Origin of the sequence: Nocardia sp. NPDC059195 (assembly GCF_042754695.1) — a bacterium.
In the GTDB taxonomy this organism is placed as follows: Bacteria; Actinomycetota; Actinomycetes; order Mycobacteriales; family Mycobacteriaceae; genus Nocardia.
On record NZ_JBHZBG010000004.1, the window covers coordinates 1 to 230,686 of the forward strand.

Sequence of the window (230,686 nt, forward strand, 5' to 3'; positions counted from 1 at the left end):
GGCTCTAGTCTCGAGCGCTAACCGGCGGCCCCTTGGGGCCGCGGACACGCGCGCGCCAGCGCGCCAATAAACACTGTCGGACCTTCATGACATCATGCGAGCACCATGGAACTACGCAAGGGTGCGCACGCGCCGGTCCCGACATCGCTTCTCGCCGTGGTCGTTTCATGGCGGTCGGCGCATGCCGTAGACGCGCATGCCCTGCTGGTCACCGAGTCGGGTCTAGTCCGTGCTGACCGGGACTTCGTCTTCTTCAACGCACCCCGCCACGCCTCCCAGGCGGTGACCCTGGACCAGGAGCCCGCCCCGGGGACCGCGCGACTGAGCATTTCGCTACCCCGCACCGAACCCGATGTGGCGCGCATCGTCGTCAGCGCGTCTCTCGACGACGCCACCTTCGACCAGCTTCCCGACCTCACCTTGACCGTGCACGCCGCCGACGGCCCGATCGCCCAGTTCACCATCGACGGCATCGAAGACGTGCAGGCGATGATGTTCGGCGAGTTCTACCGCCGCGACGGCCAGTGGCGGTTCCGTGCGATCGGCCAGGGCTGGTCCGGTGGGCTGGCCGGCCTGGCCGGTGAATTCGGGGTCACGGTGGACGAACCCGCCAGCGGACGCCCCGGCATCACACCCGACGACAGCTCGCGGGTGCCCGCGCGACCGAATCGGGCATCATCCGCCGACGCCGCGCGCACCGCCGATCGCGCACGATTCGCGAGTGTGCCGTCACGACACGACACGTCGACGTCTGCCGCCGATCTGCCCGACGCCGGCCACCGGGCGAACCGGTCGTCTCCCGGGTCTCCGAATCCAGCCGCGTCGCGGCACGACGGACCGACGTCGGCGCGCCCACCGGCCCTGTCCCGCCGCGTCATCGACGTGCCGCCCCCGCCGCCGGTCGACCCGGAGATCGCCGACTGGCACCCCGACCCGGAAACCCCCGATCAGCTCCGCTGGTGGGACGGCGACGAGTGGACCACCAGCGTCCATCCGCACATCCACGATCACCGAACCCGCTGCACCCGCTGCGGCAATCCGTTGCGGCGCAAGCTGTTCGGTGGTCACGGACCGTGCAAGAACTGTGCCGACGAGATCGAGGAATTCCTCACCCACTGGCGCAACCGAGCCAGGCGCGTCCTGGCGAGCACCGGCACGATGTCGGAGGAATGGACCGAGGTGTGGGCCGCCCTGCGCTTCCAGCGCATCGACGAGGAGCGCGGCCGAACACTACTGCGCGAGGCGGGCCTGACCCAGGTCGAGCGAATGGTCGCCTTCGCCTTCGCTGACGGTGAGGTGTTCGCCGACGAACTGGATGCCTTCGAACACGTCGTCAGCGAGCTGGCACTGTCCGGCGGCATCGTCGACGATCTGCGCCGCCGAATGCATCGCGGCCGCACCCTCTCCCGCTTGCGGGCCGGCGAACTGCCCACCGTCAACACCCCCGGCCTGCACCTGGACCCCGACGAGCGCGTCCACCTCGACCTGCCCGCCGTCCACATCCGCATGCTCGCCCGGGGCCCACGCAACACCGAGGGCCGGCTCATCGGCAGCTCCAAGAAGCTGCGCTTCGTCGGCGACGGCACCGGCATCGAGCTGCCGTGGAACCGGGTGGTGTCGGTGCATCCCGAGCACGGCACGGTCGTGCTCGCGGCGACCTCAGCACGCGGCGGCGCGACCTTCGGCGTCACCGACCCCGACTATGTGGCGGCGGCGCTGGAAGGTGCGCTGCGCGTGTCGAAACGCCTGGTCCTGACACCGGGGCAGCGCGACAGCCGCAGCATCCCCCAGGATGTGAAAGCCCAGGTGTGGCAGCGCGACGGCGGCGCGTGCGTCGAATGCGGCGACGGCCACTACCTGGAATTCGACCACATCATCCCGCTCAGCCGCGGTGGTGCGACGAGCGCGACGAACCTGCAGATCCTGTGCCGGGCCTGCAATCGCGCCAAGGGCGCGCGGATCTAGCCGAGGATCGCGTTCATGATGGTGCCGCCACTGGTGGCGACCACACCGCCGATCATGGCGCCCGCGATCATCTTCGGCGACTCCATCGCGCTACCGTTCCACTTCTCCCAGGCGAACTTTCCGCCGGCGACGGTGATGGCGAGCACGCCCGACAGGATCATGAACCAGGTCAAGTACTGGACCATTTGCATGATCTTGTCCGACAGCGGAGGCGCTTGCGGCGACGGGTTGCCGATCTGCGCGTACGTGGTGATGGTGTCGGCCATCGACGTCAGAATGATGCTCATAGCCTGCTCCCCTATCGCGTGACGCGAACTGCGTTCCAGCCCTGCCGTATTCGATCGTGGTCCAGGATACGGGCGCGAACCCCCTGCACACCAACAAAACCGATCGGTTCGGTCCAGATGGGCACCGACGCCGTCGCACATGACCGGATACCATCAGTGCAGAGTTCATCGTCGTTCCGTTCCTCCGAGCTACCGAGTGAGACCCCATGTTTCTGGCCGCCGTCACCGATACCTTGGCGCAGATCGGCAATCCGACCCCCGAAGCACCACCGCTCGCGGACAAGATCATGCAGATGGTCAGCTACTTGACCTGGTTCATCCTGCTGTCCGGCATCGTCGCCATCACTGTCGCCGGCGGAAAGTTCGCCTGGGAGAAATGGACCGGCGGCGCGATGCAGTCGCCGAAGATGGTCGCGGGCGCGATGATCGGCGGCGTCGTCGCCACCAGCGCGGGCACCATCATGAACGCGATGCTCTAGGTTTCCTGCTCCGCTCGGGACGGTCCGGGATCAGCCCGGGCCGCCTCGACCGGTCAGGAACGAATCGACCCGAGTCCTGTTGGGGATCAACAGAACTCGGGCCCCATGGTCTATCGAGTGTCGGCGCACAGCATCTACCTCCTGTCATCGCGCGGGTCGGGTCGGCTAGGTGTAGAGCCGGTCCACGAAGGCGTTCAGGTTTTCCACCACCCGCTCCGCCTTCTCTTCCGGCGTCAGATCCTCGCGATACCGGCTACCCATCGACGGCCGCTTCTTGTTGCGCGCGTACAGCGAGCAGGCCAGATCGGTGCACATGTAGCTGCCGACCGTATTCCCCTTGCGCCCCGACTCGCCCGTCTTGCTCGCGGTCATCAGCGAAACACCACCGCCGGAATGCGTGGTGAGGCAGATCGTGCACATCTGTGTCTTGCCCGACCCACCGGTCTCATGCCGCAATGCGACACTGACCAGCCCGTCCGCCCGCGGCACCGAGATATAACAGCGCCCCGCGTACGACGGGTCGGTCCACCCGAGGAAGTCGAGATCCTCCCAGGGGCGCTCACCCAGGTCACGCGGCACATTCAACCGCTTCGCGTCACCTTTCGAGCAGTTGACGAACGACGACCTGATGTCGCGTTCGGTAATCGGTTCCATGAGCTCGTCCTTTCAGTTTGCCGAACAGCAAACGGTAGACACGCTAACGATCCTCGCGACCAGCGACAACTCGATTTCTGACGAGGGTTGCCTACGCCGTCACGATCCCCGCGGCACGGGCGGCGCGCAGCCAGTCCGGGAATTCGCTGAGCAGGAGGCGGTAGAGCTCGGCGTCGTCGACCTTGTCGATGTCGGCGAGAGCGAAGAAGCCGGCGTTGTCGACGATGCGGCCGTCGAGTTCGTCGAGAGTTCGCAGGACGCCGAAATTGGCCGTGCCGAGGCCGATGAACTGCCAGAACGCGGGCAGGTGGGCGGCCTCGCGCATGAGAGCGGCGATCTCACGTCTTTTCGCGAAGCCGCCGTCGGTGAAGAACAGCACCAGCGTCGGCTCAGCGGTGAGGCTGTCGATGACCGCGCGCATGATGGGCAGTTCGTCGTTGCGGCCGCCGATCCCGTCGTAGTCGATGCCCTGGTGGGTGCCCTTGAGGTGCAGGTAGGTCCGCGCCCACTGCTCGCCGCCCGCCACGGTGATATCGGGCAGCTTCGCGTAGGTCAGCGCGTAGAGGTAGGCCTCCAGGGTGCCGTCGTCATCGAGCTGGGTGGCAACCGGGATCATCCGCTCGACGACCCGATGCACGGTCGCGCCGCTGTACATCTTCTGCATGCTGCCGGTCTTGTCGATGACCAGCACCACCCGCGCTCTGGCTCCGAAAGCGCCTTTGTCGATCAGCACCTTCGCGACGTCGCGTTTGCGCATGTCCAGCTTCTGCCGCTTCTCGAAAGACAGCGCCGCCTCCCCCGGCACGGTGCGAACTTCCGGCACCGCGACAACGCCCGGCTCGTCGTCGACGCTCACCCCATGATCGGTGACCAGGTCGGCGAACCCGCCCGCGTAGCCCTGCCCGACCGCGCGGACCTTCCACTGTTCGCCCCGGCGATACAGCTCGAGCGCGATCACCACCGACTCACGACCGAGCCCCTCGATCACATACTCGTGCAACACAGTCCCGGCACGATCAGCCACCGAAGCGACCGGAGACGCGGCACTTCCGAACGTATCGCCTTCTGCCGCAACGGTAATCACCGCGCGGATCTGCGCGATATCACCCGGCACGGCGCCCAGCGAAACCTCGAGTCCGGCACCGTTCAACCGGACACCCGGCGCCTGTGGCTGATTGAAGAAGACGAAGTCCGCGTCCGAGCGAACTTTCCCCGCATCGGTCACCAACAGTGCCGAGAGATCGGCCGCGACCCCGCCCCGAACAGACAGCACCACCTCCCCCGAATCCAAGCTCGCGTTCTGCCCTTTGACCAGCGCAGCAGCCATCGCCATCCCTCTCATCGCAGCCGTAATGCCCCACACCCTAGGCGAATACGGGCTAGATCCAGCCCTTCTCCCGAGCTTTGAGTGCGGCTTCGTAGCGATTGGACACGCCGAGCTTGGTCATGGCCGAGGACAGGTAGTTGCGGGTGGTGCCGGGCGAGAGGTGTGCGCGTTTGGCGATGTCCTCCACGGAGGCACCGTCGGCGGCGAATTCGAGGACGTCGGCCTCGCGGGCGGTGAGGACGGTATCCCCCGCGCTGATGGCTTCGGCCGCGAGTTCGGGATCGACGTATCGGCCACCGTTGTGCACCGACCGGATAACCTCAGCCAGCGTCGCCGCCGAGGTCGTCTTGGGCAAGAAACCTCGCACACCCGCGGCGAGCGCGCGCTTGAGATAGCCGGGCCTGCCATGGCTGGTGACGATCAAAGTCCCTGCGCCAGGGGTGATTCGGAGCAGTTCGACCGCGGTGTCGATGCCGTCGATGCCCGGCATCTGCAGATCGATGACGGCGACCGCGACCGGCTCACCACCCTCGGCCCGACGGCGCCACGCGGCGAGGAGCTCGGCGCCGGAGCCCACGTGGGCGACGACATCGAGATCGGGCTCCAGCCCGAGCATCGTCGCCATGGCGGCGCGGATGAGAGTTTCGTCGTCGGCGAGGAGTACGGGAATCACTGATTCTCCCAATGGATTTCGAGGATGAACTCGTCGCCGGAGGTGGCGATGTCGAGGGTCGCGCCGACCGCGGCGAGGCGTTCGCCGAGCCCACGCAGCCCGGATCGTTCACCGATCGAACGCTGCGGACGATCGTTGCGCAGCGACATGCCTGACGCGCCGAGTGTGAGAGTCGCGGTCGTCGCTGCCGAGTGCTCGACGATATTCGTGGTGCCTTCACGGACCACCCAGGCCGCGACCTCATGGAATGCCGCGGGCACCTTGGCCGCGTCACCCTCGACGACGAGTTCGCACCCCGCCGCCGACAGCAGTGATCGTGCCCCAGCCACCTCCCCGCGCAGGTCGATATTGCGGTAGCCGCGCACCAGGGTGCGCATCTGTCCCATCGATTCGACCGCAAGCGTTCTGACCTCTTCCATCTCCACGGTCGCCCGATCGCGGTCGCCTGCTCGTGACAGCGCCACCGCCAGTTCACTTTTCACCGCGATGGCGGAGAACCCGCGGCCGACGACATCGTGCAGGTCGCGAGAGAAACGCAGCCGTTCCTCGGCGACCTGCAGCTGCGCCTCGACCCCTTTGGTCCGCTCCAACTCGTCGATGATTCCCAGCGCCCACACGGTGAGCAGTGTCAACACGATCGCGAACGCCCCCGCGAGCAGCAGCGACGCGGTCCCCTGCAGTCCGGCCACCAGCGGCGCTCCCAGCACCGGCGGGGTAATCACACTGAGGCCGATCAGAATCCACCACTTGTGCCTGGCGAACGCGACGACGGAGAAGATCGTCAGCAAGGCCGCGGACACACCGACAACGCGTGCGCTGACGACAGTCGACTCGCCGCCGGCGAGGTGGGCAACGACTCCGCTGACCACCCAGAGCGCGGCCAGGACCGCGGTGGCGAGCGGCAGCATCCGCGGCCGTGCCACCACACCGGGGACGGTCGCGAAAGCGGGTTGCGCCTCCACCGCGACCATCGCCGCGATGCCGGCGACGACGATCATGAGCACCGCCACCACCGAGCCCGCGGAGACCGCCAACGCGGCTGCCAGACCGGCGATGGCCGCCTGGAACGTGAGCCGCGAGTAGAGCCGGTACTTGGCCGACCCCGACAGCTCATGCCACCAGGCGGTCGCGCGCATCACCCGCGGTCGTCCCAGCGGAAGCTCTTGCGGGTCAGCACGAGCGCGAGAACGGTCCATAGCGCCAGTGTCGCAAACGGCCGGCCGGATTCGATGACGGTGTCCGCGAAGCTGAGGGCGGCGTCGGATTCGGCGACCGCCGACAGCTTGCCCGCCGTGCCGAGGGAGATGAGATCGGAGACGGCGGCGAAGGGAGTCCAGTCGGCCACCTGCGCCAGCCGGTCGGGCAGCACGGTGCGGATGGAGGCCATGCCGAGCATCGCGATGATCATCACCGGCAGCGAGGTGATCTGCGCGGCCTCGGCGTTCTTGGTGTACGCGCTGGTCGCCAGGGCAAGCAGCGAGAACAGCACCGTCCCGCCGATCAGAGCCACGGCGATCGCGAGGGGGTTGACGGGGGCGGGTGTGCCGGTGCCGTAGACCACCACGGTGACGACAGCGGTGCACGCGAGGGTCATGATGGCGCCGGGTATGGCCGGGGCGAGCTGGATCTGCCAGTCGGCGGCCTCACCTGTGCGCAGCCGTTTCAGCACACCTTCGCTGCGGCGAGTGGTCACCATCGAGAGCACCGAGTAGTACTGGACGAACAGCAGGGCGAGCAGCGCGAGCATTTCGAAGGCCACCGCCGCCATCGCCGTTGTCGGCTCGGCGTCCTTGCGGGCAATGAGGAAGGTGACCAACGGAATTCCGATCGGGAACACCGTGGCCATGTAGACAAGGGTCTTGTTGCGCCGGAACTGCAGCCACTCGGCCTTGGCGAGAGCGGTGAGTGGTCGGCGGCGAAATCCGCCGGCGGGCAGGGTGGTAGTCATCGTGCTCCGATCAGGGTGGGAGTGGTTGCCTCGGCGATATCGAGAAAGACCGATTCCAGCGATGCGGCACGCGCCTCGAGTCCGGTCAACCGCACGCCTGCTTCGCGTGCCCAGCCGAGCAGTTCGAACAGGTGGCCCTGTAAATCATTGGTGCTGATGGTGACTCGCGCGTGTGCGTCGACGCGGGCGCCGCGAAACTGCGGCACGGGCAGTCCGGGGTGGTCGAAGGCGATGCGCGCCGGGTGGTCCTCGACGATGTCGCGCAGCGTGCCCCTACGGGCGATCGCCCCCTTGTGCATGATCGCGATCTGATCGGCGAGTGCTTCGGCCTCGTCCAGATAGTGCGTGGTGAGAACCATCGTCACCCCCGATGCTTTGAGGTCGGCGAGCAATTGCCAGGTCCCACGCCGGCTTTCCGGATCGAGGCCGGTGGTCGGTTCGTCCAGGAACAGCAAGCGCGGTTGTCCGAGCAGGGCGCACGCCAGATCGACGCGGCGCTGCTCACCACCCGACAGCGAGCCCACTCGCACGCCCGCGCGATCGGTCAGGCCGACCTGTGCCAGCACGGCGTCGGCGGTGGTCGGATCGGTGCATGTCCCGCGCCACATTTCGAGGGTCTCGGCGACGGTCAGCTCGGCGGGCAGCCCACCGGACTGCAACATGATGCCGACCCTCGGGCGGACCTGGTCCCGGTGCCGGAGCGGGTCGAGCCCGAAAACTTCGACCTCGCCCGCCGACGGGGCGATGAGCCCTTCCAGCATGTCGAGCGTCGAAGTCTTGCCCGCGCCGTTCGTCCCGAGCAGCGCGAACACCTCCCCCTCGTGCACCTCGAGGTCGACACCTTTGACGGCTTCGAATGCGTCGTCGCCGCGGCCGTATGTGCGGCGCAGCCCGCGTGCGGTGATGACGTCTGTGTTTCTCATGCCCTCTACGGTGGTCGACGCGAGGCGTTACCAGTAGTAAGCGCAGTCACCGATCCGCGATGGGAATCGCACGGGTCGGGCATGACAAAAGTCATCGCTGCTTGTTCGTGCGCAGGAGCGCAATGCCGTAGGCGACGAACCAGACCGCCCACAGCAGCCAACCGGACAAGCCGATGAGACCGAGTGGGCCGTCGTGGTCGATAATCAGGGGCGCGATGCTGGCTGCGGTGAATTGCAATGCGGCAGCAAGGAATCCGATGACGGCGTGCCATGTCTTCACCAGACCGCCGTGCCGACCGGCGATGGTCAGGCCGACCAGCGCTGTCGCGAGGAAGGTGCCGTTCAGCGCGAGCAGGGCGTCTTGCAGCGCCCACAGCGCCGCACCTTCCCCACTCGAAGCGCCCAGGGCATAGCGTATTCCGACGATCACGGTGAAAGTCGCATTCTGCAAGAGCAATCCGGCGAAGCCGACCAGCGACCATCCTGTGCCCGCCGTCCGCTCGGCCGGGCGCAGCGCCGCCAGCACGCCTGCGCCGAACAGCACGGCACAGAACCATCCCAGCGGTACCGGGGCCATCGCCAGCGCGACGAGGTCACGGTGGTCGACGAAGAACGCGACTGCTGTGCGAGAGTCGGTACCCGGCTTCGGCAGTCCCGCTGGTGCCAAGATCAGGTTGGCCCCCAGGATGACCAGCGCGAACCCGATGCCGGCGAACCCCGCGGCCCGCTGAAACCGCACACCGCTCGACAGATTAGATTTACCACTCACATTTTTAATATAGGTACCGTAAAACGAAAGGGGAAACCCCCGATGGCGACCGACCCACCCCGCCGCCGCTACGACTCGCTTCGCCGCAGTCTGCAAGCCCAGGCGACCAGCACCGAGATCGCCCAGGCCGCCCGCCGCCTCTTCGTGGAGCAAGGCTGGGCGGCGACTACAGTCCGCGACGTGGCTCGCGAAGCAGGCGTCTCCGCCCCCACCGTCTACTCTGCCTACGGCAATAAAACCGGCCTCATCCAGGCAATAGTCGACGCCGCCGACCTCTCCGCCGACGCCCCCCGAATGCTCGACACGCTGGAATCCGCCGCAGGCGACCCGCGCGCGCAACTGGCCGCCATGGCCGCCTACGACCGCCGCCTCTACGAACGGGCCGCCGACGTGATCGCCCTGATCCGCGAAGCAGGCCGCACCGAACCCGCCCTGGCCACCACCTACAGCGACGCCCGCCACCGGGCCGACCGAACCCGCATCGAGGTCTTCACCTCATGGCCCCCCGGCACTCTCCGCGAAGACCTCCCCACCTCGGTCGACATCTACGCGGCCCTCTGCACCATCGATGTCTACACGACCCTCACCACCGAACGGGGCTGGTCCCCCGACCGAGTCGAATCCTGGTGGACCACAACCCTTGCCCGCGAATTGCTCGCTTGACTATTCACCCTCCGCCGACCGAGAATTCATCTACTATAGGCCGTAGTAGACCGAACACTGGAGGGGCAGTGAGTGATCCGAACCATGCCGATCCGGGCAAGAGGTCGTTGGTGGCACGACTGGTGGAATCGTGCTCCCAATTCGTGAACAAGCGCGGCATCTACCTGGGCCGTCGGTCGACGAAACTCCATGTGGCCCTGTACCGCCGGACCGGCGGCCGACTGGGTGGGCGCATGCCCGGCTGGCCCGGTGCCCGAATCCTGCTCCTCGACCACGTCGGCGCCAGGACCGGCACCCACCGAACATCACCCTTGATGTAGTCATCGCCATAGCCGCATCCAAAGCCGGCCAACCAACCCACCCAGCCTGGTTTCACAACCTGAAAGCCAACCCGGGCACCATGATCCGAATCGGCCATCGGTCGCACCCCGTCCGAGCCCGCGTAGCAACCGATGAGGAACGAAACCTACTGTGGCCGGAGTTCATCGAGTTCTTCCCGAGCTACGACTTCTACCAACGCAACGCAGGCAACCGCAGAATCCCGATCGTGATCCTCACGCCGCGCGGGTGACTGCACCACCATCACTCCGACAGCGTTGACGGGCGCTTCGAGGTCGGCGCTGAGTAGGTTGTCTGATTCCTCGCGCATCACGTAGTCACCGTAGCGCTCCGGCTGACGAATATGATCTGGCGTAGGTGTTCTCGTCATTGACGGTGATCACGTCGCAGGTTCGGACGAGGACACCCGGCAGTTCGGTGCCGAGGTGCGCGAGGTGGGGCGTGAAGACAGCATCGGCAGCGGTCCGGTGAGCAGTAGCGATCAGTCGGGTGATCGGGTCTGGGGTTCTTGGGGTGAACACGATGGTTTTCGCGAGGTCGTAGCCGTATCGCATGGCCAGGGAGCGGATTCGGATCTCGTCCCAGTTCTGTGCTGTTCCGGAGATGTCGGATCGCAGGTATCCGATGGCGATGGGTTTCATCCGGCGAGTGCCGACCGGGGAACGTCGAGCATGGCTTGGCCGGTTGGGGTGTTGGTGTAGGCGTGGCCGCAGGTCGACAGTTCCCAGGCTTGACGGTGGGTGACTTGGCGGAGTAAGCCGTTGAGATGGAGGGTGCGTAGTGCTCGTCTCGTTCGGCGGATGGAAAGTGCTGTGTTATCGGCTATCTGGCGATCGGTGAGTTGCCCGCCAGGCTGCAGGATTCGGAGGACGAGTGCTTGGTCGAGCAACGTGGTCATCGACGTCTCCCGTCGGTCAGGTCTGTTCTCGGATACATGAGAGATGTTCGTCCGTAGATCACGTCGCCCCCTTGGCTGTTGGTCGTGCACGGTGATCTGACGGTATTGCTCCGAGTCGGGCACCTGAACTACGTCCGGGACATTTCAGCAGACATTTCAAAGGTGCTGGTATGTCCAGGAAATGCGCCGTATGGTTCGAGCATGGCCACCCGTTTGGAATCGGCGATGCTTCGTGCGCGACTGGATTCGGTTGCGCTAGCGGATGCTGTCGGTGTCGACGTGAAGACCGTCAACCGGTGGCTGTCCGGTCGTGTCCCGCATCGGCGCACGCGGGCGTTGGTCGCGCGGGTTCTTGATGAGACCGAAGATCTGTTGTGGCCGCAGACTCGCCCTGATCTCGCAGTGGGTGGGGCGGCGACTGCTGAGGTCCAGGGTACCTACGCTCATCGGGCAGATATTCCGAACGACCTGTGGACCTCGCTGATTCTCGGGGCCGACGAGCAGATCGACATCGTCGGCTATGCCTACCCGTTCGTGCTGGAACTGCTGCCGGATGCGGCGGACATTCTCGCCGCCAAGTGCCGCAACGGAACTCGCATCCGACTAGCGTTCGCGGATCCGGACTGCCCGCACGTGGTCGAGCGTGATGCGCTGGAACAGATGAACGGAACTCTTGCCGGCAGAATCCGCAACGCGCTGAACATGTTAGGTCCGCTGACCGATACGCCAGGTTGCGACATCGGTCTGCACACCAGCCATCTCTACAACTCGGTGTTCCGGTTCGACGACAAGATGATCGTGACGCCGTATCTCTTCCGTGCCCGCGGATATCAGCACCCGGCGCTCCATCTGCGGAAGCTGTCCCAGCACGGGATCTTCTCCTCGTTCGCCGAGCAATTCGAACAGATCTGGGGTTCGGCGACCCCCTATGCGCAAGGACTTTCGCATGAGCTCACGGCGTGACTACTACAAGGACCCGAGCGCCCCAAAGGCCACCAGCCTCGTGCCCGGCGGTTCTGTTCTGGTCACGGACGGTTCCGGGCGAATCTTGATGCAGCGCAGGGGCGATTCCGGGAATTGGTCGCTGCCAGGGGGTGCCATGGAGATCGGTGAAACCCTCGAAGAGTGTGCGGTTCGGGAGACGAAGGAGGAGACCGGACTCGATATCGAGATTACGGGTCTCTTGGGTATCTACACCGATCCGGAGCACGTCATCGAGTATGGGGACGGAGAGGTGCGGCAGGAGTTCGCCGTCACCTATCTCGGCCGGTTTTTGGGTGGCGAAATCACGATAAGTAGCGAATCGACTGAGGTTCGGTTTGTCGGTGCGGATGAGCTGGCCGAACTGCCGGTGCACCCCACCGTTCGGCTGCGGATCGGACACTTCGAGGAACACAGAGTGGTGCCGTACCTCGGTTGACAGTGGGCTGCGAGACGGTCAAAACAACGCGCGGAGCATCCTTCTCTTCCCCTGTGACCCTCGCTATTTCGGCACGATCGGCACCGAGATTCCCCAGCGCTCGATCGACGACCGGATCGTTGCCGCGGAACGTGGACAGGATTGCTGCGCTAGACCGTCTTGATCACGCCGCCATCAGCCAAATAGTCGGCGCCCGTGAGATTTCCGGAAACTGGAGAAGCGAGGAAGGTGACCAGCGCCGCAGTCTCACACGGTTCGGTCAGTCGGCCGGTGGTGATGCCCATTTGAGCGGGGGCCTGAGCGAGGAATTCATCAAGGGTGACCCCGTTTTGGGCGGCGACGTCTGCGGCATATCCGTCAGGGTCGGACCAGTTGCGGGTACGAGTAGGGCCCGGGGAGACGGTGAGGGCGCGGAGACCCTGCGCTCCGAACTCCTCGGCGAGAGCTTTGGTGAGGTTGTTCAGCGCGGCTTTCGCGGTGCCGTAGTCGACCGGGCGAAAGGCTGCACGGGCGCCGATCGACGAGATGTTGATGATCACGCCGCGCTGCCGGAGCAGGCTGGGTAGAGCTTGGCGGGTGACCCGGACCGTACTGAAGAGGTTGAGCTCGTACGTGCGCTCCCAAGCGTCGTCGGCGATGTCGAGGAAGCCGCCGACGTCGATACTCCCGGGGACCACGCCGCCGACGTTGTTGATCAGGAGATCGATCTCGCCGAGGATCGCGGTGGCACGTTCGATCAAGATTGCGGCCCCGCTCGGGGCGGCCAGATCGACGGCCACCGCGCTGACAGCGTGTTCGAGCTCGCGGAGTTCGGCGGTGACGGTGCGCGCGGCGGCAACCACGCGCACTCCTTCGGCGCTGAGTGCCCGGACGATTTCCAGGCCGATACCTTTGCTCGCTCCGGTGACGACGGCGGTCTTGCCGACGAGTTGCAGATCCACGATATCCCTTTCTTGAACTAAAGTTACAGAATTGAGGCAGCACACAACTCCAGCTGACGGTCGACAATTGAGCCGGTCAGTGGGCTACAGTGCGCGCATTGCCGTCTCGACCAATCCGGCGAGCCGGGCAGGACGCGGGTCGGCCTTCGCCAGCACCCGCATACCGTTGATAGTGGTCAACAAGAAGGTGGCGGCGGTTCGCGAGTCCAGGTCCGCGCTGAATTCCCCAGCGCGTTGCCCCTCCTCGACGGCACCCCGAAAAGCCTCGTGCTGGCGGTCGAAAATGCGCCGCACGAGCAGGCCGACATCGTCGTCGTCACCTAGTTCGATGGCAGTATTCGTGACCAGGCAACCGCCACGTTCGGAGTCGGCGCAGGCGGCGTCGAGGACCATGGTGAGCGCGGTATGCACTCGATCCCGCGGCGAGCCAGGGCCGTCGAGGAGATCGATCATCCGCGCAGCTTCTTTCGCCTGATAGAGGCGCAGCGACCGATCGAACAGATCACGCTTGCCCTCGAACGCGTTGTACAGACTGCCCCGGCCGATGCCGATCGCATCGAGGAGATCCTGCGGCGTGGTGCGGGCGAATCCCTTACGCCAGAACACCTCCATCGCTTTCGCGACCGCATCGTCGGGGTCAAAGCCTTTTGTCCGTGCCACGGGTCCGACCGTAGTTATTCTGTAACTGTAAGTCAAATACCTCGGCCGGTCCCCGCGGACATCCGCAAGACATGCGCCGATCAGCCCGTCCTGCCACCCATCGCCACTTGTTCCACCGGGTCTCGAAGGGTCGGAATTCAGCGGCGACGCAGGGAGGCGTCGAGCAGAGATGGTGGGGTGTCATGCTTTTCGTGCGGCGCGAGGTCGACGCCGGGGGCGACGATTGCATCGATGGCATCGAGCACCTCAGCCGACAATACGGTGTCGGCCGCGGCCAGTTGAGAGTGCAAGTGGTCCATGGTGCGTGGGCCGATGATCGCGCTGGTCACAGCCGGGTGGGCGGTGACGAAACCTAGTGCGAGTTGAATCAGAGTCAGGCCTGCCTGGTCGGCCACTTTGGCGAGTTGTTCGACGGCGGTCATCTTGGCATGATTGGCCGCGATGGCGGTGTCGTAGCGGTCAGGCATGAATGTTGAACGGCTGGTAGATATTTCACGGTCGGCACGGATCGCACCAGAGAGCCAACCCGAGGCCAGTGGGCTCCAGGCGAGCACGCCGAGGCCGCAGTCCTCGGTGACCGGCAGGACGTGGGTTTCGATGCCGCGCTGCAGGATCGAGTAGGCGGGCTGTTCGGTGACGTAGCGGCTCAGGTGGTGTTCTTTGGCGGCCCACTGCGCCTGCACGATGCGGTAGGCGGGAAACGTCGAGGATCCGAAGTAGCCGATCTTGCCTGCGCGCTGCAGATCGGTCAGTGCCGAGAGGGTTTCCTCATCGCTGGTTTCGGGGTCCCAGCGGTGGATCTGATAGAGATCGACATGGTCGACGCCGAGTCGGCGCAGGCTGTTGTCGAGCGCGGTGGTCAGCCAGCGGCGCGAACCGCCGCGATGGTTGCGCTCCTCGCCCATCGGCATGCTCGCCTTCGTGGCCAGCACGATGTCGTCGCGGCGGCCCGCGATGGCCTTACCGACCAGTTCCTCGGATTCGCCCTGGCCGTACATGTCGGCGGTATCGATGAGGTTGATGCCGCCGTCGATGGCGACGTCGATCATGGCGGTGACCTCGTCCTGCGTGGACTTTCCCAGCTTGCCGAAGTTCATCGCGCCGAGCACGAGCGTGCTGACCTGAACGCCGGTACGACCCAGAGTGCGGTACTGCATGGCGGTTCCTCCCAGATGAGCTTGGTTCGGCTCGCCGATTCTGGCATCCTCAACCAAGCGGAACGATGTTCCGCTAATCAACATACGGAACACTGTTCCGTTTGCCAAGAGGGAGATTTCGCGACCGTGGTCGACAACCCGGCCGAGGCACCGCGCAAACGCGCCGACGCCCGGCGCAACCAGCAAGCGCTACTCGACGCTGCCGCGGCAGCGTTCATCGCCTCCGGCGTCGATGTCCCCGTCCGCGAGATCGCCACCAGGGCAGGCGTCGGCGTCGGCACCATCTACCGCCACTTCCCCACCCGAGCCGACCTCATCGTCGCCGTCTATCGCCACCAGGTCGAAGCATGCGCCGAAGCGGGCCCGGCCCTCCTGTCCACCCACAGCTCCCCCCACGCCGCACTCGGCGAGTGGATAACCCTCTTCACCGACTTCCTCACCACCAAACACGGCCTGGCCGAAGCACTTCAGTCCGACGCCACCACCTTCGAAACCCTGCACACCTACTTCCTCGACCGCCTGGTCCCCACCTGCGCCAACCTGCTCACCGCCGCCACCACCGCAGGCGAAATCCACCCCGGCACCGATCCCTACGAACTCCTCCGCGCCGCCGGCAACCTCTGCATCGGCGGCAGCACACCCCGCTACAACCCGCGCCGAATGGTCGCCCTACTCATCGCGGGGCTGAGCGCGAAGTCGACGCAACGAAACGAGCCCTAGACCATCCGATCTTCGTGACGTGCGGTCCACTGTCACAGCTGGGGGTCGGCCGGGCGGGTGAGGTCGTCCAGCTCTGCCAAGTCCTCATATGCGAGAGAGAGGCCGGCGCCTGCGACGTTCGCACGCAGGTGCGGCACCTTCGACGTACCGGGGATGAGCAGAATGTTCGGTGAACGCTGCAGCAGCCAGGCAAGCGCGACCGACATCGAAGTCGCCCCCAGGCGGCGGGCGACCGCCGAGAGCGCCGAGGACTGCAGCGGACTGAACCCGCCGAGCGGGAAGAACGGCACATACGCAATGCCCTCGGAGGCGAGCCGGTCGATGAGCTCATCGTCGTGGCGGTGGGCGAGGTTGTACATGTTCTGCACACACACGATCGGGGCGATGCCCTGCGCTTCGGCGACCTGCTCGGTGGTGACGTTGCTGACCCCGAGGTGGCGGATCAGACCGTCCCGCTGGAGCTCGACGAGAGTCCCGAACGCCTCGGCGAGCGAACCCGGCTGCGGCCCTTCGGCGTCGCCCATCCGCATGTTGACCAGGTCGAGCACCTCGACCCCGAGCGCCTGAAGGTTCTCGTTGACCTGCTTGCGCAGGTCTTCGGGTCGCCGGGCTACCGGCCAGCCACCCTGTGCGTCACGGTTCGCGCCAACCTTGGTCACTATGCGCAGTGAATCGGGATAAGGGTGAAGCGCCTCTCGGATCAGCTCGTTGGTTATCCGCGGCCCATAGGCGTCACTGGTGTCGATGTGGGTGATCCCCAGTTCGACGGCCGCACGCAGGACGGCCAGCGCACCGTCGTGATCGGCAGGCGGGCCCATGACCCACGGGCCGGCGAGCTGCATGGCACCGTAGCCGAACCGGGTGACCGTCAGGTCGCCGAGGGCCCAGGTGCCGCCGGGAAGAGAAGTCGCAGATGTACTCACGTGGTGCCCTTCGTCGTTCGCTCGAGGGTGGCGCTTTCCGCCTCCGTGGACCAGTATCGGAGAGTAACTTCCCGTGAGGAAGTAGGCACTTTGGAGTGCGTAACCCACCCGAAGGAAGGCACGATCCGTGACTCAGACGGCGGCTCAGAAGAAGGCGCAGGCAAAGGTGGAATACAACGCGTTCCTGGCGGCATGCCCCAGCCGCCAACTACTCGACCGAATCTCCGACAAGTGGGTCGTCCTGATCCTCTGCGCGCTCGGCGGCGACGGCTCGCCCGTTCCCGCTCCAACAGACGCCCCCAAGGCGATGCGCTACTCCGAGATCTCTCGACTCCTGGTGGGTGTCAGCCAGAAGATGCTGACCCAAACACTGCGATCGCTCGAACGTGACGGCTTACTCACTCGCACCGTGACGCCGACCGTCCCGGTCACCGTCACCTACGAGTTGACCGATCTCGGCCTCTCGCTCCACCACCTGACGCGCGGCCTCAGAGCCTGGGCCCAGACGCACATGACCGAGGTGCTCGCCAACCGCGAAAGCCACGACACTCTGGTCAGGTCGCGATTGCCTGGGGCCGAGTGAACAGCCGCAGTGATTGCTCGACGACGGCGTCGCGGGTTCGGCCCTCGGGGTCGGCGTCCGGACGTAGCCAGATCGAGGCGTGGTTCAAGATGCCGTGTAGGCAGTGCAGTGCGACCGACGGATCCGGGCAGTCGAACTCGCCCGACGCGATGCCGCCGTCGATGACCTCCCGGAAGATCCGATCGTGGCGCCGACGCATGGTCTTGATGGATTCGCTGTGCTGCTCGGGCCAGGGTGCGGGGAACGAGAACAGTTTGCCCACTTCGGGATACAGCACTGTCAGGACACGCAACTGCTCGGCGATGAGGTCGCGTAGCTGCTCGGTCGCGGACAGTGTCGAGGCAGCGTCCAGGGCCTTGCTCAGGTGCGTGAGCACGTCAGATGTCAGTTTCTCCAATGCGGCGGAGACCAGCGCGTCTTTGCTCGGAAAATAGTGGTAGAGAGTGGCTTTCGCGATATCGGAGCGCTCGGCGACGTCCTCGAACCGCATCCCCTGGTAACCGACGCCGGACAGGATCTGCAACGCGGCGACGATCATCTCCGCCTTGCGTCGATCGCGCCGCCGCTCCGCGCGCCCGGCAGGCGCGACGCTCTCGTCCGTGCTCGAAGTCATCGCCCGATCCTATCGAGGTGATCGTCGAAGCGCCTACCGCGTTTCGCGCGGATAGACCGAGAGGTCGATTGGTCGACCCACCTGAAGCCCTCGGCTCGCCTGCCACCAACCACTTGGACGGTAATTCGACTTGCTCGATCAAAATTCGACCGATAGGTTGAGAAATGTGAAGGATATGACTGTTCCCGCGTCCGCCTACTTTCACCGAGTCGGCGCCCACCGTTTCGCGCCGACAGTGCACGCCGGCGGCGCGTGGGACACCGCCGAGCAGCACTTCAGCCCGCTCGGCGGCCTGATCGTCCACGAGATCCAGCGCACGCGAACACACGAACAACGTCCTGCGCTGGTGATGAGCCGGATCAGCTTCGACATCCTGGGCCGGATAGCGTGCGACGAATTCGAGATCACGGTCCGCACGATCCGCCCCGGGCGCACCATCGAACTGGTCGAGGCGACAGTTACCATCGCCGGACGCGACGTCGTCTCCGCGCGCGCCTGGATGCTGAGCAGCCAGGACAGTGACAGTGTCGCGGGCGGGGAGCCCGACCGACTCCCGGCACCCGAGTCGTTGGCGTCCTGGCCGCTGACCTCGGTATGGCCCGGCGGGTACATCGCCTCGGTGGATACCCGCCCCGTCGGCGTGCCCCAGCCCGGACGGACCACCGCGTGGGTGCACTCACCGGTGGACTTGGTCGCCGCGGAATCGGCCGATCCGCTGGCGACATTTATCGCGCTGGTCGATACCGCGAACGGGATCGCGGTACGGCAGGAACCCACCAAGTGGATGTTCCCCAACCTGGACCTGACCATCCACCTCTACCGGCAACCCGAAGGCACCTGGACCGGCCTCGACACCGCCGTGACGTTCGGCCAGGCGGGGCAAGGATTGACCAGCACCGTCCTGCACGACACCCATGGCCCAGTGGGAGTAGCCCAACAAATTCTGACCGTTCGCCCACAGCAATAACCGCGCCGGAATCCCCACCCAACGGACCGCACGGCAGCCTGTGCTGAACGCGACCAGCATGCATGCCGCTGCCCGCGCTGCGGCGGCATCACTGGGCCGAGCGGGAAGTGGATGGCCGCCTTTCCGCCCCCACCGAGGCCCTGCTGCGCGATCGAACGGTCAACGCGAGTAGTCGATTTCGATGATGTCGTCCTCCAGATCGGAGATTTCCACCTCAGGATCGAGGCCCGCGACGACATCGGGCGTCAGCGGACGCGGCGTCTAACATGCCGAGGGGCCGTTGTCGCGCTCCGGCGAAAAGAACATATCCGCAGTTCAGAGGGGGTAAGTGGGGCGGGTGGGGCTCGAACCCACGACCAGCGGATTATGAGTCCGCGGCTCTAACCGACTGAGCTACCGCCCCTCGCCGCGGGGGTCTCCGCGGGCGAGTCGCATGGTACCCGGCGGAGTGCGGGGTTGACCACTTGGCGCGGCGGTCGTGTCGCGGCGGCTGGGTGATGCGGGTTGACTGGGTGCAGAAACGGCGATCGGGGTCGCGGGTTCCGAGGAAGACGCGGCGGCCGATCGCCGTCGTGGTGCTGCACCCGAGGGTAGGGGTTTACGAGCTTTTCGCTCGCTGGCCTCCCCGTAATCGAACCTCGCGATCGCGACGGTCGATGTTGTCCCCTGGGTTGCTGGCCAACTTGATCACTCCTATTACCAACAACAGAACCGCAGCGATCACTGCGACGATAATCAGTCCCTGCACAGAACATAACTTAACGTGTATTCCGTTGCGGCGCATAACAAGTTACAATGACGCGCCGACCGTCAATAAGGTACGACCGAGGGCGGAGCGGCTTTCGATCGCGGCATGAGCCTCCCGCACCTGGTCGATCGGGAACGTCTGCCCGATCACCACTTCCAGCGCACCCTCCGCTACCGCCGCCTGAGCCCGGGACGTGATGTCGACCCAGTCGACGTCCTTGCCGACGATGTCGAACAGTCCCAGCACCGTGACAGCCCGTGCTACTGCGCCATCGGTGTCTCCGTCTGCGAACTCTCCTGCGGCAGCGCCATATCCGAGGAACAGTCCGTTGTCGGCAGCGGCGGCCAACGCCGCACCGCCGAGCTCGCCACCCGCTCCGTCGAAGACGATGGCCGCTCCCCCACCCGTGATCTCGCGAACGTGCTCCGCCCAGCCCTCGACGGAGTAGTCGACCACCTCAGTCGCTCCCAATCGTGTTGCGAGCGCGAGCTTTTCCGGACCACGGGCCGCGGCGACAACGTGCGCGCCTGCCGCGATCGACAGCTGGATGAGCAGCGTGCCGAGCCCACCCGCCGCGGCGGTGATCAGCACCCACGAATTCGGTTGCACCGCAGCCCTGTCGAACACCGACAGGGCGGTGCGGCCATCGTGCGCGAGGCCGACGGCCTGCTCGGTGGTCAGTTCGTCGGGGATCTCGGTCAAAGTGGCGGCCTTGGCAAGGGATTTCTCGGCATAGCCACCGATGGGCAGGCCCCCGCCGATGCCGCTGGCTGCGGTCGCGGTGACTACGCGCTTGCCGAGCCAGCGGGGATCGACCTCGGCGCCGACCGCACTCACCACACCACCGATCGCCCCACCGGGAACGTAGGGCAGGCTCAGCGGGAAGTAGTCCTGACCCCACCCGCTGCGCAGCCGGGTGTCGAGGAACATCACGTCGGCGACCTCGACGTCGACGACTACTTCGACCGAATCCGGTTGTGGTGCGGGCAAGTCCAGCACCTCCAGGACCTCTGGCCCACCGAATTCTTTGACCTGCACTGCACGCATGGCGACTCCTTCGTGGCGTTGACCGAACAAGTCAAGGATGAAACCTCGAGCGGAGTTCAGGTCAAGTGCACTAGGACGTAGGTCACACGATCATGAGCCACCACTGCGGCTGATACCTCACCGCTGGTGGCCTTACAGTGAATTGTGGCGTTCTCTTTTCCCCGGCCCGGCAGACGGCAAGTCGACCTCCCCACCGTCGACCGCACCGTCGCCGCGCTGCGTTTCCCCGAGGCGATCTTCAAGACCTCGCCTTGGCAACCTCGCGATCTCGTGGAAACCGGTCTGCGCCAATGGTTGCGGTGCTGCGGTGCCGCCATTCGCGACGATCAGGTGATCGGGATGCCCTCGCACGCGGTCGACGAGGCGTGGCACGGCTTCATCCTGTGTACCCAGCTCTACGCCAGCTTCTGCGAGCAGGCGTACGGACGTTTCCTGCACCATTTCCCCGAGGGCGTCGGGGAGAGCACGCAGCGTCACGGCACCATGGTCGAACAACTGGGCCGCACCGTGGTCGCCTGGTCGATGGTGGCCCAACCCGACGAAGAGTGTGTGCTGTGGGACCTGGACCGGAAGGTCGGCGTCGAGGACCCATGGGGCGTGGACGCCCGGCACATTGCCGCCGTGGCGGAGCAACTGCGCCGGGCGTAAGCCGACTCAGACGAGCTTCATCCGGCGTGCGGCCAACCGCACCGCGCCGGGTGCGATCCGGTTGATCCGGTACTGCACCCACGATTCCGGTGTCACCGGCACGATGTCGCGCCCGGTCCGCACCGCCTTCACGATCTGCGCCGCCACCCGGTCGGGGGTGTAGCCGCGGCGCTCGTACAGCTTGTCGAACTTCTGCTGCGCGGCCGCCTCTTCTCGGGCGGAGACACCCGAGATACGGGTGGTGGCAACGATATTCGTGTGCACGATGCCCGGGCACACGGTCGACACCGAGATGCCGCGGTCGGCCAGTTCGGCACGCAGGCAGTCGGAGAACATGAACACCGCCGACTTGCTGGTGGCATAGGCCGCCATATCGCGCTGCGGACTGTAGGCGGCCATGCTGGACAGGTTCACGATGTGCCCGCCGAGCCCACGATCGGCCATCGCCGCGCCGAAAGCCCGGCAGCCGTTGACGACACCGCCGAGGTTGATCCGCAGGACACGGTCGAACTCCTCCGACGGAGTGTCGAGGAACCCGCCTGCCTGACCGACACCGGCATTGTTGACCAGCACATCGGGCACGCCGTGCGCGGCGATCACCAGGTCGGCATGCGCGCGCACCGCGTCTTCGTTCGACACGTCCAGCGAATAGTAGTGCGCCACACCACCTTCCGAGGCGACGAGCTCCGCGGTGGCCTTGGCGGCGAGCTCGTTGACATCGGAGACCACCACTTCGGCACCGAGCCGCGCGAATGCCAGCGCGGTCTCCCGGCCGATGCCGCTACCCGCACCGGTGACGACCACCAGCTTGTTCTCGAATTCCCTTTGCGCGGTACCTACCTCAGCCCTGGCGAGCCCCCGCGATACGCCGGCCCCGTCGAGCGCGTCGATCAGCTCGGTGGTCGCGGTGGCGAGGAGTTCCGGATGGGAGAACGGCATCCAGTGCCCGGCGGGGACGTCGCGACGCCACAGCCGGTCGGTCCACTTGGCCGAATCGTCGTAACCCGCGGGCCGCACGGCGACGTCGCGGCCCGCGACGATCAACTGCACCGGGACCTCGGTGCGACGCTCACGCGGGGAGAGCATGCGCGCCACGATGTTTGCGCGATAGATGAGCAGCCCGTCGACCATGTCGCGGCGGAACGTCGGGCCGAGCTTCACGTTGGCGGCGGGGGTGTCATTCATGATGGAAACCGCGCGCTGCCACACCTTTTCGGTGCCGATGGCGTTGAACGTGGCGCGCGGCAGCCCGGGCGTCATGAAGAAGAAGGTGTAGGCCGAGGAGGCGAGTTGGGTCATCGGCTGCCACACATTGCGCAGGGTGGGGCGGGCGAGCCGGTCGCGCACCCAGCTGGCCAGGTGGTCGAGGTTGGGGCCCGAAACCGAGGTGAACGAGGCGACGCGCGCACTGGCCTGCGGCTCGCACACCGCTTCCCACACCTGCACCGAACCCCAGTCGTGGGCGAGCACGTGCACGGGGCGGTCGGGGCTCACCGCGTCGATCACGGCGTAGAAATCGCGGGCGAGTTCGTCGAGACGGAAGTCGTCGGTGCGCTGGGTGCGGGTGGATTCACCGTGACCACGGGTGTCGTAGGCGACCACGTGGAAACGCTCGGTGAGCAGTGGAATAACCCGGTCCCACAGGTGATGGGTGTCGGGCCAGCCGTGCACGAGCACGATGGTGTCGGCGGTCGGGTCGCCGTACTCGAACACGGCGATGTCGAAATCGCCGCTGCGGACGGTGCGCTGATTCACGGGCTGCGGGCTGTCGTTCGTCATGATCTGTCGGATTCCCTGTCCACTGAGTTGTTCCCGAAGGAATTCATAGGTCGAGCACCAATCGCTCACCGCGAGAACGAGATACACACGCGAGCATGGCACCCTCGGCGTGGTCGTCAGCGGAGAGCACGGTCTCGCGATGGTCTGGTTCGCCCGACCTGACCCGCACCACACAGGTGCCACAGAAGCCCTGCCTGCACGAATAGGGCTGGTCGGGGCGCGTATCGAGAATGGTGTCGAGCACGGTGCGGTCGGCGTCGACGGTGACTACCGCACCGCTGGAGGCGAATTCGAGCTCGAACGGTGTGCCGTCGACGACCGGCGGTGGCGAGAACCGCTCGAAATGCAGTTCCACTTCGCCCATCTCGCGCACCGCGGCGACGATCGCCGAGGTCATCGGGGTGGGGCCGCACGCGTAGACCGCGGTGCCAGGACCGACGCCTGCCAGCAGATCCGCCGCGGCGGGCAGACCGTGTTCGTCATCGGTGCGCACGACGACATTCGCACCGAAGCTCTCGGTCTCGGCCAGGAACGGGATGGTGTCGCGGCTGCGCCCGCTGTACACCAGGGTCCACGGCACACCGAGGCGGTGCGCGAGCCGGGCCATCGGCAGAATCGGCGTGATGCCGATGCCGCCGGCGATGAAATGCAGTCGCTGCGAAGGTGATCCGTACCCCGGCACCGCGAACGGGAAGGCATTGCGTGGCCCGCGTACCACCAATCGACTGCCGACCGGCAGTGCGTCGTGCACCTCGACCGAGCCGCCGCCACCGCCGGGAATACGGCGCACCGCTACCCGGTAGGCGCGCTCGTCGGCGGGGTCGCCGCACAGCGAGTACTGCCGCAACCGGCCCGACGGCAATTCGAGGTCGAGGTGCGCGCCGGGCCGCCAGCGCGGCAGGACCCGGCCGTCGGGCGACTCGAGGCGCAGGCTCACCACGTCCTGGTCGTGCGCTTCGATCCGGCGTTCGGTCACCACCACGGGCAGGCGGCGATCTTCGACCCGCGGTCGCAGATCACGGCGGTTGACCAAGGCGGCCCAGCGCAGCCGGGCGGAGGCGACGGCATCGAGGATCCTGACCGCCTGGTCGTGGCGGTCCTTGCCATACAGATCGGCGGGGAGTTCGCGAGTGGTCACGACGCTGCCGCGCGGGCACCGGGCGAGGCCGCCAGGTAGGCGAGGGCCTGCGCCGTCGAGCCGACGCTCTCCGGGTTGTACCCGGGCTGGAAGGTCGAGAGCGCGCTGCGCAGCAGCGAAGGCACGCCGGGCAGCGCCCCACGCCACATCGCGCCGAACACACCGGCGATCACCCGCGGATAGCCGTAATCGGGCAACTGCTGATCCTGCTGGACAAGGAATCGAGCCCCCCGCACCAGCAAGACGATGAAGATCGGGAACACCAGGGTCATCGCCGCACAGCGCCGGACATACCCGACCCCGAAGTACTCCGCGACGTCATGAGCGACATTGCGATGCTCGACCTCCTCGGCACCGTGCCAGCGGAACAGATCGAGCATCCGTGGGTCACCCCCGAACTTCTCCAGGTCGGCGTTGAGAATCCAATCGCCGAGCCAGGCGAAGAAATGCTCGAGACAAGCGATGAAGGCGACCCGTTCGACCAGCATCTGCCGACCCGCGCGATCGTCGCCACCGCGCGATCCCAGCGAGATACGGAACAGGTATTCCATCTGCTTCACGTACGGGGCGATGTCGACACCGTGCCCGACGAACACATCCTCGAGCACCTTCGCGTGAGTCTGCGCGTGCATCGATTCCTGCCCGATGAAACCGAGCATGTCCTCGCGCAGTTTCGCGTCCTTGACGTAGGGCAATGCCTCGCGATAGGTCTCGATGAACATGCGCTCGCCCTCGGGCAGCAGCATGTTCAACGCACTGATCAGGTGACTGGCGATCGGCTCTGCCGACATCCACTGCAGGTCAACACCCGACCAGTCGAAAGCGACATTACGGGCATGCAACGCCACAACGCCCGGATCGGTGTCCGGGACTTCTCTCCCCCAAGGAAATAACTTCATCGGTACTCCTCGATCAACCGCGCACGAACCTCCGTGCACCAGGTCGCGACGTTGCGCCCCACTCGGTAGTCCCGATGATACAACTATCCATAACTTTACGTAACACCTAAATCTGTCACTTCGCTTCACCGAAGATCGCCAGCGCGACCGGCGCCGCCACCAGCAACGCGCACATCACGGCATTGACCGCCTTGTGCTCGGCCAGAATCCCGACGTATTCGCGCAGGATGGCGCTGGGCAGGTAGTAGCGCGCGGTCGGCGCGCCGACCGCCTGGGCGTCGAACCCGACCGAGCGGGCGAGCAGCGCGGTGCGCAGCACATGAAAGTTGCTGGTGACCAGCAGGATGCGGCTCTCGATCCCGCGCCGGGCGAGCAATTCCCGGCTGAACAGCAAGTTCTCGCGGGTGGTCGTCGAGCGGTCCTCCCGCAGGATCTCCTCGTCGGGCACGCCGTGTTCGACCAGGTAGGCGGCCATCGCGGTGCTTTCGGCGACCTTCTCGTCGGAACCCTTGCCGCCGCTGGTGATCAGCAGCGGCGACGGACCGTGCGCACGGTCGGTACGCCAGATACCCAGCGCTCGGTCGAGCCTGCTCGCCAGCAGCGGCGGAACCCGGTCACCGAGCAGGCCGGAGCCGTGCACCACGATCGCGACGGCGTCGTCGGTGCGGGTCACCCAGCTGTAGACGACCGAATAGAACAGGAACGCGACCAGCACGAAGCCGAGGTAGGCGGCGACGAGCACGACCGCGAGCAACAACACCCCGAACACCGTCCATTCCGCGATCACCGCCACCACCAGCAGTGCGTACGGAATCAGCAGCGCGACGCCGAGTCCGAACGAGAGCAGGTTCGCCAGGCGAACACCCTCGCGGCGCAACATCACCACGCCGTTGAGCATCAGCAGTCCGGCCAGCACCAGCACCAGCAGCGGCGACAACGCGAGCGCGAAGAAGACGAGCAGTTCGGGCCCGGCCCCTTCGGCGCCCGAGCCGATCAGCGCGGCGCCGGCACACAGAATTCCGAGCAGCAGCAACACGCCGTTGCTGAATCGGCGCCGCTCCTGACGGAAGCGCAGCGCGAACACACCGAGCAGAACCACACCTATCGCCAGCAAGATCACCAGCTTCACCCTAGTGAGCAATCAACGCTCGACGGTGGACCGCCGCCTCAGCAGTACACCGGGATCCCACCGTTGCCCGCGGCCTCGGGTCAGCGGGTAGCAGGCGAAACCGATGGCGGCCGCGCTCGCATGCCCGATATCGGTGAAGGTGCGGTCGATGAAGATCGGCGGAACCACCACCGCGAGCACCGCGAACACGTACACCCAGCGCCACGGCGTCACGAACCGATAGGCGAGCACCGCGGCGACACCGGCCAGCCCGTAGCTGACGCCCACATCGAGGATGTACATCGCCCGTTCGGGCGCGTCCTCGCTGCGGATCGCCCACAGCACCACGCCCTGGCTGAGATAGGTGGCGCCCACGTGCGCGAGCACGACGACCACCAGCCAGCGCAGCGTGCCGAGCCAGCGTTCGGCATTGGCGTGAAAGAGCGTGAACAGCACCGCATAGGCGAGCCATCCGCCGCCGTCGGTCCAGAACGCGCTGGTGATCAGCACCCGCAGGGGATCTTGACCGAGGTGGTGCAGGTTGGTCGACCGGTGATCGAGCCACTGTCTGGCTTCATCGGGTGGGAGGAGATCGATGATCACCGTCGTGACGGCGAGGGCGGTCAGCCACAGATAGGTGCCGGGCGCGCTGCGGATCCACCGCCATACGCGGTTCGCCGCCCTGCCCGGTACGCCCACCAGAACAGTGTGCCAGGCAAGAATTGCCAGGGCATTGCTGTCGTCCTGTTTCCTCGGCCGATCCCCGGGTAGGCGTCCACCACAGGCGACATCCCGAGACGACAGGAGCAGCCGATGCCCCAGCAAGCGTGGAGCGACAAGCGCGAACGTCAATACAAAGACATCAAGAAATCTGAGCGCGACCGTGGCCGCAGCGAGAAAAGGGCTGAGGAAATCGCCGCACGGACGGTCAACAAGACCCGCGCCGAGCACGGCGAGACCAAGGGATCGGGCAAGTCATCGCGATCCGGCAGTGCCGCGCAGCGACGTGGCGGCCAGCGGGCCCAGGGCAGCGGCAAGACCCGCGATCAGCTCTATGAGGAAGCCCGGCGCCGCAATATCGACGGCCGCTCCAAGATGAACAAGCAGGAACTGGCCAGCGCCCTCGGCCGCGGCTGAACCCCCGGCTTATCGATCGTCTCGTGATCTGCCGGGGGCGCCCTATCGCGGCTGGTCGAGTCGGGTCACCAGCCGGGATCGGTGTCGAGGGGGACGTTGATCCAGCTCGGGCGGGACGGGTCCAGCTCGAGGTGCTGGGTGCGCAGGCCGCTTTCGTTCAGCAACGGGCGCAACGGGATTCCGCTGGGGAAGTTGCCCGCGAAGATGTCGACGCGCAGGCGGTGGCCCGGCAGCAGGACACCGTCGGTGGCGCGGATTCCGATGTCGATCGTCGTCGGCTCGCCGGGCACGATCGGCTGACGGGTATCCAGGGTGAGGTACGGATACGGGTCGGTGTAGTCGCCGTTCGGCGAGCGGGTCGCCTTGCCTTCGTCGATCGCGCGCAGTGAGGCTGTCAGCTGGCCCTGCGACCAGACCGTCGAAGTGCCATCCGGCGCTACATCATTGACGGTCACCGTCCAGTAGCCGTCGGTGGCGTCGAGCACGGTGTTCAGGTGTGCGGCGATCGCCCCGGAGATCCTCGTCGGCTGGGTCACCGGCGCCGTGGTGAAGGTGAGCGCGGCACCCTCGCTGATCCGGGCGTCCTTCGCGCAGATATCGGGTAGCGGCACCAGTCCGGCTGTGCCCTGCGCGGCATCACGCGAGCAGATGGTGGTCAGGCTCGGGTCCACCGAAACACGCTGTGCGGCACCGGGAGCGGTGCGCAGGCTGCCGTCGTGGCGAGCGCCCGGCGCGGTGCCGGAGGAGGCCGCGTCGAGATACATCCGCCGGTACTGCATGCCGGGCCGCGGGAAGGCGACGTCGGTGGTCCACTGGTCACTTCCCTGCTGCCACAACGTGACCGGGTCGTAGCGGTCGATGCCGTTGTCGATGCCCTTGAGCCACTTGTCGAACCACGCGCGCTGCAACGATTCCAGTGGCGCGGGCGCACCCGGCTGGCCCATGCCCGAGCTCACCGTCACGTGGTAGACGTCGTCCATGACGAGCTTCTTCTGCTCGGCGGGCACGTTCACCGCGTTGTAGATGCGCGGGGTGGAGTAGGTGAAGATGTCGTGCCAGCCGCCGTAGAGGAAGGTCGGCACCTGCACCTGTTCGGGCGAGCCGACCCAGGCCTTCCGCAGTGGGCTCTCGTCGTCGAGGATCGCGGCCATCTCCGGCGGGATCTGCTCGATGCTCGGGGTGGTGAGCGCGGCGATGAGCACATTGAAGAAGGTGAACGGGTCGCGCACCCGGTCGCGCAGCCAGACCCAGTCGAATTTGCCGGTGAGCACAGACACCATGTCGGGCAGCAGTTTCGCGCCGTCGACAGCGAGCAGCCAGGTCGGGATGAACCCGATCCCGAGCGCGCCACCGGGGGCGGCGACATCGCGGATCAGGTCGCTACCTGGCACGACCGGGAAGATCGCCTTGAGCGCTTCCGGATGACGCTGCGCGGTCTGCAGTTGGTTGATCCCCGAGTAGGAGATGCCGCTCATCCCGATCTTGCCGTCGGACCAGCCCTGCTTCGCCGCCCAGTCGACGACTTCCACGCCGTCGAGTTGCTCGCGTTCACCGAACACCTGCCAGGTGCCCTGTGAGAAACCGGTGCCGCGCACGTCGACGACCACCTGGGTGTAGCCGCCGCGGATCAGGTTCCGGTCGACGCCGAAGGTGCGGGCCGCGCCGCCGGGCAGCGCGTTCATCATGTCGCTGAGGCTGCTGAAACCGAACGGCGTGAAGTCCAGGTTCTGCAGCACCGGCATCAGCAGATCCGACAGGCCGGGCACCGCCAGTGCCGAGTCCGCGATGTTGGTGACCAGCTTGGTGTAGGGGGTCATGTTGACGATGGTGGGTGTCGGCTCGGCGACCGGCTGACCGTCCGCACCGGCTGGGTGATAGACGTTGGCTTTCAATACGGTGCCGTCACTCATCGTGATCGGCACGTCCCACTCGATGAAGACGTTGGGGTATTGCTGCGGACCGTTATGGGTGGCGATGAACTGAGCGTCGAGACCCTCGGCGTTCGGCGATGCCTGGCCGACCGGTGCGGATGCGACGGCGCCTGCCAAGACAACGACGGATGCGACCAGCGCAGCCAGCCGCCCGCGATGTGTGATCATGCTTCGGTTCACCCCTCGACCATCGGGAACCACAACGTTCCCGTACCGGGAAGTAACGTAGCGTGGGTCACGTTCGATCGCAAGAACATGTTCTGGGCAATCCTCGATCGGCGCCCGCGCGCACCCCGCGGCCGCCGCCTGACAGAATTGGCACTGTGACAGCGCCCGAACTCGACGACGGCCGCCGATACCGTGGCGCCGCACCGGGACAACGTCAGCAGGAACGCCGCGCCCGGCTGATCGAAGCGGCTACCGACGCCTTCGGCACCGACGGCTACCGCAACAGCACAGTCACCACGATCTGCGCGGCGGCAGGCGTCGGCAAACGCTACTTCTACGAATCCTTCACCGACAGTGAGGATCTGCTGCTCGAGGTGTACCGCGAGACCGCCGCCAGGATGATCGAGGCGATCCATACCGGCCTTCGCGAGACCGACGCCGACATCGACACCCAGGTGCACGTCGCCCTGACCGCATACTTCCAGCTCATCCTCGACGACCCACGGGTGCCCCGGATCGCGTTCTTCGAGATCCTCGGCGTGAGCCCCGCCGTCGACCGGGCCCACCACAGCGTTCTCGACGCCATCGTCGACATCTGCTTTGCCCTGTTCACCCCGCACGTCGACCTGGAAACCCATCCCGCCGTCAGCGTGCGCACCGTGCTGCTCGGCCTGGTCGGCGCCATCGTGATCATCGCCCAGAAGTGGGTGCTCGACGAATACCGCCAACCGCTGACCGATGTCGTCGACAGCGCGTGCCTGGTGGCCAACGCGGTGCTGACACGGATCGGCCCGGACGGCAGGTAAGGACGTCAACTCGATTAGGCGCCGACCCGTTGATCGACGTCGTCTCCGGGTAACCGTGGAATATGACGACTCACGAGAACCGCCAACTCGACGAGGTCATCGAGCGGTTGATCATCCGATACCCGACCATCGCACCCGCCGAGCTGGCCGACATCGTGCACAAGGTCTACGACGCGTTCGGGAAAGTGCACATCCGCGACTATGTTCCGTTGCTCGTGGAGCACCACGTGAAGGAAGAACTCGGCAGTCCGACAGGAGAGATCCCACCCATCCCGGACTGATCGGGCGGGCGGGCCCGCTAGCGTTGACGTAGACCACGCCAACCATGAGGAGGTCCGCATGCCAGACACCGTTCGCGGAGTCATCGCCCGCGCGAAGAACGCGCCGGTCGAAACCGTCGACATCGTAATTCCCGATCCGGGACCTCACGATGTGGTCGTCCGCGTCCAGGCTTGCGGGGTGTGCCACACCGACCTGCACTATCGCGAGGGCGGGATCAACGACGAGTTCCCGTTCCTGCTCGGTCACGAGGCCGCCGGAGTGGTCGAGTCCGTTGGCGCCGCCGTAACCCATGTGTCCGAGGGTGACTTCGTCGTCCTCAACTGGCGCGCGGTCTGCGGCGAATGCCGTGCGTGTCGACGCGGGCGCCCCTGGTACTGCTTCGACACCCACAACGCCAGCGTTCCGATGACGCTCACCGACGGCACACCGCTCACCCCGGCGCTCGGGGTAGGCGCGTTCGCCGACAAGACCCTCGTGCACGAAAAGCAGTGCACCAAGGTCGATTCCGAGACCGACCCGGCCGTCGCCGGTCTGCTCGGCTGTGGCGTGATGGCCGGGATCGGTGCCGCCATGAACACCGGGAACGTCTCGCGCGGCGACAGCGTCGCGGTGATCGGCTGTGGCGGCGTGGGCGACGCGGCCATCGCCGGTGCGCGTCTCGCCGGTGCGGGCACGATCATCGCCATCGACCGTGATCAGCAAAAGCTGGACTGGGCCAAGGACTTCGGTGCCACCCACACCATCGACGCGACCAGCGAAGACGTGGTCGAGCGGATCAAGGAACTCACCGGCGATTTCGGTGCCGATGTGGTGATCGACGCGGTCGGCCGCCCGGAAACCTGGCAGCAGGCGTTCTACGGGCGCGACCTGGCGGGCACGGTCGTCCTCGTCGGTGTCCCGACACCGGACATGAAGTTGGAGATGCCGCTCATCGACTTGTTCTCGCACGGCGGCGCGCTGAAATCGTCCTGGTACGGCGACTGTCTGCCCGAACGCGACTTCCCGATGCTCATCGATCTCTTCCGTCAGGGCCGACTGCCGCTAGACCGGTTCGTCACCGAGCGGATCGGCATCGACGGGGTCGAGCAGGCGTTCGCCGCGATGGCCGAGGGCAAGGTGCTGCGTTCGGTGGTGGTCTGGTGACCCGCATCGAAAGAGTGGTCACCTCGGGCACTTTCGCGCTCGACGGTGGCAGCTGGGATGTCGACAACAATGTGTGGCTCATCGGTGACGACGACGAGGTGCTCGTCATCGATGCCGCCCATAACGCCGACGCCATCGCCGACGCGGTCGGGAACCGTCAGGTCACCGCCATCCTGTGCACCCACGGCCACAACGACCACGTGACCGTCGCCCCGGAACTGGCCGAGCGCCTCGACGCTCCCGTCCTCCTCCACCCCGGTGACGAGCCACTCTGGCGCATGACCCACCCGAGTGCCGACTACCGTTCCCTGGCGGACACTGCGCGAATCACCGTGGCGGGCATCGATATCGACATCCTGCACACCCCCGGCCACTCCCCCGGCTCGGTCTCGCTGCATGTCCCCGATCTCGCGGCCCTGTTCACCGGCGACACCCTTTTCGCCGGTGGCCCCGGCGCCACCGGCCGCTCGTTCTCCGACTTCGACACGATCATCGATTCGATCCGGGATCGCCTGCTCACCCTCCCCGAGGAGACAACGGTCCACACCGGCCACGGCGACACCACCACCATCGGCACGGAGCGGCCCGCGCTCGCGGACTGGATCGCCCGCGGACACTGATCACTGAACCGGACCGCCGGTCACCAGGCTCTCCTGTGCGTTTTCTCGCCCGGAAATCCGACAGGAGAGCCTGGTGATCTCGATCGTGTGCGGATTGTCGATTACCGCACTGACTTCCGCGAAACCCCCACCCGTGAACCTCAGTCACGAAGATCGGCCACGGACTCCTGGTAGGCCACGGCCGCGCGCGCGAAATAGTCGAAGAGCACTTCGCGCTGCGCCGGGGTATAGCTCGCGATGATCTCGCCGATCCGGCGCCGGGCGGGGGCAAGTACCTTGTCCAACTCGGCAGGCTGGTCGATCGGTTCGACGATGACCTTGCGCCGGTCGCTCAGGTCGGCACCGCGGCGCACGTATCCGGCCTGCTCGAGGCGGTCGACGAGACGGGTGGTCGGGCCGGTGGTGAGTCCGGTACGAGTGCCGAGTTCCCCCGGTGTCATCGCACCGTTCAGCTCGAGGATATTCAGTGCGTAGAGGTCGGTCGCGTGCAGATCGACCGCCTTCGCGCCCGCCTGAGCATGCAGCACCACCGAACTCAGGTACCGGCGAAAGATCGCGCTCGGGTCGTCGTCGGGTGTAGACATCCTGGCCTCTCACTTCGTCCACGCAGACACTTCGTCGTCAATGATAGATCTTGTCCGCAGGTTCATGAGGGGCAACAACGCTGTCAGTGCGTCGGTCGCCTGAGTCGCGGGTTCGACTTCCACCAAGGGTGCACAGATGCCACCCCCCGGGTTAGCTGGGTGATACCCGCGGGCACTATCTCCACCGGCACAGAGAGCGGATAGTCATAGTCATCCCCTATGACTTTCTCCCCTGTGAAGGAACGGCCGCATGCAGCCCAGTTACGTGCACCACGTCAGGCACCAGGTTCACACGTACGGAGAGACACGCTCCTACACCTACCTGCGTGAGGCCGGGCGCGAGCTGGTCGAGGAGATCGTCACCTACCCCGAACTCGATCGCGACGCCAGGGCGCTCGCCGCGTGGCTGGCCGACCGCCCGGAATCGGCGGAACCCGTCGTCCTGCTCTACCTGGACGGTATGGCTTTCCTGCGGGCCTTCCTCGGCTGCCTCTACGCGGGCGTCATCGCGGTGCCCGCGCCGCTGCCCCACGATGAGCGCAGTACCCAACGGGTGGCGGGCATCATCGCCGACTCCGGTGCCCGCTTGGTTCTCACCACCGCCAACTTCCAGCCGATGGTCGCCGCGGCCACGACCGCGGCGGTGGTGGCCACGGACGAACAGCTCGGTGACCCCGATGCGTGGCGCCTGCCCGATATCGACACCGGGACCATCGCGTTCCTGCAGTACACGTCCGGCTCGACCGGCACGCCGAAGGGCGTCGTCGTCACCCACGGCAACCTCCTGCACAACGAGGCCGCGATCTCCACCTCGATCGGGATCAGCGACGCCTCGACGGGCGTCACCTGGATCCCGCAATTTCACGACATGGGCCTGATCGGATCGCTGCTCGCCTCGATCTACGCCGGCGCGAACCTGGTGTTCATGTCGCCGACCACCTTCCTCAAACGCCCCGTTCGCTGGCTGCAGACGATCGACAAGTACCGCGCAACCTGCACCGCCGCCCCGAACTTCGCCTATGAACTGATCACCAAGCGCGTCACCGACGAGCAGTTGGCCGCCCTCGACCTGTCCACCCTCGAGGTGGCGTTGTGTGGCGCCGAACCGGTCCGCGCACGGACCATCGCCGCGGTGCGCGAACGGTTCGCCCCCGCTGGGTGGCGCCCGACCGCACTGCTGCCCGCCTACGGCCTGGCCGAGGCGACGCTGCTGGCCACCGCCGCGGCGATCGACGCGCAGCCGGAGATCGTCGACGGTACCGACAGCTTGCTGGTCGGTTGCGGCAAGGCGGCGCCCGGCCTCACCGTCCGCGTCGTCGACATGCACACCGGGCAGCAGGCCGGCGACGACGCCGTCGGCGAGATCTGGATTCGCGGCGACAGCGTCGCCGCGGGCTACTGGAACCGGCCCGAGGAGACCCGCCACACCTTCGACGCGTATCTCGGCGCCGAAGGACCGTTCCTGCGCACCGGCGACCTCGGAATGCTGCGCGGTGGCGAACTGTTCGTCACCGGACGGCTCAAGGACCTGCTGATCATCAACGGCCGAAACCTGTACCCGCAGGATGTCGAGGAAGTGGTGGAGCAGCTGCACCCCGCGCTCACCACCGGTGTCGCCGTCTCCGTCGAGGCCGGTGGCCGGGAGCGACTCGTCGTCGTGCAGGGGGTCAAGACAGCGATGCTGCGCGGTACCACCCTCGCCGAGCTGACCTCGACGATCAAGATCGCGGTCGCTCGCGGTTTCGATGTGCCCGCCCCGAGCGTCGTCCTCATCGAAAGCCGATCCGTGCACCGCACCACCAGCGGCAAAGTCCAACGGGCCTCGATGCGCGAGGCCTTCCTCGACAACACCATCGCGACCGTCCTGCACGAAGATCTCGAACCGGCCATGAGCCGATCATCGACCGCGACCCGCTGAGGAGCCGAAACATGTTCAGCACCACTATCACCCACTCCACGACGATCCAGGACTGGCTCATCGAGCGCGTCGCCGACTACACCGAACGCGCACAGCACCAGGTGGACCCGACGATCCCGCTCGCCGAACTCGGCATGGACTCGGTGTCGGCGGTGGCCCTGTGCGGCGAGATCGAAGACCGTTGGATGCTCGACATCGACCCGACCCTGGTCTTCGAATACCCCACCATCACGGCCATCTCCGCCTACCTCGCCGCGGAAACCGCCGTCGCGGCATGACCGACATCGCTGTCGTCGGCCTCGACTGCCGCTTCCCCCACGCCGCCGACCCGGCGCGGTTGTGGCAGCTGCTGATCAACGGTCGCGACGCGATCTCGGAAGTACCGTCGAGCCGCTGGAACGCCGACGACTTCCACGACCCGACCGGCGCGCCCGGCACCATCAACACCCGCAGCGGCGGATTCATCGACGACGCCGACGCGTTCGACCACGAATTCTTCGGCATCACCTCCCACGAGGCCGAGTCGATGGACCCGCAACAACGCCTGCTGCTGCAGGCCACCTGGCGAGCCTTCGAGGACGCCACGCTCGATCCCCGCGCGCAATCCGGCTCGCGGACAGGGGTTTACGTCGGCGTGATGGCCAACGAATGGGCCAACCTGCAGATGAGCGACTACGCCGCGATCACCCCGCAGCACGGATCCGGCAACGGCTACTTCATGACCGCCAACCGGCTGTCCTACCAGTTCGACCTCGCGGGGCCGAGTATCGCCGTCGACACAGCATGCTCGTCGTCGCTGGTCGCGGTGCATCTCGCGTGCGCCGCACTGGCGGCGGGCGATTGCGACCAGGCTGTCGCCGGCGGCGTGAATCTCGTGCTGACTCCGGCCGTCGGCGTGTTCTACACCCAGGCTGGGCTGTCGGCACCGGACGCGCGGTGTAAACCGTTCAGCGGCAACGCCGATGGGATCGTGCGCGGGGAAGGCGTCGCGGTGCTCGTCCTGCGCCGCCTGGCCGACGCCGAGGCCGCGGGGCTGCCGATCTACGCGGTGATCAAGGGCAGCGCGGTCAATTCCGACGGGCGCAGCAACGGCATCACCGCGCCGAACCGGTGGGCCCAGCAGACGGTGATCGGTGCGGCCTATCAGCGGGCTGGGGTACGTGCCGACGACATCGACTTCATCGAGGCGCACGGCACCGGAACTGTTCTCGGCGACATGATCGAAGTCAAGGCGTTGGGCAAGCTGCACGCGAACAACCGGGCGCGGCCGTGCGGCATCGGATCCATCAAGGGCAACCTCGGCCACACCGAGGGTGCCGCGGGTGTCGCCGGGCTCATCAAAGCCGTCCTCAGCCTGCACCATGGTGTCGTCCCGCCGTCGAGGTTCGCCGATCAGGAGAATCCGCGCCTGCAGATGGCGCAGCAAGGCCTGCGTCTGCTGGCCGATCCCCTGCCCCTCGACGGACCCGCGCTCTGTGGTGTGAGCAGCTTCGGCCTGGGCGGCACGAATGTGCACATGGTGCTGGCGAGCGCAAGGACCGCCGCAACGCCCGCGGCATCGGGGGTGGGAGTGCTCACCCTTTCGTCGAACACCGAAGACGGGCTACGGCGCAACGCGATTCGGATGTCCGAGGCATTGCGGTCGTTGCCGCAGAACCACTTTGCCCAGTTCTGTTGGACCAGCAATCAGGTGAAGTCGTCGGGCCGCTACCGGCTCGCCGTCGTCGCCGACGACCGCGACGAGGCGATCGCGCAGTTGCGCGCCGATGCGACATCCGGTGACGGTGCGCGCGAACACGTGGGCAGGCCGCGTCGCGAACTTCAGGGCCTCGCGCGGCCGGTGCGTGTCGGCTGGATGTTCACCGGCCAGGGGTCCCAATTCCCCGGGATGGGGCGCACTCTGCACGAGGCGAGCCACGGTTTCCGGCGCGCGCTCGAGCTGGTCGATGCCGCCATGGCCGACCACCTCGGCCGCTCGGTCCGGGAGTTACTGCTCGACGAGCACGCCGACCTCGACCCCACCGCGCTCGCCCAACCCGCGATCTTCGCCATGGAATACGCCATCGCCAAGACGCTCGCCGACCTGGGCGTGCGGCCCGCGTGGCTGATCGGGCACAGCATCGGCGAATTCGCGGCCGCCGCGGTGGCGGGCGTCTTCGATCTCGATGACGCCTGCAAACTGGTCACCGCGCGCGGGCGGCTGATGCAACGTCTGCCCGCTGGCGGCGCGATGCTGGCCGTGCGCTCAACGCCAGAGCGGATCGCCGACCTGCTCACCGCCGAACCCGCTGTGGTGCTCGCCGCCGTCAACGGCCCGGAAGATCTCGTTCTCTCCGGCGACGCCGAGGCGCTCACCCGCATCCGGTCGGCGCTGCGCACGCGTTCGGTGATCGCGAAACCGCTCACCGTGTCACACGCGTTCCACAGTCCGCTGATGGCGCCGATGCTGGCCGAGTTCGAGGCCGTCGCCAGTACCTGCGCCTACCGCGCCGCCGCCCTGCCGATCTACTCGACCGTGCACGGCCGACCGCTCGACCCCGACGAGGTGATGGATGCCGAATACTGGACCGAACACGTCCGCGCCACAGTCCGTTTCGGCGACGCCGTGCAGGCCGCGCTCGGTACGGACCCGACGCACCTCGTCGAGATCGGACCCCGCCGCGTCCTCTCCGCGTCGGCGCGCAAGATCAACCCCGAACTAGATGCCCGTTACCTGTCTCCGAGCCCCGGCCCGAGCGCGACCGGCGAGGAACTCGCCGCTACTGTCGCCGCGCTCTACTGCGACGGTCTCGACCCCGTGTGGAACGAACTCTACGAACCCGCACAGCGCGTGCGTCGGCGTCTGCCGGTGTACGAGTTCTCCGTCGCGCACCGATTCTGGGTGGAGCCACCCGCTGTCAGCGAAGTCGGCGCCTCGGCGCGCACACCGAAATCCGCACCGGCGCAAGCAGATACCGAGGGAACAATGATCGACCCACTGATCGCACTCTTCCGTGAACAGAACGCGGTGCTGGCCGGCCTGCTGGCGGCACCGGCCGAGGCACGTGGCCCACACCTCGACACCGGCACCGCGCGCCGCGATCCCACCCCGGACGCCGTCGCGGGCATCGTCCGCGCGGAACTGGCCAGGGTCAGCGGATTTCCCGCCGACCGGCTGCACGACACCCGGACACTCGGGGACGGCCTCGGACTCGATTCGCTCATGCTGACCGACCTGTTCGCCGGTCTGGCACGCAAACTCCCCGGCACGACCATCGACCCGACCCGCATCACGGGGACAACGACACTGGGCGACATCATCGCCCACCTGACCGGTCAGCTCACCGATTCGCCCGCCGAGGGAAACGCGCCGGCGCCCCGCACGCCCGAAAACACCGCTCCCACAACCGAAACCAGACCGACCACTGTCGCCCCCGAATACCGGATCGCCGACTTCGCCGAGGTGCGGGCCATCGCCGACCGGCTCGCAGGCGGCGAAGCGCTCGGCCTGGCCAACCCGTATTTCCTGATCAACGACGGCGTCACCAGGGATACCTCGTTCATCGGCGGCAACCAGGTGGTCAACTTCGCCAGCTACAACTACCTGGGGATGTCGGGCCACCCCGCGGTCGTCGCCGCCGTTCAAGACGCCGTGGCCCGCTACGGCAGCTCGGTCTCGGCCAGCCGCCTGCTCTCCGGCGAGAAGCCGATCCATCGTGAACTCGAGGCCGAACTGTCCGCCCTGCTCGGCACCGAGGACGCGATCGCGCTGGTCGGCGGCCATTCGACGAACGTGACGATCATCGGACATCTCGTCGGAGGACAAGACCTGGTGATCCACGACAGCCTGGCGCACGACAGCATCCTGCAGGGCTGCCAACTGTCCGGCGCGACCCGCAGACCGTTCCCCCACAACGACCACGCCGCCCTCGACGCGTTGCTGACCGAAATCCGTCACCAGTACCGCCGAGTCCTGATCCTCATCGAAGGCGTCTACAGCCAGGACGGTGACATCCCCGATCTGCCCGCGATCATCGAGATCAAGAACAAGCACCAGGCACTGCTGATGATCGACGAGGCGCACAGCGTCGGGGTGCTCGGCGAGACCGGCGGTGGCATCGGCGAATACTTCGATGTCGACCGCGGCGACGTCGAACTGTGGTCCGGCACGATGTCGAAAGCGCTCGCGGGCTGCGGTGGCTATGTGGCCGGCAGCGCTGACCTGATCCGGTTCCTGAAATACACCACCCCCGGCTTCGTCTACAGCGTCGGAATGACACCGATGAACGCCGCCGCCTCCCTGGCCGCGATGCGGCTGTTGCGGGCCGACCGCGAGCCACTCGACCGCCTGCGACGCAACTCGGAACTCTTTCTGCGCCTTGCCCGCGAGGCAGGCATCAATACCGGCGACAGCCGCAACACCCCGATCATCCCGTGCATTGTGGGCGACTCGATGAAGACGCTGAAACTGTCCACCGCGCTGTTGCGCCGCGGGATCAACGTCAATCCGATTCTGTACCCGGCCGTCCCGGAAGACCTGGCCCGACTCCGCTTCTTCGTCACGGCCTGCCACACCGAAGCTCAGATCCGCGACACCGTCACCACCCTTGCCGAGGAACTCGCCCTGATTTCCGCGCAGGACCTCGTCGACCACTAGGCCCGATCCAGTCCGGGTGGCCGACCCGATGACAGGGTCATGGGCTGGGCCATTGCTCCGACGAACCGTGAACCTGCTGGCGGGGTGGCGCTACGGGCAGGACAGCAGCCGATCGTCCCCCACCTGCGAGCGCCCCGCCCGTCAGGACCAAACCACCCACGAAGAGCGCGGCACCGATCAGCACGACATCACTGATGAGTTCGGCTGTTCGTTCTCGGACGGGCCCGGTGTCTTCGCCGGCAGTGTGGTTGGACATGGAGTCCCAATAGCCCCACGTGCATTCCTGCTTTTCTGGGTAGTCGCGATGCGCTTCGCAGCTCCAACCCAGATCTCGCGTCGATTGGGCCGAGTCGTCGCGCAGATCATGCTGCGCCATATAGGCGAAACACATCATCACGGCCCCGGCCATCGCAAGGAGAAGGCCGAAAATTCCCGCTGTCGCCCTCATGCCCAACCCCTTCAGAAAAATTCACAGCACCCGCCACCCGATTGCGTTGGTGGAGGACGGTGTATGTCCCCATTTGAAATATGTCCCGATTCGAACACGAGCCAGAATACGGCGGCCCGAATGTGTTGCATATCAACATGTTCCAACTTTCCGCCGTAGCCTATCCCATGCCTTCACCATCTGATGGTGAGCGGCCGGGTCGGCTTGTCCACCGGACGGATCGTCCTTTTCGGATAAGCCGGGCTGCCACCGGGCCCGCCGCTCAGCCTGCCCGGTCGATACGGGAGATGCAGAAACCGTTCGCGGCATGGTCGAGGGTGAGGTCGACCGACGACGTCGCACCCTCGGAGCTGGTCACCGGCGCGCTGACGGTCACGACCGAGCCTGCGGAGCCGCGGACCGTGAGCGCCTTGTCCTCGAAGTGCCGCACGCCGGACAGCGTGGTGCCCGGTTGGGCGCCGTTGCACAGCAGTGGGTAGTCCGGTTCCACGTCGGCCGGGTTCACCGGATCACCGACCACCCGGCTCAGATAGCGCTCGACGGTGTAGCGGGCCTGCTCGTCGGTGAGCCGGGTCGCCGACCGGTCGCTGACGATCGGGCAGCCGTAGTCGGACCGTAATTCGCTGGGGCGCAAGCTGACCTGGAGCGCGTCGTTCTGCCAGTACGGTCCGAATGGCCCGAGGACGCCAGGGCGGCGCACCGCATCGGTGATCTGCTCGACGTCGCCGTACATCCGGGGAATCTCCGCGGGCGACTGGGTCCAGCACTTGCGGATCAGCGCGCTCGTATCACCGGCGAGGACATCGTCGAGCCAGGGACGCAGGGCCGGCGCCGCCCTCGAGCTGTTCGGGACGGCACCGATCTGCGCGACGGGCGTTGTCGCCTCCGCCCCGCCCCGGTCCTTGGCAGTCAGCACGGCGATCGCGGTCACCCCGGCCACCACCGCCACGCCGCCCACCGCGAGCAGGGCTTTCCTCGTCCGCGACGTGCCGGGAGCACGCGGTGGTGTGGGTCGCGTATCTCCCTGCAGCACAGCGGTATCCCCCACTACCCGCCTGCCGGTGAAGGCCGCGATCGCCGCGTCGGCGAGCTCACCACAGCTGGCGTACCGGTCGTCCGGGTTCTTCGCCATCGCCCGCGCGATCACCGCGTCCAGCGCGAACGGCAATGCCGGATTACCCGCCGTCGGGCGTGGCGGCGGTTCGATCAGATGCGCGCTGATCAACGCGGCCGGACTCTCCCGCTGGTACGGAACGAACCCGGTGAGCAGCTCGTAGAGGGTCCCGCCGAGGGCGTACACATCGGTGCGCACGTCGAGCGGCTGCCCCTCGAGCTGTTCGGGCGCCGCGTACGCGAGGGTGCCGAGCACCGATCCCGCGGACGTGAGACTGGTCGTCTCCCCCATACTGCGAGCGATCCCGAAGTCGGTGACCAGTACTTCGTCGGTGCCGTCGTCGGCACGCGCGATCAGCAGGTTCGCCGGTTTGATATCGCGATGCAGCAGCCCCTGCCGATGCGCGTAGTCCAGCCCCTTGGCCGCCTCGGCGACAATGTGAACCGCGCGCTCCGGCGTGAGCACCGACAACCCCTGACGCAGCAACTGCGCCGCGTCGAGCCCATCCACGAACTGCATCGCGATCCACAGCCGATCGCCATCGACCCCACGATCGAAGATCTGCACCACATTCGGATGCCGCAGCCGCGCAGCCAGATCGGCCTCACGCTCGAACCGCGCCCGAAACGTCGGCTCCACCGCCAGCCGCGCATCGAGCACCTTCACCGCGTCCCGGCGCGGCAGTCGCGGATGCTGAGCCAGATAGACCGCTCCCATCCCCCCGCCACCGACCCTGCGCTCGATGCGGTACCCCGCAAGGATCGCCCCCGGCCCGAACTCCATCACAGCTCCTTCGCACCACCCATGTGACTGCGATCAGGCTATCCGCCCCGGTCCACCCCTGCCGCAAGAGCACGTCAGCGTCTGTTGCGACATCAACCGGGTCAGCCGAGGCATTTCCGCAAGGTCGAGCGATGATGCGGCGCTGACCAGTTCGCTCACCTGCTCGAGGCGGTCGATCAGCCACAGCAGACGATCGGCGAGGCCGCTCGGCGTGGTGCCGAAGTCGTCCGCGCGCGCGTCTCGGGGCCGAGACGGTCGAGGTCGTCAGATCTCTGTGCGCTCGCCCCATTTCGCCATCCAGCTCGCGTTCTCGAGCGAGATGGTGTTCTCGCAGTCCGCGACGAACGCCGCCCACCGGACCCGGTCGGTGGGTGACCCGTCGGTGCGCCACCGATCGAGCCGCCGTCGCAGGCGATCCGCGGTAGCGAGGTAGGTCATCACCAGGAAGTCGTACCGCTTGCCTGCGAGATAGGCCAGCAACGATCCACTCAGCGTGGTCATCACCGCGACCCAGGGCGCGATGCGGCCCGCCGCTTCCACACCGACACCGGTATTGATCGCGGCGACGATCGTAGCCGCGAGGCCGAGGCCGACAGCGGCGCGGCGCAGCCGGGTCGCACGGGTGCTGTAGCAGCGGGCCGCGGGCAGGTAGTAGTCGTCGATCTGGGCCCGTACCCGGTCGTGGACATACTCTTCGGGGTGCATCGATCGTGGCGCCTCGACGGCTTCGGCGCTGGGCGCGAGCATCGGCAACAGGTCCGCTGCCGTCCGCTCGATGCCATCGATATCGGCCAGCAATTGCCCGGATTGTTCCGCGTCACCGGTGGCGCGGAAGGTGAGAATTCGGTGCTTGACACCCTCGGAGACCGCCCGGGCTCGAATCCAGCGGCGGGTCGATTCCGCGGTCAGGTACTGGGCGGTGAGAAACGTCGCCACCGCCAACGCCACCGCGCCCGACAGCGCCACGATGCGGGTCGGGGTGCCTGCCGAGCGGAGGATGGTCGTGGTCGAGGCCGTGGCAATCGCGCCCCAGCTGCCGAGGAGGAGAACCGCCAGGCGCGTTCGATCCAACTGTCGCTTCATCTGGGTAGCGGTGGTCGACCAGCGAGTTCGCCGCTGCCAGAGGGTATTCAGGAAATCGTCGTCGGTAATCATCGGCTATTCCTCCTCGCCGGCGATCGGTAATCCCGCACACAGCTCGATGTAGTCGATCTCCGAAGAGACCCAGTTCCGCCATGTCTCCCGGCTCATATTGTGGGTCATCTTGGCGCAGAGTTGCTCGGGCGAGGCAGTCGGCACCGGCCACACGCGGATGGTCTCGTCAACACTCGCGGACATGATCGCAGAACCGTCGGGCGTGAAGTCGACAGCGGTAACTGGGGCGCCGTGCCCGACCAAGGCCGGGCCGATCTGACGGTGCGTCTCCACATCCCACAGTCGCAACACATTGTCGATGCCGACGGTGACGAGTATGCGGCCGTCCGGTGAGAATTGGACCATGCTGGCCGGTCCGTCCTGCCACATGGGTTCGTCGATTTGCCTGCCGGTATCGGTATTCCAGATGCGCACCGATTTGTCTTCGTAGCCGACGGCGAGCAGCTGGCCGTCCGGGCTGAAGGTGGTGCTCTTGACCCATGCTTGCCCGGTCATCGGCTGGCCAACTGGTTGACCGGTGTCTGGGTCCCACAACCGCACCGAGTAGTCGGTGGCGCCGGTAGCGACACGCCGTCCGCCGTTGTCGATAGATGCCGTCCGCACAGAACCATCGTCATGGCGCAGTTCCGGTCCGATCGGACGCATACTCGCCATGTCTCGAATCTGGGCATAACCGTCAGCTCTGATCACCAGCCTGCGCCGGCCGGGATCGTATGTGTGGCCGGTCGTTCCTGGTGGCAGAGCGATCGGCGGCGCGATCGCCGCCCCCGATGCAGCATCCCAAAGCTGAATGTCAGTCAACGCGAGGGACTTGGGGCTGAACCCGGTGGCCGCCACCTGTGTGCCTTCGGCTGTGTATTCCGCGATCTGGAAAATGCCGTGCTCGCCGCGGATCAAGGGCCCGAGCTGCGCACCGGTGGCGGTGTCCCACTGTCGGATGATGCCATCCGTGCCGCCAGAGACGATATGCCTGCCATTCGGGCTCACGTCCGCGCCCAACACCTTGGCGCCGTGGTGCATGGTTCGCCCGCCGCCCACCTCCCATTCGCGGACGGTGGAATCCAGGCTGCCGGAGAGAACTCGACCTGAATCGGGGTGAAGCGCGACGCTGGACACGATGAGTTCGTGTCCGTCCAGTGGCTCCCCAAGAGGCCGACCCGTCATGGCATCCCACAGCCGGATCGTCTTGTCATCGCTGGCCGAGGCGATGACAGTGCCGTCGCGACTGTAGGTTACGTATCCTACCGCTGCGGTGTGCTCACGTAGCGGCTCGCCGATCTGCCGGTGGGTTCTTGTATCCCATTGCTGGACATCGAATCCCGCGACCACGAGTCGGTCACCTTTGTGGTCGAAGGAGAGACTGTTCACCGCGCTGTCGGTGTACACGGTCAGCGGCTCGCCCGAGGGTAGTCCGGACTGCGCGTCCCACAAACGGACGGTGCCGCCGAAGTCGCCCGAAGCGATCAGCCCGCCCTCACCGAACGCCACCGAGGTCACCGGCATGGTGTGCTCGGTCATTTCGCCGATCTGCTGGCGCGTGTCGGCATCCCAGAGCCGGACGGTCTTATCTGTACTCGCCGACACGATGTGGCGGCCGTCCGGGCTGAACGCTACGCCCATAACCGGTCCGGTGTGGCCACGCATTTCGGCACCTACCTGCTGCTGCGACCCGGTGTCCCACAGCCGCACAGTTCGATCCCGACCCGAGGACACGAGGCGGGTGCCGTCGGGACTGAACGCGATGCGTATCACCTCAGACTTGTGACCCGCCAACAGAGTACCGATCGGCTTCCAGGTAACGGCGTCGAGGAGTTGGATCTCGCTACCACCAGCGGCCGCGATCCGTTTCCCGTCCGGGCTATAGGCGACACTGGCGACCTCGACCCTGTTCATGTGGACGATTTTGCGGAGTTTGCCTTGCTGGTGAATAGCGTTGAGCAGGGCGAACTCCCGCTTGGTTTCCGTAGGGATGCGATACGCGGCCATAGCCATCTGCATTCCCAGGATGTCGTCGCTTTTGCCCGGCCACCTTCCCGAGAGCATGAGCTGCGAATTCGCCGACAACGCCAGCGCTGTCGCGTGGAGGCTCTCCGCGACGGCGCGCTCCTGCGCCCGATCGGCACGCACCCACAGCAACCCCGCGACCAGCGCAGCGACCATGGTCAACACCAACGCCGCCCGCAGAATCCGCGACCGCCGACGCAATGCCCGCGCGCTGCGCTGCGCGTCCTCCTTCGCCCGGCTCTCCGTGGCCGCCAACGTTTCCGCCGCCTGCTGGCGTTCCCTCGCGGCCCGCAGCTCGTCCTCCCGATGCCTGCGTTCCTCGTCGATTCGCTGGTCCTCGGCGCGTCGCGAGGCCAACAGCAGACCCCGGACGGGGTTGAGTCGCTCGCGGAATCCTGGTGCGGCGGCGAGTGATTCGGCGTCGGCGAGTCGTGACCCCGACAGCAGCCAGTCCTCGCGCCGCCCGTTCTGCTCCCACGCCTGCGCGGCCCGCTCGAGGTTGTCGGTGGCCTCCAGATCGGCGGCCTGCACCCGCAGCCAGTCGGCGAGCGTATCCCATTGGCGCAGCAAGCTTTCCAACGCGACCTCGACGACAACGGCCCCGTCACGCTCGTCCTTGACCAGTAGCCTGCGCGCGACGAACTCCTCGAGCAGCGGATGACTCTCCGGCGGCAGATCGAACCAGCGGGCCGGTCGGCGCATCGGCTGGTCGTTGCCGGAGTTGATCGTCGCCAGCCACGGCACGAACGCCCGTCGCAGGATCGCCAACTGTCCGGCACGGACCTCGGGGTCGGCCTCGAGGAGTTCGTCGACCTCGCGCTGCACCACCCGCCGCAACCCGCCGAGGGATTCGTAGTGCGCGAGGGTGATCTCCCCATCCCCGTAGTCCCGAAACAGCCGGGCGAGGGTGAGCGAGAGCAGCGGCAGAGTGTCGGCGCCGCGGGACCAGTCGTCGAGCAGACGTTCCACCAGGTCCGGGGCGAACGACAACTCCGCGCCCGCTTCCCTCGCCCGCCGCACCGGCCCGACGATGACTTCCTTGAACTGGGCCTGCGGCATCGGTTTCAGATCGTCGAACGGCCGCACCGCGACCGACGCCAGCATGGGTGCGGTCTGCAGCGGTTCGTAGCGGTCGGAGCGGATGGTCGCGATCGCGATCATCGAGATCCCGCGGTCGCGGTCGAGCAGGCCACCGAGCAGTGTGAGCAGCACGCCTGCCTGTTCACCCGCCTCGGGGCCGAACAGTTCCTCGGCTTGGTCGATCGGCAGGATCAGCGTCGGGGCCGGGTCGTCGTCGGAGTCCAGGACGCGTTCCCGCGCGGCCTGCTGTGCTTCGATCAGCCAGGCCCGCACCTGTTCGACGTCGCGGACGCCGTCCTCGATCTCGGTGAGACCGGGCCGCCGCAGCCCCACGCCGACGCGCAGCGCGTGGATCGACCGCGCGAATCCGGCGTCACCGGTGAGCGCTTTGCGGTGCGGCCGCACGATGTCCATGGTGAGGAAGTGGCGGTCGTCGCGGGCCAGGCGCGGCAGCAACCCGGCGCGCACGAATGACGACTTGCCCACACCCGACGGACCGAGCACGACGAACAGGTGGCCGCCACCGAGGTTGCGCAGCCCACGCACCGTGTCGATCGCTCGCCCGATCTGCGCGTCGCGGCCGAAATAGACTGCGGCGTCTACAGATTCGAGCGGTTCCCACCCTCGATAAGGTGCGCGGCCCGGGTCGCCCGGCGGTGGCCAGCCGAAGGTGTCGGCGCCGATGCCCGCGGCCCGCAGGCCGTGACGGAGCCGCTGCAACCCCTCGGTCAGGAACTCGACCGTCTCCCCATTCACCGATATCGCCGTCTTCGGTCCGTCCCCGAACAGGTCGCAACGCTGCCATTCACTGGTCATGTCGCGCCCCGCCAACGGCTCGAGGCGGACCGTGAAGATCGGCTTGTTCAGTGACTCGGCATGACGGTATTCGACCTTGCACTCATGAGAACTGTCCCAATTGTTCGACAACAGGCAGATGACCGCCTCGCAGCGATCGCCCGCCCCGCGCAGTGCGTCCTTCCATCGGACGCCGGCCGGAATCCCGGTATCCGGGTCGAGATCGAGGAAGATCTCGCCTGCCAGACCGGGCTCCGCCTCGATCAGCCACGCCCGCAGCGCGACCGCCTCGCGGCTGTCCCGGCTCGAATGGCTGAGGAACAGCCTGGCCGACCGGCCGGCGTCCATGGCAGCTACACCCGCGACCGGTCGATGCCCGCTTCGATCAGCGCCGACCTCGCGACATCCTTCGCGCAGGCGGTGAGCGCGCCGAACGCGCTGATCCGGCTGAACGTCTGCCCGGTGTGGACGACATTGTCGTGCTCGTCGTCGCCATCAACGATCGGCACAGCGCCCGCCTGCAACCATGTGCGAACCTCGGCGACCGACGGCATCGTCCCGGCCACCCGCAGATGGAATTGCTGAATCAGCAGCACGACGCCGGCGACCACGGGCGTGGCCTGACTGGTGCCGTGCTGGATCGACTCGCCGCTGTCGTTGCGGATTCCCGACGAGGTCGTCGGGGCGCCGGGCGCGAAGATATCGGTCGCGCAGTCGCCACCCACGGTCGAGTGCAGGCGCTGCGAGAACGGTGTGATCCGGTCCGGAGCCGTCGACAGGGCGGTCGCACCGGAGCCGTAGCTGAACGATCCCTCGTCGGCGTCGTAGACCGCGCCGACACTGATCGTCTCGCGGAAGATCGCCGGGTAACTCATGCCTTGACCGCTGTTGTGGGCGAAGTAGTCGTTACCCGCCGCGACACAGCAGGCCACTCCCGCGTCGGTGAGTTTTCGCATCGCGTCACCGATGCCGTCACCCGCGAAATCCGCGTCGGAGGTGTTGTTGTCCGATGCGCCGAGGGACATGCACACGGCGGAGATGCCGAGCAATGTTCGATTGGCCAGCACCCAGAGCAGTGCGTCGCGGATCGCGAGGAAACTGCCGCCGCCGGAGTTGCCGAGGACTTTGACGGGCACGATATGCGCGCGCGGTGCCATCCCGGTGTGCACGCCGCCGGCGCAGATGATGCCCGCAACGTTGGTTCCATGACCCTGGCCGTCGGTCGGATCGGCGGGCGAACCGTTGTTGTCGGAAGTGAAGTTCCGGCCCGCCCGAACCCGTCCGGCGAAATCGACGTGGGTGGTGCGGAGCCCGGTGTCGAGAACGGCGACCGTCATACCGGACCCGTCGACGTTGAACTTGGTGCGAGCCTCCGCCGCGCGTACCAACAGATCGACCTCGAGCAGTTCCGGCATGAACGCCAGGTCGGTCTGCAGCGGCTTCTCGACGGGGACGACCGATTCGAACGCGACGCCGGCTTCCGGCTCGGCAGAAATGGTGTCGGACATGATGATTCCTTTCCTACAGAGCCGAGTACGCGACGATGAAGTCGAAGACGTCGCGAGTCATCCGCCGCCCGAAGTTGGGCTTGGTGTTGTCGCCGATCGCGCCCGCGGCACCGCGCAGCACGCCCACGACGTAGGGCCATCCGTCGGTGTCGTACACATAGAGACCCGAACCGCTGTCGCCGTACCACGCGTCCATGAAGAAGTTGATGTACTGACCGTTGAGGATGCCGTTGCCTTCGTTGCCCCAGATCTGGGGCTGAGACTTGTCACTCGGATGGCCGTAGAGATACATCCGGTTGCCGGTCACGACGTTGTCGGGCGCCACCCACAGACCCTTCCAACCCGACGCGCGGCCCGGGAAGTCTCCGTATCCGGAGAATTCGATGACGGCGTAGTCGAATCGCGCGTCGCCTCCCGCGTTGTTCACCCAGCCACCGGGGACCGTCACGTTGTAACCGCCGTGGCTGCCGAAGGGCATCGGTGTCGGGTCTTGGCGATCGGTGCCGGGTGCGACGGATGCGAAAGGAAGCCAGTTCGTTCCGTTGTGCACGACGTGTGCCGCGGTGACCGCGGTAGACGGCCCGACCATCGTCGCGGACCCGGAGTATCCCCCGCTCGCGAGCGCGAGATAGGCGATCGTGCTCATCGGATACACCGTGTTGTCGCGACGCACAACGCGGTTGTCCGTGCCGATGATTCCCGAAAGTGCGTGCAGCGACGTGGAATCGATCTGTTCGGACTGCGAGCGCGGCAGCGCGGTGTAGGACGATGTGCGCCGCTCGCGATCCGCCCGAAGCAGCTCGACGAACGAGTTGCTCGGTGCGTCGACGGTGTATTCCTTGCCCTCGTTGAAGATCACCGGCCGCAAAGCTTCGGCGAGCTCATAGTCCGACATCTCGAAGACAGGGCCGAGTTCGTCGCCGCGCGGCGGTTCGACGCGGGGGTACACCGAGTTCGGTGAGACCTTCGCCTCCCCCACCAGAGTCAGCGGCTGACCTTTGGGCGAAGTCAGGGTGGTGATTGCGGTAGACATCCGTGCTCCTCGATTCCCGAGCGGCTCCGATGTCCCGAACGCCAACGTCAGCCGCAGATTTTCTGTCCGCTCTGAACGTACGAGGATGTGCGCGAGCCGACGCGAGTACACGGCTACCCCAATTTCTCGGGCAGTACTACGTGCTCCGCTACGTGCAACTGTCGAGGAGCTGATTCACCATCAACGAACCTCTCGCACAGTCGAGTCGGGCGATGAACGCGACAGGTTCGGAAGAATTCAGTAGTGGTACCTGGCCTGCACGACCGTGACAGTCTCCCCCGAGACCGAATAGACCAACCTGTGTTCACTGTCGATGCGACGTGACCAGTAACCCGACTTGTCGCCTCGCAGCGGCTCAGGCTTGCCGAGACCGTTGAACGGATCGCGTACGATGTCGTCGATCAGACGGTTGATGCGGATAGCGACCTTTCGGTCGGTACTGACCCAATGTGTGTAATCTTCCCAAGCGACCTTGACGAAGACGACTCTCACTGGTCCCCTTCTGGCTGGAATTCCACAACATCGCCCGACTCCGCCTGCGCGATCCCCTGCGCCAACCGGGCCGCATTGGCAGGCGAGCGCAGCAGATACAGGGTTTCCCGCATGGAGTTGTACTCCTCTTCACTCAGCAAGACGGCGTTGCCCTTCTTGCTGGTGATGTGGATTGCGGTGCGGTCGTTATTGACCTCTTCGATGAGCGGGAACAGCTTGTTCCGCGCTTCGCTGGCAGACACGGTATCTGTCATGGGATTCCCATCCTCGTACGAGATACCTGTACTGTACCGCTTTCCCGTACAACCCTGTAGGCGTCAGCGCCGCAGCTGGTTGTGCGGGATCAGTACCGTGGTGCGCTCGTCGATCGGCTCCATCGGTTCCAGCTTCGGCTGCGTGCTCAACTTGTCCGACAGCTTCTGCCGGCCCACCGACACCAGCTTGCGCGTCACCGGACTACCCGCGACCGCTCGCGAGGCCGCGGTGATCTGTTCGTAGCGCACCCGACCAGCCTTCGTGCCGAGCACGTAACCGGCCGCTACGCCGATGATCAACCGCAGCATCTCCTGGAGCTCCTCCCACGTCTGTGTGCGGGCTCCATCCTGCCCCAGCCGCCCCACCCCTGTCGATCCGGCCACCGTTCGACAGCACATCGTTATACGCCGCATGTCCGCAGGTAGCGCCCCGATTTGGGTTCCCGCGACACGATGCGCTAAAGTTTCATCTCGGTCAGCCCGCCAAGGCAGACCGCCTGAGTCTAACCACTCAGGGCAATCCCCTATAGCTCAATTGGCAGAGCAGCCGACTGTTAATCGGCAGGTTTCTGGTTCGAGTCCAGATGGGGGAGCATAAGAAATCCCCTGACCAGGTGAAATGGTCAGGGGATTTCTTCGTTTATCCCGTATTTTCGGGCCATCACCAAGAAAACACCAAGAATTCGCCACCAAGAACGTCGTTGTCAGCCCGACGCACCGAACCCCAGTTCCAGCGCGGCCGATGAGTCCGGCGCCTGTTCCGGTGAAGCGATGTAGTGCCGTTCGGTGATCGCCTCACGAGAGTGCCCCAACTGCTTGGCGGCGGTCTTCGAATCCGACGTCTCGGCGATCAGCGTCGCTACCGCCTTCCGGAACGTGTACTGCGTGACGTCCTTGTACAACGTGCCCCGGGCATTCCGCCATGTTCGATTGAAGTTGTTCGGATCGCGCAGCACTGCGCCCCGACCGGGAAACACGAGCGGGACCTTGTCTTCGACCTGCACCACGCTGGCGCCCACCTCGCGCAGTGCCTTCACCGCGCACATCCGCCCGCAGGTAGGGCTGTCGCGCAGCCGCTTCAGCATCTGGATCGTGAACCCGGGTAGTGCCACCGTCCGATGCCCGGCATCGGACTTCGCCCATTCCTGCCGGAACAACCCCTTCCCGTCGAGCCTGATAACGGTGGCCGAGACGGTGAACGTCGCGGGTACCGCCTCGAGATCGAACTGATCCCACGACGCTGCCAGCGCTTCGCCGGGCCGCACTCCTGAGCCCAGGATCAAATCGGCAACATCGAGTATCGTCCGGTCCCTTTTCGGGCCGTGCGTGTAAGCGGGTGCTCCCGGAATCTCGTTCCCCGCCAGCCACTCCCGAAGTTGAGCACGCAGGCCTGCCAGGCGGTCCCGCTCGATCGTCTGAGGTTTGATCTTGCGGCTGCGCAGACGCGAAGTGTCTCGCACGGGGTTCTCCGGCAGGGCTCCGTATCGCACGGCGACCCCCATGATGCCGGTGAGAATTACCTTGTGCAGCCGCGCCTTCGACCTCATTCCGGCAGCGACAATCGACTGGATGTGTTCGTCGAGTCGACCTGTATCTGCCTCCCAGACACGAAGATTGCCGATCGCGGGACGCAGCTTGACCGTCGCCTTGTCGGCGCGCTTGTCATCGCTCGCGTCGATCTCGCCCTTGTACAGGTCATACGACTGCTGGCCTACGCCTTCATCTCGTGACACCTCGTCGAGCCAGATGTCCATCAGGACGGTGAGGCGCGTATCGCGGGTGACTTTGCCGCGCGTGCGGCCCTTGTACTGCTTCTGCCGAGCTGTGAGCTTCTTCCGCAACGCCGCCGTGGCCTTGCTCTTGGTTGTTCCGAGTGCATCCACGACGCGGCCCGTGCCGTCGTAGTCACGAAACGTGACCCAGGCTCTCCACTTCCCGTCCTTCTGCTCCTTGGTGCCGATATCGCCGTAGCTGCCGAGCTCGGTGGCTGGTCGTGGCATTGATCTTCTCGATTCTTTCGATTCTTTCGATGGCTGTCAGGCGGCTTCGGGTTGGTCATCGGTGTGCACCATGCACGCTTTGAGGTAGGCGTCCAGGTCACCGAGGCGATACATGCACGAGTTGCCGGAGGGCTTCGAGTAGCGGGGGCCGCGTCCCATCGCGGCCCAGTTCGCCAGCGTTCGAGGGTGCACGCCCAAGTAGTCGGCAGCCTCACTGCGGTTAAGCCAGCGCCTGTGTCCCGTCCGGTGTGGACCGCCGGGCCTGTGCAGCGGCGTGACCACCTCGCCGCCAGGAGTTCTCGGATTCATCAATTCCTCGCTTTCTTCGTGCACCACGCCGCGTGTCCGGTGCCAAGTAAGGGTCGGCGGCGACGGGTGATGGGTTGCGTGAAGGGACCGGATCATTCCGACACCGGGTCCATGAACGCTCCGTAGTTGGTGAGCAGTCAAATAGCTTCTCGTCCAACGTTTCTGCTGTCGCGTCGCCCGTTTTGGGGTTTCCCGTTCGCCGACCGCCCCGTTCGGGCACAGCGGCGGATTCCGGGCGGATTGGGTAGCGCGTGGATGCGCGGACGGGCCGCGCTAGATCGCTCTCGCCGGGCATGCGGGGTCCGTGATGGTGAAGAAGATTTGTGCGTCCTACGACCGGAGCAGGACGAGCTCATGCCCCATAACTTCCGACCACCACCTCGGCTCGGTCGCTGGCAGACGCGACCATGTTCGGGTGGCCGGTCTCCTGCTTGTTAGGAGTGCCGGTCAACGAGTCCGCCAACGTATCGCCGATCTCGACGTCGGTGTTGGGTTCGTCATCCCTAGCGGCTAGTTCGACCGGAGAGGTCGTGATGATGGAGTTCTCGGTGGCCGACGCCAGCGATCCGAACACAGCCCGATCTCCGCCGACCGTGAGGAGACCGCTCCCCCGTGCGGCCGAGAGCAGGAATTGTTGCTCTCCGTCGGAGAGGTGGAACGCGGTGGCGACTTCGTCGATGGCTTGGGGTGCTTGGCGTAGCAGGATCTGGGTCGCGGCGTTGGACACGATCGCGCGTCCGAGCTCGGTGGAGCACACGTCGGCGCAGTCCTGGGTGGCCACGGTCAGCCCGGCCCAGTGTTTGCGGAAACTCTTGGCCGCCTTGAACAAGAACCGTGCTCCGGCGGGTTGGCTCAGCAGCAGCCACCCTTCGTCCACGGTGATCATGCGAGGTCGTCGCAAGCCCGGTTGCGACACCCGCCGCCAGGTCAAATCCAGCACCAGCAAGGTACCGATCGTTTTCAGCTCCTCGGGCAGTTCCCGCAGCGAGAACACGATCAGCCCACCGTCCGGGTCGGTGGTGGTCGGGCCATCCAGCAGAGCGCCGTAGGCTCCGCCGCCGACGAACGGATGCAGCCCAGCCTCCAACTCTGCGGCGGCGGGGGCTGCCATCCGGGCAAGTTGCTCGCGCAATCCGCCCAGGGTGGGTGCCGGTTGGGTCCAGGTGGCCGGGTCGTCGGTGATCCCGACAGCGGCGTAGGTCGCCGTCAACGCCGAGTCCAATGCTGTTCTCTGCGCGGCGGTCTGGTCACCGAGCAGAACCTGTATCAACGTGTGCAGAAACAGCTTGCGCCGCGTGAGCGCATCGGGCGGGGCACTGCGGCGGCCGTCGTCTCGGGTGTGGATTTCCAGGTCGAAGGGGTTGAGTCGCACGCCGGGGGCTCCGAGGCGGATGTTGGTTCCGCCGACGGTTTCGGCGAGGCGCCGATATTCGTCTTCGGGGTCGATCACGATCTGTTCGATCCCGCGATAGAGCGAGCGCAGGATCTCGGTTTTGACCAGGTAGGACTTACCCGCACCACTACGCCCGAGGACGACCAGGTTGTGGTTGTGTGCTTCGGGGGCGAACCGGTCCACGAACAGCAGCCCGGAGGCAGCATCGCGGCCGTAGAGCACGCCGTGCGGGCGGGCGGCCTGGGCGGGGTCGGTGGCGGGGAGTTGTGGGGAGTCGAAAGGGAACGCCGCGGCGAGGGCGGTGGTGTCGAAGGTGCGCTGGACTCCGATCAAGTCCTGGCCCAGCGGCAGAGTGGTGGCCCAGGCTTGAGCGGCTCGGTAGGACAGGGTGCAGGTATCCACGAGCAGACTGGCCGCCAATGCCCGCACGGCGGCGACCTCGTCAGCCAGTTCGGCCTCGGATTCGGCGTGCACGCTCAGATATATCCCGACGCGGAACAACCTCGCCTCCGCGCGCGCGACCCGGGCGGACAGGTCGGCGGCGTCCTCCACCGCGACATCGACCTGCGGGTCGGTCAGGCGGCCTCGGCCCGTGTCGTGCATCCGGGAGGACTCGAGCCGAGCTTGCTGACGGCGCAGCCGGGTGGCGGCAGTGACCGGGTCGACCGGGTCGATGTGGATAGCGACCTCGACACGTCCGGGGTGTGAGAGCAGCGGCGCGAGCCAGCCGGCCGTCACCTCTCTCGGGTATCCGGTGACCGCGAGGGTCTGAGTCCAGTCCGAGCCGATCTCGAGATGCCGGGTGCCGATGGTGAGTGATTCCGGCGCGAACCCGGTCTCGGTGGCGAATGGGTCGGCCACTGCGGAGGCTGGGTCAGACGTGATGATCGCGGAGGGTTCGGCGATGTCGGCTGCGGCCGAGACGAGGCCCTCGGGGTTGGTGCAGCTGGTCAGCACCGCCCGCGCTTGCGTCTCATCGAGAGCGGTGACCGAGATTCCCAGCGGTGCAAGGACATCGGCTGCCTCGGTCATCCGGCGTAGGAGCCGCGATTGCGCAGCCCGGCGCGCGCCGGTGGACAGCGCGCGCCGGGCCCGGTTTCGTCCGGGCCACCGGGCACGCAGCCCGGTGGCGGCGAGGGTCTGCGTGGGTTCGCGCCACACCAGCAGCACTTGGCGGTGGGCCGGGTTCTCTCGCGCGGCCAGCTCGGCGAGATGATCGGCATGATCGAGCGCGGCCACAGCGAGCTCCGGTGACATCTGCTCGGCGGCGGAGTGCAAGCCGGTGATCTGCTCGGTCAGGTCCAGCCGCGCCGAGCGCACCAGGATCTGCACGGGTTGGCGCAGCGTGTGTAGCCATCCCGCGAGTTGGCCGACGAGACTGTCCTGCTCGGCCGGGGTACGCAGGCTCAGGTTCAGGGTTCCGGCGACCGCGATGACGGCGAGCCCGTCGGCACCGAGGTCGATCACCCCGATACCGCTACCGGTTTGCGTCACCGACTCCGGCAGCGGTGACATCTGCGCGGTGAACGCGACCGGTGTGGGTGGGCGGGGCCGGGTTCGGGTGGTGCGGTTGGTGATCCATTGCGGCGGGGGCGGTGCCTGCCCGCGTGTTCTCACCAGGTGACGTGGGCGCAGGCGGTGGCGGATCGCAGCGACGGCGAGCAGGTCGGTCGACAGACCGTCGCGTCGGGTCACGACGGCGACGGTGACAATGACTCCGATTGGAGTCATTGTGGCGAGAAAGATCGGCGGCTCGATCACCGTTTTGACGGTGATCCAGGCCACGTACATCAGCGCGGCGGTGGTGGCGAGGACGGCGAGCTGGCGGGCGGTGAACGGACCCAGCAGTCGGTCGGAGCGGTCGACGTCGGCGGGGATGCGCACGATGGTGCTCATTGCGGGGTGCCTCCTCTCGGAGCGCGTGGTGCGCGGCGGCGCACGGGCAGGTCGGGCATGGGTAGATGCAGCTGCCGCCCCGCAGGACGCGCAGGCGCGGATGCGGGTGGATGTGGCGGGTTCGGTGGCGGCGGAACAGGTTTGACCCGGGTCACAGGGAACGGCAGCGGGTACTGGCCGCTGCGGTTCGGCCGGAGACGGGCGTAGGGTTCGGCCGGAGCGGGCTCAGTGAAATCGAAGGCGAGCTGTTGAGGTGTTGCCCGGCGGCCGGGTCGCTCGGGTGTTGGCGGGGCCAGTGGTGTCGTGCGGACCCGGCGGACCGGGATCGGGAGCGGGTACTGACCGCCAGCCCCGGCGCGGATGCCCCGGTACGGGTCCGGTGGGGCGAAGTCGAACGCGAGCTGGCGTCCACGTTGAGCCCGCGTCGGTCTCGGCGGTGGGGTGGGGCTGGTCGAGTGGGCGGGTGTCGGGCTCGGCTGGCGGGCGACGCGGCGCACCCCTTCCAGAGGCAGCATCAGCTGCCCGTCTCGCGTCGAGCGGACCCGCGCAAACGGATCCACAGGTCCGGAGCTGGTAGCGGTACGAGGTGCTCGCGGGGGCCGGGCCGCACGCTGGCCGGATGTCGCCGAGGCGGCGCTGCGTGCGCTACTCGCGGTAGAACCTTTGAGCAGGCCGAGCGTCTTGTAGGCGATGAAGCCACGCACGATCGAGCCGACGAAGCTGCGGCCTTGCCCGATCTTGAGTACCGACAGCAGCCAGAACGGGGTCTTGATCAACACGAACATCAGCGCCAAAGCGACGATCATGTTCACGATCTCGTTCGCGTCCGGGCCGAACAGATACCACCCGCCCGGGGCCAGCAGCACCCGCAGAACCGTCACCAAGACCAGCGACTGCACGACCTGGATCCCCAGGCACGCGGCGAACGAGCGCCACCACCACCGCGCCACACCGTCGATACCCGGCAGGGTATGACACATCAACGCTAGCGGTGCACCCACGATCAGCAGGATCGTGATGGTGACTCGCACGACGTAGCTGATGAGCAGCACGAGCAGCATCACCACCAGCGCGAGATAGAGCAGCAGCGCGAAGCCTTGGCTCTGTGGACCGGTCGTTGCGAGCTCGGTCAGCGCGGCGGCGGCTGAGCCGGAGTCGACGCCATCTCCGGCCACGGCGGCGGCGAGGGCGTTGGCGAAGCTGATCGCCGCCGTGGCGATCGCCATGCTCAGTCCCCCGGCGGCGAACCCGACCACCAGGCGCGGGGCGAGTTCTCGGAGCGACCATTGGGTCTGCAGGGTCTCGCGCATCATCAGCAGCACCCCGGCCGCCATCACGACGAGTATGTAGAGGGCGGTGACGATCTGCCAGGACTGGTTCCACAGCACACCGATCTGCGGGATCTCACTGGGTTCGGGTGTGGTGAGCAGGGTTTCCGACAGCAGCTCGAGGAGCGGGTTGAGCGCGGACTCGACGATGCGCCGGAAGAATCCGTCGATCGCGTTCTCCACGCACCCGTTGATGTTGGTGACCCCGCACTCGGCCGAGGTCGACGAACCCGGCGAAGCCGGAGAGGGTATGGGCGTGGCCGGGCTCGGGGTGGTGGTCGAGGGCGGCGTCACCCACCGCGACGGCGGGGTCGTAGTCGGAGGAGCGGTCGTCGGCGAGGCAGGTGTCGGGGTCACCGGCACAGGCGGCGTCGGCGTGGCGGGCTGGGCGGCGGCACCACCCGCGCCGGTGAGCCCGAGTAGGACCGCCACCAACACCGCCACCGCTGCCGCCGTTATGGCGGTGCGTACGAGGCGCAGTCCTCGTGCGCAGACCCGGGTGGGACCGGGCTGGTGTGAGGCGTTCACCGTCAGCCTCCGACGATGGACTTGAGAACGGCCACGATGACCGGTGCCAGCACCGCCAACCCGTAGCCGATGCACGCGGCCCGGAAGGCGGTCTTGGCTTTCTCGGTCTCGGCGGGATCGCCCGCGCCGAGCAGATAGCGCGCACCGGCCACGGTCAGGCACAGCGTCGCCAACCCTGCCAGGATCCCCATTACCCAATTGCGCGCGTTGTCGATCACCTCATCCAGCGACGACGCGACCGCCAGCACCGCTGTCTGCGGTGCGGCCGACGCCGACCCGGCCATCAGCACCAGCAACGCCACGATCGTGGCTAGGGCCGCGAAGATCGTCGCCCACCGCCGCCGCAGCACCGCCTGCCGAGTCGAGGACAGTGCCACCACGCTGAGGTGTTCTCGGTTCCCGTTCATGCCGCCACCTGCCCGCGCTCGGTGCCCGACTGCGCCGGTGCCGAGGAGTCGCGCTTGGGCCGGCGACCTCGCCGCGGTAATCGTGAGGGCGACGCGAGTGCGGTGACCGTCGCGGCCTCGACAGTGCTGGTGCGATCCGAGTCCAGGTCTCGGGCGCGTTCGGTCAGCCACGCCAGCAGGGCGCGTTCGGCGCGGCGGCGTTGCTTGCGCAGCTTGCCCAACGACACGCCACGCTCAGCCGCCAGCGAAGTCAGCGAGCGGGCCTCCCACCGCGAAGCGGCGATGAGTTCGGCCGCGTCGGCGGAGATCACTCCGGCCGTCACGGCTCGGGCCAGAACAGTCTCGGGATGGCCGGGTTCGGCGATCGCCGACCGCGCCCGCGTTGCGAGCGGACCGAGGTCGCAGTCGATGTCGCCCGCTGACATCGCTGGTGATTGCTGCTGATTCGCCCCTGTGATCATCGCGCGGTAGGCCGCCCACCGCAGGCGATGCCACACCCCGGGCCGGTCCAACGGGACGCGAGCGAGGTGGGTGAGGAATCCGGTCAGTACCTCGGACTCGACGTCGTGGCGGCTGCTACTGCCCGGGGTGGCGTATTCCCCGGCAACTCTGCTTAGCATCGGCACGGCCAGGCCCGCGCACACCAGCATCGCGTCCTGGTCGTGGTTGTGTGTGCGTTCGATCAGCCATACCCAGATCGCGTCGATCTCGGCGATCGGCACCGCAGGGTCCCACAGCCGCTCCCGCAACTGCTCCCACGTCCGTACCGAGCTGGCCGTGGCGGCGTCCGGCGTCGGCACCGCACGCGGGTAGGCGGGCAACAACTCGGTGGCGATGCGGTCGAAACCCGCCCGCACTACTGCCAGCGGAGAACCCGGTTTACCGCCCGATCCCGCATATGTCCCGACGTGTGAATTCGTCACCACAAAGACTCCTTGTTTGATCGAGAACTTCCGACCTCACAAGGACACCTGCGGCCTCTATCTGAAACATATCCAAACCATATCCAAAACCTATCTGAAACATATCCAAGTCATATCTTTGGCGACCTGGCGAATATTTCGCTATCGCTTAGCTCGGGCCTCGATATCCCACTCATACCCGGACTGATATGCCCATCTACCTGCAACTGTGAAGGCGCGAATAGGTTCAGGATATGAACCGGATGTGTTTCAAATAGATTGCGGATATCTCATCCGAGCCAGTTCGCAACCACCCGAAAAATTCTCAAAAAAGTTCGACCCGCCACCCACAGAACGGCGTCCAGTCGCCATTTCTGTCTCAGAAAATTCTCAGAAAAAAGTTCCAATAATTATGTCCCGAAAACGGCTTTTCGGCGGAAGTAAGCGAGTACACACCGCTCTCTCTCGTCAGGAGTCGCTATGTCCGCCAATTCCCGCCACCGCTCAACGTCTGCCCCGGTGCGCGTCCCCTCGACCCTGTGGGCGCTGGGCCCCGAACCACTCGATCCCGAGGACCGCTGGCCCGCCCCGGTCCTGGCGCAGGCGATCGCTGAGTTCTCCGAACCAGCCTCGCGGGTGATGCTGCTGGGCTGGCCCGCCCCCGCCGCCCGGGGCGCGCTGCGAATCATCGAGTCCGACACCGCCGCCGCTCTGGCCGCAATTGGTGATCTCGACCGCCACGGCCTCGACGCCCCCACCGACCGAAGCTGGTCCGGGGAACAGGTGGATCTGGTTATCGCGAGCCTGCTGGCCGAGCACGTCGACCCGAACGCCGCCGCCGACCACGTCACCTCGCTCGCGACCGAGGTGCTGGCGATGGGCGGTTTGCTGGTCGTTCTCTCCCGCTGCCGCCACAGCTACTCCGGGGTCCTGCTGGATCCGGCCGGGTCGGTCGTGGCCGCCGCGCAAGCCGCCGATCTGCTCTACCTCCAGCACATCATCGCCGCCCCGATCAGCGGCACCACCATCACCGCCGCGCCCGCCGAACCGGGCTCGCCTGCCCTCGCACGCCACCGCGTTGCGCACACCGATGTCTTCGTGTTCCTCCAGCCCTCCCATGGCTGATCGACACCCTCGCCCTGCCCGAACTCTCACGCGAAGGACACCCGCATGACTCTCGACGCCCACGCCACCCACACCCCCGACATCGACTCCGCGACCACCGCACAGCCCCGCCCGACCACCGCGCCGGTGTCGGTGTGGGCGACCGCCCAGAACGCCCCCGCCGCGCAACGGCGGGGCCGGTATCACCCCGACAGCACCGCGCACCCGGCCAAGATGTTCCCCGCGATCGTGCAACACGCTGTCGAGACCTACACCCGACCCGGGGACCTCGTGCTCGATCCGATGTGCGGGATCGGCACCACCCTCGTCGAGTCCCTGCACCTTGGCCGCCGCGCGGTCGGCGTCGAATACGAGTCCCGCTGGGCCGAGCTGGCCCGCACCAACCTCGCGCTCGCTCGCGAGGCCGGGATCGATCTCGACGGAGCCGTCTACACCGGCGACGCCCGCAAACTGCCCGACCTCATCCCGGCCGAGTTGCGCGGGCAGGCGAGTCTGGTGATCACCTCCCCGCCCTACGGCGACTCGCTGCACGGCCACGTGCGCGCCAACGGCGCTGACCCGGTACGCAAGACGAACCACCGCTACGGGGCAGTGCTCGACCGAGGCAACCTCGCCAACGTCGGTCTCGGGCGTCTGCTCTCGGGGTTCACCAAGATCCTCGCCGGGGCCGCCGAATACCTCGCCCCCGGCGGACATGTCGTGATCACCGCGCGGCCGTGGCGGCAGCACGCCGAGCTGGTGCCGCTGCCCGGCCACCTCTACACCTGTGGCAGGTTGGCCGGGCTCGTGCCGGTCGAGCGGTGCGTCGCCTTGTTGGGCCGCCTTACCGAGGGCGAACTGGTCGCCCGGTCGAGCTTCTTCCAGCGCGACTTCGTCGTCAAACAGCGCGCCGCCGGGTTGCCGATGCACCTCATCGCCCACGAGGACGTCGTCATTTTGAGAAAGCCCGAGGCCGCCACCGTAGTGTCCGAGCGCCGCCGCGCGAGCGGAGGTTTCCCTTTCGGTACCTCCGCCACGTTGCCGACTCTCGATGCGACCGGCCCGGGATCGGTGGCCGCGTGAATCCCGAACAGGGGTGGCTGGGCCGGGCGCTTCTCGCGCCCGGCACGGCGCTGCGCGATCTCACCGAGGCGATCGAACAGGTCCTCGGATCAGTGTCCGGGCTGGGTGTGGTCGCGGCCGTGCTCGCGGTGCTCGCCGCGGGGCGGTTTCTGATCGAGTGGCGTCGGCGCCGGCTGAGTGCGCGTGCTCGCCAGATCACCGTGCTCACACCACCCGAGGTCGACGCCAAAGGCGCACTCGCCTTCTGGGCGCACCTGATCGGGCAGCTGCGACCAGCCTGGGCACGAACACTGTTAGGGCAGCCGCATCTCGGGTTCGAGTACATCGTCACGCCTGAGGAGGGGGCAGCGATCCGGCTCTGGGTGCCCGGCGCGATCCCACCCGGACTCATCGAACGCGCCATCGCCTCGGCCTGGCCAGGCGCGCACACCGACACCCTCACCCCCGCCCGGCCGCCGCTGCCTGCCCCGGCCGAAGGCGTGCGGCGGATCGTGGCCGGAGGCGAGCTGCGGCTCGGGCGGCGTGAGGGGTTGCCGTTGAGTACCGATCACTCCGGTGATCTCGTGCGTGATCTGATAACCGCCGCCGATGATCTCGGTCCCGGCCAGGCGGCCTGTGTGCAGATCCTCGCCCGTCCGGTCACCGGCCGCCGAGTCGCGCGAGTTACCCGTGCCGCGGCGAGCACCGGCACCCGGGCTGGCGTCGTGGCGGGACTTCTGCGCGAGGCCCTGGACTTGCTCACTCCCGGCCCGAGTGCCGCCCGCGTCTCCAACACCGGAGCTGGGGCGAGGGCCGCCGACCGCCAGACCGCCCTGGAATACAGTGCTGCTGCTCGTGCGGCAGCGGCGAAAGCCCGAGGGGCGCACTGGGAGACGGTTGTTCGCTACGCGGCCTCGATCCCGGTCTCCACCGACCCCGACGACATCGGGCCGAGAGCGCAGGCGCGGGCGGTGGCACGTGGCCGGGCCGACGCCCTGGCCACGGTGTTCGGGGCCTGCACCGACCACAACTACTACCAGCGTCGGCGTCGCCCCTTCCGCCTCGCCACCCTAATCCGGCAACGGCGTCTCGGGCGCGGGGATGTGCTGTCGGTACCCGAACTCGCCACGATCGCGCACCTACCCACCGACACCGGGCTACCCGGCCTGCAACGGGCCGGAGCCCGCGCCCTATCCCCCGCCCCCGAGATACCGGTCGGCGGGGAGTACACGAAACCCCTCGGCATGGCCGACACCGGTACGCGGCGCCCGGTCGCCGTCAAGATCTCCGACGCCCGCCACCACCTCCACATCCTCGGCCCCACCGGTGTCGGCAAATCCACCCTGCTGGCGCGCACGATCCTCGATGACGCCGAGGCCGGGCGTGGGGTGATCGTCATCGACCCCAAAGGCGATCTCGTCACCGACGTGTTGTCCCGGCTGCCTTCCCGCATGGCCGATCGGGTCGTGCTGTTCGACGCCGACTCCTCCGCCCCTCCGCCGTGCGTGAACCCCCTCGACATCGACCGGATCGGGCGCGCGGGAATGGATCTCGCCGTCGACAACCTCGTCACCGTCTTCCATCGAATCTTCCACCAATGGTGGGGACCGCGCACCGACGACATCATGCGCGCGAGCCTGCTCACCCTCTGCGCACAACCCGGCACCGCCACCCTGGCCGACCTACCACGGCTGCTCACCGAGCCCGCGTTCCGCGCCCGGGTCACCCGCACGACCAAAGACCCGGTCCTGCGGGGGTTCTGGGACGGCTACGAGACCCTCTCCGACACCGGACGCGCTCAGCTCACCGGCCCCTTGTTGAACAAGCTCAGAGCGTTCCTGCTGCGTCCGTTCGTACGCGCCGCTATCGCGGGCGGACCTTCGACGGTCGAGTTCGCCGACATCCTCGACAACGGCGGCATCTGTCTGGCCCGTCTGCCGAAAGGCTCACTCGGAGAGGAAACCTCACGGCTGGTCGGGTCGCTGCTCGTGGCACGCACGTGGCAGGCGGTCACCGCGCGTGCACGGGTTCCCGCCGCCGAGCGTCCCGACGCGGCTCTGGTGCTGGATGAGGCGCAGAACTTCCTCAACCTCTCGACCCCGATCGAGGACATGCTCGCCGAAGCCCGAGGACTGCGCCTGTCACTGCTGCTGGCCCATCAGAACTTGGGCCAGCTCTCCCGGGAGTTGCGTGACGGGATCTCGGCGAATGCCCGCAACAAGATCGTCTTCGCCGTCAGTCCCGATGACGCACGCGACCTGGCCCGCCACACCGAGCCCTGGCTGTCCGAGCACGACCTGTCTCACCTGGACGCCTTCCACGCCGCCGCCCGCCTGCTCGTCGATGGCCGCAACGCTCGCCCGTTCACCCTCACCACCCGGCCGCTGGACCCGCCGATCCCGGGCCGTGCCCGTGAGATCGCCGCTGCCGCCCGCGCCCGCCTCACCACACCCGCACCCCCGCCCAGCAGCACACCCCACCACGACGAGCGGCCCGATCGCCCACAGCGCGACCCTCGCCACTCCTGATCGCATCGCACCCCCCTGAGAAAGGTTGCTTCACCGATGATCTCGCGTCCCGACCAACAAGCCGACACCCGTCGACCCCGCCCCGATGTCCGGCCCGCCCGGGCCCGGCCGCTCGACATCACCGCGCTCGTGGCGCGGCTGACCGAGCGTGACCGCTGGGTCCTGCGGATGTTGCACGAACACCGCGTCCTGACCACCAACCAGCTCGCCGCACTCGCCTTCCCTACCCCTGCCATCGCGTTGCGTCGTCTCACCTTGCTGCACCGCTACGGCGTCCTGGAACGGTTCCGGCCCTTACGCACCCGGGGCAGCGCGCCCGTGCACTGGGTCCTGGCACCCGGTGGAGCCGCCGTCCTCGCCGCCGAGGCCGGGATCAGCGTGCGCGAGCTCGGCTACAACCACGCCCGCGCCCTCGCCATCGCCCACAGCCTGCACCTGACCCACACCCTCGGCGTCGCCGAATGGTTCACCACCCTCATCGCCCACGCCCCCCGCGACCAGCGCGGCAACCAAGCTCAGGTGCAGGCGTGGTGGTCGCAGACCCGGTGCCAGCGGCTGTGGGGAGACCTCGCCCGCCCCGACGCCTTCGGCCGCTACACCTACGCCGAAACCACGCTGGACTTCTTCCTCGAATACGACCTCGCCACCACCACGGCCCCTGCCCGGGTCGCGGCCAAGTTGCACGGATTCGCCGAGCTGGCCCGCGCCACCGGCGTCATCACCCCCGTGCTGCTGTGGGTGCCGACCACAGTGCGCGAGGCGAACACTCGCGCGGCACTGCGCCGGACCTGGGAAAGGCTCCCCGACCCCGATGCTGTGCCCGTCGCTACCGCCGCCGCCGAACTCCTCGCCCCGAGGCCCGAAGCCAGCCCCGCCGAACACGTGTGGCTGCCACTGGACACCGATACCAACACCAACCGCAAGCGCCTGCACGAACTCCCCTCTCTCTGGCCCCGGCGAACCTCGCCCACCACCAGCATCGACTCCGAGGAACCCGCGCCCTCGCTGAACGGGCTCGTCGTCCTCGCACCACCGCCCCCGCAGCCACCCGCCTCCGAGCACTGGTGAGGTAACGATGCTGGTCAAGGCGCTCGGGGCGGGATTCGCGGGGTTCGTGTTCCTCACGGTCGTCATCGCGGCAGTGGCTACCACCGTCGTCGTGTTCGATCACGCGCTCACCGCGCCCGCCCCGGGGACCTCGACCGGGACCGGCTCGGCCCCGAGTACCGAAGCGCAACAAGATATCCCGGCCGAGATGCTCGTGCTGTATCAGGCCGGTGCCGGGGACTGCCCCGGTCTGGACTGGTCGGTGCTCGCCGCGATCGGCAAGATCGAAACCGACCACGGCCGGTCTTCGCTGCCGGGTGTGTCTTCCGGCGAGAACAGCTCCGGAGCGGGCGGGCCGATGCAGTTCCTGGCCCCGACCTTCGACTCGGTGATCGCACGGCATCCCCTGCCCGCCGGGGGCGCTAACCCGCCCTCACGCTACAACCCCTCCGACGCCATCCACGCCGCCGCGTTCTACCTCTGCGACTCCGGCGCACCCAAAGACATGTACAGCGCGATCTTCGCCTACAACCACGCCGACTGGTACGTCAACCAGGTCCTCGACCAGGCCGCCCGCTACCGCACCACCGACACCTCGGGCGGCGACTGCCACACCGCCTCACCACCGAACCCGACAGCCGCGCAGGTGATCTCCTTCGCCTGCGCCCAGCTTGGTTTGCCGTACGTGTGGGGCGGCAACGGGCCCGACGTCAACGGCGGCTGGGACTGTTCCGGACTCACCCAGGCCGCCTACCGAGCCGCCGGGATCTCGATCCCGCGCACCACCTACGACCAGGTCCACACCGGCCTGCCGATTGCCGAGAACCAGCTCGCACCAGGAGACCTGCTCTTCTACAGCACTTCTGGGGACGTCCATCACGTCGGGATCTATCTCGGCGGCGGCCAGATGGTGCACGCCCCCACCTTCAACGAGCCGGTCCAGGTCTCGCCCTACCGGTGGTCCGGCGACGACTACTACACCGCCACCCGACCCACACCCGTCCACGATGTAGGTTCCCATGACTGATTGCGGTTTCTCAGTCATTCTGCGTCGGTCTTGCGTTTCCGCAAGGTCGGTGAGAATCCTGCGGTATGTCTGGTGCAGGGCCGGGCGGATCGTGGTCCTTTCAGGCTTGCCCAGTTTCGAAGCGAGACACCCTTCCATCCGTGGTGTCGAAACGCCATGCCGTGCGCATCGCGCCCCAGATGTCGTTTCGGAAGTCGACGATCAACGACAGGCCGCCGTCGGACTCGCTCTGCACATCCATGTGACCGCTGGAGGAGAAGACCTCCTTGTCCGCCCACTCGGTGACGTCTCGATCGTTGCCGTCGTCGGACATGGTCGCACCCGCAGTAAGCGCGGCATCGAACGCGCTTCGGTCATCACTGTTGACTGCGGCCACGAGTGCGCGCACGGCGGGATCGGACAGCTGGTCTGTGGGAATTGTCATGGCCCGAGTCTCTCACCTGCGCCTATCCGAGTTGCGCAGAAACTCCCACCCGAGGTCGCTGCTGCGGGGTCTGCGCCGTTTCGGGCTCGGTGAGAATCCGGCGGCGTGACTGCGGCCTGCGACGCGGCCTGCACTCCTGCCAACTCACCCTCGATGACCACCGGGCCGCCACCCACGACCTGACCGTCCCGAAGAAGCCGCAATGCCGATGAGACACCCGCGACGCAAAACCGATGGGAATCCACATGATCCGGCCAGCTCACCGGGCATCGGACCGCAAACGAGAACCGGAACCTACACACGACGACTCCCGCGCCACCTCCTGATCACCCTGCACGAATGGAGAGACCCATGTACCACAACCACACTCGAACCACCCGCCGCGCCGCACACGTGGCACTGTGCGCGGCCGTCGCCGCGACCACCGTGACCGCCGGTGTCGCCGCCGCAGAACCCACGCCCGGCCGCACCGCGGCGCAGTGCCCGCGCTGGACCACACTGCTGGTGCCGGGCACCTACGAGACAACCCCCACCGCCACCGGGCAGGCTATGCCCGGGATCTTCACCCAGCTCGGGCAATCACTGACTGCCCTCTACCGCAGCGATATCGAGGTCCGCACGCTCGCCACGACGACGACCGGTGCCGGCTCGGTGAGCGGAGCAGAACTCACTGCGGCGGTCTCGGGGCTGTGCTCGGACACGCGAGTCGTTTTGGCCGGCTACGGCCAAGGCGCCGAGGTCACCGGCGACCTCGCCACCAGCATCGGCAACAGTAACGGCCCGATCCCGGCCTCCCGAGTCGTGGCAGTCGCGCTCGTCTCCGACCCGCGCCGCGACCCCACCACCACCCAGCTCGGCAACTCGGTCTCCGGGCAAGGTGTCACCGGCTCGCGATCGCAGAGCTTCGGCGAGCTGACCGAGCGGATCCGCACGCTCTGCCTCGACGGCGACAGCTACTGCTCGACCACCGCCGAGTCCTCTCCGGTCCTCGCCGCGGTGAACCGTGCACTCGCCGCTACCTCGGCCACCTCCACTCCGGCCCCGACCACCACCGCCTCCCCCACGACCACGACCACGACCTCAGCGAAGGTCCCCACCATCACGACGAGTGCGCCGACTACGACGACCTCGACCGGGCAGCTCAGCGCGTCACAAGTTCTCGCCCAAGTGGTCACCGTCCTCAACGGGCTCGCGAGCTTCACCACGAACGTGCCCGCCATCGTCAACGACCTCGCCCAACTGCCGGGCCTGCTCACCGCAGCGGATGTGCCTGGCCTGCACCGAGTCTCCGGCGACCTCAACAACCAGTTCAACCCGCTCGTGCAGATGGCCGCCGGACTCGACCTGCGCCTGGTCGCCCGCGCACTGAAGCTGGCCGCCCCCTTGGACACCACCGGCGCGGCAACGATCGCCGCCGAGATCGTCGGTGTCCTAGCCGGACTCGACATCTCCCGCATCGCCACCGACATCGGCCAAGCCCAAGAGATCGCCTGGACCGCCGCCGAAACCCTCGCCAAAGGCGACCCCGTAGCCGCCTTCCTGGCACTGACCGGGCTGACACCGATCACCGCCGATCTCCTCTCGGCCACCGCCAGCGCGTTCACCGGCACCACGTTCCCCACGCTCACCCAGACCTACAACACCGCCACAACCACCGGGGCGGACATCACTACCGGTACCGGCACCGCCCCCCAGGACGGCGACACGGCCGTGTTCGACGCCACCGGCTACGACACCGCCGCGCCCGTGCTGATCGACTGGATCGCCGGGGCCATCGACCGCACGAAATAGCCACCGCCACACAGTCACCCACAACGCACAGCGAAACGGCCGATGGTGCCGAGCCAATTGCTCGGCACCATCGGCCGTCTCAGTCGGTAACCGGGATCAGGAGATCAGGGGCGGCACGGCGCGCGGTGTGAACGCGCCCGGGGAACCGGTAGTGCGGAACCGCCACAACGGCAGCACATTCCGCATCACGTCGGACACTGGGGCCGGGGTCACCTCGACAACCGCTCGCGCGGCGCTGTCGGCATTGGCGTAGGTGTTGCCGACCAGCGGCCCCGACAGGATCCGCACCGAACCGGTGAACGGGAAGAAGTCTCCCTCGGTCCGGTAGAGCCGGTAACGCAGAACCACCGGCACCCACGGCACCAGAGCGGGTTGCACCGGCATGCTGAGCTCACGCATAGCCTCGGCCGCGATGTCGCGCCACAGTGCGAGGCTGTCGGGGGCCTGTCTGGAGTTGGCGAACACCCGGTACAGGGATGAGGCCAGGATGGCGGGGGTGGGAGAGACGTACATAGTCGAGCACCTTTCTCAGCAGATACATTGAGAGGCGCGGTGTCGGACTCCCCGGAGATAGACGCTCCGGGGATTCCGGCATCGCCCCATTTGTCAGGACGCGAGGGTGAATTTCTTAGGGGCCGTGCTGGTCTGGCGAGCGGTCTCGTCCTTGGTCAGCTTGACCAGGGCGTTGTGGACCGCGCCGCTGGACCGTTCGAGGGCCTTGCCGATCTGGTGTGGGGTGAACTCCTCTCCTGGGTTGTCGCGCAGGTAGTCCTCGACCTGGCCGCGCAGCGCACCGGCGGGCAACCGATCCACCGTCGACTCCGCGTTGGCCGTTGCCGGTTCGGCGGACGGTGTCGGTGCCACCGGGGCCGGTTCGGCGGGATCGTCGCCCGTGGGAGCAGCTGCCGCCGGTTCCGGTGCACTGTCCGGCACGGGGTCGGCCGGTGCCACCTCCTCGTCGGGGTCGGCCGGGTCGAGCGAAACAGGTTCCGGCGCGGCGGGTTCCGGCACAGCGGGTTCCGGCGGGGCAGGCTCCGCCGAGTCAGGTTCCGGGGCCACCGGTTCCGGCGCGGCGGGTACTGCCGGGCCGGGTTGCGGGTCGACCGGTTCGGCGGCGGCGGGTTCGGGCGCGGCCGGTTCCGGGGTGGCCGGTTCCGGTTCGGCGGCTACGGGTCCGGCCGGTTCGGCGACGGGTTCGGGCGCGGCCGATCCGGCAATGAACCAGGCTTTTGCGGCCCGGGGCGTTTCCGGGTCGGTGTAGGACCTCACCGCACGGGCCGATTCCCACCCCGTCAGCAGACGGCGGGCCGTCGACACCGCGATCCCCGCCGTTTCTGCCAGCGCAGCGGTGGTGCTGCCGGGGTTGGTGCCCAACGCCGCCCACAATGCCCGGGTGGCCGGTTTGCGCAGCACGGGCACCACCGTCGAACCGTATTCCGGTGCCGTGGGCGCGTTCGCGGTGTTCTTCTTTTTGGACATGGGGGGATTCCTTCCAACAGTGGGTTTCGGTGAATTCGTGGTGTCCCGGTCGGGACGGAATGCCATTCCGGTCGGGGCGAATTCCCCGGGGGTCGGTGGCGTTCCGGGATCCATGGACGCTCGATACGGTGTGCGATGTCAAGCGGAACGTGAAAACAAATTCCGGCCCCGAATTCCTCTCTTCCATTTCCGGAATGCCAACGGCACGAGATGAATTCGACTCGCGCGCAATTGTTGCGGCAGCGCGAGAGCCACTCGCGCTGACCTCGCCGCGGGCGAGTAGGCGGACCGAGCACGAGGCCGGTCGAGGGTCGTGCCCACTACGAGTCGGCCTCGGCGGACCGGGTGGCCTCGGCGGGCTGTACGTCGAGCGCCGCGCGCAACCGTCGCCCGCCGCCGGTCAGCGCGTAGTGCACGACGTGGTCGAGTTCCCAGCTCTCGGTGCACTCGACGCACACGGTGTAGCCGTGTTTGCAGCGGGAGGAATTCCACACCAGCAGGATTCGGCCGTAGGGGTCGTTGCTGTCGCGCAACGTCACCAATACGTAGGCGTTGCCGCTGAGTTTGGCCCCCGGTTTGATCACGCCGTCCTCGTCGTGGCTCTGGGTGTTCTTCATCTCGCGCATGAATGTCTCCTGTTCGCGGTTCGGTATCGGGCTCTGTTGTGTCGCTGGCGGTTTCATCGAGTCAGGTGCTCGCGCAGGGGGCCGGTGGTGCGGTCGAGCCACACGCTCACCGTGTGCCCGGCGTGGCTGTCCCGCATCCGGTTCACCGCACCGGTGGCGTAGGCGGCGATGTCGTCGGGGTGCACGAGGTGAACGCGCGGGATGGCGAGCCGGTCCGTGGGGCCGGTCACGTGCGCGACGGTGTACATGCCGCGTTCGTCGTGCGGGCCGGGGGCGTAGATGACGAACTGGTCGCCGGTGACGGGGTTGGCGGCGGCGTAGAGGGTGTCGAGTGCGGCCGTGGTGGGGATCGGGTGGGCATTGCTCGTCATGTCGTGTCCTGTCGTCGGTGCCCGTGCGGGCGGTGGCGTTCGGGCGGGCGGTGTGTTCGGGCGAACAGTGGGGCGGCTGGTGGTCGCAGCCCCCGGTCCTGTTGCCCCGGGCGCGATTTCGCGCCCGGGGCAACACGGGGGGATTAGGTGCCGCGTACGGCGGCAGTAGCGGCGCGGCCGATAGCGGCGGCCGTGGTGGCCGGGTCGGTGATCAGGTGCACGTTCACCCCGTTGAGCGGGTTGGGGCCGCTGTCGGCCGGTGCCAGCCACAGCACCGCGCACCCGGCGACGCGCAGCTTGTCGAGGTGTTGCTGGGCGCGGCGTCGTTCGCTGCCGGTGTAGTGGCCATCGGAGATGATCACCAACAGCCGGGTCGCGCCCGGGTAGGCCAGATCGAGGCCACCGTTGAGGGCCTCTACCGCGATGTCGAGGGCGTGGTAGCCATCCGGGCAACTGAATTCGGTAACTCGCGCGGGTGCGGTGCCCGGGTAGGTGATCGGTTTGACCGAGGCCCCGAACGTCACGGTCGCGGTCGTCGCGGGCATGGTCGCCAACTCCGCCGCGCGGGCGATGATCCACGCGGCCGAGGCCACCGGGGCCGCGTAGTCGCCCATCGAAGAGGACACGTCGCAGGCGATACCGACTCGCAACGGCGGCAGGGGAACGGTTTTGCGTGTGGTGCGGGTGAACGGTTCGGCGGTCGGCATCGCCCCGGCCGCGCGTTGGGCCTCACGCGCCAACGCACCGCGCATCCGCAACCGGCCCGGCGGCAGCGCGGAGGTCGTTTTCACCGTGGCCCGTTCGCGGGTGGCGGCGGTGTTGAGGGCGCGGGCCAGTACCCGGGCGGCGGTGTGCTCTTCCGCGCGGGCCTCGCGGGTCCGTTGCCTGCTCGCGGTCCGGGCCCGGCCCGCCCCGGCACCGAACACCTTTCGTGATTGCGCGGCAGCGTCTTTCGCCTCTTGCTCGGCAACCTGCCGGGCGGCCTCGGCGAACTCGGCAGGGTCGGGCGCTACCGGGGCGGCAGCGACCGCCTTGCCGATGTTGGTCACGGTGTCACCGATCGCGGCCCCCAGTGGCGAGGACGGTTCGGGGTCGGTGTGGGGGTCGGGGCCGACCAGGTCGAGCCAGCGCGCCCCGAGTTCGAGCATGGCGGCGGCGTCGGTGTCGGCCACGGTGTGGGCCTCGCGCCAGATCGCCCGCAATTTCTCAAGGGTGTCGGTGCCCAGGATTGCCTCGATCGCGGTGGCGGCGGGCGCGCACTCGCCAGCGTCGAGGATCCCGGCGTCCAACCGGGCCAGGATGAGGGCGGCATTGCGAGCCGCGTGGTAGGGCACCGGGGGAATCTGGGCGGCGGCGATCGTGCCGCCGTTGTCGCCGATCACGATCTCGGTGGTGCAGGCACGCAACCAATGCCGGTCGTCGGGGCGGCGGCGTATCTGGGCGGCCTCGATGCGCGATTCCTCGAGCAACGTCGCGGCCTCGAGGACCCCGGGGTGCGCTACCGGCGGCGCGGTCCACACCGAGTGTTGGGCGTGGGCGCACTCGTGGACCAACGCGCCCCACACCGCCGGGTAGCGGTTGCGGTCGCTGGTGCGTTCCGGGCGGGCAGTAGCCGGGTCGATGGTGAGGCGGGTGCCGTCGATCTCGATGGCACCCCAGCTCGGCACGAACGCCGCCGGGTGCCCGAAAGCGGCACCCGGGGCAATGGTGACGGTCAGGTCGTCCCGGTCGGCGATCGGCGGGGCCTCGGCGGTCATCGCCGCCGAGAGCGTGGCCCATCCACCGGTGACAGGCACCGAGGCCGAGGTGGGCGTGGCGGCGGTAGCCGGGGCGGCGGCGGTAGCCGGGGGGCTGGTCGGCGTGGCCGAGGGCGGGGGTGTTGTCGTGGCGGTGGGGGCTGGTGCGGTGATTACGTGGCCGGTCATGGCGGGCAGTGCCTTTCGTGGGCGGGCGGGTAGTCAGCGTCGAGGGCGCGGGGGCATTGGTTCGAACGTGTCCGGGTTCGCGTGTAGGGCAAGGAATCGCGCCTCGTCACCGATCGCGCGCCGGGCGATCGGCGCGAGGGCGGTGACCTTGCTGATCGCCATCGAGACCCGTTCGCCGCGAGGTGGGTCCTGCAGCTGTAGTCCGGCGGCGAGGTTGAGTCGCGCGTGTTCTGTCTGTCGGGCCAGCACGGCCAGCTCGTCGCGCAGGTCGCGCACGGCGACGATGTAGTCGTGAATCGCGAGGGCCTCGGTGAGGGTGCGTTCGGTCATGTCGGGGGTCCTTTCCCGGGATCAGTGGCGGTGGTGGTGGATTGGGGCGGGTTGGCAGGTCAGAAACGGGGGCCCAGAGACAGGGGCTCGTGGCTACGGCCGCACACGGTTTTCACCACGGCGGCTACGACATCGCGGTCCTCTTCCGGCGCGGCCCCGACGAGGTTGGCCAGGGCGGTGGCCTGATCGGTGGCGGCGGCGATCTTGGCGAACGCCAACAACTCGCGCAGCTGCGGTGCCCACCCGACCTCGCCCTTGTCCTGCCGGGCGGCCAGCTCGCGGGCTACTTTCACCGCGCGCCGTTCCACCCCGAGCTGGGCGGCGAGGTCGTAGTCGCTGCCCACCTGCACCTGGAACGCGAACCGCGAGGCGAGCGCGTCCGACAGGATGGCCCCGTGCACGCCGGGGTTATGGCCTGCCACCACGAAGAAGCCGGGCTCGGCGGTGATGACCTCGCCACCGTTGGCTTTGATCACGATCTCTTTGCGCCCGTCCATCGCCGGATACACCGCCGAAAGCACGGTCGGCGGGATGAGGGTCGCGTCGTCGATGAACAGCACCCGACCCTCACGCATAGCCCGGACGATGGGCCCGTGCACGAAAACGAAAGTGCCGTCGGGGTTCTGGGTGTACTCGCCCACGAGATCGGCGACCGTGGTGTCCCCGTCGCCCTGCACGGTCAGCAGGTCCCCGTAGGCGGCCTCGATGAGCGAGGTCTTGCCCGTTCCGGGCGGCCCGTACAGCAGGACCGGCACCTCGGCCGCGCGCATCGTCACCAACACATCCACATCAGCGCGCCCCGCCAGCTGGCGCACGTGGTAGTCCTGCCCGTTCGGACGAGCCACCGTGTTACCCGTGCGCGCCGGGGCAGCCGGGGCGGCGGCAGTGACCGGGGCCGGTTTGGCGGTTTTCGGTGCCCGGGGGCGGCGGGTGGCCGGTTTCGCCGCCGTACCCGCCGCCGGGGTTGCCGGGGCTGGGGCGGTGGCAGCGGCGGCAGTGTCGGCATTGGCGCGGTAGCGGCGGGGGGTGGCCGATGTGCGGTCGGCGTGCCCGGCGGCGGTCAGCGCCTCGAGAGCGTTGCCGACTGCCCCGGAGGACCGGTTGAGCCCGGCGGCGATTTCACGGGGCGACATGTCGCGGCCCGGGTCGGCGGCCAGTGCAGCGGCGACCATGCGCCGCAATTCCCCGTTGGGCAGACGACCGGCGGCCGGTGCAGTGGTGGCGGTGGCGGGTGTGGTGGGCATTGCAACTCCTGGAAAATCAGTTCCGAATTCGTGCGCCGTTTCGGCATAGGTGCGGCGTGGCCGCCATTCGGATTTCTGCGAATTTCCCGGCGAATTCCGGGAACGGTTCGACGCTAGCTCGACCTCGAACAGGCTCGCAACCCCAAAAGTGCGCGAATTTCCCGGAATTATTCCGGACAACGGCGAGCCCTGCAGTGCAATACGGACATGAAATGTGCACGGCAATGCTTAGGCACGACAACCAGCTGCCGACCAAATTAATGGAAGGAATCAAAAGATAAAAGAAAAATGAGAAAACGGGGAAGGAATCGGAATGGATCAGCAGGAGCAGGACACGAACCGGATGCCGAAGACAGGCATGGACGGACCGGCGACGCATGTCTATACAGCTTTGTGTATAGACAATCCCGGCTGCTATCCGCCCGGATAAACTGCCTCTCACCTGCCGCTTTGCCGGGCACGGGTAGGTCGTTTTGATCCCCCCACCAAGTAGGGCACGGAACCTCACCATCGAACGACGCACGGATTGATTTTCATCGAGCCACCCAGGCGACAGAATATTCGGCCCCAAAAATTCACAGAATCCTCCGCAGCGGAAATCTGGTTTTTTCAACGATTCTGACAGAGTTTCAGAATTGTCATAACCCCCTGCCATTTCCGCCATTTTCGCAATAACGGGAAAGGCGATCACCACGTTAATCGATCGACGGCGAAACAGGAACACCAAGCCGACGTTTATCTACTTCGGGGTGTGGCGCAGACGTTCGAGGAGCTGGCGGGTTTCGAGACTCGGAGTCTGGCCGATCTCGGCGAGTGTATGGGTCAGGAGTGTGTAGGTGCGGGTGAGCGCGGCCTTTTCGCCGAGGCGGGCATGGAGCCGGAGAATGTCTTGCCAGACCGATTCGTTGAACGGGTCGTTCTCGACAGTTGTCTCGAGAATTCCCAAGGTGGCACGGGGGTCGTTTTCGGTGTTCCGGATGGCCAACCAGCTCAACGCGTTCAAGGAGGTGCGCCGCGCTGATTCGCGCAGCGCTTCGACCCAGGTATCGGTGAGGTCACTGGCTAGCTCGCTCGTGGCCAGGGCCGCGATGTGGCGGGCGGCGTCGGCCTGCTCGGCGTCGTTGCTCGCGCGGCGGCGCGCAGCGACCGCACTGGTGAAGTCCCAGTAGTCGACTCCCAGCAGCAGGTCCGACAGCTGGAGCCGGTCCTCGGCGAGCACACTGGTGATCTGCCCCCCGGTGGCGGCAGTGATCGCGGCGCGCAGGCGGCTCAACGTGTTGGCAAGCGCACTACCGCCCCGCTGGCTAGGGCGCTGGCTCCACAACCGTTCGATCAACTGTTCGCGCGGGAGTCCCTCGGGATGCAGGGCGAGCACGGTCAGCAGCTCGCGGATACGCGGCTGTAACTGCGAAGTGATCTCCACGCTCTCACCAGTTTCGGGCTTGCGCCAGAAGATCCGGGTGGGCCCGAACACCCGCAACCGCAGCGCAGGCTCGGCCGGTGTCGGCATCGACAACGGTGCGGAATCCGCGATCTCGGTCTCGAGGCCAAGGCTGGCCTCCGGTGCCGCGGCGAGGTCGTCCTCGCTGGGTTGGCCGGCATCCTCGGCCACTTCGATGAGCACAGGCTCAGAAGCCGTTGGCGGCGTGCTCGGCTCGGCCGGTTCCACCAGCACAGGCTCCGGCGGCCGAGGTCGCGATGCGGACACAGGTCCACCGTCGATGCTGTAAATCCTCGGCCCACCGTCGTCACGACGGCTCGGGCGGTTCTGGCGGGCAGCGCGGGGCGTATACGGCTGGGCGAGGCGATCGCGGCCATTGGCGCGAAGCTGGATTTCCACGTCGCTGATGATGAGGCGAGCGGGTGAGATCAGGTGCCGCCGTGCGCGGCGGCCCTTCAGGAGCGCCTGGGAAGCGGCGCGCGAGGCGGGCAAGGTACCCAGGACCGGAAACCCGATCGCGGCGGCGTAGGCACGGCTGGCACCGATGAGCACGATCCCTCGGGGCCGTCTGCGGCGGGTGAGATCGAGGATGCGTTGCGCGGCAGGCTCGGGGTCGATGTGCTCGGCGCGCACCACGAACAGGCAGGCATCGGCAGCAGCGATGACCGGATGCGCGGGCGAATCCAGCTCGGGCACACCACAATCGGCGAACAAGGTAGCCCCGAATGCCCGCCAGCTGCCATGCGGATCAGTGAGCAATTCGGCGGCTGGAAGGGCTCGCGTGTGGTCGCGGTGTGGTGGCGCGGCAAGCAGCGCTTCGCCGCCGGGCAGTCGCTGCACATGCCGCGCCAGGATATCCGGGGTGATGGGTTCGCCGGGGTGGGTCATGCGGGCCAGGCTCGCCAGCCCGAGATACGGGTCAGCGCCGACTATTTCGGCGAGCTGCCCACCCAACGGGTCGGCTTCCACGATCAGGGCGGTTTCCGGGCCGGGCCAGGCGTGGGCGAGGGCGACGGTGGTCGTGGTGGTTCCGGCGCGGGGGCTCAGCCCGGCAACAGCGATCAGTAGTGGCGCCTGCGAGCCTGTCGTCATGCCCTATCCCCGTTTCTGGAAGTTGGAGATCAGCAGCGCGGTGCCGGTATCGGCGGGGCGGGTGTTGATCAGCTGGAGGTAGTCGATGCGTTTGCGGTCCGGGTGCAGCTCGGCGATGTGAACGTTCGCGGTACTCGGGGTGATCGGGGTGATCGCCACGCAGTGCCGCGTGCCCGCTGGGATGCTGGCGATACCCGCGGCGAGGGCCTCGGAGGTGATGCCGGTCTCGGGCCCGAGCAGTCCCGTCGCCTTCCCAGCATCGCGATCGATGTAGTAGGCCGCCTCGAACGAGGCAATCAGCCCTTCCACAGTGCTCGAGTCTCCGGCGCGGTCGGTGACCACTGTGCCCGAGAGCCCGGCGCAGGGACCCTGTGCCGTCGTGGTCAGGCTCGGCGGTGCGGCGGTGGCCTGCACCTGCTGGCCGGTATCGCCGGTGTCGCCGTTCCCGACCGTCAGGACACCGGCCAGCAGGGCGACGGTGGCCGCTAGGGCTGCCCAGGCTACGACCGGCATCCGGTATCGAAGGCCGGTCCACCATCCAGACATCGTGTCGATGGCGGCCGTGCCGGGAGGGTCACCGAGTGCGACGAGCCAGTCGTCCTCGGGCGAGGGCGACTGGTCGGGTTCGTCGACGTCGGGGCCGGTGTCCTGGCCAGCAATGTTGCGGAGGTCGGGTTGGGAGTGGGGTAGCTCGACCCATGCTTCGGCGTCGCCGTCATCGGGTGGATTGTGGGGGTACCTCGCCATTCATCTCGCCTCGGATCGGTGAGGCTCCGGAGGCCTGCCCGCATCCCGGAGGGGGGTGGGGGCGCGGGCAGGTTCCCCGGAGGGGTCATGGGCGGCTCGTGTGCTCGCTGTGCTCGCTCGCGGGCTGTGTCGGGGTGGGCGAGGTCGCCGGCCGATTCGTGAGGTCCTCGCCGAGCCGTGCGAGGACATCGCTGACCGCGAGGTGGGCGGTGGAGCGGTGATCGGCCTCGTACTCACGCCAGGACACGAGCGTGCCGCGTTGCCGGTAGGCGATGAGCGTGCGTCGACCAGCGCGCACGGGCACGACGAGGTCGAGCTCACCGTGATAGAGGTGCAGCGGCATCGGCGGTTTGGTGTGGGCGAGCGTTTCGAGCGCCAGCACTCGCCGCCACCAGTGATCGTTCCAAGGGTCCACGCCTTTGGTCCAATGCGCCAATGGTTGCGGGAACCTCTCTCGCAGTTCGACACCGGTGAGCTGTTTTGCCTCGGCGACAGCTTTCAGCCCGGCCTCGCTGAGCACGTGACGCAGCGGGAGCTGGTCATAGGCACGGGCGAGTCCGATCAGCGCGGGCAGTCCCAGTCCCGCGCCCGCACCCTCACTGATCGCCGACGCCACGGCCACCAGATCGGAGACGACAGCTCCGGCGGCGATGCCGCGCAGGTCCACTTCGGGTGCGTACCACGGCTGCAGTTCCCCCGCGGCCGCGACGACCCGCCCTCCGTCGGCGTATCCCCAGGCCACGACCGGAGCGACAGGCAGATCGAGGTTCGCACCCCGGTACACAGCACGAGCGAGATCGAGCACACCCCTGGCACCGTCTCGGGCGGCGAGGAAGGTGTGGGGTCCGGTGCCGACGCCGAGTCCTTGCCCATCGGGGATCGCCACGACCCATCCTCGATCCAGGGCTGCTTCGATCGCGTAGGTGTCGGGTTCGGTGCCGGTCGCCAACAGTTGCGAGGGCGCGCACACGCCTCCCAGGCCGCGAAAAGGTGGGCAGTACATCAGGATCGCGGTCTTGCCCGGCTCGGCGGTCGCTTCGGGGATCAACACGATCGCCGAGGCGGGCAGCAGTTGCCCTCGTGAGCCGGTGGTGACGTAGATGAGCTGCCAGGCTCCGGCTGCCCCGGCGAGTTGGGAGGCGAAGACGGGCCTGGTGCGGACCAGGTCGCCGGGCCGGGCACCGTCGCGCAGGATCGGTGTTTGGTAGAAGTCGCTGAATTTCACTGGTATCTCCCGGCGAGGTCGTAGGCGAGGGCGGTCATCCACGCGACCGAGCTGGCGAGCTGCCCGGTCGCGTAATAGCTGGTGTGGCGGGAAGAGGTATCGGCATAGCGCAGCAACACCGTCGGATCGAGCAGATCGGCGTTGTCGGCGACCAGCTGGCCCCACGCGGCCGACAAACGTGCGGCGAGGTTGGGCAACTGGGTGAGCGGGTTTGCGGCTACCACGGCGGTGATCTGCGCCCACTTCGCTGACGCGGCGGTGTGGTCCGCAGGGCCCGGGGCAGGTGTGCGCGAGTCCGCGGCGTCGGTGAGCCGCTGGGCCAGACTCGCCGCGGGCACATAGTCGACGAACCCGGGGCCGATCTGGAAGTCGTTGTTCACCACTGTCGTCCAGGCGTCACCGAGTGTGGAGGACAACAGGGCCTGGATCGAGCCGAGCGCTGCGATCGGGTCACGCAAGTCCGCCTGGGCGGCTAGCTGGGCCGACATCCGTAACAGCGCGGCGCGATCGGGTGCCGAACAGCTGAGGTCACCCTCGACACAGATGTCGGCAACCCGGCCGGTCAACGAGCCGTAGTCGACGCCCGAGTTCGTGGCGATCCCGCCACCAGAGGCGGACGCGGTGGTGATCGCTACTTGCGATACCGCTGCCCCGCTTGTGCCGGGGGCCGGGTCCGGTGTCAGCTGGCCGGGGCGGCCAGGGATCACCGGCGAGCCCGGCGCGCGTTGCGGATCGGAGAACAGCGCGATCCCCGCGACCCGTCCAGGATCGACGGGGCCTTCCCCGGCACCGACAGCCTGAGCGAAAGACGAAACCACCTGCGCGCCTTGGGAGTACCCGACAGCCGCCAGGGCGGTGCCCGGGCAGTCGGCGGCGATCCGCCCAGCAGTATCGGTGAGCCCTGTCAGGCCCGCGCCCGCCGACACTGCGTAGGGGTCGGTCCCGCCACCGGTACCTATCGCACCCCCGAACGAGGCTGGGTAGGGAATGTAGTTGCGTGCCACCAGATTCGGTGCGGCAGCCACCACCGGGCCGAGCAGCTGCCCCAGCATCCCGCTGTCAACGATCTCGGAGGCGCCCGGCGAGGACTCGCTGGTGCCCTGCACCCCGAGCACCCACAACGCCGGGCAGCTCGGCCCCGCCGGAGACGGTTGCGCGACACCGGTGCCCGGCGCGCAGAGGCTACCGGCGACGGTGGCCAGGACGGCCGCGGTGAGGACCCGGCTGGCAGTCACGGCTGTCCCACCCCCGCGCCTGCACCGAACCCAGCACCGACCGTGCCGCCAACCAGCGCGCCCACAGCGGCGGCAGGAACCCCGGCCACCAGCGCGCCCGCGACCGCACCAGCCGCCGCACCCAACGCGGTACCGGCAACGCCGGAGGTGATCGTGCCGATGACCGGGATCGCGACCACGGTTCCGATTGCGGCCCCGGCGATTCCGCCGATGGTCCCGCCCGCCAGCGCACCCACGGCCGCACCCGCTGCCGCTGCCGGGGCACCGGTCACCGTGCCGCCGATCGCGCCACCGGCTCCGGCACCGGCGACCGTGGCACCGGCCACCCGATCTGAACGTCCGGCCGGGAGCCCGACAGAGTCCAGGAACGTCGCAGCCTGGGCTTCCAGGTCAGCGGCGACGGTGTTGATCGTGTCGCCGACCTCCGGCGGCAGCCACTCCGGGTCGGCGAATTCAGCCGTCCCGATCCGGATCGTGTCCGGCGGCGGCTCGATCGGCGCGACCGGCTCCACCGCCACCGGGGTGTGCAGCTCGAGCACGTACACCGGCGGCGCGGGCTCGGGTGAGGGAGCCGGACGCGGGGACGGGCCGTTGCGGACCTCGGGTGGCTGCTCGACATACACCGGCGGCTCAGGCTCCGGGGCGGGAGGCGGTGCGGGAGCCTGAGTTCCGGGTTGTGCGGGAGCGGTGACGCCGGGCTGGTCCGCGATGGGGGCCAGCGGTGCCATCGCGCTCGCGGGCTGGGCGGCCAGCATCATCAGCACCGGCACAGCACCAGCGGCCACTATTCGGCCACTCCACAGCATCCGCCCTCCGTAGGGCAGACGAGGGCTGCGGGCTCGGTGGCAGACCTGCCCCGACAGAGCGACAGCGACCCGCGATGTATTCCCATTTTTGGGCATGACAAATAACCCTTCGATCGAAGGTGGAAAAAGACCAGGGAAAAGACAAGGGAGAAGACTAGGAATTGCGCGAGTTTGCGACAAATTCCCGTGCCTCCCGGCTGCGGATCGCAGCCGGGAGAGTCGGGCTCTCGATTCTTCTAGCCTGCGAGAACCTGTTGACCGATCAGAAGAACGGCAGCACCTGTACCGCGATTGCCAGCGCATTCGAGACCAGCGACGCACCAGCGCTGAGTACCGACAAAACTGTGTAGAGGTCCATGATTTCCCTTTCGGAGGAGGTTGGGGTACCTCACCATCTCAGCCCCGAAAATCAGTGCAGCGCTACCCCTTCGACTGGTAAAAATTGTGGTACCACTCCGGTTACCACCCCACCGACAGCGGGTGGCCTGCGCCGATCGGCGAAACTGGTAAGAAAAGTGTCAGATAAGAAATTTTCCGGGGCCTGCCCCCCACCAAAAGGACACTCCGAATACCCCGCACGCCCGACGCGGCGGCGGTAGCTAATTGTCAGCCAGGTCACAGCGAATTATTAGTGGCCGGACCGCTCCCTTTCTGGTACGAATTAATCAACTCGGGGGAGTCAACCCTTCAACCTAACTCCTGGTGAAGGGCAACGGAATACCGTAGTAGGAGGGGCTTGACATGAACCGGAGGACCAACCCGACCAGCGACCCGCGGCGAGACCAGGGGCGCGCCGCATCCGAGCTACCTGACCTGGGCCGATGGGTACGCAGGGTCCGCGAGCACCGCGAACTCTCCCGGCCCGAGGCCGCCGGCCTGCTCAAAATCAGCTACGAACTGCTCAAGAAGATCGAGTACGGCACCGCGCCGTGCACCCTGCCGGGGCTCGAGCAGATGATCACCATCTACAACCTGAATCCGGCGCAAGCCCGCCACAGCCGCGACCTCGCCCGGACCCCTGTGCCGCTGGACCCGGTCGAGGAACTGCGAACCCGTCCCAGCGCCCGCGACCACCTCTCGACACTGAGCAACCTCGACGAGCGCGGCCTCATCGGTGCCTACATCGACCCCTTGTGGTCGTTGGTCCACGCCAACAAACGCTTCCGCTCCGAGCTACCCGGCATCGACTACTACGACGACAACGTCAGCTTGTGGTTCTTTCATCCGGGCACGACCGCACACACCGCCGAATCCCTTGTCGTGGACTGGGATATCACCGCCGCCTACCTGGTCGCGTCCCTGCGCGCCGCGTTCGGCGTCTACCGACAGACCCCACATGCACAGGCCCTGTTCGAGAAGCTCTGCGGTTCAGTCATTTTCACCGAGCTGTGGAACACCAGGCTCGGGGTCGCCTACGGCTACCAGACCGAGGAACCCCTCCGACTCCGTGAGCCCGACACCGGGGAGCCGTACTGCGTCCGGATACACCTCGGTGCCAAGGGTCATACACACCTCGGCACCAAAGACACCCCCGATCTCCGATTCTGCATGGGCTACCGCGCCCCCTGCGACCCACCGACCCAACTCTGACCCACCCCCGCTCAACAACGACCCATCTCACCGAATACACGGCGAGACAACCGAACACCGACACAGGAGCAGACAATGACCGCTGTCCCCACCCGCACCAGCCATAACGACGCCAAACCCGGACCTCGCGCCCTGCGCGAGGTAGACATCGTGCTCATCCCACCGCACACACGAGGCCAATGACATGTTCAACCCGCCTCTGCTGCCCAGGATGCCCGACTTCCACGACTCGGTGGAATACCTGCGCCACAACCGCAACCTTTCCCGCGAATCCACCGCCCAAAAGGCTGGAATCAGCAGCACTCACCTCAACGAGCTCATCTGGCAACGCAAGATGCCCGGCTCCACCGTGTTCGACAAACTCGTCTGGTTCTTCGGCCTGACACCCGCACAACGGCGGCATATGGAAGAGCTGATGCAGCCATCCGGCCGTCTCCTGTCCACCGATGAACTGCGCCGCCGCCTCACCGACCAGGGAGTCCAAGCCCACCTCGACTACCTCGACCAGCACGAGATCCTCGGCGGCTACCTCGACCCGCTCCAGACTGTCCTGCAGGGCAACGAGGTCCTGCACCGGATGATGCCCGGCCTGGACAAGGCCGACCACAACGTCATTCGCTGGATGCTCACCCCCGCCGCCCGCGACCGCGTCTACGGCTGGCACGGCGAACTGCTCTACCTCGTCCGTAACCTGCGCACTGTGCTCGCCCACTACCGCGATGATCCCCGGGCACAAGAACTGTTCCAAGCGCTACGGAAAGACATCGCCTTCCGCAGCGCTTGGGACGGCACCCCGATGCAAGTCCGCTACAACTGGCCCCGCACGACACCGATGCGTCTGCGCGTACCCGGCATCAGACAACCGCTCGCAGTCAACCTCGAAATCAACGAGTACGGAGCATGTTCCACGGTCCTGATCGTCCACGGCCTCTACAGCACAGCCGCGATCGCCTGCTGAGGCTGCCACGCAACACGAAGCGCGCGAGGACAGGCGGGAAGCCTCGTGCAGCCGGTGGCGGGTACTCAACGATGGAGCGGAACGATCTCGGTCCACGGATGGTTTGCCCTTCAGTCGGTGGTCAGCGACCGCGCTGATGGAACGATTTCAACGCTGGATCATGCGTTCGATGACGAGCTCGGGGGCGATGTCCCATTGATCCTTGTATTCGGCGAGAAGTTCGTAGAGCTTCGTGGCGGTATCGGTGAAGCCGGTAGGTAGTCCAGCACTGTCCTGACTGATCGCGACTTCGTGCAGTTCCGGAAGCCAACGCCACGCTCTGGCAGCGACACCAGATAGGGCACTGCGGTCGGACAGGATCGCAATGTCGGTGCGCTCGGCCTCGGCAATGAGCGCTTCGGTCACTCCATAGTGGTCGGCAAGACCGTAGGAGAGGGCGGCGAGCAGCCGAGCGGGCCGCTGGTAGGAGATCAGAGCCATTTTGAGAGCGCTTGCGGTGCCGGGGGTTTCGCCGAGTTCTTCGGCCATGAGGGCCGCATCGTCGACGAGTAGATCGCGGAAGCGGCCCCGGGCCTCATCGGGGCCTGACAGGAAGAACTTCGCCGACCGCCCATCACGTGGCGGTGGCCCGGCAATTGCCGCGTCGACCACAGCCGCCCCAGCGCCGCTGAGCAGCGCGGCGATGTGCTCCATCTGTTGTGGACTGATCGCGTTGGCATCGACATATACACCGTGATAATTGTGCTCGGAGACCGCTTCTGCGACCTCGATCGCTGCGGAGGAAGGGCAAATGGAAAGTACCGTTTCCGCGCGATGGAGTAGAGCGGCCAGATCTTCGCATGGCATGAGACCAGCGGCAGCGGCACGTCGGTGAGTGTCGCTCCCGCGATGGACCGGATGCCACAGGACAGTGTGGCCAGCGGCGACCAGGCGCGCACCGACAGCAGACCCCATGTTGCCGGGATGAAGCAGGCCGATGATCATGACTGTGATCGTCCCGGACCGAGCGCACGGGCGCTATTGAACGGGGAATCTCTGATGCGGTCACGCACACTCCCGGCGAGAGCCGAGGTCTGAAAGTACGGTCTCTCCAATGCGGTGCTGATCTGAAGCAGACGTCGACCGACGCTCTCGATACGTCGCTGCCCACCCGTCTCGAGGACCTGCTCAATCTGCTCAGCAGCGCCATCTAGATCCCGCCGATGCAATCGCGCAACTGCGAGATCGAGTCTAGCCAAAGACATCTCGCCGAGGCGGCGAAGTTCGGGCGGATCGGCAAGGTAAAGCTGCAAAGACTGCTCTGCGAGTCGTTCAGCCGCCGCGCAATTAGCATCGCCCCCGAGCCACAGACGTGCTTCGGCAGCGTTGTACGCCTGTTTCGCCTCCGGAAAGGCCATCATTCCGCCGGGAGCGTCCGGGCCGAGCACCGCATCGCGGGCGCGTTCAGCGCGCGCGAGGGCGTCCTCGGTCCCGCGTGTGTCACGCATGCGGGCGCGGGCGCGGGCTTCTGTGGCAGCCAAACGGACGCGGGCGGTCCCTGATTCGGGTGCGAAGCCCCAGCCCTGACCAGCAAGATCTGCTGCCTCGACACATCGGTCATCCCAATAGGCGATGAGCGCTTGCAGGCCGCGAACCCATGCCCTCAGCCCGTTATGCTGAGCGAGTTCACCACACAGATAGGCTGTGCGCGCCTGGGTTTCGGCCGCACGAATGTTGCCGAGGTCGAAGCTGGCATTCGCGAGTACCGAGCATACGGTTCCAGCGACGAGATACAGATCGCGAGTCATGCCAGGTGGCTGGCGCCCTTCAAGCAGTCGGAACGCGCGATCCCGAAGGGTACGCAACTCGATGAACAACGGATATACCGGCCTGTTGGGGTAGACGGCGACGATGCGTTTGAGGTCCTCCTGAAACTGCTCAAGAGTATGCGGGCCCACGTTCGACTGCTCTGAGAACGCACTGAACGCCGCAGACTCAGCAGCCGCCATGTTCGTCATCTCCTCGATTCCAACACTCGATGAGGAAGCCTCCTGCGGCGAGTTGTCGCTCGCCAATACCGTTTGTGGGGCAGTCGGTTTCGTGACATCTGGTCGTGGCTCCTCTGCGACCGGCGGCCCGAACAACTCCTCGACGCTGGTGGCGTCGTCGGCGAACATTCTCTCGAGCACTCGGCAAGCAATCGGGTACGGCAAGCCCGCCAGTTCACCCCGAATCCATCGGCGGGCCTGGGGCCAGGAAATCTCAGTCGTGTCGCCCTGCGTTTCCTCCGCCAGCGCGGTAGCAGTTCGATTGAAGGCGCGCATGAACTCGGTAGTGGTGAGCCTCTTCCGGATCACCAATTGCTCGAGGCGTGTACGCGGCGAAGTTTCATCCACGATTTCAGGCTACGGCCCGAATGGGGGTGCTGGCTGCCCGGCGGCTGGTATGCGCGTACCAGATGATCACCAGGCGATTACCAGGCGATCAACCCAAGACCATCCCAACTGAATCAGGATTTCAACCATCACCGGCACCGAAGAGGTGGCGGTTTCACACCGCCACGAGGGCAGGGGGCGCAAGCGATGGGTTTGAGTTTGCAGGAGGACAGGTCGCGGACCGAGGAGTGCGAGCTCTCATCGGATTTGAAGGCTGAGCCTTCGCTACCAGACGAGCGAGGCCGAGAGATCGAGGATTCCTCGGTGAAGGTTGTCGCGCATATCGAGGCCACCCACACTTTCACCCGATCCCTCACCGATCTTGCCAACACGCTCGAAGCGATGACGGTAGCCGGGTGGCTCACGACCGCATCCACGACACCGCCGGCTGAAAGCAACGGCCCCGCTGCCGAGATCGAATCTTCCGGGGAGCCGCGATGACACAGATCAGTCCGCCTGTCTCCGCATTCGCCGAGACACCCCGATCGCGATGTGAGTTCTACCGGCGCGAGTGCTCACTGCCGACCGTAGTCGACGCGCCAACGGGGCGAATCACGATGCGCGCCGGGCGGATCGGTGCGGTGATGATGCCGACTCAGCTCGCCCAGCAGGTCAAAACCACTCTCGAGGGGAGCGGGGTCACACCGTTGTCGATCATCGGGCACCCGCGCGCCCAGATGTGGACCTTCCTCGTGAGGTCGGATATCCGGCCGATCGGCGATCCCGGCGACGTGGCCCGATTATGGAAAGCGAGGGTGGTAGTGATCCGCGAAGGCGATATCGCGTTGCCCTCTCCGGCACCGGACCCTTTGATGGTGCGCACGTGGGCATCTCCGGCGATCAGCACGTTCCGTCCCTCTGGGGCCGTGGTGATCGCACGCGCCCTATCTATCTTGAGGCAGACCCGACGATGAACAACGGCGGCCGGTCACCTTGTCCTGACGAACCCGACATTCGACTCTCCGTCGAATTGTCCGGTGTGCGGATCTATTTCGTCGCGTGTCTAACCGCCGCCCTGGTGTTCGTCTGCGACGTGGCCGCCCGCCGCCCCGGAACCGTCGCCGTCTACCCCGGCCACTGCGCCGGACTGCCGCGCCTGCCAAACGAGCGGCTTTACCTCCTGCCGTGACCCGTGTACCGCGCGGCTTCCAATTACCCGAATGGCCTGGCGTGACGATCCGAGCGAGACCCACAGCATCTCGGTCTGCCTTCGTCCCACGCCGAGGTGGCCCCGGAGTCGTTCCCAGCGACGACCGGGGCCACCCCTACCCCGCGATCCACACCGAAGGGCCCGAAAACCACCATGTATGCGAAATTCGACACCACCACTCCCACTCCACGCACACGTCGCCACCGCCGGATAGCGGCGGCCATGCTGGGCACGCTCGCCGCGCTGGCCGTGATCGCGGTCGTGACCGCCCCGGACGGGAGCACGCAGCCGACCGGTTCCGGCTGCGAGGAACCCACCGAGCCAGACCTGTTCACGGGGTCCGGTCCCGGCGACACCGCGAGCGGTCCGGCCGTGATCTTTGGGTTCAATCATGCCTATTACGTGGATCGTTCTGCCGAGCAGGCACGCCGGTTCCCTCACTCCCGACTCGGTCAACGCGGCCGGTGACCGTTTGCCGACCGGCATCGATGCCGTTCCCGCCGACACACGCCACTGCGTCAGCATCTCGTCTCTGAACTCGTTCGACGATTCGGCGCGGTGGAAGGTCACCGTGGGCGAGTTCCGGCCCGGTATCAAACCCTGGATCGCCGAACAGACGATCACTACCCGCACCCTCGACGGGGTGACCCTGATCAGCGAGATCACCGCCACCCCTGCATAGACCAACCGAATACCTCGGACGAAATCCGGCGAACCCCCGAGCCGGTCGGGTCCGAGGGTGGGGAACGTCCTCGGAGGCCGACCGTCCTCCCGGCCTCCGGGGACGCCGACCCGACTCACACGAACCACACCCTGTGGAACTCTCCACCGAATCTCAGCCAACGAAATGACTCGGAGAGGTTAGAACCATGGTCAACACGAGTCGGTACGACGACACCGATGGCGGGCCGGAAGCGTTGCAGCGCAGCCTGATCGCCAGCGAGTCCGACACCATCAATCAGCGCTCCTACAGCACCAAACTCCTCCCGGGACTGTTGCAGACCCACGACTACGCCCGTGCGTTCTTCGACAGATGCTCGGCCGTGATGGGTATGGCCGACGACAACGAGGCCCTTGCGCTCGCGCGTCTGCAACGCCAGACCGTTCTCGACATGCCCGGGTACGACTTTCAGATGCTCATCGACGAGGCCGCGCTGCGAGTCACCGTCGGCAGCTCCGAGGTGATGGCCACGCAGATCCGGCACCTGATGAATATCTTGACCGCCCGCGAACACGTCCGCATCGGCATCATCGTGCTCAACGCCGAATTCCTCGCCCCAGCAGACAGTTTCGACTTTAGCAACGCCACCGACTCCGACAACAAGCGAATCACCGATCCGCTCGAAAACACCGACACCGTCGAGCTGGTCGAACGAACCTTCGACCTGCTCGCCACCACGGCCGTCTACGGCGAGGAAGCCCACGCCATCCTCGTCCGCGCGCTGGCCAGCCACACCGAGTCCGGCATCTGATCCAACCGACTGCCCGCGAGCCCCCGCAACAACCCGACGCCGTACCCCTCGTCACAGCAGCCGTGAGGTTGTTTCGTGGGCTCGCGGCACTCTCCGGCGAGGACAGGACATGACAGCCCCCAACCCAACAGTGCTGGACACCAGACAACCCAACACCGCCCGTGTGTGCAATGCGTTGCTGGGCGGCAAAGACCACTACGAGCTCGATCGTGTTATCGCCGAGCTTCTTCGGGACAGCCAGCTCGCGATCGCCATGGCCGAAGCGCGCCGCTTCGCGCGGCGCGCGGTCGAATACCTCAGCCACACGCATCAGGTGACCCAGGTGGTCGAACTCGGATGCGGACTCCCGCTGTACCCCGACATCGGTGAGATCGCCAACCACGCAAGCGACACCGCCCGCATCCTCTACATCGACAACGACCTCCTCGCCACCAACCACGCCCAGGCCCTGCTGACCGAACCGAACAACGCCGTCGCCAAGATCGACCTCACCGACACCGCCGCCGTCCTCGCCGAGATCACCGCGGTCATGGAATCCACCGCACCGATGGCGGTCTGCCTATCCGGGACCGCCGAACACCTCGCCGACGCCCCCGCCGTCCTCGACTCACTGACCCGCCAGCTCCCGCCCAGAACCTGGATCGTGTTCAGCCACATCACCGACGACATCGCCGGGAACGACATCAGCAGCGCCGCCGCAGCTCTGGACGACGCGGGCATCGCCTTTCACCCACGCGACCGCGACACGATCACCACGATGCTGGCCCCCTACCGGCTCGCCGCTCCCGGCTTGATCGCACCGCACCGATGGCGGCCCACCGATACCGAGCACGACACCCTGCGGCCTCTACACCCCGGCACCTGGGACCTGGCCGCCTACGCCGCCATCGGCCAACTGCAGCACTAGCGAGAGGACACGAAAATTGGGGTGGGACCGTGATAGCGACGACCAGGACGGCACCGAGATGACTACCTCGGCCGAAACCCGACGCTGTAATCGATCGATCGAATCGGCTCCACGTGTTCTCTGTCCAGGCGGTTTAGCCATGTATGGGTGTAGTAGGAGGTGAAGCCGTCTACACCGTATTCCTCGGAGCCGACAACGGGAATCGGGCCGATATCGATAAGCACCCACCGGGCGCGCGTAGCGTCCCAAACGAAGTTACCGGGATGAAGGTCAAGAACCAGTCGGCGTTCGGGCAGCTCGCATCGGAGAGTCCCGTGGAGGGATCTCAGATCTTCCTGCTGTTGCAGATTCGGCCGGAATCCAGATCTCAGCATGGATTCACCGTCATCTCCTGGAACGTAATCGTGGTACAGGATCCGCGTGCTCGGATCGAACGCAGCGTTCGTGGCGATGCGATCGTGAAGACACGTCTGAGCCAGAACCTGATAGTTGGCGAACTCTAGCGGGAGCAATACCTCACGAGCTGCATAGTTCCTGGGATATTTATGCACCCGCCCACCAGTTCGGATCACGTCAGCGGCGGAGCCAGATCCGAGCAATGTTGTATCGGGAGGTGGCTTCTGGGCTTCGGCAAGGCGGTAGAGACCCATGACCGTCAGTTCAGTGAGGCGTCGACCAACGGTCTTCGGGTCGGCGGCTGTAGCGCCCCACAGGTTGAAGGCGTACGTCAGTACCGGTGCGAGACCCTGCTCGTGCATGTCCAACGCAAGGCCCAATTGCTCCTCAGCGGTCATGGCGGTCTGCTGTACCGCTGCCCCGATCTCAACCAACAGCGATCGCGCCCCGAATTTGGGTGGCGGCCTGGTACGCAGCGCCAGTCGTCGGGCGTGGGATCGGACAAGGTCATCATTGAGCGGGTTGGCGAGGTCATCTACAGCCGCTTGCCACTGTGCGTAGCGGCCAGGATCGGAGGGATCGACACTGCGGGCGTAATTCTTGATAACGGCGGCGAGAATGCGTGTTCGGTCGGCTTCGGCAAAGTTGGCGTAGTGACGAACGTGTCCCTCGAGGAGCGTGTCAGGGAGCGTGGTCATCGTCGGTCCAACGCGCCGGGATTTTCCCGCAAGTAAGCCTCAGTCCGGCTTCGGACATCTTTCGCGTCGTCTGCGATCCCGATATCTGTGGTGCCGAAAAGTGCTGGGTTGTCGTAGAAATAGGTGAGTTCGCGCCGGTCGAGGTCATGTGGGTTGAGCTCACGGACAACCGCGCCAGTATCCGCACCAGCGGGTGCCTCGAAGAACCGGCGCTGTCGCGGTCGAGGCCCGACATAGTGATTCGTGTTGTCGTGCAGGGTAATCAGAGTTGTCGCGTTGACGACGAGTGATCGAATCCCCTTGCCTGCGGCGAAGTGGACGGCCTCGGAGAGACGGTTGATGATCGGCTCGTCGGCGTCATTGAGCGAGGTATTGCCCAGAATCGACACCCCGGTGTGCCGTTTGAACTCATGAAGGACTCGTGCGAGGTCGGGGTTGGTGCTGGCACTGACGGACTGTGTGCGAGCGCTGTGATCGAGGTGAAGGACTCCGGGGACCGTTGCTTGCGCATGAGCGGTGGTGTGGAAGTTGAGCAGCATGTACGGCGAGTGCCGATAATCGCAGAAATAGTCGGGCCCGTCCTCGTCGAGAACGAGTGGTGCCACAGGGCGCCACCACTGTCGCTGTTTGATCTGGTTGAGCCGGTTCTTGACCTCGAGCGATCGAGGATCGGCGAGCAGGGATCGGTTGCCCAGCGCCCTGGGACCGATTTCGGCCGGGCCGTTGACCCACGCGACGATCCCTTCTCGCGCGAGGAGTTCCGCGACACCATCTGCCGATATCGGCTCAAGGTTCTCCACGAGGTCCGACACCAGGTCGAGTTCCTCGGCGAGGTCACCAGGGCCTTGTCCGTAGTAGGCGGTGTCGAATTCGGTGCTGACCGCGCCGCTGCGCAGCTGTGTATAGAACGCGGCGAGCCCCGTGCCCAGGGCGATGCCGCTGTCGCTGGTGCAAGGCGGGATCTGATAGTCAGTGAACGGGACATCTTGCAGCAGTTGCGAGTTCGTCGGGCAGTTGAGAGCGAAGCCTCCGGCCAAAGCCAACCGCGACGCAGCGAGGTCCGCTCCGTACTCGGTTTCGGCAAGGTCGAAGTTGCGCCGGACGACCCGTAGTGAAAGTCTCGCGATGATTTTCATGACGGCACTGACGTGGAGTTCAGCTGGAGTCAGAGCTCCCGCTCCAGACGTCGCGGAGCTGCGACCGGTCCGCCGGTCGGCGCGTACGTGGGAATCGATGGTGTCGACGATGTCGGCGGCGGCACGTCGCGCCGAAAGATCGAGCAGGGGTAGCCGATCGAAGACGGTCAGATCCAGCTCGGCGTCGTCGTCACTGGCAGAGGCGAGCGCCATCAGCGTTCCTTCGCGGAGGCCGAACTTCTTGCTGGCGTAGGACCAAAGCCTGCCCGGCGACTCGCAGGGAAACATTCGCAGGCCGCGGTCGTCGATGACGCAGCCCGGGTAGTAGTGGCGGTCGTAGGCGTCGGGTTCGAACAGGCAGTCGGGACCAGCGTCCAGCGACATTGCCACCATCGGTTCGGTGAACGGTGCCGGGTTCTGGCAAAACAGCGCCGTCATGAGGTGCGCCATGCCGTGGAATGCGTAGGCGCTACCGAAGGTGGCCTGGTAGTCGGTGCTGGTTTCGATACCGGGTGTCCCCCAGATTTCGACGACGTCGCGAAGGTCGGCGCCTTCCTCTGCCAGGAGGTGCCGCAGGAGGTGTCGGGCCTGGTTCAGGTCGTAGAGAGCGCGACTGTGCTGCTTGAGGCCGCTGATTCGCTCGAACTCCCAGTAGCGCCGGAGTCTGAGCGTGCCTTTGTCGAGTTCCCACAGAGCGGCTCCGTGGTCATGGCGCAGGCGGATGTCGAGGAGGTTCTTCAGGGGACCGATGTCGAAGAACGTCGAGAGATAGAGTCCGTCGATCATGTCAGCGACCCGGGTCGAAAGATCAACGGCCGGGCTTCGTGTGGGCCCTCGGCGGGAATCCGGTCTGCGGGTTGGCGGTCGTATTCGGCGAGCATCTCGCCCAAAACGAGGGCGAAGGCGACCGCGGTGTCCTCGTCGTAGAACGGCGACATAGGGTAGGACTTGTGGACGCCGATCTTCGCGCCACCGACCAGCTTGTGATAACCCGACGAGTAGTCGCAGGCGATCGGGCAGCGGCCCAGCGCCTGTTGTTCGAACAGATATCGGTAGAAGCCGTAGTTGTAGCGCGCGATCGATTCCAGGTCGGCTCGTGTCCACGCCCGGTCGAACAGCGATGGTGTGTCTACGGCAGGTTTGGCGATGAACAGCACGGCGAAGCCGTGGCTGTCGGCGTCGCTGAGTACTTCGAATCGGCCTTGGCCCGTGAGCTCGTCGGCGAACCGCTGCGAGGACACGAGCAGGCCCCCGATGAGGCGTTGGTAGCCGGCGACGCCGAGCATCTTCAGGTTGACGTAAGCCTGCAAGGGTCCGGCCATCGAACGGCTGAGTTCGAGTGTGTACTGGAATGGTGAGTGGTTTCCGAACTGAAGGTCTTGGTGCGGCAAGCCTTTACGGCCGCCGCCGCCGATGGGGTGGTCTGCGTCGGTGATTCCACCCTGCTGGTAGATCTCGTTCCGGTCGGCCACCATGTAGATGCTCGAGACATAGGAGGCGAACCCGGTCTTGTGGAAGTCGACGCCGAAGGAATCGGCGAGGTGGATCTCGGCGATCCGGGCGGCTTGGGTGCGGATGCGGCTCAGCGTCGCCGCCGGGAATCCGCAGGGGTTGGTCTGGAAGTCGTAGTCGCGGAAGAACAGCCACACCCAGCCCACGACAGAGTCGACGTGAACACGGGGCACGTAGTCCAAGCCCAGTTCCTCGACGAGCCGGTCCCGCAGGGCCACGATGTCACCGATCGGGTCGACCAGCATCTGGATTGTGGTGCCGCCGTTGGCGAAGATCGTCACGACTTGTTCTCCCGCACCGATGCTGGTGCGGATGGTGTTCTCCAGGGCCGCGAGGTCCATCAAGCCGTCTGGTCGGGTCGGTACGCGCAGGCAGCTGCTTTCCCCGATTCCCAGCCACCCGCATGCTTCCTCGTGGCAGGGGTGGCCTTGAGTCGAGGACACCACCCGAACCGGAGTACGAATGCCCTCGCGGCGAGCTTGTGGCTGTGCTCGCTGGATGCCGTGCTTGATTGCGTGCATGTTGGTGCTCTTGCCGCCGAACGTGAACACCCCGCCCGATCTGTCGACGTCGATCCCTGCCAACTGGGACAACATCTTCACCACCGCGAGCTCGGTTCCGAGTAGCAGGCCGCTGGACATGTCCTGCGCACCGTTGGGGTTGAGCGCGGAGGCATACGCCGCGACGGCGACGGCCGGTGTCGTCGGGGGCGGCGTCACGTTGATCATGGTTCCGGGGTGGTTCCAGCGCATCATGCCCTGGAAATACGGCGCCAGCTCTGCGAGCACGGCTTCCGGCGAACTGGATTCACGTGGCAGGGACTCGTGTTCGAGGATCTGGCCGAACGATCGAACGTCCTCTCGCCGCGTACGTGGAGCCGCAGCATCAATGTAGGGCCCGACGAGGTTCTCCAGCACACCCAACCAGCGATGAACGTCGGCGAGGTCAGCACTATCGGGATGTTGGAAGAGGTCGAGAAGCGGTTCGCCTCGACCCTGCCCATCGTCGCCGGAAATGTTGTGCGGCAACGGGGTTGAGGGAGCGCTCGGGATCGTCGTGGTCATACCTCTTAGGGTCGAGCCACATCGGCTTCACCGGAACGTAGCAGGACGTAGCATCCAGGCAAGGCGCTGCGAAAACGAATCCTGTTGCTGCGCAATGCCTATGGCAGGGTGACCAGAGCCTGCGCCAGATCACGGAAGGCCGGATAGGCCCCTGATCGACCTTGCGGATCGATGTGTGCGCACCTGCACCCCAATGCTGCGGCCGGATCCAGATCGAGGGTCGCGTTGTCCCCAACAGCAGTTGTCCTGGATGCGCCGTATTCCTCGACCAGCGCCCGGTAGATGTCGTGTTTGTCGGTGTGATCGGTCTCGTAGACCGAGATCGTGTGATCGATCGCCGCGGTGAGTCCGAGTGCTCCGAGCACAGCGATCGCGTGTCGCTGAGGGGCCATCGTGACGACGATGCGATGCGCGGCGATGCGTGACAAGGCGCGGGTCAGCGCGGGATCAGGGCTCAGAAGCTGCTGATAGGGCACCGCCTCGTAGACAGCTGTAGCCCACTGCACACGGGGAATGTCGAGTAGGGCTAGCGCTTTCAGAATCGACGGCGTCCGCTCCTCCATCGCGGCGAGCTCCGCCGAGGTCAGTCCTGCGCGATTCAGAAGGAAATCAGTTGTGCGTTCGTCGATGATACGGGTCAATGCAGAGCTCGAGGGATAGCAGGTTCCATCAAGGTCGAGAATCATCAGCCGCTCGGTCATTCAGCGGTCCTCTGGTCGGTCGGATTCGGCACACAGTTCCCGAACGCACCTGGGTGGGGTCCGACGAAGACTTGGACTGTGACTCGTGTCGGCGAGTCACAGTCCAAGCCTGAACTTTCTGTCAGCCGACTTCGACGACAGCAAGCGATTTGCGGCCTCGCCGAAGCAGGATCCATCGGTTGTGCAGCAAATCCGTTGTGTCCACCACCGCCTCGGTGGTGTCGACTTTGAGGTTGTTGACGTAAGCGCCGCCCTCGGTCACCGCACGACGGGCTGCGGATTTGCTGTCGACCAGACCAGTTGCAGCGAAAAGGTCTACGACGCTGTGGGTCCCGCTTGAGATCGATGCGGAGGGCAGTTCACGCACCGCATCGCCGAGGGTGGATGCGTCCAGCGTTGTCAGGTCGCCACTGCCGAACAGTGCCTGGCTGGCAGCGCGCACCCGATGCATCGTTTCCTCACCGTGGACCAGGGTGGTGATGTCCTCGGCGAGAGCGCGCTGGGCCTCTCGTTGCGCGGGTCGCTCCTTGGCGGCTTCCTCGAGCGCCGTGATTTCGTCCTGGCTGCGGAAGGTGAAGATCTTGAGGTAGTCGCCGACCTTGGAGTCCTCGGCGTTGAGCCAGAATTGGTAGAAGGCATAGGGCGAGGTCATCTCCGGGTCGAGCCAGATCGCGCCACCTTCGGTTTTGCCGAACTTGGTGCCGTCGGCTTTGGTGATCAGCGGAGTCGCCAAGGCGTGCAGGCTGATTCCCTCGATGCGGTGAGTCAGATCCGCGCCTGCGGTGAGGTTTCCCCACTGGTCGGATCCGCCGGTCTGCAACGTGCAGCCGTACCTGCGGTAGAGCTGGTAGAAGTCCATGCCCTGCAGTAGCTGGTAGGAGAACTCGGTGAAACTGATCCCGGCCTCGCTGTTGAGCCGCGCGGACACCGATTCCTTGGCGAGCATCCGGTTCACCCGGAAGTTCTTGCCCACCTCGCGAAGGAAGTCGAGCGCCGACATCGGTGAGGTCCAGTCCAAGTTGTTCACGACCACGGCCGCGTTGTCGCCGTCGAAAGACAGAAATCGCTGAACCTGGTCGCGAATTCGGTCGACCCAGGCCGCCACGGTTTCGTGGTCGTTGAGCACTCGCTCACCCGACATGCGTGGATCGCCGATGAGACCGGTCGCGCCGCCGACCAGCGCGATCGGTTTGTGCCCGAAGTCCTGCAAGCGACGCATCGTCAGCAGCTGCACGAGATTACCCATGTGCAAGCTCGGCGCAGTCGGATCGAAGCCGCAATAGTAGGTCACCGGGCCGGCCGCCAGGGAAGCACGCAGCGCGTCCTCGTCGGTAGACAGCGCGACAAGCCCGCGCCAGGAGAGCTCGTCAAGGGCATTGGCCCGGATCTGGGTCACGACTGCGAAAGTCCTCTCGGTAACTGGACCGCGATAAGCGGGCCTCTGCGACTGGCTGGCCCCGACCTCGAGGTCGGCCAAGGCAAGTCTGAGTTCGGCGACCACGGGAGCCGTCAATCGGATCGATTGCCATGCCGATACGAGTGTAGTGATCACTGAACGCCCCCAATATTGTCGGGGATGGGCCTCTGACGGAAGGTAGCAACCCGTAGCGCCGGTATCCCGCTACGGTGAATCCATGATCGAACCGCCGCGCACAATCGTTCACCGGACGTGGACCGTCTACGACGGAACTCCGTGGCTCGAGGTGACCCGCAACGAGATCACGACCCCGGACGGACTCGACCGCACCCACCACGCCATCCAGCTGAACACGGTCGCGACAGTCATCGCCGTCGACGAGCATCACCGCGCGCTCCTGATGCGCCGCCACCGATGGATCGTGGACACGATCGGCTTGGAGTCTCCCGGCGGAATCGTCGATCCGGACGAGGAGCCGCTGAACTGTGCTCGGCGAGAGTTGCTGGAAGAAACCGGCTTTGAGATCGACGAACTGACGCTCGTGGCCGATCTCGAACCTATGCCCGGCCTTGTCCGAACCCGTCACCTGGTGTACCTCGGAAGCAATCCACGCCAGGTCGCGACGCCCAGCGATGCGGAGGAAGCAGCCCAACTGCTCTGGATTCCGCTGGAGGAAACCACCGACCTGCTGGCGAAAGGGATGCTGTTGGGTTCGGGGACCGCAGTCGGAATGCTAGCCGCAGCAGCGCTATTCAAGGGCGAACCGACAACGCAGTCGCCTGGACAACAGTTCGTGGCGCTTCCTGAGTCTCACTGAGCCGAGGTGAGCGATCGTCGAGTCGGCGGCATCCAGATGCTCGCGCGCCTCGTCCCACGCATGGCTCAGATTCGCCTCTGCGAGATCGAGAAGTTGCCCGCAACGCGCTCGAACAAACTCCTCGGGCAGGCCGTTCAACGCTGCTCGCGCTACATCAGCACCGGCTGTATCACCGGCTCTGACGAGGACATGGCCCTGCCACCGTTGCAGGTGCACAGCGTTGAGTGACAGATAGGGCATAGACGCCTCGTCGCCGTCGGTTGATCGGACCAAGTCAATCTCCGCGCGGGACAACGCCGCCCGCACGGATTGCTCGTGGCCCGGCAGCGTTGCGGCGACCTGAGCGTGTGTAGCGGCTAGCCACGATCGCAGCAGCATCGGCAGCATCGGCATCGCTTCGGCTTTGGCAACGTTGGCGGCGGCATCAGCCGCTTTGCCAGTCTCGGCGAGCATCACCGCATGCTCGCCTATCGCATGAGCCAGCAACACCGAGTCCCCGGCACGGGAGGCAGCCTGTTTGGCCAACATGTAGTGCCGTGAGGCACCGTCGTGGTCGCCGACGTCGAGGTCCTGCCACGCGGCCAACGCGGCCGTGTCAGCCTGCGCACGCGCGATACTCACCCGATCCGAACCTGACGCCCCCCGCCACAATGTCTCTAAAGCAACCACATGGCTTGCTGTTTGAACCCGCACTGCTGGCGCGCCCAGCCGACGATCTAGCAGACGCAGACTATTCGTATGCCCACTCAAGAGCGCGAACAACGAGCCATCGCCTGCGCCATCATCCGAAGTCGCAACTGGCACGGCACTCGCTTCATCGAGCTCGAGAACCCGGCAGAGCAGGCGGCTGTGCACTTCGTCTGGGACAACATGGCCGTTCTCCCAACGCGACAACGCCACCCGAAGACTCGCGGTCGTCATCAACCCCACACGGTCGCGGTCGGCTTGTTCCTGCAGAGCGGAGATCATCCGCGTTTGTGACCAGCCCCGAGCCCGCCGAGACGACCTCAACACACTTGCGTCGATACCCACCCCGCTCCCTTTGCCACCCATTCAGCGCCAAGTACCCCGGGACACAGACAACACCGACTGCGTCACACTGGGATCACATTCAGCTAAACAGAACACGACCCACCTAGCCATTTGAATCTTGCGACCTCAAGTGTGGCCGAGATCGGTGTTAACGCGGGCGATCTCGGCCTAGCATTGACGGCTCGAAGTCCAGGAGCCGCCCCTGAACCAGTTCTTCGATCCATCCGACGGTGTCAGGCACCGAAGCCGCGTCCAGGCTCGCTGTCTCGGTGTAGCCGTTCTCAGCGGCGATGGCGCATGTCGGCGCCATCGGCACGCCCGCGCTTCGCCATCGTGCGACGATGGCTCGCTCGATGACGAGAGCGTCGGCCCGCGGGAGGAGCCACCTGCATTGCGTGTCGCCCAATTCGACAACGCGCCATCCACGTTGGCCATGATGTTTCAACCGGGCCGACGTTCTCCCCGCCACGCCGATTTTGAGCGCGCGACGACGTTCCGATCGGATCAGGTACAGCGTGGTCGGCTCGCTGGACCGACGCTGACGGGAGCAGTCAGGGCACCGCGTCCCCGTGTCGTCGTTCAGGTCATAATCAGTTGGCAAGAACCAGCCCCTGGCGCGCGCCATGGCGCGCAGGGCCGCGCGAGCGGCGTTGTCGGCTGCGGCCTGGCCCAAGACACTATCTGCGCGGACCCTGACTTCGCCCTCGGGGAACTCACGACCGCAGATGGCGCAGCCCACCAGCCACGCCACCAAGTACCTAGCCATGAATCTGAATAGCGCTCCCGGCACGCGGGCATGCGCTGCGGGTACGCGGGTGGCCCGCGACACGACGAGATGTCAAGTACTCCGTGTGCTCCTCGCTGGCGCTGCGACGTCCCGTCGCGGGCGCCCGATCAGCGGCCGTGTTCGTCCGACGCACGCGGCGTGTGCGGGATGATCGGCCACTACCGACTCGAGGCATGGGTACCAGCATCGTGCACTCTTCGACTGGTCCGGAGCCCAGGTCCTGTTCAGCGGAACAGTTCAGCGCCCTGGTACCGCGCCGGATGAAGTCTGCTCGGTCGCGATACGGTCACCCCTTGGTCGAATCGACAGCGGCGGATGCGATCGTGCCGCCCAGATCGGCACCGAACTGGTCCGGCTCTACAAACTTCTCCCCTGACAGGTTCGCGGTCCCCGATGCGCGACCGACCACTCCTCCGACGGGCTACTCGGCGCCTCGATGCGAAAGCTGGTATGAGGGGACATAATTCAGCGTGTGACTGATCTGGATGAGCACGAGAGCGTCGAGCTGACTCGCGCAGCAGTCGAAGCGATGGTCGATCCGCTCTGTCCCCCACCACCTTTCACTGCATTTGAGGTGACCCGGCTCCTCGGCACCCTCGACCCTGACCTGCTCCTCGCCATCGTATCCGCAGCACTGGCGCGAAATCCTGGCAGCAACGGATGGCATTACTGGCGGTCGAAGGCACACCTCCGACTGCGCGAATTCGACGCCGCCTGCGCCGACGCGCGTATGGCACTCGGTGCGCCGCCGACCGACCGGCAACTGCTCCTGTACCTCGAGGCGACAACCGCAGGTAAGGCGTACCGGTCCAATGCGATCCGGCCCAAGGACGACGAGATGCAGGCGTCACCCGCAGCAGCAACGACTTCCACCTCGGAGGTGCTGATCGCGCAGCCATGGCTGTTCGTTCCAGTCGTGTTGATAGTGGCGACGATGATCGTGGCGGTCACCGGAATACAGATCGCCGTCATCGCGCCAACGCTGTCGGACCAGTTGGCGATCGCGACTGTCGTCGTCGGCGGCTTGATCGTCGCGGCCGGTTGTGTACTCGCCAGCGTTTGGTGGGTCATCCACCGGGCAGAGAGATTCCACATCAAGCAGTAGGGATATTTCGTTTTGACCACGCACCGCACGGGGCCGAGGCTGCCGAAGACTATTGCGTAGCCAGCACCCCGGATCCATCTACGGCCACTTGGATTCCGAACGGATCACCGGGGTCCGAACGCGCAGCAGGAGGTCGCTTTGAAACTCGATGGAACCGTTCGGTGTTCAGCAACGTCTAACCAGGCATGACACAGACTCAGCACGTAGTAGTTCGGCCGGTGCCGCAGTACGAACCGGCGCTGGAATCGAAACCGACCGGCGACACCACGGCCAAGTGGGAACAGCACCTTGCCGCCCTTGACAGGTACGAAAACGCCGAGGAACTGTAGCTGGCGGATTGGTGCGCTACTGCCCAGCGCGGCCAGGTAACGCCGCGCTGGGCAGTATTTTCCAACGAGTCGTAAGTCGTTCTTCGCCCGATACGAACCAGGTGAGCGAGAGCATCAAGCGGCTCAGTCTCGCCGCGGGCGCAGAGCGTAGCCGGGCACGAGCTGGTCGGTCAGCTGTAGCGGAGCCCGCCCGTCCGCGTAGGTGATCGAATACGTGACCCTGCCCAGCCACTCACCGGAGTAGGTGGGGACCCAGTGGGTCAGCAGGCCGGGGCGCTCCCCGGTCATGTCCACTCCGGCGCCGTTGACGTGACGCGGTGTGCCCGGATCGCGGATCGCGATGGCATCCAAACGCACCCACACCGGCTTCGGGCCCTTCATCACGGTCTTCGCGTAGTGCCCCTGCGCGTGCGGATGTTTGGGCTGCGGTGACGTGCCCTCGGTCCGAGCAACATCCCCCGCTCCCTCGCCGGCGGCGGACATCGCGGTCACTCTGTCCACGAGGTCAGATAGATCAGCCGCATCGGGAATTCGTACGCGCTCGGCGCATCGAGCGTGGACAGGATACGGGCGTGGGTGTCGTCGACCTCGACCACACGAAACTGCGAGACGCCACCCGCACCGATCCTGACGAAGTCGCCCACCATCATGTTCGTCAGTACATCGAACAGGTGTGCGAACGGACGGCAGGCTTGTCGGTGCCTCGTGCGATCGTGGGATCGACGACTGCTCACCCGGCCGGAGGAGAACGACGTGGCCGATTCCAATGAGTGACCCGAAGTCAGGCTGGTCGCTCACTGCCGCCGTTGCCACGGCTGGCTGCTGTCGGCGAAGTCGATCGCCGAGGGCATCGACCCGACCTGCGCGATGCGTGAACGATCCGAGCAGCGCGCCGCGGCCGCCAACAAGCTGACGCTGTTCGACATCGCTGCCTGAACGCTGGTCGTCACAACCACCCGCGCCCGTCGACAAACGTGGCCAACCCGGCCAGGAACATCAGGGCCGAGCCGAACCAGAACCACGGGCTGATGCCCAACGCCAGAAGCGTGAACACCGCAAACGCGAAAATGAACACCACGGTCACGCAGCCTGGCGGCAGCACTTCCCCTTCGACAGCGGCGGACGACGCCCGGGAAGAGACCGACAGGGGATCACATACCCATTGCGCCTACACGCTGCCGGTCGACGGAGGGTGCCCCGTCTGTGCAGAACCGAGCGATGACTGTCGCCCCGAAATCGTGCCCGCCGCGCGGCGCGCCACGGCACTGGGTGCGCGGCCGCGCCTAGTTCTGGTCGTAGACGGCGGCACCGTTGAGTCGGGCGAAGTACGCGTCGTCGGCCGCCTCGACCTCAGCATCAGTCAGCGGAGTTGTCGACCGCGGGGGCGGGCCGAACGTCTCACGCACTGACTTCAACCCCTCCATGACCCTGCTGTCTTCGGTCAGCGGCAACGCCGCCGCGGCTGATTTGGCCGCCGCGTCCCGCTCCGCATTCGCGGCCGCTTCGAGAATCAGACTCGCCAATCGATCACCTAGCCGGTGGGCATCGCGTGGGAGTTTCAGATCCCGCAGATGTCCGGCGGCGTCGACGGTCGCGCTGATGGCCCCCGTTACCCGCCGTGCCGACACCGCGTACCTTGGCCATGGCCGCCGCGACCTTGTTCGTCTTGGCCCGGATCTCGTCGATGGCCGCGTCGTACTCGGGATCGGCACTCATTTCAGATCCGCGAACTCGGCCTGTATGACGTCCTGGTTCGACCACTGGTTGATGAAATGCAGCGGACTCTTCAGCCCGAAATAGGTTTCGATCGTCTCGCGTCGAGGATCTGCACCGTGGGCGCGCAGGACACGAATCGAGGCCACTGGGTCACCACCTGAGGCGGTCGCCGCCCAGTAGATGGCCGGCATTCCCTTCTCGGTCAACGCGTCGATGTCGGCACCGGCATCGAGGAGGCGCTCGATGGCCGCAGGGTGGGCATCCTGTGCGGCGAAGTGCAGAGGCGTCCAACCGTGGATATCGGCAAGGTTGACGTCCTCGGTCGCCAGCAGGCGGTTGATGGCTTCGACATCGCCGTCGCGTGCCGCGTAGTGCAGGGCGCTGCGGCCCCATTCGTCGAGGTTGGTCATCTACTTCGTTTCCCTTCGGTGCGATCGGTTTCCGGTCGAGTCTTCGACATGGAATCGTTCGGGGTGGGCGTTGACGTGGGCGTTGAGCTGTTCTTGGGTCCATCCATTCGCCTGGCCTTCGGCGAGATACTTGCGGTTCTCAAAACCGCTGTTGTGGCCGAAGTCCCACGATGGTTTGACCGGGTAGCGGACGCCGTTCGCCTCGTCGAGGTAGTACTGGCCCTTCGGGTCTTTCGGTAGCTGGGTGATCTCGGGATGATTGTCGTAGGTCTTGTCCTTCGACACCCTGATGTCGGGTTCGGACTTGACCACGTAGAAATCTTCTGTCGTGTCCCCTGGTTTGGTCCACCCTTTCGTATTCCGAAGGATCGTCTCTTTCGTTTCATTCCACAGCCCGGGACGGGTCAGCCGCGCCCACGCGATGAACGGGCCAGGCGATGCGGCCGCCGCGCCACCGACATCGGCGAGGGCAGGACGGGCGCGAAGCAGCGGGCCCAGGACCTCGCTACTGCGCGCGAGCGCCTGGGCGACGGTCGCTGGCACCTTGACTATCTCGACCAAGCCGATCAGCGCGCGGATCGTGTTGGCGATCCTGGCGCCGTAGGCGGCCAACAAGATCGCCATCCCGCCCTGCGCGGCGACCGCGGACGTACCACCGGTGAAGAACGCGAAAATCCCACCAGCGACCTGATCAGCGGCGATCAGCACCATCATCTCGATGAGCGCACGTTTAATCGCGCTCTTGGTCTGCTCGACCGAATCGGCGTAGGAGTAGCAGGAAATGGCGAGGCTTTCACAGACCACGGCCAGGTTCTCGAACTCGGTTTTGACGTTGTCGGCCTGTTCGAGGGCTTGGGCTGTTTCGGTGGTCTGCTGCGCCTCGATGTTCTCCCGCGCACCGGGAAGGATCTGGGCGGCAACGCGTAGACCGTTGGCCATGTCACGCCAGACGGCCCCGGTCATGCGGAGGTCGTTGGGGTCACCGTTGGGCCATATATGGCCTTCGACGTAGCCCTGGACCCAGTCCCACCCGGTCGGCTCGGGGTCATCGCCACCGAAAGCGTATGGCGGCTCGGTCGGCTGATACACCGTCAGCGTCCCCGGCGGGAACACCAAATCTTCCGGTTTCGGCTGTGGCGCCGACTGGGAATTGGCGTTCGCGTGATTGGCGGCGGTGAACTGGAGCAGATCGTGCATCTGCCCTACCGCCATGGCCAGGTCACCGAGCGCGTCGACGGTGTTCCACGCCGCGGGGTCGTAGTCGGTGGACCACTTCAACCCGGCATTGTCCGAGCCTGCGCAACCGGCGCTGTGAGTGGTCAGGCCTTTGCAGAGTTGCCCGATCTGAAATGTCAGCGCGTAGTGGACGCGCTCGTACTCCGTGGCTGCCTTGCTGAACCCTGCGGGATCGACCTTGATCGCAGGTGGCGCCATCAGGGCCACATCGCAGTGTTGGTGTTGATCGCGGTGGTGTAGTTGGTGTGAGCGGTCCGCGCGACATCACGAAGCTCGCCGAGGTTCTCCCGCATCTCCTCGACCCCGGTAACCCACTTGTCGTGGGCTGCGCGTTGGGCGACAGCGGCGTCGCTGGACCAGCTCAGATGCAGATCAGCAATGTGCTGGTCTACTTCGCTCAACCAGGTCTCGACGGAGGTACCGAACTTCGCCATCGTGTCGATCGCCGCGTCGAGTTCATCGAGGTTGACCTTGTATTGATCGTCACTGGTCACGGGAGATCCAAACCCGAGAGTTTGGTGATCGCGTCACGGTTGGCGTTGTCACGAAGCTCGTACTGCGTCGCGGCGTCGGCCAAGCTCGTCGCGGACTGCTCCAACGCTTCGATCACCGTCTGCGTGCCCGCTTTCCACTCCACCCAGGACTCGTCGTAGGCGCTGGCGGCTTTGCCCTGCCAGCCATCGACCAGAAGTTCCTTGCCGATGGTGTTGTCCAGGCGTGTGAGTTCGTCTCGGATGGCCTGAGCCTTGTCCTTGGCGAACCTCGCCGCGCTCCGAAGTCGGTCGACGTCGACAGTGAGCTCGTTCGACATGGCGCATCCCCCTCCCCGTTGATCAAATCGGTTACGACTATAGGACGCAGCGGAGCTTCTCCCGGTTCCATGGCATCTCGAGACCGGCCCCGAGATGCCTATCGCGTGTGCCGCGAGGCAGCCAGCCGCCTTTGTATTCGTCCACGTGGTCGGGAAAGGGCGTACGCGTCGCACCCAAGGTTGCGGCTGGCGGTCTAGTTCTCAAGCACCTTCGCGCTCAGCGGATCTCGATTAGTCGCTGCACCAAGGTGCGTGGACTGCCACATTCCAAGACATACGAGCAGGTCACTTATCCGGTACTGGTGGGCCCAGACCTGCGGATCAGTCGGGTCAAGCCCGGCGTCGATGAGTGACTGCGCGTCGATAGATTCTCGTCCCATGCCCAGGTGGACGCGACCCGGCGGAGCGAGGTTCCAGGCGGCAATGTGACTGTCCGCCGTTTGACCTCGGTTGCGCCTTACCACTGCACCGGCACAACCACGACGGGCCCTATCTGCATGGTGAGGTGACGCAGATCTCCCATCAGATTGCGGGCTGGTTGCTACCCAATTACCTGATCCCTCGCTGCACCCTTGCTCCGCCGGGCGCTCAGCGCTAACAGACTGATAGCCCAGGAGTTCAACACGCCGACTTGACAGGGAAGTCGTGGATGCACTCCAGACAGATGGCCTTGTCACCGGTCTCACCGAAGCCGCGCGCCTGGATCTCCTCCATGTACTTCTTTGCGAATCCCACGTGTCCATGAAAACACTCGGCCGCCGATGACGCGGTCCGCAACGCGTGCCACTTGTCAGGATCGCGTGCGTCGCCACGTGCCCGCTGAATACCGCGACAGCCCCCTCCGCGAGCCACCGATAGCCGATCACTCACCGCACCCACTGTGGCTGACCACCGCATCTGTCACCACTCGTGACGCCCGAGCTGGTGGTACGCGGCACGTTGATCAAGCTATCTGTCACCAGATTGCCATCACTCTTGTCACCGATCGCACGTGCGGTGGCTCCTAGGCGAATTGCCCGCAATAGAACGTCCGCTCATGCCGATTGTGTGTCGTTCGCTGTTTCAGGAATTTTGCGTGCGGGTGCCCAGCGGCTGCGAGTCCGGAGGAGGGGCCGTGAGTCCGGCGAGGATCGGCAGCTGCAAGCCGAGGGCTGGCCGCCGCTGCCCGAACCCACCCCTAAACCGACCCCTTGGCCGCCGTCCACTCGCGGCGGCCACGGGTACCCCAGGAAAGGCCGCGCCCATGGCCCCGAACCTGATTCCGATGGACTGTCCTAGTGCGGCAGCAAGCAGAACGTCTTACCGTCGACCTCAAAGTAGTAGGAGAATTTGCCACCTGTTGCGATGCCGCCCATGGCAGGGCACTCGTTACCTCTGCTTCCAGGCAGAATCAACGTAACCCTCGAATTAGCAGCAGAGTCCGCGCAATCCACCCGCGTAGGGTACATGGGTACCTGGTTGCGGCCAGGCGCTTCCCTGAAGCAGTCTCCGATCTGGGTCGCACCGAGGGCAGGCTCCTTGTCGTCGGAGTCGATTCCACAACCGGACACGACCATGAGCGCAAGCGCCAACGCTCCCTGTGAACGCTGAAACCGCGTCTGGCGATACATCGCGACATCCTCGGACTCTGGTAACTGTTCTGCCACCACAGTGAACCGCCAAAAGTACAGACCCGCACCCGGTTTGACGAAAGTTGGCGGTCGGCTCGGCGATCTGCCGACGCAGTATCTCAATCATCCGTGCTGGCTTCAGTCAGCGCGAGTGAGCGTTAATAGCCGCATACCGCGCGACCTCGGTGACAGATGTGCTGATCAGGTGACAGATATGGTGGTCAGCCACACCCACTGTGGCTGACCACCACATCTGTCACCACTCATGACGCCCAAGCTGGTAAGACGCGGCGCATTGATCACGCTATCTGTCACCAGATTTCCATCAGTGTTGTCACCGGCCACACGTTCGGTGCGCCTGAGCGAGTTGCCTGCTTGGAACGACCCGCTCATACCGATGCGCGGATACCGCGGGCACCAGGTCTTCGCACGTTGTCCGGCAACGCGCGCCGCGTCAACGCCTGCGTGGTCCTAGACTCCGCGCGCCTCCACTAACCTCGGTAACCGTGGCGACATCCTTTCCCTCGATCGACCCGCACGCCGACGGTCTGCTCGAGGTCGGCGACGGAAACCATGTGTACTGGTGTGTCAGCGGCAACCCTGCGGGGCGGCCAGCACTGGTGGTGCACGGCGGGCCGGGCAGCGGGAGCAGCCCGCGATCGCGGAAGTCGTTCGATCCGAACGCCTTTCGGATCGTGCAATTCGATCAGCGCGGTTGCGGACGGAGCATTCCGAGCGCCGCCGACCCGGGCACCGACATGGCGGTGAACACCACCGAACACCTGATCGCCGATATGGAACGGCTGCGCATCCACCTCAGCATCGACCGCTGGCTGCTGTATGGCGGGTCCTGGGGTTCGACACTCATCCTCGCCTACGCCCAGCGGCACCCGCAGCGGGTCGCCGGTATCGTACTGGTCGGCGTCACCAGCACTCGCCGCCGCGAGATCGATTGGCTGTACCGGGGTGTCGCACGGCTGCTGCCCGCCGAGTGGCAGCGATTCCGGGCCGCTCTGCCCGGCGACGGTGACCTGGTCGAGGGCTACCGCCAGCTGCTGGAACATCCGGACCAGGTAGTGCGCCGTAGCGCCGCGATCGAGTGGTGTCGTTGGGAGGATGCCGTGATAGCGCACGAATCCACTGGAAGCCCTGGGCAGTACAGCGCCAAACCGGACACCGCCATGCTCGCCTTCGTCCGGATATGCACGCACTACTTCGCGCATGCGGCGTGGCTCGATGAAGGCGTGCTGCTGCGCGAGGCCGGGCGGCTGGCCGGGATCCCCGGCGAACTAATCCACGGCCGCCTCGATCTCAGCGCCCCACTCGAAACTGCGTGGGAACTCGCGAAAGCCTGGCCGGACGCCCGCCTGCACGTCATCGACGACTCCGGCCACACCGGCAGTCCCGGCATGGGCGAGGCGGTTGTCCGCGCCATCGCCCGCTTCGCGCAGTCCGATTCCGATCGGATCAGTTAGACGGCGGCAATCGGACGCGACTCGGGGTATCCGCCGCGGTAGGCGTGCCTCGACCAGTGAGGTTTGCGGAACATCCACTCATACCGCGGCGCGCCCTCAGTGACAGATGTCCTGATCAAGTGACAGATATGGTGGTCAGCCACACCCACGGACGCGAATGGTGGATACGCACCGGAACGTGAATAATCGAACGTATGCGCGAATCCATCCGGCCGTATGTGCGCATCGGACACTGGACCGAACCGGCTCCCCGCTTCTGCCCGGAGGGACACCGACTCGGACCAGGCCGATTACTGGTCAGCACGATGCCGTGCATCCGGATCACGGGCGGGCGCTGCTTACAAGAGGAGCCGATTGATCGCGAGCGACATTTCCCAACGATCCGGCCGCCCAACTTCGCGAACCAGGACGAGGAGCTGATCACGATGACCGACCGAGATGACCACATCGCCACCTATGAGGCTCGCCTCGCGCGAATCTACGCGCCCGAGTTGACATCGCTGGAGAACCGCTTCGACACCGTCGGCGCGATCGTCGACACCGGTGGCGGCTGTACCGCGATCGAGGCGGTCATCGGAACGGTCCCCGGCAGCGGACATCCGCTGCAGCTCGTCGTCACGACCACCGAACCCGGCCTGGCGGCGGACCGCGCCGACATCCTGTACTGGTCCGTCGGCCTCTATGACGGCGATGAAGGTGGCGACACCCTCGCGGATGGCCACCACACCGAGTCCTTCGACGCGGCGGTCGACGCGGCGGTGAGGAACCTGGAGGAGGGGATAGCCCCTACCTTCGAAAACCTCCACGACGGCGAACCCGAGTAGAGGTGCGCCGCGACGAGCGCGAAGGTCGACGCGGACCGCGCTCAGTTCGCCGTGAGATTTTCGTGATACACCTCGACGGCTGGGTGCTGCCACGGTAGGAGCGGGTACTGCTCGATCTGCCATTCGATGTGTTCCATGGCCGCCGTGATCAATTCGGTCGGTTCGTGGGCGACTTCGCCGTAGGTGCGGCTGCGCCCGTCGTGAACGGTATCCCACTTGGATTTGCCGCTTTTGCGGGTCTTGGCACCTTGTTCGTGACTGCCGAACCCTGTGAGCTTGCTGTTCCACACCGGCTGGTAACCGACCCGCAGACCGTTCTCACCCAAGTCCGCGTGCACGTCCGGCATGAGCAGGGCGCGGAAGCGGAACTCCTTGATCGGGAGATCGCCCTCGATGATCGACCTTCGGTGCGAGCGGAGCCGCGAGGAGACAGGACGTGCCGCGCCGACGGTCTTTCCGGTCGCGCTGTTGCTCGACCGCGCCTGTCCCGCGTACACGGGGATCTGGAACTTCGAGAGGGGACGATACAAGTCGATGCTGTCGCCACGGTAGTACAGCGCGTAGAGGCCGGAGCCGTCGAAGCGCGGGATCTCGTCCTCCATCGAGACCAACGGTTGCCGCTCGAGCATCTCGCAGATCGTGTTGGCGAGCCGGGTCGTCGACAGTGGGTCGAACGACTCGGGCGAGTACTCCGCGTCCATGTTCACCTGCTCGCCCGGGTATCGACATCGCGCGGAGATGGGGACGGGACGAACATCGGGTGCTTCACTCGTCGATATCCGGCGTGTCCACGGCGGCGTCCTCGGGAAGGGACTCCGGTGTCACGTCGATGACTTCTCCCGCTCGGTAGTAGCGCCATGCGCTCCTGTACCCCTCGGCCTCCTTGTACATGATCACGTACCCCATCAGGGCGGTGATCTGCCAGCCCTGTGGCAGCGCGGCGGCCACCAGGCGGAACGCCTCGTCTGCGGTGAGATCCGCGCGGGCGACATCGAGGAACCCCCGACTCGACTGGGATGGGAGCTTCTCGTAGCGGAACACGAAGGGCAGTCCGGACTTCAACGCCGCGAGGAAGGCTCCGACCGTCGTCGCGCCCGCTTCGAGGCCGGGCACGTGCACGTCGAGGTTGATCGGGAACTCGACGTCGAAGTGCTTCTCCTTCAGGAGCGTCCTGTCCCGCTGGCGTCCGGGATCCTTGTTGCCGAAGCCGTTGTTGTTCCAGGGAACGCCGCCCTTGCCCTTGTAGTGGCTGATCAGCAGCTGTTCCGGCGCCAGGGCGGAGAAGTCCTCGGCGACGTACAGACACGAGAAGGTCACTCTGGTGAGAGCGATGTCGCGGCGGCCGGAGATCTTGCGCAGGTGCTGACCCAACCGGTCGCGGAGCGACTTGTCGGCCTTACCCACGTAGACGAACTCGCCGTCGAGATAGAGCTGGTAGACGCCGGGGCGTTCGTCGACACCGTAGTTCAGGTTCTCCTCGGTAAGAGGGATGGCGACCAGCGTCGCGAGCGCCGCAGCGAGCTGGTCCCCCAGCGCCTTGGTGATGCTGAGCCGGAAGTCGCTGTGATGAGTTCCCCCGCCGATCGTTGACATGTGCTGACTCATCTCGGTCCCCCTTCGATCACGATCACGAGAGAACTCTATGGACTCGACTTCTGTCAATCGACTCACCACGTCCGGAACGAATCCTGTCCGACCCCCGCGGTATGGTTCGCCCATGGATGACCAGCCGGGAAACGTGACCAGGACACGGACCAGCGTCGAATTGTTCGCCGGTGGTGGCGGACTCGCGATGGCCGTTCATCAGGCTGGCTTCCGGCCTCTGCTGTTCAACGAGTTCAACAAGCGCGCCTGCCAGACCCTCGTCGCCAGCGCACGCAAGACCCTGGGTACCGACGGCTTGGTCGAGATCGAGGACGTGAGACCGAAGCCACCCGCAGTGGGGCAACCCGCGCCTCTCTACCCAGCCGACGTCCAGGACCTCGATCTCACCGCTTTTCGTGGGGAGGTCGACGTCCTCGCCGGTGGGCCGCCCTGCCAGCCGTTCAGCGCCGGTGGTGTCGCCAAGGGCGACGAGGACAAGCGCAACATGTTCCCGGCGATGTTCGAGGCTATACGCCAGGTACGCCCGAAGGCTGTCATCTGTGAGAACGTCCGCGGTCTCCTCCGACCCTCATTCGCGGACTACTTCCAATACATCGTCAACGAACTACGGCTCCCCCACCAGCAACGCGTTGACTCGACGCGCTGGCAGGACCACGACGCGGAACTGCGGCGGATCCTCGCCACCCTCCCTGACAACGATACTGACGCCGAGCACTACAAGGTCGTCGTGGTACCCGTCAACGCCGCCGACTACGGCGTCCCGCAGATACGCAACCGCGTCGTCATCGTCGCGTTCCGGGCGGACCTCGGCGTCGATGTCGAGGCGTTCGAGAAACTCGTCAAGACACCCCGATACTCCGAGGCCGCGCTGTTCCGCTCGATCAGGAACGGCGACTACTGGCGACGACACCCCGACGTTCCGGCGCATGTGCGGGCCCGAGTCGAGGAACGCATACCTCGGGTCGTGAAAGAGGACGATTGCCTCCCTTGGCGTACGCTGCGCGACGCCATCGCCGGATGCGGCACCGACGCCACCCTGCCGAAGCTGCCTGCGGTCGACCTCAAGCGACTCGACGAGAAGTTCGACTTCGGCGACAAGATCGGCGTCCAGCATCACATCGGGTGGCCTGGCGCGCGAATCTACAAGGGCCACACCCCGAACGAACTCGACCGCCCCGCGAAGACGGTCAAGGCTGGAGTCCACGGCGTACCCGGTGGCGAATCGGTCATGCTCCTCGACGAACGCGACCGCGACCTCGAATCCCCCGACGGCTGGACCTACCGACACCGCTACATGACCGTGCGCGAGACCGCCCGCGTGATGACCTTCCCCGACGAATGGCTCGGCTCCGGGCCCCGCGGCGAGCAGATGCGGCAGCTCGGCAACGCCGTCCCAGTCGTGCTCGGTCAGTTCTTCGCCTCGGCTGTCGCCGACGCCCTCACCGCTGCGGAGGCGACGGAGGCCGACGCCAGCGACGCGCTCGTCTCGACCCACTGAACTATGCGCGAGCGGACTGACGAACACGGCTGGAACCAGCACCTACCGTCAGCGCGGGCCTACAAACGGCGCCCGGGGGCGGTAGCCCCGGCCATCGAGCAGGACCGCGCCGCAGGCGGCCGTCACCGTCGAAGCGTCCCCCTCGGCGACGGGCGCGTGGCGCGAGCGTCGGTCTCGCTCCGGGTCTATCGACGTACTCGCCGGATCCGCGCGTACCTGCGGTGGTCCTGTGATGGCAAATCCGTGGAACGCTACATCTGCGAGGTCACTCGCGACTCCCGCAAAGAGAACCTGGCACAGGCATGGCGAGAAGCCCACGCCCAGAAACTGGCTGGTGACGCGCCACTACCTTCCGAATCGAGCGCGTCATCTCCCGCCGTACGCGCGGTGATGCGCGCGAACCGCAGACGCGACACTGGACCGGAAATGGCACTGCGGAAGGAACTTTATCGCCGCGGCCTCCGCTACCGGGTAGATGCCAGACCACTAGCGGAACTTCGCCGTACGGCCGACATCGTCTTCACCACCGACCGCGTAGCCGTCTTCGTCGACGGCTGCTTTTGGCACGGCTGTCCATCACACCATCGCCCAGCGATGAAGAACTCGGAGTTCTGGAACAACAAGATCGACGCCAATCGGGACCGGGATCGGGACACGTCTACCAAGCTCCGCGAAGCGGGTTGGACGGTGATCCGCGTGTGGGAGCACGATCGTCCAGGCGAGGCTGCTGAACACATCCAGGCGGCTATCCGTAGTCGTCGGCGATCGGCCCGTTCGTAGTCGAGCGACCGGAGCGACATTTCGACTGCTGCTTCGAAGCGGCGGACCTTCCGCCGACGCGGTGGCGCCTGATCCGACTTGAGTCGATTACGCCCACCCGCGCTACGTCCAAATCACAGCAGCGGCGGTGAGGACTTCAGCCGAACACCACCTACGACGAGAGCTGTCTTGTCATCGTCGGCCACTAACTCGGTTACGCGGAACGTTGATGCGTTTCCGGTCGCGGTTCGGATCGCCCAACCGGCGGTGTGATCGTCTAGCGCGACATTCCGCAGCGCGACTGATTCACGTGCCACCCCGCGTAGGCGGCCTGCCAGCAGTGCCGCCACCAAGCGAGTCGTCTCGTCAGAGCCGGTTTCCTCGGCTGGCCATTCCAGGAGCTGTCCCAAGTCAGGTCGGAGGAGGACCAGCACGAGGGCCTTGGCCGCCACGTACGGGCTATCAGGGTTTCGGAAGCGCTCGAAATCCCTCTCCACGTTCACGATCTCACGCACACGCCCGAGGTAGCGCTCGACAATGGCGTTGACCTCGTCACTCGGATTTGCCGCGGCGACCTCACGAACGACAGCTCCCAATACCTCGGACGGACTCCACGAGTCAGTTCTGTCGCGTTCGCCTAGCACGCGGTATGCCGCCTGGAAGATCAGCCGATCGGCCCTCTCGGCGTCGGACTCGCTCGCGGGTTCGGCGGCCTCGCTGGCGAGGCCAGGCCAATGCAGCCAGGGTGGCACAATTGCGCCTTCTGGCAGGTGGCTGGCCCCGAGCATGCCAGCCGCCACCGCCAGCGCCTCGCCGCTTTCGGTGGCCGCTATCGCCGCGCTGATCGCTCCGCGCGAGCGGTCGATTTGAACCCAATCGATCTCCGGAGCTCGAGCTGGTGCTGCGATCACGATCTCGGCGTCGGGCTCTGCCGAGAACAGTTCGGGGCTGACACGTAGCAAGTCCTCATGTGGGAAGACATTTTCGTAGCGACGGGCACGATGCTCGCGGAGCGACTTCTCGTCACGGAAATGGATCGCTACTACGTCGGCCATCGCCGCCGCGCGCGCGTAGGCAACGGGACCGTCTAGCTGCTGGCCGTTCAGAACGGACTCCGACACCTCGATCAGTACAGGCGCGCCCGCGCCAGGCTCGACCACAACCCGCTCGACTAAGAGGGCTGGCGGTGGGCCGACGAGGATCGGTACCCACCCGGGACACAGCGCCAACAGGTCGGCGTAGTACTTGTAGAACGACTCGCGCGGTGCCATCAACCGCGAGCTGAGAAGAGCGACCAGGTTCATGCGATTGGTCAGGACGAACAGACGCGGCGGGGCGACGACGAGCCCGTCCGATTCATTCGAAGCGACCAGGCCCGGTTCAGATGTCGCCTCTCCCGCTCCAGATGGCCCGACTTCGAGATGTTCATCACCGACACCTTCGCGCTCCTCTTGACCTCCATTGGTCACTGTTCCAGAACCAAGCCGGTAAGGTCCGCGACGATGTCCGGCACGTCCGAATCACCGCTCCAGGACAGATGGAGTTCGTGGCATGCTCTGGACATCACCACGTAGAACGTCATGCGTGTGGCCGCCGACGACGTATCGGCGGTGAGCTGCTGGAGCTCGGGCACGAACAACGTGTCGAACTCCAATCCCTTGAGCGACTTGTAGTGCGCCAACGTCACGGCTGGCGCATCGAAATCGAGAACGCGGTGCTGAGGGCTGGTCGAGATGTACTGCTGAACTGGCACCGGCAGCTCGCGGTTCGACAGGGCTCGGTAGAGCTTGCGCTGCATCGTCTGGTTGACGCATGCCACTCCGACCGTCAGGTGGTTACGCGTCTTGACGTAGCGGACGACGAAATCCACGAACTCATCCACATTCGCGTGACGCTTGAGCGTCGGCTTGTCGCCATTGCGCTCCGGAGGGTGTGGGAGTCCGGTGGGTGCGCCGGCGTAGTACTTCGCCGCTACAGCGGCGATCTCCGCGGTGTTGCGGTGGTTACGCAGTAGGGAAAGATGCTCGCGGGCGCCGATCGCTGTCTCGATCTCGCGCAGCGTGGTGTTGTTGTCGAACAACTGCTGATTCTCGTCGGCGAAGACCGTGATGTTCTTCGCGACGAAGCGCGCGATCCTGAAGAAGCCGAGCGGCAAGTCCTGCCCCTCGTCGACGATCAGGTCCACGAGGCCACCCAGCTGTGGCGGGTTGGCCATGAACAGCTGGGCGATCTGAGCCCAGTCGACCTCGTACGAGCTACCAGTAATAGTCGGAGGATTGGTGCGGTAGTGCTGCCGCCAGAAGTCCCAGAACCACTTGTGGAAGGTCGTCACATACCCGGCGACGTCCATCTCGTTGGCCGCCTGCTCGGTGTACTGCTGGAGTACCTTCGAGTACATGAGCACGGCTGGCTCGCGATCATCGAAAGTCAATGCCTGGGCGCGGTATAGCGCCATCACGGACTTGCCGGTACCTGGGGGGCCGCTCACCAGGTAGTTGCCGTCGAGGTCGAGGCTGTAGATGCGGTCTTGTTCCTTGGACAGGTCTTCGAAGGCGGGCAGCCTCACTCGGTCGTCCTGACACCATCGACTGCGGCCTCGATGGCCGCGTCGAGCACTGGCTTGAAGAAGCCCCGTACCTTGTCGTTGCCGATCACCATCCCTCGGTCCAGTAGATAATTCCCGCTCTCGCAACTCGTTTCGGCCACGAGCGAGCAGGCGTGACAGGCCGCGATGTTGAGGCTGGCGAAGGTGGATGCCAGATTCTCGCTGCAGAGCGGGTCGGACGAGCACCACATCGCGTCCTGCAACGCTTCCAAGATCGTGGTTCGCAGGGTAGGCGCCTCGCCTTGGCGCACCAGTCCGCCCAGGGTGCCTTCGGAATCACCTGCGGCGGTGTAGATCAGGATGCCTGCTTGCTTGGCGGTACCGTCCGCTTCCAAGCTGCTTCGGGCGTATATGCGTTCTCGCAAACTCGTGGCCGCGTACCCGGATTCGAAGGCCAAGCGGCGAATCATCAGGTGCGCGAATGTGTGCAGTAGGACGTAACGGGGACTGAGGATCGGCCCCGTCCGTTCCCGCAGCCGCGGCGCCATGAAGGAGTTGTCCAGGCGGCCTTCGAGTTCCGCGACACGGGCGCGTACGTCATCCTGCTGTTCCCAGACGTTCAGGCGGTTCTCGTCCAGGGACAAGAAGATGCCCTCACCGCCGACGTCGATAGCTGGCAACCAGCTGACTCGGTGGTTGAGCGCGGCCTTCACCAAGGTGTCTTTATCACCCGGTTTGACCCGATGGAAACCCTCCAACGCGCGCACCTCGCGTAGCCGATCGGCCAATACGACCTTGTCGATGCGGTCAGTGAGCAACGCCGTGATGGCGTTGCTGTCAGCGGCACCCGATGTCAGGCCGACGTGCCGAGTCCGGAAATGCGGATCATCGGAATTGTCCGAAGGGGTTAGGAACGCGGCCCATTCTTCGCTGAGTAGATCGCCAGGTGTCGCCTCGACGGCTGTCGCTCGTCCGGCCTCGCGTTGCTTCTCATCTCGGGCGAGAGCCTTAACATAGTCTTCGGGCACGTCGTGCAGCTGTGCCAGCGTCTGCACGGTGACACTGAACATCGGAGACTCTTCGTTGGTGGTCATCAGAGGCCGGAACCAGTCGTCAGCTTTGATGGCCATCGCCTTCTCGCTGTTCGCGTCCGACCGCGACGGATTCGGAATCTCGATGGACGAGTGGACGACTGGGAAGTACACGTTGCTGGCTCCGCGCTGAACCGCCAGAGGAATCTCCTCGCAGTCAGCGCGTTCCTCGAAGCGTTGCCAGGGCTGTCGGCCACCGCACGACACGCCGATGGACTTGAGCGATCCCTTCGAAGTGATACCCATCAGGTTTCGGCGGCTCTGGCAGCTTTGGCACCGGACTTGGAGGGTGTCGAGGCCGCCACCGCCCTTACCCGGCAATGTCTCGAAGCACAGGTTGTCCTTCTGGCACTGGCGAGCGTCAGGGGTTGAGCTGCGGGAGTGCGCCCACCGCCGCCAGTCGATGTCGTCCATGTGCCCCTTGGGACAGATCTGAATCCAACGCATCGGCACCAGTGGCTTGCGGCCGGCACAACCGCCGCAGGTCGGGGACTTTCCATCTTGCTCCAGGGAGCGCTTCCACCGGGTCATGCGGCGGCACTTCTGGCAGAACAGCCAGGTCGGGAAGCGCGAGTACGGTACGCCAGCTTTTGACGGTGCCCAGGAATTGCTGTCGATCGACGGCGCCGCCCGAAACTGTGTCACTCCGAGAGCGGCGGCCAACCGATCGCTTTGGATCGTCTCGCCTCGAGCACCCCATCTGAAGATGTCACAACCCACTAGCGACTCGCCCTGGAAGTCGAAGATCGCTCCGACGCCGAAGGGAACGATTGTCTGCGACTGCCTGATTTTGCGTTGCATTTGGCTACTTGCTCCCCTTCGACGATCCCGCACCGTGGGCAACCTCGATCAGCGACTCCATGTCGACATTGCGCATCGAACCGAGTGTTGGCCACGCGTCGCCTTTGGCGTGGAACTGTTTGATGAGGTTGATCTGGCCTTTGCCATTCGGCTTGTAGTACAAGAGCTTGCTGTCCGCGTCGGCTCGCCGAGCGCGGTCCAGCCAGTCGTCGATGAACCTGTCCAGGTAGCTCCGCGCGCCGATTCGTTCGCGAGGCTCGACACGTTCCACCACCTCGATCAGGGCGTCCGCCAATTCACGAACCTCGGCCTCTCGATTGAGGATCTCGCCAGCTTGTCCATCCATGTTCAGACAGAGCTTGTGCCGGACGAGGATCACCAGCGCGGCGTGCAGCGCGCGGTCACGCGACGGTGGCGAGTACGGGGTGACGCTTGTGGGCTCAACGTGGCGGTAGAGCGCTGAGTGGTACCCGCGGAAGTTCTCGTAGTGGGATCTGTCGCGCGGTTTGGTAGCGCGGAACAGATCGAACACTAGGCCGGGTGCCGTCGACCGTCCCACGCGACTGGTGGCCTGGATGTACTCGGCGGTGGCCTTCGGCTGACCATTGACGAGCATCAAGCCAAGGCGAGGAACGTCCACACCCACAGACAGCATGCTGGATGTGGCCAAGAAGTCCACCGAGTTCTTGTCGGAGCAAGGCTTATTCAAGCGTTCGAGGAGGCGTGGCTGCTGTGGTCGTGGAACAGACGATGACAGCTCATCGACGTCGTACTCGCGTTTGGGGCGATTAACGATCAAGCTGCCCAAGCGGGAGTGGATATCGTCGCGGGCGATGGTGACCGTTTTGCCGAGCTCGCGCAGGGAACTGTGGTAGGCGACTACAGTCCAGTAGGCGTCCTGGGCATCGTCGGTCAGGCAGAGGTCTACCGGTGCCTGGAGAAGCGCTGCGCCGGAGTGCACCACCGCGGTGTCGAAGGTGTGTCCTTGGGCCATCATGCCGACGTACAAGCGTCCGGGTGACGCCTTGTCCTCCCTGGCGAAGTAGGAGTTGCCAGCATCGATCCCCGATGGCGGGAACAAATCGACCGGCCGGCCGAAAAGGCCGTTGATCTGCGCCGTAGCGCGCCGAATCGTCGCGGTGGAGGCGATGACCTTCGGTGGGCGCCCGTCTGACTCGCAGAGCAAGTTGATCGCGGCTTCGTACAGGCCGACAGTTGTACCCAACGGGCCAGTCAGGAGATGCAACTCGTCCTGGATGATGAGAGACGGGGGAAGCGTGCCATTGGCGCGCCCGAAAAGTTTGCCTGACTCTGGCACCCAGGCTAGCTGGGCGAATTTGTCCACTGTGCCGAGCAGGAAGGTCGGCGGGCTGGCGTATAGCGCGTCGTCGATCACCCGAACCGGCAACCCGGTATGGAACTCGCATTTGCTTGATGGGCAATAGAACTTGAACGACTGATCGGTGCAGACGATGCCATAGTCGGCGTCCTCGTCGCTGTGTTCGCGGGGAACGATCTCGGTTCCACACCACGGACAGCGCTCCAGGAGGAACCGATCATCTGTTTCACCGGCGTCGCGCAGTTCGTCGAACTGCTCGCGTGCCTTGACATAGCGGTTCGGCGTAGTCGCCTCTCCGACCCACAGACCTACGGAGACTGGCTCATCACCCAGGCTGGCTGGGTTCTCGCGCCGAAGGTGTTCGCAGGCCGCGATGGTTGAGGCAGTACGCTGGAACTGCTGGGCTGTCAGCAGCGACAGCGTGTAACGACTAACAACCGCTGTGCCTCCGCCTGTGGCACCTTCCAGCAATCGACGTCGGAAGATCTCGAAGGCCGCCACGAGCAGGTAGGCCTCAGTCTTACCTCCGCCTGTCGGAAACCAGATCAGGTCTACGACATTCCGATCATCGTCTTTGGGGTCTACCAGACCGCGCAGGGTCGTCAGGAAGAAGCCCATCTGGAACGGCCGCCACTCGGCACCACCCGGATAGTTCGTCGGCAAGTCGGGGGCCGCACTACGCGAATGACGTGTGCCGACCAAGTCCTTCTTGCTGTGCCGCATCTGAATCAACATGGCCCGGTTAGCCAGGCGGAAGGCTTCGATCAACTTGGCGCGATCGGGGTGTTCCGCGAACACCCGAACGCCCGCGCGCATCCGGTCGCGAGCGCACACCAGGCGTTTGATCACGGACACAGTCGCGTCCTTGTAACGCTCATCTAAGACCGCTGCCTCGGCACCTACCTGCTCGATCCAGGCCGCGTACGGGTCAACGAAAGCATCGAGTTCGCGCACGAGGTCTGCGGCATCGGTCGAGGCGTCGGCCAGCCAGGCGATGTCCAGGGCCCGCACCGAGTCGCCCTCAGCGCTAACCCGCGGAACGATATAGGAGGGCATAACTTCCGAGCGGACACCGTTGACCTTGCCATCGAGTTCTCGCCACTCCGGCGAGCAGCCGTGACCGATGGCGAAGACGCGCGCCTTGCGGTGCATCAGTCGAAGCTCTTCCTCCTCGGGATCATGGGAAGCCATCGTTACCGACGGGTACTCCAAGAGCTCGCCCGCGCTGTCCACGCTCACGTCGAACTCGACCTGGAGCAGGATATCTTCCCAGCCTGGCTTGGGGTGCTCACCATCGATGCTCCGGGCGTTTACCAATGTAACCGTCACGAGATTCCCGTGTGGGTACTCGCGCCAGCGAATGTGAATCTCGGCTTTCTTGTCCCAGATCGGCTGGGGCTCGGTGTCGTCAGCGGTAACGACTACTTTCGCCTCAGCCAGCTGGTTACGCCGCCACACACGTCTTGAACCCGGCGACTTCTGACGCGGGTCCTCGTCCTGTTCCTCGGTAGGTCCACCGTCCCGAACCTCCTGAGCGGCAAGAGCTTCCACGGCGGCCACACCGCTTAGTAGTTCGTATTCAGCGGCGCGGGCGTTTATCGTCAGTTCGGTCGCCGTGGTGAAGAACGACAGCCCCTGCGACGCGGGTAGGAAATCGTTAGCCGCTGAGACCGGATCGTCGCTGAACTGGCTCTCGTCGCCGCCGCCAGCCGTCGCCGACTCGTCTTCCGCCTCACCCTCCTCCTCCACGTACCCAGCGAACTCGGCCTTACGGGGGAACAGTGTGCCCATGAGATACCGACGATTTGGCGGATCGAAGATGATCTCAGCGGACCCGTCGAACGGACCCACGAGCTGGCGCCGAACGTAGTCGACGAAGTCGGCCCGGACATCCGAGAGTGTGGTCATACGCCCGCCTTTTTCAATGCGTCGAGAGCCGTTGCGGCGTGGGTCTTGTACAGCTCACCCACGCGGGCCGCTACGGCTGGATTGGTCGTTAGCCATAGACCGGCGCGGGGCCGACTCAATGCGACGTACAGCAGGTTGATCTCCGTCTCAGAGTCCAGTGAGGCGATGTCTATAACGCACACGAACCGATTCTCCAGCCCCTTGATGTCCACCGCTGATGCCCACGTGAGGTCGTCGCCCGGCCAACCAGCTGCTGAATCCTTCTCGAGCACACGCAACTTCCCCTTTCGCGCGACTCGCAGCCCCCTGGCTGCACTCGTCTCCCAATCGCCACGCAGCGAAACAATGGTGACAGCACCCACCGGCACTTCATGGTCTCGGAGCACACGCAGGTGCGCTTCCAGCGCCGCAGTCTCCGCTGCCTGGTCGTCTACTGTCAGCATCTCGACTTCCGGCCCCGAGCCAGCCGCGGCCACCCCGGTGTCCGCTCCAGTCAGCGCCCGGGTCAGGAACGCGATCTCACGAGTGTTGCGGCAGTTGGTCTGAAGGGTGGCCGGCACCGGCGAGAACGACTGGATGTACTGCAGGGCTTCTCGATCGAAGTCGCCATAGAGGTCAGCCTGGCGATTCTGGTCCATGAACATCACCCAACGGCCGTCGCTCCAGCCGCCTACGATGGTCGCCTCCATGCTGTCGAGGCTGTCGAAGTTCATCAGATCTTGTGCCTCGTCGATGACTACGGCATCGAAATGCTGGCCGGTGGGCAATTCGGATGCCGCGTGAACGGCGACACCAGTCCCGGTCAGCAGTTCGCGTACGAACGCCGCCAGGATTTCGCTTCGGCAGATGAACAGCACCGCGCGTCCGAGCAGGACTTGACGGCGGGCGACCTCGGTCGCCAGGAAGGTCTTGCCGGTCCCCGCTCCCCCGTTACAGAGCACTCTGGGTGCCTCGCTGATGAGGTCGAGCCTGGTGAACTGCTCGTCGGTCAGACGAACGAAAGCGACGTCGAGCGTGCTGGCGCGCGCGTCGAGCAAGGGCGAGCGGTCAAAACTTGGGCGCAGTTGCTGAATCAAGTTGCCGTGCAGGTGCTTGTCGATCGGCAGCTTCTCCGGCTGCCGCCCGCCCCAGTAGGTGACCGCCCGGTTGACCGCCCCGACGAAGTCTCGGCTGAATCGACCTCGGCCACAGTAGGTCTCGTCATCCCACTCGAAGCTGCTCAGCGCCAGGTCGACGTCGGGAGTAACCACCAGGGTCCCAAAAGCGATGTCATCAACTGCTACGCCGATCTGCCGCCTTAGCCGATCCCGCAATGCGTACATACCGCTGTTGACCTGCTTGAACGGACCCTCCCGATCTTGTCGGTGGTGTCCGCTACGGTCGCTGTACGTCCACAAACCGTTGTTACAAGAGATTTGGGCACCCTTGACCTCTACGACCAGCACCAACTCGTCGAGCACGAGCACGAAATCAAGCTCAGAGGTGAGCTTGTACTTGTGCGTCGGCAGGTTCAGCGAGTGCAGTGCTGTGCCTCGGAAGCCGCTGGCCGCCAGCACCTCGAACACGCGCCGTTCGGACGTAGTTGTCGGGACCGAGCCAAGCTCGGCCGGGATCATTCTCAATGTCGCTCCCCACAGGTTTGGCTGCAGCGTAATCCTGCCGCACGGACACGCCGCCCGCAGCAGTTCGGTGTCGTCCATGGGGGTTCCGAGTGGACATTGAATACGTAGGTCGCGTACTCGTCCGACTGCAACCGTTCGTCAAGGATCGAGTGATTCGACGCTCCCGCATCGAGCGTGTGCTGGGGACGCTGCGGACCCCACCGGAAGATCTTCCGGCTGAGATCGATCGCCTGCTCATCAAGGCGGGCTTCAACATCGATGAAGACTGCGCGCCTGTGCAGACAGACCCCGAGATGCCCGAAGTCGTAGTAGCCGGCACGGAATCCGATACCGAGCCGGATAACCGGGTGGCGGACGGTCCGCGACGCGACGCGGATGCTGTGGAGGCCGCTCGTCGGCGCATCAGGTCCGATCGACGCGTACCCGCGGCCAGACGTGCCAGCGTGTTGCTTCGGTCCGAGGAAGAAGTCGGCCTCGCGATCCTGGTACGGGGAGAAACTGGAAAACCTCTTAACCAGGGCGACTTCGCCAAACTGACAGGCGAACCTCACGACGCGGCGGTCTGCTTGCTGCTTCACAACCAGGGGCTGGTGCGCTCAGTCGCCAAGCGCTACGCGCCTTCTGGCATGACTTTCGACGACCTTTTCCAGCACGGAATGATTGGGCTCATTCGCGCCGTGGAGCTGTTCGACCCGAACATGGGCAACAAATTCTCGACCTATTCCATGAACTGGGTACGCCAAGCCATCACCCGCGCGATCGCCAACGAATCGCGCATGATCCGGGTGCCGGTGCATATGTACGAGCGTGTGCTGAAGGTCTGGCAGGTCCATGCTCGTCTGACTGTCGACGGCGAACCACCGTCGGTTCACGAGCTGGCCTTGGCTTGCGAGTTGATCGATAGCCAAGTGGCGGAGTGCTTGATGCTTGGGCGGCACGACATCCTCTCGCTGGACACCCCGGTTGCCCACGAGGGAGAGGCGACGCTGGGCGACCTCTACGACAGCGCCGACCCGTACGCCAATCCAGAGCGTGAAATTGGGTTCGCCCTCCTGCAAGGGCAGATCGCCGCCGTGCTGGAAACAATCAGCGAGCGGGAAGCGAGCGTAGTGTCTATGCGGTTCGGGCTCTCGGACGATTCACCGAAGACGCTCGATGAGATCGGAAAGATCTACGGCGTTTCGCGCGAGCGGATCCGCCAGATCGAAAAGAAGGCGATGACCCAGCTACAAGACCCGTCGCGAAGCCAGTCGCTCCGAGCGTTCTTGTACGGCACCGACGACCTGCCGACGCGCCAGCCGCAGCCCGACGACGATGCTCAGGAAGCCGGGCGGTGCGCTCCCGAGCTCGCGCATCAGAACCAGCTCTGAAACCCGATGGAACCGATCGGTGTTCGGCAACGTCTAACCAGGCATGACACAGACTCAGCACGTAGTAGTTCGGCCGGTGCCGCAGTACGAACCGGCGCCGGAATCGGAACCGACCGGTGATCCCACAGCGATGTGGGAACAGCACCTATCCGCGCTGGACGGGTGCGAAGGCGCCGAGGAGCTGTAGCTGGCCGATTGGTGCGCTACTGTCCCGCGCGGGAAGGGCATTGCCACGCGGGACAGTAGGTTCCGACGAATCGCGAGTTGTTCGTCGACCGTGAACCGAACGGGTGGGCGAGAGCGACACACGTGGCTCAGTCTCGGCACCCGGACAGGGAACCCACTCGCTGTCGGCACCTCGACAGATCGAGCAATGAGGGAGCCCTGTCGGAGGCTATCCGTCAACGCCAGCCATTCGGGTCATGCTCGTCTCGACCCCGCGCCCACGCGACAATCTCAGGGGGAAGCGCGAAACGACGATCGAAGGCTAGGCCGTCCGGCATGTTCCCGGGATCGGTCCACCGTGGTAGTGCCCATGTCCACTCCGACCGCTCTTCAGGCGTGGCGGTCAGGTACGCGATGTCCTGTGCGGCTTGCAACATGCCCTCGGCGAGGTTCAGATTGACAGTCGGCTCACGAAACTCCACGGAACCGTCATCGAGATGAACTGCAGGACGATAGAATCGGGAACCGAACGCCTTCGCGGCCTCCGCATCGAGCGCGTCAGGTGTACCGGTGTGCGCCAGTTGGTTGCGCCACGCATATCCCTCTCGAAGGTATTCATCGAGGTCGTTGCCCTCCAGAAGCTCCCAGTCGTGGACCTTCCCACGGGCGAAGGGAGCAGTACGTGCCCGGGCAACCAATTCCTGACCGGTCTTCTCTCGCCAACTGCTGACGAAGTTCTTGCTACCGAGGTGCATGTATCCACTGCTCTTCGGAATGCGCAATCCTTCCCGCCGACACGCAGACTTTGTTCGCTCTTCACCGGCGGCGAACGCAAGGACGAAGATCGCCGAAGGAAGGCTACGGTAAGGCGCGGGGACACCACCACGAGGCCGGAACCGCTCGCTCGTCCCTCCACGGTACCCATGCATCCAGATAAGATCATTTGCGAGCAAAAACCCGCTTCGGTGCATCATCTCCCAATGTTCGCATCTGTTCTCCGACAACCAAATTCGGATCCAGGCAGACCTTCGCGGACCTCGCCGGCCGCAACCGCACCGTGTGCCCGAACGAGACTCATACGTTCTGATCATGCGCGTAGAGGACAGAGCCGGGCGCCACAAGCATGGTGCGGCAACGCCTCTCGAACCCGACTAACCGGAATCGCCGCCCCCAGAGGACGTCAGGCAGGTCACCACGACGCGCCAGGTGAGACCAAATCCCGCACCAGTCTCACCACGGGAAACTAGATTTTCCCAGTGGCCACCAACTCTGGGTACTCTGAACTGCTCCCGAATTTGCAAGGGTCGAGACCGCTTCTCGCGCAGGCTCTGATCTTGGCAGAGCGGCGGCGCTCCGAGCGACTCGCGAAACTCTTCGAGGGGGCACGCCTTCGTGGTTTAGAGCAACTATTCACATACCTTCGGGCTGCCGAGAAGGCCTACGCGGAAACGCCTACGATATCGGGTGTTGCGTTCCTAATCGAGCGCATCAGGGCTGACTACCAGACTGCGCTAGAAGCAACGCTTTCCGGTTACCAGGGGGTCGCGGCGGACGCGATGCGCGACGTGATGGAGATCGAGTACCTGTTGTTGGACTTCGCGGCCGATCCCGGCAGTGTGGACGAATGGCTCAACGCTGATGATCGACTGATGCGGAGCAGGTACCGGCCGGTGAAGGTTCGCGAGCGACTCCGAGATCATGGGGTGGGGCCCTTCGCGAACGACGACTTTGAGCCGATCGACTACAAGGCTCACAGCGAGTCACTCCATGTGAACCCGCGACGGTCGCCGGTAGCAGCACGCGGACCAGAGCCGTTGAGCGATCCGGTGCCGTTCTACGGTGACTTCGGGTTCATCGAGATGTTCGAACACGGCCGTCGAATATTGATGGCTATCGAAATTCTTCGTGTTGTAGCGATGGGATTGCCCGACGACTACGATCCGTTGACGCCCCGCGATGAATTCGATGATGCACATGCACGGACCCACCAGATGCAACTGATGATGGTCGGATTCATTCAAGGGCCCGCCGTACTACGAGAGCGACTGGGGCGTGAACCGACCTCTGCAGACCTACTCAGGTACGTGGCAGGCGAGGTCGCGACCGAGAGCGAACCATTCGGCACGCCGGGTGAGGGGTCGAACTGGGAAGCGACACCACCGTGACCGAGGAGGATGGCGGCCTGCTAGCCGAAATCATCTACAAGGTCGATTACTACGACTTCTACAACGCAGTTATCCACGACACCGGCGACAAGACCTGACGGGTGTTCGTCCGCGCGAACTGCTGAGGATGATGCTTGAGCGAGCGAACGTTTCGAAAGAGCTTGCCGAGACGATCCCCGGGCACGAGTCGTTCTGGAAGCTCGCGCTCGATAGCCGCCCGCACGGGATGAATCAGAACTGAGACTCTCCGATGACAATAATCTTGGTCACGGCCCATCAGGGGCGATCCGACGCTTCGCCGGATGGGTCGCCCCGCGGGAGGTCATCAGCTACTTCCACAAGTACCTGGTGAGCAAGAATCTGCCGCCGGCTCTCGAATCCCTGGCTCGTTCGGTGATCGGCGGGGTACATCAAGCACATCCTGAACCGCCTGAACCAGCGGACCCAGAAGTCGGTGACGCCGGAGTTCGCTCACCGCCAGTTCCGAAGCTTGCAGCAGTTCTGCAAGTACCTCGTCCGCGAGGAGATCCTTGAGGACGACACGTTCGCGAAGATGTCGCCGCTTACCGTGCCTGAGAAGAAGATCCCGGTACCGCAGCTCGGCCCCTCCGCAAGCTGCTCGAACAATCAAGCGCTCAACGGGACATCGATCGGTGGCGGAGTTGGACGAGTTGTCGGAATCGTTCATCGGTCGGACGGCGAGGCCCTATAGGCAGGGCCGGAGTGCGTGTGATGGATCCATGCGAACGGGTTGACTAGCTCATCCTCGGCAGCCTCCGCACGAAGTTCGTCGCGCAATCCGTGTAGAGCGCGGTGCAGTGCTACGGCGGGATCAGATCGGATTCCCAATTCTCGGTAAAAGGCATTGCTTACCCGCACGGCGATATCATCTTCGATGCTGTCGCGTGCCGCGATGACATGCTTGAAACCAACGGCCTGGGCAGCGCCAGCGAGGTGCAGGGCCTCGTCGGAATGCACCGGGCCGGGGTCGGATCCATGACATACAGAGAGGAATGCCAAATCATGTCCGCCTAGGTGAAGTTCGACCAGATCTGCCACAGTGATCGCACCGTCCACTGCTTGCAACGCAGTATTCGATGGGCTCTCGAAACGAGGCGACCCATGTCCTGCAAAATGGAAATGGCTGTGGACCGGCAACTGAGATAGAACCTGTTCCCGGGTCGCCGCTAAACCGTCGAGCACGGTGACTTCCGATCTCTTGCTACCGGCGATAACTCCGCTGATCTCGGCCGCCACCTGCTCGAGGTAGTCCTCTCGTCCGAATGGATTAGACACACCGACTGTGAGCGTGCGTGAAGGTCGAACCTTTTCGGGTGAAACCTGGTAACTGTGCACTAGCATCCGCAGGGTCGGAGTTTCAGAAGAAATCACGCGGTCGAGCACGGAATCGCCGGCTATCCCGTGGATACCCGTGGCGTGCAGCGGAAATTGGGTCAGTGGTCCAGTCGGACACCACCATATTCTGCCGAGCGCAAGCCCATCTCGGCCAGATCGTGTTTGATCAGCGAGTGCCCGCGCGATGATGGGTTCCGTGATCATTTCCCATCCCCACTCTAACCCCGATCGAACAGTATCGATTGCGGCGTGAAAGGCGATCCGCGTGGCCTTGCGCAAGGGTTGACCTCGTCGCCGGGCATTGAGTAGCTCTGCACGCGCGTACAGTGCTCGACTCAGCGCAATCTGAAACTCATTTATTCGAGCACGCGCGGTTTCGGGCTTACACCCGTCAAGCATTAGTAACTCAACATCCATACCTGGGCGGACAATTATCGCGGTGCATGCTGAGTCGGTCAGGTTCACATAGACCGCAGGCCCATTGCGTACAACGTTGGCGACCTCCTTGACCGATGGCGCTGAGAGGAAGCCTTCCATCCCCCGCACTTCACGGATTTCGGCGAGCAAACGCTTACGACGGGTGTTGATATCTGAAAGTTGCCCGCCGGTGAGGACACTGCCAGCGTCTATCGCAGGCGTACTTTCAATAAGTGCCGTCCACTGCTGTGCAAGATCGGAGCGCACGCCGATGAGCGGATCGATGTCCGCATCTCTCGAGACGACCTGGCTCCAGACCGTGCCGCGCCCATGCTCAAGCAGCTCCACCGCCCTCCAAGGCAGGTCTATACTGAGCGCCCACTCCGCCGCCTGCACAGCGAACCCCGTCCAATCACGAACCAGCGCCGCTTGATCCGACAACGGTAGTCCATGCCAGTCGAACGCGCCGAGCATATCAAAGGCCGTCGATGCATGATCGACAGCACCCTCAAGGTCTGTCGCCGCCACCAATGTAGCAACGTTGCGAGCGGCTATCGCACGATCGCTGACCAGCGACGTATCTAGGGCGGCAGCGCGTTCAAAAATCTGAATTGCCGATTTCCTGTCCTCATCTCTGCCATGAGCACGGAGCCTCTGGGCCAAAGCATCCCCGTGGCTTATCAATATTTCCGCTTCACGCACACTTCCAGGCTGAACGGAGCGAGTTGATGCGGCGCCGTATTCGATCGCGGCGTTGAGGTCAGCCAGGTTGTTCTGGTTTCGGTATCGAGTCGCCAATAGTCCAGCGAGATTGGCCAGCCGACGTGCCCGCTCTGGCGAATCCTTCTGAGTGGAGTCCAATGCTCGTCGACTCACGGTGACTGCCTCATCAAGAAAATCTTCGTCGCCGATATCAACGAATGCCGTTTTCAGGCACATAGCAAGGTTGCTCAATCGGACAGGCATCTGAACATGTTCAAAATAAGTATTCTCGACTGCTTGACGATGGTGTCCTATCGATGCGTACAGGTCCTCCCGGTCATGTGTTATCGCGTAGCGAAGCCCGAAGGCGCTACCGAGGTTGTTCAGCAGGTGCCCTTGAGAGATCGGCGAGCCCTTCCCCTCAAGCAGCGCCTCATTCAAGGTCTTAATGCTGAGCTCCAGGTCGTGGCTGAACCCGCTTCGTTCGTAACGTCGAATTAGTGAATGTCCGAGTCCGTTAAGGAGAGCCATTCGCTCCTGGCCGGTTGCCAAAGCTGAACCCAACTGCTGGATCCGGACCGACTCATGTAGGCACTCGATGCCGTGGCCGCATTCATATCGTAGCTTCAGCACTATTCCAAGCTCGAACATCACTCCGATATGTGGGGTATCAACATCCAAATCTATTGTCCGCAGCGCGGATTCTCCTGACACGAGATCAGCCGGATCGCCAGCAAACTGATAGCGCATCCGCAACGCAGCCGCATATTGCATTTGAGCTTTCGGCGAGTCCGGGTACCTCGAGGCAGCACGCGCTGCCAGCTCCACCTCTCTACCTAAGAAGGCTGGATATGGGCGATCCTGGTAGAGAGCATGCAGCCGGTGGACCCACTCCAGCTCACGCTCCATCGACGATTTACCATCCAATGCCGTCTTTTGCTCAGGCTCTTCCGTGCGGACTCGAACGCTGTCGAGGTCCCGTTTAAACAGAAGTCGCTGCGCATTACCAAGCGCTAGACCGTCAAGGCCCTGCTCCCAGAGGCGCACTGCTTCACGACCATCTTCTATTTCCCCAAAGAAGTCATATCGAGTAGCGAAGGCAGTGGCGACATTCACGCTCAACCTCGCTCGATCATCATCTGATGTAGCCGATTCAAGCGCACCCTGCATTTGATTGACCCAGCCATCGAGATCATCACGATTGCCATCGTCAGCCTTCAGGAAAAATCGAACCCGGAACATTTCACCCAGTCCCGCAGCACGTTGCGAATACTCGCCACTCAAGCCGGACTCAAGAGTAAGCAATTCCCCACCTATCATCACCGCCCTATCCAGGATAGGCCCCAAGCCTGCTTCTTCCACTGCAGAGGTAATGACACGCCAAAGTTTACGCACGATCTCGCGATCTAAACCGCCATTCCGCAATGCTGCCGAATAGCTTGTTATCGCGTCGTTAAGATATCGACCGTCATGCAGTGACACACCTAGGGACCACTGGGTCGCGCCAATGTTGTCGAGAATTCCAACACGGCCCGTCCCGCCTATTTCCAGTGCTTGCTGGTGAAATTTTAGAGCATTAACAAGGTTTTCAGTATTGTTCGTCAATTCAAAGTGCATATACCAAAGCGTGCCTAAGAAGTCGACTTCGTGAGCGATGGGACCTTCGCCGCCTGGACCTAGGGGCTGTGATGATATCGCCGACTCCATGGCCGCCGTGGCAAGCCCCAGCAGATCAGGATTATCCGTGATCCGATATTCAGCGTAAAGAAATTGACTCCGACCACTGTCAGCCGCCCGGGACAGGTCGGGCGAATCAGATGACGCCAAAATCAGACCCATCGTCATTTGACCTATCTGGCAGCGGATCACATCTGACGCTCCGGCGACTATGTGCGGCCACAACAATCGCAGTTTCGGATTCAAAAATCTGCCCGAGGACTCCCGCACGCCGGGTAAGGTTTGCGCCATGGCTTCCCATTGCGTCGGCAGCCAGGATTTCACCGCAGGATCAGTGTCCACCGCTAGCGCACTCAGCAAGAACGCGATCCCAAAATCGAAGTGGAAATCGCGACCCTCCTGATGCCGAGTATTAGCCCTCTCCCCGTGTACACGTGAGACCTGGACCACAGCGCGGACCGGAAGTTCGCTGCCGCTATCGACCGCCGCGAGTATCTGTTGGAGTGCCCCAGCTGAGTCACGCAGCTCCTCCCCCGCCAACATCTTCTCATCGGTCACCTGCGCCTCCGGAGTTCTACCCTCGACTCTTAACCTCAACTGTTGCAATCGTTCTCGAAATTTTGACAGGATCAGACCACGCACGCTTGCCCCCGTATGATGACTGCTTCCAGGCTAGCGGCGTACGACGAGCGGGGTGTGGCTATGAGCGAAGCTGAATCAGTTCGATTCACCTACAGACACGTGATCAGCGCACCCGGGCAACCGACGAAATCGGCTGCCGCCGTTGCCATTGTCGAGCGTCCGTCGCTATCCTCGGTTGACCGCGCCGAGGATGCAGGCGAGCAGGTACAGGCCGTGTTCGATCATGTCCGTGAGCTGAATACGATTGCCGTCTACGTAGACGGCGTAGCGGTTGGCATGGTCCACCGGGATGACTATCCGGACACCTCCACGGCCGATACCTCAGCCGATACAGCTCACAGTCGTAACGACAACGACGGCCAGTCGCTGCTCGGCCGTTCTCGCCGTTACGTCGCGTTCGCGTATCGATGTGCCCACTGCGACCGCGCCGTGTACTGCACCGCAGCGGAACCACCGGCTTGCCCTACATGCAAGCGCACAACCGAGGTGACCTAGTGAGCATCGGATCGCTGGTAGCACCAGCTGGCTCATCATTGGGTGGGCGACTTGCCGCGGTCACCTACCTACCGACGGTCGCAAGCCTGCTTTTCGTGCTGCTTCTCTTGTGGGCGGGAGCTCCAGGTCCGCGATTGGACTTCACCGCCGCGTGGAAGACTGCCAACGCACTCAGCGTGACCCAGGCGCTCCTACTCGGGTTGGCGGTCACCCTACTTACGGTCATCGCGCACCCATTCCAGATTCCGTTGGTTCGATTCCTCGAGGGGGCCTGGCCTTCGTGGCTGCGATGGCTTGGCGCTTGGCGATCGGCACGGCATGCCAAGAAGCGGTCGGTGCTGGCGGCCGCAACGATAGCTGTGGGAGATCCACCAAACGCTGCGGCGACCAATCGTGCCGGGTGGGCGCAAGCCGAACTTGATTCGCGTTATCCGCCAAACTCTCTGCCGGTAGAACGAACTGTGCTCGGTAATGTCCTGGCCGCCAGCGAGTTTCGTGCAGGCTCAGGGTATGGACTCGACGCCGTTTCCGCGTGGCCGAGACTGTACCCGGTCCTACCAGATGCGACCCGAACCGTGTTGGAAAGTTCCCGAAACGCCCTCGATGCTGCTGCCCGCTTATCTGTGACGGCCTTTGTCACCGCCCTGGTCTGCGCGGGGTTGCTGGCGAAATCGGGCTGGTGGGCGTTGCTCATCATCGCGCCCGCCACCATTGCATGGCTTGCCTACTGGGCAGCTGTACACGCAGCGAGAAATTACGGTGTTGCCGTATGTGCCGCCTTCGACCTCCATCGCTTCGATATGTACCGGGCACTAAACCTGTCCCTGCCAGTTGATCTCGTTGCCGAAAAGACGTTCAACGAGGAGCTGTGCACGCATTGGCGGCAAGGCACACCCCATCCCTACGTCAGATACGAGCCACCTCCCGGCAGCACGACGGAGCCAACAGCAGGCCAGCCTTCGCCACCGGCCTGAACAACCTCTCGAACCGGCTCGCAGACCTCGGCCGACCCGAAGACGGACGGGACTGGTGCACAATCTGGTGACAGCGTGACCTGCCGTGCAACAATCTCAACCCGGATCGCGGCCGGTCAACGGACCACTCCGACATCGTCCGCTACCGCTTCCACGGTGAAACCCCAGCCGACCGTCAACGTGACCAAGCCGACCTCGCGCAACGAGCGACTGAACTACGCGCCGTGGATGTAGACCGGCAGGTGGCGGTGACCGTTGGAGATGAAGCTGGGCACCGTGCCGAGTTCGGTCACGGGAGCGGCCAGCTTCAGATCGGCGAACCGTTCGAACAGAGCAGGCAGCGACACCAGCGCCTCGAGGCGGGCCAGCGGCGCGCCGAGGCAGTGGTGTGCCCCGTAGCCGAAAGCCATATGCGACTGCTTCTCCCGCGTGGGATCGAACTCATCGGCGGTATCGCCGTGCAGCTTCGGATCGCGCGCGGCACCGGCGTAGCTCGCCAGAATCGGCTCGCCCTTGGCAATCTGCACACCGTCGATATCGATGTCGTCCACCGCGAAACGCAACGGCAGATGCGCGACCGGCGATTCGAATCGCAGCGTCTCCTCGACCAGAGAGGGCCACGTGATCGTGCCCGCGCGCACGCCCGCGAGCACATCGGGCCGGGTGAGCAGCGCGGTGATCGCCTGGTCGAGCAGATTCACGGTGGTCTCGTGACCCGCCGAAATCACCAGCAGCAGCGTGCCGACCAACTCTTCCTCGCTGAGTCGGCCATCCTCCTCGTCGCGCTGGACGATCAGCAGGCTCGTGATGTCGTCACCTGGCTGTTCGCGCCGCAGCGCCACCAATTCACCGAGGATCCGATACATCTCCATGTAATTGGCCTGTGACTGCTCCGGGGTGAGCGTGGTGTCGAAGAGGCCGTCGACGCACGTGCGCAGACCTGGGTTCAGAGACTCGGGCACGCCCATCAGTTCCGAGATCACCTGGATCGGCAGCGGGTAGGCGAACTGCGCGCGCAGGTCCACTGTCTGACCGGCCGGGGTCCGTGCCAGCTCGTCGAGCAGTTCGTTGGTGATGCGTTCGACCTGTTCGCGCATGGCCTCGGTGCGCCGCGCGGTGAAGGCGGGTGCCACTAGCTTGCGCAGCCTGCGGTGATCGGTGCCGTAGGCGGTGAACATGTTCGGCGCCGAAACCCACAGGTACAGCGGCCAATCCGGGGGGATCTCACCGGCGACGAACGCGGGCCAGTGCCGGCTGGCGTCCTTGGAGACGCGGGGATCGATGAGCAGCTTCTCCAGCAGCGCGGCATCGGTGATCGACCATGCCTGCACGCCGCCCGGCAGTTCGACCCTGGTGGCGGGACCGTGTGCCCTGATCTCGACGATCTCACCCTGAATGTCTTGCCCAGTCGGATCCATTACGACCCGATTCGAAACCGTGGTCACGGTCTTGCGGTGAGAGGTTGTGGTGTCGGAACCTGCGGCCATTGCGCTTCTCTTGGCGTCAAGGATGCTTCTGTTGGCTGCCACAGCATTTCGGTTGGCAACAATGCCAGCACGGTTGGCCGCCGGGGCCTGGTGGTTGACGACCATGGCCAGAGGGCGGCTGCCGATTTGTCCAGCAAGGTGAGGGAGGGGGAATCTCTCGGTACGGGCACGGTTTCGTAGCTCAATATAGATGGCGGGAATGTCGAGAAGTGCAGGCCCATTGGGGATTCCGCGGAAGAGCACGTCGATCAAGGCACGGGTGAACATCGGGCCATCGGGGTGTCGGAGTGCGGCTTGGTAGGGGCCTGCCGCAGTAAGCACGAGACTTGTGGGTATCCGGCTGAGACCATCGAGTGCACCAAGGGTGTTGGCGGCTTGGCCGGAGTAGCAGGCGTCGATGATCACCAAGGCGCGGTGTGCTTTGCTGGCCGCAACCAGTTCACGAATTTCGTCGTATGCGATCGCGGTGTAGTCGGCGTCGGGGTCGGTATCGGGGCCTGCCAGCAGAAGTTCGCCGTGGCGCGAGACCAGGCCATGTCCGGCAAAGTAGAACAGCACGGTGTCCTCGGCATTCTTGGTGGCGCTGGCGATCGCTGCCAGTACTTCTTCGCGGGTCGGCGCGGACAGAAAGGTGACACGTTCAGGGTCGAAGGTGGGATTGTCGGGGTCAGTGAGCCGGTAACGAAGTTCGGCGACCTGTTCGGAGGTTCCGGGCAGATTGTCTAGCTTCGGGTTGGTGTAAGCCGAAATTCCGACCATGACCGCACGGGAGGTCGCGCGATCAGGCAGTGAGGCGCCCATCGTCGTCCCAGCGGGCAATGCCGTGAGATCAGCACCAGTCGATGTTCCGAGGCAATCGCTCCGGACGGCTGCCTGAAACAAGTCATCGATGCGGTCGCACCATTTGTCGACAGTCTCTCCTTGGCGAGGACGACGCTCACAGGCCTTTGTGGCCAGGTTTTCCGTGACCCTGAGCAAGTGGTCGGGGTGAGGCAGGGTGACTGTGGCGAATAGCTTCTGTACCGAGTCCTTGCCGACGCCAGTGGCCTCGGCCATCGCGCGCAGGCTCGGCCAGGCGGCGTTGGCGTGCAGGACATGCAGTTCGGCGATGAGGTCGCGCAGCGGCCCTTGCGGGATGTTGGGCATCGGCAGCTGCGCCAAATGACTCTCCTGCCGTGCGGAATCTGTCTGTGTTTGTCTGCGGGTGTCGGTAACTGTACGTGCTCTGACTGACCCCCGTCCTGGGAGTGGAGGGCAATGGAGGACGGCGTCTGCGATCGTGCTGCACGCCCAGAATCGTGCGAGAACATCCGTTGTGTGACAACAAACTTCGAGCTCACACGATGGAATGGAGTTCCGGTGACAACGAACAATTCGGACAGACTGCAGCGGCGACCCGTTGACGGGAGCACCGCCCAAGTCGTCTCTGACTCGACGATCGCGCGGAGGCGCAGCGTGATGCTGCGTAAAGCTGCCCGCTTGGTCGGACACGGTCTGAACGCGGCGGCCCTGCTCGTCGCGTTGGCCGGATATCACGACATCGCGGCCGCGCTACGGGTTGTGTCGCTTCTCGTGCGCATCGCGGCCACCGTCACGACGTTGACGGTGGCGCGGATGATCTGGTCAGGCGCAGCAACGTCGGCCGGACGAATCACTTGTGTTGCGGTACTTCGGATTCGCGCCATCGTGCGCAGAGCGAGATCGATTAGGCTGCCCCGCCGTCGCAGGTCGCCTCAGGTGCCGATGAAGCCGAGCTCCGGCTCCTCCGAGTCCGAAGGAGAAGCTCCTCTCCCACATCCAGAGTAGGAATCCGAGTCCTCCACGAATGACATAATCTTCGTCACCGGGATGTCGGGAGGCTGGATGAGGCTTGTGGCAACGCCGCAGGATGCGGAGCAATTGGCTGCGAGGATCATGGAGGGCATGGGGTACCACCAGGTGAGGGTTACACTGCCTGGTCCTGACGGCGGGATCGACGTCTGGTCCACTAAAGCCGTCGCGCAGGTCAAATTCCACCAAAAGCCGACCGGTCGCCCTGACATCCAGAAGCTGTACGGGGCCAGAGGCCTCAACCATGACCAGGAGATGCTCTTCTTCAGCTACGCGGGGTTCACCAAGGCCGCCGTCGAATGTGCGAACGACCTTGGAACAGCACTGTTCGTATACGACTCGGCCGGCCGACATCATGCAGCAAATTCATGCGCCGAAGCCCTGATCGGAAGGACCAGACGAGCCGTTCCCCACACAACGTGGCACGCCCAACAATCGCCGACGCGAGCAGTTGGCCACACGCCGACCGTAACCGCAGGCATCGGTCGGAATGTGTCTGTCCACCAATCGCCAGCGCGACCAGCCGACCAACCGGCCGTAACCGCAGACGCCGGTCAGGATCCGATTTCACCCTTTGTGCCGGGAGTGGGCGTTTCTGCCTCTTTGCTGCTTTTGCTCGGCAGCTTGGCTGTCGACGGGTGGTCGTCCACCACAATCGTGCTGACTACCTTGAGTACGCTTGGATGCGCCTGCTCGATTTGGCTATGGAACGTATCCCAGCCAGACGACCTCCGCGAGGTTGTACGCCGGCGGAGCGTTGCACTGCAGATCCGCGCTAAGGATCTAGGTCGGCCTGCGCGAACCCCTCAACCATCGGAAACTACATCGGGGACCGCTGTCGATCAACCAGCTGAACAACGGCAGGAGCGGGTGTGACCATACGACAGGCAGGTTGCCGGGTGAGTGTCCCGAGACGGCGGCGGCGACTTGGTTCGTCGTCCGCGTGAGAAGAGCGAGACGCCCCGCCAATCGGGGTGAAACCATGACCGCTCGGATGCATCCGGGCGTCTGGCGCCCAACGAGGAACACGATGCTCAGCAGGACACGCAAGTGTAGCGGTGCGTGGCACATTTGACCCCTCCCAAAAATACCCCAAGATTTCGGGATGACTGCGCGTGATCGACAGTGAACGCCGATGTATTACGTTGCGCTATAACTGCAGGTAGGTCGCGCGTGGTGACTGCCAGTGATCAGCTGTGACCACGGGAATGTCCTGAACCAACAACGGCAGGTTTCTGGTTCGAGTCCAGATGGGGGAGCACCTCAAAAAGAAGGTTCCGACCTGCGAATGTTCGCATGTGTTGGGACCTCTCTTTTGTGTTCCACTCAGGGCGCAACGCTCTCACCTGGCCTTTTGCGCGAGTCGACCCGCCTACACCCGGTTTTGGGGTCAAGTCTGATGACGCTTGAGGAAACTGCCTCTGTCCTGCGGAATCGCTACAATGTAAAAGGTCTTCTGAGAAGGGCAACACGGAATCAACACGTTTTGGATTGCGCGTTGCCACTCCCTGTAGTTGGTGTGAGATCCGGAAGTCGGCGTCCTTGGAGACCACTCCTCAGTGTCGGCGACCTTGGCTACCTGGTCGTCGGCGGTGCGGTTTCCTGTGGGCAACTGCGTTGTGTGCCACGCATCGTGCCCAGCGTCGTGCAGGAACCGAACCGTGCCGGGAGTTGCGCGTCGACCAGGAACGTCACGCTGCACTGACAGAGACGACGGTGTATCCGCCTGCTGCGAGAGCACCGAACTCCAGCGCGGCAAGCAGGTCGTCGGATTCCAGGTCTGGGTAGTCGTCGAGGATTTCCTCGGTGCTCATGCCCGAAGCCATCATCTCCAGGATGTTCCGCACCGGGATCCGAAGGCCGCGCACTACCGGCTGACCATGGCAGATCTGCGGATCAGAGGTGATGCGATCGGGGCGGGACATAGGGATCACCGTAGCCTTGGCGATGAGATCTCTGCCAGCAATCATCGCGGATAGGGGCCGCGGCCCGGTCTGGGCTCCGGCTGGTCCGCGGTCTGTGGTTTCGTGCTGAAAGTTGGGATCGGTAGGCGGCGAGTCTGGCATCCACTTACCCCATGACATCTTCTCAGCTTCCCTCGAACCAACCACAGCCCGCTGGCTTGAACAAAAAGACCAGCGCGATCCTGTCGTACGCGCTGGGCTGGCTCACCGGAATCACCTTCCTCTTTGTGGGAAAGAACGATCCCGATGTGAAATTCCATGCCGCGCAGTCAGTCGTCTTCTTCGGGGCGGTCTCGGTGCTCAATATTGTTCTGAGCGTCGTCGGCTCGCTCCTCGGAGCCCTGGGGATCATCCTCAGCCTCGCCGGACTCGCACTCGCGGTCTTCGCCGTCGTTGTCTGGATCATGGCCATGGTCCAGGCGAACAACAGCGGCGGTGTCCGCGCGGAGCTTCCCATTGTCGGAAAATTCACTGCCCCGTATGCCGATAAATTGGCCAGTTCGGTCAAGTAGCGGCGTATTCGAGGTCCCCGCACGGCAGCCGGACGCAAGACTCCGAAGATCAACGGCCCGAGGCTATCTCGGGCCGTTGACGTCCGCACGAAACGCCGTACCGGCGGCCTTCCTGACCGCGCTAGGCGGGTCCGCAGAGTTTGGTGTCAGCGGAGTTTCAGCGAGCAGGCGCAGGTCGCGATGTAGAGCACCGTCATGGGCATGTCATGGGTTCGGGAATTCCTTTTCGTTGGGCGATGTCGGCGGTGAAGACGACCATGATGTCGTCGGTGAGGTTGTAGAAGCTCGGCGTGCCAGCGGGTTCTGACCGGCCCGAAGCGATCCAAATGGTGTGGGCGCCAACGGTCATTCGGACTGCGGCTGGGACGTGAAGTCCGGGGTCGAAGTCGCGAAACCAGCAGAGGTCGGCGTGGGAGATCGGTTCGCCGATCAGTGGGGCCCAGCGTGGATGGGTGGCCATGGGTGCTGGAGCCGGGCCGTCTTCGGCGATTCGGATGAATTCGGAGATAGGGCGAGTAAAGATTTCGAGGTGGTATTGGGTGAAGCTGCTGTTCCAGATCGCGGAGTAGAGCTGCCCGGTGTCGGTGGCCAGTTCAACGCCCATGCAGGGTTCGTGCCAGTCGCCGTAGTCCCATTCTTCGGGTTGGTAGGTGTCGTCGTCGATTAGCACGGGCAGGGTGTAGTAGGTGACGCCGGTGAGGCGTTGTCCGCGCAGGCCAGCCACTGTTTGTTCGAGCTCGGCGGTGGTTGTCGTGGCCACAGCAGGTCCTGTCGGTTGGGCGATATCGAGCGCAGCGCGGGTGCGGGTCGCGGTATTTCAGGGTGGCAGGTCACGCAGGGGCGGGCGAGTCAATTTTCAAAGGCTGCTCGGGTTCGGACGACGAGTCACGCTGTCGAGCACGGCCGATCTTCGCCAGAGGCGTTGTCTCGCAGTAGCTCCAAAGCACATCTATCGCGAAGATGCTGCGGGACTATCCGGGTCGACCACAGGGCCGACGGATTGCCCCTTCGCGTCCAGTATCCATGCGCCAGAAGCGAATCCGGCGTGTTTCAGCGTTGTCGTCGATCGCGAACCTACACCCGCCTCACCCAGGAGTTACAAGATCTCGTGAACCAGGGCAAGATCAAACACACCACGAAGGACTTCCGAAGTTGACCCCCACTGACGACGACGCTGCGACCCGCTTACTCGGCGAGTATCGCCGGGCAGGCGGGTATGCCGACACGATCCCGGAAATCGGCAGCCGCCTGCAGAACTCGCCAGCCGCGGCACCGGCTCCCGTTCGCTGAGCCCCGGGTATCGGGATGCGATGACCGTCGGCACGGCAAGGACCAGTCGCCCGCGCGGGTGCGCCCCAATCCTGGTGTTCGCTCGGTAGAGCTCACCGACCGATGAACCTAGCGTGGCTGTGGTGGGCTCAGGCGGCGTCGGTGTGGTGACTGGTGAAGCTCACCTGGGTTTCGTCGGCATCGAGGGCGATGTTGAGGGTGGCGTCGAGGGCATCGGCGAGTTTTGCAAGCAGTGGCAGGGTAGGGACGGTGTCGGAGCCTTCGATGCGCGAGATCTTCGCTTGGGTCAGGCCCGCACGTTCGCCGAGCTCGGCTTGCGTGAGACCGAGTTCAGTCCGGCGGTCGAAGACGGCTCGAGCAAGTGCCATGGAGAGTTGGATCTCACGGCGGGCCTCGGCAACGTCGGCGGGTTCGGTGTAGCCCTCGGTGAGTTGACGTTCCCGGAGGGACTTCCGGCGGGTATGGCTCATCGGTCCAGTTCTCCCCTCTCGATCGTGCGGACGAATTCTTGATGGGCGGGTTCGTGTTCGGCCTGGCAGGTTTGTTGTGCCAGTTTCGCTCGTTTGACTTCGATGTCTTCGCGCATCTTGGTCTTGCGGAACACGGTCAACAGGACGACGCGACGTCCTGGTGCGAGCCAGTAGGTGATGCGGATCGCGGCGCCGTCCAACGTTGGACGTAACTCGCGGACTCCGTCGCCGAGGTATCGAGCGAAGGGTTCGCCGAGGGTCTCTGCGCGTTCGGCGAGGAGGCCGACGTATTCGTCGACCTCGAGGAAGTGCTTGGCTGGTAGTGCTTGTAGCCAGTCGCGCACTTCGGGCTCGATCTCGATGGTGAACAGTTCACCCATGACCTCATGCTATATGTCGTCAACAGCATATCGCAAGCGGGTGGCGAAGGTTACGCCAACTCGACATGGCCGTCCAGCACACGCCGCTCGACCTACAACACGGAAACAACACGGATTCAGCGGGAAGTAGCGGGATCGGTTGGGATACAACGGGAACACCTTCAATGGCGAATCCGCAAGTGATAGGTTCTTTTGGGAATCGATGAGAAACATTGGGGTGCAACAGAATTCAATGGCAGGTTGCTGGTTCGAGTCCAGATGGGGGAGCATTTACCAGGGCGAACCCTCGCTACAGGAAACAACATCTGTCACCGTTTCAGTCAAAGTTGAAACCGCCTCGGCTCGGTAAGATTGCATCCCTAAACCCCGGCGGTCTCAGGACCACCCTTCAGATCGCACGCGCCCATAGGGTTCGGCGGGATGTGCCAACGGTGCGCAGCCAGCCTCGTGGGCTGAAATCAGGAGGGGTCGAACCATGAACAGCGCGTGGCGAGCCGCCGGTTTTTCCGTCGGCTTTGCAGCAAGCGATCGCGGTCTCGTCGGGGCTCGCGTCAGCCAACCCGGTGTTGATAAGCGGCGACCCGGCCCCCGGAGTCCAGGGCTCCCTGTACCTCGACGATGCCAGGGACCCCGCTTGGACGAGCGCGGTGTTCGCGACAGCGGGGATAGGGACCGCCGTCGTACCGCCGGGATTGGGCGTTGTCACCCACCCCGGCGGTTATGTCGGATTCGGTCCCGCACTCCCGGGGTTCTATTCGGGACCCGCCGGCGTCAGTGGGCTCTGCTTCAATGCCGCCCTCGAGCTCACTGCAATCACCGGGAACGTGGGGTAAGCCAGGTAGCCAGCATCTTTGGTGGGATCTCGAGTCTCGCGGCGACTTCGTATGTCAATGCCCTGTTTGATTTCGTCGCGGATGATCGCCGGGCAGCCGATGCGCCCCTGACAGACGTGCCCCGGCGGTATGCAGGATTATCTGCCGCCGAACGGGTTCGAACCGATCGATGCCATTTCGCTGATCGAGTTCTGCCTACTGGTACCGGCGGCGTTAACGGAAGCCGCCGCGGTCCGGCGCCAGCGGAAGCGCAAGCACCCCAAGAGCCACCGGAAGCGCAGGCGAGATGGCGGAGTCCCTGTTCGTCGGTCGCGATGGTGGGGTGGCAGTAGGTGTTCAGCGTGACGATGGGCTGAATACCGGACCGAGAAACGTTTGCAGGTAGGCCGTCAGGGCCTCTCGATCGTTCACGTCGACTGCCGATCCCGGCGTCCCTACCAGGGAGACGAGTATCCGGACCAGCCATTCCGCTGCCCCGGGCAGGTCGAGGTCCGCGCGGGCCAGTCCGCGTCGCTGGGCGTCACGCAGCCGGTCCACCCAGAAGCCGGACAGCTGCGCGACCACGTCCTGGGAGTACGTGCCCATGATCTCGGCGTACTCGTGTGGTTCCCGGGCGGCCAGTTCAACGGCCAACGGCCCCAAGGGATTCTGCTTCGACAGCACGACCGCCTCGGTCAGCATGCCGGACACGCTGTCCTGTCGCGCGATCCGATCGGCCGCATCCTCCCAGAAGTCCGCGCCCCGGCGGATCAGCGCTGCCGAGAGCAGTGTCGCCTTGTCGGTGAAGAACCGGTACAGGTAGGCGCGGCTGACATCGGCTTCCTGGGCCACGGCGCGCACGGTGGTGCGGCGGATCCCGTCGCGTGCCAGACAGAGTTCGGCGGCGTTCAGAATGCGGTCGCGCACGACGCTGGAGTCGGGTTTCATGGCCGCTCGATCATAGGCGTCGAAAAGTTCGGAGAACTTTTTTTGTAGACACTTATACCAAAGTGTCTACAAGGCGCTACCTTGTCCACCATGACCGGCCGCACGGCGTCCCGGTCGGCCGACCGAGGCAACGTTGCGTCGGGACGGTGAGCGCTACGGAGGACATATGGGATTCCTGCTACCGGTGGAACCGGACATCGATGCGGACGAGTTGCGCCGCAGCCCCCGACCCACCCAGATGCGCATCCTCTCGGAGAACTACCTCTCGCAAGGTTTCGGGACACCCGATGTGGTGTACGTCGGCTATCTCGTGAAGATCGCGCTATTCATCCTCGGCGCAGCACTTTTCGCGTTGACCACACCCGGCGTGGACGGCCTGCTCGACATCGGCCAGTGGTGGACCCTGCCGGTCGTGTGGCAGAAGGTTGTGCTCTGGTGCATCCTCTTCGAGGTCACCGGCCTTGGCTGCGGATTCGGGCCACTGAACCTTCGCTTCCTGCCTCCGCTGGGTTCGTTTCTCTACTGGTTCCGCCGCGGAACCGTCCGGATGCCGCCGTGGCCCGGACGGGTCCCGCTCACCTCCGGGCACCGGCGCGGCGTCGTCGACATCATCATGTACGCCGCATTGCTCGTCGCGCTGCTAGGAGCGTTGGTCTCCGCACCCGCCGCCGGGACGGTTCAGCTGCCGTGGCAGCCGGTGGCCGTGGTCCTGGGACTGCTCGCGGTCATCGGACTGCGTGACCGGACCATCTTCCTGGCAGCCCGAGCGGAGGTCTACGGCGCGATCGCCGTGACCTTCCTCGTGCCGTTCCCCGACTCCCTCGTGGCCGCCGAGTTCGTCCTGCTGTGCATCTGGTGGGGTGCGGCGGTCTCGAAGCTCAACGTGCACTTCCCGTCGGTGGTGCAGGCGATGGAGGCGAACAGCCCGCTGTGGCGAACCAAGCGCGTCAAGCATCTCGTCACCAAGTCGCACTCCAATGACCTGCGCCCGTCCGGGCTCTCGAAGTTGCTCGCCCACAGCGGAACCGCGATCGAATTCGTCGTCCCGCTCGTGCTGATCCTCTCCGGCGGCGGCACCCTCACGACGTTCGCCGCGACCGCGATGATCCTGTTCCACCTGCACATCATCGTGACGATCCCGATGGGGACACCCCTCGAGTGGAACGTCTTCATGATCTTCGCCGTGCTGACGGTGTTCGTGGACAAGGCGTCCCTGGGGCTCGACGACCTCGCTCATCCCGCGGTCCTGTTGATTCCGGCGGTCAGCTTCCTGCTCATGATCCTGGGCAACCTGTTCCCGGAACGGATCTCCTTCCTGGTCGGGATGCGTTACTACGCCGGGAACTGGGACACCACCGTCTGGTGCCTCTCACCCAGCGGCGAGCAGAAGCTGGCCGACGGCACGATCCGCTTCGCGATGCTGCCGCACCGCCAGTTGGCGAAGGTCTACGGCAGTGAGGACGAGGCCCGGGCCACGCGGCTCACCGGTTTCGCGTTCCGCGCGATCCACACCCACGGTCGCGCGCACGCGGCCTTGCTGCCCCGACTCCTAGCGGACCGGCCCGCGCCGGAGTACGTCGAACTCGACGGCGAGACGGTGGCCGGCGTCGTGCTCGGTTGGAACTTCGGCGACGGTCACCTGCACTCGGAGCAACTCGTCGAGACGCTCCAGGACCTGTGTGCCTTCGAACCGGGTGAACTGCGGGTGCTGGTCTTGGACGCCCAGCCGATCCACCGGCAGACCCAGGCCTACCGGTTGCTCGACGCCGCGACCGGTGAGTTCGAGCGGGGCACGGTGCGGGTAGCGGACATGGTCAACCGGCAACCGTGGGCCGACGACATGCCGGTGACGGTCACCAGCGACGCTCGGGCGCGCTGACATGGCGAACGCGCGAACCGCGGTCGTGGTCGGTTCCGGCCCCAATGGGCTGGCCGCCGCCGTCCGGCTGGCCGGGCACGGAGTGCGGGTGACGGTGCTCGAAGCTGCCGAGAACCCGGGGGGAGGCGCGCGCACGAGTGAACTGACGCTGCCCGGATTGCTGCACGATGTCTGTTCCGCGGTGCACCCGTTCGGGGTCGCCTCCCCGTACCTGGCGACCCTGCCGCTCGCCGAACACGGCCTGCGGTGGCGGTGGCCCGAGATCGACCTCGTCCATCCCCTGGCGGACGGATCGGCCGGCGTGCTGGTCGGCGACGTCGACCGCACGGCCGCCGGAATGGGTGCCGACGCGGACGCCTGGCGTCGGGTCTTCGGGCCCCTCGCGCGCACCTTCGATACCCTCGCCCCCGAGGTGCTCGGACCGCTCCTTCGCGTGCCCAGGCATCCGGTCGCCCTGGCCAGGTTCGGACTCCGGGCCGGACTCCCGGCTACCGTCCTGGCCAAGGCATTCCGCACACCTCAGGCCAGAGCCCTGCTCATGGGGTGCGCGGCGCATCTGTTTCAGCCGCTGAACCGTCCGCTGTCGGCGTCGGTCGGCGTTATGTTGATAGCGGCCGGGCATCGTCACGGCTGGCCGGTAGCGGAGGGCGGTTCGCAGGCAATCACCTCGGCGCTGGTCTCCCTCCTGCGGGAGCGCGGCGGAACGATCGAGTTCAACACTCCGGTCAGGTCGTTCGCGGATCTGCCACCCGCCGACGTGACGCTGTTCGACACGACTCCGCAGGCGGCCGCCGAGATCCTCGGTGAGCGGCTAGGCAGCCGACGCCGACGCCGATACCGGTCCTACAAGTTCGGCCCGGCCGCCTTCAAGGTGGACCTGGCTGTGCGCGAGGGAATCCCGTGGACCAATGAATCCGCGCGTCGGGCCGGCACGGTCCACCTGGGTGGCACCGCTGGCGAGGTGGCGGCCGCGGAGGCCGCCGTCGTCGCGGGCAGGATGCCGGAGCGACCGTTGGTGCTCGTCGGGCAGCAGTACCTGGCCGATTCGACCCGATCGGTCGAGGGAGTCCATCCGGTCTGGGCGTATGCGCATGTCCCGTCCGGCTACGACGGGGACGCGACGGAGGTTGTGCTGGACCAGATCGAGGCGTACGCGCCCGGTTTCCGCCGCCGGATCGCCGCGGTGCATGCCACCTCGCCGGCGGAGTACGAGAATTACAACTTGAACTACGTCGGAGGCGATATCGGGGGCGGGGCGAACACGCCGCTCCAGATGGTCGGCCGACCGGGGTTCGGGCTCGACCCGTACGCGACCGGGGTCGACGGCATGTTCCTGTGCTCGGCCTCCACCCCTCCTGGTGCCGGCGTGCACGGCATGTGCGGGGCAGGCGCCGCCGCCAGCGCGTTGCGAAGTCTGGGCATCGACGTGCAGCAGATCGGACGCCGACTGATTTACCCGCAACGAACTCATCACCTACGAGGCCCTTGGCCTGTGCGGTGAGGTGAGTCCGGTGCATTCGCCGAATCCGCAACCACCTACGGCGGCTCGGTCGTCGTCAACCCGTCCGGCGGCCTCATCTCCAAGGGTCACCCGCTCGGCGCGACCGGCCTCGCCCAGGCCACCGAATTGTCTTGGTAGCTGCGCGGTCTCGCGGGCGAACGCCAGGTCCAGGGTGCCCGCACGGCCCTCGCGCACAATCTAGGTCTCGGTGGAGCGGTGGTCGTCACCCTCTACCGCGGCTACAACGCATAACCCATTACCCTCGGAGTGGAGTAACCAAAATGACCAGCATCGATCCCGATACCCGGCTCCGCATGCCCGTGCACAACGGGCACGCACTGGTGGCCGGGTTGCGCCGGAACAAGCACAAGCCGGTGCTGACCCTCGGTGACGCCGTGCTCACCGGCGGTGACGTCCTGGACGCCATCAGCTGCTATATCGACGCCTTCGCCGAGCACGGCGTGGTGTGCGGTACTCCGATCGGCGTCCTCGCACTGAATCGACCCGAAGTACTGTTCACCATCGGTGCTGGTCAGATCGCCGGTCACCGCCGGACCGCGCTGCACCCCATCGGCGGCCTGGACGACCACGCGTATGTGCTCGCCGACGCGGGCATCACCACGCTGATCCTCGATCCGGTTCCGGCGTTCGTCGAGCGCGCCCGCGCGCTGGTCGACATGGTGCCGGGACTGAACCGGGTCCTGGTGCTCGGCCCGGTGCCCGAGGCGCTGTCCGATGTGGGCATCGACCTCCTGGCTACCGCTGATAAGTTCTCCCCGCGCCCGGTGCAGGCCGTCGAATTGCGGCCCGAGGATGTCATTTCCATCGCCTATACCGGCGGTACCACCGGAAAGCCCAAGGGCGTCATCGGTACGTCGCAGGCCATGGCGACCATGACGCAGATCCAGCTCTCGGAGTGGGAGTGGCCGAAGAACCCCAAGTTCCTCATCTGCACCCCACTCTCGCACGCGGGCGCGGCGTTCTTCCTGCCGGTCGTGCTGCTCGGCGGTCAGGCGATCGTACTGCCGCGTTTCGAGCCGGGTGAGGTGCTCGCGGCGATCGAAGAGCACAAGATCAACTCGACGATGCTGGTGCCGTCCATGCTGTACGCGCTACTGGACCACCCGGATTCGCACACCCGCGACCTGTCCTCGCTCGAAACCGTGTACTACGGTGCGGCCGCGATCGATCCGAATCGCCTGCAGGAAGCCATCGATCGCTTCGGGCCGATCTTCGCCCAGTACTTCGGCCAGTCCGAAGCACCCATGGCCATCAGCTACTTGGGCAAGGACGAGCACGACGAGGCACGACTCACCTCGTGCGGTCGCCCGTCCAATGCGATCCGGGTGGCCCTGCTCGATGACAAGGACAATGTCGTCGCTCCGGGCGAGGTCGGCGAAATCTGTGTCTCCGGACCGTTATTGGCGGGCGGATACCTGAATCTGCCCGAGGTCACCGCGGAAACCTTCCACGACGGCTGGCTCCGCACCGGCGACCTGGCCCGCGAAGACGAGGACGGGTTCCTGTTCATCGTCGGGCGCAGCAAGGACATGGTTGTCACCGGCGGCTTCAATGTCTTCCCCCGCGAGGTGGAAGACATTGTCTCCGAACACCCCCGGGTGCGCAACGTGGCCGTGGTGGGCGTCCCCGACCCGCACTGGGGCGAGGCAGTCACCGCGGTGCTCGTGCTCGACAAGGACACCGCCGCCGATCCCGCGGCCGTGGAGACCGTGACCGCCGAGATTCAGGCAGCGGTCAAGCGACGCAAGGGTTCCGTGCAGGTCCCCAAGCATGTGCTGCTGGTTGACGAGCTGCCGCTCACCGGCCTCGGCAAACCCGATAAGAAGGTCATTCGAGTACTCGCGGCCGAACGCCTCGGCCTCGCCTAGTCACGCTTGATCGGCGGTCGGCGGCGACATCCGCAAGGATCGCAGCTGCCGAGTGCCCCAGCGAACACTCACCACGATTTAGCGTCCACCATTTTGCCCCACGCCGACAATCCGACCCGAAGGGTCGTCGTGATCTCGCCACCCAGTTGCGACGTCAGATCTGCTCAACGCGCGGAAAGCGGTGGGAGCGCATAGAACCGGAAACCCGATTGGGAGACATGACCTAGTCCTCGTCATGCGGCCTCGGTCAAAGCAATGGTGCGGCATTGCCAATTCACGATGCTCATCAGGTCGAGTCGACGGTCGGGATCGTCGATGGGTCGGCCCATCAGCTCGGTGATACGGCGCAGCCGATAGCGGACGGTTTGGCTGTGGATGCCCAGTCGCTCGCCGGCGACGAGGGCGTTGCCGCCGCATTCGAGGTAGGCCAACAGTGTTTCCAGCAGCGGTTGGGCTCGCTGAGGCGGCAACGCTGCCAGCTGACCCAGCAGTTCCCGTGCTGAGGCGTCCATCAGATCCTCGGCCATCGAGGCGGAGATCGTGGCCGCGTGCTCGACGCAGCGCAGGCCGTGACCGGCGGGGAGAATCCCGCGCTCGATCAGAGTGATGGCATAGCTCGCCCACTGCAGCGACTGTGCGCCCTGGGTGACCGTCGCGGTCGGCCCGATTGCCACGTGTCGCGGCCGGGTGAGGTTGACGAGCTGCCGGATCAGATGCGGCCGACCCGGATCGGGCACGATCAAATAGGGCGTCGATGCCTCCCAATCGACCAACACGTCGGGGGGCAGGATGGCGTGGCACCGCCCGCCGTTTCGGGCGAGAGCCATCACCGCGATCCGTTTCGGAACCGGCCACGACGCTGCTCGCGCCGCCTCGTGGATCTCCTCGAGTTCGGGCTCCCGATCGCGAATCAGTAGATTTCGCAAGCTTGTTCGATGTCGGTCGCGGTCGGTCACCACCTGTCCCTGTTGCCGGAGATACCCCTGGTTGGCAGCCTCCATGGCCGTGGCGATCAGCGCGAAAAGCCGGTCGGTGAGCGTGGCGAGAACCTCCTCTGTCCAGCCATGGCGATAGGCGGCACTGATGAATCTGCGGCAGGCGACGTGCCCGCCGACCTGCAATGCGGTCTGCAGCGCTTCCAGATCACGTTCCTGATTGCTCAGTTCCGCGCCGAGTCGCCGGTAGAGCGAGGTCGCCGCCGACCAGATCGGCGGTTCGCAGGTGAGCTCGTCGAGGAAGCCGGTGATCGTCTCGTCGATGATCGCGTGTAGCGACCAGCTGGTCGCGGCTTCCCAGGTGTCGGCGATGCCCGGAGCTCGGAGCCGGAAATCCCGCTCGATCTCGTCGATCACGTCAGCGGTGCGCGACCGGAGCAGATCCGGCAGCTGTCGGTCGAGTTGTGCGGTCATCGCGCCCTCCCACCATCACGACGGCGCGTCCGGTTTCCCACACGGCGTCGTCGCCCGGACAGGTAATCTCGGTACTAGTTGACAAGTTGAGTATTCAATCTATCTCGTCCGTAACCTCTTCGTGACATTTTCGGCCGAGCCGAGACCGACACAGCTCACCGGTGCGGATGTCCCGGAGGTCCCAGTGCGGTACAACCTGATCGATCACGAACTCACCGAATCCGAGTCCGCCGAGGTCATCGCGTTGTTGCGGGCGCACAACGCCGAGGTGTCGCTAGCCGCCATCGAAGCGATCGAAACCCAGCTGGCCGATCAGCTACGCCCCCTCGGCCGCCGCGACCACGAGATCGGCGCGTTGATCGTCCAGTGGTGCAACACAAAGTTTCTCGATCTGCTCGAAGACGACGAGACTCCACTGACCGACTTGCGAGCGTTCCTGCGCGAAGTGGGCCGCACGGATGCGGCGGAGGGCTTCGCCCCCGAGCTGCGACAGACGGCTTTCCGGATCGGCACCGGGGTAGCCATCGCGCGCTTCGCCGAACTCTCGATGACTTTGCCGGCAGTGACGGCGGCGACGATCGGGCAGGTGGCCCAGCAGGTGCTGATCTTCCAGAACACGGTCATGGCGGCGCTCCGTGAGGGCTACGCCGATGTCGGCGCAGGCGGCGAACGGACCCGGTTGCGCAGTCGGTTGCTCGAACTGCTCATCGACCCGGCCCCGGACCTACCCGCCATCCGTGCCGCGGCGGCCGCGGCCGATTGGCCACTGCCGGAAGCTATCGCGGCCGTCGCGGTCGACGAGTGGACCCGCGATCCCTATCGACGATCCGATATCGATCTCCCGAGCAGCTGGGTGTCCGGCCTACACCTCGAACAGCAGTGCTTCCTCGTGACCGACCCCGGCGGCCCGGAAACTGCCGAGGCACTGCGCACCCTGCTGCACGGCCGGATCGGTGCCATCGGTCCGACCGTCGACCCGAGCGGGGTCGCCGACTCGCTGAACTGGGCGCTCCACACACTGAATCTGGTGCGGGACAGACGAATTCGATCCGAGGGACCCGTTCGCGCACTCGACCACGTCCCCGACCTGCTGATCTCGCGCAACGGCAACCTCGTGGCCGAGTTGGCCGCCGAACACCTGGCTCCGTTGGCGGGTGACGGCCCCGAACCGTACCGTCTCGCCGAGACCCTGCTCGCCTGCCTCGAATGTCGATTCAACGCCCCGGCCGCAGCACGGCGGCTAGGCGTCCATGCCCAGACGGTGCGGCATCGCATCCGCCGACTCAACGAGCTCTTCGGCGAGGACTTGCATCTGCCCGATCGCCAGCTGACTCTGCAGATCGCGGTCCGGCATTGGCTCATGACTCATGGGCCCGACAATCCCGACGTTCTTCGCGCATCTCGGTGACAATCCTGAGCTCCGAGGTATCTCGACGATGACAGCCTTGCTCCGCGGTGAGTAATCGGGGCTCGAAACTCCGCCGTCCATGGTGAAGAACCCGAACCCCTAGCCGCGCAAAGATTTCTCTCGCACCACCGGCACCGGTTCGTGGTGCGAGAGGAAGTCATGATGACGATCCCGCTGGACAGCGCGCCGACGTGGCGACCGTTGCGCGACGTGCGAAACCTCACCGCTCGGCTCGTCGCCCACTTCGTCGACAACGTCGCGGCCTGCGCGACTATGCCGGGCGACGCGATCTCCGGCGACATCACCACCGTCACTCGAATGTGTGTGGAGATCGTGGGCGGGGTCATCGACGGCAACGACGTGAGCGTGAAGATGAACCGGCTCGCGGTCGCCGCGGCGGGGTGGGCGCACGAAGGCGTGCCGATCGACGCCATCCTGCACGCCTTCTACGAAGGCCTGCGCCTGAGTCTGGACTTGGCGCACGACCAGGGCGCCGACCTCGACCGAGAAACGCTGATCGACGGATTCAATACGGCCATGGCGATTTCGGATCTGCTGTGCACGACAGTGGCGCGCGCCTACGTCAAGGAGCACCGCGTAGTAGCGGCCCAGCATCACACCGCGGTGCACACTTTGACCTCCGCGCTGCTGGCCGGACAGCCGACCGCGACAATGTCGCGCGAATGCGGATTCAGCGTCGCCAGCGCCTATCGCGTTGTGGCCCTGTCGATCCGGGCACACCCCGACGAACACGACAAGCGGCTCGACGCCGGCGTCGTGGCTCGACGCAAACTACGGCGGGTGCAATCCGTGCTCGCGCAACGCTACGGCGAGCCGATCCTGTCGTTGTTGTCGGTCAACGGCGGCACATTGCTGATCCCCTCCGAGTTGGCCGACGAGGACGCCCTCGACACGCTGATCGCCGAGCTCGCGCAGGCGGCTCGCGCCGAGATCATGGCGGCGCTGATCAGTGCGGAGGCAGCAGACATCCCGGACGCGGCGAAGCGGGCCCACGAACTGCTCGACATCGTGGAACGCCTGGATTGCCTGCCGGGGCTCTACCGATTCGATGATCTGGCGCTGGAGTACCAGCTGACTCGGCCGGGGCCGGGCCGGGCAAGGCTCGGCGAGATTCTGGAGCCGCTGGACCAGTACCCCGAATTGTTCGAAACCCTGCGGGTGCACGTAGCCAACAACATGAACCGTCAACTTACGGCGCGCGTGATGCACATCCACACCAACACCGTCGACTACCGCATGCGCCGTATCGCTCACCTCACCGGCGTCGACCCGGTCAAATCCTCCGGTCTGTGGCAACTGCGCTCGGCAATGGTCGCGCGCAGCTACCACCGCGGACTGTGACGGTTCGGCGAATGCGCTGCCGGCCGTCTCCGTGATCAGCCGACTTCACATACTGAACTATTTGCCTAATCCTGTTTCGTGGACACCAGTGTTACCCATGCCATACTATCGCATTCGCACCTACTAAAATAAGTGAGTATTGGAGTCAGGATGTACAGAAGTCGTCACCGACGTAGCTCTTCGCCGACGGTCTCAGCACCGCGGCACGCCGACCGAGGACAGGACGCCTGACATGCTCAATCTCGCAGTTCTCCTGGAAGACGCCGCACGCAACCACCCAGCGCGAGACGCCCTGGTGCTCGGCGATGTTCGCCGCACCTACGCCGAGATCGATGCCGCCGCCAACCAAGTGGCTGGGCTTCTGGTCGAGCGTGGCGTCCGGCCAGGCGACAAAGTCGCGCTGTCGTGCCCGAACACCCCATGGTTCCCGATCGTCTACTACGGCATCCTCAAAGCCGGTGGCGTCGTGGTTCCGTTGAACGTGCTGCTCAAAGCCAGGGAGATCGGCTACCACCTGCGCGATAGCGACGCGGTGGCCTACTTCTGTTTCCAGGGCACGATCGATCTGCCGATGGGTACCGAGGGTCGGGCCGGGTTCGACGAGGCCGACGGCTGCGAACACCTGTTCGTCATCACCACCGATTCGTCCGCTCCGTCACCACTGCCGGGGATCGAAACCTTGGCACAGGCTCTCGCGGGTCGTTCGACGAGTTTCGAATCCGCCGCAACGGAATCGACGGATTCCGCCGTCGTGCTCTACACCTCCGGCACCACCGGCCAACCCAAAGGCGCCGAGCTGACCCACGCGAATCTCGTGCTCAACGCGATGACCTCCCAGCGGCTGGTCAGCGCACCCGACGGTGCCGAGGTTCACCTGATCGCACTTCCCCTGTTCCACGCCTTCGGCCAAACGCTGCAATTGCACACCGCGTTCGCCTCGGCCGCGACCGTGGTGCTGATGCCCCGATTCGCGCCGCAAGAGGCGTTGCAGCTCATGCGCGACGAGTCGGTGACCCACTTCGCTGGTGTCCCGACGATGTATCACGCCCTGCTGGGTGCGCTGGTCGACGTCGATGCACCCGAAACATTCACCAAGACCCTGCAATTCGCGATCTCGGGCGGCGCCGCGATTCCGGTCGAATTGCTCCGGCAGATCACCGAACGGCTCGGCGTTCGAGTGCTCGAGGGCTACGGATTGTCGGAGACGTCGCCTGCGGCTTGCTTTTCACCACTGGACGGACCGAACCGGCCCGGATCCATCGGCAAGCCGATCTGGGGAGTGCAGATGAAACTGATCGATGCCGATTGGGCGGAAATTCCGGACGAACCCGCAGCGATCGGCGAGATCGCGATCAAGGGTCACCCGATCATGAAGGGCTACTACAACCGGACCGAAGCCACGGAAGAGGTCCTGCGCGATGGCTGGTTCCGGACCGGTGACCTCGCCCGTCGCGATGCCGACGGTTATTACTTCATCGTCGATCGCGCCAAGGACGTCATCATCCGCGGCGGTTACAACGTCTATCCCCGCGAGATCGAAGAGGTGCTGATGACCCACCCCGCGGTGTCGCTGGTAGCGGTTATCGGTGTCACGCACGCGACTCTCGGTGAGGAGATCAAAGCGGTTGTACTCAAGATCCTGGGTGACACGACCTCCGAACAGGAGCTGATCGACTGGGGCAAGGAGCAATTCGCTGCCTACAAGTACCCGCGAATCGTCGAGTTTCGCACCGAGCTCCCGATGACCTCGACCGGGAAGATCAAGAAGCTGGAATTGAGTAGTTAGCAGGATCGCCGATGCCCGGGCAAATCATTGCCCGGGCATCGGCGTCTCGCGCCCAACGGCGCACAGCATTCGTCGTCACGCCGCGCCTTCAGAACACGGCTTCGTCGACCCGCATGATGTCGTTGTCCAGGTCGGACAGAATCGAACGCAGTGCGTGCAGGTCGGGTAGCACATTTCGGGCGAAGTACTGCGCGACCGTGACTTTGCCGAGATAGAACCCCGTGTCGGTGCCGGGCGCGGGATCACGCAGGACCCCGAGCGCGATCTCGGCGTGCTGCAGCAGCCGCCAGCCGACCAGTAGATCCCCGACGGCCAGCAGATACCGTACCGACGCGAGCCCGACCGTATACAGACCGCGCGGTTCCGCACCGGCAGCCAGGACATGCGCGGTCAGGGTCGCTGTCATCGACTGCACGTCGTCGAGCGCCGCGGCGAGCAGCACCCGCTCGTGCTTCAACTCCGCGGCACCGGCCGGGTCCTCGGCGAACTTCACGATCTGCTGCGAAAGGTGTGTCAACGCCACACCGCGGTCACGAACGATCTTGCGGAAGAAGAAGTCCTGCGCCTGAATCGCGGTCGTGCCCTCGTAGATCGAGTCGATCTTCGAGTCGCGCAGATACTGCTCGATCGGGTAGTCCTGCAGATAGCCCGAACCGCCCAACGTCTGCAGCGACTCGGCGAGGTAGCGGTAGGCCCGCTCCGAACCGACTCCCTTCACCACCGGGAGCAGCAGGTCGTTGACACGCGCGGCCAGCTCCGGATCAGCACCCGAAACATGGTGTGCCAGTTCTGGATCCTGGTGTGCGGCGGTGTAGAGGTATATCGCCCGCAGGCCCTCGGCATACGCCTTCTGCAGCATCAGCGAACGCCGCACATCTGGGTGAGCGATGATCGGCACGCGAGGGGCGTTCTTGTCGGCGGCTCGGGTCAGATCCGCGCCTTGTACCCGGGACCGCGCATAGGTGAGCGCGTGCAGATATCCGCTGGAAAGAGTCGCGATCGCTTTGGTGCCGACCATCATTCGCGCGTGCTCGATGATGTGGAACATCTGCGCGATGCCGTTGTCGAGTTCACCGACCAGCCACCCGGCAGCGGGGACGCCGTGCACGCCGAAGCTCAACTCGCAGGTCGCCGAGACCTTCAGACCCATCTTGTGCTCGACGTTGGTGACGAACGCGCCGTTGCGCTCGCCCAGCTCGCCGGTGTCGGGGTCGAAACGGAACTTCGGAACGAAGAACAGTGACAGCCCCTTCGTCCCGGGCCCGGATCCCTCGGCGCGCGCCAGGACCAGGTGCACGATGTTGTCGAACAGATCGTCGGAATCGGCCGAACTGATGAACCGCTTCACACCCTCGACGTGCCAAGTGCCGTCGGGTTGGCGAATCGCCTTGGTACGCAATGCTCCGACGTCGGAGCCCGCCTCGGCCTCGGTCAGCACCATGGTGCCACCCCAGCCCTGCTCGACGGCGGTCCGCACGATCGCACGCTGCAGGTCGCTGCCGTGCGCGAACACCGACGATGTCCCGGGTCCCAGCGCGTAGATATAGGCGGCGGGATTGGCCCCGAGAACCAATTCGCTCAGCGCCCAGTACACCGCGCGCGGCAGGGGCATCCCGCCGAGATCGGACGGTAAGCCCAACCGTTCCCAGCCCATCTCGCGCAATGCCCGGAAGCTGTCCTTGAAAGACTCGGGCAAGGTGACGGAGTGTGTCTCGGCGTCGAACACCGGCGGGTTGCGATCGGCATCGGCGAACGAGGCACCGAGCCGACCTTCGGCGAGGCGTCGCAGTTCCTCCAGCATGTCCAGCACCGAATCGGTGTCGAGGTCGCCGAACACGCCGGCGTCGAGCAACTCGCCGAGGCCGAGGACCTCGAACAGATTGAACGTCAGGTCCCGGATATTGCTCTTGTAGTGCGTCACTGCTGCTCGGCCCCGGCATCGACGGCCTCGCGTTGCACTTGCTCGGCCGCTTCGGCCTGGATGCGCGGGTACTGCGCGGCCATCGCCTCGCTCAGCGCCTTGGCCGCCGAGAGCGGACGCACCATCACGGTGAACTCATCGATCTTGCCGTCTTCATCGAGATGCAGGAAGTCGCAGCCGGACACCTGTTTGCCATCGACGGTGGCCTCGAACAGGAAAGCGTGATCGCGGCCGCCGGCATCCTCGATCTCACGGACGTAGTGGAATCCCTCGAACACTCGCGTCACACCACGCAGGATCGCCGCGGTGATCGGCTTGCCGGGATACGGATTGAACGCCACCGGGCTACGGAAGACCACATCGTCGGCGAGTAGCGCCTCGAGCGCGACCATGTCTTCGGCCTCGACGGCCGCACGGAATGGATGCATCGCACACCTCGTATTCAAATTGTTGAGTAAACCATTCGAACAGTACCCAGCCCTCGAAGGTTTGGTCAACAAGCTGGGACAACCGACCGCATCTCGGATACACCCCGCCTTGCCGCACGTTGTGGACACCGATTCACTACAAACGCTATCCTGCCAACCTAGTAACCAATTTGAGTATCTGAACGCTTGTCAGCGAAGCCAACTTCCTGGAAATGATCGGTAGGTCACTCGATGAACACGACGCACTATCCGCACCTGCTCGAACCGCTCGACCTGGGCTTCACCACGCTGCGCAACCGCGTGCTGATGGGGTCGATGCATGTCGGGCTCGAAGAAGCACCCCAGGGCTTCGACCGGATGGCCGCCTTCTACGCCGAACGCGCACGCGGCGGCGTCGGCCTGATCGTCACCGGCGGTATCGCGCCCAACGAGCAAGCCCGCCCCTATCCGGGCGGGGCGATGCTGACCGAGGAGTCCGAGGCGGACCGCCATCGCATCGTCACCGACGCCGTGCATACCGCCGGCGGCAAGATCGCCATGCAGATCCTGCATTTCGGGCGCTACGCCCACCACCCCGACCTGGTCGCACCGAGCTCGTTGCAGGCCCCGATCAGCGCGTTCCCGCCGCGCGGACTCACCGACGCCGAGGTCGAACAGACCATCGAGGACTTCGCGCGCTGTGCCACGCTCGCCAAGCTCGCCGGATACGACGGGGTGGAGATCATGGGATCGGAGGGCTACCTGATCAACGAGTTCATCGCCGCCAACACCAACAAGCGCACCGACCGCTGGGGCGGCGGCTATGAGAACCGAGTCCGATTCCCGGTCGAGATCGTCCGCAAGGTCAGGGCCGCGGTCGGCGACGACTTCATCGTCATCTACCGGCTGTCGATGCTCGACCTCGTTCCCGACGGTTCCACCTTCGACGAGGTCGTCGATCTCGCCCAGCGGATCGAAGCCGCGGGCGCCACGATCATCAACACCGGAATCGGCTGGCACGAGGCGCGGATCCCCACCATCGCCACCTCGGTGCCGCGCGGTGCGTACGCGTGGGTGACCAAGAAGCTGATGGGTGCGGTCTCGATACCGCTGGTAACGAGCAATCGCATCAACACCCCGGACAAGGCCGAAGAACTCCTCGCCGACGGCTACGCCGACATGGTGTCGCTGGCCCGGCCCTTCCTCGCCGACCCCGAATTCGTGAACAAGGCCGCGGCGGGCACGCCCGAACGCATCAACACCTGCATCGGCTGCAACCAAGCCTGCCTGGACCACACCTTCAGCATGAAAATCACCTCGTGCCTGGTGAATCCGCGTGCCTGCCACGAAACCGAGCTCGTTCTCGCTCCCACCCGCAGACGTAAGCGTCTCGCCGTGGTCGGCGCGGGCCCCGCAGGCCTGGCTTTCGCCACCACCGCGGCTGAACGTGGCCATACGGTCACGCTCTTCGACCGTGCCGCAGAGATCGGCGGACAGCTCAATATCGCCCGCCAGGTTCCGGGCAAGAGCGAGTTCGACGAAACGCTGCGCTACTACCGGCATCGTCTCGCCGAGACCGGAGTTCGGCTGCTCCTCGACATTCCGGCCACCGCGCGATGGCTCACCGATGGGTCCTTCGACGAGATCGTCCTCGCCACCGGGGTCATCCCGCGGATTCCGGATGAGCTCCCCGGCGTCGACCATCCGATGGTGTTGAGCTACTTGGACGTGCTGCGTGACAAGGCGGTCGTCGGGAATCGGGTGGCGGTGCTCGGTGCAGGCGGTATCGGCTTCGATGTCGCCGAATTCCTCACCGCGCCCGACCCCGCCTCGGAACCTGATATCGCCACTTTCCTCGCCGAATGGGGCGTGGACGCCGAACACCGTGAACGCGGTGGCCTCACCGGCGTCGTGCGGACGGCGTCGGCGCGGGAAGTCACTCTGCTGCAGCGTAAGTCGAGCAAAGTCGGTGCCGGACTCGGCAAGACGACCGGGTGGATCCATCGCACCGAACTCAAACACCGTGGCGTCACCATGGTCGCCGGGGCACAGTATGAACGCATCGACGACCTCGGGCTGCACTACCGGCTCGACGACACCGCGCACGTACTCGAGGTCGACAACATCGTGCTGTGCACCGGCCAAGAGCCCAACCGAGAGCTGCACTCGGAGCTGATCAGCCAGGGCATGAGTGTTCATGTCATCGGCGGCGCCGACGTTGCCGCCGAGCTCGACGCCAAACGGGCTATCGATCAGGGAACCCGTCTGGCCGCGGCGATCTGATCCGCTCCCCCGGCTACCACCGAAGCAGCCGGTCGGCATCGCGCCGACCGGCTGGTTCGGTTCCCGGTTAGGACAGGCGCAGCGCGAGGTACTTGGCCTCGAGGTACTCGTCGAGACCGGTGCTGCCACCCTCGCGACCGAGCCCGGAGGCTTTGACACCACCGAACGGCGCCGCCGGGTCGGAGATGATCCCGGTGTTGATGCCGACCATGCCCGATTGCAGACCTTCGGCGAAGGTCATCGTCTCACCGAGATTCTCGCCGAATACATAGGCGGCCAAACCGGATTCGGTGTCGTGGGCGAGAGCGAGCGCTTCGTCGACATCGGTGAAGCTGCGGACCGGAGCAATGGGGCCGAAGATCTCCTCGCGCCACACCTGCGCCGCGGGATCCACCTCGGTGAGGACTACCGGACGCGCGAAATAGCCTGGACTGTCGGGCAGTTCGGCGGTCATGTGGACTCGGGCACCGCTTGCCACCGCGTCTTCGATCAGCCAGTGCATCTGATCGACCGCGGCCCGATCGATCAGTGGCCCGAGCGCGGTCGCCGGATCCATGCCGTCGCCGATCCGCAGCGCCGACATCCCCGTGGCCAGCCGCTCGGTGAACTCCGCGGCCAGGGATTCGTGCACGAGAAAGCGATTGGCCGCCACACACGCTTGGCCGCCGTTGCGCATCTTGGCCGTCAACGCACCGGCGACGGCCTTGTCCAGGTCGGCGGAGGCCAACACGACGAACGGCGCGTTCCCACCCAGTTCCATCGAGGTGCGCAGAATGCGCTCGGATGCCTGGGCCAGCAGCTTGCGGCCCACCCCGGTGGAACCGGTGAAAGTGAGCTTGCGCAGGCGCTCATCGGTGAGGATGGTGGTCGCGACCGCGGCGGATCGACTCGTGGTGACGCAGTTGACCACGCCGGCGGGTACACCGGCGTCCTGGAACACGCGCATCAATTCCAATGCGGTGAGCGGTGTTTGGGAGGCGGGCTTGAGCACGATGGTGCACCCGGCGGCCAGCGCGGGCGCTACTTTGCGAGTCACCATGGCCAACGGGAAGTTCCACGGCGTGATGGCGAGCACCGGACCGACCGGCTGCTTCGTCACCAGAATTCGTTGTCCGCCGGTGGGTGCCCGGAAGTACTCGCCGCCCGCCTGCACACCCTGCTCGGCGAACCACCGCAGGAACTCGGCACCGTAGACGACCTCGCCGCGCGCTTCGGCATACGGCTTGCCCATCTCCAGCGTCAGTATCTGCGCGATCCGTTGCGCCCGCTCGTGCAGCAGGTGGAAGGCCTTCATGAGGATGTCGGATCGGGTGCGAGGATCTGTCGCGGCCCAGCTGTTCGCGGCAGCGGCGGCGGCATCCAGCGCGGCCGCGGCGATGTCGGGGCCGCCATCGGCGACCGTGGCGATCACTGCACCGGTGGCGGGGTCTTCCACCGGCAGGTGCGCGTCGCCGGTGTGCCATTCGCCGCCGATGAACTGACCGTTCGGCAGCCCGTCACACAGCTTGTCGAGAGTGCGGGTCATGGGAGCTCCTGATCTTGCTGGTCGATGACGATGATCTGGCGGATGGCCGTGCCGTCGGCGAGAGCGTCCATCGCGTCGTTGATGGCGGTGAGCTCGATGCGGGCCGAGATCAGCCGTTCCACCGGCAACTTCCCCGCCCGCCACAGCTGTTCGTAGCGCGGAATATCGCGTGCCGGAATCGCCGAGCCCAGATAGCTGCCGACCAGGGTGCGAGCCTCGGCGGTGAGGCTCAGTGGTGGCAGCGTGATCGTGGCGTCCGGCGACGGAAGCCCCACCGTGACGGTCGTACCGCCGGGTCGGGTTGCGGCGTAGGCGGTTTCCAGCGCCGCGGGATGTCCCGCGCACTCGATGACGTACTCGCAGCGGATACCCGAGGCGAGGACCTCGTCCGGTGTCATGGCTTCGGTGGCGCCGAGCGACATCGCCGTGTCGAGTTTGTCGGTGACGCGGTCCACCGCGACGACCCGTTCGACGCCGATCGCCTTGGCCACCAACAGTGCCGCCATCCCGACACCGCCGAGCCCGACCACCATCAGACTGTCCGACGGTTGCGGCCGCGCGACGTTGATCACCGCTCCCCCGCCCGTCAGCACCGCGCATCCGAACAACGCCGCGACTTCGGCGGGCACGTCGTCGCCGACCACCACCAGCGATGCGCGATCCACCACCGCGTGGGTGGCGAACCCCGACACCCCGAGGTGGTGGCGCACCCGCCCGCCGTCGCGGGCCAGATGCCCTGGATGGTGCAGCAGTTCCCCGGCCGCATTGGCGCGGGTGCCTTCGGTACACGGCAGTCGGCCGTCACGACTCCAGTCGAGATCGCTGTGACCGCAGGCGTCGCAGGTCCCGCAGCGGGGCAGAAACGTCATGACCACCTGACGACCGACGGCGACATCGGTCACCGCCTCGCCGACTGCCAGTACGGTGCCTGCCGCCTCGTGCCCGAGCAGCATGGGCAGTGGCCGGGGGCGGTTGCCGTCCACCACGCTCAAATCGGAGTGGCACACCCCGGCCGCCTTGATCGCGACCAGCACCTCAGTGGGGCCGGGACCGTCGAGATCGAGGTCGCACACAGTGATCGGGCGAGTCTCCCCGTAGGGGCGAGATCTGCCGGTTTCCTCGAGCACCGCTCCTCGAATGCGCATCATGCCGAATATGATACACAGAGCACTGTGTGTCTCAAATAGCCTTTTCGGGTGGCTGCGCCCGAGCGTTGACCGGCGTCATCGGCGCGGGCTCCTATGCTTTCCGGGTGATACGCGCAGAGGGGTCAAGGGCGCCGGGGCGACCGGCATCAGCGAGCCCGGAGGACGTACTGAAGGCCGCCGCCCGCACGTTCCTGGCAGGCAAGCGGCTCGACGTGAATGCCATCGCCACCGAGCTCGGCGTCGCTCGTGCCAGCATCTATCGATGGTTCGGGTCTCGCGACGGGTTGCTCGGGGCGGCCATCGTCCGCCAGCTCGAACGCACCGTGGCCTACGCCGACCGGCTCACTCGGGCCACCGGCAGCGAGCGGCTGAGCGAGGTGCTCGACCGCACCATCCACCTGCTCGTCGAAGACGATTCGCTCCGTGCCTATTTCGACAACGAGTCGACCGCGGCCTTGCGACTGATCACCCGCGGTGACGGGCAGGTACACCAGGCGGCCGTGGCTACCGTCGAGAAACTGATCGAACAGGCCCAAGCGCACGGCTATCGCCCACCGATCGACTCGGCGACGCTGGCCTACGCACTGGCGCGCTTGTGGGAAGCGTTCCTCTACAACGACGCGGTGGCCGGCTTCCGTGGCGACGTGGAGCGGCTACAGACAGTCCAAACAGCGCTGTTGCGTGCGCATCCGAACTGTTGATCTCGCAGATGCCGCTCAAACCTGAGCGACGATGCGACGGTCGATGACCGCCAGTGCGAACTCGGCCCAGCGAATGTTCTCCTGCTCGAAGGAGATTCCCCGCATCAAGGTCAGGTAGGGGCCGACACGTTCAGCTTCCTCGAGATAGGCCTGTTCGGTGCGACCGGCGAGCAGTCGGGTACGGAGCCGTTCGTAGCGGGCGAGTTTACCGACCGACCACTCCCGCTTTTCGGCGACCGCGGCGCGCACGGCAGGCGCGTCCTGGGTCTGCATGCTCTGCACTCTGACCATCAGCTCGTCGCGGATCGCGGGCGGTTTGTAGTCGCTGGCGGCGAACTCGTGGAGTGCGGCGTATCCGGCTTCGGTGATGGAGTGCAATCGCTTGTTCGGCCTGCGTTCCTGCAGGACGACCCGCGTATCGATGAGGCCGTCGGTAGTCATCCGCTCCAGCTCCCGGTAGAGCTGCTGGGGCGTGGCCATCCAGAAATTGGCGACCGATGCGTCGAACCCCTTCGCGAGGTCGTAGCCGGAAGCCTCACCGTCCAGTAGGGCGGCGAGGATCGCGTTGCGTAGTGCCATCATTGCATCGTAGCACCCGATACTAATCAATTCGATGCCCACATTGCGTCGCCTTACTGGCCATATAGCTGGATCATTTCGCAGCCATCTGGACAACTAGTTTGCTGAATCCGAGGGATCTCGCGGCGGTGGTTGCCATCGGGAAGGGCCGGCATCAGCCGACCCTTCCCGATGTCGCTCAGCCCAGCGGGCAGGTATTGCGATATTCCTGAAATTCTGCCGACTTCGACGGTCCGGGGCAGAGGAACTGGTCGTAGCGAGTGTCGTTGTCGACGAACCGCTTCAGCCAGGACAGGGTGGACTTCGTGTTGGTGGCGTTGGCCTCCACCGGCTTGAAGTGGTTGCCGCTGTTGTACTCCAGGTACGCCTTGTCCCTGGCGTTGGTCAGGTGGTCGTAGAAGGGCTCGGCATGTGCGCCGGTCGGCGCGATGACGTCGTCGGCGGCGCCGATCAGCAGCGTCGGTGTGGTCACCTTCTGCAATGCGGAGTAGGGCTCCCAGGGCGCGAGACCGACGGCGGCTTTCAGCGCCGGCCTGTCCTCGGCGGCACGCAGCGCGCCACCACCACCCATGGAGAACCCGACCACGGCGGTCCGGGTGGGATCGATGCGGTCCTTGTACTGACTCTGCGTGGTCAGCCAGTCGATGGCGCCGAGCAGCTGCTCACCGCGGGATTCAGGAAGATCCAGCGTGGTGTTCGTCTCGAGGGTGATCACGACGAACCCCTGCGAGGCCAGGCGTGGACCGAGCCAGCTGATGATGGACTCGGGATTGGTGAAGCCAGGGGCCACCGCGACGGCGCCGAAAGTGCCCTGGTCGGTGGCCGTCGGGTAGTAGACGGTTCCCTTGTTGAATTTGTTGCTGGCTCCCGAAGGCGCCGGGGCCTGCGCGATGGCGAATGACCCCTTCTCGGCGGTCACGCTCGCCTCGGTGGGATTCGGGCCCTTTTCATAGGGGTTGTCGGCGGCATGGGATGGCGTGACAACTCCGAGCGACACGGCGATGGCCGCGACGAAGGGTGCGATCCGGAGCCACTGAATAGTCTTGCTGGACAAGGAATTTCCTCTCGCCTTTGAGTGGTGCGAGGGAAATACTGCGCGGTGCCGAACCGAGAATCTGCGCAGCGGGCGACGATCTTTTCCAGCCTGGACGCGCATCGCCGAACAACAGTGTCACCGCGGTGCGCCCACGGGTACACGGCCAGTCATCGCGGTGAGCGCCGAGCAGGGTGCAGTCGTCGGCGGGCGGTGAATTTCGTAGTGCACGAGTTCGACTGCGGCGGCCAGGAAATCGGCAGCTGGTTTCCGGAGTCGGGTGCCTGAATATCGCCCTCGATCTGCGAAAACTGCTGGAACTCAAGCGATTTCGCAGCTGTCGCTGGTACCGTAGATGGGTCGGTGTTTCGTTCGAGGAGGTTGTCATGACCGCTTATGTGAAGGTTCTGATCGAGAAGATCATTGGGGGTGCGGATGCCGAAGCGCAGGGTGTGCATCCGTACTACCACCACATCTGATCACCTCAGCCGTTCGGGAGGCCGCGTCTCCGGTCTCCCGGGCGGTCACCGTCGGTGATGGCATCGGTGCACACGGCGCGGGTCCCAGGTCCGCGCGGGCGTCTATTCGTGGGCAATACCTGGGATTACGAACGCGACCGGGATGGGTTCCTGACCCGGTGCCAGCGCCGTTACGGTGAGGTGTTCCGGATCGGCCGCCGCAGTGTGGTGGCCTGCCACCCTGACCTCGTTCATGCGGTGCTGGCCGCGACAAATGTCGAATATCTGCTGATGATGAAACCCGGGTTGGATGTCGCCAGCGCCCAAGATCATACCCGTCCTTGGATGCACGGGCGCCGGTGCGCAGGAACAGGATTCGGGCCGACGATGCTTGCCGCGCACACTCCCCGCATCGATCAGGCTGTGGCGCTGCAGTTATCGGAATCGACCGGCAGGCAGTTCCCGTTGCTGGACACCGCCCAGGACATCTGCGGGCGGGTCGCCGCCGCCTACTGTGTGGCCACCTCCGACGCCGGGCAAGCAGCGCGGCTGACGGCGACGTTCAGCCAGCTGACCTTGGCCGATATGGCTGGGGTTGGCAGCCTTTCGGCAAAGACAGCCCGGCATCACACCCGCCTCCACGAGGCCGAACAGGCATGCCTGGACCTGCTCGCTGAGCTGCTGCGCGAGCGGCGCGTCCAGAGCTACACCGGATCACCCCGCGACCTGATCGATGTGCTCACGACAACCCGGCCGGACCAGCCGGTATCGGTGGAATACGGCGCGCGGGTATTGAAGACGATACTCACCGCTGCCCGGGGCATCCCGGGCGCGGCGCTGGCCTGGATCATCGCCGAGATCGCCGACAACCACCTGCTACGCGATCGCATCCGTAGCGAGTCGGCCCAACTGGCACAGGTTGTGGCCTCCGGCGATCCGCATCACATGCCCTACACCCACGCCGCGGTCAAAGAAATCCTGCGCGTGCACCCCCCGATCTGGTTGCTCGGTCGCATCACGGCACACACCACCCACCTAGACCGCTGGACGATCACCGCCGGGGAACGGGTCCTGGCCAGCCCCTACCTGATCCACCACGACCCCCGCTGGTGGACCGAACCACACCACTTCGCACCAGAACGCTGGCTGCACACCGCCGCTGCGCACACCCACCGCCACGCCTATCTGCCTTTCGGCGGCGGTCCCCGCGCATGCCTTGGCTCCCGCCTCGGGCTGCTGCAACTGACCATCACCGCCGCACATCTGGCCCGCGACTACGACATCGAACTCATCGACCACGACCACACCGACACCCAGCACTCCGTCCTGCGCGCACCCCGGATCAGAGCCGCCCGCCTGCACCTACGCGAACATGCCGCACCACACCAGCGCGACGGCACTACTCACCCCACTCGCTGATCATCGGACAATCACCGCCCTTGCGCGAGAACATGATCCGCAACACTGATCGACCGGCACAGTCAATGGCAGGAAATACGTCGATCACTCTCGGAAGGTACCGATGAAACAGTCTCCGGCTACTGGCGGTGCGTTCGAATTAGAGCCAGCGGGAACGCGATTGACTCGGTGGGCAACTGAGTCGGTCGCCTACGTGACAGAGTTCATCGACGGGTTGCAGGACGCACCCATTATCTATGATGCGGATCCGGTGGGAGTCCTCGATAGCCTCCAAGCCCCACCAGGTGAGGATCCAGCGGAGTTCACTTATTTGCTGGACATCTACGCACGGGCGGTCAGGTCGGGCGTCGAGTCGTCCGGACCGCGCATGATGGCCCACGTCCCTGGTGGTGGGATTGTCTCGGCAGCGTTGGCAGAGTTCCTCGCTGCGGCGACCAACCGCTACACCGCACGAAGCGCTCATGCACCGGCAGCGGTCGCGCTGGAACACGGACTGATGCGTTGGCTGTGCGGCCTGCTTCAGCTGCCCGATACGGCTGTCGGCGTCACCACGTCCGGGACCTCGATGGCCGCACTGTCGGCCATCGTCGCGGCCCGCAGTCACCATCTGGGACAAGACTTTCGACACGGTACGGTGTATCTCACCGACGCAACCCACCGATCCATCCGCAAAGCCGCCATGATCGCCGGCTTGGATCCCGCACACGTTCGCGTCGTGCCAAGCACCCCGGCGCTCCGCATGGACATCCAGGCTGCTCGCACCCTGATCGAAGCGGACCGAGCGGCGGGCCTTTCACCTTTCCTGATCGTCGGCACAGCAGGCTCGACCGACACCGGAACCGTCGACCCACTGCGCGACATATCCGATCTGGCGCACGAACAAGGCCTGTGGTTCCACGTCGATGCCGCCTATGGTGGCTTCTTTCATTTGACCGCCCACGGTCGAAAGATCATGGCCGGTATCCACGAAGCCGACTCCATCTCCTTGGATCCTCACAAAAGTCTCTTCCTTCCCTCGGGTATCGGGATCCTTTTGGTCCGCGATTACGACATTCTCCGTAACGCCTACGCAATCGGCGACAATCCTTGCCTCGCAGGGGAGGGCATCGACGAGATCCCCGCACTGCCCGACTACGCCGAACTAGGTCCCGAACTGACCCGCAGCTTCCGCGGGTTGCCATTGTGGCTTCCCCTCCACCTGCATGGTGTCGCGGCATTCCGCGGGACCCTCGAGGAGAAACTCGATCTTGCGCGGATGATGTACCAGGAACTGCGCTCCGACCCGCGCTTGGACCTGCCATGGCCTCCGGACCTGTCGATCGTGGCATTTCGATTGACCGACGGTGACGACGCAGACCACCAAGACTTCCTTCAACGCGTCCAAGCGACCGGACGCGTGTCGCTGTCCAGCGCGCGGATAGACGGAAGAATCGCTCTTCGCCTCTGCGTCCTCTCACACCGAGTCCACCGTGAACATATCCACGATGCCCTAGCTGCCATCAGGGAGAACTTATGACCAGTCACGAGATGCCGACCTCGACCGAGACGTCACTGTCCGTGCAGGATCTGCCGCTCCTGGATATCACGACCCCCGGCTTCACCTGGGAGGGGCCGGAGGTGGCAGCGGCGCGCCAGAAGCACTGGGCCGCCCGGTCTCCTGTCGGGCTGCTGGTGCTGCGATTTGCCGAGGCGGCCGAACTGCTGCACGATCCACGGCTCGTGCAGGACCTGGGTTCCCTCGTGGAGCGCGCTGGGGCCGTGAGCGGACCGCTGCACGATCAGGCCACGCTGTCGCTGCAGAGCCGCGCAGGCACCGACCACCGCCGGAGGCGAGGCGGGCTGGTCGCGCGGCATTTCTCGGCGGCCCACGTCGCGAAGATGCGGCCGTTCATCCGTGCCACCGCGCACACTCTGGCCGAGCAACTGGCCACCGTCGGGCCATGTGACTTCGTGAACGCGTTCGCTGAACCACTGCCGCTCACCGTGATATGCCACCTTTTGGGGATCCCGCCCGGGGACCGCGACCTCATTCACCACCCCGCCAAGGGTGCCGGGCTGCTGCTTGCCCTCGACTACAACCCCGACCTGCTGCCACTGGTCGAGGCCGGCATCGTCGCCCTGACCGATTACGTCGAGACCTTGATCCGCGGGCGGGTGGCGGAGCCCGGCAGCGACGGTCTGCTCTCCCACCTCCTGCGCGCCACCCAGGACGACAACGTGGACGAGCGCGAGCTGGGAGGGCTCGTCGTCGACCTACTCACGGCCGGGTTCAACACCGTAAGCCACCAGCTCTCCCTGGCCATGGTCGCTTTCGCTCAGCACCCCGAACAATGGTTCATGCTGCGAGAGCGACCCGAACTCGCCGAACAGGCAGTCGACGAGATTCTGCGCTACTGCCCCACCACCGCGACAATCTGGCGGCGTGCGGCCACGGACCTCGATTACCAGGGCCTGCACATCCCCGCTCATACTCTCGTTCACCTGGTCGTGTACTCCGCCCACCGCGACCCGATGGCCTTCCCCGACGGGGACACTTTCGATATCGCAACCGCACGTAATGCACCACTACTGACGTTCGGCGGCGGCGCTCACTTCTGCCCCGGCACCGCCCTATCCCGTTCCGAACTGACTGAATCCCTCACCGCTCTCACCACCCACCACGGCCCGCCCCGAATCACCGGACCCATCACCTGGCGGCCGCCCATAGGGGTTTGCGGCCCCGAAACGCTTCCCCTGACATTCGGCCCGCCGTAGGTGACAGGGCCCCCGTCGGCGTTGCGGACCGGCGTCAGGCAACGTCCCGGCAAGCTGCTCCTGCGGCATAGCACGTTACGCCGCCTGTCCTCGGGGGTAGTCGGGACACGTCCTCCTCCGACATGACGGAAAGGCGCTGATAGACAGCGATTTCAGGCCCCGGCCGCGTAGCCCTCGTTGCCCATCGCCTGGGCCGCGAGGCTCTTGCGATACTGCTCCAGCGCCACCAGGTCGCCGAACAGTGCCATGTAGGTGTCGGGCTCCTCGCTGGCGGAAAGGCGCTGCAGCTTGGATTTGAGCTCGGCGATCTGGCGGCCTACCCAGGCTTCCTGGGTGCGGGCCAGGATGCCGGTGATGAAGCGTGGGGTGTCGTTCTGGGTGCGGACCGGGAGTTGCTCGTTGGCCAGTTCGGAGACCAGGGCGCGGATCATCAGGTCGTCGGTGTGGTCGGCGACGGCGGCGACCCATTCGGCGCCGCTGAGCCCGGCCGCCGTGCCGCCCGCTTGGGCGATCATGATGCGCAACGCCACGTAGGCGGGGTGGGTGAAGGCGGCGACGTCGATCGCGTCGAAGGCCACACCGGCGATTCCGGGGTATTGCAGTGCGGCACTGAGGCTTTGACGTTGGGCGAACAGCACCGGATCGTTCGGGGCAGGCCGCACCGAGGAGCTCTCCTCGACGCGGGGCGCGGGAATCGCCTCGGCGCCCGTTTTCAGCGCAGGCGCGGCATTGCCGCCCATCCGGTTCTTCTTCGCCTCTTCACCGACCCGGCGCACGACCAGCTGGATGTCGTCCCAGCCGACCCAGCCGGCCAGTTTGGTCGCGTAGCCCTTACGGGTGGCGTTGTCCTTGATCTGAGCCACCACGGGCACCGTACGGCGCAACGCCTCGACCCGGCCCTCGACATCGTCGAGATTGTGTTCGGCCAGCAGACCGCGAATCACGAACTCGTACAGCGGAGTTCGCCGCGCTACCAGATCACGCACGGCGCTGTCACCAGAGTGCTGACGCAGCTCACACGGATCCTGCCCGTCGGGCGCGACCGCGATGTAGGTCTGTCCGGCCAGCCGCTGATCGCCGCTGAACGCCTTCAACGCCGCGGCCTGGCCTGCCGCGTCACCGTCGAAGGTGTAGATGATCTCGCCGCGCCAGAAGTTGTCGTCCATCAGCAGCCTGCGCAACACCTGCAGGTGCTCTTCGCCGAAAGCGGTGCCACAGGAGGCGACCGCGGTTTTCACCCCGGCCAGGTGCATGGCCATGACATCGGTGTAGCCCTCGACGACCACGGCCTGATGACCCTTGGAGATGTCGCGTTTGGCGTGGTCGAGACCGAACAGCACCTGAGACTTCTTGTACAGCAACGTTTCCGGCGTGTTCACGTACTTACCGGGCATGGTGTCGTCGTCGAACAGCTTGCGCGCGCCGAACCCGATCACCTCACCGCCGAGATTTCGGATCGGCCACAGCAGGCGGCGGTGGAACCGGTCGATCGGACCGCGCTTGCCCTGCTTGGACAGTCCGGCCGCTTCCAGCTCCTTGAACTCGAAACCCAAGCGCTGCAGGTGTTTGGTGAGTCCGTCCCAGCCCGCCGGCGCGTAACCGCAGCCGAACTGCTGCCAGGACGCCTTGTCGAAGTTGCGGTCGGTCAAGTACTTGCGTGCGGCTTCGGCCTCGGGTTCGTGCAGCAAAGCGGCGTAGAACTCATGTGCGGCGGCATTAGCGGCGACCAGACGCGAGCGGGTGCCGCGGTCTCGCTGCACCGAAGTGCCGCCACCTTCGTAGTTGATCTGGTAGCCGATGCGGTCCGCCACCTGCTCGACGGCCTCGACGAAACCGATGTGTTCCATCTGCTGCAGGAACTTGTAGACGTCGCCGCCCTCACCACAGCCGAAGCAGTGGAACAGTCCGTGGTTGGGTCGCACATGGAACGACGGCGATTTCTCGTCGTGGAACGGGCACAGACCTTTGATCGAGTCGGCGCCCGCGCGCTTGAGCGCCACGTACTCACCGACTACATCTTCGATCCGGACACGTTCACGGATCGCCGCGATATCGCGATCTGGGATTCGTCCGGCCACGGTGAGCGAGTCTAGTCGGGTCTGGTCAACGGCAGTCCAGCGAGGCGGCGACGCGTTCGAAGCGGCTCTCGGTGTAGGAGGCGATCTGGTCGATCACCACCCGCACCCGGGCGGCCTCGGTGGTCGCGGCGTTGAACCAGGGCAGCATCTGGTCGTCGAGGTGGGCAGGCGCGGTGGTGAGCAGGCGGTCGGCGACGGCCTGCACCCGGTCGCGCTGGGTCTGCTGGCGGGCGAGGTGGCCGGGGTCGGAGCGCACGTAGCGCAGCGCCATGGTCTTGAGGACGGCGACCTCGGCGGCCACGATCGGCGGCACGATCAGGTCGGCCTCGTAGCGGCTGAGTGGGCCTTCGCCGTAGCGCTCGTGAGTGGCCGAGATCGCGGCGGTGGCGAAGCGACCGACCAGTTCGCTGGTGAGTCGTTTCAGGGCCACCGAGGCGCCGAAGCTGCCGTCGTAGGTCGCGGCGTCGGCCACGATATCGAGTTCGGAGAGCCGTTGCGCGGCGGCGGCGAGCGCTTCGATCGACTGATCGGGGTGCTGGCCGTGGCCCTGTTCGGCGAGCGCGGCCTGCTCGGCCGGATCGGCGAGGGCGCGCAGGTCGATACGGCCGACGATCACGCCGTCCTCCACATCGTGCACCGAGTAGGCGACGTCGTCGGACCAGTCCATGATCTGGCATTCCAGGCTCTGTTTGCGGTCGGGCGCGTCTTTGCGCACCCAGGCCAGGCGCTCGAGATCGTCGTCGTAGGCGCCGAACTTGGTGCCGGAACCGCTTCTGCCCCACGGGTATTTGAGGGTCGCGTCCAAGGCCGCCCGAGTCAGGTTGAGCCCGAAGCTTTCTCCGTCGGCGTCGAGGATCTTGGGTTCGAGGCGGGTCAGGATGCGCAGGTTCTGCGCGTTGCCTTCGAAACCGCCGTATTCGTCGGCGAATTCGTCGAGCGCGCGTTCGCCGTTGTGACCGTAGGGCGGGTGGCCGATGTCGTGGGCCAGGCCCGCCAGGTCGACGAGGTCGGGGTCGGCACCGACACCGTCGGCGATGCTGCGCCCGATCTGGGCCACTTCGAGAGAGTGGGTCAGGCGGGTGCGCGGGGTATCGCCCTCGCGCGGGCCCATGACCTGGGTCTTGTCGGCGAGGCGACGCAGCGCGGCGGAGTGCAGCACGCGGGCACGATCGCGGGAGAACTCACTGCGATGCCCCTTGCCCGCGGCACCGGGCCATGCGGTCTTGCCCGGCTCGTGGACCATGCGTTCCTGGTCGTGCGGGGTATAGGTCCCTGTCATCTCACTGTCCCGCCTCGTAAGGGAAGTCTGCCGAGAAATGAGTGAGCTGATACCAGAGCAGCGCGCCGGTTTCGCGGGCGATGCCGTGGAATTGCGACTCCCTCGTGTAGACGGCCGGTCCGGTGCGGGTGGGTGCGGTCCACGCTGCCAAGCCTGCGTCACGAGCCATCGTCCTGGTTCGCAGTGAATGCCACGGATCGCTCACGAGTACGGCCGATGACATGTCGCGCTCCCCCATCGCTGTCGCGACGGCCTCGATGCTGCGCAGGGTGTCGGATCCTGTTTCCACGGCGAGGATGTGCTCGCTCGGCACGCCCTTGTCTTCCAGATACGTTTTGCCCGAAGCGGCTTCGGTATACAGATCGCCCTCCTGCTTGCCGCCGACGGTGATCACCGTGGGCGCCACACCGGCTTCGTAGAGTCGCCACGCCTGATACAACCGCGCCTCGAAAACCGACGACGGCGTCCCCGAATACTGCGCCGCGCCGAGCACCACGATCGCGTTCGCGGGGGTGTAGTCGTCGATCCGCGCGACCTGCCAGACCCGGAACGCCGTCCCGGCGACCAGCACCAACCCCATCAGCACCGCCCCGGCGATCAACCGGACGAACCACACCGAGACCGTCGACAACAGCCCACGCGGATGCCTGACATCCGGGGCGGGCGCTGACGTTCGCGAGTATCCCGATTTCACCTTCGTCAGTCTGCCAGGTCGGTCCGACGCCTCGTGTGGTCAGCGGTCACCACCGGATTCCGTTCCGGTGAACGAGCGGTCAGCGTCACCAGCCTCGGTCACGCCATTGCGTGAGGTGTGGGCGGTCGGCGCCGAGGGTGGTGTCGTCGCCGTGGCCCGGGTAGACGACGGTGTCGTCGGGGTAGCGGTCGAAGAGTTTGGTGGTGACGTCGGTGAGAAGGGTGTCGAAGTCCGCGGGCGAGTGGGTTTTGCCCACTCCACCTGGGAAAAGGGAGTCGCCGGTGAAGAGGTGGGTGTGGCCTGCGTTGTCGGTGAGGGCGAGGGCGATCGAGCCGGGGGTGTGGCCGCGCAGGTGGATGACTTGTAGGGCGAGGTCGCCGATTTCGATGGTGTCGCCGTCCTCCAGCAGGCGGTCGGGGTGGACCGGGAGGTGGTCGGCGTCGAGGGTGTGGGCGGCGGTGGGGACGGCGAGGGACTTGGTGACCTCGGTCAGTGCCTGCCAGTGATCGGGGTGGCGGTGGGTGGTGACGAGCTGTTCGACCTGGCCGGGTGTCTCGAGCGCGGTCAGTTCGATGATGCGCTCGGCGTCGTTGGCGGCGTCGATCAGCACGGCAGCGCCCGTGCCGGTGCTCTGGATCAGGTAGGTGTTGTTGTCCATCGGACCGACGGACATCTTCACGATGCGGGCGCCGGGTACGTCGCGCTGCTGGGCGTGATCGCCCGCGGTGACGTGACCGGTGTACTGGCGAGCGACTGTGACCATGGGTCCGATCGTAGAAGCCACGCGCTGCGATGTCGTGCTCGTGTCGGTCGCGGCGGTTAGATTCGACACATGCCGCTGTCGAGTTCGGCCCCACGATCGGTTTCCGTGCTCTGCGCGGTGTTCGCCGTGCTGAGTCTGTTGTGCGCGCCCAGCGTTGTCGCCGAACCGCCCGAGCGGATGGGTCCGCAGGTGGTCGATACCGCGAACGTGCTCAGCGCGGGCGACGAAGGGCGTGTGCTCGACGCGGTCGACGCCCTCTACCGCGATCACCAGGTCAAGCTGTGGGTGATCTATGTGCGCACGTTCGGGTCGTTGGCGGCGCGGGACTGGGCCGCCCGCACCGTCGACCTCTCCGGTTTCAGCGATCGCGATCTACTGCTGGCGGTGGCCGTCGACGATCGCGGCTACTGGCTCGACGGCACCCTTCCCGATGGTGTGACCGACGCCGAACTGGATTCGCTGCTCGCGAGTTCGGTGGAACCCGATCTGCGGGACCAGAAGTGGGCGCAGGCCGCGGTCGACACGGCTGAGGGGATCGGTTCGGCGCTGCAGGGCACGAGCGTGCCATGGGGCGTCCTGGCCCTCATCGGCCTGGGCGTGGTCGTGGTGGCAGGCGGTCTGATGTTGTTCTCGCGCAAGCGCCGTGGCAACAGGGACCGGGCCGAACTGACGAACGCGCGAGAACTCGACCCGACCGATTCGGCGGCCCTGGCGAAATTGTCGCTGCCGACCCTGCACGCGCTCTCCCGCGAGCGGTTGGTCGAGATCGACGATGCCGTGCGAACCAGCGGCGAGGAACTGACCTTGGCGACCAGCGAATTCGGTGAGACCGCGGTGACCCCGTTCCGCTCCGCACTCGATGCCGCCCGCGCCGCCACCGCGAAGGCGTTCACGATTCGTCAGCAACTCGACGACGCTGTCCCGGAGACACCGGATCAGCAGCGCGCCATGCTCATCGAGCTGATCGCGACCGCGGGCAAGGCCGATCGCGAACTCGATGCGCAGGTCACCGATTTCGACGCCATGCGCGATCTGCTCATCGACGCGCCGGGCCGGCTGGACGCGCTCACCCGCGACATCATCGAACTGACCGCGCGCATGCCGGGCTCCGAAGCCGAACTCGCCCGGCTTGATTCGACCTACCCACCTTCGGTCATCGCGCCGATCCATGACAACGTGCGGATGGCGCAGGAACGAATCACCTTCGCCGAGAACAACATCGACAACGCCCGCACCGCGCTCGCGCAGCCGGTCGGGCAGCAGGGTGGCGCAGTCGCGGCGATCCGCGCGGCCGAGGGCGCGATCGGGCAGGCCGCGACCTTGCTCGATGCCGTCGACCAGGCCGCGACCAATATCCAGCAGGCGCGGGATGGTCTGCCTGCCGCCCTCGACGAACTGCGCGCCGACCTGAGCTCGGCCAAGAGTCTCACCGAATTCGGTGGCGCCGACCTCGCCGCCGCGGTCTCTTCCGCCACCGAGGCCATGAATACCCCGAACGCCGACAGCGATCCCCTCGGCACCTTCCACGACGCGGTCACCGCGGATGCCGAGTTGGACCGGGCGATCGCGGCGGCGTCGGATCGCAAACTGGCCGTGGAGGATCTGCGGCGCAGACTCGACCGCACCCTCACCGACGCGTCCGCACGCATCGACGCGGCGTCCTCCTTCATCACCACCCGCCGCGGCGGTGTCGATGCCGAAGCGCGCACCCGGCTCTCGGAGGCGCAACGCCATCTCGACGAAGCGCGCGCACTCGCAGGTAGCGACCTCGACCGCGCGCTCGTCAGCGCGCAGACGGCCGCGGACCTCGGCGGCCGGGCGATGCAGCAGGCACAGGCCAGCGTGCAGGCCTGGGAAACCCGCCAGCCGATGTCGGGCGGCGGCTCCCAGACCGGTGCGGTGCTGGGCGGAATCCTGCTGAACGAGCTCCTGCGCGGCACGATGAGCGGCGGTTCGCGGCGCGGCGGTTTCGGCGGCGGCGGTTTCGGCGGCGGTGGTTTCGGCGGCGGTGGCGGCGGCTATCGGCCGGGCTCATTCGGCGGATCGTCGGGATCGCGGCGAGTCAGCCGGGGCGGCAGATTCTGATCCAGGCGGCAGAAAGCAACGCCGATCACCGCACACCTCTATCGAACTCAGGCGGTGGCCCGCGGGCGACCAAGGACGATTCCGCGGCAGCTGCGGCCATTCGGTCGGTGGCGACGGCCCCGGTCGGTGGCGACGGCCCCGGTCGAACTCAGGCGGTCGCGGCTTCCCGGTCGGCGGGTGACCAGGACAACTCTGCGGCCACAGCATCGAGCAAGTCGGTGGCGAGCGCTCCCCCGCCCAACCGGCCGATGGTCAACCTGCCGAGATAGGTGTACACGAGGAAAGTGACCGCCGCGGACGCCCCCGTGGACGAGCGGGGGTGTGCGGAGAGGTAAACGATCTCGTAGTCGTCGAGGATCAGCCCGGCGGGGGCGCGGAACGTTGGCACCGTTCCGGTGTTGGTGAGGGCGATATGGCCTGCGGTGGAGTGGATTCGGTTGGGCCCGAAGAAGTCCGGGAAGTGCAGGACGGACTGTTCGATCACGCCGTCGGCCAGGTCGTTGTGCAGGCTGGTGCCGATCCGGCGAGCGAGGACGATGAGGTCCTCGGTGTCGGCGGCATCCGCGCGGAACGCGGCGAGGCCGGATAGGTTGGTGCCCGCTTCCGCGCCGACCGGCGGGTCGAGGCGCCTGCGCAGGTCGACCGGATACACGCACGAGACGCTGTCGGCACCGGAGAGATCGGCATAGGCCCGCAACACCGCGGCGGTGACCAACCCGTTGACGCTCACCGCATGCGCGCGAGCCATATCGAGCACCCGCGCGGTCGCGATCGTGTCCAGCTGAATCCGCTCCGGCCGAGCCAGGCAGGCCGGAGCCTCCGACCGCTCGACCCCGCTCACCGGTTCAGCGGCGACGAGCGGACGCGTCACCGGCTCGAGCCCCGACCGCCGTCCACGCCGGATCCCCCGGTGTGCCAGTAACGCCTCGAGCGACGCCGGATACTCCCGCGCCACACCGGCCCCGGTCTCCGACTCCGCGACGACGGCTGCGGTGTCGGCGTGAGCGGCATCGGCCGCGAGCTCCACATAGTCGGTGTAGTAGTCCCACAACCGCGCGAACAGTTCGACGCAATGGCCCGCATCGGCCACGCTGTGGTGCACGAACAACGTGACCCGTGCCCGATCCTCCTCGGCGAGAACCACATCCAGGTACGCCAACTGAGCCCCGGGGTCCATGGACTCGGCCGGAATCCGGACCTCGTCGGGCTCACCGAAACTCACCCACGCACCGACGGCCTCGATATGCCCGGGGCGCAACAGGATTCCGTTCTCGTCGGCGTCCTCGACGATCCGGCACACCAGAATCGGGAACCTCCGCTGCAGCGCCGCGAAGGCCGCGCCGAGCCCAGCAGCGTCCAGTTCCCCGCGCACCGTGACCGACCGCCCGGTGAAGGTCGCGTGCCGCACGAATCGTTGTTCGGACGGGTCGAGCACCCGCATCACGTCTTCCGGTTCCCACAGCACAACGAAGATCGTGAGGCAAGCGCCCACTCAACGCAAACCGTCAGCTACGAGGTGTGATCAACCGCCCAGACCGCGGACGCGAAAGAGCCCGCACCGACTTGCCGGTGCGGGCTCTGCGACCTGAGGAATCAGGCGCCGATCAGCCGCGCTGCCAGGTAGGACTCGACCTTGTCCAGGGCAATGCGCTCCTGGGCCATCGAGTCGCGTTCGCGGATCGTCACGGCCTGGTCGTCGATGGTGTCGAAGTCGACCGTGATGCAGAACGGGGTACCGATCTCGTCTTGACGACGGTAGCGGCGGCCGATGGCACCCGCGTCGTCGAAGTCGACGTTCCAGTTGCGGCGCAGCTGGGCGGCGAGGTCCTTGGCCTTGGGGGTCAGGTCGGCGTTGCGCGAGAGCGGCAGCACCGCGGCCTTGACCGGCGCGAGGCGCGGGTCGAGACGCAGGCTGATCCGCTCTTCGGTCGTGCCCTTCGCGGTCGGCACCTGATCGACGGTGTAGGCGTCGACCAGGAACGCCATCAGCGAACGAGTCAGACCGGCCGCGGGCTCGATGACATACGGCGTGTAGCGCTCACCGCTGGCCTGATCGCGATAGCTCAGGTCGACGTTGGAGTGCTCCGAGTGCGTCTTGAGGTCGTAGTCGGTCCGGTTGGCGATGCCCTCGAGCTCGCCCCACTCACTGCCCTGGAAGCGGAAGCGGTACTCGATGTCGGTGGTGCCCGCCGAGTAGTGCGACAGCTTTTCCTTCGGGTGCTCGAACAGCCGCAGGTTCTCCGGGTCGATGCCGAGGTCGGTGTACCAGGACAGGCGGGCGTCGATCCAGTACTTGTGCCACTCGACGTCTTCGCCGGGCTTGACGAAGAATTCCATCTCCATCTGCTCGAACTCGCGGGTGCGGAAGATGAAGTTGCCCGGGGTGATCTCGTTGCGGAAGCTCTTGCCGATCTGGGCGATGCCGAACGGCGGCTTCTTGCGCGCGGTCTCCTGGACGTTCTTGAAGTTGACGAAGATGCCCTGCGCGGTCTCGGGACGCAGGTAGTGCATGCCCTCTTCGTCATCCACGGGGCCGAGGAAGGTCTTGAGCAGGCCGGAGAAGTTGCGCGGCTCGGTCCACTTGCCGGGCTGGCCGGTGTCGGGATCGTTGATATCGGCCAGGCCGTTGGCCGGCGGGCGGCCGTGCTTGGCCTCGTAGGCCTCGATGAGATGGTCTGCGCGGTAACGCTTGTGCGTGTGCAGCGACTCGACCAGCGGATCGGAGAAGGTGGCCACGTGGCCCGATGCCTCCCAGACCTGGCGCGGCAGGATCACCGAGGAGTCGAGGCCGACGACATCGTCGCGGCTGGTGACCATGGTCCGCCACCACTGCCGCTTGATGTTGTCCTTCAGTTCGACGCCGAGCGGACCGTAGTCCCACGCCGACTTGGTGCCTCCGTAGATCTCACCGCACGGGTAGACCAGACCCCGGCGCTTGGCGAGGTTGGCAACGGTGTCCACCTTCGACTTGGGTGCCACGCGAGATTTCTCCATCCACTGCGAGTCGGAATGTTCACTACGTCGGCTCTCTTGCACTACGACGTAGCGTTCGTATTGCAATAGAGCGTATCGGCACCCGTCCAGTGAGTTAGCAGCACCCGAGGTGTCCAGCGCGGCGCGTCATTTGACATGCGCAACCATGCATATCAAAATGGAATCTGTTTCCATTAAGGAGTTGGTTCATGACCACCGAGGCCGCGCCCGCGCACCAGCACAACCCGTACCACTCTCCCGCCCCCGCCGCCGTGCCGTCGCGCACGGTACTCGAGGACGCGGGCGAGCTGCTGCGGGCACTCGCCGCGCCGGTACGCATCGCCATCGTGCTGCAGTTGCGTGAGTCGCCGCGCTGCGTACACGAGCTGGTCGACGCGCTCGGCGTCACCCAGCCGCTGGTCAGCCAGCATCTGCGGATTCTCAAATCGGCGGGCGTCGTACACGGCGAACGTTCGGGCCGCGAGGTGCTCTACGAACTCGTCGACGATCATCTGGCGCACATCGTCGTCGATGCCGTCGCCCATGCCGAGGAAGGGTAATCCGTTGGCAGACAACACCTCCGCGAAGCAGGTCGGGGTTCGCAGCACCCGTCAGCGCAGTGCCATCTCGGCCCTGCTCAGCAATATCGACGAGTTCCGTTCGGCGCAGGAATTGCACGACGAGCTCCGCAAACGCGGCGAGGGCATCGGCCTGACCACCGTCTACCGCACCCTCCAGTCCCTCGCCGACGCGGGCATGGTCGACGTGCTGCGCACCGACACGGGCGAATCCGTCTACCGCCAGTGCTCGAGCGGCCACCACCACCACCTGGTCTGCCGCCATTGCGGCCGCACCGTCGAGGTCGAGGGCCCGACGGTCGAGGCGTGGGCCGAGACGATCGCGAGCGACCACGGATTCACCGAGGTGAGCCACACGCTCGAGATCTTCGGCACCTGCCGCGAGTGCGTGCGCAGCCGGGCCGAGGCGGACGAGGACGAACCCGCATCAGTGTGACTCACGTCACATGATGGAACCTTCGCTTCGCGTGCCCCGTCCAACCTTCACGAGGGGACCGGTCCACACGGACGCGTAGTCCTTCGGCAGCGAAGGAGGGGACATCGTGAGTGGGACCCTGGGCGTCGAGCCCGATCAGTTGAAGACCATGGCGGCGGCCTGGCGGCGGGAGGCAGGCGAGGTCGACGCACTGAGCTGGGCGACCGCAGGCGAGGCGACCGGCGACGGCAGTGACGTACTCGCCGCCGTGCGCGGACTGGCCGACCCGGCTTCGCAGGCGATGGACTCGATCGCGACCCGATACACGACGCTGGCAGACCTGGTCGACAAATTCTCGGCCGATATCCAGGCCAAAGATGCCGAGACCGCGGGCGAAATCGGGAAGCTCGGTACCCGCTGATGCGGCCGACGATCCCCCAACTCGACACCTGGAATCTCGAGGGGCTGCACCGCGCCGCCGAAGCCGCCCGTGCCAATGCCGACATCCTCTCGACCTCGGTCGATGACTGCTCGCGCGCGGTCTCGACGGCGGGTAGCTGGCACGGACAAACCAAGGACGCGGCGTCGCGACGCATCGACGAGGAAGTCGATCACGGGTATGAGGTGCGCACCGTGCTGCTGCGGGTCGCCGACGATGCCGAAGATGCCTATCAGGGCCTGAACCACTCCAAAACCTATGTGCTGGACCAGAAGAACCTCGCGGTCGCACAAGGTTTCGCGGTTGCCGCCGACGGACGGGTGACTCATCCCGATCCGGAAAAGGAAGGCGACGCAGGGGTTTTCCAGCTCAACCTGATGAGCGGGCTGGACGAAATCGAACGCCTCGACAACGTGTTCGGTACGCGACTGCGCGAGTCTGTCGGCGACCTCGGCGCGATGCGCGACGGTCAACCCGACATCACGCTGGCCGACGGGTCGGTCCAGGATCCGGATGCTGTGGCGATCCGATTGGCATCGATGTCGCCGGATGAGCGGGCGACTTTCCTGGCCGGGTTGAGTGCGCAAGCGCAACGCCAACTGGTGATCGCGGCGCCGGAGAAGCTGGGCAACCTGAACGGGGTGCCGTTCGTGATGCGGATCGAGGCCAATGAGATCAACGTCCGCAATGCGCTCACCTCGGAGAGGGCTGAGCCGAATCGGGACGAGTCCAGGATCACGCAGTTGGAGGCGATGCTGGCGCCGGTGCCGAATCCCGAAGGCACGGGCACTCTCGCTGCAGCGGCCGCGGCGACCGGCAAGGACGCGACCCCGCGGCTGGATATGGTCGACCGTAAGTTCGTCATGTTCAGCACCGAAGGCAACGGTCGGATGATCGAGATGATCGGCGAGATGAAGTCCGGTGCGCCGGGCGTCGGCGTCTATGTACCCGGCACCAGTACCAATCTCAATGGCTCCGGGTCCAACCACGTTGCGGCGTGGAACCTGGCGGACAAATCCGGGAGTCCGGTCTTCCTCTACATGGAGGGCGACTTCCCCCAGAGTCTTACGAGTCCTTCCGACGGTGCGCCGAGCCCCGGGTTCGCGGCGGACATGGCGCCTCGGCTTGTCGACTTCGGCCGCGAAATCGACCGGGAAGTCGCGGCGACCACACCCGGTACGCCCGTCTCCTACGTCGGGCACTCCTACGGTGGTTCGATCGTCGGCTCGGCGGAGCAGCTCGGTTTGCGTGCCGACCGGATTCTGCACGCATCGTCGGCAGGCACAGGCGTTTTCGACACGGGCTGGAACAACCCGAACCCGGACGTCCAGCGATATTCGATGACCGCACCTGGTGACTTGATCGGTGTTGTGCAGTCGTATCCCCATGAGGGACTGCGGATTCCAGGAGCGGTGGGACTTCCCGGCAACCCCCATGCCTCCGAGCTGCTCGGGGGCGATCCCGACGAATTGCCCGGCGTGACCCGCCTGGACACTGGCTTCTACAGTGACGGATCCACCGACCATCCGAACGAGGTCGTCTTCGGATCCGACGGGCACGGCAAGTACTGGGACGATCCGAACTCGACAGCGTTCGAGAACATCGTCGGTGTTATCAGCGGATCGGACGCGACCGCGTACGTCGAGCGCGGAATCGAAACACGTTATGTCGATATCGGTTTGGGTGACAACGGCGATGGCGGCAAGGAAGCGTTCGACGCGGCGAAGGCCGCCGGTGCCGGCGCCCTCGCGGATGCCTTCGGCGATCCGAACCTCGACCCTTACGCGAACCCTCACATCACCGACAACCCCCAACTCGGCGAAAAGATCGACGTCACATGAGAATGATGACCGCACTTGTGGTGCTTGCCACCGCGACTCTGACCGGGTGCGGCGCCTTGATCAACGAAGGTCCGACCAACCAGGAGATCAAGGACGTAACGGGGCTGACCGTCGCCGAAGCGGGTCCGATTGTCGAGCACAATCTCGAACTCGTCTGGCCGCAACAGGTGAGGATCGAACGCGCCCCGCTGCCCTATTCTGGCGTCGGCTGTCGAACCAACGACTCGATGATGTCGGAAGGGCCGCCATGGCGGCTCCGCGTCACGATGGAGGAGGTGAACCCGTCCCAGGAGTTCATCGACCGTGCGATGGCCAACCTCGCAGCGATGACCACGCGGGGATTCACACTCGAACCGAGCCAGCGGCCGGACGACGACCCGGCGAATCGGTTCTACCGCGATGCACACGGCTACACCGTCTCGTCGTCCCGCGACACCTCTGTCGGGCCGACAAGTGAAGTGCGGTTCTCGATGACCGCCTCCTCACCCTGCGCGGCGGAGTAGAGATATCGCCGATGGCTCACACCTTGACGACAGCGATTGTGCTCGGAAGCAAACTCTCCATATCGTCGACATCGGAGGTGAAGACGGTGACCTGCCCCCGCTGTGCTGCCGCGATGACGGCCAGTACCGCGTCGATGGCGTATTCGTGCCCGTGCAAGCCTGCGGTAGTCAAGGCCCGTCTGGCCTTGCGCGCCTCGTCCTTGCCGATCTCAGCCACGACCATGCGCGACAGAACCCAATCCCATCGCTGCTCGGTCGTTGTGCCGTCGTATGCCTCGACCAACGTCATCGGTGTCGTCACGACATCGGCCGCGCCTCGGGCGGCGAGCTCGAGACGAGCGATCATTTTGCGGTCACCCCCAACCGCGAGCGAGAGCGCCTCGCTGTCGAGGACAAAGGTCCGTAGCGGTGCGGTTCGTGCCGCACGCGCTTTACCCTTCACGCGACGTCGCCCTGTGCACGGCGGCGACCGTGCTCAGCGTCCAGCATCTCCAACTCGCGCAACGCTTCCGCTTGCTCAGCGGCTGTCACCGGACCATGTTCAGCCTGCAACCAATCGACCAGCTCCGTCAGCCGATCACGATCCCGTTTGGCGCGCAGCGCTTCCGCCACGTAGGAAGACAGTCCGCGCTCGCCGGTTTCGGACCGGATCTCGTCGATCAGGTCCGCGGGGATCGTCACCGTCACCTTCTTGGTGTTCGCCATACTTAAGACCATACACTTGGTATTTGGCTGCATACTGCCGATTCACTGGTATCGAACTGTCACGATGGGCGCAAGAGTGGCTACGATCTCGGGGGACGTCATGGGTGGGCACCGGCGCTCTGGGAGGGATGCGGAAATGACAGTTCGAATCAGTACGGCGAGAGTGGTCGGCGTTGTCGTGGCGGTGGGGTCGGCTGTTGTGGGGTGTGGGGGCGGGGAGCAGGGGACGGCTGGTCCGCAGACGAGTGCTGTGAGCGTGGCGGCGAGTCCTACCTCGGTGGATGCCGAGGCGAAGGTGTGGGATCCGTGTTCGTTGCCGGATTCGGCGATCAGTGGAGCTGGGCTGAATGCCGGGAGCAAATCGAAAGACGTCGCCGGGGTGGACTTCACCGGGTGGAAGGTTTGCGCCTGGAAAGACCCAGGAAACCAGTACAGCTTGGCGCTCATGTCGTCCGAGCACACCTTGGCCGAGTCTCGTCAGCGGACAACCGAATACACCGATTTTGCCGACGTGACGATCGGCGCATTCAAGGCACTACAGTTCCGGCCAGTCGGGTCCGCGAACGACCTTGCGTGCTACGTCAGCGTTGAGGTCACCAACGGATCAGTCGATTTCCACCTGCAGAACCGCGTCTCAGCGAAGAACCCGCCTGAGCCGTGCGCCGAGGCGACTCGACTCAGTACAGCTCTGGCCCAGTACCTCCCAGCGAACTGACGAGGTGGCAGCATGGTGCTGGGAATCGATCCGAATCAGTGGAACCAACTGCTGACCCAAGCCAACGCGGGCGAGTTGGCACTCGATCCGGAAGTCGGCCGTGACCTCGACCGCGTGTGCGATGACCACATCAGTCGGTTGGAAGAGGTGTTCTTGTCGGTCGAGCGAGTGGGTCGCATCTCAGGCTTCGGTTCGTTCGACTCCAGTGCGATCCTCGAGAAGAAGTTCTCCCAGACCGCATCCGGCGGCGATCGCGCGTTGGATACTGTGCTCCGGCAGCACATCGAGGCAGTCCAGACAGCGAAAGAGGTTGTCGCCAAAGCGATTGCGAACTTCGTCGCCCAAGACGAAGCTACCGGCGCCGCGATCTCCGCGACAGGAGAACACCTGTGACCTACGAGGACTACAAGAGCAGGGTGATCGCCGCACAGGAGCAGTGGAATACCGAGCGGGCCAAGATCTATGACCGACAGCTCGCGGGCAACTACTCCACGATCTTCGGCGGCGACATCCAACCACCGCACATCACCACCCCTGACAGCTACGACAGCATGACGCTCGAGCAGATGCAGGCAGCGGTCGCGGCGATGAAACCGCAGCTCGTCGATGACGCGGTCACCGCGTGGGCGAATATCGGCGGTGCGCTGATGGGCACGTTCATCGGGTTCAACCAGCAGTTCGCCCGCACCATCACCGGCGCCGACGGCCACAGCGGGTGGACGGGCGCGGCGGCTTCCGCTGCGGTAGCCGCCGTGAACAACTATGCCCAGCAATCGATTCCGCTTTCTCAGGCCGCGACCGCGATCAGTCTCAAACTGACCGAGATGCGCACCGGAATCGAGCAGACCCAGGCGTTGATGCCCGGCCTCACCGAGCGCACCAACGTCACCGGCAAGTCGCTGCCCACCGACGGCGTGATGAAGGTCGACGACCACAACCGCGACGAGGCCACCCAGGAGGGCAGACGGATCCTGCGCTCCGTGTACAGCCAGGTCGCCGGTCAAACCGACAACGGCGTCCCCTTCCTGCCTGCAGCACCGACCATTGCCGGCGACGACGGCGGTCCCGGAAGCAACGGCGATACGAACACCGTTGGTAACCAAAATGGTTCGACCACCGATGGCACCACAACCGAAGACCCGACAGCGGATTCGTCTGGCGACGGCGCGATGCCCGAGGATTCCGGCACCGAACCGTCCTCCACCACACCGTCTTCGACCGAGCCGGGCTCGACCACACCTCAAAGCACAACCACCACATCGCAATCCACCACAACACCGACCGCTACAACACCGACCAGCCCCGGCGTGGCGACTCCGGGGACCGGCAGCCCCGGCGTCGGCGGCTCAGTCGTCGGCAGCCCCGGCGTCGGCGGCTCAGTCGTCGGCAGCCCTGGTGGCAGCGGCTCAGTCGTCGGCAGCCGCGGTGGCAGCGGTCAGGGCGGGAGCGGCTCTCCCCGCGCCGGCGGCGGCACCCCGACGAGCGCATCCCCCGGCAACGCCGTCCCGGGCAGCCAGTCCCCCGCGGCAGCGGCAGCAGCCGGAACCCGCTCGGGCACAACTTCTTCCGGGACCGGTCGCGGCGCGGCAGGTATCGGTGGCATGGGCGCCCCCGGCGCGGGTCGCGGCAACTCCGACGAGGAACGAACCAAAGCCATCCCCGACTACCTGATCACCCAGGAAAACGCCGACCTCCTGCTCGGCACGAACGAGATCAGGACCGTACCCCCCGTGATCGGCGGAGACAACGACAGTGCACCGAACTGAATTCACCGGAATCGAGTTCGAGATCCTGTGGTCCGGCTACGGCCGCGACCGCCTCCCCTACCCCCTCCAATACCGCACCGACATCACCGAATTCGACGAGCTGAAGCAGCAGCGCGAGGCGGCCGTGGAAACCCTCCTCCGCAAATACGACCCCGCGGTGGAGCGCGCCCTGTCCGTCTTGCTCGACCCCGAGGCCAGAGTCGAATCCAAAGGCTATGTAGGCAAGGACAACTCGAACATCATCCGCTTCCACGGCGCGGTCCGCGGCGCGATCGGCGCCACCCTGCAACAAGCACCCGGCACCACGGAGGACACCGGCGCAGGCGTCACCCTCACCTATTGCACCCCCATCCAGGTAGCGGCCCTGACCGTAGCCGCCCTCCCCCGCACCAAACCGGGCAAGAAACCCCCGGTCGAGGTGCGCCGAGACCAACTGGCCGCCGAAGAAGACCACTTCGAATACCGAGCGGGCCGACTCACCTCCGCCGACCAGCTCAACACCATCTTCCGCCGCCCCCGCCAAGCCTTCGGCGAAGTCTCCGCCCTCTCCGGCCCCGCCCTCGACGCCCGCCCCACCCCCGCCCGCACCTTCTGGTGGATGGACTACCCCGACGGCCGCTACTACGTAAAAACCGGCGACCCCATCATCGCCGAACCCCTCCCCACCGACCGCATGATCGCCGGAATCCACCGCATGCTCACCCGAGCCCAGCGCTACCACCAAGAATTCGGCCACTAACGACCACCGCGCAGGGCAATCGGGCGGCGACAGTGCAGCGATTGTATCGCTTATTCGCTTCAGATTCTGCAGCGAATAAGCGATACAATCGCTGCATGACGACCCGTAGGTACATCTGGGAGGCAGCCGACTGGCCTCGCTTGACCTATGACGCCGCACTGCTCGCCAAACCGACCGCAGCCGTCACACTCGCGCAAGGACGCCTACATGGCCGACTCACGCACGCCGACGACGCCACACAGGAACGCGCCGGTTTGGAAGCACTCACCACCGACGTCGTGCAGTCGAGCGCCATCGAAGGCGAGTTACTCGACGCGGCGTCGGTCCGATCGTCGATCGCCCGCAGACTCGGCGTGGATATCGGCGCGACAACCCCGACTGACCGCAGGGTCGACGGTGTCGTCGACATGATCCTTGATGCCACCCGCCATCATGACCGACCCGTGACAGCGGAGCGCCTGTTCGGCTGGCACGCCGGACTTTTTCCCACCGGCTACTCCGGCATCTCGCGAATCCGCGTGGGCGGCTGGCGAACCGACGAGACCGGCCCGATGGAGGTGATCTCCGGACCGTACGGTCGCCAGCTTGTCCACTTCGAAGCACCTCCCGCATCCCGCCTCGACGAGGACATGCACCGATTCCTGACTTGGCTCGACGCGGAAACCCCCGAACCCCTGGTAGTGAAAGCTGGTCTGGCGCACCTTTGGTTCGTAACCATCCATCCCTTCGATGATGGAAACGGCCGAATCGCCCGCGCAATAGGCGATCTCGCACTCGCCCGCTCCGAAAACAGCCCCCGCCGCTTCTACAGCCTGTCCGCCCAGATCCAGCGCGACCGCAAGAACTACTACGCCATCCTCGAAAGCACCCAACGAGGCGACCTCGATGTCACCCCCTGGCTGCTCTGGTTCCTCGATGCCCTACACCGGTCCATCGACAACGCCGACAACACCATCGACGCAGCCCTAGCAAAAGCTCGCTTCTGGCGCAATTGGCACACGACGGCAATGAACACCCGCCAGATCGAAATGCTCAATCGAATTCTGGATGGTTTCAACGGAAAACTGACGACCAGAAAATGGGCGATCATCACCAAGACCTCGCAAGCCTCGGCCCTCCGCGACATCAACGAACTGATCGACCTCGGAGTACTGCGTCGCTCCGACTCGAGCGGCCGAAATACGTCATACGAGCTGACGGAAATCACGGACCCGACCCAGGAATAGCTGCTGCTCACACCGGAATGTTTCGCCACGGACGCAGCGGCACCTCGCTCCGGAAAGCTTCGATGGCGGCTGCGACTTCGAATGGCGTTGCCGCGTGCTCGATGTGGCTGCGATAGAGAACGCGCCGGGCGACGGCATCGAGATCGAACCCCCACACCATCGACATCAGGGGGTTGATGAACAGTTCAGCGTCATCTGCCCCGGTGCGGGCGAGCGAATGATGGTTGCCGAACTCACCGCACGACGCATCGGTGATCGACGCGCACACAATGCTCTCGCGGCCAGGGCTACGGCGCTGCACCCAGGAGACGACGTCGAGCCAAGAGTCCACCGCCGGAATCCCGGGCGTGAGTGCGAAAACCCCGTGATAGGCGCCAGCTTTGGCGAGGGCGGCCACATTCTCCAGAAAGTGGGCGTGACAGACACCATGAAAAGTGTCGACGCCGAACCCGACGCAGACAGCGAGCTTGACCGGCAAGTCCAGCGCCGAGGCAGCCAGCAAACTCGTGACATCTTCCACAGGCGTTCCGAGCCCCGCCTCGTCACCGGTCATCAGCAGATCGGTACCGCCATCGACGAGCACGACGCCGTCGAGGTCCAGCTCACGCGCCAGCCATTCGTATGCGGCACGGACCGAGGCGGTTCCGCCCTTGCGAACCATGAATACCTGGTCGGCGAATCCATGGTCGGCAACCTGTACGGGGGAATACCGTATCGAACCCGCTCTCACGGAGATGCTTTCACAGCACCGCCAAAATGCTCCGCACGAAAGTTCTTCGTGCGGAGCATCTTCGCGTGGGGGATCAGGCAGGTACAGCGACCGGCTCAGGAGCTGCGGTGGGCGTGCTCATCTGACGGGTGCGCGCTGCGGCGAAGGCGAGGAGGGCGAGGCCGCCTGTTGCCCAGGCGAGTAGAACGGCGAGTGGGGTGAGGGCGCCTGCCCCGTTGAAGTAGGCGACGGAGCGGAGAAGGGAGGCTGCTGCGCCGGGTGGGAGCAACTGACCGAGGGTGCCCCAGGGCTGGGGCAGGAGTTCGGGGGCCGAGGTAGCGGCGGAGAAGGGGTTGCCGATCAGCAGCATGGTGAGGGCGCCGAGGCCGATGCCGGGGCGGCCGATGGCGGCGGCCAGGCCGACGATTGTCGCGGAGACGGCGAAGGAGGCGAGGCCGGCGATGGCGGCCAGTTCGAGGTAGGAGCCGGGCAGGATCGAGAGCCAGGTGTGGAAGACCAGGGTGCTGAGGAGGCCGCCTGCGATACCGAAGGTGGCCAGGCCGGCGAGGCGGGCGCTGAGAGACGGGATCAGCAGGGCGAGTAGGACGCCTGCGGCGATGCCGGACATGACGAGCGGGAGGACCATCGAGCCGAAGCCCGCGCCGCGTGGGTCGTCGGGGTCGGTCGCGATCACGTCCTGGACTTGCGCGGCGGGTAGCCCGCTGAGTTGTTGGGCGACGGCGGTGAGTTGCTGGGCGACGGCGGGTGAGGCGGCGGAGGCGACCAGGACCTGCGGTGCGCCGTTGCCGGTGACGATGGCGCCGTAGATCTCGTTGTCGGACAGTGCGATTCGCGCCTCGGCGGCATCGGCGACGGTGGTGATCTCGAAGGCTTCGGGATCGCGCTGCCGCAGTTGCTCGGCGACTTGGACGGAGCCGGGACCCGCGACGGCGATCGCCAGGTCGCGCGGGGCCAGGTTGACGGTGGGCCAGGCGAAGGCGATCAGCATCATGGCCTGGATCGCGGTGACCGCGAGGCCGAGAGCTACTGCTCGGCGGGTGATCGTCATGGCGGTTATCCCCTTAAAGCGAATGTTCGTTCTTTTTGGTGTCTCCACCGTGACACCACCCACCTCACTTGTCAAGAACGGACATTCGTTTTACTTTTGACCCATGCCCCGAGTCAGCGAAGAACACCTGGAACGCCGCAGGCAGCAGATCCTGGACGCCGCGCAGCTGTGCTTCGCCCGCAAGGGGTTCCACGAGACCTCGATGCAGGATGTCTTCACCGAGTCCGGGATGTCGGCAGGCGCGGTCTATCGGTACTTCACCAGCAAGAACGAGATCATCGGCGCGCTGGTGAGCCGCACGATGGGGCCGCTGCGCGAGCGGCTCGCCGAGATCATCCGCAGCGAGAACCTGCCTCCCCCAGCCGAAGTAATCCGGCTGCTGACAACCGAGATCGTCAAGCGGAGTGGACCGGACGGGCCGCTGCGGCTCGCCCCGCAGGCATGGGCGCTGGCCCTGGTCTCGACCGAGGCAGCCGTCCCGGTGCGCGCGGCCATCGCGTCGATGCGCGCGCTGTGGTTCGAGTACGCGGACCGGTTGCGCGAAACCGGCTGGCTGCCCCCCGGCACCGACTCCGACGTGATCGCCAAGACGATCATCGGGTTGCTGCCCGGGTTCATCCTGCAGCACCTGCTGCTCGGGGATGTCGAACCCGACGATTTCGCCCGCGGCCTCGAGGTAATGCTGCCGGGACCACCCCATCACCCCCGGTGAGCAAGACCACTGTTGCCACCGGCGCCCAACGGGTAGGTTCGGGTGCGGCACCGGAGGGGGTCCCGAGCGCCGGACATCGTTGAATACCGATCCGACCAGGGAGTTTCCTGTGACATTGCACCGTCGAACCCTTCGATCACGCGGCCTGGCCGCGCTGGCGACCCTCACCGTCGCGGCCGCGCTGCCCGCGGCGATGGCAGGCACCGCGCAGGCCCGGATGATCGGCGGATTCGAGGTGGGCGGCGCGATCGAGACCGAATACGACCAGGCCGGCGGCCCGGCGCTGGGCGAGCCCACCTCCCCGGAAGCCGACGCGGCGGCCGGTGGCAAGTACCAGACCTTCGCCAACAACGCGGCCATCTACTGGCATCCCGACACCAATGCCCACACCGTCGCGGGCCAGATCCGCGACAAGTTCGCCCAGACGGGCAACGAGTCGGGCAAGCTCGGCTACCCGACCACCCGCGAGCAGTCCACCCCGTCGGGCGGCGGTCGCTACAACCACTTCCAGAAGGGCTCGATCTACTGGTCCGTCGGCACCGGCGCGCACCAGATCAGCGGCCCGATCCTGGACAAGTGGGGCGCGCTGGGCTGGGAGTCGAGCCCGCTCGGCTTCCCGCTCACCGACGTCTCCGCGGCAGGCAAGGGCGACGGCCAGTTCACCATGTTCCCGACCGGCGCCATCTACTGGACATCGAAGACCGGTGCGCACGCGGTCTGGGGCAACATCCAGGCCGACTGGATCCGCGCGGGCGCCGAGGGCGGCCGCTACGGCTACCCGACCAGCGACGAATACGACTACCAGGGCGGCAAGGCCCAGGATTTCCAGGGCGGCAAGATCACCTGGAAGCCCAGCAACTGACGCGTTACGGCGCGAGCAACCCCTGACGGGCTCGGCTCGCGCCGGACAGGGCCAGCAGCAGCATGGTGGTGAGGGCGCCGTCGTCCAGCCCTTCGGCGGGGAAGGTGTAGCGCAGGATGACGTCGCCCAGCTGGCCACGGGCGATCAGCGTGACCGAACCGAACTGGATCTCGTTGTTACGCTCGGCGACGCGCTTGTGCAGGGCCGCCTTGAGCGGACGATCCCAAGCCAGCACGCTGGTCAGCGACAGCACGGTGAGGCCGGGGGCGAGGGTGACCGCGCGGATCGAACACAGGGCACCGTCGTACTCGAATCCCAGCGACCGGTCGTTGTCGACGCGGACTTCGATGTCCTGCATCTGCAGGCAGGCACCGGCGCGTGCTTGCAGGTCGAGTTCCGGGGTGAGCAGCGCATCCATGTCGGCTCCGTCGTGACTGTCGCTCATTTGGCGCCACCGAAGCGACGGTCGCGCTTGGCGTATTCCAGGCACGCGTCCCACAGGTTACGCCGGTCGAAGTCGGGGAAAAGCGTGTCCTGGTAGACGAATTCGGCGTAGGCGGCCTGCCAGATCAAGAAGTTCGAGCTTCGGAACTCACCAGAGGGGCGAAGGAACAGGTCGACGTCCGGCATGTCTGGTTCGTCGAGGTACTTCGCGACGGTGGCCTCGTCGACTTTCTCCGGGTCGATCTCCCCCGCGGCCACCCGGCGCGCGATTTCCCTTGCGGCGTCCGCGATTTCGGCACGGCCACCGTAGTTGACGCACATGGTCAACGTCATCACGTCGTTGTCCTTGGTGAGCTCTTCGGCCACCTCGAGTTCCTTGATCACGCTGCGCCACAGGCGCGGTCGGCGCCCGGCCCAGCGCACCCGCACACCCATCTCGTGCATCTCGTCGCGGCGGCGGCGGATCACGTCGCGGTTGAAGCCCATCAGGAAGCGCACCTCGTCGGGGCTGCGCCGCCAGTTCTCGGTGGAGAAGGCATAGGCCGAGAGCCACTTGACGCCGATCTCGATGCAGCCTTCGACGGAGTCCATGAGCACGGCCTCGCCGCGTTCGTGTCCGGCGGTGCGCGGCAGGCCACGCTCCTGGGCCCAGCGGCCGTTGCCGTCCATCACCAGCGCGACGTGGTTGGGCACGAGCTCCGGCGGGATCGCGGGCGGGCGCGCGCCGGAGGGATGCTGGGACGGCGGGCGCACGGTGCGGGTGCCGTCCGGCTTGCTCGCGGGAGAAGAGTCACGACGCAGGATCACGGCATCCATCCTGCCTGATCGCCGGGTGCGGGCTGCACGGGCTCCGGGTTGACGGGCGTACCGGTCCTCACTCGAGCGTCGCGCGCTGCGACCGGCCTGCGAACGCAGGCTCGGGGTGTCGGGCTGTTCAGCCGACCCGGCCGACGACAGCGGCGTCGGACCGATCCACGGTCGGGGCTTCGATGCGGGACCGCTCGATCAACGGCAGCGTGCGCAGCTGACGTTCCAGATGCCACTGCAGATGAGCGGCGACGAGACCGCTGGCCTGGCGGCGGACATTGTCGGGGACGCTGTCGATGTAGGCCCACTCCCCCTTCAACAGGGCCACGAGCAGATCGAGCACCCCGGTGACAGGCGTGCTCGCGCCCGGTGGGCGACAGTGCACACAGACCGCGCCGCCCGCTGCCACGTGGAAGGCGCGATGCGGGCCGGGGGTGGCGCAGCGGGCGCATTCGTCGAGCGCGGGCGCCCAACCGGCAAAACCCATGGCGCGCAACAGATAAGCGTCGAGGATCAGTTCGTGCGGGCGCTGCTTGGCGGCGATGGCGCGCAGAGCGCCCGCGGTGAGTACGTGCAGCTTCGGGGCGGGTGCGCGTTCTTCACCCGCGAGGCGTTCGGCGGTTTCGAGGATCGCGCACGCGGTGGTGTAGCGGCCGTAGTCGTCGATGATGTCGGCGGCGAACGCCTCCACGGTGATGACCTGGGTGACGATGTCGAGTGTGCGGCCCGGGTGCAACTGCACGTCGATGTAGGAGAACGGCTCGAGCCGCGCCCCGAACTTCGACTTGGTGCGCCGTACCCCCTTCGCCACCGCCCTGACAAGCCCGTGCTGCCTGGTCAGGAGCGTGACAATGCGATCGGCCTCGCCCAGCTTGTGCTGGCGAACCACTATCGCCTCATCCCGATACAACCGCACGTGGCCAGTCTTGCATGCGGGCCCGACACCGGACTCACGGACACGGATCAGGACTGGAGCAGGCCGGCGATGAGCACCAGCAGCGATTGCTGGGTTTCGATGCGGGCGCGCTCGGGGTCATCGGCGTGGGCGACGATGAGCGAGGCTTCGGTGATGGCGCTGAGCAGTAATTGCGCGAGTACCGGGACCGGGGCGACCGGGATCAGGCCCGCGTCGGTGGCGCGTTGCAGTTCGGCGGTGATGAGGCCGAGGCCGTGGCGCGCTTCGAATTCGCGGAAAGCGGGCCAGCCGAGGACGGTCGGGGCGTCCATCAACACGATGCGCAGCATTTCCGGGCGGGCGCAGATGTCGAGGAAACGTGCCAGACCCGCGGTCATCCCGCCGATGACATCGGCGCGGTCGACAGCGGTGATGGCGCTCGCGATCTCCGCGGTGGCCTCGGTCTCGACCTGTTCGAGGACGGCGAGGAACAGTCCGCGCTTGTCGCCGTAGTGGTGGTGCAGGGCGCCACGCGTGACACCGGCGGCGGCCACCAACTGCTCGGCCGACGTACCGGCGAAGCCGCGCTCGGCGAACAGGCTGCGGCCTGCCTGCTCGAGCGCGGCTCGGGTAGTGCGGGAACGATCCTCCTGACTACGGCGCTGCATGCAGCCGAGTGAACTCCACGATCAGTTCGGTGAGCAACTCCGGCCGGTCCTCGGGGACGAATGTGTAGGAATCGTCGATGGTGCGCAGGCTCGCCCGCGGTAGATCGGCGACCAGCCGTTGCGCCAGCGCCATCGGGAACAGTTTGTCCTCGGTCGCCCACACCACGAGCACCGGCACATCGACCGTGGGGAAGCGTTCGGCCGCGGCGATGGTGAATCGGTTGTCCACACTGGCGGCGAAACGGCGCAGGTCGTCGCGGATGGCGGCGCTGCGTCGGGCGGGCCCCAGGTAGGACTGCGCGATGTCTTGCGGCAGTTCGTGTTTGGTCACCCAGCCGAAGCCGAGTGGCAGGCGCTGCGCGAACTTCCAGCGCATCGGTGCCAGCAGCGGGCCGATCGCGCCGGGAATCTTCGCCACCTTCAGCAGACTCGAGAAGGGCTGGGGCGGGAACACTTCGTAGCAGTCGACGGCGGCCAGGACGACGCGCCCGATCCGTTCCGGTCGGCGGGTCATCAGGATCTGGGTGAGCGCGCCGCCGGTGTCGTTGGCGACGAGGGTGACATCGGTGAGGTCGAGTGCGTCGAGGAACTCGGCGATCAGGTCCGCGATGCCGGTGGGGCTGAGGTCGGCGTCGGGCATCGGGATGGTGTGGGATCCGAGTGGCCAGTCGGGTGTGAGGCAGCGGTGTCCGGCGGCGACGAGGCCGGGCACTACCCCGCGCCAGATGTCGGCGTTGACGAGCAGTCCGTGAACGAACACGACCGGCGATCCGGTGCCGGTGTCGTGATAGCGGATGCGGCCGGACGACAGGGCGATCTCGTGCGCCGGGCCGAGTGCTGAGCTGATTCCCATGGGGTCCTCCCCTGGTCGGATGCTGGGCATATCTACTGTTACATACATCCCGTATGTATGTCTATACCCACCCTAGGGGATGTGGACGGGTGACCAGCTTCGCGTTACCGTCGAGCCAACTACCTGCAGAGACGGAGCTCACATGTCCGCGCCCGACCACATCGCGCCGAACCCCTCGGCCGATCTCGGCCTCACCGACCTGTCCGCGGCCATTGCCGACGGCAGCATCTCCTCGGTTGCCGCCGTCGCCGACGCGCTCGACCGGATCGAGGCGTCACAGCCGACGCTCAACGCGTTCCGGGTCGTGCGTCGCGAGGCCGCGCTGCGGGAGGCCGCCGAGGCGGATGCGCGGTGGGCCGCAGGGGTGCGGCTGCCGCTGCTCGGCGTGCCGATCGCGGTCAAGGACGACACCGATATCAGCGGTGAGGTCACCGCGTTCGGGTGCGGTGGGGAGTTCGCGCCGAAGACCGCGGACGCGGAATCGGTGCGCCGGTTGCGCGCGGCGGGCGCGGTGATCGTCGGCAAGGCCAATACGTGCGAGCTGGGGCAGTTGCCGTTCACCAGCGGTGACGCGTTCGGGCACACCCGCAATCCGTGGGACCGCACACGCACGCCGGGCGGGTCATCGGGTGGGTCGGCGGCGGCGGTCGCGGCCGGATTGGTCCCTGCCGCACTGGGTTCCGATGGTGCGGGGTCGGTGCGCATCCCGGCCTCGTGGACGAACCTGATCGGGATCAAGCCGCAGCGTGGGCGCATCTCCACCTGGCCGCTGGCGGAGGCGTTCAACGGACTCACCGTCAACGGCCCGCTCGCGCGCACCGTGCGTGACGCGGCACTACTGCTCGACATCGCCGCCGGACCGGACGACGGTGACCGGCACAAGCCCGCCCCGATCGATGCGAGCGCGGCGGTCGGTCGCGATCCCGGCACGCTCAGAATCGCTGTCTCCCTGAATATTCCGTACACCGCGACCAAGACCGCGCTCGATCCGCAGATCGCGGCGGCGGTGCACGCGCTCGCCGGCACGCTGCGCGCACTCGGCCACACCGTCACCGTGACGAACCTGCACTACGGGCTGATGATCGGCGCGTCCTTCCTGCCGCGCTCGCTGGCGGGGATCAGCCGGGTGCACCGGGATATGCCAGGGGCCGTTGTCGACCCGCGGACCACTGCCAACTCACGCATCGGCCGAGTACTCGGCGGGCCCGCACTCACGGCGGCGCGGCTCGCGGAACCCTTGCTGCACAAGCGCATCGGTTCCTTCTTCGACGACTACGACCTCGTACTGGCGCCGACCACCGCGACCCCTCCCCCGCAGGTGGAAGAGATCGACGGCATCGGCATCGGCGCGACCAACAATCTGATCACCGCAGCGTGCCCGTACACGTGGCCGTGGAACGTGCTCGGCTGGCCGAGCGTGAACGTGCCGGCCGGTTTCACCGAATCCGGGCTGCCGATCGGCGCGCAACTGATGGGCACCGCCGACAGTGAACCACTGCTGATTTCCGTTGCGGCCCAGCTGGAATCGGAACTGCACTGGGACCGTCACCGCCCCGAACGGTGGTGGTGATTCACCGGGTGCCTACCTGGTCGGCTCGACCCACCCTTCGAGATCGCTCTTCGTGCCCGACGGACAGCCGTTCTGACCGGTCTGCCGAGGAAACATCATCAGGCAGCGCTGCGGGCCCGTGCCGCCGACCGCGGTGGTGACAAGCACCGCGATCGATGAGCCGTCGGCGACGCGACTGGTCGAGAAGCCGAGCGTGCCGGTGACGCCGCGATAGTCGGACTCACGCAACTGGACCGCGATGGCGGTGCGGTTCGGCGGGTTGTCCGCCAGGACGCCACGGCTGCTGCGCACAGCTTGCAGGAACAGCCCGCTCACATCGAAGGCCAGACCGGTGCGATCACCCGCCCAGGTGGGCTGGTAGTCGGCGAGGCCGGGGTAACCACGCAGGTCCTCGATCAAGCCCGCCAGTTCACTGCACAGCCGCTCATGCTCGAACGGCACCGGCTGATCGCCGAGTTTGCCGATGCCACGCACACAATCGGCGCCACCGAGCATGACCGGCGATGCCTTGGCCACGTAGCGCACGGTGAGGTTGGCAGGGAGTGCGGCGGTGGCTTTCGGATCGGTGATCACCCTGGTCACCGCGTCGTTGCCGAGGATCGCCGGGCCCTCGCCGCTGATGCAGCCGCGACTCACCGACTTGGCGAAGGTCGGGAAGTCGTCGTTGCGGCCCGCGAAGAACAGCAGGGTGTGGCGGTCGAATCCGGCGGTCTCGCACGGTGCGGGGAACCGATAGAGCTGCTGTTGTTCGCGCCAGCTCATACTCTCGTGCGCCACCCCACGTTCGGTGAGCTCTGCTCGTACATCCTCGACCAAGGTGTTCACGTACAGGTCACCGACGACCTCGGGGTGATAGATCGCCACCTTGTCGTAGCGGGGAGCACCGTTACGATCACGGGCACCTTGCACGTAGTCGGCGACAAGGCGGGCCTGCACCCTATTGCTCGGTGCCGCTTGGAAGTACAGCGGAGACGCCTGTTCGAGACCATCGGCCGATAGGGTCGTCGCGACTGCGGGAACGCCGAGTTCGCCGAGACGGTTGATGGCCCTGCGGGTTTCGTCGTTGCTGCGATCGACCCCGACGACACCGAGCACGCTGGGGTCTTCGGCCACGAGCTTGCGCAGCACGTTGTCGACCACCCAACCGGCGTGGCGCATATCGGAGCCACCATTTGCGATGATGATGCGCAGCAACGGTTCCGATTCATCGGAGGCCAGCAACGCGCGACGCTGCTGCACGGCCAGACCGGCCAGTTCCTCGACCTGAGCATGCGGGTAGCGCACATTGGCGTCGACATAGCTCAGGCCGGCGAAATACACCAGCGACACCAACGGCCGGTTCGGATTGTTTTTGCGCGCGTTCGCTGCGGCGACGTTGAGCCGGAACACTTCTCGCTGCATCGCCGACAACTCTGGGTCGTCGGCGAAGGTCTGCCGGGGGTTGTCGCTGCGGCCGACACATTCACCGTCACGCAGACTCACCGAGACACCGCCGGTCCACGGCCAATGCGAACACTCGACACCACGCAGCGGCGGGAAGTAGACCAGCGTCGCGCCCACGGCGAGCACGATCGGGATCAGCACGCACAGACCGACGAACCAGCTGCGCGCGGCGAGTGGCGGTGCGGGCGGCAGTGCGAGACCACGGAATCGGGCATCGCTGACGCGCGGGGTGGTGTCGGGCGGCAGGATCGCGCGTAACGGCAGGAACCAGGCGTCGGCCTGGCGATGAGTGCGCCGGTTGTCGATCTCGCGCAACCACTCCTGCAGCGGATCGAGCGGCTGCGGGGTCGGAGCGTCGGCGAGACTTTCCAGGGTGCGCAGCGGGCGCAGATCGCTGATGTGCGAGAGCTCGCCGACCTCGCGGCTCGGCCCTTCGTCACGCAGCGCCACGACCACCAGCGGATCGAAAAGTCCGGTCTCGTTACGGATTTCGTTGATCCAGGTGAGGATGCGCGCACCGTCGCTGCTCTCGGCCAGACCACCGAGCAACGCCACCGGATACGCGGTACGCCGCCAGCTCGACGGGCGCCAGATCCGTCGCTTGTAGGCATCGCGCAGGTCCTCGAGAAACGCGTGCACGAGAAGCTTGGCAACCTGCTCCTCGTTCTCGTCCACCCGGTGTGACGCCGTGAGCCTGGACGCGAAACCCAGGAAACTGCCCGACAATTCGGGCGCAAGATAGCGCTGGCGCAGGAACCACCGCGTCACCTTGGACATACCGGGAATGCGCCCGGACACCCACAGCCACAACCGCAGCACCGGCCACAGCGCGAGCACACCGAAGACCACGCGCGAAATCGTGTCGCCCGCAACGCCTTCGGCGGTATCGGAACGACTGGTCGGCGAGCCGCTGCGCAGCAGTTTGGGCAGCCTGCGGCGCAGTTCGTCGGGCGCCTCGGATTCGTCGGAGGTCACCCGCTGACGGGTCAGCCAGTCGGCGGTGCGGTAGCGCGGGAACTTGATCGCGCCCATCGCGGTGTCGTCGGCGGCGAAACCGGCCACCAATTGCCCGACGATCGGTAGGCAGTGGCCGGGGATCTCCTGGTCTCCCGCGTGCGGGCCCGCGTCGATCGCGTTGAGGTCGGGGGTGAGCAGGGTGCGCGGCAGGTCGGGCGCGTGCAGGTCGATCTTGACGCGCGGCGTCGCCCGCCTGCCACCGGATTCACTGAGCCAGCTGTAGATTTCGGCGACCAGTGCCGTATGCCCGGCGACGCCGACCACTTCGACGATCGGGCGTGGCAGGGCGCGCCGCCGGTGTACCAGTGTGCGCAGCACGCGCGGGCGGGCGTCGGGAATCTCAAGCGCCCGCAGCAGCTCCAGCAGCTTGCCGACATCATTGGCATCGGGCACTTCCACGGCCTCCCCCGGACGATCAGCGACCACGCCGAACGAACCGGCGTGTTCGCCGAACGATACCCCGAACCGCCGACACTCAAACGGTCAAAAGCCCAGCTTCCCCAGCTGTTTCGGGTCGCGCTGCCAATCCTTGGCTACCTTCACGTGCAGGTTCAGGTAGATGCGGGTGCCGAGAATGTGCTCGATCTGTTTGCGGGCATTGGTGCCGACCTCTTTGAGGCGGGCGCCGTTCTTGCCGATGATGATCGCCTTCTGGCTGGGCCGCTCGACGTAGAGCAGGGCATGCACTTCGAGCATGTCCTCGTTCGCCTCATAGGGCTCGATGTCCTCGATGACCACGGCCAGCGAGTGCGGCAGTTCATCGCGCACGCCCTCGAGCGCGGCCTCGCGGATCAGCTCGGCCATGAGGGTTTCCTCCGGCTCGTCGGTGATCTCACCGTCGGGGTAGAACGCCGGGCCCTCGGGCATCTGCGAGGCGATCACGTCGACGAGCACCTCGACCTGTTCGCCCTTCACGGCAGATACCGGGACGACCTCGGACTCAGGACCGAGCAGCTTCACCAGCGCCATCAGCTGATGCGCGATCTCGTCGCGGCCCACCTTGTCGATCTTGGTGACCACGCCGAGGATCTTGGTCTTGGGCGCCATCATCTTGATCTGCTCGACGATCCAGCGGTCGCCGGGACCGATCTTCTCGTCGGCCGGGATGCACAGCGCGATCAGGTCGACCTCGGAATAGGTGTCGCGGACCAGGTCATTGAGACGCTGGCCGAGCAGGGTGCGCGGGCGGTGCAGGCCGGGGGTGTCGACCAGGATCAGCTGGGCGTCCTCGCGGTGCACGATGCCGCGGATGGTGTGGCGAGTGGTCTGCGGGCGCGAGGAGGTGATCGCGATCTTGGTGCCGACCAGCGCGTTGGTCAGCGTCGACTTACCGGTGTTCGGCCGACCGACGAAACAGACGAAGCCGGAATGGAATTCCTTGCCGGAATCAGCCACCGTGCACCTCGCTCAGCACGGCGCCGGTGCGGTCGGTGCGGACGACCGAGGCCGACGGGGAGACTTCGCGCACCGCGCCGATGCCCGCGTCGTCGGCGTCACCGCCGACGACGACCGCCGCCTCGAAACCCTCCGCGCCGCTCGAGATCGCGGCGGCCACGGCGGCCTGCAATGCGGTCAGGCGCAATGCGGTCAGCACTACCTCGCCGGCGGCGTAGGTGCGGCCGTCGGTGTCGCGCACCGCGGCACCACTCGCGCCGCCGGTGCGGCCCAGCGCGCCACGCGCCAGCACCAGCAGCTTGTTGTCCTCGGCGTCCAGTTCACTCATGGTTTTCTCCGTTGTCGTCGGGCACGCGCACCTGGTCGGTGTCGGCGGTTGCCTCGTCGGTCATGCCCTTGCGGGGCTTGTCGGTCTTCTTCTCTTTATCGGCGGCCCGGCGCACCAGCACGGTGTTGACCCGCATGCGCCCGCGCGCGTCGGCGCCGCCCTCGCCGCGCAGCACCAGCCCGTAGACGGTCACCTTGGAGCCGGGCAACGGGACGCGGCCCAGCTCGTGGGCGAGCAGCCCGCCCACCGTGTCGACGTCGTCGTCCTCGATGTCGAGGCCGTACAGCTCCCCCAGGTCTTCCACCGAAAGCCGCGACGAGACGCGGTAGCGGCCGTCGCCGAGGTCTTCCACGGGCGGAGTTTCGTCGGTGTCGTATTCGTCGGCGATCTCACCGACGATCTCCTCGAGCACGTCCTCGATGGTCACCAGTCCCGCGATACCGCCGTACTCGTCGACCAGCAGTGCCATGTGATTGCGGCGGCGCTGCATCTCGTCGAGCAGTTCATCGAGCGGCTTGGAATCGGGCACGAAGATCGCGGGCCGCATCATCTCGCGCACCGACACCTTGCGGGCGCGATCGGCATAGGGCACAAGGTCTTTCAGGTAGACCACGCCGCGTACGTCGTCGACGTTCTCGCCGATCACCGGGATCCGGGAATGGCCGGAGCGCACGGCCAATGACATCGCCTGGGCGGCGGTCTTGTCGTCCTCGATCCACACCATCTCGGTGCGCGGCACCATCACCGCGCGGGCCGCAGTGTCGCCGAGTTCGAAGACCGACTGGATCATCCGGCGTTCGTCGTCGGCCACCACGCCGCGCTCGCGGGCCATGTCGACCACCTCGCGCAGCTCGATCTCGGAAGCGAAGGGGCCGTTGCGAAATCCCTTACCGGGAGTGATCGCGTTGCCGAGCAGAATCAGCAACCGGCTCACCGGGCTGAGTACCGCGCCGATGATCTGCAGCGGCACGGCGGCGGCCAGCGCGATCGAGTAGGCGTGCTGACGGCCGAGGGTACGCGGGCCGACGCCGATCACGACGTAGGAGACAACGACCATCAGCATCGCGGTGACCAGCAGCGCCGTGCTCTCGTTCCACAGGTCCAAGGTCGCCGCGGCCAGCAGTACGGTGGCGGTGATCTCGCACAGAATACGCAGCAGGACAGCGAGATTCACATACCGCGGGCGGTCGTCGACGATCTTGCGCAGTCGCACGGCGCCGGAGCGCTCCTCGCGGACCATGTCGTCGAGCCTGGCCCGTGACACCGTGTTCAGTGCCGAGTCGACGCCCGCGAACACCCCGCCGATTCCGATCAATCCGATCGCCAGCGGGATCAGGGTCAGTGCTGTCACGCGGGGCCTTCACCGGGTGCGGTGAAACCTGCCTTGCCGAGTAGTCGGTCGTCACGCTCGGCCAGCTCGGCGCGGCGCTGTTCCTCACGCAGGCTCACGTACCACTCCTCGAGCAGCTGGGCCTGCAGCGCGAACATCTCCTTCTCCTCGTCCGGCTCGGCATGGTCGTAGCCGAGCAGGTGGAGCACGCCGTGCACGGTGAGCAGGGCCAGCTCGTGGTCGAGCGAATGGTCGGCCTTCTGCGCCTGACCCATGGCGAACTCCGGGCACAGCACGATGTCACCGAGCATCGACGGGCCGGGCTCCGGGCTGTCGGGGCGACCGCCGGGCTCCAGCTCGTCCATCGGGAACGACATCACGTCGGTGGGGCCGGGCAGGTCCATCCAGCGCACGTGCAGGTCGGCCATGGTGTCGAGATCGACGAGCACCATCGACAGTTCGGCGGCCGGATGTACGTCCATCCGGGCGATCACGAAACGTGCGACGCTGACCAGGTCTTCTTCGGGAACGTCCATGCCCGATTCGTTGGCGATCTCGATGCTCACCTGTTCAGGGTACGGTGCTGGCCCGACGCCGCCGGGAGCGGCATCGGGCCAGCGTGGCGCCGGTTAGCGGCGGTCGGTGCGACCGGCTGCTCTGCGCTGGGCGCGATTGCCCGGGTAGTGCGGTCCCGGCACGGCGCGGGTGTCGGATTCGAAGCGGTCGTAGGCGTCGACGATGTCGGAGACCAGCCGGTGCCGGACCACGTCGGCGCTGGTGAGCTCCGAGAAGTGGATGTCGTCGATATCGATGAGGATCTCCGCGGCCGCCCGCAGACCCGAGCGCTGCCCGTTGGGCAGGTCGACCTGCGAGATGTCACCGGTGACCACCATCCGCGAGCCGAAGCCGAGGCGGGTGAGGAACATCTTCATCTGCTCGGCCGTGGTGTTCTGCGCCTCGTCGAGGATGATGAACGAATCGTTGAGGCTGCGACCACGCATGTATGCCAGCGGCGCGACCTCGATGACACCGGACGCCATCAGCTTGGGAATGGCTTCGGGGTCCATCATGTCGTGCAGGGCGTCGTAGAGCGGACGCAGGTACGGGTCGATCTTGTCGTTGAGGGTGCCGGGCAGGAAGCCGAGCCGCTCGCCCGCCTCGACCGCGGGCCTGGTCAGGATGATGCGGGTGACCTGCTTGGACTGCAGGGCCTGCACCGCCTTGGCCATGGCCAGGTAGGTCTTGCCGGTGCCGGCGGGACCGATGCCGAACACGATGGTGTTGTCATCGATCGCGTCGACATAGCGCTTCTGGTTCAGCGTCTTGGGGCGGATGATCTTGCCGCGCCGCGACAGGATGTCCAGGCTCAGCACCTCGGCGGGCGATTCGTGGACGCCCTCGTCGGTGAGCATCGAGATGGTGTGGCGAACCGCTTCGGGGGTGATCACCCGGTTACGGCCGGTCAACGCGACGAGCTGCTCGATGACCCGCTCGGCCAGCGCCACATCGCCCGCTTTACCGGTGATGGTGACGGTGTTGCCGCGGACATGGATGTCGGCCGGGAGCAGTTTCTCCAGCTGTCGCAGGTTCTGGTCGGCCGAGCCGAGGAAACCGAAAACCGACTCCGGGGCGAGCTCGATGCTGGAACGCACGGTTCGCGCCGCGGGACCAGCATTGTTTCCGCCTGTGCCGATGTCTGATACGGGGTTGGTGGGGTTGCCGATCTCGCCTGAGTTCTTCAAAAGTGGCTACAGCCTGCTTCCGGTTTCGACCTGGTGTTCGATGAGATCAGTTTACCGCCGAGCACCGACACCGCACAGTGGTTAAAAATGCGCCCGTGGTATGCCGATCTCGACCCCATCGGAATACCCGATCCCTGGCGGTCCACTCCTGCTCACCAGCGTGAGGTCAACGCCCCCAGCGCACCGAGCGCGACCGCGGCCGCGGTGGAGGTGCGCAAGACGGTCGGGCCGAGGAGCACGATATCGGCTCCGGCCTCTGCCAATGCGGCCAGCTCGGCGGCGTCGAGGCCGCCCTCGGGGCCGACGATCAGCACCACTTCGCTCGCCTCGGCCAGCGGCAGTTCGGTGAATTTGCCCGCGCCGGATTCGTGCAGGGCCGCGACGATCGCACCGTCCGCCTTGGCTTTTCGGACCAGCTCCACCAGGTCGCGGGTGCGGTGCAGTCCGGCGATCTCAGGGATGTAGGCCCGACGGGATTGGCGCGCCGCGGACTTGGCCGCGGCACGCCACTTCTCGATCCCCTTGGCGGCCTTGGCTTCCCAGTTCGCGACGCAGCGCGCGGCCTGCCACGGCACGATCAGGTCCGCGCCCGCCTCGGTCATCAACTCCACGGCCAGCTCGGAGCGGTCCGACTTGGGCAGCGCCTGCACCACGGTCACCGCCGGGGTGGGCGGCGCGGCGACACGACGGTCGCGGACCGCCAGTTCGAGCCGATCCTTCTGGGCCGCAACGACTTCCGAGTCGGCCAGTACCCCGTGTCCATCGGACAGGGTGATCGGCTCGCCGACCTTGATCCGGCGCACGGTCGCGGCATGACGACCCTCCGGACCGTCCAGCACCGCGACGGTGCCCGGCTCGGGCACCTCATCGAGATAGAAGACCGTCGCGGCCACGGACTCAGCGCCCGCTGAACGACGCGCGCAGCCGGGCGAACAAGCCGCTGTTGTGCTCGGACTGGGTCGACATCACCTCGGCGCGATCCTTGTCGCGCATGCCCTTGAACTTGCGCAGCAGATCGGTCTGCTTGCCGTCGAGCTTGCTCGGCACGACGATGTCGAGGTGGGCGAGCAGGTCGCCACGCGCGCCCGAACGCAGGCGCGGCATGCCGTGCGCACGCAGCTGGATGACCTCGCCGGGCTGGGTGCCCGCCGCGATGGAGAGCTCGGTGGGTCCGTCGAGGATGGTGTCGACGACCACGGTGGTGCCGAGGATCGCGTCCACCATCGGCACCCGGACGGTGCAGTGCAGGTCGTCGCCGTCGCGAACGAAGGTGTCGTGGGGCTGCTCGACGACCTCGACGTAGAGGTCACCGGCGTGGCCGCCACCGGGGCCGACCTCGCCCTGCGCGGCCAGGCGAACCCGCATACCGCTGGCGACACCGGCCGGGATGGGCGCGGCGATCTCGCGACGGGCGCGCACCCGTCCGTCGCCACCGCACTTGTTGCAGGGGTCGGGGATGGTCTCACCCGCGCCACGGCAGGTGGGGCAGGGACGCGAGGTGAGCACCTGGCCGAGGAACGAGCGCTGCACCGACTGCACCTCGCCCGCGCCGTCGCAGGTCTCGCAGCGGACCGGCTTGGAGTTGCCGTTGGTGCCCGAGCCCACGCAGACATCGCACAGGATCGCGGTGTCGACAGTCAGATGCTTGGTGACACCGACCGCGCATTCGGCCAGGCTCAGCCGGGTGCGGATCAGCGAGTCGGCGCCGGGCTGCACGCGGCCACGCGGCTTGCGCTGGCCACCGCCCTGGCCGCTCATCCCGCCGAAGAAGGCCTCGAAGACGTCGCCGAGACCGCCGAAGCCGGCACCGTTGAATCCTGCTCCGCCGCCGCCGTTTTCGAGCGGGTCACCACCGAGGTCGACGATCCGGCGCTTCTCGGGGTCGGTCAGCACCTCGTAGGCGGTGGAGACTTCCTTGAAGCGGGCCTGTGCGCCCTCGTCCGGGTTCACATCGGGGTGCAGTTCGCGGGCCAGTTTGCGGTAAGCGCGCTTGAGCTCCTGGTCGGTGGCGTTCTTGCCGACGCCGAGCAGTCCGTAGTAATCCCGTGCCACGTGAGTTCTCTAGTCCTTGGTCGGTGTGGGCCGGCCGAGCGCCGGGCGCATCCTTTAGTCGAATCCACTCAACTTTACCGGCCGAAGTATCGACCTTAACAGTCCGGTAGTTGTCGTTCCCGAGCTGGCTTCACCTTTCGGCGAGCACCTCGCCGATATAGCGGGCGACGGTCGCCACCGACGCCATGGTGCCCGGGTAGTCCATGCGCGTGGGGCCGAGCACGCCCATTCCGCCCAGTACGGCACCGGCCGCGCCGTAGCCGGTGGAGACGACCGAGGTGCCGCGCATCTGCTCGACCTGGGTCTCCTCGCCGATCTGCACCATCACCTGGCCCGGCTGCTGCGCGGCGGCGAGCAGTTTGAGCACGATGACCTGTTCTTCCAGGGCTTCCAGCACGTTGCGCATCGAACCGGGGAAGCCGAAATCGGCGACATTGCGGGTGAGGTTGGCGGTGCCGCCGAGGACCAGGCGTTCTTCGGGATGTTCGACCAGCGTCTCCACCAGGACCGTGGAGACGCGAACGAGCACGTCGCGGATCTTGGCAGGCGCCCGTTCCGGCACACCGGCTACCGACGCGCTGGCCACCGAGAGCAGTTTGCCGTCCATCGCGCCGGCGAGCAGCCCACGCACGGCGGCGAGGTCCTCATCGGAGATCACCGCGCCCAGGTCGACGATGCGCTGGTCGACGCGACCGGTATCGGTGATCACGACGAGCAGCAGGCGGGCCGGGTTGAGTGCGACGACCTCGATGTGGCGCACGATCGAGGCCGAGACGGTGGGGTACTGCACGACGGCGACCTGGCGGGTGAGCTGGGCCAGCAGGCGCACGCCACGGCGCAGCACGTCGTCGAGATCGACACCGGATTCGAGGAATTCCATGATCGCCCGGCGTTCGGCGCCCGAGAGCGGTTTCACCTCGGCGATCCGGTCGACGAACTCGCGGTAGCCCTTGTCGGTGGGGATGCGGCCCGAGCTCGTGTGCGGCTGGGTGATGTAGCCCTCGGCCTCGAGCACCGCCATGTCGTTGCGGATAGTGGCGCTGGAAACGCCGAGGTGGTGCCGTTCCACGAGGGACTTGGAGCCGATCGGTTCCTTGGTGGCGACGTAATCCGCGACGATCGCTCGCAGGACCTCGAAACGTCGATCTTCGGTGCTCGACGCCATCGACCCCACCTTCCTCGCTCGTGCTTGGTACGTCATGCCTACCGTGCTGCGTTCGCACAGGGTCGCACGCCGACGCTCGCAGCGTCTTGTTGTCCAGTCTAATTGTCCTGTTCCCGATCGCCGGATCGCACGGGTGTCCGGCATCGAACTGTCATCCGGGGATATTCGGCTTCGGTGGCGGTGTTCGGCCTGCCGACTCGGTCGAGCACGGCTGCGAGTTATCCACAGGCCCGAGTTATCCACAGATGGGATTTCGGGGGTTGTCGGGCTCTGGGGGCGGGCGTAGGTTCGGGACTGGATCAGGGGTTCTACCAGCAATTTTCAGCTATCGACAGTGTGCGGGGAGGGAACTGTGGTGCGTCCGGGTGGGGTCGGCGAGGCGTGGCATATCGGATCGAGCGCGGTCGCGGTGCGGCCGGCGGAGTTCGCCCGGATCGACGATGCGTGTGGAGAGTTTCTGCGGGCGATCGCGCGGATTCGGGCACTTGCCGTGGAAGTCGGCGATCAGGCGCATTGGGGATTGGGTGAGGCGGAAGCGGGGTTGGTATCCGCTGCCACATTGGTGGCGCGATTGCGTTGCGTGGCCGCGGCGAAGGAGGACAGCATCGCCGCCACATTGGATGGACATACGCGGATCGTGCGCGATATTCGCCAGTCGTTCCGGGACGTGCGCGATCTGATGATGGTTGCCGACGAAGAGTGGGCTGACCGACTTACGTCGGTGGAACTCTCTGCGGGGCAACATATTTCCGTGGAGTCACGATGACTCGCCGCGAGCGGAGCGGCATTCTCGGCGGCGATACGAATCCGAGCATTTCCAGCGGCGCCCCGGATTCGGGTTTTCCCGGCGTCGGCCAGAGCACGCATCCCGGTAGCGCTAGCGGTCACACACAGGTCGGTGTTCCGGGCGGTGGGGAGAACACGCATTCTTGGCGACACGGGGAGATCGTCGCGGCATTCGAGGCGCTCGAGGTCACCGATGCGTTGGCGCAAGCGGATAGGTTCGAGCAGATAGCGCGGTGGTGGGACGACGGTCTACGCGCTTTCCGGCACGCGGTGGATGGATCGCTCGCGCTGGCTTGGTCGGGCGTGGGGGCCGACGCGGCCGGTTCCGCGGTCGAAGGCTATGTCGCGCAAGCGCACGAACTGACAGTCGCGCTGGAGGAGTTGCCGGGTGTGGTTCGGGCGGCTGCCGAGGCGATCGTGGCAACCAAGTACGCGGTCGGGTCGCCGGCTGTCGAGGGAACCGGAGCCTCGGCGTGGTCGGTGGGTGGAGCGGTCCACACCACGGGCTCAGCATCAGCGCACGGTGCGGCTTCGGCCGCGCAGGAGAATGCCCGAGCCGCGATGCGACAGCGGTATGTGTTGCCGTTCGCCCAGTTGATCGCTCGTATTCCATTGCTATCCACGCCGTTTCGGTCATTCGACTCCGGCGGGCCGGGCGATCGACAGCTGTTGATCGGTACCGCGGGGCAATCGCGGGGCGGGCGACGCGCGCAGTCGCCGGTCGAGGTTTCGGCCGGAGACGGGGCCGCCTCGACCGGGGAGAGCACGGCCCCGGACAGGGCGATCGGGGATTCGGAAACGGTGGGACGCGATGGTCGCGGAACGGGAGCTCGCACCGACGGTCCGGACGTAACCGAAGGCCGGTCGCCGGAATCCGATGACGAGGCGGCGCGTTCGGGCAGCGCTACGCGGGTGGCCACGGCGTCGACGGTGGCCACCGTTACGACGCCGCCCAGCGCTACGGCGACGTTGACGACACCGGGCGGCTCAGGGCTGCTCACAGCACCTACGGGGACTTCGGCGGCGACCATCGACCCCGCGCTCGTTTCGAGAGGGCGCGGTCCATCGGTCGACTCGATGGCCGGGCGTGCGAGGCCGATCGTCACCACGACGGGGGCCCATGACCGAACGTCGGATGGCGCTGCGCGGTACCGACCACCCGATCAGCGTGAGGTGTCGAGGCCGGGTACCGGGCACAGCATTCCAGGATCGACAGGCCCGGTCATCGGTGCAAACCCGCCATCGGGGCATACCCCAGCCAGGTCGGGCGATCGTTTCTTCCATTGCGGCGGAGCACCGACACCGCAGGCACCGGGCGTGGATGCTGTGCGCGGGCTGCCGGAGTACTTGATCACGTCGGCGAATACCGCGGAGCTGCTCGGAGAGCCACGACCGGCGGTAGCAGGTGGGGTGATCGGGGGTGGCGATGACTTCGTGCCCGGTGAGCAGCGCTCACCGGCGACTCGGGGCTGACGGCGATGTCAGCGAGTCGACGGGACTCTTCAGCAATGGCCGCCCAGGCGGGCGGCCGATGCCGAATCAGACTCGCGCAGCTGCGCCGCAGCGAGCGGCCGAGTCGGGAGCGCCGACCTCTTTGCCCGCGAGGGCATCCAGGCCGAGCATCGCCAGCAACGCGCCGCAGTCGTCGGCGTCGTTGGAGTGCGACGCTACCGTCCTCGCGGCGACCGCGCACTGACGCGCGTTCTCCGCCTTCTCAGCGGAGCGCGCTTCAGCGAATTCGCTCTGCTCGTGGACGAGGGTGATGTGCCGTTCGGTGGACATATAACTCCCTAGGATCGAGTTGAAGCGTACGCCCCTAATCGTTATCTTCCACCCCGAACCCACCGAACATACCCTTAGAGCACCCCAATGTTCCGGGCCCCTCACCAGGTGTGCATTGGCTTGATACCCCACGATGACCGGGCAATCTTCGGGTTCGATCACAAACCGCAAAAATCTCGAAATTCAGATCACGATGACATCACCGCCCGCGCGATTCCCCTGACGTGCTCAACAGCCTGTCGACCGGCAACCGCCGAGTCGACAAACCGTCGGACAAGACCACCGCGGATCGGTCGAGAAACCTCCAGCGCGACCTTCGACGGTCAGCTGAGCAGGTCTCGGACGATGCCGTCGGCGAGGAGACGGCCTCGGTCGGTGAGGACCAGATTGTCGCCGGTGATGTGGGCGAGGCCGTCGGCGATGATCCGGTCGAGGGCGGGGGCGGCGGACGGGGCCAGGTCCGCGAGGGGCAGGCCGGTGCGGAGGCGGACCGTGAGCATGAGGTGCTCGGTGTAGCGCTCGTCGGCGGTGAGGGCTTCCCAGCCCGCGGCGGGGAGTCCACCGAGGGCGACCCGGTCGGCGTAGCGGGCGGGATGTTTGACGTTCCACCAGCGAACGCCGCCGACGTGGCTGTGCGCGCCGGGGCCCGCGCCGAGCCAGTCACCACCGTCCCAATAGCCGAGGTTGTGCCGGCAGCGGGCGGAATCACTTGCGGCCCAATTGGATACCTCGTACCACGTCAGACCGGCGGCGGCGAGGCGGGCATCGATGCGTTCGTAGCGGACGGCGAGGACATCGTCGTCGGGTGCGGGCAGTTCACCACGGCGGACCTTGCGTGCCAACGCGGTTCCGTCCTCGACGATCAGAGAGTAGGCGGAAACATGATCGACACCAGCGGCCAGCACCGCGTCCAGACTCAGGTCGAGATCGGCATCGGTCTCGCCGGGGGTGCCGTAGATCAGATCGAGGTTCACATGATCGAACCCGGCCGCACGCGCTTCCTTCGCCGCGGCGACCGCGCGACCCGGGGTGTGCGTACGGTCGAGCACTTTCAGCACGTGCTGTGCGGCGGACTGCATGCCGAGCGAGATCCGGGTATAGCCGGCCGCGCGAAGCCGCTCGAAGAACTCGGGCGAGGTGGATTCCGGGTTGGATTCAGTGGTCACCTCGGCATCGGCGGCCAGCGTGAAGTTCGCTCGCACGGCATCCAGCACCGAGGCCAGCCCGTCACCACCGAGCAGCGACGGTGTCCCGCCGCCGACGAAGATCGTCGACACTTCGGGCGTCGCGCTCGGCAGGGCACCGAACTCGACCGCGGCGGTCGCGAGCTCGCCGCGCAAGGCCTCCAGCCACGACTGGGGCGACGCCGAAGTACCCAGCTCCCCCGCCGTATAGGTGTTGAAGTCGCAGTACCCGCAGCGGGTGGCACAGAACGGCACGTGCACGTACACGCCGAACGCGCCGTCCCCGAAATCGCGCAGCACCGGGCGCTCGGCATCGGCCGGTGTCACGCCGGGAGCCCCGGAAGCAGCGCTGGTAGTCACCCCTCCAGTCTGCCGGGCCCCGGAAAACGCCGAGCACACCCCCTCACCCGGAACAGCGCGCGATCCCCGGGGCGGCCCTCGGCGGAATCCACCCAGGCCGGCGCGTCACTCGACCACGACGGGCGTGTTCTGGTTGGCGGTGAGCACCCACGCGCCGTCTTCCTTGGTCATCACGTACATCGGCGTGCCCTGTCCGGACAGCTCGCCGTCGAGGGTGAAGTAACTCTGGCGGATCTTGACGGCGGCGACATCGGGCCGAAGGAACAGCACGTGCTCGACCTCGTAGGTCGCGGTGCCGTGCGTCGTCGCGCCGGGCAGCACCTGAGCAGTGAACTCGGCGATGGCCGGGCGGCCGAACAGGCGCCTGCCGTGGCCGGTGGTCCAGATCGCGTCTTCGCGGAAGACTGCGACGAACTCCTCGGCCAGTTCGTTGGCCTGGGCGTGCGCGATACCGTCGACGACGGCGCGGATGGCCGCGAGTTCGGTGTCGAGATCGGCGGGGGTCTGACCGGCGGTGGTGGCGTCGTTGCTCATGCCACTACTGTGCAACCTCGAGCGCACTCCAGGTCAACCGCGCTGTGCCGCACCGCACACGCGGGGGCTCGGGCGTATCACAGGCCGGTTCCGGGCGGCGAGCTATGACCCCCGTCACAGAACAGGACGGCCGTCCAGGGGATTTCCCCCAAAAGTGCGGGAAATATCTCTTTGCTGTCGGAACGACCCGGCTGACGTGGCACAATAGGCACATGCACGCAACTGGAGTACGACTCGTGGCCCGTCGCCACGTCGACTTCCAGCGTGTCTGTAGCGCCTGCTGTCGGCCCGGTTTCCACCGGTAGCGCAGCGGCGTCCATGCCCGGGTATCCCCCGGTGCCTTCGACTTTCATCGGCCCGCTGACTGCCTGACGCGAGCCAGCCCCTCGCGCCTTCAGCACGGATGTCCAACCACCCCGCAGGAGCGACCCCATCATGACGTCGAGCACCGACGCCGGTTCGACCGAACAGTCGACGGCGCAGGCCCGCACTGAGCGTTCAGCTGCCCAGCGCCCGGCCCGCCCGAGCACCGATGCCCCGGTCGCGCCGCGCGCCCGCACCGGCAAGCCGGTCCGCCGCCGCTCCGAAGGCCAGTGGGCCCTCGGCTACCGCGAGCCGCTGAACCCGAACGAACAGTCCAAGAAGGACGACAACCCGCTCAACGTTCGCGCGCGGATCGAGAACATCTACGCCAAGGGCGGCTTCGACTCGATCGACAAGGCCGACCTGCGTGGCCGTTTCCGCTGGTGGGGTCTCTACACCCAGCGCGAAGAGGGCTACGACGGCACCTTTACCGACGACGACAACATCGACCTGCTCGAAGCCAAGTACTTCATGATGCGGGTGCGTTGCGATGGCGGCGCGCTCAGCGCCGCCCAGCTGCGCACCGTCGGGCAGATCTCCACCGAGTTCGGCCGCGACACCGCCGACCTGTCCGACCGCGAGAACGTCCAGTACCACTGGATCGAGGTCGAGAACGTCCCGGAGATCTGGCGCAGGCTCGAGTCGGTCGGTCTGCACACCACCGAGGCGTGCGGCGACTGCCCGCGCGTGGTCCTCGGTTCGCCACTCGCGGGTGAGTCACTCGACGAGATCATCGATCCCACCTGGGCGATCGACGAGATCGTCAAGCGCTACATCGGGAAGAAGGAGTACTCCAACCTTCCCCGCAAGTTCAAGACCGCGATCTCGGGCCAGCAGGACGTGGTGCACGAGATCAACGACATCGCCTTCGTCGGCGTGAACCACCCCGAGCACGGTCCCGGCCTCGATCTGTGGGTCGGTGGCGGTCTGTCCACCAACCCGATGCTCGCTCAGCGCGTCGGTGCCTTCGTGCCCCTCGACGAGGTGCCGGATGTGTGGGAAGCGGTCGTCTCGCTCTACCGCGACTACGGCTACCGCCGCCTGCGCACCAAGGCTCGCCTGAAATTCCTGATCAAGGACTGGGGCATCGAGAAGTTCCGTCAGGTGCTCGAGGACGAGTACTTGAAGCGCAAGCTCATCGACGGCCCCGCCCCCGAGCAGCCCGCCAAGCCGATCGACCACGTCGGTGTGCAGAAGCTGCGCAACGGCCTGAACTCCGTCGGCTTCTCCCCCATCGCCGGGCGCGTCTCGGGCACCATCCTGAACAAGGTCGCCGATGCCGCCGAGAAGTACGGCTCCGACCGCATCCGCTTCACTCCGTACCAGAAGCTGATCGTCCTCGACATCGCCGACGACCAGGTCGACGCGCTGATCGACGAACTCGAACCGCTCGGGCTACAGGCCCGCCCGTCGGTCTGGCGTCGAAACCTGCTGGCGTGCAGCGGTATCGAGTTCTGCAAGCTCTCCTTCGTCGAGACCCGCAAGCGTTCACAGGTGCTCGCGCCGGAACTCGAGCAGCGCCTCGCCGACATCAATGCCGAACTCGATGTGCCGATCACCATCAACATCAACGGCTGCCCGAACTCGTGCGGCCGGTCCCAGATCGCCGATATCGGCTTCAAGGGCCAGCTCGTTGACGACGGCACCGGGAATCAGGTGGAGGGTTTCCAGGTTCATCTCGGTGGCAGCCTCGGCCTGGACAGCGCGTTCGGCCGGAAGTTGCGTCAGCACAAGGTGACCAGCGTCGAACTCGGTGACTACATCGATCGCGTCGTCCGCAACTTCGTCAAGAACCGGGAATCCGGTGAACGCTTCGCGGTGTGGGCTGTACGCGCCGACGAGGCCGACCTCCGATAGTCGATGAGGAGATCCCCACTGTGACAACGAATCTCGCGGCCAAGCTGTCCGAAGACGAACTGCGCGCGCTCGCCGAGCAGGGCGCGGCCGAACTCGGCCCCGATGCCTCACCGGCCGACCTGATCGCCTGGACCGATCGCAATTTCGGGAACGGCTACATCGTCGCCTCGAACATGCAGGACGGCGTGCTGGTCCACCTCGCGGCCCAGACCCGCCCCGGCGTGGACGTGCTGTTCCTCGACACCGGCTACCACTTCGCCGAGACCATCGGCACCCGTGACGCGGTCGAGGCCGTGTACGGCGTGAACGTGATCAACGTGGGACCCGAGGCCAGTGTCGCCGAGCAGGACGCACTGCTCGGCAAGGATCTGTTCGCCCGTGACGCCGCCGAATGCTGCCGCCTGCGCAAGGTCGTCCCGCTGAAGCGCTCGCTGAGCGGCTACAACGCGTGGATCACCGGCATCCGCCGCGTCGAGGCGCCCACCCGCGCCAACGCACCGCTGATCTCGTTCGACGAAGCCTTCGGCCTGGTGAAGATCAACCCGATCGCACCGTGGTCCGACGACGAGATGCAGGCCTACATCGAGGCCAACGGCATCCTCGTCAATCCCCTGGTGGAGGAGGGTTACCCGTCCATCGGCTGCGCACCGTGCACGCGCAAGCCCGAGCCGGGGTCCGATCCGCGCAGCGGCCGCTGGGCCGGTATCGCCAAGACCGAATGCGGATTGCACCAATCATGACCATCACCACCACTGGGAGTGAGCCTGTGAGTACCAACACCACCGAACGCGAACTCGGCCTGACCGAGTTCGACACCCTCGCGGCGCTGGAATCCGAGGCGATCCACATCTTCCGTGAGGTCGCCGGCGAATTCGAGCGCCCCGTGATCCTGTTCTCCGGCGGCAAGGACTCCACCGTCCTGCTGCACCTGGCGCTCAAGGCCTTCTGGCCCGCGCCGCTGCCGTTCACGCTGCTGCACGTGGACACCGGGCACAACCTCGACGAGGTACTCGAGTTCCGGGACAAGGTGGTCGAGCGCTACGGCCTTCGCCTGCACGTCGCCTCGGTCGAGGAGTACCTGGCCGACGGTCGCCTGACCGAGCGCCCCGACGGCATCCGCAACCCGTTGCAGACCGTCCCGCTGCTCGACGCCATCACCGAGCACCGCTTCGACGCGGTCTTCGGTGGCGGCCGTCGCGACGAGGAGCGCTCGCGTGCCAAGGAGCGGATCTTCTCGCTGCGCAACGCCTTCGGCCAGTGGGATCCGAAGCGGCAGCGTCCCGAGCTGTGGAACCTCTACAACGGCAAGCACGCTGCGGGTGAGCACGTGCGTGTGTTCCCGCTGAGCAACTGGACCGAGCTCGATATCTGGCGCTACATCGCCCGCGAGGACATCGACCTGGCGTCGATCTACTACGCGCACGAGCGTCCGGTGTACTCCCGCGACGGCATGTGGATGACGCCCGGCGTGTGGGGCGGCCCGAACGAGAACGAGGTCCTGGAAACCCGTTCGGTGCGTTACCGCACCGTCGGCGACGGTTCCACCACCGGCGCCATCATCTCCGACGCCGCCGACAACCAAGCCATCCTGGCCGAGGTCGCGGCGTCACGACTGACCGAACGTGGTGCCACTCGCGGCGACGACCGTGTGTCCGAAGCCGCCATGGAAGACCGCAAGCGCGAAGGCTATTTCTGATGCGTTCCGAGCTACTCACCAGACCGAACGCGGCGCACAGTGCCCGACTCGGGGCGAGCGACGACCGTGTGTCCGAAGCCGCCATGGAAGACCGCAAGCGAGAGGGTTATTTCTGATGTCCGACCTATTGAGGCTGGCCACCGCCGGTTCTGTCGACGACGGTAAGTCCACCCTGGTCGGACGGCTGCTGTACGACACGAAGTCCGTGCTGGCCGATCAGATCGACGCCGTGACCCGCGCCTCGGTCGACCGTGGGCTGTCCACGCCGGACTTGTCGCTGCTCGTCGACGGCCTGCGCGCCGAGCGTGAGCAGGGCATCACCATCGACGTGGCGTACCGCTACTTCGCAACGCCCAAGCGGTCTTTCGTGCTCGCCGATACACCGGGGCACGTGCAGTACACGCGCAACACCGTGTCTGGTGCGTCCACCGCGCAGCTGGTGATCCTGCTGACCGACGCGCGCAAGGGCGTCATCGAGCAGACCCGTCGCCATGCGGCCGTGCTGGCGCTGCTCGGCGTGCCGCGTCTGGTGCTCGCGGTGAACAAGATCGACCTCGTCGACAACCCGGCTGAGGTGTTCGCCGAGATCTCCGCCGAGTTCAACGACCTCACCTCGAAGCTGGGCTGGGCCACCGAAGACGTCATCGAGATCCCGGTCTCGGCGCTGCACGGCGACAATATCGCCAGCCGCTCCGAGAACACCCCGTACTACAACGGCCCCTCGCTGATCGAGCATCTGGAATCCGTTCCGGTGGACGCGGATTCGACCGGCACGCACGCACTGGGTCTGCGTTTCCCGGTGCAGTACGTGATCCGTCCGCGCACCGCCGAGTACCCCGATTACCGGGGCTACGCGGGTCAGATCGCGGCCGGTTCGGTCTCGCCCGGTGACGAGATCGTGGTGCTGCCCTCGGGTAAGAAGACCACCGTCGAGCGGATCGACACCCCCGACGGCGAACTGGCCGTCGCGCAGGCCGGGCGCAGCGTGACGCTGATCCTGGCCGACGAGGTCGACATCTCGCGCGGCGACATCATCGCGTCCGTGCACGACGCGCCGGAGTCGATCGACACCTTCGACGCGACGGTGTGCTGGCTCGGCGACAAGGGTCTGCGTCCCGGCGCCCGACTGCTGCTCAAGCACGGCGCCAAGACCACCCAGGCCATCGTCGGGGCGCTCGTCGAGCGGTTCGACGAGCAGACGCTGACCGCACAGCCGAGCCCGGAGTCGTTGGAGCTCAACGACATCGGTCGGGTCTCGCTGCGGCTGGCCGAGCCGATCCCGGCCGACGACTACCGCACCAACCGGCACACCGGATCGTTCCTGCTGATCGACCCCGCCGGTGGCAACACTCTCGCGGCCGGCCTGGTCGGCGATGTGCTGACTTCGGTCGAGGTCGGTACCGCGGTCTGATGTATCGCCTGCCCGCCCCGCCGCGTGGTGCCGCTTCGGCGCCGCGCGGCGGTGGCGAGCCCGCGCTGATCCTGGTCGCCCACGGCAGCCGTGACCCGCGTTCCGCGGCGAACGCGGCGGCCGTGCGCGATCGGGTCGCCGCCGCACGACCGGATCGTCTCGTGCGGCTGGCCTTCCTCGATCTGAACGCGCCGTCCGTCGACCAGGTGGTCGATGCTGTTGCGGCGCAAGGCTGTTCGCATGCCATCGTGGTGCCGCTGCTGCTGGGCAGCGCGTTCCACGCCCGCGTCGATCTGCCCGGCCTGCTCGATGCCGCCCGGCGCAGGCATCCGCTGCTCGACCTGGTTCAGGCCGATGTGCTCGGCCCCGATCCACGACTGATCGCCGCCCTGTGTGAGCGGATCACCGAAGCGACCACGGACTACCCCGGTGGCCGCATCGGTATCGCCGTCGCCGCGGTTGGCTCCTCGCGCGCCGGCGCCAACGAGCGCACCGCCGAGGTCGCCGTCGAGGTCGCCCGGCGCACCGGGTTGCGCACCGAAATCTGCTTCGCGACAAGCGAACCCACCGTGTCGGCCGCGACCGTACGACTGCGCGCCCACGGCGCGGAGCACATCGTCGTCGCGCCGTGGTTCCTGGCGCCGGGTCTACTGACCGACCGATTGCGTACCACCGCACCGGAACTCGTCCATTCCCCGGCACTCGGCTCCCACCCGGCACTCGCCGAGGTCGTATGGGATCGCTACGACACCGCGCTCGGCGCCGAATGGGAACTGTCCGCCTGAGCCACCGGCGCTCCGGCCGAGTTCGCCTCGGAGGTCGTCTCGGCGGCCGCATCGACCGTCGACCCGGCATCCGCGACGACGTCTGCGGACGACTCCGTGCTCGACGCGACGGTTCGGGTAGTCGATTCCATTGCGGGCGTGACTGTTTCCGTGGTCGATGACACCGGGCCGGGGATCGATCCCGACTGGTCGGGAGGTGGCGATCGGGGGGAATCGCGTAGCGCTGGCGCCGGGATCTCGATCGACGGCGACGGCGGTGTCGGCGACGACGGTGTCGACGGTGTCGACGGTGTCGACGGTGTCGACGGTGTCGACGGTGTCGACGGTGTCGACGGTGTCGACGGTGTCGACGGAGGCGGTGTCGACGGCGACGGCGGAGGCGGTGTCGACGGCGGCGATGTCGACGGCGGCGATGTCGACGGTGTGGGCGCCTGCTGCTCGCGGTCACCGGGCGAAGCCGGATTCGACATCCACTGCGGGTTGGGCATGGGCACGCTCGATGAGCCTTCCTGGACGGGCCCGCCGGCTTCGAGCGCGGGAGACGTCGTGGACGGACCCATGGCAGGCTGGTTCGCCGAACCAGGGGAAGCCGCCTGCGTTCGCAGCAACTCCGGCACAACAACTGCCGCGCGGCGGTTCCACCACATCACCGGAACGACCGAAAACTGCTCCGGTGGGGCCGCGACCGCGCCCGGAAACGGCGCGGGTTCCCCTGCCCGCGCGTCGACAGGCAGTGCAGGCAGAATCCGACCGGGCGCCGCCGCCACGACTCCGGGCCTGCCGTCGTCGGCACGTAACAAGCCGAGTACGGCCGGAATGAGCAGCGGCACAGCGAGCGCGGCACCGGCGAGCGCAGTACGCGACATCGGACGCCGGACCGGCACCAGCACGGTGTCGGTGGCCGACCGCCCGGCCCCGAGCAGTGCGGCACCACGGGCGACCGACTCGGCGGTTACGTGACCGCGAACGACCGGGCAGCCCAGCGCATCGGCCAGTGTGTGCGCCACCTCGAGCGGCGAGGCCGCGCCACCGACAAGGAGAAGCGCACCGAGATGTTCAGCGGACAGCCCTGCGGTGCGCAGGCATTCGTGCACCAGCGGTAGCGAATCCCGCACGAGTTGCGCGCGAACCGCCGCCGTCCGGACGGGATCCGGCGAGCAGGCGACCGGTTCGTCCGTGGGGGCCAGATCGTGCTCCATGGCGGCTACGGCCGCTGCGGTGGACCGGCCACCGAAGGCATAGGACCGAATCGGCCGACCGGCAATCCGATGCCCCTGCCGGTCGCGCACGACCGCGGTGACGTCGAGGGAGGTCGCGCCGAGGTCGTATACCAGCATCGAATCCGTGGCATCGCCGGATTTCTCGTTCGGTTCCGCCGACTGTTCGATCGGGTCGAGAGCCATCGCGACCGCGATCGGCTCCGCCACCAGCTCGACCTCGCCCAATTGCGCCCGCACGAGCGACTGGCGCAGCGCGGTGATGTGCTGCTCGGTGTAGACCGCCGGGTGCGCGAGCACAGTGTGCTCGGCGACAGCGCCCGCGGCGGCCATCGCCGCACCGAGAACCCCGGCGACAAGATCAGCGGCAGCGGCGGCCGGCGCGAAGGACAGCTCGGCGGCGAGGGTCAGATCACCGAAGCCGAGAATCCGGTGGTTCGCACCGGAGTCGGTCGCCGCCGTGGTCCGACCGCTGGTGATCACGGGATCGGTGCCACCACCGACGGCGGCGCAGACGGTGTTCCGCGCACCGATGGATACTCCCCAGCCGACTGTCATCCCTCACCAATCTCTCGCGGCCGACGTGCCACCGGAGAACGTTTTTACCTGAACCGAAGATCTAGTTTAGCCTCTCCTAACATTTTGTTGGGACACCAGGCGGAGGCATCCATGCCAGAGGGTTTGCTGGTCATACGACCGAATATCGTGATGACACCGACGGTCTTGGGCACGCCACATGCCCCGGCCCCGATACCGCGCGGCGGTCGTTGGCCCGCCCCGGAACCGTCCGGGCCGATCGGCCTGCTCGACTCCTGGTGGCTCGTCACCGCCGCGGCACTGGCATCGACGGGACTCCTCGGCGCGGCACTGTGGATCGCCACCCACGTGAACCCGGACCCGGCACTGCACACCGCGGGACTGTTCGTTCATCTCGCCGGGCTGACGCTCGGCTTCGGCGGCGTCCTGATCGCCGACTACCTGGCCGCTCTGTGGCTGCTCGGGCGCAGCTCCCTCGCCGAGGCGATGGCCGGAGTCTCCCGGATGCACGTGCCGATCTGGCTCGGCCTCGCGGCGCTGGTGGCCAGCGGCTGCGTACTCGAGCCGAACCTCGATTCCCCATTGACACAGACCAAGATGGTGTTGACCGCGCTGCTCACCGTCAACGGATTACAGACCACGGTCTTGAGCAGGCGCTTGGCGGACCACTCGGCAGCACCACTGCCACCCCGATTGCTGATGTGGGGCGCCACCTCGGGCGCGATCTCCCAAGCCTGCTGGTGGGGAGCGATGGCCATCGGCTTCTGGAACGCCCAGCGCTGACCGACCACGACCATTCAATCGTCCGTGATCCACATCACATGACTACCCCTCTTCCCTACATACCCCCCTGGGGTATATGTTCGTAGCAACGCACAGCGAACTCAGAGAGGCGAAACAATGACCACCAACGCCCACGCCGGACACCACACTCACGCCGGTCACGCTGACACCGCGACCCAGCCCGCCGGACACCAGGACAACCACGCCGCACACGGAATCGATACCAACGACCATGCGGCGCATCAGCATCACGGCAAGCACACCGCCCCCGAGCAGGCCGCCTCCACCGGTGAGCACGCGAACCACGGCGACGCCCACGCCGGCCACGCCGCGGGAGCTCCGGGCGGCCTCCTCGTCACCCAGGACGGGTACACGCTCGATCTGGAGACCACGATCGCCGAGCCTGGCGGTATCGACTTCCGGTTCCGGATCCTCGGGCCGGACGGAACCGCGGTCACCGAGTTCGATCCGATTCACGATCGCGAGCTGCATCTGATCGTCGCGCGGCGGGAGCTGACCGGGTTCTGGCACGTCCATCCGGTACGCGAGGCCAACGGCACCTGGGCGATCCGCCTCGACCTCCCGGAAGCGGGCGCCTACCGCGTGTTCACCGACATCGCCCCGCGCGCACTCGGCCGAACGATCACGCTCGGCGCCGACCTGGCAATCGCGGGACACTATGCACCGCAACCAGTTCCGTCGGTAGCCCGCGCCACCGAGGTCGACGGCTATGAGGTGACCGTGGACGGCGAGTTGCGTGCCGAGGGCGATCTCCTGACGCTCACCGTGCGCAAGAACGGCGAGCCGGTGACCGATCTGCAGCCCTACCTGGCAGCTTTCGGCCACCTCGTCATCCTGCGCGCCGGAGACCTCGCGTACGTCCACGTCCACCCCAACGGCGAACCCGGCGACGGCATCACCCCCTCGGGCCCCGAAATCACCTTCCACACAGCAGTTCCCGGCCCAGGCACCTACCGCCTATTCCTCGATTTCAAACACAACGACATCGTCCGTACCTCCGCCTTCACCCTCACCACAACTCCCCAGCAGGCGCCCGATCACGGCAATCACCACTGATCCGAGGCATAACCTCGAACCCGACGTCCTGAACACATCCGACACCTCGGCGCCGCTACCACATCGGTAGCGGCGCCGTTCTTGCATCGGGCAACCACTGCCCGCCTCTCTGCGTACTCAGCGCCACACCGGGAGCGTCGGCGGCCGGAGATGTTGACGGTCGGCGGCATGGCACAGGGTGCGTAAGCCCGTTTCCGGCGAGTTGCCCATGCACCCGAAGATCACTGGCCGTAGTTACCTTCGCCGAAGCGGCGGGTTCTCGCCGTGCCAGACCTGACATACACGCGCCAACAGACCGCCCGACTAGGTCCCGCTCGGGGCGTCCGACAACAAGCGGGTCGCGATTGTGCGGGCCGCCTCGACGCGGGCCGAATCGCCGGTCTGGCGGGCGATATTGGCGGCGCTCAGGATCGCGTCCAGTTCGAAGACCAGGAGATCAGCGTCGGCGTCGGTGAGTTCGCCCATGGCTTGGGCCTTGCGGACTTCGTCGGCGAGGAACGACAGCCAGTCGTCGTGGTCGGCGACGACGGCGTCGCGCACGGGGCCTGGCTTGCTGCTGAATTCGGTGAGGGTAGCCACCCGGAAGCAGCCGCCGGGGAAAGGGGGATTCTCGATGTGGGCGAACCAGCTCTCGACCATCGCGCGAACCCGGGTTCCGCCGCGTGGAGCGCGCAGGCCGGGTGTGATGACTCGTTCGATGAAGATGTCACGACCGGCTTGGACGGCGGCGAGTTGCAGGACCTCCTTGGTGCCGAAGAGGGTGGCGATGCCGCTTTTGCTGATGCCGAGGTCGGTGGCGAGCCTGCCGATACTGAGGCCGTCGAGGCCTTCGACGGAGGCTAGTTCGGCGGCGCGACGGGCGATGGTGGCGCGGGCACGGGCACCCTTGGCCAACCGCTGGTCGCTCGGTTCCGTCAGCTGGGTCATATGAATCATTGTTCCACCGCGGGGTTGCAAAGGCGAACGATCGGTCGTACTTTCATTTACGAACGATCGTACGTTCTTATTTCTCCCCTCGAAGGATTCCGCATGACCGACGTGTCAGCTCGGCCCGAAGATCCGCTCAGCACAGCGACTCCCGACTACAGCGCCGCAGGCCGCACCCTCGCGGTCGCCTCGGGCGCGGGATTCATCGCCTTCCTCGACCTCTCGGTCGTCAACATCGCGTTCCCGACGATCGCCCTGAGTTATCCCGGCACCTCCACCGGCACGCTGACCTGGATCGTCAGCGGCTACGCGATCGCCTTCGCCGCACTACTCACGCCGGCGGGGCGCATCGCCGACGCACTGGGCCGTCGGCGGCTGTTCGCCCTGGCACTGGCCGGATTCGCCGTCACCTCCTTGCTGTGCGGGCTCGCACCCGGCGCGGACTGGCTCATCGCGGGACGTGTCCTGCAGGGCATCACCGCGGCATTCATGGTGCCCGCGGCACTCGGACTGGTCCTGGAGGCCACGCCTCGGGCAAAGATCGGCGCCGCCATCGGCGCTTGGTCGGCGGCAGGCGGGTTCGCGGCGGTGGTCGGTCCGGCGCTGGGCGGTGCGCTGGTCGAGGTGTTCGGCTGGCGTGCGGTCTTCCTGATCAATGTGCCGATCGCGTTGCTGTTGATCGTGCCGGGGCTGAGGCTGCCCGGCGGCGACAAGGCCGCGAGCGAGACGGCGCTGCCCGATCCGCTCGGCACGGTCGCCATCGCGATCGGACTCGGTGCGATCGTCGCCGCCGTCACCGAAGGTCAGTCATGGGGTTGGACCGCGCCCGGCACCCTCGTCGCATTGCTCGGTGGTATCGCGCTGACGGTGTTCGCACTGGCTCGCTCACGTCGGCATGTCAACCCGGCTGTCGCCGTATCGCTGTGGCGTGAGCGGCAATTCGCGCTCGCGAACGCGGGGTCGTTCCTGTTCGGCGCCTCGATGTTCGCGTGGTTGCTGGCCGGGCCGCTGTTCCTGAACGCGATCTGGGGCTACTCCGTACTCGAGTCGGCGGCGGCACTGACCGTCGGTGCGGTGGCATCGATGGTGACCGCCGTTGCCACCGGGCGGATTACGACAGCGCGCGGCCAGCGGTGGGTGGGAGTGCTCGGTGGTCTGATGTCGACGGCCGCGCTGGCCTGGATGAGCACCGACGCCTTCGGTCCCGAACCCGCGCTGTGGACGGCGTGGATTCCCGCCGGTGTGCTCGGCGGCGGCGGGATCGGCATCGTCGTCACGGTGCTCGGCACGGCAGCCGCGAATTCTGTTCCACCGCAACAGTTCGCGGCGGGCATCGGAATGAACCTCACCGCTCGTCAGGTGGGCGGGGCGCTCGGCATCGCCGTTCTGGCGGCGATCTTCTCGGCGACGGCCGACGACCCGCTCAGGGGTTTCCACCTTCTGTTCGCCGTGGGCGCGGGGATCAACGTCGCCGTCGCCGTGGTACTCGCCTTGCCTTCACCGGCCCGTTCGATCAACTGAACCAGGAGAACGATATGTCTTCCAGCACACCACTATCCGTGAAGTTCACCGTCGAAGCCGACGACCCGCTGGTGCTGGCGCCGGAGCAGACGGCCGCGCTGCTCGCGGGGGCACCGTGGCAGCGCTTCGCGGTGCTCGGCGATTCCATCGCCGCAGGGACCGGCGATCGGAGTCCCGGTTACGCCCCGACCGGCTGGGCCGATCGGGTCGCGGCGGACCTCGCCGCGGTGAATCCCACACTGACCTACCGGAATACGGGCCGGATCGGGGCCACCAGCGGTCAGGTCATCGACCGGCAGCTGTCCGACATCCTGGATTTCGCGCCGGATCTCGTGCATGTCAGCTGCGGCGGCAACGATCTGTTCACGGCGGGCGGTGATGTCGATCAGCTGCACGAGAATCTGTCGACGATCCTCACCGCGCTGGCCGCCACCGGGGCACAGCTGTCGATTTTCACCATGGCCGACGTGTGGGAAGTCGAGCGGATGGCGCCGATGCGAGGCATGCGGCCGCGGATGATCACGCTCAACGAAGTGCTGCGGTCGCTCGCCACCGACTTCGAAGCGGTACTCACCGAGCTCTGGAACCATCCGCTGCGGTCGCGCCCCGAGTTGATGAGCGCGGATCTCATCCACTTCACCACGAGTGGGCACGCGGTGGTGGCCAGTGAGGTGGTGAGGTCGCTGGCCCCGCTCATCGACAGGTAGTAGTGGCTGCGGGGCGGTCGAAGGGTCGCCCGGTAGAGCCCCCAACCCGCCGCTGAGCCTGCAACGGCTGGTCCGCCGGCGCGGCACCTACTTGTTGTCGAGCACCAATCGAGTGCCGAGTGCCACCAGTTCGGATCTGACCTCGGCGGGGCCGACGACCTCGACGTCCCCGGCCCAGCCTGCCAGTTGCCTGGCGAGCATCTTGGCGGTGTCGGCGGTGATCTGAGCTCGCACCCGGCAGTCCGGACTCGGGCCGAGCAGGGTGCAGTTGCGGCCCTGTTGGTCGGCCAGGATCGGGGCGAGACCTGGGGAGACGAGGACCGTCGCGGCGACGCGGGCGCGACGGCCCTCCATCCGCTCGACAATCTGCGACCACTGCGCCTGAAGATCGAAATCGGCTGGCCGGTCGGCTGTTTCATCGAGGGTGACAACCTCGGCGATGCGGTCGAGCCGGAAGGTCCGCTGCCCACGGTCGGTGCCCGCGATGAGGTACCAGACTGTTTCCTTCTCGACCAGGCCCCATGGATCGATCGTGCGGACGGTGCGTTCGCCCTTGCGCAGATAGTCGATCCGGACGCGACGGCGATCGACCACCGCCCGCCGCACCGTGTCGAGTACCGCGGGCGCTTGCGGATCAGGGCGCCCCCACCGGGCCGGATCGACGACAACGGCGTCGGCCGCGGCGGCATCGGCACGGAAGGTGTGTGGGAGGGCGCGAACCAGTTTGCGCAGAGCCGACTTCAGTTCGGGGGCGGCCTGTGCTGCCGGGCCCGCGAGCAGGAACAGCGCCCTGGTCTCCCCCGCCGTGAGTCCGGACAGGTCTGTGCGGGCGCCGCCGATCAGCGACCAACCACCCCCGCGACCCGATTGCGGGTAGACCGGGATGCCCGCGGCCGACAAGGCCTCCAGGTCACGCCGGGCCGTCGCCACCGAGACTTCGAGCTCGGCGGCGACCTGGGCGGCTGTCACCCGCCCCCGCGCCTGCATCAATAAGAGGGTGGCTACCAATCGGTCGGCTCGCATACTCGGCAATTCTGCCGAACAAAGTGCTCATTCGGTGAGCACTTTGGCTGGCAAAGTCGTATTCACACCGAAGCGACAACCGAATGGAGCAGACATGCTGCGCGGAATGGCCACCACCACCTACTACGCCGACGACCTCACCGCCGCCAAGGACTGGTACAGCGAATTCCTCGGCATCGCACCGTATTACGAAGTTCCCGGCGGATACTACGAGTTCCGGCTCGGGCCGTTGCAGGCCGAGCTGGGAATCATCAATCGCGCCTACGCCCCGGCGGGTGCGCGCAACGCGCCGGGCGGGGGCGGAGTGGTCTTCTGGCAGGTCGACGATCTCGCGGCCACCTTCGCCCGGTTGCTCGAGCTGGGCGCCACCGAGTACGAGCCGATCACCGAGCGCGGCGAAGGCGCGGGCTTCGCGACCGCCGCGGTTCTCGATCCGTTCGGCAATGTGCTGGGGATCATGGCCAACCCGCACTATGTGGCGATGACGTCCTAGGGATTCAGGCGAACCAGCGTTCGAGGACGGTGGCGACACCGTCCTCGCTGACGTCGCCGGTCACTTCGTCGGCCAGGGCGAGTACCGCATCGGGCGAGCCGGCCATGGCCACCGAATGTGCTGCCCAGCGCAACATCTCGCGGTCGTTGAAGCCGTCACCGATAGCCAGGGTCGCTTCGGCTTCGACGCCGAGAAGATGCCGAAGTTGTTCCAGCGCCCAGCCTTTGGACACGCCTCGGCGCGAGACGGTAAGCCATGGGCCGTACTCACCGTGCACCCAGGACGCATCGGGAACGTCGAAGGTTTGCAGCAGGCGCAGCATTTCGTCGGGGCTGCCGTCGGGCCACCAGCCGTTGAGGCGCGGCGTCGGCACACTGCTCAGTTCGAGGTGGTCGACGAGCTGGAAATCGCCGATCGAGAACTCCCCCGGCCCATGCCCGGTCGCCCAGGTGCCGACGCCTACCCGTTCCGCGGCGAAGATCATCTCCGGGAACAGCGCGCGCAGAGCGTGCACCGCGGGCCCGGGATCGAATGATTGGACCGCGACCGGCTCGCCACGCGCCACATCGATGTGCACGGCGCCGTTGGAACACAACGCATGTCCCTCGGCGAGGCCGAGCTCGCTCAGCACCGGGCGCGTGGTGAGCAGGGTTCGCCCGGTGGTGACCACCACATGCGCCCCCGCCGACACCGCCGCTCGTACCGCCGCCCCCACCCGCGCGCTGATCGCGAACCCTGTCGCCAGCAGGGTCCCATCCACATCGAGCGCGATCAGTTTCGGCGCTCCCCCAAGTACAGCCACCGCCCTATTGTGCCCGCCCCCACCGACACCCACCCCCGTTTCACCACCGGCACCAGACGGGACAACCCGGCATCCGATGTGGCGATTGCCGTCGCTGGCCCGACGTGGCTGATCGGTCAGCGGCGAGAACCGCCCCGTTCCACCTGCGCTAGGCGGGACGACCCGACATCCGGTGCGGCACTTACCGTCGCGAGCTCCGACATGGCTGGTCGGTCAGCGGCGAGAACCGCCGCCGCCGCCACCACCGCCGCCACCACCGCCACCAGCGGAGCCTCCCGAAGACGCGCCACCCTTGGAGCCGCCACCAGACGATGTACCGCCAGACGATGCGCCACCGGAAGATGTGCCGCCGGAGGACGCACCACTGTCCGATCCGCCACCGGACGCACCACCACCCGAAGCACCACCACCGGACGCACCGCCGCCCGAAGCACCACCACCGGACGCGCCACCGCCCGAAGCACCACCACCGGACGCGCCACCGCCCGAGCCACCACCGTCGGATCCACCGCCCGAAGCACCGCCACCCGAAGCACCACCTGATGCGCCCCCACCAGAGGCACCGCTGTCAGATCCACCGCCGGACGCACCGCCGCCCGAGCCTCCACCGCCCGATGCACCACCGCCCGAGCCACCACCGCCGGACGCACCGCCTCCGCTGCCGCCTGTCGATGCACCGCCACCTGAAGTGCCACCGCCCGCAGCGCCGCCGGAAGTATCTGTACCGCCGGTGGTTCCACCGCCGGTCGAACCTCCCGTGGCACCGCCGTTAGTGGTACCGCCCGTCGGTGTTCCGCCCGAGGTGCCGCCGCCCGATCCACTGGGATCGGAAGGTGTGGTGCCAGTGCCAGTTCCACCGGTCGGTGCCGATCCCCCGGTTTCTACGGAGACACCACCCGTACTCGGAGCTGATGTCCCGCCGGTCGGAGTGGAGGTACCACCGGTCGGAGTGGAGGTACCTCCGGACGGTGTGGATGTGCCGTCCGTCGGCGCCGTGCCGGGCGCCGGCGCGGTACCGGCCGCCGGCAGAGTGCCGGGAACTGTTGCGCCGGGTGCGGTCGGAGTGCCCGGCACTTCCGGGGTGCCGGGGGCCGAGATCGGGCCGCCATGGGGAAGTTCGGGCGCCCCGGGGTTCGTCGGTGCGTTCTGGGGTTGGGCGGCCTGCGGGCCGAAGGGTAAGGGGTTGATGAAGCGGGCCGGGTCGCCGTAGGTGGTGCGGGCGAGGATCGGCGACTTACAGTCGTTGCGGACGTCCTGGTGGCCGGGGCCGCCGCGGTCGGCGCCGCTGCCCGCGGACACGCCGGGACGCGACTTGCCGCCGGGCGCGGTCGCCGGGGCGATGAAGTTCTCGTAGGCGCTGCGGGCCGCGGCCACGCCCGCCACCCGGATGCGGCCGGTGACCGGGTCGACATCGCTGACCAGCCCGGCGGTTCGAGCGGCGAGGAGGTCGGCGCTCATGTCGTAGAGCAGCGCGTCGACAGGGGCGCCCAGAGCGGGGAACCGGTCGAGGACCGGCATCAGGCCGGGATCAAAGGGGCTGCCGAACACCGTCATCGCCGACATGGCGAGCGCGGAAACGACTGCCGCGCTGGAGAACACCGCCACGTGCGGCACCGGGCCATCGGTCTGCTGCTCGGGCGCGAAGCTGCGAGCCGCCAAACCTGCCGCGCCCGAGGCGATCACCTGGCCGGGGTCGGCCACGGTGACGAGCGGAACGCCGAGTTCGGCGAGGGTGCGGGCGACTTCGGGTGGGCGCGAGGCACCACCGACGACGAGGATGCGTGACAGGTCGGCCAGCCGCAGGCCCGCCGCGGCCACACTCTTGCTGACCAGCGGGAAAGTGTCGCGGATGTGTTCGGCGCGCAGCGCGTCGATGTTCACCATGGAGGTGAGGGTCTGGGTCGCCCGACCCAGACCCGGTGCACCCGCGTAACGGGCCACCATCTCACCGAGCGGCTTGCCACCGAAATCGGCGGACCGCGTTGGGGTTCCGACCATCGGGTGATGCGGCCAGTCGGGACCGACGCGCAGCACGGTCAGGTCGAGGCTGGTGGCACCCAGGTCGTAGACGAGTACGAAGCCCGGCTCCAGTGGGCCGCGATCGACCTCGAGCCATTCCGCGGCGGCGACCGGTTCGGGCACCAGCAGGACCTCACCGGCGCCCGCGAGATGCAGCGCCTGGCCGAGTAACGAGACCTGCTTGTCGGTGTAGACCGCCGGATAGGTCAAGACGATTCCGGCAGGTGGTTCGGCGAGCTCGATCAGACCGGTGACCACGGCGGCGATCAGATTGGTCGCCGAGTAGAACCGCCCACCCATCACCATCGGCTCCGGTTCGCGGGTAAGGTCCGCGAAATCCGTGATCGCCGAAGCGAATTCGTTGATCGCGCCGATGCGGGGCCTGCCCGCTTCGTCGAATGTCAGTGCGGTGCGTCGTGTGCGCACCGCCGGTTTGGCTGGATCATCGGCGACTACCGCCGAAATCGCATTGACCGCACCGATACTCAAGCCCAGACCTCTGGTCATGTTTTTGCTATCCCGTCAACGCACCGTGACCACGTCCAGCACGCGAGCGCACCATGTGGCCGCGGTCGTCTTCCAAACAGCTCGCCCAGATTAACTGGCACGTCCGCGAATTGCTGCCGGATTGATACGGAATCCGCAACCATGAGCCATGGCAACACAATTCACGCAGGTGAGAAGGTTGAAGATGGAATATCCACCCCCCTGAACGCCCCACCGGCGATTCACAGACTCCGAGAGGCAGCTACCTGCGAGTAATCGGACAGAGCCCCCATTAAATACATTCTTCGAGTTTGTTATCCCGGCCATTAAGCGCACTTACCGACCGGTAACCAATTCATTTACTACCGATGCGCGTTCACTGACGGCGAATTACATTCCCTGATTTCGGAGTAGGCCCACTACTCAGTGACACGTCAACGCAGCGACCGATTCCCGCCAGCACGGCCCGGCGCCCGCCGGTTGACTGAGAGAGCGGAGAGACACCGACCGGATCTTCGAAACACCAAGGGAAAGAAGGCACTACGCATGTCCACTCGATTCGCCGACCAGGTCGTACTCATCACCGGCGCCGGCTCCGGCATCGGCAAGGCGGTCGCACTGCGGGTCGCGTCCGAAGGTGCCGCCGTGGTTCTCGGCTCCCGCGGCAAGGACCAGGGGGAGCAGGTCGCCGACCAGATCAGGGCGGCGGGCGGACGCGCGCTGTTCGTCGCGACCGATGTCACCATCGACGCCGACGCCGAACGACTCGTCCAGGCCGCGCTCACCGAATACGGCCGCCTCGACGCGGCCTTCAACAACGCGGGCGCGGTGAACGCCTTCGGGCCGATCGCCGAGATCGACGACGTGTCATGGCGCGCCGACATGGACCTGAACCTCGACGGCGTCTTCTACGGTCTGCGCCACCAGGTTCCAGCCATCATCGCCGCGGGCGGCGGTGCGATCCTGAACAACGCCTCCAACCTCGGCGTGGTCGGAATGGCACAGGTGGCGCCGTATGTGGCCGCCAAGCACGCCGTCGTCGGACTGACCAAGTCGGTGGCGCTCGAGACCGCCCCGGCGGGAGTGCGGGTCAACGCGCTGATCTCCGGCGCGGTCGACACCCCGGCGTTCCGCGCGTCGATGGGCGCGACGCCGGAGGGCGAAGCAGCCATCGTGGCACTGCACCCGCTGGGACGAATCGCACAGCCCGAGGAGATCGCCGCGCTGTGCGCGTTCCTGCTCAGCCGCGAGGCGTCCTTCGTCACCGGTGCGGCCGTCGCCACGGACGGCGGGTTCACCGCACAGTAGGAAACAAAAGGCCCGCATCGTCTCCCAGTGACGTTGCGGGCCTTCGGTTTTCAGTTCTCAGCCGCGAGCGAACAGCCGCCTCATCGAGCGCTCCCTCGGCACTGCGGCACCACCGGCGACCGCCTGCGGGCGACGGGCGCGCACGAGACGGTCGAACTCCTGCGCGTTATGCGCGGGCTCGCGCAGTTTGCCACCGTTGAAATCATCGGCGAGCTGCTGCACGGTCTCCTGCGCACACGACTTGTTGGTCCCGATGAAACCGGTCGGGCCGCGCTTGATCCAGCCGGTCACATACGCGCCGGGGAAGATCTCGCCACCGGGCGCGGTGAGCACCCGGCCCGCGTCGTTCGGGATCACCGCACGCGCGTCGTCGAACGGCAGATCCGCGGTCGGCACTCCTCGGTAGCCGACCGAGGTGAGCACGACGCCCGCCTCGAGCAGCGCGGTATCGCCGGTCGGCGTGGCGGCGACGCGACCTTCGGCGTCGGTGCCGAGCTCGTTGCGCTCCACCCGCACCCCGGTGACCGTGTCGGTGCCGACGATCTCCACCGGCGAGGACAGGTAACGGAACACGATGCGCTTGCGCGCACCGAACGGGCGATTCGCGACGCTGTGCAGCAGGCGCAGCTTCTGCTCGACCTTGTAGGGCAGATCGGGCGTGACCGCGGGCAGCTCACCCTCGATCGCGATGTCGATATCGGCGGCCAGCAGGCCGACGAACTCGGGCACCGTGAATGCCGACTCGGCCGGACCACGACGGCCCAGGATCACGACCTCCTCGATCTTGCTCTCGCGCAATGCCTTCAGCGCGTACGGCGCGATATCGGTGTCGGCGAGCAGGGCCGGATCGACGGTCAGGATGCGGGCGACGTCGAGGGCGACGTTGCCGTTGCCGACGATGACGACCCGCTTCTGGTTCAGATCGAACCGGTCGTCGGCGTGGTCGGGATGGCCGTTGTACCAGGCGACGAAGTCGGTGGCCGACACATTGCCCGCCAGACCCTCGCCCGGGATGCCGAGCTTGCGATCCGAGGACGCGCCGACGGCGTAGATCACGCCGTGGAAGTGCTCGAGCAGCTCGGCATGGCTGATGTGCTTGCCGATCTCGACGTCTAGGTAGGTACCGAAGTCGTCCTGCTTCGACATGATGTCGAACAGGTCGGCGACCTTCCTGGTGTGCTTGTGATCGGGTGCGACGCCGAGGCGGGCCAGACCGTAGGCCTGCGGCAGGCGGTCGAACATCGTGACCGCGACGCCGGGCTGGGTGAGCAGTTCGTCGGCGGCGTACATCGCCGAGGGGCCAGAGCCGACGATGGCGACCCGCAGCGGGGAGCGCCGCGTGTCGATCGCGGGCGGCATCACCGGTGCGGCCAACGTCGGCCGGTCCCGCTGCACGCGGTAGAAGTCGGCGTTGATCTCGATGAAGGGCTTCTGCTCGTCGGTCAGCTTCTTCGACGAGGTGATGGCATCAACGGGGCACGCGGTGGCACAGGCACCACAGTCCACGCAGGCCGCCGGATCGACGTAGAGCATCTCCGCGGTGCGGAAATCCGGCTCATCCGGGGTGGGATGAATGCAGTTGACCGGGCATGCGTAGACGCACGAGGCGTCACTACAGCATGACTGGGTGACAACATATGGCATATTGCTATCGTCTCAGGCGGCGTTCTTGGCGGAGCGCTTGGGCTCCGAGCGGTAGCGGCTCGACGGTCCGTCGATGCCGAACATCTTCCACACCAGCTTCGAGACCGGGTTCATCACACCGATCTCCTCGGCGAGCGCGCGCACGTCGATGAAGTAGTCGGCGAAGACCCGCTTGGACTCCTTGGAGCCGTAGAACAGCTCCTTGCGCACATCGGCGGGCATGTCGAACTGCTTGAAGAACGACTTGGGCGGGGTCGCGATGGCCCGGCCGAGGATGAACATGATGGTCGGCATCGCGATCGACAGCACGGCCCGGTTGAACTTGGGCGCGTTGGGCACGTTCTTCTTCAGGAACTCGTGCGCGAAGGAGATGTGGCGAGCTTCCTCGGCCACGTGGATCGCCATCACACCACGCATGATCGGGTGGATGTCGTCGCCCGAGCGCAGGATGTCCTTCTGGATGTGGTCGATCGGCTCCTCGCCGGCGAGCACGGCCATGAAGAACAGGTTCGGCATCAGGGCGCCGACCGGGGAGACCAGGTGGCGCAGCTGGCGCACCAGCGGGTTCATGCCCGGCACGTCGGCGACGCGGTTCACCATCTCCTGGAACATCAGGGTGTGGTTGTGCTCTTCGATCATCTCGTGCGAGCAGTACCGGAATTCCGGGTCGTTGTTCTTCAGGTTGAAGATGTGCTGCATCATGCCAACGATGAGGATGGCCTCGAACTGCAGGCCGACCTTGGCGACATTGGCCTGACGGACCTTGCCGATCTCGATCTTGCGCTCCAGCGGCAGCGCCTGGTACCAGGGGTGGCGACCGATGGGGTCAGCCGAGGTCACCAGAACCCAGCGCTCCGGCTTGCAGTTCGGGTCGAAGTCAGGGGCGTCCCAGTCGATGTCCTCGAACGGGTCGAAGTGGCGATCGACCGACGCCTCGGACAGCATCAGCAACTTCTCGGCGTATGCCTGAGCCTCCGCGACTACAGGATCGACGTCAGGGGTGGTGGGCGCGGACATCGTCGTCACTGCCTCTCCGTTAGGGACGTTTACTGTTTCCAATGGTTACACCTACACGGAGTCACGTCAACTCTTCGCATTGCCGAATTTCGCGTGCTCGGCGCACCGAAAGCCCTGTTGAGGAACCTACTCGCCAGTAAAAGTGCTTCTACCTGTGACACTGCGTCGTGCACAGTCTTCGAGGGTCTGCGGCAAGACGCGGAAAATAGTTGTCCGCCGA

At 65.9% G+C, this 230,686-nt stretch carries 210 protein-coding genes, 2 tRNA genes and 1 pseudogene; 88 read left to right on the top strand and 125 right to left on the bottom strand.

The features are described 5' to 3' along the window. Positions 1–105: 105 nt before the first annotated feature. Positions 106–1,965, top strand: coding sequence for a TerD family protein (locus ACFXKN_RS07095; RefSeq protein ID WP_379432652.1), 1,860 nt, complete (start codon positions 106–108; stop codon positions 1,963–1,965). Here the strand turns inward: ACFXKN_RS07095 and ACFXKN_RS07100 are convergent. After that, positions 1,962–2,252 carry a hypothetical protein gene (locus ACFXKN_RS07100; protein ID WP_378952251.1) on the bottom strand — a complete coding sequence of 97 codons (291 nt, stop codon included), beginning with the start codon at positions 2,250–2,252 and terminating at the stop codon, positions 1,962–1,964. The genes ACFXKN_RS07095 and ACFXKN_RS07100 overlap by 4 nt on opposite strands. Before the next feature lie 206 nt (positions 2,253–2,458). On the opposite strand from ACFXKN_RS07100, the gene ACFXKN_RS07105 reads away from it, so the two are divergent. Beyond that, positions 2,459–2,731 (top strand): hypothetical protein, encoded by a 273-nt coding sequence (locus ACFXKN_RS07105; RefSeq protein ID WP_378952254.1) that lies wholly within the window; start codon positions 2,459–2,461, stop codon positions 2,729–2,731. 165 nt (positions 2,732–2,896) lie between these two features. Here ACFXKN_RS07105 and ACFXKN_RS07110 read toward each other — a convergent pair whose 3' ends face one another. From ACFXKN_RS07110 to ACFXKN_RS07140, 7 genes are all read right to left on the bottom strand, one after another. Then, positions 2,897–3,385: an FBP domain-containing protein gene (locus ACFXKN_RS07110; RefSeq protein WP_378952257.1), complete on the bottom strand. Its 489-nt coding sequence runs from the start codon at positions 3,383–3,385 to the stop codon at positions 2,897–2,899. A 91-nt stretch (positions 3,386–3,476) separates the two neighbouring features. Beyond that, complete coding sequence (locus ACFXKN_RS07115) at positions 3,477–4,712, bottom strand: VWA domain-containing protein (RefSeq protein WP_378952939.1); 1,236 nt, start codon at positions 4,710–4,712, stop codon at positions 3,477–3,479. Between the two features lie 52 nt (positions 4,713–4,764). Then, the gene (locus tag ACFXKN_RS07120) at positions 4,765–5,385 is read right to left on the bottom strand and encodes a response regulator (RefSeq protein WP_378952260.1); all 621 of its coding nucleotides are present in this window, start codon (positions 5,383–5,385) and stop codon (positions 4,765–4,767) included. Further along, the gene (locus ACFXKN_RS07125; protein ID WP_378952263.1) at positions 5,382–6,581 is read right to left on the bottom strand and encodes a sensor histidine kinase; all 1,200 of its coding nucleotides are present in this window, start codon (positions 6,579–6,581) and stop codon (positions 5,382–5,384) included. Before ACFXKN_RS07125 ends, ACFXKN_RS07120 begins: the two co-directional genes overlap by 4 nt. Further along, complete coding sequence (locus ACFXKN_RS07130) at positions 6,521–7,333, bottom strand: ABC transporter permease (protein WP_378952266.1); 813 nt, start codon at positions 7,331–7,333, stop codon at positions 6,521–6,523. The genes ACFXKN_RS07125 and ACFXKN_RS07130 overlap by 61 nt, the downstream gene beginning before the upstream one ends. Continuing rightward, positions 7,330–8,256: an ABC transporter ATP-binding protein gene (locus ACFXKN_RS07135; RefSeq protein ID WP_379432653.1), complete on the bottom strand. Its 927-nt coding sequence runs from the start codon at positions 8,254–8,256 to the stop codon at positions 7,330–7,332. The genes ACFXKN_RS07130 and ACFXKN_RS07135 overlap by 4 nt, the downstream gene beginning before the upstream one ends. A gap of 91 nt (positions 8,257–8,347) precedes the next feature. Then, entirely contained in the window at positions 8,348–9,025 is a 678-nt protein-coding gene (locus ACFXKN_RS07140; RefSeq protein ID WP_378952272.1) for a hypothetical protein, read from the bottom strand. 42 nt (positions 9,026–9,067) lie between these two features. Here ACFXKN_RS07140 and ACFXKN_RS07145 point away from each other — a divergent pair, with 42 nt between their 5' ends. The 3 genes from ACFXKN_RS07145 (at position 9,068) to ACFXKN_RS07155 (ending at position 10,259) form a co-directional block, all read left to right on the top strand. Continuing rightward, positions 9,068–9,688, top strand: coding sequence for a TetR/AcrR family transcriptional regulator (locus ACFXKN_RS07145; protein WP_378952275.1), 621 nt, complete (start codon positions 9,068–9,070; stop codon positions 9,686–9,688). A gap of 68 nt (positions 9,689–9,756) precedes the next feature. Beyond that, positions 9,757–10,008 (top strand): nitroreductase/quinone reductase family protein, encoded by a 252-nt coding sequence (locus tag ACFXKN_RS07150; RefSeq protein WP_378952278.1) that lies wholly within the window; start codon positions 9,757–9,759, stop codon positions 10,006–10,008. A 59-nt stretch (positions 10,009–10,067) separates the two neighbouring features. Then, positions 10,068–10,259: a nitroreductase/quinone reductase family protein gene (locus ACFXKN_RS07155; protein ID WP_378952942.1), complete on the top strand. Its 192-nt coding sequence runs from the start codon at positions 10,068–10,070 to the stop codon at positions 10,257–10,259. Positions 10,260–10,344: 85 nt separating this feature from the next. Here the strand turns inward: ACFXKN_RS07155 and ACFXKN_RS07160 are convergent, their stop codons facing one another. Beyond that, entirely contained in the window at positions 10,345–10,668 is a 324-nt protein-coding gene (locus ACFXKN_RS07160) for a hypothetical protein (protein WP_378952281.1), read from the bottom strand. Then, a complete protein-coding gene (locus ACFXKN_RS07165; RefSeq protein WP_378952284.1) occupies positions 10,665–10,925 on the bottom strand; it encodes a hypothetical protein in 261 nt (86 codons plus the stop codon). Before ACFXKN_RS07165 ends, ACFXKN_RS07160 begins: the two co-directional genes overlap by 4 nt. An 84-nt stretch (positions 10,926–11,009) precedes the next feature. Between ACFXKN_RS07165 and ACFXKN_RS07170 the strand changes: the two genes are divergently transcribed. Beyond that, positions 11,010–11,888: an XRE family transcriptional regulator gene (locus tag ACFXKN_RS07170; protein WP_379432654.1), complete on the top strand. Its 879-nt coding sequence runs from the start codon at positions 11,010–11,012 to the stop codon at positions 11,886–11,888. Further along, positions 11,872–12,345, top strand: a complete 474-nt coding sequence (locus tag ACFXKN_RS07175; RefSeq protein WP_378952945.1) for an NUDIX domain-containing protein — start codon at positions 11,872–11,874, stop codon at positions 12,343–12,345. The genes ACFXKN_RS07170 and ACFXKN_RS07175 overlap by 17 nt, the downstream gene beginning before the upstream one ends. 149 nt (positions 12,346–12,494) lie before the next feature. Here the strand turns inward: ACFXKN_RS07175 and ACFXKN_RS07180 are convergent, their stop codons facing one another. The 3 genes from ACFXKN_RS07180 to ACFXKN_RS07190 all read right to left on the bottom strand — a co-directional run bounded on the left by ACFXKN_RS07180 (position 12,495) and on the right by ACFXKN_RS07190 (position 15,103). Next, positions 12,495–13,286: an SDR family oxidoreductase gene (locus ACFXKN_RS07180; protein WP_378952290.1), complete on the bottom strand. Its 792-nt coding sequence runs from the start codon at positions 13,284–13,286 to the stop codon at positions 12,495–12,497. 84 nt (positions 13,287–13,370) lie between these two features. Next, positions 13,371–13,946 carry a TetR/AcrR family transcriptional regulator gene (locus ACFXKN_RS07185; protein ID WP_378952293.1) on the bottom strand — a complete coding sequence of 192 codons (576 nt, stop codon included), beginning with the start codon at positions 13,944–13,946 and terminating at the stop codon, positions 13,371–13,373. A 137-nt stretch (positions 13,947–14,083) separates the two neighbouring features. Next, positions 14,084–15,103: an aldo/keto reductase gene (locus ACFXKN_RS07190; RefSeq protein ID WP_379432655.1), complete on the bottom strand. Its 1,020-nt coding sequence runs from the start codon at positions 15,101–15,103 to the stop codon at positions 14,084–14,086. A gap of 126 nt (positions 15,104–15,229) precedes the next feature. On the opposite strand from ACFXKN_RS07190, the gene ACFXKN_RS07195 reads away from it, so the two are divergent. Further along, positions 15,230–15,823, top strand: coding sequence for a TetR/AcrR family transcriptional regulator (locus tag ACFXKN_RS07195; protein ID WP_378952302.1), 594 nt, complete (start codon positions 15,230–15,232; stop codon positions 15,821–15,823). A 32-nt stretch (positions 15,824–15,855) separates the two neighbouring features. Here the strand turns inward: ACFXKN_RS07195 and ACFXKN_RS07200 are convergent, their stop codons facing one another. After that, on the bottom strand, positions 15,856–16,746 hold the full coding sequence (locus ACFXKN_RS07200; RefSeq protein ID WP_379432656.1) for an aldo/keto reductase family oxidoreductase: 891 nt from the start codon (positions 16,744–16,746) through the stop codon (positions 15,856–15,858). A 127-nt stretch (positions 16,747–16,873) separates the two neighbouring features. On the opposite strand from ACFXKN_RS07200, the gene ACFXKN_RS07205 reads away from it, so the two are divergent. Beyond that, the gene (locus ACFXKN_RS07205; RefSeq protein WP_379432657.1) at positions 16,874–17,329 is read left to right on the top strand and encodes a winged helix-turn-helix transcriptional regulator; all 456 of its coding nucleotides are present in this window, start codon (positions 16,874–16,876) and stop codon (positions 17,327–17,329) included. On the opposite strand, the gene ACFXKN_RS07210 is transcribed toward ACFXKN_RS07205, so the two are convergent. After that, positions 17,301–17,942: a TetR/AcrR family transcriptional regulator gene (locus ACFXKN_RS07210; protein WP_379432658.1), complete on the bottom strand. Its 642-nt coding sequence runs from the start codon at positions 17,940–17,942 to the stop codon at positions 17,301–17,303. The genes ACFXKN_RS07205 and ACFXKN_RS07210 overlap by 29 nt on opposite strands. A gap of 175 nt (positions 17,943–18,117) precedes the next feature. On the opposite strand from ACFXKN_RS07210, the gene ACFXKN_RS07215 reads away from it, so the two are divergent. Beyond that, positions 18,118–18,909, top strand: coding sequence for a thioesterase family protein (locus ACFXKN_RS07215; protein ID WP_378952314.1), 792 nt, complete (start codon positions 18,118–18,120; stop codon positions 18,907–18,909). A gap of 329 nt (positions 18,910–19,238) precedes the next feature. On the opposite strand, the gene ACFXKN_RS07220 is transcribed toward ACFXKN_RS07215, so the two are convergent. Continuing rightward, a tRNA-Ile gene (locus ACFXKN_RS07220) sits at positions 19,239–19,312 on the bottom strand. 387 nt (positions 19,313–19,699) lie between these two features. Beyond that, positions 19,700–20,704 carry a zinc-binding dehydrogenase gene (locus tag ACFXKN_RS07225; protein ID WP_379432659.1) on the bottom strand — a complete coding sequence of 335 codons (1,005 nt, stop codon included), beginning with the start codon at positions 20,702–20,704 and terminating at the stop codon, positions 19,700–19,702. Between the two features lie 144 nt (positions 20,705–20,848). Between ACFXKN_RS07225 and ACFXKN_RS07230 the strand changes: the two genes are divergently transcribed. Next, entirely contained in the window at positions 20,849–21,352 is a 504-nt protein-coding gene (locus ACFXKN_RS07230) for a hypothetical protein (RefSeq protein WP_379432660.1), read from the top strand. Between the two features lie 6 nt (positions 21,353–21,358). On the opposite strand, the gene ACFXKN_RS07235 is transcribed toward ACFXKN_RS07230, so the two are convergent. The 5 genes from ACFXKN_RS07235 to ACFXKN_RS07255 form a co-directional block, all read right to left on the bottom strand. Then, positions 21,359–23,131, bottom strand: a complete 1,773-nt coding sequence (locus ACFXKN_RS07235; RefSeq protein WP_379432661.1) for an SDR family oxidoreductase — start codon at positions 23,129–23,131, stop codon at positions 21,359–21,361. Between the two features lie 43 nt (positions 23,132–23,174). Continuing rightward, a complete protein-coding gene (locus tag ACFXKN_RS07240; RefSeq protein WP_379432662.1) occupies positions 23,175–24,269 on the bottom strand; it encodes a PDR/VanB family oxidoreductase in 1,095 nt (364 codons plus the stop codon). Then, positions 24,266–25,168 (bottom strand): metal-dependent hydrolase, encoded by a 903-nt coding sequence (locus ACFXKN_RS07245; protein ID WP_378952329.1) that lies wholly within the window; start codon positions 25,166–25,168, stop codon positions 24,266–24,268. Before ACFXKN_RS07245 ends, ACFXKN_RS07240 begins: the two co-directional genes overlap by 4 nt. Before the next feature lie 115 nt (positions 25,169–25,283). Further along, a complete protein-coding gene (locus ACFXKN_RS07250; protein WP_379432663.1) occupies positions 25,284–26,288 on the bottom strand; it encodes a YdcF family protein in 1,005 nt (334 codons plus the stop codon). A gap of 21 nt (positions 26,289–26,309) precedes the next feature. Then, positions 26,310–26,975, bottom strand: coding sequence for a rhomboid-like protein (locus tag ACFXKN_RS07255; RefSeq protein ID WP_379432664.1), 666 nt, complete (start codon positions 26,973–26,975; stop codon positions 26,310–26,312). 114 nt (positions 26,976–27,089) lie between these two features. Here ACFXKN_RS07255 and ACFXKN_RS07260 point away from each other — a divergent pair, with 114 nt between their 5' ends. Beyond that, positions 27,090–27,413, top strand: a complete 324-nt coding sequence (locus tag ACFXKN_RS07260) for a plasmid stabilization protein (RefSeq protein ID WP_379432665.1) — start codon at positions 27,090–27,092, stop codon at positions 27,411–27,413. 65 nt (positions 27,414–27,478) lie between these two features. Here the strand turns inward: ACFXKN_RS07260 and ACFXKN_RS07265 are convergent, their stop codons facing one another. Next, complete coding sequence (locus tag ACFXKN_RS07265) at positions 27,479–29,512, bottom strand: CocE/NonD family hydrolase (protein ID WP_379432666.1); 2,034 nt, start codon at positions 29,510–29,512, stop codon at positions 27,479–27,481. Positions 29,513–29,667: 155 nt separating this feature from the next. Between ACFXKN_RS07265 and ACFXKN_RS07270 the strand changes: the two genes are divergently transcribed. From ACFXKN_RS07270 to ACFXKN_RS07285, 4 genes are all read left to right on the top strand, one after another. Next, positions 29,668–30,318 carry a TetR/AcrR family transcriptional regulator gene (locus ACFXKN_RS07270; RefSeq protein WP_379432667.1) on the top strand — a complete coding sequence of 217 codons (651 nt, stop codon included), beginning with the start codon at positions 29,668–29,670 and terminating at the stop codon, positions 30,316–30,318. 62 nt (positions 30,319–30,380) lie between these two features. Next, positions 30,381–30,599, top strand: a complete 219-nt coding sequence (locus ACFXKN_RS07275; protein ID WP_378952347.1) for a three-helix bundle dimerization domain-containing protein — start codon at positions 30,381–30,383, stop codon at positions 30,597–30,599. Between the two features lie 58 nt (positions 30,600–30,657). Further along, positions 30,658–31,743: an S-(hydroxymethyl)mycothiol dehydrogenase gene (locus ACFXKN_RS07280; protein WP_378952350.1), complete on the top strand. Its 1,086-nt coding sequence runs from the start codon at positions 30,658–30,660 to the stop codon at positions 31,741–31,743. Next, entirely contained in the window at positions 31,740–32,363 is a 624-nt protein-coding gene (locus ACFXKN_RS07285) for an MBL fold metallo-hydrolase (protein WP_378952353.1), read from the top strand. The genes ACFXKN_RS07280 and ACFXKN_RS07285 overlap by 4 nt, the downstream gene beginning before the upstream one ends. A 140-nt stretch (positions 32,364–32,503) precedes the next feature. Here the strand turns inward: ACFXKN_RS07285 and ACFXKN_RS07290 are convergent, their stop codons facing one another. Continuing rightward, positions 32,504–32,947 carry a MarR family winged helix-turn-helix transcriptional regulator gene (locus tag ACFXKN_RS07290; protein ID WP_378952356.1) on the bottom strand — a complete coding sequence of 148 codons (444 nt, stop codon included), beginning with the start codon at positions 32,945–32,947 and terminating at the stop codon, positions 32,504–32,506. Positions 32,948–33,197: 250 nt separating this feature from the next. Here ACFXKN_RS07290 and ACFXKN_RS07295 point away from each other — a divergent pair, with 250 nt between their 5' ends. The 3 genes from ACFXKN_RS07295 to ACFXKN_RS07305 are packed head-to-tail and all read left to right on the top strand — an operon-like array spanning position 33,198 to position 39,501. Next, on the top strand, positions 33,198–34,865 hold the full coding sequence (locus ACFXKN_RS07295) for a fatty acyl-AMP ligase (protein ID WP_379432668.1): 1,668 nt from the start codon (positions 33,198–33,200) through the stop codon (positions 34,863–34,865). 11 nt (positions 34,866–34,876) lie between these two features. Then, positions 34,877–35,143 carry an acyl carrier protein gene (locus ACFXKN_RS07300; protein ID WP_378952363.1) on the top strand — a complete coding sequence of 89 codons (267 nt, stop codon included), beginning with the start codon at positions 34,877–34,879 and terminating at the stop codon, positions 35,141–35,143. Further along, on the top strand, positions 35,140–39,501 hold the full coding sequence (locus ACFXKN_RS07305) for a type I polyketide synthase (RefSeq protein WP_379432669.1): 4,362 nt from the start codon (positions 35,140–35,142) through the stop codon (positions 39,499–39,501). Before ACFXKN_RS07300 ends, ACFXKN_RS07305 begins: the two co-directional genes overlap by 4 nt. Before the next feature lie 37 nt (positions 39,502–39,538). Here the strand turns inward: ACFXKN_RS07305 and ACFXKN_RS07310 are convergent, their stop codons facing one another. The 9 genes from ACFXKN_RS07310 to ACFXKN_RS07350 form a co-directional block, all read right to left on the bottom strand. Beyond that, entirely contained in the window at positions 39,539–39,949 is a 411-nt protein-coding gene (locus ACFXKN_RS07310) for a hypothetical protein (RefSeq protein ID WP_378952369.1), read from the bottom strand. Between the two features lie 262 nt (positions 39,950–40,211). Continuing rightward, complete coding sequence (locus ACFXKN_RS07315) at positions 40,212–41,846, bottom strand: protein kinase (RefSeq protein WP_378952372.1); 1,635 nt, start codon at positions 41,844–41,846, stop codon at positions 40,212–40,214. A gap of 264 nt (positions 41,847–42,110) precedes the next feature. After that, entirely contained in the window at positions 42,111–43,001 is an 891-nt protein-coding gene (locus ACFXKN_RS07320) for a DUF4231 domain-containing protein (protein WP_379432670.1), read from the bottom strand. 3 nt (positions 43,002–43,004) lie between these two features. After that, entirely contained in the window at positions 43,005–47,228 is a 4,224-nt protein-coding gene (locus ACFXKN_RS07325; protein ID WP_379432671.1) for a TIR domain-containing protein, read from the bottom strand. Between the two features lie 5 nt (positions 47,229–47,233). After that, positions 47,234–48,388 (bottom strand): S8 family serine peptidase, encoded by a 1,155-nt coding sequence (locus tag ACFXKN_RS07330; protein ID WP_379432672.1) that lies wholly within the window; start codon positions 48,386–48,388, stop codon positions 47,234–47,236. 13 nt (positions 48,389–48,401) lie between these two features. Next, a complete protein-coding gene (locus ACFXKN_RS07335) occupies positions 48,402–49,421 on the bottom strand; it encodes a trypsin-like serine peptidase (RefSeq protein WP_379432673.1) in 1,020 nt (339 codons plus the stop codon). 237 nt (positions 49,422–49,658) lie between these two features. Then, entirely contained in the window at positions 49,659–49,913 is a 255-nt protein-coding gene (locus ACFXKN_RS07340; protein ID WP_379432674.1) for a Txe/YoeB family addiction module toxin, read from the bottom strand. Continuing rightward, positions 49,910–50,167, bottom strand: coding sequence for a type II toxin-antitoxin system Phd/YefM family antitoxin (locus ACFXKN_RS07345; protein ID WP_378952387.1), 258 nt, complete (start codon positions 50,165–50,167; stop codon positions 49,910–49,912). The genes ACFXKN_RS07340 and ACFXKN_RS07345 overlap by 4 nt, the downstream gene beginning before the upstream one ends. Positions 50,168–50,230: 63 nt before the next feature. Next, positions 50,231–50,476: a hypothetical protein gene (locus ACFXKN_RS07350; protein WP_378952390.1), complete on the bottom strand. Its 246-nt coding sequence runs from the start codon at positions 50,474–50,476 to the stop codon at positions 50,231–50,233. Between the two features lie 211 nt (positions 50,477–50,687). Between ACFXKN_RS07350 and ACFXKN_RS07355 the strand changes: the two genes are divergently transcribed. Continuing rightward, positions 50,688–50,760, top strand: a tRNA-Asn gene (locus ACFXKN_RS07355). A 111-nt stretch (positions 50,761–50,871) separates the two neighbouring features. Here the strand turns inward: ACFXKN_RS07355 and ACFXKN_RS07360 are convergent. The 4 genes from ACFXKN_RS07360 to ACFXKN_RS07375 all read right to left on the bottom strand — a co-directional run bounded on the left by ACFXKN_RS07360 (position 50,872) and on the right by ACFXKN_RS07375 (position 57,276). Beyond that, positions 50,872–52,167: a tyrosine-type recombinase/integrase gene (locus ACFXKN_RS07360; protein ID WP_379432675.1), complete on the bottom strand. Its 1,296-nt coding sequence runs from the start codon at positions 52,165–52,167 to the stop codon at positions 50,872–50,874. Positions 52,168–52,203: 36 nt separating this feature from the next. Continuing rightward, a complete protein-coding gene (locus ACFXKN_RS07365) occupies positions 52,204–52,572 on the bottom strand; it encodes a helix-turn-helix transcriptional regulator (RefSeq protein WP_379432676.1) in 369 nt (122 codons plus the stop codon). A gap of 256 nt (positions 52,573–52,828) precedes the next feature. Further along, positions 52,829–55,765: a PrgI family mobile element protein gene (locus ACFXKN_RS07370; protein ID WP_379432677.1), complete on the bottom strand. Its 2,937-nt coding sequence runs from the start codon at positions 55,763–55,765 to the stop codon at positions 52,829–52,831. After that, a complete protein-coding gene (locus tag ACFXKN_RS07375) occupies positions 55,762–57,276 on the bottom strand; it encodes a hypothetical protein (RefSeq protein WP_379432678.1) in 1,515 nt (504 codons plus the stop codon). The genes ACFXKN_RS07370 and ACFXKN_RS07375 overlap by 4 nt, the downstream gene beginning before the upstream one ends. On the opposite strand from ACFXKN_RS07375, the gene ACFXKN_RS07380 reads away from it, so the two are divergent. Further along, positions 57,242–57,646 carry a hypothetical protein gene (locus ACFXKN_RS07380; RefSeq protein ID WP_379432679.1) on the top strand — a complete coding sequence of 135 codons (405 nt, stop codon included), beginning with the start codon at positions 57,242–57,244 and terminating at the stop codon, positions 57,644–57,646. The genes ACFXKN_RS07375 and ACFXKN_RS07380 overlap by 35 nt on opposite strands. Here ACFXKN_RS07380 and ACFXKN_RS07385 read toward each other — a convergent pair. Together ACFXKN_RS07385 and ACFXKN_RS07390 are read right to left on the bottom strand one after the other, a co-directional pair. Next, positions 57,624–58,028, bottom strand: coding sequence for a pilin (locus ACFXKN_RS07385; protein WP_379432680.1), 405 nt, complete (start codon positions 58,026–58,028; stop codon positions 57,624–57,626). The genes ACFXKN_RS07380 and ACFXKN_RS07385 overlap by 23 nt on opposite strands. Continuing rightward, the gene (locus tag ACFXKN_RS07390) at positions 58,025–58,951 is read right to left on the bottom strand and encodes a hypothetical protein (protein WP_379432681.1); all 927 of its coding nucleotides are present in this window, start codon (positions 58,949–58,951) and stop codon (positions 58,025–58,027) included. The genes ACFXKN_RS07385 and ACFXKN_RS07390 overlap by 4 nt, the downstream gene beginning before the upstream one ends. A 459-nt stretch (positions 58,952–59,410) precedes the next feature. Between ACFXKN_RS07390 and ACFXKN_RS07395 the strand changes: the two genes are divergently transcribed. Genes ACFXKN_RS07395 through ACFXKN_RS07415 form a run of 5 tightly spaced genes read left to right on the top strand, consistent with a single transcriptional unit; the run spans position 59,411 to position 65,698 of the window. After that, positions 59,411–60,055 carry a hypothetical protein gene (locus ACFXKN_RS07395; protein WP_379432682.1) on the top strand — a complete coding sequence of 215 codons (645 nt, stop codon included), beginning with the start codon at positions 59,411–59,413 and terminating at the stop codon, positions 60,053–60,055. Positions 60,056–60,100: 45 nt separating this feature from the next. Further along, positions 60,101–61,117 (top strand): TRM11 family SAM-dependent methyltransferase, encoded by a 1,017-nt coding sequence (locus ACFXKN_RS07400; protein WP_379432683.1) that lies wholly within the window; start codon positions 60,101–60,103, stop codon positions 61,115–61,117. After that, positions 61,114–63,624, top strand: coding sequence for a helicase HerA domain-containing protein (locus tag ACFXKN_RS07405; RefSeq protein ID WP_379432684.1), 2,511 nt, complete (start codon positions 61,114–61,116; stop codon positions 63,622–63,624). The genes ACFXKN_RS07400 and ACFXKN_RS07405 overlap by 4 nt, the downstream gene beginning before the upstream one ends. A 36-nt stretch (positions 63,625–63,660) precedes the next feature. Further along, positions 63,661–64,692, top strand: a complete 1,032-nt coding sequence (locus tag ACFXKN_RS07410) for a replication-relaxation family protein (protein WP_379432685.1) — start codon at positions 63,661–63,663, stop codon at positions 64,690–64,692. Positions 64,693–64,699: 7 nt separating this feature from the next. After that, on the top strand, positions 64,700–65,698 hold the full coding sequence (locus tag ACFXKN_RS07415; RefSeq protein ID WP_379432686.1) for an NlpC/P60 family protein: 999 nt from the start codon (positions 64,700–64,702) through the stop codon (positions 65,696–65,698). Positions 65,699–65,798: 100 nt separating this feature from the next. On the opposite strand, the gene ACFXKN_RS07420 is transcribed toward ACFXKN_RS07415, so the two are convergent. Next, positions 65,799–66,122: a nuclear transport factor 2 family protein gene (locus ACFXKN_RS07420; RefSeq protein ID WP_379432687.1), complete on the bottom strand. Its 324-nt coding sequence runs from the start codon at positions 66,120–66,122 to the stop codon at positions 65,799–65,801. A 339-nt stretch (positions 66,123–66,461) separates the two neighbouring features. On the opposite strand from ACFXKN_RS07420, the gene ACFXKN_RS07425 reads away from it, so the two are divergent. Next, positions 66,462–67,913, top strand: a complete 1,452-nt coding sequence (locus ACFXKN_RS07425) for a cutinase family protein (RefSeq protein WP_379432688.1) — start codon at positions 66,462–66,464, stop codon at positions 67,911–67,913. Positions 67,914–68,009: 96 nt separating this feature from the next. On the opposite strand, the gene ACFXKN_RS07430 is transcribed toward ACFXKN_RS07425, so the two are convergent. From ACFXKN_RS07430 to ACFXKN_RS07490, 13 genes are all read right to left on the bottom strand, one after another. Then, positions 68,010–68,426, bottom strand: a complete 417-nt coding sequence (locus ACFXKN_RS07430; protein WP_379432689.1) for a hypothetical protein — start codon at positions 68,424–68,426, stop codon at positions 68,010–68,012. 93 nt (positions 68,427–68,519) lie between these two features. Beyond that, positions 68,520–69,392, bottom strand: a complete 873-nt coding sequence (locus tag ACFXKN_RS07435) for a hypothetical protein (RefSeq protein WP_379432690.1) — start codon at positions 69,390–69,392, stop codon at positions 68,520–68,522. A gap of 320 nt (positions 69,393–69,712) precedes the next feature. Further along, a complete protein-coding gene (locus tag ACFXKN_RS07440) occupies positions 69,713–70,018 on the bottom strand; it encodes a hypothetical protein (protein ID WP_379432691.1) in 306 nt (101 codons plus the stop codon). A 53-nt stretch (positions 70,019–70,071) separates the two neighbouring features. Next, positions 70,072–70,389, bottom strand: coding sequence for a hypothetical protein (locus ACFXKN_RS07445; RefSeq protein WP_379432692.1), 318 nt, complete (start codon positions 70,387–70,389; stop codon positions 70,072–70,074). Between the two features lie 143 nt (positions 70,390–70,532). Beyond that, positions 70,533–72,314, bottom strand: a complete 1,782-nt coding sequence (locus ACFXKN_RS07450) for a VWA domain-containing protein (protein ID WP_379432693.1) — start codon at positions 72,312–72,314, stop codon at positions 70,533–70,535. A 33-nt stretch (positions 72,315–72,347) separates the two neighbouring features. After that, positions 72,348–72,644 (bottom strand): hypothetical protein, encoded by a 297-nt coding sequence (locus tag ACFXKN_RS07455; RefSeq protein WP_379432694.1) that lies wholly within the window; start codon positions 72,642–72,644, stop codon positions 72,348–72,350. Positions 72,645–72,703: 59 nt separating this feature from the next. Next, positions 72,704–73,888 (bottom strand): AAA family ATPase, encoded by a 1,185-nt coding sequence (locus ACFXKN_RS07460; protein ID WP_379432695.1) that lies wholly within the window; start codon positions 73,886–73,888, stop codon positions 72,704–72,706. A gap of 16 nt (positions 73,889–73,904) precedes the next feature. Next, positions 73,905–74,612 (bottom strand): hypothetical protein, encoded by a 708-nt coding sequence (locus tag ACFXKN_RS07465; RefSeq protein ID WP_379432696.1) that lies wholly within the window; start codon positions 74,610–74,612, stop codon positions 73,905–73,907. A 15-nt stretch (positions 74,613–74,627) separates the two neighbouring features. Then, positions 74,628–76,421 carry a BTAD domain-containing putative transcriptional regulator gene (locus ACFXKN_RS07470; RefSeq protein WP_379432697.1) on the bottom strand — a complete coding sequence of 598 codons (1,794 nt, stop codon included), beginning with the start codon at positions 76,419–76,421 and terminating at the stop codon, positions 74,628–74,630. A 3-nt stretch (positions 76,422–76,424) separates the two neighbouring features. Continuing rightward, positions 76,425–77,168 (bottom strand): hypothetical protein, encoded by a 744-nt coding sequence (locus ACFXKN_RS07475; protein WP_379432698.1) that lies wholly within the window; start codon positions 77,166–77,168, stop codon positions 76,425–76,427. An 85-nt stretch (positions 77,169–77,253) separates the two neighbouring features. Further along, positions 77,254–78,393 (bottom strand): lipase family protein, encoded by a 1,140-nt coding sequence (locus tag ACFXKN_RS07480; RefSeq protein WP_379432699.1) that lies wholly within the window; start codon positions 78,391–78,393, stop codon positions 77,254–77,256. After that, positions 78,390–79,628, bottom strand: coding sequence for a cutinase family protein (locus ACFXKN_RS07485; RefSeq protein ID WP_379432700.1), 1,239 nt, complete (start codon positions 79,626–79,628; stop codon positions 78,390–78,392). Before ACFXKN_RS07485 ends, ACFXKN_RS07480 begins: the two co-directional genes overlap by 4 nt. Next, a complete protein-coding gene (locus tag ACFXKN_RS07490) occupies positions 79,625–80,413 on the bottom strand; it encodes a hypothetical protein (protein WP_379432701.1) in 789 nt (262 codons plus the stop codon). Before ACFXKN_RS07490 ends, ACFXKN_RS07485 begins: the two co-directional genes overlap by 4 nt. A gap of 762 nt (positions 80,414–81,175) precedes the next feature. Here ACFXKN_RS07490 and ACFXKN_RS07495 point away from each other — a divergent pair. Continuing rightward, the gene (locus tag ACFXKN_RS07495; protein WP_379432702.1) at positions 81,176–82,024 is read left to right on the top strand and encodes a helix-turn-helix domain-containing protein; all 849 of its coding nucleotides are present in this window, start codon (positions 81,176–81,178) and stop codon (positions 82,022–82,024) included. Positions 82,025–82,208: 184 nt separating this feature from the next. Continuing rightward, the gene (locus tag ACFXKN_RS07500; protein WP_379432703.1) at positions 82,209–82,982 is read left to right on the top strand and encodes a hypothetical protein; all 774 of its coding nucleotides are present in this window, start codon (positions 82,209–82,211) and stop codon (positions 82,980–82,982) included. 147 nt (positions 82,983–83,129) lie between these two features. Here the strand turns inward: ACFXKN_RS07500 and ACFXKN_RS07505 are convergent, their stop codons facing one another. Together ACFXKN_RS07505 and ACFXKN_RS07510 are read right to left on the bottom strand one after the other, a co-directional pair. Beyond that, positions 83,130–83,966, bottom strand: coding sequence for a DUF1932 domain-containing protein (locus ACFXKN_RS07505; RefSeq protein WP_379432704.1), 837 nt, complete (start codon positions 83,964–83,966; stop codon positions 83,130–83,132). Further along, entirely contained in the window at positions 83,963–85,357 is a 1,395-nt protein-coding gene (locus ACFXKN_RS07510; protein WP_379432705.1) for a hypothetical protein, read from the bottom strand. Before ACFXKN_RS07510 ends, ACFXKN_RS07505 begins: the two co-directional genes overlap by 4 nt. Before the next feature lie 303 nt (positions 85,358–85,660). On the opposite strand from ACFXKN_RS07510, the gene ACFXKN_RS07515 reads away from it, so the two are divergent. The 5 genes from ACFXKN_RS07515 (at position 85,661) to ACFXKN_RS07535 (ending at position 88,925) form a co-directional block, all read left to right on the top strand. Further along, positions 85,661–85,837, top strand: a complete 177-nt coding sequence (locus ACFXKN_RS07515) for a hypothetical protein (RefSeq protein WP_379432706.1) — start codon at positions 85,661–85,663, stop codon at positions 85,835–85,837. 382 nt (positions 85,838–86,219) lie between these two features. Then, on the top strand, positions 86,220–86,525 hold the full coding sequence (locus ACFXKN_RS07520; RefSeq protein WP_379432707.1) for a hypothetical protein: 306 nt from the start codon (positions 86,220–86,222) through the stop codon (positions 86,523–86,525). A 412-nt stretch (positions 86,526–86,937) separates the two neighbouring features. Then, the gene (locus ACFXKN_RS07525; protein ID WP_379432708.1) at positions 86,938–87,228 is read left to right on the top strand and encodes a hypothetical protein; all 291 of its coding nucleotides are present in this window, start codon (positions 86,938–86,940) and stop codon (positions 87,226–87,228) included. 187 nt (positions 87,229–87,415) lie between these two features. Continuing rightward, positions 87,416–88,018, top strand: coding sequence for a Scr1 family TA system antitoxin-like transcriptional regulator (locus ACFXKN_RS07530; RefSeq protein WP_379432709.1), 603 nt, complete (start codon positions 87,416–87,418; stop codon positions 88,016–88,018). A gap of 109 nt (positions 88,019–88,127) precedes the next feature. Beyond that, positions 88,128–88,925, top strand: coding sequence for an SAM-dependent methyltransferase (locus ACFXKN_RS07535; RefSeq protein WP_379432710.1), 798 nt, complete (start codon positions 88,128–88,130; stop codon positions 88,923–88,925). A gap of 62 nt (positions 88,926–88,987) precedes the next feature. Here ACFXKN_RS07535 and ACFXKN_RS07540 read toward each other — a convergent pair whose 3' ends face one another. The 5 genes from ACFXKN_RS07540 to tyrS all read right to left on the bottom strand — a co-directional run bounded on the left by ACFXKN_RS07540 (position 88,988) and on the right by tyrS (position 95,819). Then, positions 88,988–90,019 carry a hypothetical protein gene (locus ACFXKN_RS07540; protein ID WP_379432711.1) on the bottom strand — a complete coding sequence of 344 codons (1,032 nt, stop codon included), beginning with the start codon at positions 90,017–90,019 and terminating at the stop codon, positions 88,988–88,990. Continuing rightward, positions 90,016–91,941, bottom strand: coding sequence for a carbamoyltransferase C-terminal domain-containing protein (locus ACFXKN_RS07545; protein ID WP_379432712.1), 1,926 nt, complete (start codon positions 91,939–91,941; stop codon positions 90,016–90,018). The genes ACFXKN_RS07540 and ACFXKN_RS07545 overlap by 4 nt, the downstream gene beginning before the upstream one ends. Then, positions 91,938–93,731, bottom strand: a complete 1,794-nt coding sequence (locus tag ACFXKN_RS07550; protein WP_379432713.1) for a pyridoxal phosphate-dependent decarboxylase family protein — start codon at positions 93,729–93,731, stop codon at positions 91,938–91,940. The genes ACFXKN_RS07545 and ACFXKN_RS07550 overlap by 4 nt, the downstream gene beginning before the upstream one ends. Positions 93,732–93,829: 98 nt before the next feature. Then, positions 93,830–94,432 carry an HAD family hydrolase gene (locus tag ACFXKN_RS07555; protein WP_379432714.1) on the bottom strand — a complete coding sequence of 201 codons (603 nt, stop codon included), beginning with the start codon at positions 94,430–94,432 and terminating at the stop codon, positions 93,830–93,832. A 121-nt stretch (positions 94,433–94,553) separates the two neighbouring features. Continuing rightward, on the bottom strand, positions 94,554–95,819 hold the full coding sequence (gene tyrS / locus ACFXKN_RS07560) for a tyrosine--tRNA ligase (protein ID WP_379432819.1): 1,266 nt from the start codon (positions 95,817–95,819) through the stop codon (positions 94,554–94,556). A 247-nt stretch (positions 95,820–96,066) separates the two neighbouring features. On the opposite strand from tyrS, the gene ACFXKN_RS07565 reads away from it, so the two are divergent. After that, complete coding sequence (locus ACFXKN_RS07565) at positions 96,067–96,666, top strand: NUDIX hydrolase (protein ID WP_379432715.1); 600 nt, start codon at positions 96,067–96,069, stop codon at positions 96,664–96,666. Here ACFXKN_RS07565 and ACFXKN_RS07570 read toward each other — a convergent pair. Further along, the gene (locus ACFXKN_RS07570; protein WP_379432716.1) at positions 96,598–97,287 is read right to left on the bottom strand and encodes a hypothetical protein; all 690 of its coding nucleotides are present in this window, start codon (positions 97,285–97,287) and stop codon (positions 96,598–96,600) included. The genes ACFXKN_RS07565 and ACFXKN_RS07570 overlap by 69 nt on opposite strands. 117 nt (positions 97,288–97,404) lie before the next feature. On the opposite strand from ACFXKN_RS07570, the gene ACFXKN_RS07575 reads away from it, so the two are divergent. From ACFXKN_RS07575 to ACFXKN_RS07585, 3 genes are all read left to right on the top strand, one after another. Continuing rightward, positions 97,405–97,647 (top strand): hypothetical protein, encoded by a 243-nt coding sequence (locus ACFXKN_RS07575; protein WP_379432717.1) that lies wholly within the window; start codon positions 97,405–97,407, stop codon positions 97,645–97,647. Between the two features lie 1,310 nt (positions 97,648–98,957). Beyond that, positions 98,958–99,590, top strand: a complete 633-nt coding sequence (locus ACFXKN_RS07580; protein ID WP_379432718.1) for a hypothetical protein — start codon at positions 98,958–98,960, stop codon at positions 99,588–99,590. A 185-nt stretch (positions 99,591–99,775) separates the two neighbouring features. After that, the gene (locus ACFXKN_RS07585; protein ID WP_379432719.1) at positions 99,776–99,919 is read left to right on the top strand and encodes a hypothetical protein; all 144 of its coding nucleotides are present in this window, start codon (positions 99,776–99,778) and stop codon (positions 99,917–99,919) included. 123 nt (positions 99,920–100,042) lie between these two features. Here the strand turns inward: ACFXKN_RS07585 and ACFXKN_RS07590 are convergent, their stop codons facing one another. Then, entirely contained in the window at positions 100,043–100,402 is a 360-nt protein-coding gene (locus ACFXKN_RS07590) for a hypothetical protein (RefSeq protein WP_379432720.1), read from the bottom strand. A 5-nt stretch (positions 100,403–100,407) separates the two neighbouring features. Then, positions 100,408–100,569: a hypothetical protein gene (locus ACFXKN_RS07595; RefSeq protein WP_379432721.1), complete on the bottom strand. Its 162-nt coding sequence runs from the start codon at positions 100,567–100,569 to the stop codon at positions 100,408–100,410. A gap of 172 nt (positions 100,570–100,741) precedes the next feature. Here ACFXKN_RS07595 and ACFXKN_RS07600 point away from each other — a divergent pair, with 172 nt between their 5' ends. After that, positions 100,742–100,855: a hypothetical protein gene (locus ACFXKN_RS07600; protein WP_379432820.1), complete on the top strand. Its 114-nt coding sequence runs from the start codon at positions 100,742–100,744 to the stop codon at positions 100,853–100,855. 10 nt (positions 100,856–100,865) lie between these two features. Here ACFXKN_RS07600 and ACFXKN_RS07605 read toward each other — a convergent pair whose 3' ends face one another. From ACFXKN_RS07605 to ACFXKN_RS07630, 6 genes are all read right to left on the bottom strand, one after another. Further along, on the bottom strand, positions 100,866–101,003 hold the full coding sequence (locus ACFXKN_RS07605) for a hypothetical protein (protein WP_379432722.1): 138 nt from the start codon (positions 101,001–101,003) through the stop codon (positions 100,866–100,868). 199 nt (positions 101,004–101,202) lie between these two features. Further along, positions 101,203–101,547: a hypothetical protein gene (locus tag ACFXKN_RS07610; protein ID WP_379432723.1), complete on the bottom strand. Its 345-nt coding sequence runs from the start codon at positions 101,545–101,547 to the stop codon at positions 101,203–101,205. Positions 101,548–101,631: 84 nt separating this feature from the next. Next, positions 101,632–102,045: an ankyrin repeat domain-containing protein gene (locus tag ACFXKN_RS07615; RefSeq protein WP_379432724.1), complete on the bottom strand. Its 414-nt coding sequence runs from the start codon at positions 102,043–102,045 to the stop codon at positions 101,632–101,634. Next, on the bottom strand, positions 102,046–103,479 hold the full coding sequence (locus tag ACFXKN_RS07620; protein WP_379432725.1) for a GH-E family nuclease: 1,434 nt from the start codon (positions 103,477–103,479) through the stop codon (positions 102,046–102,048). Further along, complete coding sequence (locus tag ACFXKN_RS07625) at positions 103,479–103,775, bottom strand: WXG100 family type VII secretion target (RefSeq protein WP_379432726.1); 297 nt, start codon at positions 103,773–103,775, stop codon at positions 103,479–103,481. Before ACFXKN_RS07625 ends, ACFXKN_RS07620 begins: the two co-directional genes overlap by 1 nt. Further along, entirely contained in the window at positions 103,772–104,092 is a 321-nt protein-coding gene (locus tag ACFXKN_RS07630; RefSeq protein ID WP_379432727.1) for a WXG100 family type VII secretion target, read from the bottom strand. The genes ACFXKN_RS07625 and ACFXKN_RS07630 overlap by 4 nt, the downstream gene beginning before the upstream one ends. A gap of 2,116 nt (positions 104,093–106,208) precedes the next feature. On the opposite strand from ACFXKN_RS07630, the gene pip reads away from it, so the two are divergent. After that, the gene (gene pip, locus ACFXKN_RS07635) at positions 106,209–107,177 is read left to right on the top strand and encodes a prolyl aminopeptidase (protein WP_379432728.1); all 969 of its coding nucleotides are present in this window, start codon (positions 106,209–106,211) and stop codon (positions 107,175–107,177) included. A gap of 425 nt (positions 107,178–107,602) precedes the next feature. Next, positions 107,603–108,001: a hypothetical protein gene (locus ACFXKN_RS07640; RefSeq protein WP_379432729.1), complete on the top strand. Its 399-nt coding sequence runs from the start codon at positions 107,603–107,605 to the stop codon at positions 107,999–108,001. A gap of 41 nt (positions 108,002–108,042) precedes the next feature. Here the strand turns inward: ACFXKN_RS07640 and ACFXKN_RS07645 are convergent, their stop codons facing one another. Beyond that, positions 108,043–108,702, bottom strand: coding sequence for an Eco29kI family restriction endonuclease (locus ACFXKN_RS07645; RefSeq protein WP_379432730.1), 660 nt, complete (start codon positions 108,700–108,702; stop codon positions 108,043–108,045). 64 nt (positions 108,703–108,766) lie between these two features. Then, the gene (locus ACFXKN_RS07650; protein WP_379432731.1) at positions 108,767–109,594 is read right to left on the bottom strand and encodes a GIY-YIG nuclease family protein; all 828 of its coding nucleotides are present in this window, start codon (positions 109,592–109,594) and stop codon (positions 108,767–108,769) included. Between the two features lie 124 nt (positions 109,595–109,718). Here ACFXKN_RS07650 and ACFXKN_RS07655 point away from each other — a divergent pair, with 124 nt between their 5' ends. Further along, on the top strand, positions 109,719–111,104 hold the full coding sequence (locus ACFXKN_RS07655; protein WP_379432732.1) for a DNA cytosine methyltransferase: 1,386 nt from the start codon (positions 109,719–109,721) through the stop codon (positions 111,102–111,104). A 243-nt stretch (positions 111,105–111,347) separates the two neighbouring features. Next, positions 111,348–111,884, top strand: coding sequence for a very short patch repair endonuclease (locus ACFXKN_RS07660; RefSeq protein ID WP_379432733.1), 537 nt, complete (start codon positions 111,348–111,350; stop codon positions 111,882–111,884). Positions 111,885–111,997: 113 nt separating this feature from the next. Here ACFXKN_RS07660 and ACFXKN_RS07665 read toward each other — a convergent pair whose 3' ends face one another. From ACFXKN_RS07665 to ACFXKN_RS07685, 5 genes are read right to left on the bottom strand one after another with little or no spacing between them, the layout of a single operon-like run. Beyond that, positions 111,998–113,332 carry a hypothetical protein gene (locus ACFXKN_RS07665; protein WP_379432734.1) on the bottom strand — a complete coding sequence of 445 codons (1,335 nt, stop codon included), beginning with the start codon at positions 113,330–113,332 and terminating at the stop codon, positions 111,998–112,000. Next, a complete protein-coding gene (locus tag ACFXKN_RS07670; protein WP_379432735.1) occupies positions 113,329–114,429 on the bottom strand; it encodes an AAA family ATPase in 1,101 nt (366 codons plus the stop codon). The genes ACFXKN_RS07665 and ACFXKN_RS07670 overlap by 4 nt, the downstream gene beginning before the upstream one ends. Next, entirely contained in the window at positions 114,426–116,300 is a 1,875-nt protein-coding gene (drmB, locus tag ACFXKN_RS07675; RefSeq protein ID WP_379432736.1) for a DrmB family protein, read from the bottom strand. Before drmB ends, ACFXKN_RS07670 begins: the two co-directional genes overlap by 4 nt. A 4-nt stretch (positions 116,301–116,304) precedes the next feature. Continuing rightward, a complete protein-coding gene (locus ACFXKN_RS07680) occupies positions 116,305–119,547 on the bottom strand; it encodes a helicase-related protein (protein ID WP_379432737.1) in 3,243 nt (1,080 codons plus the stop codon). Continuing rightward, positions 119,544–121,247, bottom strand: a complete 1,704-nt coding sequence (locus ACFXKN_RS07685; protein ID WP_379432738.1) for an NERD domain-containing protein — start codon at positions 121,245–121,247, stop codon at positions 119,544–119,546. Before ACFXKN_RS07685 ends, ACFXKN_RS07680 begins: the two co-directional genes overlap by 4 nt. Positions 121,248–121,258: 11 nt before the next feature. Here ACFXKN_RS07685 and ACFXKN_RS07690 point away from each other — a divergent pair, with 11 nt between their 5' ends. Further along, entirely contained in the window at positions 121,259–122,539 is a 1,281-nt protein-coding gene (locus tag ACFXKN_RS07690) for a sigma-70 family RNA polymerase sigma factor (protein WP_379432739.1), read from the top strand. A gap of 401 nt (positions 122,540–122,940) precedes the next feature. Here ACFXKN_RS07690 and ACFXKN_RS07695 read toward each other — a convergent pair whose 3' ends face one another. Beyond that, the gene (locus ACFXKN_RS07695; protein WP_379432740.1) at positions 122,941–123,459 is read right to left on the bottom strand and encodes a hypothetical protein; all 519 of its coding nucleotides are present in this window, start codon (positions 123,457–123,459) and stop codon (positions 122,941–122,943) included. Between the two features lie 501 nt (positions 123,460–123,960). On the opposite strand from ACFXKN_RS07695, the gene ACFXKN_RS07700 reads away from it, so the two are divergent. Then, positions 123,961–124,869 (top strand): hypothetical protein, encoded by a 909-nt coding sequence (locus tag ACFXKN_RS07700; protein ID WP_379432741.1) that lies wholly within the window; start codon positions 123,961–123,963, stop codon positions 124,867–124,869. Positions 124,870–125,553: 684 nt separating this feature from the next. Here ACFXKN_RS07700 and ACFXKN_RS07705 read toward each other — a convergent pair. Then, a complete protein-coding gene (locus ACFXKN_RS07705) occupies positions 125,554–129,579 on the bottom strand; it encodes a CHAT domain-containing protein (protein WP_379432742.1) in 4,026 nt (1,341 codons plus the stop codon). A 144-nt stretch (positions 129,580–129,723) separates the two neighbouring features. Between ACFXKN_RS07705 and ACFXKN_RS07710 the strand changes: the two genes are divergently transcribed. Then, a complete protein-coding gene (locus ACFXKN_RS07710; RefSeq protein ID WP_379432743.1) occupies positions 129,724–130,158 on the top strand; it encodes a hypothetical protein in 435 nt (144 codons plus the stop codon). Further along, complete coding sequence (locus ACFXKN_RS07715) at positions 130,158–131,132, top strand: hypothetical protein (RefSeq protein WP_379432744.1); 975 nt, start codon at positions 130,158–130,160, stop codon at positions 131,130–131,132. The genes ACFXKN_RS07710 and ACFXKN_RS07715 overlap by 1 nt, the downstream gene beginning before the upstream one ends. Positions 131,133–131,347: 215 nt before the next feature. On the opposite strand, the gene ACFXKN_RS07720 is transcribed toward ACFXKN_RS07715, so the two are convergent. Continuing rightward, the gene (locus ACFXKN_RS07720; RefSeq protein ID WP_379432745.1) at positions 131,348–133,780 is read right to left on the bottom strand and encodes a cytochrome P450; all 2,433 of its coding nucleotides are present in this window, start codon (positions 133,778–133,780) and stop codon (positions 131,348–131,350) included. 702 nt (positions 133,781–134,482) lie between these two features. Between ACFXKN_RS07720 and ACFXKN_RS07725 the strand changes: the two genes are divergently transcribed. Then, the gene (locus tag ACFXKN_RS07725) at positions 134,483–135,325 is read left to right on the top strand and encodes a restriction endonuclease (protein WP_379432746.1); all 843 of its coding nucleotides are present in this window, start codon (positions 134,483–134,485) and stop codon (positions 135,323–135,325) included. 815 nt (positions 135,326–136,140) lie between these two features. Here ACFXKN_RS07725 and ACFXKN_RS07730 read toward each other — a convergent pair. Next, positions 136,141–136,374 carry a DUF433 domain-containing protein gene (locus tag ACFXKN_RS07730; protein WP_378952593.1) on the bottom strand — a complete coding sequence of 78 codons (234 nt, stop codon included), beginning with the start codon at positions 136,372–136,374 and terminating at the stop codon, positions 136,141–136,143. A 152-nt stretch (positions 136,375–136,526) separates the two neighbouring features. Between ACFXKN_RS07730 and ACFXKN_RS07735 the strand changes: the two genes are divergently transcribed. Next, a complete protein-coding gene (locus tag ACFXKN_RS07735) occupies positions 136,527–136,925 on the top strand; it encodes a DUF4870 domain-containing protein (RefSeq protein ID WP_378952596.1) in 399 nt (132 codons plus the stop codon). 193 nt (positions 136,926–137,118) lie between these two features. Here ACFXKN_RS07735 and ACFXKN_RS07740 read toward each other — a convergent pair whose 3' ends face one another. The 4 genes from ACFXKN_RS07740 to ACFXKN_RS07755 all read right to left on the bottom strand — a co-directional run bounded on the left by ACFXKN_RS07740 (position 137,119) and on the right by ACFXKN_RS07755 (position 140,825). Beyond that, positions 137,119–137,685, bottom strand: a complete 567-nt coding sequence (locus ACFXKN_RS07740) for a hypothetical protein (protein WP_379432747.1) — start codon at positions 137,683–137,685, stop codon at positions 137,119–137,121. A 658-nt stretch (positions 137,686–138,343) separates the two neighbouring features. Further along, positions 138,344–138,685 carry a helix-turn-helix domain-containing protein gene (locus tag ACFXKN_RS07745; protein ID WP_378952602.1) on the bottom strand — a complete coding sequence of 114 codons (342 nt, stop codon included), beginning with the start codon at positions 138,683–138,685 and terminating at the stop codon, positions 138,344–138,346. Beyond that, a complete protein-coding gene (locus ACFXKN_RS07750; RefSeq protein WP_378952605.1) occupies positions 138,682–139,065 on the bottom strand; it encodes a type II toxin-antitoxin system RelE/ParE family toxin in 384 nt (127 codons plus the stop codon). Before ACFXKN_RS07750 ends, ACFXKN_RS07745 begins: the two co-directional genes overlap by 4 nt. Before the next feature lie 1,169 nt (positions 139,066–140,234). Continuing rightward, on the bottom strand, positions 140,235–140,825 hold the full coding sequence (locus ACFXKN_RS07755) for a TetR/AcrR family transcriptional regulator (RefSeq protein WP_378952608.1): 591 nt from the start codon (positions 140,823–140,825) through the stop codon (positions 140,235–140,237). A gap of 166 nt (positions 140,826–140,991) precedes the next feature. Between ACFXKN_RS07755 and ACFXKN_RS07760 the strand changes: the two genes are divergently transcribed. The 4 genes and pseudogenes from ACFXKN_RS07760 to fadD8 all read left to right on the top strand — a co-directional run bounded on the left by ACFXKN_RS07760 (position 140,992) and on the right by fadD8 (position 146,094). Beyond that, entirely contained in the window at positions 140,992–142,704 is a 1,713-nt protein-coding gene (locus ACFXKN_RS07760; protein ID WP_379432748.1) for a DUF3556 domain-containing protein, read from the top strand. 1 nt (position 142,705) lies between these two features. Further along, a complete protein-coding gene (locus tag ACFXKN_RS07765) occupies positions 142,706–144,205 on the top strand; it encodes a phytoene desaturase family protein (protein ID WP_378952614.1) in 1,500 nt (499 codons plus the stop codon). 60 nt (positions 144,206–144,265) lie between these two features. Continuing rightward, positions 144,266–144,343, top strand: a pseudogene (locus ACFXKN_RS07770) (hypothetical protein); the annotation flags it as partial. A gap of 143 nt (positions 144,344–144,486) precedes the next feature. After that, entirely contained in the window at positions 144,487–146,094 is a 1,608-nt protein-coding gene (gene fadD8 / locus ACFXKN_RS07775) for a fatty-acid--CoA ligase FadD8 (RefSeq protein WP_378952617.1), read from the top strand. A gap of 233 nt (positions 146,095–146,327) precedes the next feature. On the opposite strand, the gene ACFXKN_RS07780 is transcribed toward fadD8, so the two are convergent. Further along, positions 146,328–147,503 carry a PucR family transcriptional regulator gene (locus ACFXKN_RS07780; protein WP_379432749.1) on the bottom strand — a complete coding sequence of 392 codons (1,176 nt, stop codon included), beginning with the start codon at positions 147,501–147,503 and terminating at the stop codon, positions 146,328–146,330. A 184-nt stretch (positions 147,504–147,687) separates the two neighbouring features. Here ACFXKN_RS07780 and ACFXKN_RS07785 point away from each other — a divergent pair, with 184 nt between their 5' ends. The 3 genes from ACFXKN_RS07785 to ACFXKN_RS07795 all read left to right on the top strand — a co-directional run bounded on the left by ACFXKN_RS07785 (position 147,688) and on the right by ACFXKN_RS07795 (position 152,059). Then, entirely contained in the window at positions 147,688–148,911 is a 1,224-nt protein-coding gene (locus ACFXKN_RS07785) for a PucR family transcriptional regulator (RefSeq protein WP_379432750.1), read from the top strand. 162 nt (positions 148,912–149,073) lie between these two features. Next, positions 149,074–150,273, top strand: coding sequence for a PucR family transcriptional regulator (locus ACFXKN_RS07790; protein ID WP_378952626.1), 1,200 nt, complete (start codon positions 149,074–149,076; stop codon positions 150,271–150,273). Between the two features lie 232 nt (positions 150,274–150,505). Then, complete coding sequence (locus tag ACFXKN_RS07795; RefSeq protein ID WP_378952629.1) at positions 150,506–152,059, top strand: long-chain fatty acid--CoA ligase; 1,554 nt, start codon at positions 150,506–150,508, stop codon at positions 152,057–152,059. A gap of 88 nt (positions 152,060–152,147) precedes the next feature. Here the strand turns inward: ACFXKN_RS07795 and ACFXKN_RS07800 are convergent, their stop codons facing one another. Together ACFXKN_RS07800 and ACFXKN_RS07805 are read right to left on the bottom strand one after the other, a co-directional pair. After that, positions 152,148–153,980 carry an acyl-CoA dehydrogenase gene (locus ACFXKN_RS07800; RefSeq protein ID WP_378952632.1) on the bottom strand — a complete coding sequence of 611 codons (1,833 nt, stop codon included), beginning with the start codon at positions 153,978–153,980 and terminating at the stop codon, positions 152,148–152,150. Beyond that, the gene (locus ACFXKN_RS07805) at positions 153,977–154,408 is read right to left on the bottom strand and encodes a nuclear transport factor 2 family protein (protein WP_378952635.1); all 432 of its coding nucleotides are present in this window, start codon (positions 154,406–154,408) and stop codon (positions 153,977–153,979) included. The genes ACFXKN_RS07800 and ACFXKN_RS07805 overlap by 4 nt, the downstream gene beginning before the upstream one ends. 231 nt (positions 154,409–154,639) lie before the next feature. On the opposite strand from ACFXKN_RS07805, the gene ACFXKN_RS07810 reads away from it, so the two are divergent. Continuing rightward, a complete protein-coding gene (locus ACFXKN_RS07810) occupies positions 154,640–156,670 on the top strand; it encodes an FAD-dependent oxidoreductase (RefSeq protein WP_379432751.1) in 2,031 nt (676 codons plus the stop codon). Positions 156,671–156,737: 67 nt separating this feature from the next. Here the strand turns inward: ACFXKN_RS07810 and ACFXKN_RS07815 are convergent, their stop codons facing one another. Next, positions 156,738–158,195 carry an NAD-dependent succinate-semialdehyde dehydrogenase gene (locus tag ACFXKN_RS07815; RefSeq protein WP_378952643.1) on the bottom strand — a complete coding sequence of 486 codons (1,458 nt, stop codon included), beginning with the start codon at positions 158,193–158,195 and terminating at the stop codon, positions 156,738–156,740. Next, a complete protein-coding gene (locus ACFXKN_RS07820; protein ID WP_378952955.1) occupies positions 158,192–159,340 on the bottom strand; it encodes a zinc-binding dehydrogenase in 1,149 nt (382 codons plus the stop codon). Before ACFXKN_RS07820 ends, ACFXKN_RS07815 begins: the two co-directional genes overlap by 4 nt. A 107-nt stretch (positions 159,341–159,447) precedes the next feature. Here ACFXKN_RS07820 and ACFXKN_RS07825 point away from each other — a divergent pair, with 107 nt between their 5' ends. Then, on the top strand, positions 159,448–160,044 hold the full coding sequence (locus ACFXKN_RS07825) for a QsdR family transcriptional regulator (protein ID WP_379432752.1): 597 nt from the start codon (positions 159,448–159,450) through the stop codon (positions 160,042–160,044). Between the two features lie 15 nt (positions 160,045–160,059). Here the strand turns inward: ACFXKN_RS07825 and ACFXKN_RS07830 are convergent, their stop codons facing one another. Together ACFXKN_RS07830 and ACFXKN_RS07835 are read right to left on the bottom strand one after the other, a co-directional pair. Then, positions 160,060–160,623 carry a PadR family transcriptional regulator gene (locus ACFXKN_RS07830; protein WP_378952647.1) on the bottom strand — a complete coding sequence of 188 codons (564 nt, stop codon included), beginning with the start codon at positions 160,621–160,623 and terminating at the stop codon, positions 160,060–160,062. Between the two features lie 178 nt (positions 160,624–160,801). Further along, entirely contained in the window at positions 160,802–161,677 is an 876-nt protein-coding gene (locus ACFXKN_RS07835) for a dienelactone hydrolase family protein (protein ID WP_379432753.1), read from the bottom strand. An 824-nt stretch (positions 161,678–162,501) separates the two neighbouring features. Here ACFXKN_RS07835 and ACFXKN_RS07840 point away from each other — a divergent pair. The 3 genes from ACFXKN_RS07840 to ACFXKN_RS07850 all read left to right on the top strand — a co-directional run bounded on the left by ACFXKN_RS07840 (position 162,502) and on the right by ACFXKN_RS07850 (position 166,287). Continuing rightward, positions 162,502–163,533: a cytochrome P450 gene (locus ACFXKN_RS07840; RefSeq protein ID WP_378952653.1), complete on the top strand. Its 1,032-nt coding sequence runs from the start codon at positions 162,502–162,504 to the stop codon at positions 163,531–163,533. 193 nt (positions 163,534–163,726) lie between these two features. Further along, entirely contained in the window at positions 163,727–165,049 is a 1,323-nt protein-coding gene (locus ACFXKN_RS07845) for a pyridoxal phosphate-dependent decarboxylase family protein (protein ID WP_378952656.1), read from the top strand. Further along, positions 165,046–166,287 carry a cytochrome P450 gene (locus ACFXKN_RS07850; RefSeq protein ID WP_378952659.1) on the top strand — a complete coding sequence of 414 codons (1,242 nt, stop codon included), beginning with the start codon at positions 165,046–165,048 and terminating at the stop codon, positions 166,285–166,287. The genes ACFXKN_RS07845 and ACFXKN_RS07850 overlap by 4 nt, the downstream gene beginning before the upstream one ends. Positions 166,288–166,439: 152 nt before the next feature. Here the strand turns inward: ACFXKN_RS07850 and dnaG are convergent, their stop codons facing one another. From dnaG to ACFXKN_RS07870, 4 genes are all read right to left on the bottom strand, one after another. Further along, entirely contained in the window at positions 166,440–168,365 is a 1,926-nt protein-coding gene (gene dnaG, locus ACFXKN_RS07855; protein WP_379432754.1) for a DNA primase, read from the bottom strand. Positions 168,366–168,390: 25 nt separating this feature from the next. Beyond that, complete coding sequence (locus tag ACFXKN_RS07860; protein WP_378927642.1) at positions 168,391–169,644, bottom strand: deoxyguanosinetriphosphate triphosphohydrolase; 1,254 nt, start codon at positions 169,642–169,644, stop codon at positions 168,391–168,393. Between the two features lies 1 nt (position 169,645). Continuing rightward, positions 169,646–170,224 carry a YdcF family protein gene (locus ACFXKN_RS07865; protein WP_379432821.1) on the bottom strand — a complete coding sequence of 193 codons (579 nt, stop codon included), beginning with the start codon at positions 170,222–170,224 and terminating at the stop codon, positions 169,646–169,648. A gap of 199 nt (positions 170,225–170,423) precedes the next feature. Beyond that, positions 170,424–171,101 (bottom strand): MBL fold metallo-hydrolase, encoded by a 678-nt coding sequence (locus tag ACFXKN_RS07870; RefSeq protein ID WP_378952669.1) that lies wholly within the window; start codon positions 171,099–171,101, stop codon positions 170,424–170,426. A gap of 69 nt (positions 171,102–171,170) precedes the next feature. Here ACFXKN_RS07870 and ACFXKN_RS07875 point away from each other — a divergent pair, with 69 nt between their 5' ends. Beyond that, a complete protein-coding gene (locus ACFXKN_RS07875; RefSeq protein ID WP_378952672.1) occupies positions 171,171–173,186 on the top strand; it encodes a TPM domain-containing protein in 2,016 nt (671 codons plus the stop codon). Positions 173,187–173,334: 148 nt separating this feature from the next. On the opposite strand, the gene ACFXKN_RS07880 is transcribed toward ACFXKN_RS07875, so the two are convergent. Together ACFXKN_RS07880 and ACFXKN_RS07885 are read right to left on the bottom strand one after the other, a co-directional pair. Next, positions 173,335–174,651 (bottom strand): acyltransferase, encoded by a 1,317-nt coding sequence (locus ACFXKN_RS07880; RefSeq protein ID WP_379432755.1) that lies wholly within the window; start codon positions 174,649–174,651, stop codon positions 173,335–173,337. Positions 174,652–174,779: 128 nt separating this feature from the next. Beyond that, on the bottom strand, positions 174,780–176,180 hold the full coding sequence (locus ACFXKN_RS07885; RefSeq protein WP_378952678.1) for a glycine--tRNA ligase: 1,401 nt from the start codon (positions 176,178–176,180) through the stop codon (positions 174,780–174,782). A 188-nt stretch (positions 176,181–176,368) separates the two neighbouring features. Between ACFXKN_RS07885 and ACFXKN_RS07890 the strand changes: the two genes are divergently transcribed. The 5 genes from ACFXKN_RS07890 to ACFXKN_RS07910 all read left to right on the top strand — a co-directional run bounded on the left by ACFXKN_RS07890 (position 176,369) and on the right by ACFXKN_RS07910 (position 179,935). Continuing rightward, complete coding sequence (locus ACFXKN_RS07890; RefSeq protein WP_378952681.1) at positions 176,369–176,719, top strand: ArsR/SmtB family transcription factor; 351 nt, start codon at positions 176,369–176,371, stop codon at positions 176,717–176,719. Next, a complete protein-coding gene (locus ACFXKN_RS07895) occupies positions 176,703–177,173 on the top strand; it encodes a Fur family transcriptional regulator (protein ID WP_379432756.1) in 471 nt (156 codons plus the stop codon). The genes ACFXKN_RS07890 and ACFXKN_RS07895 overlap by 17 nt, the downstream gene beginning before the upstream one ends. 106 nt (positions 177,174–177,279) lie before the next feature. Then, entirely contained in the window at positions 177,280–177,573 is a 294-nt protein-coding gene (locus tag ACFXKN_RS07900) for a type VII secretion target (RefSeq protein WP_379432757.1), read from the top strand. Then, the gene (locus ACFXKN_RS07905) at positions 177,573–179,432 is read left to right on the top strand and encodes an alpha/beta hydrolase (protein ID WP_379432758.1); all 1,860 of its coding nucleotides are present in this window, start codon (positions 177,573–177,575) and stop codon (positions 179,430–179,432) included. Before ACFXKN_RS07900 ends, ACFXKN_RS07905 begins: the two co-directional genes overlap by 1 nt. A gap of 5 nt (positions 179,433–179,437) precedes the next feature. Then, on the top strand, positions 179,438–179,935 hold the full coding sequence (locus tag ACFXKN_RS07910; protein ID WP_379432759.1) for a hypothetical protein: 498 nt from the start codon (positions 179,438–179,440) through the stop codon (positions 179,933–179,935). Positions 179,936–179,951: 16 nt separating this feature from the next. Here ACFXKN_RS07910 and ACFXKN_RS07915 read toward each other — a convergent pair whose 3' ends face one another. After that, positions 179,952–180,281 carry a hypothetical protein gene (locus ACFXKN_RS07915; protein WP_378952696.1) on the bottom strand — a complete coding sequence of 110 codons (330 nt, stop codon included), beginning with the start codon at positions 180,279–180,281 and terminating at the stop codon, positions 179,952–179,954. 92 nt (positions 180,282–180,373) lie between these two features. Continuing rightward, positions 180,374–180,640 (bottom strand): hypothetical protein, encoded by a 267-nt coding sequence (locus tag ACFXKN_RS07920; RefSeq protein WP_378952699.1) that lies wholly within the window; start codon positions 180,638–180,640, stop codon positions 180,374–180,376. Positions 180,641–180,776: 136 nt separating this feature from the next. Between ACFXKN_RS07920 and ACFXKN_RS07925 the strand changes: the two genes are divergently transcribed. From ACFXKN_RS07925 to ACFXKN_RS07945, 5 genes are read left to right on the top strand one after another with little or no spacing between them, the layout of a single operon-like run. After that, positions 180,777–181,355, top strand: a complete 579-nt coding sequence (locus ACFXKN_RS07925) for a DUF3558 domain-containing protein (RefSeq protein ID WP_378952961.1) — start codon at positions 180,777–180,779, stop codon at positions 181,353–181,355. 12 nt (positions 181,356–181,367) lie between these two features. Further along, positions 181,368–181,748 carry a hypothetical protein gene (locus tag ACFXKN_RS07930; protein WP_378952702.1) on the top strand — a complete coding sequence of 127 codons (381 nt, stop codon included), beginning with the start codon at positions 181,368–181,370 and terminating at the stop codon, positions 181,746–181,748. Then, on the top strand, positions 181,745–183,121 hold the full coding sequence (locus ACFXKN_RS07935; protein ID WP_378952705.1) for a hypothetical protein: 1,377 nt from the start codon (positions 181,745–181,747) through the stop codon (positions 183,119–183,121). The genes ACFXKN_RS07930 and ACFXKN_RS07935 overlap by 4 nt, the downstream gene beginning before the upstream one ends. After that, a complete protein-coding gene (locus ACFXKN_RS07940; protein ID WP_378952708.1) occupies positions 183,108–183,860 on the top strand; it encodes an ESX secretion-associated protein EspG in 753 nt (250 codons plus the stop codon). The genes ACFXKN_RS07935 and ACFXKN_RS07940 overlap by 14 nt, the downstream gene beginning before the upstream one ends. A 41-nt stretch (positions 183,861–183,901) precedes the next feature. Next, positions 183,902–185,086, top strand: coding sequence for a Fic family protein (locus ACFXKN_RS07945; RefSeq protein ID WP_379432760.1), 1,185 nt, complete (start codon positions 183,902–183,904; stop codon positions 185,084–185,086). A gap of 7 nt (positions 185,087–185,093) precedes the next feature. On the opposite strand, the gene ACFXKN_RS07950 is transcribed toward ACFXKN_RS07945, so the two are convergent. Both ACFXKN_RS07950 and ACFXKN_RS07955 read right to left on the bottom strand, forming a co-directional pair. Continuing rightward, the gene (locus tag ACFXKN_RS07950; RefSeq protein ID WP_378952714.1) at positions 185,094–185,816 is read right to left on the bottom strand and encodes a DUF1152 domain-containing protein; all 723 of its coding nucleotides are present in this window, start codon (positions 185,814–185,816) and stop codon (positions 185,094–185,096) included. A 73-nt stretch (positions 185,817–185,889) separates the two neighbouring features. Further along, positions 185,890–186,864, bottom strand: a complete 975-nt coding sequence (locus ACFXKN_RS07955; RefSeq protein WP_379432761.1) for a hypothetical protein — start codon at positions 186,862–186,864, stop codon at positions 185,890–185,892. 103 nt (positions 186,865–186,967) lie between these two features. Here ACFXKN_RS07955 and ACFXKN_RS07960 point away from each other — a divergent pair, with 103 nt between their 5' ends. Together ACFXKN_RS07960 and ACFXKN_RS07965 are read left to right on the top strand one after the other, a co-directional pair. Then, a complete protein-coding gene (locus ACFXKN_RS07960; protein ID WP_378952720.1) occupies positions 186,968–187,576 on the top strand; it encodes a TetR/AcrR family transcriptional regulator in 609 nt (202 codons plus the stop codon). A 109-nt stretch (positions 187,577–187,685) separates the two neighbouring features. Further along, positions 187,686–188,438 carry an LGFP repeat-containing protein gene (locus tag ACFXKN_RS07965; protein ID WP_378952725.1) on the top strand — a complete coding sequence of 251 codons (753 nt, stop codon included), beginning with the start codon at positions 187,686–187,688 and terminating at the stop codon, positions 188,436–188,438. A 4-nt stretch (positions 188,439–188,442) separates the two neighbouring features. Here the strand turns inward: ACFXKN_RS07965 and ACFXKN_RS07970 are convergent, their stop codons facing one another. From ACFXKN_RS07970 to ACFXKN_RS07990, 5 genes are all read right to left on the bottom strand, one after another. Beyond that, entirely contained in the window at positions 188,443–188,796 is a 354-nt protein-coding gene (locus ACFXKN_RS07970) for a YbjN domain-containing protein (protein ID WP_378952964.1), read from the bottom strand. Between the two features lie 83 nt (positions 188,797–188,879). Then, the gene (locus ACFXKN_RS07975; RefSeq protein WP_378952728.1) at positions 188,880–189,698 is read right to left on the bottom strand and encodes an isoprenyl transferase; all 819 of its coding nucleotides are present in this window, start codon (positions 189,696–189,698) and stop codon (positions 188,880–188,882) included. A gap of 118 nt (positions 189,699–189,816) precedes the next feature. After that, positions 189,817–190,605, bottom strand: a complete 789-nt coding sequence (gene recO, locus ACFXKN_RS07980) for a DNA repair protein RecO (RefSeq protein WP_378952731.1) — start codon at positions 190,603–190,605, stop codon at positions 189,817–189,819. Between the two features lie 47 nt (positions 190,606–190,652). Then, positions 190,653–191,252, bottom strand: coding sequence for a TetR/AcrR family transcriptional regulator (locus tag ACFXKN_RS07985; protein ID WP_378952734.1), 600 nt, complete (start codon positions 191,250–191,252; stop codon positions 190,653–190,655). Continuing rightward, entirely contained in the window at positions 191,239–192,105 is an 867-nt protein-coding gene (locus tag ACFXKN_RS07990) for an alpha/beta fold hydrolase (RefSeq protein ID WP_378952737.1), read from the bottom strand. The genes ACFXKN_RS07985 and ACFXKN_RS07990 overlap by 14 nt, the downstream gene beginning before the upstream one ends. A 142-nt stretch (positions 192,106–192,247) precedes the next feature. Here ACFXKN_RS07990 and ACFXKN_RS07995 point away from each other — a divergent pair, with 142 nt between their 5' ends. Beyond that, positions 192,248–193,675: an amidase gene (locus ACFXKN_RS07995; protein WP_378952740.1), complete on the top strand. Its 1,428-nt coding sequence runs from the start codon at positions 192,248–192,250 to the stop codon at positions 193,673–193,675. A 12-nt stretch (positions 193,676–193,687) separates the two neighbouring features. On the opposite strand, the gene ACFXKN_RS08000 is transcribed toward ACFXKN_RS07995, so the two are convergent. From ACFXKN_RS08000 to hrcA, 9 genes are all read right to left on the bottom strand, one after another. After that, entirely contained in the window at positions 193,688–196,534 is a 2,847-nt protein-coding gene (locus ACFXKN_RS08000) for a hypothetical protein (protein WP_378952743.1), read from the bottom strand. A gap of 84 nt (positions 196,535–196,618) precedes the next feature. Further along, entirely contained in the window at positions 196,619–197,530 is a 912-nt protein-coding gene (era, locus tag ACFXKN_RS08005) for a GTPase Era (RefSeq protein WP_378952746.1), read from the bottom strand. Then, positions 197,523–197,858: a cytidine deaminase gene (locus tag ACFXKN_RS08010; protein ID WP_378952749.1), complete on the bottom strand. Its 336-nt coding sequence runs from the start codon at positions 197,856–197,858 to the stop codon at positions 197,523–197,525. The genes era and ACFXKN_RS08010 overlap by 8 nt, the downstream gene beginning before the upstream one ends. Then, positions 197,851–199,209, bottom strand: a complete 1,359-nt coding sequence (locus ACFXKN_RS08015; RefSeq protein ID WP_378952752.1) for a hemolysin family protein — start codon at positions 199,207–199,209, stop codon at positions 197,851–197,853. The genes ACFXKN_RS08010 and ACFXKN_RS08015 overlap by 8 nt, the downstream gene beginning before the upstream one ends. Next, positions 199,206–199,754, bottom strand: coding sequence for an rRNA maturation RNase YbeY (gene ybeY, locus ACFXKN_RS08020; RefSeq protein WP_378952755.1), 549 nt, complete (start codon positions 199,752–199,754; stop codon positions 199,206–199,208). Before ybeY ends, ACFXKN_RS08015 begins: the two co-directional genes overlap by 4 nt. 63 nt (positions 199,755–199,817) lie before the next feature. Beyond that, positions 199,818–200,882 carry a PhoH family protein gene (locus tag ACFXKN_RS08025; protein ID WP_378952967.1) on the bottom strand — a complete coding sequence of 355 codons (1,065 nt, stop codon included), beginning with the start codon at positions 200,880–200,882 and terminating at the stop codon, positions 199,818–199,820. 200 nt (positions 200,883–201,082) lie between these two features. After that, a complete protein-coding gene (locus ACFXKN_RS08030) occupies positions 201,083–201,823 on the bottom strand; it encodes a 16S rRNA (uracil(1498)-N(3))-methyltransferase (RefSeq protein WP_379432762.1) in 741 nt (246 codons plus the stop codon). A gap of 4 nt (positions 201,824–201,827) precedes the next feature. Beyond that, on the bottom strand, positions 201,828–202,982 hold the full coding sequence (gene dnaJ / locus ACFXKN_RS08035) for a molecular chaperone DnaJ (protein ID WP_378952761.1): 1,155 nt from the start codon (positions 202,980–202,982) through the stop codon (positions 201,828–201,830). A 130-nt stretch (positions 202,983–203,112) separates the two neighbouring features. Beyond that, positions 203,113–204,147, bottom strand: coding sequence for a heat-inducible transcriptional repressor HrcA (hrcA, locus tag ACFXKN_RS08040; protein ID WP_378952764.1), 1,035 nt, complete (start codon positions 204,145–204,147; stop codon positions 203,113–203,115). Positions 204,148–204,499: 352 nt separating this feature from the next. Between hrcA and ACFXKN_RS08045 the strand changes: the two genes are divergently transcribed. Both ACFXKN_RS08045 and ACFXKN_RS08050 read left to right on the top strand, forming a co-directional pair. Continuing rightward, positions 204,500–204,913, top strand: a complete 414-nt coding sequence (locus ACFXKN_RS08045; RefSeq protein WP_379432763.1) for a hypothetical protein — start codon at positions 204,500–204,502, stop codon at positions 204,911–204,913. Next, the gene (locus tag ACFXKN_RS08050) at positions 204,910–206,406 is read left to right on the top strand and encodes a hypothetical protein (RefSeq protein WP_379432764.1); all 1,497 of its coding nucleotides are present in this window, start codon (positions 204,910–204,912) and stop codon (positions 206,404–206,406) included. Before ACFXKN_RS08045 ends, ACFXKN_RS08050 begins: the two co-directional genes overlap by 4 nt. Before the next feature lie 66 nt (positions 206,407–206,472). On the opposite strand, the gene ACFXKN_RS08055 is transcribed toward ACFXKN_RS08050, so the two are convergent. The 3 genes from ACFXKN_RS08055 to ACFXKN_RS08065 all read right to left on the bottom strand — a co-directional run bounded on the left by ACFXKN_RS08055 (position 206,473) and on the right by ACFXKN_RS08065 (position 208,793). Beyond that, positions 206,473–206,715 (bottom strand): hypothetical protein, encoded by a 243-nt coding sequence (locus tag ACFXKN_RS08055; protein WP_378918832.1) that lies wholly within the window; start codon positions 206,713–206,715, stop codon positions 206,473–206,475. A gap of 323 nt (positions 206,716–207,038) precedes the next feature. Further along, a complete protein-coding gene (gene hemW / locus ACFXKN_RS08060) occupies positions 207,039–208,259 on the bottom strand; it encodes a radical SAM family heme chaperone HemW (protein ID WP_379432765.1) in 1,221 nt (406 codons plus the stop codon). 105 nt (positions 208,260–208,364) lie between these two features. After that, on the bottom strand, positions 208,365–208,793 hold the full coding sequence (locus tag ACFXKN_RS08065; RefSeq protein ID WP_379432766.1) for an SgcJ/EcaC family oxidoreductase: 429 nt from the start codon (positions 208,791–208,793) through the stop codon (positions 208,365–208,367). A gap of 435 nt (positions 208,794–209,228) precedes the next feature. Between ACFXKN_RS08065 and ACFXKN_RS08070 the strand changes: the two genes are divergently transcribed. The 5 genes from ACFXKN_RS08070 to ACFXKN_RS08090 all read left to right on the top strand — a co-directional run bounded on the left by ACFXKN_RS08070 (position 209,229) and on the right by ACFXKN_RS08090 (position 214,905). Next, positions 209,229–211,013: a nitrite/sulfite reductase gene (locus ACFXKN_RS08070; RefSeq protein ID WP_379432767.1), complete on the top strand. Its 1,785-nt coding sequence runs from the start codon at positions 209,229–209,231 to the stop codon at positions 211,011–211,013. Between the two features lie 20 nt (positions 211,014–211,033). After that, positions 211,034–211,753 carry a phosphoadenylyl-sulfate reductase gene (locus tag ACFXKN_RS08075; RefSeq protein WP_378952782.1) on the top strand — a complete coding sequence of 240 codons (720 nt, stop codon included), beginning with the start codon at positions 211,034–211,036 and terminating at the stop codon, positions 211,751–211,753. Next, entirely contained in the window at positions 211,732–212,709 is a 978-nt protein-coding gene (cysD, locus tag ACFXKN_RS08080) for a sulfate adenylyltransferase subunit CysD (RefSeq protein ID WP_228537684.1), read from the top strand. Before ACFXKN_RS08075 ends, cysD begins: the two co-directional genes overlap by 22 nt. A gap of 115 nt (positions 212,710–212,824) precedes the next feature. Next, complete coding sequence (locus ACFXKN_RS08085; RefSeq protein ID WP_378952787.1) at positions 212,825–214,120, top strand: sulfate adenylyltransferase subunit 1; 1,296 nt, start codon at positions 212,825–212,827, stop codon at positions 214,118–214,120. Then, positions 214,120–214,905 carry a sirohydrochlorin chelatase gene (locus ACFXKN_RS08090; protein ID WP_378952790.1) on the top strand — a complete coding sequence of 262 codons (786 nt, stop codon included), beginning with the start codon at positions 214,120–214,122 and terminating at the stop codon, positions 214,903–214,905. Before ACFXKN_RS08085 ends, ACFXKN_RS08090 begins: the two co-directional genes overlap by 1 nt. On the opposite strand, the gene ACFXKN_RS08095 is transcribed toward ACFXKN_RS08090, so the two are convergent. After that, a complete protein-coding gene (locus ACFXKN_RS08095) occupies positions 214,863–216,680 on the bottom strand; it encodes an FGGY-family carbohydrate kinase (RefSeq protein ID WP_379432768.1) in 1,818 nt (605 codons plus the stop codon). The two genes, ACFXKN_RS08090 and ACFXKN_RS08095, sit on opposite strands and share 43 nt — an antisense overlap. A gap of 111 nt (positions 216,681–216,791) precedes the next feature. On the opposite strand from ACFXKN_RS08095, the gene ACFXKN_RS08100 reads away from it, so the two are divergent. Next, the gene (locus tag ACFXKN_RS08100; protein WP_379432769.1) at positions 216,792–217,442 is read left to right on the top strand and encodes a hypothetical protein; all 651 of its coding nucleotides are present in this window, start codon (positions 216,792–216,794) and stop codon (positions 217,440–217,442) included. A 117-nt stretch (positions 217,443–217,559) separates the two neighbouring features. Further along, positions 217,560–218,519, top strand: coding sequence for a hypothetical protein (locus ACFXKN_RS08105; RefSeq protein WP_379432770.1), 960 nt, complete (start codon positions 217,560–217,562; stop codon positions 218,517–218,519). A 303-nt stretch (positions 218,520–218,822) separates the two neighbouring features. Here the strand turns inward: ACFXKN_RS08105 and ACFXKN_RS08110 are convergent, their stop codons facing one another. Then, on the bottom strand, positions 218,823–219,446 hold the full coding sequence (locus ACFXKN_RS08110) for a TetR/AcrR family transcriptional regulator (RefSeq protein ID WP_379432771.1): 624 nt from the start codon (positions 219,444–219,446) through the stop codon (positions 218,823–218,825). Positions 219,447–219,548: 102 nt separating this feature from the next. Between ACFXKN_RS08110 and ACFXKN_RS08115 the strand changes: the two genes are divergently transcribed. Further along, a complete protein-coding gene (locus ACFXKN_RS08115; RefSeq protein WP_379432772.1) occupies positions 219,549–220,967 on the top strand; it encodes an MFS transporter in 1,419 nt (472 codons plus the stop codon). Positions 220,968–220,981: 14 nt separating this feature from the next. Continuing rightward, complete coding sequence (locus tag ACFXKN_RS08120) at positions 220,982–221,674, top strand: SGNH/GDSL hydrolase family protein (RefSeq protein ID WP_379432773.1); 693 nt, start codon at positions 220,982–220,984, stop codon at positions 221,672–221,674. A gap of 87 nt (positions 221,675–221,761) precedes the next feature. Here ACFXKN_RS08120 and ACFXKN_RS08125 read toward each other — a convergent pair whose 3' ends face one another. Further along, positions 221,762–222,697 (bottom strand): helix-turn-helix transcriptional regulator, encoded by a 936-nt coding sequence (locus ACFXKN_RS08125; protein ID WP_379432774.1) that lies wholly within the window; start codon positions 222,695–222,697, stop codon positions 221,762–221,764. 94 nt (positions 222,698–222,791) lie between these two features. Between ACFXKN_RS08125 and ACFXKN_RS08130 the strand changes: the two genes are divergently transcribed. Beyond that, on the top strand, positions 222,792–223,190 hold the full coding sequence (locus ACFXKN_RS08130; protein ID WP_378927611.1) for a VOC family protein: 399 nt from the start codon (positions 222,792–222,794) through the stop codon (positions 223,188–223,190). Positions 223,191–223,194: 4 nt separating this feature from the next. Here ACFXKN_RS08130 and ACFXKN_RS08135 read toward each other — a convergent pair whose 3' ends face one another. After that, a complete protein-coding gene (locus tag ACFXKN_RS08135; RefSeq protein ID WP_378952817.1) occupies positions 223,195–223,992 on the bottom strand; it encodes an HAD family hydrolase in 798 nt (265 codons plus the stop codon). A 213-nt stretch (positions 223,993–224,205) separates the two neighbouring features. After that, positions 224,206–226,518 carry an Hsp70 family protein gene (locus tag ACFXKN_RS08140; protein WP_379432775.1) on the bottom strand — a complete coding sequence of 771 codons (2,313 nt, stop codon included), beginning with the start codon at positions 226,516–226,518 and terminating at the stop codon, positions 224,206–224,208. A gap of 525 nt (positions 226,519–227,043) precedes the next feature. Here ACFXKN_RS08140 and ACFXKN_RS08145 point away from each other — a divergent pair. Then, complete coding sequence (locus tag ACFXKN_RS08145) at positions 227,044–227,805, top strand: glucose 1-dehydrogenase (protein ID WP_378952823.1); 762 nt, start codon at positions 227,044–227,046, stop codon at positions 227,803–227,805. A 57-nt stretch (positions 227,806–227,862) separates the two neighbouring features. Here the strand turns inward: ACFXKN_RS08145 and ACFXKN_RS08150 are convergent, their stop codons facing one another. Both ACFXKN_RS08150 and ACFXKN_RS08155 read right to left on the bottom strand, forming a co-directional pair. Continuing rightward, positions 227,863–229,449 (bottom strand): FAD-dependent oxidoreductase, encoded by a 1,587-nt coding sequence (locus ACFXKN_RS08150; protein ID WP_378952826.1) that lies wholly within the window; start codon positions 229,447–229,449, stop codon positions 227,863–227,865. 12 nt (positions 229,450–229,461) lie between these two features. After that, positions 229,462–230,466, bottom strand: coding sequence for a diiron oxygenase (locus ACFXKN_RS08155; protein ID WP_378952970.1), 1,005 nt, complete (start codon positions 230,464–230,466; stop codon positions 229,462–229,464). Between the last annotated feature and the right edge of the window lie 220 nt (positions 230,467–230,686).

Coding starts and splice junctions, on each gene's coding strand:
- ACFXKN_RS07095 (WP_379432652.1), top strand. CDS start 106: ATGGAACTACGCAAGGGTGCGCACGCGCCGGTCCCGACATCGCTTCTC.
- ACFXKN_RS07100 (WP_378952251.1), bottom strand. CDS start 2,252: ATGAGCATCATTCTGACGTCGATGGCCGACACCATCACCACGTACGCG.
- ACFXKN_RS07105 (WP_378952254.1), top strand. CDS start 2,459: ATGTTTCTGGCCGCCGTCACCGATACCTTGGCGCAGATCGGCAATCCG.
- ACFXKN_RS07110 (WP_378952257.1), bottom strand. CDS start 3,385: ATGGAACCGATTACCGAACGCGACATCAGGTCGTCGTTCGTCAACTGC.
- ACFXKN_RS07115 (WP_378952939.1), bottom strand. CDS start 4,712: ATGGCTGCTGCGCTGGTCAAAGGGCAGAACGCGAGCTTGGATTCGGGG.
- ACFXKN_RS07125 (WP_378952263.1), bottom strand. CDS start 6,581: ATGGACCGTTCTCGCGCTCGTGCTGACCCGCAAGAGCTTCCGCTGGGA.
- ACFXKN_RS07130 (WP_378952266.1), bottom strand. CDS start 7,333: ATGACTACCACCCTGCCCGCCGGCGGATTTCGCCGCCGACCACTCACC.
- ACFXKN_RS07135 (WP_379432653.1), bottom strand. CDS start 8,256: ATGAGAAACACAGACGTCATCACCGCACGCGGGCTGCGCCGCACATAC.
- ACFXKN_RS07145 (WP_378952275.1), top strand. CDS start 9,068: ATGGCGACCGACCCACCCCGCCGCCGCTACGACTCGCTTCGCCGCAGT.
- ACFXKN_RS07160 (WP_378952281.1), bottom strand. CDS start 10,668: ATGAAACCCATCGCCATCGGATACCTGCGATCCGACATCTCCGGAACA.
- ACFXKN_RS07165 (WP_378952284.1), bottom strand. CDS start 10,925: ATGACCACGTTGCTCGACCAAGCACTCGTCCTCCGAATCCTGCAGCCT.
- ACFXKN_RS07175 (WP_378952945.1), top strand. CDS start 11,872: ATGAGCTCACGGCGTGACTACTACAAGGACCCGAGCGCCCCAAAGGCC.
- ACFXKN_RS07190 (WP_379432655.1), bottom strand. CDS start 15,103: ATGCAGTACCGCACTCTGGGTCGTACCGGCGTTCAGGTCAGCACGCTC.
- ACFXKN_RS07210 (WP_379432658.1), bottom strand. CDS start 17,942: ATGACTTCGAGCACGGACGAGAGCGTCGCGCCTGCCGGGCGCGCGGAG.
- ACFXKN_RS07215 (WP_378952314.1), top strand. CDS start 18,118: ATGACTGTTCCCGCGTCCGCCTACTTTCACCGAGTCGGCGCCCACCGT.
- ACFXKN_RS07225 (WP_379432659.1), bottom strand. CDS start 20,704: ATGCGTGCAGTGCAGGTCAAAGAATTCGGTGGGCCAGAGGTCCTGGAG.
- ACFXKN_RS07235 (WP_379432661.1), bottom strand. CDS start 23,131: ATGACGAACGACAGCCCGCAGCCCGTGAATCAGCGCACCGTCCGCAGC.
- ACFXKN_RS07245 (WP_378952329.1), bottom strand. CDS start 25,168: ATGAAGTTATTTCCTTGGGGGAGAGAAGTCCCGGACACCGATCCGGGC.
- ACFXKN_RS07260 (WP_379432665.1), top strand. CDS start 27,090: ATGCCCCAGCAAGCGTGGAGCGACAAGCGCGAACGTCAATACAAAGAC.
- ACFXKN_RS07265 (WP_379432666.1), bottom strand. CDS start 29,512: ATGATCACACATCGCGGGCGGCTGGCTGCGCTGGTCGCATCCGTCGTT.
- ACFXKN_RS07275 (WP_378952347.1), top strand. CDS start 30,381: ATGACGACTCACGAGAACCGCCAACTCGACGAGGTCATCGAGCGGTTG.
- ACFXKN_RS07280 (WP_378952350.1), top strand. CDS start 30,658: ATGCCAGACACCGTTCGCGGAGTCATCGCCCGCGCGAAGAACGCGCCG.
- ACFXKN_RS07290 (WP_378952356.1), bottom strand. CDS start 32,947: ATGTCTACACCCGACGACGACCCGAGCGCGATCTTTCGCCGGTACCTG.
- ACFXKN_RS07295 (WP_379432668.1), top strand. CDS start 33,198: ATGCAGCCCAGTTACGTGCACCACGTCAGGCACCAGGTTCACACGTAC.
- ACFXKN_RS07300 (WP_378952363.1), top strand. CDS start 34,877: ATGTTCAGCACCACTATCACCCACTCCACGACGATCCAGGACTGGCTC.
- ACFXKN_RS07305 (WP_379432669.1), top strand. CDS start 35,140: ATGACCGACATCGCTGTCGTCGGCCTCGACTGCCGCTTCCCCCACGCC.
- ACFXKN_RS07310 (WP_378952369.1), bottom strand. CDS start 39,949: ATGAGGGCGACAGCGGGAATTTTCGGCCTTCTCCTTGCGATGGCCGGG.
- ACFXKN_RS07315 (WP_378952372.1), bottom strand. CDS start 41,846: ATGGAGTTCGGGCCGGGGGCGATCCTTGCGGGGTACCGCATCGAGCGC.
- ACFXKN_RS07320 (WP_379432670.1), bottom strand. CDS start 43,001: ATGATTACCGACGACGATTTCCTGAATACCCTCTGGCAGCGGCGAACT.
- ACFXKN_RS07325 (WP_379432671.1), bottom strand. CDS start 47,228: ATGGACGCCGGCCGGTCGGCCAGGCTGTTCCTCAGCCATTCGAGCCGG.
- ACFXKN_RS07330 (WP_379432672.1), bottom strand. CDS start 48,388: ATGTCCGACACCATTTCTGCCGAGCCGGAAGCCGGCGTCGCGTTCGAA.
- ACFXKN_RS07335 (WP_379432673.1), bottom strand. CDS start 49,421: ATGTCTACCGCAATCACCACCCTGACTTCGCCCAAAGGTCAGCCGCTG.
- ACFXKN_RS07345 (WP_378952387.1), bottom strand. CDS start 50,167: ATGACAGATACCGTGTCTGCCAGCGAAGCGCGGAACAAGCTGTTCCCG.
- ACFXKN_RS07350 (WP_378952390.1), bottom strand. CDS start 50,476: ATGCTGCGGTTGATCATCGGCGTAGCGGCCGGTTACGTGCTCGGCACG.
- ACFXKN_RS07360 (WP_379432675.1), bottom strand. CDS start 52,167: ATGCCACGACCAGCCACCGAGCTCGGCAGCTACGGCGATATCGGCACC.
- ACFXKN_RS07365 (WP_379432676.1), bottom strand. CDS start 52,572: ATGATCCGGTCCCTTCACGCAACCCATCACCCGTCGCCGCCGACCCTT.
- ACFXKN_RS07370 (WP_379432677.1), bottom strand. CDS start 55,765: ATGAGCACCATCGTGCGCATCCCCGCCGACGTCGACCGCTCCGACCGA.
- ACFXKN_RS07380 (WP_379432679.1), top strand. CDS start 57,242: ATGCGCCGGAAGAATCCGTCGATCGCGTTCTCCACGCACCCGTTGATG.
- ACFXKN_RS07385 (WP_379432680.1), bottom strand. CDS start 58,028: ATGAACGGGAACCGAGAACACCTCAGCGTGGTGGCACTGTCCTCGACT.
- ACFXKN_RS07395 (WP_379432682.1), top strand. CDS start 59,411: ATGTCCGCCAATTCCCGCCACCGCTCAACGTCTGCCCCGGTGCGCGTC.
- ACFXKN_RS07400 (WP_379432683.1), top strand. CDS start 60,101: ATGACTCTCGACGCCCACGCCACCCACACCCCCGACATCGACTCCGCG.
- ACFXKN_RS07410 (WP_379432685.1), top strand. CDS start 63,661: ATGATCTCGCGTCCCGACCAACAAGCCGACACCCGTCGACCCCGCCCC.
- ACFXKN_RS07415 (WP_379432686.1), top strand. CDS start 64,700: ATGCTGGTCAAGGCGCTCGGGGCGGGATTCGCGGGGTTCGTGTTCCTC.
- ACFXKN_RS07420 (WP_379432687.1), bottom strand. CDS start 66,122: ATGACAATTCCCACAGACCAGCTGTCCGATCCCGCCGTGCGCGCACTC.
- ACFXKN_RS07425 (WP_379432688.1), top strand. CDS start 66,462: ATGGAGAGACCCATGTACCACAACCACACTCGAACCACCCGCCGCGCC.
- ACFXKN_RS07430 (WP_379432689.1), bottom strand. CDS start 68,426: ATGTACGTCTCTCCCACCCCCGCCATCCTGGCCTCATCCCTGTACCGG.
- ACFXKN_RS07435 (WP_379432690.1), bottom strand. CDS start 69,392: ATGTCCAAAAAGAAGAACACCGCGAACGCGCCCACGGCACCGGAATAC.
- ACFXKN_RS07440 (WP_379432691.1), bottom strand. CDS start 70,018: ATGCGCGAGATGAAGAACACCCAGAGCCACGACGAGGACGGCGTGATC.
- ACFXKN_RS07445 (WP_379432692.1), bottom strand. CDS start 70,389: ATGACGAGCAATGCCCACCCGATCCCCACCACGGCCGCACTCGACACC.
- ACFXKN_RS07450 (WP_379432693.1), bottom strand. CDS start 72,314: ATGACCGGCCACGTAATCACCGCACCAGCCCCCACCGCCACGACAACA.
- ACFXKN_RS07455 (WP_379432694.1), bottom strand. CDS start 72,644: ATGACCGAACGCACCCTCACCGAGGCCCTCGCGATTCACGACTACATC.
- ACFXKN_RS07460 (WP_379432695.1), bottom strand. CDS start 73,888: ATGCCCACCACACCCGCCACCGCCACCACTGCACCGGCCGCCGGTCGT.
- ACFXKN_RS07470 (WP_379432697.1), bottom strand. CDS start 76,421: ATGACGACAGGCTCGCAGGCGCCACTACTGATCGCTGTTGCCGGGCTG.
- ACFXKN_RS07475 (WP_379432698.1), bottom strand. CDS start 77,168: ATGGCGAGGTACCCCCACAATCCACCCGATGACGGCGACGCCGAAGCA.
- ACFXKN_RS07495 (WP_379432702.1), top strand. CDS start 81,176: ATGAACCGGAGGACCAACCCGACCAGCGACCCGCGGCGAGACCAGGGG.
- ACFXKN_RS07500 (WP_379432703.1), top strand. CDS start 82,209: ATGTTCAACCCGCCTCTGCTGCCCAGGATGCCCGACTTCCACGACTCG.
- ACFXKN_RS07505 (WP_379432704.1), bottom strand. CDS start 83,966: ATGATCATCGGCCTGCTTCATCCCGGCAACATGGGGTCTGCTGTCGGT.
- ACFXKN_RS07525 (WP_379432708.1), top strand. CDS start 86,938: ATGCCTATTACGTGGATCGTTCTGCCGAGCAGGCACGCCGGTTCCCTC.
- ACFXKN_RS07530 (WP_379432709.1), top strand. CDS start 87,416: ATGGTCAACACGAGTCGGTACGACGACACCGATGGCGGGCCGGAAGCG.
- ACFXKN_RS07535 (WP_379432710.1), top strand. CDS start 88,128: ATGACAGCCCCCAACCCAACAGTGCTGGACACCAGACAACCCAACACC.
- ACFXKN_RS07540 (WP_379432711.1), bottom strand. CDS start 90,019: ATGACCACGCTCCCTGACACGCTCCTCGAGGGACACGTTCGTCACTAC.
- ACFXKN_RS07545 (WP_379432712.1), bottom strand. CDS start 91,941: ATGATCGACGGACTCTATCTCTCGACGTTCTTCGACATCGGTCCCCTG.
- ACFXKN_RS07550 (WP_379432713.1), bottom strand. CDS start 93,731: ATGACCACGACGATCCCGAGCGCTCCCTCAACCCCGTTGCCGCACAAC.
- ACFXKN_RS07555 (WP_379432714.1), bottom strand. CDS start 94,432: ATGACCGAGCGGCTGATGATTCTCGACCTTGATGGAACCTGCTATCCC.
- ACFXKN_RS07565 (WP_379432715.1), top strand. CDS start 96,067: ATGATCGAACCGCCGCGCACAATCGTTCACCGGACGTGGACCGTCTAC.
- ACFXKN_RS07575 (WP_379432717.1), top strand. CDS start 97,405: ATGCCCACTCAAGAGCGCGAACAACGAGCCATCGCCTGCGCCATCATC.
- ACFXKN_RS07585 (WP_379432719.1), top strand. CDS start 99,776: ATGACACAGACTCAGCACGTAGTAGTTCGGCCGGTGCCGCAGTACGAA.
- ACFXKN_RS07590 (WP_379432720.1), bottom strand. CDS start 100,402: ATGTCCGCCGCCGGCGAGGGAGCGGGGGATGTTGCTCGGACCGAGGGC.
- ACFXKN_RS07595 (WP_379432721.1), bottom strand. CDS start 100,569: ATGATGGTGGGCGACTTCGTCAGGATCGGTGCGGGTGGCGTCTCGCAG.
- ACFXKN_RS07615 (WP_379432724.1), bottom strand. CDS start 102,045: ATGACCAACCTCGACGAATGGGGCCGCAGCGCCCTGCACTACGCGGCA.
- ACFXKN_RS07620 (WP_379432725.1), bottom strand. CDS start 103,479: ATGGCGCCACCTGCGATCAAGGTCGATCCCGCAGGGTTCAGCAAGGCA.
- ACFXKN_RS07630 (WP_379432727.1), bottom strand. CDS start 104,092: ATGTCGAACGAGCTCACTGTCGACGTCGACCGACTTCGGAGCGCGGCG.
- ACFXKN_RS07640 (WP_379432729.1), top strand. CDS start 107,603: ATGACCGACCGAGATGACCACATCGCCACCTATGAGGCTCGCCTCGCG.
- ACFXKN_RS07645 (WP_379432730.1), bottom strand. CDS start 108,702: ATGGACGCGGAGTACTCGCCCGAGTCGTTCGACCCACTGTCGACGACC.
- ACFXKN_RS07650 (WP_379432731.1), bottom strand. CDS start 109,594: ATGTCAACGATCGGCGGGGGAACTCATCACAGCGACTTCCGGCTCAGC.
- ACFXKN_RS07655 (WP_379432732.1), top strand. CDS start 109,719: ATGGATGACCAGCCGGGAAACGTGACCAGGACACGGACCAGCGTCGAA.
- drmB (WP_379432736.1), bottom strand. CDS start 116,300: ATGCAACGCAAAATCAGGCAGTCGCAGACAATCGTTCCCTTCGGCGTC.
- ACFXKN_RS07680 (WP_379432737.1), bottom strand. CDS start 119,547: ATGACCACACTCTCGGATGTCCGGGCCGACTTCGTCGACTACGTTCGG.
- ACFXKN_RS07685 (WP_379432738.1), bottom strand. CDS start 121,247: ATGGACGACACCGAACTGCTGCGGGCGGCGTGTCCGTGCGGCAGGATT.
- ACFXKN_RS07695 (WP_379432740.1), bottom strand. CDS start 123,459: ATGCACCTCGGTAGCAAGAACTTCGTCAGCAGTTGGCGAGAGAAGACC.
- ACFXKN_RS07710 (WP_379432743.1), top strand. CDS start 129,724: ATGAGCGAAGCTGAATCAGTTCGATTCACCTACAGACACGTGATCAGC.
- ACFXKN_RS07725 (WP_379432746.1), top strand. CDS start 134,483: ATGAGGCTTGTGGCAACGCCGCAGGATGCGGAGCAATTGGCTGCGAGG.
- ACFXKN_RS07730 (WP_378952593.1), bottom strand. CDS start 136,374: ATGTCCCGCCCCGATCGCATCACCTCTGATCCGCAGATCTGCCATGGT.
- ACFXKN_RS07735 (WP_378952596.1), top strand. CDS start 136,527: ATGACATCTTCTCAGCTTCCCTCGAACCAACCACAGCCCGCTGGCTTG.
- ACFXKN_RS07745 (WP_378952602.1), bottom strand. CDS start 138,685: ATGAGCCATACCCGCCGGAAGTCCCTCCGGGAACGTCAACTCACCGAG.
- ACFXKN_RS07750 (WP_378952605.1), bottom strand. CDS start 139,065: ATGGGTGAACTGTTCACCATCGAGATCGAGCCCGAAGTGCGCGACTGG.
- ACFXKN_RS07755 (WP_378952608.1), bottom strand. CDS start 140,825: ATGAAACCCGACTCCAGCGTCGTGCGCGACCGCATTCTGAACGCCGCC.
- ACFXKN_RS07760 (WP_379432748.1), top strand. CDS start 140,992: ATGGGATTCCTGCTACCGGTGGAACCGGACATCGATGCGGACGAGTTG.
- ACFXKN_RS07765 (WP_378952614.1), top strand. CDS start 142,706: ATGGCGAACGCGCGAACCGCGGTCGTGGTCGGTTCCGGCCCCAATGGG.
- fadD8 (WP_378952617.1), top strand. CDS start 144,487: ATGACCAGCATCGATCCCGATACCCGGCTCCGCATGCCCGTGCACAAC.
- ACFXKN_RS07780 (WP_379432749.1), bottom strand. CDS start 147,503: ATGACCGCACAACTCGACCGACAGCTGCCGGATCTGCTCCGGTCGCGC.
- ACFXKN_RS07790 (WP_378952626.1), top strand. CDS start 149,074: ATGACGATCCCGCTGGACAGCGCGCCGACGTGGCGACCGTTGCGCGAC.
- ACFXKN_RS07795 (WP_378952629.1), top strand. CDS start 150,506: ATGCTCAATCTCGCAGTTCTCCTGGAAGACGCCGCACGCAACCACCCA.
- ACFXKN_RS07805 (WP_378952635.1), bottom strand. CDS start 154,408: ATGCATCCATTCCGTGCGGCCGTCGAGGCCGAAGACATGGTCGCGCTC.
- ACFXKN_RS07810 (WP_379432751.1), top strand. CDS start 154,640: ATGAACACGACGCACTATCCGCACCTGCTCGAACCGCTCGACCTGGGC.
- ACFXKN_RS07815 (WP_378952643.1), bottom strand. CDS start 158,195: ATGACCCGCACTCTCGACAAGCTGTGTGACGGGCTGCCGAACGGTCAG.
- ACFXKN_RS07820 (WP_378952955.1), bottom strand. CDS start 159,340: ATGCGCATTCGAGGAGCGGTGCTCGAGGAAACCGGCAGATCTCGCCCC.
- ACFXKN_RS07830 (WP_378952647.1), bottom strand. CDS start 160,623: ATGGCACTACGCAACGCGATCCTCGCCGCCCTACTGGACGGTGAGGCT.
- ACFXKN_RS07840 (WP_378952653.1), top strand. CDS start 162,502: ATGCTTGCCGCGCACACTCCCCGCATCGATCAGGCTGTGGCGCTGCAG.
- ACFXKN_RS07850 (WP_378952659.1), top strand. CDS start 165,046: ATGACCAGTCACGAGATGCCGACCTCGACCGAGACGTCACTGTCCGTG.
- ACFXKN_RS07860 (WP_378927642.1), bottom strand. CDS start 169,644: ATGACAGGGACCTATACCCCGCACGACCAGGAACGCATGGTCCACGAG.
- ACFXKN_RS07865 (WP_379432821.1), bottom strand. CDS start 170,224: ATGGGGTTGGTGCTGGTCGCCGGGACGGCGTTCCGGGTCTGGCAGGTC.
- ACFXKN_RS07870 (WP_378952669.1), bottom strand. CDS start 171,101: ATGGTCACAGTCGCTCGCCAGTACACCGGTCACGTCACCGCGGGCGAT.
- ACFXKN_RS07875 (WP_378952672.1), top strand. CDS start 171,171: ATGCCGCTGTCGAGTTCGGCCCCACGATCGGTTTCCGTGCTCTGCGCG.
- ACFXKN_RS07885 (WP_378952678.1), bottom strand. CDS start 176,180: ATGGAGAAATCTCGCGTGGCACCCAAGTCGAAGGTGGACACCGTTGCC.
- ACFXKN_RS07890 (WP_378952681.1), top strand. CDS start 176,369: ATGACCACCGAGGCCGCGCCCGCGCACCAGCACAACCCGTACCACTCT.
- ACFXKN_RS07895 (WP_379432756.1), top strand. CDS start 176,703: ATGCCGAGGAAGGGTAATCCGTTGGCAGACAACACCTCCGCGAAGCAG.
- ACFXKN_RS07905 (WP_379432758.1), top strand. CDS start 177,573: ATGCGGCCGACGATCCCCCAACTCGACACCTGGAATCTCGAGGGGCTG.
- ACFXKN_RS07910 (WP_379432759.1), top strand. CDS start 179,438: ATGACCGCACTTGTGGTGCTTGCCACCGCGACTCTGACCGGGTGCGGC.
- ACFXKN_RS07915 (WP_378952696.1), bottom strand. CDS start 180,281: ATGATCGCTCGTCTCGAGCTCGCCGCCCGAGGCGCGGCCGATGTCGTG.
- ACFXKN_RS07920 (WP_378952699.1), bottom strand. CDS start 180,640: ATGGCGAACACCAAGAAGGTGACGGTGACGATCCCCGCGGACCTGATC.
- ACFXKN_RS07925 (WP_378952961.1), top strand. CDS start 180,777: ATGACAGTTCGAATCAGTACGGCGAGAGTGGTCGGCGTTGTCGTGGCG.
- ACFXKN_RS07930 (WP_378952702.1), top strand. CDS start 181,368: ATGGTGCTGGGAATCGATCCGAATCAGTGGAACCAACTGCTGACCCAA.
- ACFXKN_RS07955 (WP_379432761.1), bottom strand. CDS start 186,864: ATGACGATCACCCGCCGAGCAGTAGCTCTCGGCCTCGCGGTCACCGCG.
- ACFXKN_RS07960 (WP_378952720.1), top strand. CDS start 186,968: ATGCCCCGAGTCAGCGAAGAACACCTGGAACGCCGCAGGCAGCAGATC.
- ACFXKN_RS07970 (WP_378952964.1), bottom strand. CDS start 188,796: ATGCAGGACATCGAAGTCCGCGTCGACAACGACCGGTCGCTGGGATTC.
- ACFXKN_RS07975 (WP_378952728.1), bottom strand. CDS start 189,698: ATGGATGCCGTGATCCTGCGTCGTGACTCTTCTCCCGCGAGCAAGCCG.
- ACFXKN_RS07985 (WP_378952734.1), bottom strand. CDS start 191,252: ATGCAGCGCCGTAGTCAGGAGGATCGTTCCCGCACTACCCGAGCCGCG.
- ACFXKN_RS07990 (WP_378952737.1), bottom strand. CDS start 192,105: ATGGGAATCAGCTCAGCACTCGGCCCGGCGCACGAGATCGCCCTGTCG.
- ACFXKN_RS07995 (WP_378952740.1), top strand. CDS start 192,248: ATGTCCGCGCCCGACCACATCGCGCCGAACCCCTCGGCCGATCTCGGC.
- ACFXKN_RS08010 (WP_378952749.1), bottom strand. CDS start 197,858: ATGAGTGAACTGGACGCCGAGGACAACAAGCTGCTGGTGCTGGCGCGT.
- hrcA (WP_378952764.1), bottom strand. CDS start 204,147: ATGGCGTCGAGCACCGAAGATCGACGTTTCGAGGTCCTGCGAGCGATC.
- ACFXKN_RS08050 (WP_379432764.1), top strand. CDS start 204,910: ATGACTCGCCGCGAGCGGAGCGGCATTCTCGGCGGCGATACGAATCCG.
- ACFXKN_RS08055 (WP_378918832.1), bottom strand. CDS start 206,715: ATGTCCACCGAACGGCACATCACCCTCGTCCACGAGCAGAGCGAATTC.
- ACFXKN_RS08065 (WP_379432766.1), bottom strand. CDS start 208,793: ATGAGCAACGACGCCACCACCGCCGGTCAGACCCCCGCCGATCTCGAC.
- ACFXKN_RS08070 (WP_379432767.1), top strand. CDS start 209,229: ATGACGTCGAGCACCGACGCCGGTTCGACCGAACAGTCGACGGCGCAG.
- cysD (WP_228537684.1), top strand. CDS start 211,732: ATGCGGATTGCACCAATCATGACCATCACCACCACTGGGAGTGAGCCT.
- ACFXKN_RS08085 (WP_378952787.1), top strand. CDS start 212,825: ATGTCCGACCTATTGAGGCTGGCCACCGCCGGTTCTGTCGACGACGGT.
- ACFXKN_RS08090 (WP_378952790.1), top strand. CDS start 214,120: ATGTATCGCCTGCCCGCCCCGCCGCGTGGTGCCGCTTCGGCGCCGCGC.
- ACFXKN_RS08095 (WP_379432768.1), bottom strand. CDS start 216,680: ATGACAGTCGGCTGGGGAGTATCCATCGGTGCGCGGAACACCGTCTGC.
- ACFXKN_RS08100 (WP_379432769.1), top strand. CDS start 216,792: ATGCCAGAGGGTTTGCTGGTCATACGACCGAATATCGTGATGACACCG.
- ACFXKN_RS08105 (WP_379432770.1), top strand. CDS start 217,560: ATGACCACCAACGCCCACGCCGGACACCACACTCACGCCGGTCACGCT.
- ACFXKN_RS08110 (WP_379432771.1), bottom strand. CDS start 219,446: ATGACCCAGCTGACGGAACCGAGCGACCAGCGGTTGGCCAAGGGTGCC.
- ACFXKN_RS08115 (WP_379432772.1), top strand. CDS start 219,549: ATGACCGACGTGTCAGCTCGGCCCGAAGATCCGCTCAGCACAGCGACT.
- ACFXKN_RS08120 (WP_379432773.1), top strand. CDS start 220,982: ATGTCTTCCAGCACACCACTATCCGTGAAGTTCACCGTCGAAGCCGAC.
- ACFXKN_RS08125 (WP_379432774.1), bottom strand. CDS start 222,697: ATGCGAGCCGACCGATTGGTAGCCACCCTCTTATTGATGCAGGCGCGG.
- ACFXKN_RS08130 (WP_378927611.1), top strand. CDS start 222,792: ATGCTGCGCGGAATGGCCACCACCACCTACTACGCCGACGACCTCACC.
- ACFXKN_RS08140 (WP_379432775.1), bottom strand. CDS start 226,518: ATGACCAGAGGTCTGGGCTTGAGTATCGGTGCGGTCAATGCGATTTCG.
- ACFXKN_RS08145 (WP_378952823.1), top strand. CDS start 227,044: ATGTCCACTCGATTCGCCGACCAGGTCGTACTCATCACCGGCGCCGGC.
- ACFXKN_RS08150 (WP_378952826.1), bottom strand. CDS start 229,449: ATGCCATATGTTGTCACCCAGTCATGCTGTAGTGACGCCTCGTGCGTC.
- ACFXKN_RS08155 (WP_378952970.1), bottom strand. CDS start 230,466: ATGTCCGCGCCCACCACCCCTGACGTCGATCCTGTAGTCGCGGAGGCT.